The 230,686-nt window shown below is 66.1% G+C and carries 201 protein-coding genes and 4 tRNA genes (2 of these 205 only partly in view); 107 read left to right on the top strand and 98 right to left on the bottom strand.

All coding sequences use genetic code 11. From position 1 onward, the window contains the following. Window positions 1-267, top strand: partial view of a 30S ribosomal protein S16 gene (gene rpsP, locus IFT55_RS01375; protein WP_192088600.1) — the 3' portion only. Its footprint begins 117 nt before the window's first position; 267 of the gene's 384 nt are visible here — the last part of the coding sequence; its start codon lies beyond the left edge, outside the window; its stop codon occupies window positions 265-267. A gap of 136 nt (window positions 268-403) precedes the next feature. After that, the gene (gene rimM / locus IFT55_RS01370; protein WP_192088599.1) at window positions 404-970 is read left to right on the top strand and encodes a ribosome maturation factor RimM; all 567 of its coding nucleotides are present in this window, start codon (window positions 404-406) and stop codon (window positions 968-970) included. 377 nt (window positions 971-1,347) lie between these two features. Here the strand turns inward: rimM and IFT55_RS01365 are convergent, their stop codons facing one another. Both IFT55_RS01365 and IFT55_RS01360 read right to left on the bottom strand, forming a co-directional pair. Beyond that, window positions 1,348-1,761, bottom strand: coding sequence for a hypothetical protein (locus IFT55_RS01365; protein WP_192088598.1), 414 nt, complete (start codon window positions 1,759-1,761; stop codon window positions 1,348-1,350). A 56-nt stretch (window positions 1,762-1,817) separates the two neighbouring features. Beyond that, window positions 1,818-2,759 carry an NAD(P)/FAD-dependent oxidoreductase gene (locus IFT55_RS01360; protein ID WP_197976272.1) on the bottom strand — a complete coding sequence of 314 codons (942 nt, stop codon included), beginning with the start codon at window positions 2,757-2,759 and terminating at the stop codon, window positions 1,818-1,820. Between the two features lie 63 nt (window positions 2,760-2,822). On the opposite strand from IFT55_RS01360, the gene trmD reads away from it, so the two are divergent. Next, window positions 2,823-3,560, top strand: a complete 738-nt coding sequence (gene trmD / locus IFT55_RS01355; protein WP_192088597.1) for a tRNA (guanosine(37)-N1)-methyltransferase TrmD — start codon at window positions 2,823-2,825, stop codon at window positions 3,558-3,560. Continuing rightward, complete coding sequence (gene rplS, locus IFT55_RS01350; protein WP_192088596.1) at window positions 3,557-3,946, top strand: 50S ribosomal protein L19; 390 nt, start codon at window positions 3,557-3,559, stop codon at window positions 3,944-3,946. The genes trmD and rplS overlap by 4 nt, the downstream gene beginning before the upstream one ends. Before the next feature lie 82 nt (window positions 3,947-4,028). On the opposite strand, the gene IFT55_RS01345 is transcribed toward rplS, so the two are convergent. The 3 genes from IFT55_RS01345 to IFT55_RS01335 all read right to left on the bottom strand — a co-directional run bounded on the left by IFT55_RS01345 (window position 4,029) and on the right by IFT55_RS01335 (window position 8,430). Next, window positions 4,029-4,535 (bottom strand): biliverdin-producing heme oxygenase, encoded by a 507-nt coding sequence (locus IFT55_RS01345; RefSeq protein ID WP_192088595.1) that lies wholly within the window; start codon window positions 4,533-4,535, stop codon window positions 4,029-4,031. Next, the gene (locus IFT55_RS01340) at window positions 4,532-6,706 is read right to left on the bottom strand and encodes a histidine kinase dimerization/phosphoacceptor domain -containing protein (RefSeq protein ID WP_249403516.1); all 2,175 of its coding nucleotides are present in this window, start codon (window positions 6,704-6,706) and stop codon (window positions 4,532-4,534) included. The genes IFT55_RS01345 and IFT55_RS01340 overlap by 4 nt, the downstream gene beginning before the upstream one ends. An 86-nt stretch (window positions 6,707-6,792) precedes the next feature. Further along, window positions 6,793-8,430, bottom strand: coding sequence for a histidine kinase famiy protein (locus tag IFT55_RS01335; RefSeq protein WP_192088594.1), 1,638 nt, complete (start codon window positions 8,428-8,430; stop codon window positions 6,793-6,795). Between the two features lie 117 nt (window positions 8,431-8,547). Between IFT55_RS01335 and IFT55_RS01330 the strand changes: the two genes are divergently transcribed. Continuing rightward, on the top strand, window positions 8,548-9,411 hold the full coding sequence (locus tag IFT55_RS01330; RefSeq protein WP_192088593.1) for an oxygenase MpaB family protein: 864 nt from the start codon (window positions 8,548-8,550) through the stop codon (window positions 9,409-9,411). Between the two features lie 15 nt (window positions 9,412-9,426). Here the strand turns inward: IFT55_RS01330 and IFT55_RS01325 are convergent, their stop codons facing one another. Further along, window positions 9,427-11,481, bottom strand: coding sequence for an NAD(+) synthase (locus IFT55_RS01325; RefSeq protein WP_192088592.1), 2,055 nt, complete (start codon window positions 11,479-11,481; stop codon window positions 9,427-9,429). A gap of 98 nt (window positions 11,482-11,579) precedes the next feature. Beyond that, window positions 11,580-12,284, bottom strand: coding sequence for a murein L,D-transpeptidase catalytic domain family protein (locus IFT55_RS01320; protein WP_192088591.1), 705 nt, complete (start codon window positions 12,282-12,284; stop codon window positions 11,580-11,582). Between the two features lie 149 nt (window positions 12,285-12,433). On the opposite strand from IFT55_RS01320, the gene IFT55_RS01315 reads away from it, so the two are divergent. Next, window positions 12,434-13,072: a L,D-transpeptidase family protein gene (locus IFT55_RS01315; protein ID WP_192088590.1), complete on the top strand. Its 639-nt coding sequence runs from the start codon at window positions 12,434-12,436 to the stop codon at window positions 13,070-13,072. On the opposite strand, the gene mobA is transcribed toward IFT55_RS01315, so the two are convergent. The 4 genes from mobA to IFT55_RS01295 are packed head-to-tail and all read right to left on the bottom strand — an operon-like array spanning window position 13,011 to window position 17,856. Continuing rightward, window positions 13,011-13,565: a molybdenum cofactor guanylyltransferase gene (gene mobA / locus IFT55_RS01310; protein WP_192088589.1), complete on the bottom strand. Its 555-nt coding sequence runs from the start codon at window positions 13,563-13,565 to the stop codon at window positions 13,011-13,013. The two genes, IFT55_RS01315 and mobA, sit on opposite strands and share 62 nt — an antisense overlap. Further along, window positions 13,562-14,338, bottom strand: coding sequence for a formate dehydrogenase accessory sulfurtransferase FdhD (fdhD, locus tag IFT55_RS01305; protein WP_446740695.1), 777 nt, complete (start codon window positions 14,336-14,338; stop codon window positions 13,562-13,564). Before fdhD ends, mobA begins: the two co-directional genes overlap by 4 nt. After that, window positions 14,335-16,611 carry an FdhF/YdeP family oxidoreductase gene (locus IFT55_RS01300; protein ID WP_192088587.1) on the bottom strand — a complete coding sequence of 759 codons (2,277 nt, stop codon included), beginning with the start codon at window positions 16,609-16,611 and terminating at the stop codon, window positions 14,335-14,337. The genes fdhD and IFT55_RS01300 overlap by 4 nt, the downstream gene beginning before the upstream one ends. Window positions 16,612-16,671: 60 nt before the next feature. Continuing rightward, window positions 16,672-17,856, bottom strand: coding sequence for an acetyl-CoA C-acyltransferase (locus IFT55_RS01295; protein WP_192088586.1), 1,185 nt, complete (start codon window positions 17,854-17,856; stop codon window positions 16,672-16,674). 102 nt (window positions 17,857-17,958) lie between these two features. On the opposite strand from IFT55_RS01295, the gene IFT55_RS01290 reads away from it, so the two are divergent. Further along, window positions 17,959-18,717: a prepilin peptidase gene (locus IFT55_RS01290; protein WP_192088585.1), complete on the top strand. Its 759-nt coding sequence runs from the start codon at window positions 17,959-17,961 to the stop codon at window positions 18,715-18,717. On the opposite strand, the gene IFT55_RS01285 is transcribed toward IFT55_RS01290, so the two are convergent. Both IFT55_RS01285 and gntA read right to left on the bottom strand, forming a co-directional pair. Further along, window positions 18,714-19,301, bottom strand: coding sequence for a DUF1989 domain-containing protein (locus IFT55_RS01285; protein ID WP_192088584.1), 588 nt, complete (start codon window positions 19,299-19,301; stop codon window positions 18,714-18,716). The two genes, IFT55_RS01290 and IFT55_RS01285, sit on opposite strands and share 4 nt — an antisense overlap. Continuing rightward, window positions 19,298-19,996, bottom strand: coding sequence for a guanitoxin biosynthesis heme-dependent pre-guanitoxin N-hydroxylase GntA (gene gntA, locus IFT55_RS01280; protein WP_192088583.1), 699 nt, complete (start codon window positions 19,994-19,996; stop codon window positions 19,298-19,300). Before gntA ends, IFT55_RS01285 begins: the two co-directional genes overlap by 4 nt. Window positions 19,997-20,098: 102 nt before the next feature. On the opposite strand from gntA, the gene IFT55_RS01275 reads away from it, so the two are divergent. Then, a complete protein-coding gene (locus IFT55_RS01275; protein ID WP_342029198.1) occupies window positions 20,099-20,566 on the top strand; it encodes a MarR family winged helix-turn-helix transcriptional regulator in 468 nt (155 codons plus the stop codon). On the opposite strand, the gene IFT55_RS01270 is transcribed toward IFT55_RS01275, so the two are convergent. Continuing rightward, window positions 20,563-21,567: a YihY/virulence factor BrkB family protein gene (locus IFT55_RS01270; RefSeq protein WP_342029197.1), complete on the bottom strand. Its 1,005-nt coding sequence runs from the start codon at window positions 21,565-21,567 to the stop codon at window positions 20,563-20,565. The genes IFT55_RS01275 and IFT55_RS01270 overlap by 4 nt on opposite strands. A 370-nt stretch (window positions 21,568-21,937) precedes the next feature. On the opposite strand from IFT55_RS01270, the gene IFT55_RS01265 reads away from it, so the two are divergent. Further along, the gene (locus IFT55_RS01265; protein WP_249403515.1) at window positions 21,938-23,971 is read left to right on the top strand and encodes an autotransporter assembly complex protein TamA; all 2,034 of its coding nucleotides are present in this window, start codon (window positions 21,938-21,940) and stop codon (window positions 23,969-23,971) included. Next, entirely contained in the window at window positions 23,971-28,221 is a 4,251-nt protein-coding gene (locus IFT55_RS01260) for a translocation/assembly module TamB domain-containing protein (RefSeq protein ID WP_192088581.1), read from the top strand. The genes IFT55_RS01265 and IFT55_RS01260 overlap by 1 nt, the downstream gene beginning before the upstream one ends. 362 nt (window positions 28,222-28,583) lie before the next feature. On the opposite strand, the gene IFT55_RS01255 is transcribed toward IFT55_RS01260, so the two are convergent. From IFT55_RS01255 to IFT55_RS01225, 7 genes are all read right to left on the bottom strand, one after another. Further along, window positions 28,584-29,735 (bottom strand): endo-1,4-beta-xylanase, encoded by a 1,152-nt coding sequence (locus IFT55_RS01255; protein WP_192088580.1) that lies wholly within the window; start codon window positions 29,733-29,735, stop codon window positions 28,584-28,586. 533 nt (window positions 29,736-30,268) lie between these two features. Next, the gene (gene lexA, locus IFT55_RS01250) at window positions 30,269-30,925 is read right to left on the bottom strand and encodes a transcriptional repressor LexA (RefSeq protein ID WP_192088579.1); all 657 of its coding nucleotides are present in this window, start codon (window positions 30,923-30,925) and stop codon (window positions 30,269-30,271) included. A gap of 53 nt (window positions 30,926-30,978) precedes the next feature. After that, window positions 30,979-32,157: a molybdopterin-binding protein gene (locus tag IFT55_RS01245; RefSeq protein WP_192088578.1), complete on the bottom strand. Its 1,179-nt coding sequence runs from the start codon at window positions 32,155-32,157 to the stop codon at window positions 30,979-30,981. After that, complete coding sequence (gene moaC, locus IFT55_RS01240) at window positions 32,154-32,621, bottom strand: cyclic pyranopterin monophosphate synthase MoaC (RefSeq protein ID WP_192088577.1); 468 nt, start codon at window positions 32,619-32,621, stop codon at window positions 32,154-32,156. Before moaC ends, IFT55_RS01245 begins: the two co-directional genes overlap by 4 nt. After that, window positions 32,618-33,394 (bottom strand): indole-3-glycerol phosphate synthase TrpC, encoded by a 777-nt coding sequence (gene trpC / locus IFT55_RS01235; protein ID WP_192088576.1) that lies wholly within the window; start codon window positions 33,392-33,394, stop codon window positions 32,618-32,620. Before trpC ends, moaC begins: the two co-directional genes overlap by 4 nt. Further along, window positions 33,391-34,383: an anthranilate phosphoribosyltransferase gene (gene trpD, locus IFT55_RS01230; RefSeq protein WP_192088575.1), complete on the bottom strand. Its 993-nt coding sequence runs from the start codon at window positions 34,381-34,383 to the stop codon at window positions 33,391-33,393. The genes trpC and trpD overlap by 4 nt, the downstream gene beginning before the upstream one ends. After that, window positions 34,380-34,964, bottom strand: a complete 585-nt coding sequence (locus tag IFT55_RS01225; protein ID WP_192088574.1) for an anthranilate synthase component II — start codon at window positions 34,962-34,964, stop codon at window positions 34,380-34,382. The genes trpD and IFT55_RS01225 overlap by 4 nt, the downstream gene beginning before the upstream one ends. Before the next feature lie 107 nt (window positions 34,965-35,071). On the opposite strand from IFT55_RS01225, the gene IFT55_RS01220 reads away from it, so the two are divergent. After that, window positions 35,072-35,476, top strand: coding sequence for a hypothetical protein (locus tag IFT55_RS01220; protein WP_192088573.1), 405 nt, complete (start codon window positions 35,072-35,074; stop codon window positions 35,474-35,476). Window positions 35,477-35,501: 25 nt separating this feature from the next. On the opposite strand, the gene IFT55_RS01215 is transcribed toward IFT55_RS01220, so the two are convergent. Genes IFT55_RS01215 through IFT55_RS01205 form a run of 3 tightly spaced genes read right to left on the bottom strand, consistent with a single transcriptional unit; the run spans window position 35,502 to window position 37,305 of the window. Beyond that, window positions 35,502-35,657, bottom strand: coding sequence for a DUF2256 domain-containing protein (locus IFT55_RS01215; protein ID WP_192088572.1), 156 nt, complete (start codon window positions 35,655-35,657; stop codon window positions 35,502-35,504). Next, window positions 35,657-36,757 carry a 3-dehydroquinate synthase gene (gene aroB, locus IFT55_RS01210; RefSeq protein WP_192088571.1) on the bottom strand — a complete coding sequence of 367 codons (1,101 nt, stop codon included), beginning with the start codon at window positions 36,755-36,757 and terminating at the stop codon, window positions 35,657-35,659. Before aroB ends, IFT55_RS01215 begins: the two co-directional genes overlap by 1 nt. Beyond that, window positions 36,754-37,305 carry a shikimate kinase gene (locus IFT55_RS01205; protein ID WP_192088570.1) on the bottom strand — a complete coding sequence of 184 codons (552 nt, stop codon included), beginning with the start codon at window positions 37,303-37,305 and terminating at the stop codon, window positions 36,754-36,756. The genes aroB and IFT55_RS01205 overlap by 4 nt, the downstream gene beginning before the upstream one ends. A gap of 90 nt (window positions 37,306-37,395) precedes the next feature. On the opposite strand from IFT55_RS01205, the gene IFT55_RS01200 reads away from it, so the two are divergent. From IFT55_RS01200 to IFT55_RS01185, 4 genes are read left to right on the top strand one after another with little or no spacing between them, the layout of a single operon-like run. Further along, window positions 37,396-37,533 (top strand): hypothetical protein, encoded by a 138-nt coding sequence (locus IFT55_RS01200; RefSeq protein ID WP_192088569.1) that lies wholly within the window; start codon window positions 37,396-37,398, stop codon window positions 37,531-37,533. After that, complete coding sequence (locus tag IFT55_RS01195; protein WP_192088568.1) at window positions 37,514-39,307, top strand: hypothetical protein; 1,794 nt, start codon at window positions 37,514-37,516, stop codon at window positions 39,305-39,307. The genes IFT55_RS01200 and IFT55_RS01195 overlap by 20 nt, the downstream gene beginning before the upstream one ends. Beyond that, window positions 39,304-40,203 carry a tyrosine-type recombinase/integrase gene (locus IFT55_RS01190; protein ID WP_192088567.1) on the top strand — a complete coding sequence of 300 codons (900 nt, stop codon included), beginning with the start codon at window positions 39,304-39,306 and terminating at the stop codon, window positions 40,201-40,203. Before IFT55_RS01195 ends, IFT55_RS01190 begins: the two co-directional genes overlap by 4 nt. A 12-nt stretch (window positions 40,204-40,215) precedes the next feature. Then, window positions 40,216-41,166, top strand: a complete 951-nt coding sequence (locus IFT55_RS01185) for an acetyl-CoA carboxylase carboxyltransferase subunit alpha (RefSeq protein WP_192088566.1) — start codon at window positions 40,216-40,218, stop codon at window positions 41,164-41,166. Window positions 41,167-41,227: 61 nt separating this feature from the next. Here the strand turns inward: IFT55_RS01185 and IFT55_RS01180 are convergent, their stop codons facing one another. Beyond that, window positions 41,228-41,392, bottom strand: coding sequence for a Flp family type IVb pilin (locus tag IFT55_RS01180; RefSeq protein WP_192089618.1), 165 nt, complete (start codon window positions 41,390-41,392; stop codon window positions 41,228-41,230). Window positions 41,393-41,523: 131 nt separating this feature from the next. Beyond that, window positions 41,524-41,715: a Flp family type IVb pilin gene (locus IFT55_RS01175; protein WP_192088565.1), complete on the bottom strand. Its 192-nt coding sequence runs from the start codon at window positions 41,713-41,715 to the stop codon at window positions 41,524-41,526. 59 nt (window positions 41,716-41,774) lie between these two features. On the opposite strand from IFT55_RS01175, the gene IFT55_RS01170 reads away from it, so the two are divergent. Next, on the top strand, window positions 41,775-42,179 hold the full coding sequence (locus IFT55_RS01170) for a (deoxy)nucleoside triphosphate pyrophosphohydrolase (protein ID WP_192088564.1): 405 nt from the start codon (window positions 41,775-41,777) through the stop codon (window positions 42,177-42,179). Between the two features lie 3 nt (window positions 42,180-42,182). Here the strand turns inward: IFT55_RS01170 and IFT55_RS01165 are convergent, their stop codons facing one another. Then, on the bottom strand, window positions 42,183-43,025 hold the full coding sequence (locus IFT55_RS01165) for a methyltransferase domain-containing protein (RefSeq protein ID WP_192088563.1): 843 nt from the start codon (window positions 43,023-43,025) through the stop codon (window positions 42,183-42,185). 45 nt (window positions 43,026-43,070) lie between these two features. Between IFT55_RS01165 and IFT55_RS01160 the strand changes: the two genes are divergently transcribed. From IFT55_RS01160 to IFT55_RS01140, 5 genes are all read left to right on the top strand, one after another. Beyond that, window positions 43,071-43,790 (top strand): ComF family protein, encoded by a 720-nt coding sequence (locus IFT55_RS01160; protein ID WP_192088562.1) that lies wholly within the window; start codon window positions 43,071-43,073, stop codon window positions 43,788-43,790. Window positions 43,791-43,821: 31 nt separating this feature from the next. After that, on the top strand, window positions 43,822-44,079 hold the full coding sequence (gene grxC, locus IFT55_RS01155) for a glutaredoxin 3 (RefSeq protein ID WP_192089616.1): 258 nt from the start codon (window positions 43,822-43,824) through the stop codon (window positions 44,077-44,079). Continuing rightward, entirely contained in the window at window positions 44,076-44,900 is an 825-nt protein-coding gene (locus IFT55_RS01150; RefSeq protein ID WP_192088561.1) for a carbon-nitrogen hydrolase family protein, read from the top strand. Before grxC ends, IFT55_RS01150 begins: the two co-directional genes overlap by 4 nt. After that, window positions 44,897-45,337, top strand: coding sequence for a DUF1178 family protein (locus tag IFT55_RS01145; protein ID WP_192088560.1), 441 nt, complete (start codon window positions 44,897-44,899; stop codon window positions 45,335-45,337). The genes IFT55_RS01150 and IFT55_RS01145 overlap by 4 nt, the downstream gene beginning before the upstream one ends. 50 nt (window positions 45,338-45,387) lie before the next feature. Continuing rightward, window positions 45,388-45,464, top strand: a tRNA-Arg gene (locus IFT55_RS01140). 418 nt (window positions 45,465-45,882) lie between these two features. Here the strand turns inward: IFT55_RS01140 and IFT55_RS01135 are convergent. Together IFT55_RS01135 and folE are read right to left on the bottom strand one after the other, a co-directional pair. Beyond that, on the bottom strand, window positions 45,883-46,440 hold the full coding sequence (locus tag IFT55_RS01135; RefSeq protein WP_192088559.1) for a hypothetical protein: 558 nt from the start codon (window positions 46,438-46,440) through the stop codon (window positions 45,883-45,885). Between the two features lie 36 nt (window positions 46,441-46,476). Continuing rightward, window positions 46,477-47,085 carry a GTP cyclohydrolase I FolE gene (folE, locus tag IFT55_RS01130; protein WP_192088558.1) on the bottom strand — a complete coding sequence of 203 codons (609 nt, stop codon included), beginning with the start codon at window positions 47,083-47,085 and terminating at the stop codon, window positions 46,477-46,479. A 204-nt stretch (window positions 47,086-47,289) separates the two neighbouring features. Between folE and IFT55_RS01125 the strand changes: the two genes are divergently transcribed. The 3 genes from IFT55_RS01125 to IFT55_RS01115 all read left to right on the top strand — a co-directional run bounded on the left by IFT55_RS01125 (window position 47,290) and on the right by IFT55_RS01115 (window position 51,697). After that, window positions 47,290-49,911: a TonB-dependent receptor gene (locus tag IFT55_RS01125; RefSeq protein ID WP_249403514.1), complete on the top strand. Its 2,622-nt coding sequence runs from the start codon at window positions 47,290-47,292 to the stop codon at window positions 49,909-49,911. Window positions 49,912-50,061: 150 nt separating this feature from the next. Further along, entirely contained in the window at window positions 50,062-50,334 is a 273-nt protein-coding gene (locus IFT55_RS01120) for an SWIB/MDM2 domain-containing protein (RefSeq protein ID WP_192088556.1), read from the top strand. 142 nt (window positions 50,335-50,476) lie between these two features. Next, window positions 50,477-51,697: a threonine synthase gene (locus IFT55_RS01115; protein ID WP_192088555.1), complete on the top strand. Its 1,221-nt coding sequence runs from the start codon at window positions 50,477-50,479 to the stop codon at window positions 51,695-51,697. A gap of 130 nt (window positions 51,698-51,827) precedes the next feature. On the opposite strand, the gene leuA is transcribed toward IFT55_RS01115, so the two are convergent. Beyond that, window positions 51,828-53,501 (bottom strand): 2-isopropylmalate synthase, encoded by a 1,674-nt coding sequence (gene leuA / locus IFT55_RS01110; protein WP_192088554.1) that lies wholly within the window; start codon window positions 53,499-53,501, stop codon window positions 51,828-51,830. Between the two features lie 256 nt (window positions 53,502-53,757). Here leuA and IFT55_RS01105 point away from each other — a divergent pair, with 256 nt between their 5' ends. Further along, window positions 53,758-54,141 carry a BLUF domain-containing protein gene (locus IFT55_RS01105; RefSeq protein ID WP_192088553.1) on the top strand — a complete coding sequence of 128 codons (384 nt, stop codon included), beginning with the start codon at window positions 53,758-53,760 and terminating at the stop codon, window positions 54,139-54,141. Window positions 54,142-54,159: 18 nt separating this feature from the next. On the opposite strand, the gene IFT55_RS01100 is transcribed toward IFT55_RS01105, so the two are convergent. The 5 genes from IFT55_RS01100 to miaA all read right to left on the bottom strand — a co-directional run bounded on the left by IFT55_RS01100 (window position 54,160) and on the right by miaA (window position 59,668). Further along, window positions 54,160-54,765, bottom strand: coding sequence for a YceI family protein (locus IFT55_RS01100; RefSeq protein ID WP_192088552.1), 606 nt, complete (start codon window positions 54,763-54,765; stop codon window positions 54,160-54,162). Between the two features lie 343 nt (window positions 54,766-55,108). Further along, entirely contained in the window at window positions 55,109-56,128 is a 1,020-nt protein-coding gene (gene ilvC, locus IFT55_RS01095; protein ID WP_192088551.1) for a ketol-acid reductoisomerase, read from the bottom strand. A 118-nt stretch (window positions 56,129-56,246) separates the two neighbouring features. Next, window positions 56,247-56,762 carry an acetolactate synthase small subunit gene (gene ilvN, locus IFT55_RS01090; protein ID WP_192088550.1) on the bottom strand — a complete coding sequence of 172 codons (516 nt, stop codon included), beginning with the start codon at window positions 56,760-56,762 and terminating at the stop codon, window positions 56,247-56,249. Between the two features lie 141 nt (window positions 56,763-56,903). After that, window positions 56,904-58,649, bottom strand: a complete 1,746-nt coding sequence (locus tag IFT55_RS01085) for an acetolactate synthase 3 large subunit (RefSeq protein WP_192088549.1) — start codon at window positions 58,647-58,649, stop codon at window positions 56,904-56,906. An 86-nt stretch (window positions 58,650-58,735) separates the two neighbouring features. Further along, window positions 58,736-59,668 (bottom strand): tRNA (adenosine(37)-N6)-dimethylallyltransferase MiaA, encoded by a 933-nt coding sequence (gene miaA / locus IFT55_RS01080; protein WP_446740694.1) that lies wholly within the window; start codon window positions 59,666-59,668, stop codon window positions 58,736-58,738. Between miaA and serB the strand changes: the two genes are divergently transcribed. The 8 genes from serB (at window position 59,667) to IFT55_RS01040 (ending at window position 68,882) form a co-directional block, all read left to right on the top strand. Next, a complete protein-coding gene (gene serB, locus IFT55_RS01075) occupies window positions 59,667-60,548 on the top strand; it encodes a phosphoserine phosphatase SerB (protein WP_192088547.1) in 882 nt (293 codons plus the stop codon). The two genes, miaA and serB, sit on opposite strands and share 2 nt — an antisense overlap. Window positions 60,549-60,794: 246 nt before the next feature. Further along, a complete protein-coding gene (locus IFT55_RS01070; protein WP_192088546.1) occupies window positions 60,795-61,310 on the top strand; it encodes an energy transducer TonB family protein in 516 nt (171 codons plus the stop codon). Between the two features lie 172 nt (window positions 61,311-61,482). Beyond that, a complete protein-coding gene (locus IFT55_RS01065; RefSeq protein WP_192088545.1) occupies window positions 61,483-62,571 on the top strand; it encodes a LacI family DNA-binding transcriptional regulator in 1,089 nt (362 codons plus the stop codon). Window positions 62,572-62,651: 80 nt separating this feature from the next. Continuing rightward, window positions 62,652-64,061, top strand: a complete 1,410-nt coding sequence (locus IFT55_RS01060) for a sugar porter family MFS transporter (protein WP_192088544.1) — start codon at window positions 62,652-62,654, stop codon at window positions 64,059-64,061. A gap of 52 nt (window positions 64,062-64,113) precedes the next feature. Then, window positions 64,114-65,892, top strand: a complete 1,779-nt coding sequence (locus IFT55_RS01055; protein ID WP_192088543.1) for an IlvD/Edd family dehydratase — start codon at window positions 64,114-64,116, stop codon at window positions 65,890-65,892. Between the two features lie 10 nt (window positions 65,893-65,902). Then, complete coding sequence (locus IFT55_RS01050; RefSeq protein WP_249403513.1) at window positions 65,903-67,036, top strand: fumarylacetoacetate hydrolase family protein; 1,134 nt, start codon at window positions 65,903-65,905, stop codon at window positions 67,034-67,036. Window positions 67,037-67,198: 162 nt separating this feature from the next. Next, a complete protein-coding gene (locus IFT55_RS01045) occupies window positions 67,199-67,993 on the top strand; it encodes an SDR family NAD(P)-dependent oxidoreductase (RefSeq protein ID WP_192088542.1) in 795 nt (264 codons plus the stop codon). Between the two features lies 1 nt (window position 67,994). Continuing rightward, the gene (locus tag IFT55_RS01040) at window positions 67,995-68,882 is read left to right on the top strand and encodes an SMP-30/gluconolactonase/LRE family protein (RefSeq protein ID WP_192088541.1); all 888 of its coding nucleotides are present in this window, start codon (window positions 67,995-67,997) and stop codon (window positions 68,880-68,882) included. A gap of 4 nt (window positions 68,883-68,886) precedes the next feature. Here the strand turns inward: IFT55_RS01040 and IFT55_RS01035 are convergent, their stop codons facing one another. Both IFT55_RS01035 and IFT55_RS01030 read right to left on the bottom strand, forming a co-directional pair. Next, window positions 68,887-69,255: a MerC domain-containing protein gene (locus IFT55_RS01035; protein ID WP_192088540.1), complete on the bottom strand. Its 369-nt coding sequence runs from the start codon at window positions 69,253-69,255 to the stop codon at window positions 68,887-68,889. 67 nt (window positions 69,256-69,322) lie between these two features. After that, window positions 69,323-70,348 (bottom strand): LacI family DNA-binding transcriptional regulator, encoded by a 1,026-nt coding sequence (locus IFT55_RS01030; protein WP_192088539.1) that lies wholly within the window; start codon window positions 70,346-70,348, stop codon window positions 69,323-69,325. Between the two features lie 220 nt (window positions 70,349-70,568). Between IFT55_RS01030 and IFT55_RS01025 the strand changes: the two genes are divergently transcribed. The 6 genes from IFT55_RS01025 (at window position 70,569) to IFT55_RS01000 (ending at window position 82,172) form a co-directional block, all read left to right on the top strand. Beyond that, window positions 70,569-73,289 carry a TonB-dependent receptor gene (locus IFT55_RS01025; RefSeq protein ID WP_249403512.1) on the top strand — a complete coding sequence of 907 codons (2,721 nt, stop codon included), beginning with the start codon at window positions 70,569-70,571 and terminating at the stop codon, window positions 73,287-73,289. A gap of 293 nt (window positions 73,290-73,582) precedes the next feature. Next, the gene (locus tag IFT55_RS01020; protein WP_192088537.1) at window positions 73,583-75,124 is read left to right on the top strand and encodes a tryptophan halogenase family protein; all 1,542 of its coding nucleotides are present in this window, start codon (window positions 73,583-73,585) and stop codon (window positions 75,122-75,124) included. Next, entirely contained in the window at window positions 75,121-76,899 is a 1,779-nt protein-coding gene (locus IFT55_RS01015) for an alpha-amylase family glycosyl hydrolase (RefSeq protein WP_192088536.1), read from the top strand. Before IFT55_RS01020 ends, IFT55_RS01015 begins: the two co-directional genes overlap by 4 nt. Next, window positions 76,899-78,515 (top strand): alpha-glucosidase, encoded by a 1,617-nt coding sequence (locus tag IFT55_RS01010; RefSeq protein WP_249403511.1) that lies wholly within the window; start codon window positions 76,899-76,901, stop codon window positions 78,513-78,515. The genes IFT55_RS01015 and IFT55_RS01010 overlap by 1 nt, the downstream gene beginning before the upstream one ends. A 29-nt stretch (window positions 78,516-78,544) precedes the next feature. Beyond that, window positions 78,545-80,590: a glycoside hydrolase family 97 protein gene (locus IFT55_RS01005; RefSeq protein WP_446740703.1), complete on the top strand. Its 2,046-nt coding sequence runs from the start codon at window positions 78,545-78,547 to the stop codon at window positions 80,588-80,590. Window positions 80,591-80,687: 97 nt separating this feature from the next. Further along, window positions 80,688-82,172 (top strand): MFS transporter, encoded by a 1,485-nt coding sequence (locus tag IFT55_RS01000; RefSeq protein WP_192088534.1) that lies wholly within the window; start codon window positions 80,688-80,690, stop codon window positions 82,170-82,172. Window positions 82,173-82,407: 235 nt separating this feature from the next. Here IFT55_RS01000 and glgX read toward each other — a convergent pair whose 3' ends face one another. The 12 genes from glgX to IFT55_RS00940 form a co-directional block, all read right to left on the bottom strand. Further along, the gene (glgX, locus tag IFT55_RS00995; protein ID WP_192088533.1) at window positions 82,408-84,162 is read right to left on the bottom strand and encodes a glycogen debranching protein GlgX; all 1,755 of its coding nucleotides are present in this window, start codon (window positions 84,160-84,162) and stop codon (window positions 82,408-82,410) included. Continuing rightward, entirely contained in the window at window positions 84,159-85,574 is a 1,416-nt protein-coding gene (glgA, locus tag IFT55_RS00990) for a glycogen synthase GlgA (RefSeq protein ID WP_192088532.1), read from the bottom strand. Before glgA ends, glgX begins: the two co-directional genes overlap by 4 nt. A 53-nt stretch (window positions 85,575-85,627) precedes the next feature. Further along, window positions 85,628-86,887, bottom strand: coding sequence for a glucose-1-phosphate adenylyltransferase (glgC, locus tag IFT55_RS00985; RefSeq protein ID WP_192088531.1), 1,260 nt, complete (start codon window positions 86,885-86,887; stop codon window positions 85,628-85,630). A 20-nt stretch (window positions 86,888-86,907) separates the two neighbouring features. After that, window positions 86,908-89,058, bottom strand: a complete 2,151-nt coding sequence (glgB, locus tag IFT55_RS00980) for a 1,4-alpha-glucan branching protein GlgB (protein ID WP_192088530.1) — start codon at window positions 89,056-89,058, stop codon at window positions 86,908-86,910. Continuing rightward, the gene (locus IFT55_RS00975) at window positions 89,055-91,442 is read right to left on the bottom strand and encodes a glycogen/starch/alpha-glucan phosphorylase (RefSeq protein ID WP_197976292.1); all 2,388 of its coding nucleotides are present in this window, start codon (window positions 91,440-91,442) and stop codon (window positions 89,055-89,057) included. Before IFT55_RS00975 ends, glgB begins: the two co-directional genes overlap by 4 nt. Before the next feature lie 186 nt (window positions 91,443-91,628). After that, window positions 91,629-92,249 carry an LUD domain-containing protein gene (locus tag IFT55_RS00970; protein WP_192088528.1) on the bottom strand — a complete coding sequence of 207 codons (621 nt, stop codon included), beginning with the start codon at window positions 92,247-92,249 and terminating at the stop codon, window positions 91,629-91,631. Continuing rightward, window positions 92,246-93,637 (bottom strand): lactate utilization protein B, encoded by a 1,392-nt coding sequence (locus tag IFT55_RS00965; protein WP_192088527.1) that lies wholly within the window; start codon window positions 93,635-93,637, stop codon window positions 92,246-92,248. Before IFT55_RS00965 ends, IFT55_RS00970 begins: the two co-directional genes overlap by 4 nt. Beyond that, complete coding sequence (locus IFT55_RS00960; protein WP_192088526.1) at window positions 93,634-94,410, bottom strand: (Fe-S)-binding protein; 777 nt, start codon at window positions 94,408-94,410, stop codon at window positions 93,634-93,636. The genes IFT55_RS00965 and IFT55_RS00960 overlap by 4 nt, the downstream gene beginning before the upstream one ends. Continuing rightward, on the bottom strand, window positions 94,386-95,405 hold the full coding sequence (locus tag IFT55_RS00955) for an alpha/beta hydrolase (protein WP_249403510.1): 1,020 nt from the start codon (window positions 95,403-95,405) through the stop codon (window positions 94,386-94,388). Before IFT55_RS00955 ends, IFT55_RS00960 begins: the two co-directional genes overlap by 25 nt. Before the next feature lie 35 nt (window positions 95,406-95,440). After that, window positions 95,441-96,244: a rhamnogalacturonan acetylesterase gene (locus tag IFT55_RS00950; protein WP_192088525.1), complete on the bottom strand. Its 804-nt coding sequence runs from the start codon at window positions 96,242-96,244 to the stop codon at window positions 95,441-95,443. Next, window positions 96,244-97,008 carry an SDR family NAD(P)-dependent oxidoreductase gene (locus IFT55_RS00945; RefSeq protein WP_192088524.1) on the bottom strand — a complete coding sequence of 255 codons (765 nt, stop codon included), beginning with the start codon at window positions 97,006-97,008 and terminating at the stop codon, window positions 96,244-96,246. The genes IFT55_RS00950 and IFT55_RS00945 overlap by 1 nt, the downstream gene beginning before the upstream one ends. Window positions 97,009-97,022: 14 nt before the next feature. After that, entirely contained in the window at window positions 97,023-97,868 is an 846-nt protein-coding gene (locus IFT55_RS00940; RefSeq protein ID WP_192088523.1) for an IclR family transcriptional regulator, read from the bottom strand. Between the two features lie 202 nt (window positions 97,869-98,070). On the opposite strand from IFT55_RS00940, the gene rhmD reads away from it, so the two are divergent. From rhmD to rhaT, 5 genes are all read left to right on the top strand, one after another. Beyond that, window positions 98,071-99,261: an L-rhamnonate dehydratase gene (rhmD, locus tag IFT55_RS00935; RefSeq protein ID WP_192088522.1), complete on the top strand. Its 1,191-nt coding sequence runs from the start codon at window positions 98,071-98,073 to the stop codon at window positions 99,259-99,261. A 13-nt stretch (window positions 99,262-99,274) separates the two neighbouring features. After that, window positions 99,275-100,129, top strand: coding sequence for a fumarylacetoacetate hydrolase family protein (locus IFT55_RS00930; RefSeq protein WP_192088521.1), 855 nt, complete (start codon window positions 99,275-99,277; stop codon window positions 100,127-100,129). Continuing rightward, window positions 100,126-100,866 carry an SDR family NAD(P)-dependent oxidoreductase gene (locus IFT55_RS00925; RefSeq protein ID WP_192088520.1) on the top strand — a complete coding sequence of 247 codons (741 nt, stop codon included), beginning with the start codon at window positions 100,126-100,128 and terminating at the stop codon, window positions 100,864-100,866. The genes IFT55_RS00930 and IFT55_RS00925 overlap by 4 nt, the downstream gene beginning before the upstream one ends. A gap of 206 nt (window positions 100,867-101,072) precedes the next feature. Continuing rightward, window positions 101,073-101,975 (top strand): amidohydrolase family protein, encoded by a 903-nt coding sequence (locus IFT55_RS00920; RefSeq protein WP_192088519.1) that lies wholly within the window; start codon window positions 101,073-101,075, stop codon window positions 101,973-101,975. After that, window positions 101,972-103,030, top strand: a complete 1,059-nt coding sequence (rhaT, locus tag IFT55_RS00915; RefSeq protein ID WP_192088518.1) for an L-rhamnose/proton symporter RhaT — start codon at window positions 101,972-101,974, stop codon at window positions 103,028-103,030. Before IFT55_RS00920 ends, rhaT begins: the two co-directional genes overlap by 4 nt. Before the next feature lie 48 nt (window positions 103,031-103,078). On the opposite strand, the gene IFT55_RS00910 is transcribed toward rhaT, so the two are convergent. Further along, complete coding sequence (locus IFT55_RS00910) at window positions 103,079-104,590, bottom strand: MFS transporter (RefSeq protein WP_342029195.1); 1,512 nt, start codon at window positions 104,588-104,590, stop codon at window positions 103,079-103,081. A gap of 124 nt (window positions 104,591-104,714) precedes the next feature. Here IFT55_RS00910 and IFT55_RS00905 point away from each other — a divergent pair, with 124 nt between their 5' ends. Next, window positions 104,715-106,037, top strand: coding sequence for an oligogalacturonate lyase family protein (locus IFT55_RS00905; protein WP_192088516.1), 1,323 nt, complete (start codon window positions 104,715-104,717; stop codon window positions 106,035-106,037). A 55-nt stretch (window positions 106,038-106,092) separates the two neighbouring features. Here IFT55_RS00905 and IFT55_RS00900 read toward each other — a convergent pair whose 3' ends face one another. From IFT55_RS00900 to IFT55_RS00870, 7 genes are all read right to left on the bottom strand, one after another. Continuing rightward, window positions 106,093-108,495, bottom strand: a complete 2,403-nt coding sequence (locus tag IFT55_RS00900; protein ID WP_192088515.1) for a glycosyl hydrolase 115 family protein — start codon at window positions 108,493-108,495, stop codon at window positions 106,093-106,095. After that, entirely contained in the window at window positions 108,495-109,607 is a 1,113-nt protein-coding gene (gene bglB, locus IFT55_RS00895) for a beta-galactosidase BglB (protein ID WP_192088514.1), read from the bottom strand. Before bglB ends, IFT55_RS00900 begins: the two co-directional genes overlap by 1 nt. Before the next feature lie 180 nt (window positions 109,608-109,787). Continuing rightward, on the bottom strand, window positions 109,788-112,772 hold the full coding sequence (locus IFT55_RS00890; protein ID WP_192089608.1) for a beta-galactosidase: 2,985 nt from the start codon (window positions 112,770-112,772) through the stop codon (window positions 109,788-109,790). A 5-nt stretch (window positions 112,773-112,777) separates the two neighbouring features. After that, complete coding sequence (locus IFT55_RS00885) at window positions 112,778-113,092, bottom strand: L-rhamnose mutarotase (RefSeq protein ID WP_192088513.1); 315 nt, start codon at window positions 113,090-113,092, stop codon at window positions 112,778-112,780. A gap of 65 nt (window positions 113,093-113,157) precedes the next feature. Further along, complete coding sequence (locus IFT55_RS00880; protein ID WP_192089606.1) at window positions 113,158-114,651, bottom strand: rhamnogalacturonidase; 1,494 nt, start codon at window positions 114,649-114,651, stop codon at window positions 113,158-113,160. Then, window positions 114,651-115,850, bottom strand: coding sequence for a rhamnogalacturonan acetylesterase (locus IFT55_RS00875; protein ID WP_342029194.1), 1,200 nt, complete (start codon window positions 115,848-115,850; stop codon window positions 114,651-114,653). The genes IFT55_RS00880 and IFT55_RS00875 overlap by 1 nt, the downstream gene beginning before the upstream one ends. After that, complete coding sequence (locus IFT55_RS00870) at window positions 115,847-117,730, bottom strand: rhamnogalacturonan lyase (protein ID WP_192088512.1); 1,884 nt, start codon at window positions 117,728-117,730, stop codon at window positions 115,847-115,849. Before IFT55_RS00870 ends, IFT55_RS00875 begins: the two co-directional genes overlap by 4 nt. Before the next feature lie 174 nt (window positions 117,731-117,904). On the opposite strand from IFT55_RS00870, the gene IFT55_RS00865 reads away from it, so the two are divergent. From IFT55_RS00865 to IFT55_RS00840, 6 genes are all read left to right on the top strand, one after another. Further along, window positions 117,905-121,123, top strand: a complete 3,219-nt coding sequence (locus tag IFT55_RS00865; protein WP_192088511.1) for a TonB-dependent receptor — start codon at window positions 117,905-117,907, stop codon at window positions 121,121-121,123. Between the two features lie 131 nt (window positions 121,124-121,254). Then, the gene (locus IFT55_RS00860; RefSeq protein ID WP_342029193.1) at window positions 121,255-121,851 is read left to right on the top strand and encodes a DUF6250 domain-containing protein; all 597 of its coding nucleotides are present in this window, start codon (window positions 121,255-121,257) and stop codon (window positions 121,849-121,851) included. Window positions 121,852-121,860: 9 nt separating this feature from the next. Beyond that, window positions 121,861-124,539 (top strand): exo-rhamnogalacturonan lyase family protein, encoded by a 2,679-nt coding sequence (locus IFT55_RS00855; RefSeq protein WP_192088510.1) that lies wholly within the window; start codon window positions 121,861-121,863, stop codon window positions 124,537-124,539. Window positions 124,540-124,709: 170 nt separating this feature from the next. Beyond that, a complete protein-coding gene (locus IFT55_RS00850; RefSeq protein WP_192089599.1) occupies window positions 124,710-126,632 on the top strand; it encodes a KUP/HAK/KT family potassium transporter in 1,923 nt (640 codons plus the stop codon). Further along, on the top strand, window positions 126,629-127,144 hold the full coding sequence (locus tag IFT55_RS00845; RefSeq protein WP_249403508.1) for a 2'-5' RNA ligase family protein: 516 nt from the start codon (window positions 126,629-126,631) through the stop codon (window positions 127,142-127,144). The genes IFT55_RS00850 and IFT55_RS00845 overlap by 4 nt, the downstream gene beginning before the upstream one ends. A 55-nt stretch (window positions 127,145-127,199) precedes the next feature. Beyond that, window positions 127,200-127,276 (top strand) — tRNA-Met (locus tag IFT55_RS00840). Window positions 127,277-127,875: 599 nt separating this feature from the next. Here the strand turns inward: IFT55_RS00840 and IFT55_RS00835 are convergent. The 3 genes from IFT55_RS00835 to IFT55_RS00825 all read right to left on the bottom strand — a co-directional run bounded on the left by IFT55_RS00835 (window position 127,876) and on the right by IFT55_RS00825 (window position 130,820). Next, a complete protein-coding gene (locus IFT55_RS00835) occupies window positions 127,876-128,316 on the bottom strand; it encodes a response regulator (protein ID WP_342029192.1) in 441 nt (146 codons plus the stop codon). After that, on the bottom strand, window positions 128,297-129,400 hold the full coding sequence (locus tag IFT55_RS00830; RefSeq protein ID WP_192088508.1) for a sensor histidine kinase: 1,104 nt from the start codon (window positions 129,398-129,400) through the stop codon (window positions 128,297-128,299). Before IFT55_RS00830 ends, IFT55_RS00835 begins: the two co-directional genes overlap by 20 nt. Before the next feature lie 511 nt (window positions 129,401-129,911). Then, entirely contained in the window at window positions 129,912-130,820 is a 909-nt protein-coding gene (locus IFT55_RS00825) for a LysR family transcriptional regulator (RefSeq protein WP_192088507.1), read from the bottom strand. A gap of 141 nt (window positions 130,821-130,961) precedes the next feature. On the opposite strand from IFT55_RS00825, the gene IFT55_RS00820 reads away from it, so the two are divergent. The 4 genes from IFT55_RS00820 to trxB all read left to right on the top strand — a co-directional run bounded on the left by IFT55_RS00820 (window position 130,962) and on the right by trxB (window position 133,719). Next, complete coding sequence (locus tag IFT55_RS00820) at window positions 130,962-131,447, top strand: (R)-mandelonitrile lyase (protein ID WP_249403507.1); 486 nt, start codon at window positions 130,962-130,964, stop codon at window positions 131,445-131,447. 86 nt (window positions 131,448-131,533) lie between these two features. Beyond that, window positions 131,534-132,289, top strand: coding sequence for an SDR family NAD(P)-dependent oxidoreductase (locus IFT55_RS00815; RefSeq protein WP_192088506.1), 756 nt, complete (start codon window positions 131,534-131,536; stop codon window positions 132,287-132,289). A gap of 227 nt (window positions 132,290-132,516) precedes the next feature. Then, window positions 132,517-132,651, top strand: coding sequence for a hypothetical protein (locus IFT55_RS17550; RefSeq protein ID WP_274604009.1), 135 nt, complete (start codon window positions 132,517-132,519; stop codon window positions 132,649-132,651). Between the two features lie 96 nt (window positions 132,652-132,747). After that, on the top strand, window positions 132,748-133,719 hold the full coding sequence (gene trxB, locus IFT55_RS00810) for a thioredoxin-disulfide reductase (protein WP_249403506.1): 972 nt from the start codon (window positions 132,748-132,750) through the stop codon (window positions 133,717-133,719). A gap of 1 nt (window position 133,720) precedes the next feature. On the opposite strand, the gene IFT55_RS00805 is transcribed toward trxB, so the two are convergent. The 3 genes from IFT55_RS00805 to IFT55_RS17330 are packed head-to-tail and all read right to left on the bottom strand — an operon-like array spanning window position 133,721 to window position 135,404. Then, the gene (locus IFT55_RS00805) at window positions 133,721-134,515 is read right to left on the bottom strand and encodes a hydrolase 1, exosortase A system-associated (RefSeq protein ID WP_192088505.1); all 795 of its coding nucleotides are present in this window, start codon (window positions 134,513-134,515) and stop codon (window positions 133,721-133,723) included. Further along, window positions 134,500-135,135: a hypothetical protein gene (locus IFT55_RS00800; RefSeq protein WP_192088504.1), complete on the bottom strand. Its 636-nt coding sequence runs from the start codon at window positions 135,133-135,135 to the stop codon at window positions 134,500-134,502. The genes IFT55_RS00805 and IFT55_RS00800 overlap by 16 nt, the downstream gene beginning before the upstream one ends. Continuing rightward, a complete protein-coding gene (locus IFT55_RS17330) occupies window positions 135,132-135,404 on the bottom strand; it encodes an acyl carrier protein (protein WP_342029191.1) in 273 nt (90 codons plus the stop codon). Before IFT55_RS17330 ends, IFT55_RS00800 begins: the two co-directional genes overlap by 4 nt. 145 nt (window positions 135,405-135,549) lie before the next feature. On the opposite strand from IFT55_RS17330, the gene IFT55_RS00790 reads away from it, so the two are divergent. The 12 genes from IFT55_RS00790 to IFT55_RS00735 all read left to right on the top strand — a co-directional run bounded on the left by IFT55_RS00790 (window position 135,550) and on the right by IFT55_RS00735 (window position 150,784). After that, window positions 135,550-137,040, top strand: a complete 1,491-nt coding sequence (locus IFT55_RS00790; RefSeq protein ID WP_192089593.1) for an AMP-binding protein — start codon at window positions 135,550-135,552, stop codon at window positions 137,038-137,040. Beyond that, window positions 137,037-138,260: a pyridoxal-dependent decarboxylase, exosortase A system-associated gene (locus tag IFT55_RS00785; RefSeq protein WP_192088502.1), complete on the top strand. Its 1,224-nt coding sequence runs from the start codon at window positions 137,037-137,039 to the stop codon at window positions 138,258-138,260. Before IFT55_RS00790 ends, IFT55_RS00785 begins: the two co-directional genes overlap by 4 nt. 141 nt (window positions 138,261-138,401) lie before the next feature. Continuing rightward, window positions 138,402-139,010, top strand: a complete 609-nt coding sequence (locus tag IFT55_RS00780) for an XrtA/PEP-CTERM system exopolysaccharide export protein (protein ID WP_192088501.1) — start codon at window positions 138,402-138,404, stop codon at window positions 139,008-139,010. Between the two features lies 1 nt (window position 139,011). Then, window positions 139,012-140,535, top strand: a complete 1,524-nt coding sequence (locus IFT55_RS00775; protein WP_192088500.1) for an XrtA system polysaccharide chain length determinant — start codon at window positions 139,012-139,014, stop codon at window positions 140,533-140,535. A 14-nt stretch (window positions 140,536-140,549) separates the two neighbouring features. Further along, window positions 140,550-141,440 (top strand): AAA family ATPase, encoded by an 891-nt coding sequence (locus IFT55_RS00770; RefSeq protein WP_342029190.1) that lies wholly within the window; start codon window positions 140,550-140,552, stop codon window positions 141,438-141,440. Then, entirely contained in the window at window positions 141,440-143,035 is a 1,596-nt protein-coding gene (locus tag IFT55_RS00765; RefSeq protein ID WP_192088499.1) for a hypothetical protein, read from the top strand. The genes IFT55_RS00770 and IFT55_RS00765 overlap by 1 nt, the downstream gene beginning before the upstream one ends. Window positions 143,036-143,076: 41 nt before the next feature. After that, window positions 143,077-144,270, top strand: coding sequence for an ExeA family protein (locus IFT55_RS00760; protein WP_192088498.1), 1,194 nt, complete (start codon window positions 143,077-143,079; stop codon window positions 144,268-144,270). A 5-nt stretch (window positions 144,271-144,275) separates the two neighbouring features. Continuing rightward, complete coding sequence (locus IFT55_RS00755; protein ID WP_342029189.1) at window positions 144,276-145,115, top strand: XrtA system polysaccharide deacetylase; 840 nt, start codon at window positions 144,276-144,278, stop codon at window positions 145,113-145,115. After that, a complete protein-coding gene (locus tag IFT55_RS00750) occupies window positions 145,112-146,185 on the top strand; it encodes a FemAB family XrtA/PEP-CTERM system-associated protein (protein WP_192088497.1) in 1,074 nt (357 codons plus the stop codon). The genes IFT55_RS00755 and IFT55_RS00750 overlap by 4 nt, the downstream gene beginning before the upstream one ends. Continuing rightward, a complete protein-coding gene (locus IFT55_RS00745; RefSeq protein WP_192088496.1) occupies window positions 146,182-147,378 on the top strand; it encodes a TIGR03087 family PEP-CTERM/XrtA system glycosyltransferase in 1,197 nt (398 codons plus the stop codon). Before IFT55_RS00750 ends, IFT55_RS00745 begins: the two co-directional genes overlap by 4 nt. Continuing rightward, the gene (gene xrtA / locus IFT55_RS00740) at window positions 147,375-148,895 is read left to right on the top strand and encodes an exosortase A (RefSeq protein ID WP_342029188.1); all 1,521 of its coding nucleotides are present in this window, start codon (window positions 147,375-147,377) and stop codon (window positions 148,893-148,895) included. The genes IFT55_RS00745 and xrtA overlap by 4 nt, the downstream gene beginning before the upstream one ends. Before the next feature lie 2 nt (window positions 148,896-148,897). Beyond that, the gene (locus tag IFT55_RS00735) at window positions 148,898-150,784 is read left to right on the top strand and encodes an XrtA/PEP-CTERM system amidotransferase (RefSeq protein WP_192088495.1); all 1,887 of its coding nucleotides are present in this window, start codon (window positions 148,898-148,900) and stop codon (window positions 150,782-150,784) included. A gap of 14 nt (window positions 150,785-150,798) precedes the next feature. On the opposite strand, the gene IFT55_RS00730 is transcribed toward IFT55_RS00735, so the two are convergent. Then, the gene (locus tag IFT55_RS00730; protein WP_192088494.1) at window positions 150,799-151,764 is read right to left on the bottom strand and encodes an alpha/beta hydrolase; all 966 of its coding nucleotides are present in this window, start codon (window positions 151,762-151,764) and stop codon (window positions 150,799-150,801) included. A gap of 126 nt (window positions 151,765-151,890) precedes the next feature. Between IFT55_RS00730 and IFT55_RS00725 the strand changes: the two genes are divergently transcribed. Next, window positions 151,891-154,692: a DUF3857 domain-containing protein gene (locus IFT55_RS00725; protein WP_342029187.1), complete on the top strand. Its 2,802-nt coding sequence runs from the start codon at window positions 151,891-151,893 to the stop codon at window positions 154,690-154,692. Window positions 154,693-154,756: 64 nt separating this feature from the next. Here IFT55_RS00725 and IFT55_RS00720 read toward each other — a convergent pair whose 3' ends face one another. Both IFT55_RS00720 and IFT55_RS00715 read right to left on the bottom strand, forming a co-directional pair. Further along, window positions 154,757-155,812 (bottom strand): 1,9-bis(guanidino)-5-aza-nonane synthase, encoded by a 1,056-nt coding sequence (locus IFT55_RS00720; RefSeq protein ID WP_192088493.1) that lies wholly within the window; start codon window positions 155,810-155,812, stop codon window positions 154,757-154,759. Window positions 155,813-155,984: 172 nt separating this feature from the next. After that, window positions 155,985-157,226 carry a type III PLP-dependent enzyme gene (locus IFT55_RS00715; protein ID WP_274604008.1) on the bottom strand — a complete coding sequence of 414 codons (1,242 nt, stop codon included), beginning with the start codon at window positions 157,224-157,226 and terminating at the stop codon, window positions 155,985-155,987. A 139-nt stretch (window positions 157,227-157,365) separates the two neighbouring features. Between IFT55_RS00715 and IFT55_RS00710 the strand changes: the two genes are divergently transcribed. Together IFT55_RS00710 and IFT55_RS00705 are read left to right on the top strand one after the other, a co-directional pair. Further along, the gene (locus tag IFT55_RS00710) at window positions 157,366-158,328 is read left to right on the top strand and encodes a threonine ammonia-lyase (protein ID WP_446740693.1); all 963 of its coding nucleotides are present in this window, start codon (window positions 157,366-157,368) and stop codon (window positions 158,326-158,328) included. Next, window positions 158,325-158,492, top strand: coding sequence for a hypothetical protein (locus tag IFT55_RS00705; RefSeq protein WP_192088491.1), 168 nt, complete (start codon window positions 158,325-158,327; stop codon window positions 158,490-158,492). Before IFT55_RS00710 ends, IFT55_RS00705 begins: the two co-directional genes overlap by 4 nt. A gap of 6 nt (window positions 158,493-158,498) precedes the next feature. Here IFT55_RS00705 and IFT55_RS00700 read toward each other — a convergent pair whose 3' ends face one another. Continuing rightward, complete coding sequence (locus IFT55_RS00700; RefSeq protein WP_249403504.1) at window positions 158,499-158,726, bottom strand: hypothetical protein; 228 nt, start codon at window positions 158,724-158,726, stop codon at window positions 158,499-158,501. Between the two features lie 74 nt (window positions 158,727-158,800). Continuing rightward, window positions 158,801-159,457: an alpha/beta hydrolase gene (locus IFT55_RS00695; protein ID WP_192088490.1), complete on the bottom strand. Its 657-nt coding sequence runs from the start codon at window positions 159,455-159,457 to the stop codon at window positions 158,801-158,803. Between the two features lie 97 nt (window positions 159,458-159,554). Here IFT55_RS00695 and IFT55_RS00690 point away from each other — a divergent pair, with 97 nt between their 5' ends. The 4 genes from IFT55_RS00690 to IFT55_RS00675 all read left to right on the top strand — a co-directional run bounded on the left by IFT55_RS00690 (window position 159,555) and on the right by IFT55_RS00675 (window position 163,624). Then, entirely contained in the window at window positions 159,555-160,631 is a 1,077-nt protein-coding gene (locus IFT55_RS00690; RefSeq protein ID WP_274604007.1) for a cysteine desulfurase family protein, read from the top strand. Then, window positions 160,628-161,806, top strand: a complete 1,179-nt coding sequence (locus IFT55_RS00685) for a cysteine desulfurase family protein (RefSeq protein ID WP_192088489.1) — start codon at window positions 160,628-160,630, stop codon at window positions 161,804-161,806. The genes IFT55_RS00690 and IFT55_RS00685 overlap by 4 nt, the downstream gene beginning before the upstream one ends. Then, window positions 161,803-162,111 carry a 2Fe-2S iron-sulfur cluster-binding protein gene (locus IFT55_RS00680; RefSeq protein WP_192088488.1) on the top strand — a complete coding sequence of 103 codons (309 nt, stop codon included), beginning with the start codon at window positions 161,803-161,805 and terminating at the stop codon, window positions 162,109-162,111. The genes IFT55_RS00685 and IFT55_RS00680 overlap by 4 nt, the downstream gene beginning before the upstream one ends. Before the next feature lie 61 nt (window positions 162,112-162,172). Next, window positions 162,173-163,624: an ATP-binding protein gene (locus IFT55_RS00675; protein ID WP_192088487.1), complete on the top strand. Its 1,452-nt coding sequence runs from the start codon at window positions 162,173-162,175 to the stop codon at window positions 163,622-163,624. 9 nt (window positions 163,625-163,633) lie between these two features. Here the strand turns inward: IFT55_RS00675 and IFT55_RS00670 are convergent, their stop codons facing one another. The 3 genes from IFT55_RS00670 to IFT55_RS00660 are packed head-to-tail and all read right to left on the bottom strand — an operon-like array spanning window position 163,634 to window position 166,959. Beyond that, window positions 163,634-165,022: a leucyl aminopeptidase family protein gene (locus IFT55_RS00670; protein ID WP_446740702.1), complete on the bottom strand. Its 1,389-nt coding sequence runs from the start codon at window positions 165,020-165,022 to the stop codon at window positions 163,634-163,636. 39 nt (window positions 165,023-165,061) lie between these two features. After that, window positions 165,062-165,289 (bottom strand): hypothetical protein, encoded by a 228-nt coding sequence (locus IFT55_RS00665; RefSeq protein ID WP_192088485.1) that lies wholly within the window; start codon window positions 165,287-165,289, stop codon window positions 165,062-165,064. Continuing rightward, window positions 165,286-166,959: a M1 family metallopeptidase gene (locus IFT55_RS00660; protein WP_192088484.1), complete on the bottom strand. Its 1,674-nt coding sequence runs from the start codon at window positions 166,957-166,959 to the stop codon at window positions 165,286-165,288. The genes IFT55_RS00665 and IFT55_RS00660 overlap by 4 nt, the downstream gene beginning before the upstream one ends. 93 nt (window positions 166,960-167,052) lie before the next feature. Between IFT55_RS00660 and lon the strand changes: the two genes are divergently transcribed. The 13 genes from lon (at window position 167,053) to IFT55_RS00595 (ending at window position 181,839) form a co-directional block, all read left to right on the top strand. Further along, entirely contained in the window at window positions 167,053-169,533 is a 2,481-nt protein-coding gene (lon, locus tag IFT55_RS00655) for an endopeptidase La (RefSeq protein WP_249403503.1), read from the top strand. Between the two features lie 187 nt (window positions 169,534-169,720). Continuing rightward, window positions 169,721-169,993 carry an HU family DNA-binding protein gene (locus IFT55_RS00650; protein ID WP_192088483.1) on the top strand — a complete coding sequence of 91 codons (273 nt, stop codon included), beginning with the start codon at window positions 169,721-169,723 and terminating at the stop codon, window positions 169,991-169,993. A 51-nt stretch (window positions 169,994-170,044) separates the two neighbouring features. Next, a tRNA-Val gene (locus IFT55_RS00645) sits at window positions 170,045-170,119 on the top strand. A gap of 499 nt (window positions 170,120-170,618) precedes the next feature. Continuing rightward, complete coding sequence (locus IFT55_RS00640) at window positions 170,619-172,244, top strand: hypothetical protein (RefSeq protein ID WP_192089579.1); 1,626 nt, start codon at window positions 170,619-170,621, stop codon at window positions 172,242-172,244. A 100-nt stretch (window positions 172,245-172,344) separates the two neighbouring features. After that, window positions 172,345-175,191 (top strand): TonB-dependent receptor domain-containing protein, encoded by a 2,847-nt coding sequence (locus IFT55_RS00635; RefSeq protein WP_192088482.1) that lies wholly within the window; start codon window positions 172,345-172,347, stop codon window positions 175,189-175,191. A 686-nt stretch (window positions 175,192-175,877) separates the two neighbouring features. Next, a tRNA-His gene (locus IFT55_RS00630) sits at window positions 175,878-175,954 on the top strand. Window positions 175,955-175,982: 28 nt separating this feature from the next. After that, window positions 175,983-177,032 (top strand): Glu/Leu/Phe/Val dehydrogenase, encoded by a 1,050-nt coding sequence (locus IFT55_RS00625; protein WP_192088481.1) that lies wholly within the window; start codon window positions 175,983-175,985, stop codon window positions 177,030-177,032. Between the two features lie 46 nt (window positions 177,033-177,078). Continuing rightward, window positions 177,079-177,828 (top strand): heme ABC transporter permease CcmC, encoded by a 750-nt coding sequence (gene ccmC, locus IFT55_RS00620; RefSeq protein ID WP_192088480.1) that lies wholly within the window; start codon window positions 177,079-177,081, stop codon window positions 177,826-177,828. A 100-nt stretch (window positions 177,829-177,928) separates the two neighbouring features. Then, window positions 177,929-178,357, top strand: coding sequence for a cytochrome c maturation protein CcmE (ccmE, locus tag IFT55_RS00615; protein ID WP_192088479.1), 429 nt, complete (start codon window positions 177,929-177,931; stop codon window positions 178,355-178,357). Beyond that, the gene (locus tag IFT55_RS00610; protein WP_192088478.1) at window positions 178,354-180,282 is read left to right on the top strand and encodes a heme lyase CcmF/NrfE family subunit; all 1,929 of its coding nucleotides are present in this window, start codon (window positions 178,354-178,356) and stop codon (window positions 180,280-180,282) included. The genes ccmE and IFT55_RS00610 overlap by 4 nt, the downstream gene beginning before the upstream one ends. Then, on the top strand, window positions 180,279-180,806 hold the full coding sequence (locus IFT55_RS00605) for a redoxin family protein (RefSeq protein WP_192088477.1): 528 nt from the start codon (window positions 180,279-180,281) through the stop codon (window positions 180,804-180,806). Before IFT55_RS00610 ends, IFT55_RS00605 begins: the two co-directional genes overlap by 4 nt. Continuing rightward, on the top strand, window positions 180,803-181,204 hold the full coding sequence (locus IFT55_RS00600) for a cytochrome c-type biogenesis protein (protein WP_192088476.1): 402 nt from the start codon (window positions 180,803-180,805) through the stop codon (window positions 181,202-181,204). The genes IFT55_RS00605 and IFT55_RS00600 overlap by 4 nt, the downstream gene beginning before the upstream one ends. Next, window positions 181,201-181,839 carry a tetratricopeptide repeat protein gene (locus IFT55_RS00595; RefSeq protein WP_192088475.1) on the top strand — a complete coding sequence of 213 codons (639 nt, stop codon included), beginning with the start codon at window positions 181,201-181,203 and terminating at the stop codon, window positions 181,837-181,839. The genes IFT55_RS00600 and IFT55_RS00595 overlap by 4 nt, the downstream gene beginning before the upstream one ends. Window positions 181,840-181,978: 139 nt before the next feature. On the opposite strand, the gene IFT55_RS00590 is transcribed toward IFT55_RS00595, so the two are convergent. From IFT55_RS00590 to cysS, 3 genes are all read right to left on the bottom strand, one after another. Then, entirely contained in the window at window positions 181,979-183,352 is a 1,374-nt protein-coding gene (locus IFT55_RS00590) for a class II 3-deoxy-7-phosphoheptulonate synthase (protein WP_192088474.1), read from the bottom strand. 95 nt (window positions 183,353-183,447) lie between these two features. After that, a complete protein-coding gene (locus IFT55_RS00585; RefSeq protein WP_192088473.1) occupies window positions 183,448-183,891 on the bottom strand; it encodes a TM2 domain-containing protein in 444 nt (147 codons plus the stop codon). Between the two features lie 58 nt (window positions 183,892-183,949). Further along, window positions 183,950-185,389 carry a cysteine--tRNA ligase gene (gene cysS / locus IFT55_RS00580; RefSeq protein WP_192088472.1) on the bottom strand — a complete coding sequence of 480 codons (1,440 nt, stop codon included), beginning with the start codon at window positions 185,387-185,389 and terminating at the stop codon, window positions 183,950-183,952. 183 nt (window positions 185,390-185,572) lie between these two features. Here cysS and IFT55_RS00575 point away from each other — a divergent pair, with 183 nt between their 5' ends. The 3 genes from IFT55_RS00575 to IFT55_RS00565 are packed head-to-tail and all read left to right on the top strand — an operon-like array spanning window position 185,573 to window position 188,118. Then, the gene (locus IFT55_RS00575) at window positions 185,573-186,145 is read left to right on the top strand and encodes an SRPBCC family protein (RefSeq protein WP_192088471.1); all 573 of its coding nucleotides are present in this window, start codon (window positions 185,573-185,575) and stop codon (window positions 186,143-186,145) included. Between the two features lie 12 nt (window positions 186,146-186,157). Then, window positions 186,158-187,345 (top strand): zinc-dependent alcohol dehydrogenase, encoded by a 1,188-nt coding sequence (locus IFT55_RS00570; RefSeq protein ID WP_192088470.1) that lies wholly within the window; start codon window positions 186,158-186,160, stop codon window positions 187,343-187,345. Window positions 187,346-187,347: 2 nt separating this feature from the next. Continuing rightward, complete coding sequence (locus tag IFT55_RS00565; RefSeq protein WP_192088469.1) at window positions 187,348-188,118, top strand: SDR family NAD(P)-dependent oxidoreductase; 771 nt, start codon at window positions 187,348-187,350, stop codon at window positions 188,116-188,118. A 63-nt stretch (window positions 188,119-188,181) separates the two neighbouring features. On the opposite strand, the gene rsmA is transcribed toward IFT55_RS00565, so the two are convergent. The 4 genes from rsmA to IFT55_RS00545 all read right to left on the bottom strand — a co-directional run bounded on the left by rsmA (window position 188,182) and on the right by IFT55_RS00545 (window position 193,724). Beyond that, on the bottom strand, window positions 188,182-189,027 hold the full coding sequence (gene rsmA, locus IFT55_RS00560) for a 16S rRNA (adenine(1518)-N(6)/adenine(1519)-N(6))-dimethyltransferase RsmA (protein ID WP_249403501.1): 846 nt from the start codon (window positions 189,025-189,027) through the stop codon (window positions 188,182-188,184). Beyond that, window positions 189,024-190,022, bottom strand: a complete 999-nt coding sequence (gene pdxA, locus IFT55_RS00555) for a 4-hydroxythreonine-4-phosphate dehydrogenase PdxA (RefSeq protein WP_192088468.1) — start codon at window positions 190,020-190,022, stop codon at window positions 189,024-189,026. Before pdxA ends, rsmA begins: the two co-directional genes overlap by 4 nt. A gap of 4 nt (window positions 190,023-190,026) precedes the next feature. Beyond that, window positions 190,027-191,406: a peptidylprolyl isomerase gene (locus IFT55_RS00550; RefSeq protein WP_192088467.1), complete on the bottom strand. Its 1,380-nt coding sequence runs from the start codon at window positions 191,404-191,406 to the stop codon at window positions 190,027-190,029. 68 nt (window positions 191,407-191,474) lie between these two features. Continuing rightward, complete coding sequence (locus tag IFT55_RS00545; RefSeq protein ID WP_342029186.1) at window positions 191,475-193,724, bottom strand: LPS-assembly protein LptD; 2,250 nt, start codon at window positions 193,722-193,724, stop codon at window positions 191,475-191,477. A 145-nt stretch (window positions 193,725-193,869) separates the two neighbouring features. Here IFT55_RS00545 and IFT55_RS00540 point away from each other — a divergent pair, with 145 nt between their 5' ends. The 3 genes from IFT55_RS00540 (at window position 193,870) to ndk (ending at window position 196,322) form a co-directional block, all read left to right on the top strand. Next, the gene (locus tag IFT55_RS00540; RefSeq protein WP_192088465.1) at window positions 193,870-195,348 is read left to right on the top strand and encodes a leucyl aminopeptidase; all 1,479 of its coding nucleotides are present in this window, start codon (window positions 193,870-193,872) and stop codon (window positions 195,346-195,348) included. Window positions 195,349-195,382: 34 nt separating this feature from the next. After that, window positions 195,383-195,820 (top strand): DNA polymerase III subunit chi, encoded by a 438-nt coding sequence (locus IFT55_RS00535; protein ID WP_192088464.1) that lies wholly within the window; start codon window positions 195,383-195,385, stop codon window positions 195,818-195,820. Window positions 195,821-195,899: 79 nt separating this feature from the next. Continuing rightward, a complete protein-coding gene (gene ndk / locus IFT55_RS00530; RefSeq protein WP_192088463.1) occupies window positions 195,900-196,322 on the top strand; it encodes a nucleoside-diphosphate kinase in 423 nt (140 codons plus the stop codon). A 157-nt stretch (window positions 196,323-196,479) separates the two neighbouring features. On the opposite strand, the gene IFT55_RS00525 is transcribed toward ndk, so the two are convergent. From IFT55_RS00525 to purM, 4 genes are read right to left on the bottom strand one after another with little or no spacing between them, the layout of a single operon-like run. Then, complete coding sequence (locus tag IFT55_RS00525; RefSeq protein WP_192088462.1) at window positions 196,480-197,091, bottom strand: hypothetical protein; 612 nt, start codon at window positions 197,089-197,091, stop codon at window positions 196,480-196,482. Further along, window positions 197,088-197,354 carry a hypothetical protein gene (locus tag IFT55_RS17325; RefSeq protein ID WP_249403500.1) on the bottom strand — a complete coding sequence of 89 codons (267 nt, stop codon included), beginning with the start codon at window positions 197,352-197,354 and terminating at the stop codon, window positions 197,088-197,090. The genes IFT55_RS00525 and IFT55_RS17325 overlap by 4 nt, the downstream gene beginning before the upstream one ends. Next, window positions 197,351-197,872, bottom strand: coding sequence for a phosphoribosylglycinamide formyltransferase (purN, locus tag IFT55_RS00515; protein ID WP_197976267.1), 522 nt, complete (start codon window positions 197,870-197,872; stop codon window positions 197,351-197,353). The genes IFT55_RS17325 and purN overlap by 4 nt, the downstream gene beginning before the upstream one ends. Window positions 197,873-197,912: 40 nt before the next feature. Beyond that, window positions 197,913-199,019: a phosphoribosylformylglycinamidine cyclo-ligase gene (gene purM / locus IFT55_RS17320; RefSeq protein WP_192088461.1), complete on the bottom strand. Its 1,107-nt coding sequence runs from the start codon at window positions 199,017-199,019 to the stop codon at window positions 197,913-197,915. 77 nt (window positions 199,020-199,096) lie between these two features. Between purM and IFT55_RS00505 the strand changes: the two genes are divergently transcribed. Genes IFT55_RS00505 through IFT55_RS00490 form a run of 4 tightly spaced genes read left to right on the top strand, consistent with a single transcriptional unit; the run spans window position 199,097 to window position 204,643 of the window. After that, window positions 199,097-200,350 carry a heavy-metal-associated domain-containing protein gene (locus tag IFT55_RS00505; protein ID WP_192088460.1) on the top strand — a complete coding sequence of 418 codons (1,254 nt, stop codon included), beginning with the start codon at window positions 199,097-199,099 and terminating at the stop codon, window positions 200,348-200,350. Then, window positions 200,347-200,985 (top strand): chromosomal replication initiator DnaA, encoded by a 639-nt coding sequence (locus tag IFT55_RS00500; RefSeq protein ID WP_192088459.1) that lies wholly within the window; start codon window positions 200,347-200,349, stop codon window positions 200,983-200,985. The genes IFT55_RS00505 and IFT55_RS00500 overlap by 4 nt, the downstream gene beginning before the upstream one ends. Further along, entirely contained in the window at window positions 200,982-203,153 is a 2,172-nt protein-coding gene (locus IFT55_RS00495; protein ID WP_192088458.1) for an RNA degradosome polyphosphate kinase, read from the top strand. Before IFT55_RS00500 ends, IFT55_RS00495 begins: the two co-directional genes overlap by 4 nt. Then, window positions 203,153-204,643: a Ppx/GppA family phosphatase gene (locus IFT55_RS00490; RefSeq protein ID WP_192088457.1), complete on the top strand. Its 1,491-nt coding sequence runs from the start codon at window positions 203,153-203,155 to the stop codon at window positions 204,641-204,643. Before IFT55_RS00495 ends, IFT55_RS00490 begins: the two co-directional genes overlap by 1 nt. 9 nt (window positions 204,644-204,652) lie before the next feature. On the opposite strand, the gene IFT55_RS00485 is transcribed toward IFT55_RS00490, so the two are convergent. Further along, window positions 204,653-204,931: an I78 family peptidase inhibitor gene (locus tag IFT55_RS00485; RefSeq protein ID WP_192088456.1), complete on the bottom strand. Its 279-nt coding sequence runs from the start codon at window positions 204,929-204,931 to the stop codon at window positions 204,653-204,655. A gap of 5 nt (window positions 204,932-204,936) precedes the next feature. After that, window positions 204,937-206,112 (bottom strand): ribonuclease D, encoded by a 1,176-nt coding sequence (rnd, locus tag IFT55_RS00480; RefSeq protein ID WP_192088455.1) that lies wholly within the window; start codon window positions 206,110-206,112, stop codon window positions 204,937-204,939. A 109-nt stretch (window positions 206,113-206,221) separates the two neighbouring features. Here rnd and aspS point away from each other — a divergent pair, with 109 nt between their 5' ends. Next, window positions 206,222-208,018 (top strand): aspartate--tRNA ligase, encoded by a 1,797-nt coding sequence (gene aspS, locus IFT55_RS00475; RefSeq protein ID WP_192088454.1) that lies wholly within the window; start codon window positions 206,222-206,224, stop codon window positions 208,016-208,018. Window positions 208,019-208,156: 138 nt separating this feature from the next. Here aspS and IFT55_RS00470 read toward each other — a convergent pair whose 3' ends face one another. Further along, the gene (locus IFT55_RS00470; protein WP_192088453.1) at window positions 208,157-208,783 is read right to left on the bottom strand and encodes a carbonic anhydrase; all 627 of its coding nucleotides are present in this window, start codon (window positions 208,781-208,783) and stop codon (window positions 208,157-208,159) included. A gap of 131 nt (window positions 208,784-208,914) precedes the next feature. On the opposite strand from IFT55_RS00470, the gene lipA reads away from it, so the two are divergent. Next, a complete protein-coding gene (lipA, locus tag IFT55_RS00465) occupies window positions 208,915-209,841 on the top strand; it encodes a lipoyl synthase (RefSeq protein ID WP_192088452.1) in 927 nt (308 codons plus the stop codon). Then, window positions 209,841-210,341: a type II toxin-antitoxin system RatA family toxin gene (locus IFT55_RS00460; RefSeq protein WP_192088451.1), complete on the top strand. Its 501-nt coding sequence runs from the start codon at window positions 209,841-209,843 to the stop codon at window positions 210,339-210,341. Before lipA ends, IFT55_RS00460 begins: the two co-directional genes overlap by 1 nt. On the opposite strand, the gene IFT55_RS00455 is transcribed toward IFT55_RS00460, so the two are convergent. From IFT55_RS00455 to IFT55_RS00445, 3 genes are read right to left on the bottom strand one after another with little or no spacing between them, the layout of a single operon-like run. Further along, window positions 210,263-210,802 carry a CinA family protein gene (locus IFT55_RS00455; RefSeq protein WP_192088450.1) on the bottom strand — a complete coding sequence of 180 codons (540 nt, stop codon included), beginning with the start codon at window positions 210,800-210,802 and terminating at the stop codon, window positions 210,263-210,265. The two genes, IFT55_RS00460 and IFT55_RS00455, sit on opposite strands and share 79 nt — an antisense overlap. Window positions 210,803-210,807: 5 nt before the next feature. Beyond that, window positions 210,808-211,320 carry a hypothetical protein gene (locus tag IFT55_RS00450; protein ID WP_192088449.1) on the bottom strand — a complete coding sequence of 171 codons (513 nt, stop codon included), beginning with the start codon at window positions 211,318-211,320 and terminating at the stop codon, window positions 210,808-210,810. Beyond that, on the bottom strand, window positions 211,317-212,447 hold the full coding sequence (locus IFT55_RS00445) for a bifunctional 2-C-methyl-D-erythritol 4-phosphate cytidylyltransferase/2-C-methyl-D-erythritol 2,4-cyclodiphosphate synthase (protein ID WP_192088448.1): 1,131 nt from the start codon (window positions 212,445-212,447) through the stop codon (window positions 211,317-211,319). The genes IFT55_RS00450 and IFT55_RS00445 overlap by 4 nt, the downstream gene beginning before the upstream one ends. Before the next feature lie 89 nt (window positions 212,448-212,536). Between IFT55_RS00445 and dusB the strand changes: the two genes are divergently transcribed. The 7 genes from dusB to hflX all read left to right on the top strand — a co-directional run bounded on the left by dusB (window position 212,537) and on the right by hflX (window position 221,662). Continuing rightward, window positions 212,537-213,538, top strand: coding sequence for a tRNA dihydrouridine synthase DusB (gene dusB / locus IFT55_RS00440; protein WP_192088447.1), 1,002 nt, complete (start codon window positions 212,537-212,539; stop codon window positions 213,536-213,538). Further along, on the top strand, window positions 213,514-214,593 hold the full coding sequence (locus IFT55_RS00435; protein ID WP_192088446.1) for a two-component system sensor histidine kinase NtrB: 1,080 nt from the start codon (window positions 213,514-213,516) through the stop codon (window positions 214,591-214,593). Before dusB ends, IFT55_RS00435 begins: the two co-directional genes overlap by 25 nt. Then, the gene (gene ntrC, locus IFT55_RS00430; protein ID WP_192088445.1) at window positions 214,590-216,041 is read left to right on the top strand and encodes a nitrogen regulation protein NR(I); all 1,452 of its coding nucleotides are present in this window, start codon (window positions 214,590-214,592) and stop codon (window positions 216,039-216,041) included. The genes IFT55_RS00435 and ntrC overlap by 4 nt, the downstream gene beginning before the upstream one ends. A gap of 89 nt (window positions 216,042-216,130) precedes the next feature. Further along, complete coding sequence (locus IFT55_RS00425; protein ID WP_192088444.1) at window positions 216,131-218,380, top strand: sensor histidine kinase NtrY-like; 2,250 nt, start codon at window positions 216,131-216,133, stop codon at window positions 218,378-218,380. Then, a complete protein-coding gene (ntrX, locus tag IFT55_RS00420; RefSeq protein WP_192088443.1) occupies window positions 218,377-219,756 on the top strand; it encodes a nitrogen assimilation response regulator NtrX in 1,380 nt (459 codons plus the stop codon). The genes IFT55_RS00425 and ntrX overlap by 4 nt, the downstream gene beginning before the upstream one ends. A gap of 101 nt (window positions 219,757-219,857) precedes the next feature. Continuing rightward, window positions 219,858-220,379: an RNA chaperone Hfq gene (gene hfq / locus IFT55_RS00415; protein WP_342029234.1), complete on the top strand. Its 522-nt coding sequence runs from the start codon at window positions 219,858-219,860 to the stop codon at window positions 220,377-220,379. Further along, entirely contained in the window at window positions 220,376-221,662 is a 1,287-nt protein-coding gene (hflX, locus tag IFT55_RS00410) for a GTPase HflX (RefSeq protein ID WP_192088441.1), read from the top strand. The genes hfq and hflX overlap by 4 nt, the downstream gene beginning before the upstream one ends. A 185-nt stretch (window positions 221,663-221,847) precedes the next feature. Here hflX and mazG read toward each other — a convergent pair whose 3' ends face one another. The 10 genes from mazG to IFT55_RS00360 form a co-directional block, all read right to left on the bottom strand. Beyond that, the gene (gene mazG / locus IFT55_RS00405) at window positions 221,848-222,621 is read right to left on the bottom strand and encodes a nucleoside triphosphate pyrophosphohydrolase (RefSeq protein WP_249403499.1); all 774 of its coding nucleotides are present in this window, start codon (window positions 222,619-222,621) and stop codon (window positions 221,848-221,850) included. Window positions 222,622-222,667: 46 nt separating this feature from the next. Continuing rightward, window positions 222,668-223,303: a retropepsin-like aspartic protease family protein gene (locus tag IFT55_RS00400; RefSeq protein ID WP_192088440.1), complete on the bottom strand. Its 636-nt coding sequence runs from the start codon at window positions 223,301-223,303 to the stop codon at window positions 222,668-222,670. Further along, a complete protein-coding gene (locus tag IFT55_RS00395) occupies window positions 223,300-224,064 on the bottom strand; it encodes an MBL fold metallo-hydrolase (RefSeq protein ID WP_192088439.1) in 765 nt (254 codons plus the stop codon). The genes IFT55_RS00400 and IFT55_RS00395 overlap by 4 nt, the downstream gene beginning before the upstream one ends. Then, complete coding sequence (locus IFT55_RS00390) at window positions 224,061-224,840, bottom strand: TatD family hydrolase (RefSeq protein WP_192088438.1); 780 nt, start codon at window positions 224,838-224,840, stop codon at window positions 224,061-224,063. The genes IFT55_RS00395 and IFT55_RS00390 overlap by 4 nt, the downstream gene beginning before the upstream one ends. After that, the gene (metG, locus tag IFT55_RS00385) at window positions 224,837-226,384 is read right to left on the bottom strand and encodes a methionine--tRNA ligase (RefSeq protein WP_192088437.1); all 1,548 of its coding nucleotides are present in this window, start codon (window positions 226,382-226,384) and stop codon (window positions 224,837-224,839) included. Before metG ends, IFT55_RS00390 begins: the two co-directional genes overlap by 4 nt. A gap of 91 nt (window positions 226,385-226,475) precedes the next feature. Next, window positions 226,476-227,456 (bottom strand): DNA polymerase III subunit delta', encoded by a 981-nt coding sequence (locus IFT55_RS00380; RefSeq protein ID WP_192088436.1) that lies wholly within the window; start codon window positions 227,454-227,456, stop codon window positions 226,476-226,478. Continuing rightward, window positions 227,453-228,079, bottom strand: coding sequence for a dTMP kinase (gene tmk / locus IFT55_RS00375; RefSeq protein ID WP_192088435.1), 627 nt, complete (start codon window positions 228,077-228,079; stop codon window positions 227,453-227,455). The genes IFT55_RS00380 and tmk overlap by 4 nt, the downstream gene beginning before the upstream one ends. Then, a complete protein-coding gene (locus IFT55_RS00370) occupies window positions 228,076-229,242 on the bottom strand; it encodes a D-alanyl-D-alanine carboxypeptidase family protein (protein ID WP_192088434.1) in 1,167 nt (388 codons plus the stop codon). The genes tmk and IFT55_RS00370 overlap by 4 nt, the downstream gene beginning before the upstream one ends. Before the next feature lie 15 nt (window positions 229,243-229,257). After that, window positions 229,258-229,989: an SPOR domain-containing protein gene (locus IFT55_RS17655; RefSeq protein ID WP_192088433.1), complete on the bottom strand. Its 732-nt coding sequence runs from the start codon at window positions 229,987-229,989 to the stop codon at window positions 229,258-229,260. Then, window positions 229,986-230,686, bottom strand: the 3' portion of a protein-coding gene (locus IFT55_RS00360) for a lytic murein transglycosylase (protein WP_192088432.1). Its footprint extends 322 nt past the window's final position; the window shows 701 of its 1,023 coding nt (coding positions 323-1,023); its start codon lies off the right edge, out of view — the gene reads right to left on this strand; it ends in the stop codon at window positions 229,986-229,988. The genes IFT55_RS17655 and IFT55_RS00360 overlap by 4 nt, the downstream gene beginning before the upstream one ends.

The raw sequence follows: 230,686 nt of genomic DNA, 5'->3' as shown, positions 1-230,686 counted from the left end.
TACAACCCGCTGCTGGGCAAGGAAGACGAGAAGCGCGTCGTGCTGGACGGCGAGCGTGCGGCGCATTGGCTGAGCGTCGGCGCGCAGCCGACCGATCGCGTCGCCCGCTTCCTCGACAAGGCCGGCGTCAAGGAACGCGCCGCCCGTAGCAACCCGACCAAGGGCAAGCCCGGCGAAAAGGCCACCGAGCGTGCGGAAGAGCGCGCCGAAAAGGCGAAGGCCGCCGAGGAAGCCGCCAACGCGCCGGCCGAAACCGCCGAGGCATAAGGGCCATCCGGCGTTCGTCCGTATCGGGCGGACGCCGGCACCCTCTACGATCGTCGTGCGTTCTTTGGCGGCAACCGCAGGAGAACCGCGATGATCGACCCCGAATCCAATCCCGCGCATGACGAGGACGCCACCAATGTCGGCAAATCGGCAGAAGACCCCGCCGAAGGCCGCGACGACGCCCCCACGGGCGGCGAAGGTTCCCCCGACGACGCATGACGTCGGTGGCGGCGAGCGCCGTGTGGTGCTCGCCGCGATCGCGGGCGCACACGGTCTTGCCGGCGAAGTCCGGCTGAAGCTGTTCGCGGACGACCTGTCGGGCTATTCCAGCCTGAACGGCGGCGCGCTCACCTTGTTATCGCTGCGTTCGGGCAATAACGGCGCGATTGCTCGCTTCCGTGAGATTACCGATCGCACTGCGGCAGAGGCGCGTCGCGGGACCGAATTATGGGTGCCGCGCGATCAGCTTCCACCGCTGGCGGACGGCGAATATTATCATGCCGACCTGCTCGGCCTGTCGGCGGTATCGAGTGAGGGCGACGCGCTCGGCCATATCGTCGCGATCGACGATTTCGGCGCAGGCGACGTGATCGAGATCGAACGTCCGAACGGCAAGCGCTTCATGGTGCCGATGCAACCGCATGCGGTTCCCGAATGGAATGCCGAACGCCTGGTGGTCGACGCGCTGTTCGCGACCGAGTGATGCAGGGGCGGTAGCAGGTCCGGTGCGGGTCGGTGCTCGCCTCTAGCACAGCGATGGGTCTGCGTGACCTACACGCCCGCCGCAAACATCGGCGGCCGAACCGGTGACTGCACCGATGACGCGAAAGGTTCGTGCGAAACGGGTCCACGGACGGCACTGTCGCGAAACACGCTGCATTTCGGTCGGCCTAAGGCGGATCGACGTTCAGCGCGACGGCGTCCTTGCCGCCTGCACGACCGTCACCTCGGACCTGTTCGCCGATCTACCGCGCAGCAGTCGTTGGCCGTCGTGCCTTGTTCCGCTTCGTTGGCGGTCCGGTGGACCTCGGGACAGGTATGGGGTGACGAAGAAGGCCAGTTCCGCTGAATGTTATCAGCCTACTCCGACGTAGCGATCTCCGCATCCGGGTCCACCAGCTTCGTGACCAGTCGCCCGACCAGCGTCACGGGGTCGCGCCCGCCGCCATAGCCATAGGCCGCCGCCTCGCGCTTCGAACAGCGTCGCTGCCCGGCGAACACGCCGCAGCCGTTCAGATAGGGTGATTCGACACTGGTTCGCGCCGGCTCGCCCGCAACGGCACCCGCTTCGTCGGGGTCGCGTTCGACGGGCAGCGGCAGGCGGTATCGATCCCCCCGGTCGCGGTCGCCGCAGACCAGGATGGCATCGTCGGACTGCGGCTTGCATCCATCCGCAGCATCGCGCTGCGCGGCGGCCGCCAGTATCCGGTCGATCGATTGTGCCGATGCCAGACCCGCGATCATCACCGTCATCGCCATCATCGACCTGCGCACGCATCGTCCTCCGCAACGGCAATCATAGTGCCAGCCTGCGTCGCACGCGACTCCCGTCAGCGCCGGATCGGCCGGCGTTCGTCCAGCAGGTTGCGGATCGTCGTCGCGGCGACGCCGGCTTCGCCCATGGCGTGGCTGATCTGGTCCAGCCCCTTCACGACATCGCCCGCCGCGAACAGGCCGGGGATCGACGTGCGCTGGTGGTCGTCGACCTCCAGACAGCCTTCCGCCGTGGCCGCAGCGCCTGCCGCGACCGCCAGTTCGGACCGGATGCGCGATCCGAGCGCAGGGTAAACGCTGTCGAACGCGCGGCCGCCCGCCGCCGTGCGGACGACGATGCGGTCGTCTTCGATCCGGTAATCGCCGCAGGGGCCGTCGACCCGCTGGATTCCGGCGGCGTCGAGCTTCGCGAGGCACGCGGCGTCCAGATCATGATCGCTGTCCGGCGCGATCAGCGTGACGTCGCGCGTATAGGACCGAAGGAACAACGCCTCGCGCATCCCGTGCGAATCGGTGCCGATCACACCGACGCGCTTGTCGGTCACCTCATATCCGTCGCACACCGGGCAGTAGCGCAGCAAACCGCGCGCCAGTGCGGCGTCGTGCGTCGCGTCGTCCAGTCCGCGCGGGCGGTGGTTGACCACGCCGGTCGCCAGCAGCACGGTGCGCGCGCGTGCCGCCGACCGACCGGTGTGGACGACGAAGTCTTCGCCGTCGCGCTCGATCGCGGCGACGGTCGCGTTCTCGCACGTCGCGCCGTACAGCCGCGCCTGTTCGTGCATCCGTGCCAATAGCTCGGGGCCGGCGATGCCCTGCGGATAGCCGGCATGATTATGGGTGCGCGGGATCATGGCGGCGCGGCTGGATCCGCAATCGAACAGCCGGATCGACAGGTGGAACCGCGCAAGATAGATCGCGGCGGTCAGCCCCGCCGGGCCGGCTCCCACGATGACGCAGTCGGTGATGTCGCCGATCGGCGGTTCGGTGGTCTGGTCCATCGGGTCGGAGTAACGGTCCTGCCCGTGGGTTCCAAGGACATAGGATAACGGGATTCCCTGCGCATGACCTTCGCCGCCACCGTCCTGACGCTGTATCCCGAAATGTTTCCGGGGCCGCTCGGCGTGTCGCTGGCCGGACGCGCGCTGCGTGAGGGGCGCTGGTCGCTAAATGCGGTGCAGATCCGCGACTTCGCGACCGACCGGCACCGTTCGGTCGATGACACGCCGGCCGGGGGCGGGGCGGGCATGGTGCTGCGCGCCGACGTGGTCGCGGCGGCGATCGACAGCGTCGCGGACGACCGGCCGGTGCTGGCGATGACGCCACGTGCGCGGCCGTTGACGCAGGCGCGGGTGCGCGACCTTGCGGCGGGGCCGGGGGCGGTGGTGCTGTGCGGCCGGTTCGAAGGGTTCGACGAACGCCTGTTCGAAGGCCGCGCGATCGAACCAGTGTCGATCGGCGACTATGTCCTGTCAGGGGGCGAGATGGGGGCGCTGGTGCTGCTGGATGCTTGCGTTCGGCTGCTTCCCGGCGTAATGGGCGCGGCTTCGAGTGGTATCGAGGAAAGCTTCGAAAGCGGCCTTCTCGAATATCCTCAATACACCCGACCTGCGATATGGGAGGGGCGCACGATCCCCGAAGTGTTGCGATCGGGGGATCATGCGCGGATCGCCGCCTGGCGGAAACACCGGGCGGAGGCCGATACACGGCTATGGCGGCCGGACCTGTGGGAGCGTCACGTCGACACTCGGGTCCAGTCGCCCTCTGGCGCGCACGACAAAGACGAAGGTCAGAAGACATGAACCTCCTCCAGACGATCGAAGCCGAGCAGATCGCGAAGTTTCTCGAATCGAAGTCGCTGCCCGAATTCCGCGCCGGCGACACCCTCAAGGTCGGCGTGAAGGTCGTCGAAGGCGAGCGGACCCGCGTGCAGAACTACGAAGGCGTGTGCATCGCGCGTTCGAACTGCGGCATGGGATCGTCCTTCACCGTCCGCAAGATGTCGTTCGGCGAAGGCGTCGAGCGCGTTTTCCCGCTCTATTCGCCGAACATCGATTCGATCGAGGTCGTGCGTCGCGGCGTCGTGCGGCGCGCGAAGCTCTACTATCTGCGCGGTCGCACCGGCAAGTCGGCACGTATCGCCGAACGCCGCGATCCGCGTCCGGTCAAGGCGACCGCTGCCGAGTGATCGGTGCGGCCTTGATGCCACGACAGGAAGGCGCGGTGGCGACAGTCACCGCGCCTTTTTTTCGTTCCGCGATACGCCGTAATCAGCCCGCCGCACGTCCATACCAGCCGAAGCAACGCTCCGCCGCCGCCACCGCGCGCGCCATCCACGCTTCGTCCCGCGCCGCCGCGTCGATCGCCGCGCGGACCTCGCGCCACCCGCCGCGACCATGGCCGGCGGACAGATAGGCATGCGGCAGTCCGGGCGCGACGTCGCGCGCCAGCATCACGCCGCCCAGCCGCGATCCCTCGACCACATAGAAGATACCCCACAGCGCAGCCGGATCGCGTTCGACCGGGACCGGCAGTGGATCGGGCATCATCATCCCCAATGCCGTCAGATCGGCCGCCAGCGCAGGGGTGCGCGCCCCGAACGCAGGCAGGCCGGGTGCGTCGTTCAGCATCCTCTCGACCGGCGGCACCACGCGGGCATGCGCCAGCAGGAACTGCGCATAGCCATCACGATCGGTCAGGTCGAACCGGCCGTACGCAGCATCGATCGCCGCATGCGCCGGTCCGGTCGCCGCACGCAGCGTCGCGCTGGCGCTCATGCGTCGCCGGGTACGCCGATCGGGGCCGTTACCGTGAAACGCAGCCCCGGCGCGTTGTCGCTTTCCTCGATCGTGCCGTCCAGCCGCTGCACCATCGCGCTCAGCATGCGCGTGCCGAAGCCCTGCCGCTGTCCGGTGCGCCCACGGCCCCGATCGGCGACCGTCAGGCGGAACCGGTTGCGGAACCGCTCCAGCGTCACTGCGATCGGCCCCGGCTGCCCGTCATAGGCATATTTCTGGGCGTTGATGACCAGCTCGACCAGCACCAGCCCGACCTGCACCGCCGCATCCGCGCTGATGAGCAAGGGCGAAAGGTCCATCGTCAGCCGCCCCTGCCATTCGGCACCCATCGACGACTGCATCTCGCCCAACAGGTCCTCGACATAGCGGCCCAGATCGATCGACGTGACATTGTCGTCCGAATACAGTCGCCGATGGACCAGCGCGACCGCCGACAACCGCCGCTGCGCTTCGGTCAGATGCCGGGTCAGCGTCTCGTCATTCTCGGCATTGGCCTGCATCGCAAGGAACGCGACCACCAGTTGCAGGCTGTTCTGGACGCGGTGGTTCACTTCCTTGATCAGCGTTTCCTGCTGCGCAAGCAATACGTCCTTGTCGGTGACGGCGCGGGTCAGTTCGCGATTGAGTTCGTTGATGCGCCGCCGCTGGCGAACGTCGAACAGGGTGCGGCTCAACCGATGCGCCGCCTCGACCTCCGCCACGCTCCACGGCCGCGCGCGACCGCGTATCTCCTCGCTCCACGCCGCGAACGACGCACGCGGGGTCAGCCGCGCGCCCGGCGTTTCCACCGCCTTGTGCGGATTGCCCGCCCATTGCACCGTCTGAAGCTCTTCCGCCCGGAACCACATCAGCACGACCGGCTCGTCGATCGACAACACGATCGCCAGCAGCCCGCTGGCCACGTCGCGATAGGCCTCCGCCTCGGGCATCCGTGCGGCCAGGGTCGCGGTATGCAGGGGGCTGTTGCCCTGTCGCCGGACCCACGCCGAAATCGCCATGATGTCCGCGCCCGACGGCACATGGCCGCTGCTGTGCAACGAACCGCCGCGATGCAGCGCGAACCCGTCGGCACCCATCATCCGCTGCAATTCGCCGCCGATCGATCCGGCCATCGTTTCGGGATCGCCATCCTGCGCCAGCCGGACGGCCAGCGCGTCTTCCGCGGAACGCAGCCGCAACCGCTCGCGATACTCGGCCGCTTCTTCCTTCGCGCGCACCTGCTGTGCGAACGCGGCGGCGATCAGTTCGCACGTCTTGCGTTGGAGATAGTCCAGCCCGCGCGGGGTGCGGTGATGGCACGCGACCAGCCCCCACAACACGCCGTCCTTGACGATCGATGCCGATGCCGACGCCATCACCTGCATGTTGCGCAGATATTCGATGTGGATCGGCGACACCGCGCGCAATCCGACATCGCTCAGGTCGATCGCCGCCATTGCGGGATCGACCGCGCGGATCGGCATCACCGCACCGTCGACGTCGGGGATCACCCGCACGCGGTTGCGGATGTACAGCGCACGCGCCTGTCGCGGAATGTCGGACGCGGGGAAATGATGGTTCAGGAACCCGGTCATGTCCGGCGCATGGCGTTCGGCGACGACCTTGCCAGAATCATCGTCGAGGAACCGATAGATCATCACCCGGTCGAACCCGGTCAGTTGGGCGAAGATCGTGGCGGCACGCGCGCTCAGGTCTTCCAGATCGACCGCGCGACCGAAATCCTCGCTGGCGCGGGCGATCCAGTTCAGCGCGTCGTCGGTCCCCGCCTGTCCCGGCGCGGTGGGTTCCAGCTCGATCAGCCAATGGGCATCCACGCGGTGCGCGACGACCGACAGGCTGCCCCCTGCGGCGGTGCCCAACAGCGGCAGGCGTATCGCATCCGCCCGCAACGCGTTCGCCACCGGTTCGCCCAGCAGCATCGCGACGGTCGCGCCGGTCCAGTCACACCCCAGCAGCCCGGTGCAATCGCCCGCGCCGCCAACCACCCTGCCGCTCTCCGCATCGACGATCAGCAAGATCCCGTGCGGCTGGATCGCGCCCGGAATGTGGATCGGCTCACGGTCGCAGGCGGTCAGGTCCTGACCCAATGATGACGGTGACTGCATGTCGGCCGGAAGCGTTCCGGCTACCTGTTCGATACTCGTCGCCAAACTTCGCCCTTCGTCATCCTGCCGTCATCGCGTCGGACATGGCGCGGCGGATCGTTCGTCTAGCATGTCCGGGTTGGGTCGTAAAATCAGGCGGTTCCGGTCGGCCCGTCCAGAACCTGTCGGATGCGGGCGGAAAGGCCGACGCGCTTGTACGGCTTGTCGATCAGATCGAACTCCGCGCCGCGCGCATCGACCCGTTCGATCGATGCCTCCGCATAGCCGGTGGTCAGCAGAACCTTCAGTCGCGGCCGCCGGCGCCGCGCCTCGCGCGCCAGCATCACGCCGTTCATGCCGCCCGGCATGATCAGGTCGGTGAACAACAGGTCGATCGGACGGCCGCTTTCGATGATCGTGATCGCTTCCGGCCCGTTGCCTGCGCGCAGGACGCGATAGCCGAAATCGTTCAGGATCGCTTCGGCCAGATCGCCGACATCCGCCTGATCCTCGACCACCAGCACCGTCTCGTGCCCCTGCGATTCCGCTTCCGCACGGGGCCGGCCACGCCCGACCGGATCGGGCGCGCTGTCGACCGCGGGAAAGAACAGGCGAATGGTCGTTCCAGCGCCCTCCTGCGATTCGATCCGCAATGCGCCGTTCGACTGTTTCATGAAGCCATAGACCATCGACAGACCCAGCCCGGTGCCCTTGCCCTGATCCTTGGTCGTGAAGAACGGTTCGGTCACGCGGTCGCGGACCTGTGGCGGCATTCCGACGCCGGTATCGCCGATCGACAGCGCGATGTACTCGCCCGCGACGACATCCCCGAACCGTGCGTCGGTCGGGTCGATCGTGACCCGCTCGACCCCGATCCGCACCGCGCCGCCATCCGGCATCGCATCGCGTGCATTGTTCAGGATGTTCAGGATCGCCATTTCCGCCTGCACGGGATCGATCCGGGCGTTGCATTCGGTGCCGCAGCGTTGCGCGTCGATCGTGATGGGGGCGGGGGCGATCGTCCGCTCCAGCACCGGCATCAGCGAATCGATCAGATCGTCGACGTTGACGACGCGCCCCTGCAACTTCTGCTTGCGCGAGAACGCCAGCAGCTGCTGCGTCAGTCCCGCGCCGCGTTCGGCCGCCTCCATGACGGCGCGCAGCGACCGGCGGGCGCGTTGCGGATCGACCGGACGATCGTCGGCGCGATCGATCTGGGTCAGCAGCATGTCGGTGAACCCCTGGATCACCGTCAGCAGATTGTTGAAGTCATGCGCGATGCCGCCGGTCAACTGGCCGACCGCCTCCATCTTCTGCGCTTGTCGCAATCCCTCCTCGGCATCGCGACGACGGCTGACGTCCAGCTGCGATGCGAAGAAGTAGCGCAGCGTGCCGTCGGTATCGAAGACCGGCGATACGAACAGCGCGTTCCAGAACGCACTGCCGTTCTTTTTGTAATTCAGGATTTCGACCGATGTCTCGCGCCGCTGCTCCACCGCGCGACGGATTTCCGCCACCGTTTCGCGGTCCGTTTCCGGCCCCTGAAGCAAGCGGCAGTTCTGGCCGATCAGTTCCTCCATCGAATATCCGGTCATGCCGATGAACGCCGGATTGGCGAATACGATCGGATTGTCGTGGCTGTGCGGATCGGTGACGATCATCGGCATGCGGGTGGTTTCGACGGCGGCGAAGAAGATTTCGTTCTTGCGATCCCCCATGTCGGCGCTGGGGTGTCCCAGATGCGGCGTCGGACCGCCGCCGGGCTTCTCGGGGCTTGGTGCATTCGGCATGTCGGATTATTCTACCGTCTGGATGGCCGTCGTCAAACGTCGGGGGCGTACAATGTTCCGCTTGCGATAGACGCGGGCCGAATGAACTTCACGCGGTTTCAATACGTTGCGAATTTCATGAATCCATTCCGTCACGCCATTGCGGCTCAGGTCCGCGCCATTACCGGGGCCGGGGACGGCGCGATCGATCTACGCCGGCCGCCCGGCGACGACGGGCTGTTCGGGCCGGGATCAGTCAGCTGGCGCGTGCATGGTGATTTCTCGTCGATGATGATCGGGGGCACGGCGGCGCTGCTGGTGCAGATGCTGCATCCCGCCGCATTGGCTGGGGTGTGGGACCACAGCAATTTCCGCCGCGACATGCTGGGCCGGCTCAAACGCACGGCGCAATTCATCGCCGGCACCACCTATGGCGGCACGGCGGAGGCGGAACGGCTGATCGATCATGTCCGCCACATTCACGACCGCGTGCACGGCACGTTGTCCGACGGGACGCGCTACGATGCGAACGACCCGCATCTGCTGACGTGGATCCACGTCGCGGAAACCGACTCGTTCCTGCGCGGCTATCTGCGCTACCGCGATCCCGGCCTGTCGCGCGCCGATCAGGACCGGTATTTCGCGGAGAACGTGGTCGTCGCACAGCGGCTGGGTGCCATCGACGTGCCCGACAGTCGTGCTGCGGTCGATGCCTATCTGGTCGCGATCCGTCCAGAGCTACGCTTCGACGATCGGACGCGTACGGTTCGCGACGCACTGGTGCGGCAACCCTTGCCCAATCCGCTGATGCGCAGCGTCGGCGCGCTCAATATCGCTGCGGCCACCGACCTGCTGCCCCCATGGGCGCGCACCATGCTTGGCCTGGGCGGGCGCGAGCGGGCAGGCGTGGCGGCACGGACCGGCGCGCGCGGCATGGCGCAGGTGCTACGCTGGGCGCTGAACGGGTCGGCATCGGAGAAGACGGCGCGCGCGCAGCGATAGCGGCTCGCGCGCCCGTCACATCGGGGGCAGGCCCGCGCGCAACTCTTCCACCCACGGTCGCGCGACGCCGTCCGACGGCGCGCGCCAGTCGCCGCGCGGCGAAAGCGCGCCGCCCGGCGATACCTTCGGCCCGTTCGGCATCGCCGACCGCTTGAACTGACTGGTCTGGAAGAAACGCCACAGGAATTTTTCCAGCCACATCGCGATCGTCGGCAGATCGTATGCGCCCTTCGCATCGTCGGCGAACCCGATCGGCCAGCGACCCGCACCGGCTTCCCGCCACGCATGCCATGCCAGAAACGCGATCTTCGATGGGGCCAGTCCGTGGCGGACGACATAGTGCAGGAAGAAGTCGTTGAGCGCGTACGGCCCGACCCGGTCTTCGGTGCTCTGCATCCGCCCGTCGTCGCTGGCGGGCACCAGCTCGGGCGAGATTTCGGTGCCGAGGATCGCATCGAGCACCGCGTCGGTCCCGGCATCGAACTGTTCGGTGCGGATCGCCCAGCGGATCAGATACTGGATCAGCGTCTTGGGTACGCCGGCGTTGATGCCGTAATGGCTCATCTGGTCGCCGACGCCATAGGTGCACCATCCCAGCGCCAGCTCGGACAGGTCGCCGGTGCCCAGCACGATCCCCTCGCGCTGGTTGGCCAGGCGGAACAGGTAATCGGTGCGCAACCCGGCCTGCACGTTCTCGAACGTCACGTCGTACACCGCCTCGCCGTGGGCGAAGGGGTGGTCCATGTCGCCCAGCATCTGGCGGGCGGCGGGGCGGATGTCGATCTCGTCGCCGGTGATGCCCAATGCGCGCATCAACGTCCACGCATTCGACTTCGTTTGGTCGCCCGTCGCGAAGCCCGGCATGGTGAAACCAAGAATATCGGCGCGCGAACGCCCCAACCGATCAAACGCCTTCACCGCCACGATCAACGCGTGGGTTGAATCGAGGCCGCCAGAAACCCCGATTATCAGTCGCTTAGCCCCTGATGCGACGAGCCGTTGCCGCAGTGCCTCGACCTGGATGTTGAACGCTTCGTAACAATCGTCGTCCAGCAATGCCGGCGTATCAGGCACGAACGGATAACGCCGGATGGTGCGCCGCAGTCCGATATCGCCATCGCTGGGCAGGTGATCGAAGCCGATCCGGCGAAACCTTGTTTCCGGGTGGCCGTTGGAGGCGGCGCAGTCATTGAACGTGCCGTTGCGCATCCGCTCCAGCCGTAGCCGTTCAAGGTCGATATCGGCATAGACCGCCTCGCTGGCCTGATCGAACCGGGTGGACGCAGCCAGTTGCTCGCCCAGTTCGAAGATCATGCCCTGTCCGTCCCACGCAAGGTCTGTGGTACTCTCGCCGGCGCCGGATGCCGAGTAGATATAGGCCGACAGCGTGCGCACCGATTGCGACGCGCACAGCAATTCCCGTTCCCGTGCCTTGCCGATCACGATGTTGGAGGCGGACAGGTTGCACAGCACCAACGCGCCCGCCATCGCACCCGCCGTCGACGGGGGGAGGGGGGCCCAGTAATCCTCGCAGATCTCCGCGTGAAACACGAAGTCGGACAGATCGTTCGCGGCGAAGATCAGGTCGGTGCCGAACGGAACGGTCCGACCCGCAACATCGATCGTCAGTCCGGTCAGCCCCGCGCCGGGCGCGAACCAGCGCTTTTCATAATATTCGCGGTAGTTGGGCAGGAAGCTCTTGGGAACCACGCCGAGAATGTGCCCTCGCGACACCGCTACGGCGCAATTATACAGCCGTCCGTTCCGGCGCAGCGCAGCCCCCAGCAACAGGACGGGCGAGAGCGACGCGCTGGCGGCCACTACATCGGCCAATGCCGCTTCGGTCGCCTCGCAGATCGTGTCCTGCAAATGCAGGTCGTCGATGGCATAGGAAGTGAGGTTCAACTCAGGGAAGACCAACAGGTCCGCGCCGGCCGCATCACCCGCCTGTGCCAGCGCGATCGCCGCGCGTCCGTTGGCCGCAGGATCGCCCACCGTAGCGGGCGGAGTACACGCACCCACGCGGACAAAACCATGGTTATGGATCGAATGAAAAGGATGCGAGGTCATGGTGCGTCCTACCGCTCCAAATCGTCTGCCGCCAGTATGCAGGGCAGCGACGAGCACACGACCTACCGAAACGGAGAGCCGCTATGACCGCTCCGCCGTTAGACTTTCGATGCGTACAGCATCCGACCTTCGCCGATCAGGTCGAACACACGGGCCAGATCGCCTTCGGCAACCGCGAAACATCCCTGGCTGCGGCCCAGTTTTCCGTGCTGTGCGATCATTTCCGGGTTGGCGTACCACGCCCCATGGATCACGATCGCACGCAACAGGGCATTGTCGTTGGTATGGTCCAACCCGACTAACCGCTGCGACCGGCCGTGCTTGCCGATATAGTAATTGTCGGTGGTGAACGCGCCTTCCGACGTCGCATTGGAGTCGGGAACGTTGCTGAAACGCTCCAGCCGGCCGCGGTGCGCAGGGTCCGAACCACTGCCGTGCGCGACGCGCATCGCCGACACGACGCCGCTATGCATATCGATGAACTGGAACCGGGGATGGAGCGAATCCAGCCCGAAGTCGGCGATCGCGATCCGGTCGGTCTTGCGAATCGTACCCGAATGTCGCGCCAGCGCCGCCTGTGCCCGCGCGAACAGGCCGGGATTGACCGTCGGCGGCGCGCTGAGCGTACGGACGGGGGCAGCGGCGACCTTCAACGGTGCGGCAGGTGGTGCCACCGGCGGCGTGGAGGCGACCGGCGCGATTGAAGAACGGGTAGTACAGCCTTGCGCCAGCATCAGACCGGCGATCCCGCCTGCCGCCTTCAACACCGCGCGCCGCGACCGTACTTCTTCGTCCTGCATCATGCCTCGCCACGCCGTTTCGTATGAACGGTATGTAAGGCATGAACTGCAAACCATCAATTAACAGCCGGTTGGACGTTCCCCCGTTCACCGCAGCGCGACCCCGCCCCGTCGCCTTGACGTGGTTAACGCGTCGTTGGAGTATCGTCGGCATGCACATCGTACGCCTGACTCTGGCGCTGGTCGCGACGACTGTTCCGGCGGTTGCACAGGATGCACGCGGACTGGCGGTCGAGCGCGCGGTGTTGGCGATGCGGCCGGGCGATCATCGCTGGGCCGACGATCCGACGCTCCCCGGACCGGTCAGTATGGTCGTCAGCGTGCCGATGCAGATGGCGTTCGTCTATCGCGGGCAGCAACTGATCGGAGCGACCACGGTGTCGACCGGAAAGCCGGGCAAGACCACGCCGATCGGCGAATACACCATCCTGCAAAAGCGGCCGTTCCATCGATCCAATCTGTATGCCAACGCACCGATGCCGTTCATGCAGCGGCTGACATGGGGCGGGGTGGCGCTGCACGCCGGCAACCTGCCGGGCTTTCCGGCGTCGCACGGATGCATCCGCATCCCGACCGCGTTCGCAGAGGCGCTGTTCGCGGTCACCCGACTGGGTGGACAGGTCGCGGTGGTCAACGACGTCATCGCGTTTCCCGCATACCGTCCGGCGGGGGAGCCGCCACGGATCGATCCGATAGGGATCGACGCGATGGCCGTCGGTGACGACCGGGTCAGCGCGGGACGGGGGCGTTCGGCGACCGACCCAGCTGCGCTAGATCGTCCGGCGTATTGACGTTGGCGATCGGTTGCCCGGTCCGGCAGCCGACCGCGCCGATCGCATCGGCGAACGCGCGTACGGCGCGCGATCCGTCGTCCGACAACAGCCGGTCGATCACGGTCGCGGCGGACACCGGCCACCATCCGACCACCGGCAGCGCGTCGAGAAAGGCGGCGTCCCCCGCCGCGTCCAGTATCGCACGCAGGTCGCCGGGCAGCGCGGGCGCATCGCATGGCACGCTGAGCACATGGTCGTAGCCATGCGCAGCGGCATGATGCAGCGCACCCGCGATCCCGCCCAGCGGCCCCAGATCGGGGGCAGGGCGGTCGGGCACGCCGGGCGGGTCGACATGCGTTCGGCCGACAACGATCAGCGCATCGACCTGTGGTCGCAACCGCCCCGCCACCCGGTCGATCAGCGTCGTGCCATCCAGCAAGGCCAGCGCCTTGTCGCTGCCGAAGCGGGTCGCGCGTCCACCGGCGAGGATCGCGCCGAGCACGCTTCTCATGATGCGAGCATCGCATCGGCGCGCACCAGCGTGCGCAGCGGCAGTCCTACGGCGGCCGCGCGCTCCAGCGCAAGGCTGGTCGCCGCCGACAGGGTCGCCAATAGAGGACACCCGGCCAACGCGGCCTTTTCTACCAGTTCGAACGAACAGCGCGACGACAGCAGTGCGAAGCCGCCGTCCCAGCCGGTCGTACCGCGCGCCATGGCCCCGATCAGCTTGTCGAACGCATTGTGCCGTCCGACATCTTCACGGACCAACCGGATCGCGCCATCGGCGGCACACAGCGCGGCGGCATGCGCGGCACCCGTCGCGCGGCCCAGCGGTTGATGATCGCGAAGCGCCGCTGCCGCCCGGAAAATTCCGGTCGCTTCGGCGCGCGATCGGGCGATGACCGGCGGCAGCGGGCGAAGCGCCTGTTCCAGGTTCTCGATGCCGCAGAGTCCGCACGAGGACTCGGACACACGGTGGCGCACGCGATCCGCGACACGCGAATGGCATTCCGGCGTCAGTGTCACGCGCAGCATCGTACCCGTCGCCACCGGATGCATGTCGACCTCGACCACCTGTCCCGCGTGGTCGACCAGCCGCTCGGCAAGCACGAAGCCATAGGCGAGATCGACCAGATCATCGGGCGTCGCCATCAGCACGGCATAGCCGAGGCCATTCACCTCGATCGCGACCGGTGCCTCAATCGCGACGGCACGCGGCTGCTCGACCATGTCGCCCGACGCCGATATCCGGGTGAACGTCGCGTCCGTCGTCGCGTCGCTCACGCCTCGATACGTACCGGGACCGCCTTGCCCGCCGGCGTCTTCGATTCGATATCGTGCCAGCCTAGAGGGATTAGCGGGTTCAATTCGGGATAGTATCCCGCGATGCATCCATCGGGCAGATCGAACGGAATGATCTTCAATCCTCGCACCCGCCGGTCGATGCCGTCGTCACCGTCGCCGACCAGCGTGACCACCTGTCCCTTGTGCAGCCCGGCCCGCTCGATTTCCTTCGGGCTCAGCAGCAGCACGTCACGCGTTCCCGAAATACCCCGGAAACGGTCGTCATAGCCGTAAATGGTCGTATTGAATTGATCGTTCGATCGCAGGGTGATGAGGCGCAACCGTCCCGGCGCGTCTTCGATCGCGGTGCCCGACAGGGTTTTGGGGATCGTGAATTCGGCCTTGCCGCTTTCGGTCTTCCACACCCGTTCGCGCGCCGGATTGCCGCGGTAAAAGCCACCCGGCTGGAACATCCGGTTCTCGAAATCATGGAATTCTTCTGGGTAGGTCGCTTCGATCAGCTTGCGGATCTTCGCATAATCGCCGGTCCATTCGTCCCAGTGGACGTTCGGGTTGGGCGGCAGCGTCGCCTTGGCGATGCCCGCGACGATCGCGACTTCAGACTTCAGATGTTCGCTGGCGGGGGGATGCGTCGCGATCGAACCGTGGATGTGGCTGAACGTATCCTCGATCGTCACGATCTGTTCGCCGCCCGCCTGCTGATCGACCTCAGTCCGCACCAGACAGGGCAACAGATACGCGACCTTGCCGTTGATGAGGTGGCTGCGGTTCAGCTTCGTCGCGATCTGAACGGTGAGGCGGATGTCCGGCCACGCCGCCTCGACCCGTTCGAGATCGGGGATCGCGCGCAAGAAATTGCCGCCCAGCGATACGAACGCATCGATATCGCGCGACAGGATCGCTTCGGCTGCGGTCACGGTGTTGTGGCCATGGTCCATCGGCGGTTCGAAGTCATACAGCTCACGCAGCCGGTCCATCGGCACCAGTTCAGGCTTTTCCGAAATACCGACCGTGCGCTGGCCCTGCACGTTGCTGTGGCCACGCACCGGCGAAATGCCGGTCCCGTCGCGTCCGATATTCCCCTTCATCAGCATCAGGTTCACGTAGGTCGCGACATTGTCGTATCCGTGCACCTGCTGGGTCAGGCCCATGCCGTAAATGCCGATCGTGCGATCGGCTTCGACATAGACCTGCCCCGCCGCCTCGATCGCCGAACGCGTCAGCCCGCTCTCGCGTTCGATATCGGCCCAGTCGGTCGCCCGGACCATCGTTTCGAACGCGTCGAAGCCGTGGGTATGCTGCGCGATGAAGTCGACGTCGAGGACATGGACCTTGTTCGCCGCCCAGCTTGCGTCCTCGACGGCGAAAACGTGCTTCGCCAAGCCGATCAGTACCGCCACGTCGCCGCCGGGACGGACCTGATGATATTGGCTGGAGATCGGCGTCGACGTCCGCGTCGCCATTTCGATCGGGTTCTGCGGATCGGTGAACGCGATCAGTCCCGGTTCCTTGACCGGGTTGAACGTAACGATCTTGCAGCCGCGCTTCACCGCGTCGCGTAGCGGGTGCAGGAAGCGCGGGCTGTTGGACCCGGTATTCTGGCCGAAGAAGAAGATCGCGTCGCAATGTTCGAAATCGTCGAGCACCGACGTGCCGACCGGCGCGCCGATGGTCTTCTTGAGCGCCACCGACGTCGTTTCGTGGCACATGTTCGAACTGTCGGGCAGGTTGTTGTGCCCGTAGAGCCGACCGAACAGCGCAAAAAGGTACGAGGTTTCGAGACTGGCACGACCCGAGGCGTAGAAGATCGCCTTTTTCGGGTCGATCGCCTTCAGTTCGGCACCGATCGCCGCGAACGCTTCGTCCCAGCTGCATTCGACATAATGGTCGGTCGCATGGTGGTATCGCATCGGGTGCGTCAGCCGGCCCTCATGTTCGAGGTCGAAGTCCTTCCAGCCCTTCAGTTCGGTGACGCTGTGCTTCGCGAAGAAATCGGGACCGCAGCGATTGGGCGTCAGATCCCACAACGTCGCCTTCGCACCGTTCTCGCAGAATTCGAAAGGATGCGGCTCGGCCGGCTTGCCCCATGCGCAGGATGTGCACATGAACCCCTTCGGCTTGTTCTGGCGGGCAAGCTGCGCCAACGCGGCAGGGCGGTTGCGCTCCTTCGCCAGAATCTTCGACATGCCCTTGACCGATCCCCAGCCGCCGGCCGGGTCGTCATATCCTACCGTATCGCTGCGATCCGCCACGTCGTTTCTTCCCGCCAGAGCTATCAATCCTGGACGCGGGGATGCGCCGGAAAGTTCCCTTTATCCAATCCGTTCGACCGCCATCGCGGTCGCTTCGCCACCGCCGATGCACAGCGATGCCAGTCCGCGCCGCTGACCGGTCGTCTCCAGCGCGGACAACAAGGTCGCCAGCACCCGCGCACCGCTCGCGCCGATCGGATGCCCCAGCGCACAGGCACCGCCATGGATGTTCAGCGCGTCGTGCGGCAGGCCCAGATCGTGAATCGCGATCATCGCGACGCAGGCGAACGCCTCGTTCACCTCGAACAGGTCGACGTCGCCGGTCGACCAGCCTGCGCGCTCCAACGCCTTGCGCATCGCGAAGACGGGTGCGCTGGCGAAGCGCGACGGGGCATGGGCATGACCGGCATGCGCCACGACGCGTGCGATCGGGGTGATCCCCAGCCGGTCGGCAACCGATGCGCGGGTCAGCACCAGCGCGGCGGCACCGTCCGATATCGACGATGCGTTGGCCGCGGTGATCGTACCTTCTTTGGAAAAGGCGGGTTTGAGCGTCGGAATCTTCGCAACGTCGCCGCGCGCGGGCTGTTCATCGACGCGAACGGTGGTGCGGCCCTTGCGGCCTTCGATCTCCACCGTCACGATCTCGCGATCGAACGCACCTTCTGCCTGCGCCCGCTGTGCGCGGTGGAGCGATTCGATCGCGAACGCATCCTGGGCATCGCGGGTGAACTGATATTCGGCGGCGCTCTCCTCGGCAAAGCTGCCCATCAGCCGACCGGGTTCATAGGCGTCTTCCAGCCCGTCGAGATACATGTGATCGATCAGGCGGTCGTGCCCGATCCGCGCGCCCGACCGGTGACGTAGCGAAAGATAGGGGGCGTTGGTCATGCTCTCCATCCCGCCCGCTACGATCAGGTCGGCCGATCCAGCGGCCAGCGCGTCGGCGGCCATGATCGCGGCCTGCATGCCCGATCCGCACATCTTGTTCACGGTCGTCGCCTCGACATGGGCGGGCAGTCCGGCCCCGATCGCCGCCTGTCGCGCGGGTGCCTGTCCAAGCCCGGCGGGCAGGACGCAGCCCATATAGATGCGCTCGATCGCATCGCCTGGAACGCCGGCCCGTTCGACCGCCGCCCCGACCGCCGTCGCACCCAGTTGCGTCGCGGTCGCCCCCGACAGGCTGCCCTGAAAACTGCCCATTGGCGTACGGGCGTAGGACAGGATGACGACGGGATCGGACATGAGGCTCTCCACAGTTTCTCGTTTCTCTTGATACGATATCTAGGGCGGCGGGGTCACGGCGGCAATCTGGCGGATCGCGAGGGGAGCGGGTAGGGCGGAGCGATGTCCGACAGCCTGCCCGCCGCCTTCTGGCCGATCCTGCTCGGACTGCTCGGCGCAGTGTTTGGCAGTTTCATCGCGACGCTGGCGATCCGGTGGCCTGCCGGGCGATCTGTCGCCGACGGACGGTCGCGATGCGATGCGTGCGGTACGGTGCTGCGCGCGCGCGATCTGGTGCCGGTATTGACCTTCGTTTTCCGGCGCGGGCGGTGTGCGACCTGCGGAGGGCGGATCGACCGGTCGCACGTCGTGATCGAACTGTGCGGACTGGCGATCGGCGTGATCGCCGGATGGTTGGCACCGGGGCTGGCCGGGGTCGCCGGGGCGGGGTTCGGGTGGTTGTTGCTGGCGGCGGGCGCGGTCGATCTGGCCGCCTTCTGGTTGCCCGACCGGCTGACCGGGTTGCTGGCGGTAACGGGGCTGGCCGGCGGGCTGGCGGGATTGGCCCCCGCTCCGGTCGCGCGCGCATGGGGCGGGGTCGCCGGGTTCGTCAGCCTGTGGTTGGTGGCGGCCGGCTATCGACGGCTGCGCGGCCGGATCGGGCTGGGCGGTGGCGATCCGAAGCTGTTCGGCGCGATCGGGCTGTGGCTCGGCTGGGCGGCGCTGCCGGGCGTGCTGCTGGGCGCGTGCCTGATCGGGCTGATGGGCGTGGCAATCGCGGCGGCAGGCGGGCGGCGGATACGGGCGACCGATCGGCTGCCGCTGGGCACACTATTGGCGGCCGCGGCGTTCGGCGGATGGATGGCGCAGGCGGTCGGTTAGACCGGATCGATGCGATATTCGATCGGCTTGAATGTTCCGCCGTTCGAATCAGGGGCTGAACATGCGGTCAGCCCGATCACCAGATCGATCGCCGCGCGGAAGCTGATCGAATCGCCCGCCTTGGAGATCGGCGGCAGGACGCGCAGCTTGCCCGTCTCGCCATCGACCGGCACGTTCATGAAGCAGTTGAACGCCACGGGGATACGGTCCGGCACGACGCCGAACGGTGCCAGTGCCTCTGCCAGATTGCCGAAACACCCGCGATGGGGCGGTAAATCGGGATAAAAATGGTGGAACGTGTCGTACGAACACGGCGTCAGCAAGAAATCATGCCGCCCGACCGTATCCGCTACGATCTCCAGCAGCACGCGGCTGCGGTTCGAATACAGCGAATGGCCGGTCGTCAGATAGATCGTCTCGGCATAATCGAGCGTCCGGCCGGACGACACGACCTCGTCCAGATCGTCGGCGCTGAACGCCAGCAGATCGGCGACCTGTTCGCCGCGCGGATCGATCACCGTAAGCGTCTCGCCGGCCATCAGCAGGAACGCGGTGCCCGACCGCTCGGGGATCGTGACGGTCATTTCGCGTCGCCCGACGCTTCGCCCGAATAGTGGAAGGGGCACGCCCAGCGGTCGTCGACGACCCGTCCGCTATACTGCCGTGCCTCGCTCAACGCACCGTGACGCGCGAGCATCGGGTTGCGGCTTCCCGCCAGTGCTTCGTCGCGCACGAGGATCTTTTCGCGCATGACCTCGTACTTGCCCTCGGCGCGCAGCCGTTCGAACTGGTCGTGCAGGTTGAACACCAGCGTCGGCCGTTCGAAGCGTCGCGCGGGACGGCTGGCGTTGGGGTGCAACCCGACGATGAAGAACGCCTCTCCGCCGAAGCTGAGCGAGAAATGGGGGTTGTCGGGATCGGTACTCACGCGCGGGTCATAATCCTGCCCCCGCCACACGTCCTTGTCCGACAGCGACTGGACACGATCCCACAGCGCGCGTTCGAACGCCGGTTCGGACAGGTCGTCCGGCCCTTCGAACACCACCGCGAAGCTACGATACATCGCGCGGTCCTGACGATAGCGTTCTGCAAGCCGCATCAGCGAATCATGAATGCGTACGTCGTCCCACGCACTATCGATCCGCGAGCAGGCAAGAACGTCGAGCGTTCCCTTCGCCATCGCTGATTTGGCCCCAACGCATGGAAACGCCCGGTCCTCGACATGGGCGAACAGGGTTGCTTCGAGACGATCCTGCGCCTCGTGCTTCCAGTTGAACATTTGCGGAGATCCCGACCCGGTTGTTGGGCGAATAGTACGTTTCGACTAATGCGGCGGTTCCGTCACGGTTGACGTGAAAAGCGACAGCGGCAACACAGGGTCGTGACCAAACGCCTGCTTCTGGATGATTTCCTCCCCTATCGCCTGTCGATCGCGTCGAACCGCGTGTCGGACGCGATCGCATCGACTTATCGTTCGCTGTTTGGGCTGCGAATTCCCGAATGGCGGCTGGTGACGGTGATCGCGGAAGCCGACGGCATCACGCAACAGGCGCTGTGCGTCGCTACCCGCATGGACAAGGTGACGGTCAGCCGCGCCGCGATCGCGCTGGTCGATCGCGGACTGATCGAACGTCGCGCCAACGCCAGCGACCAGCGGTCGCACCTGCTGGACCTGACCCCCGCCGGGCGCACCCTGTATGACGACGTAGCGCCGCGTGCGCTGGCGATCGAGGAGCAGTTGTTCGCCGGGTTCGATGCGGCGGAGACCGACGTGCTGCGCGACATGTTGACCCGGATACAGGCTGCGGCGGATGCGCTGGAAGAAACGGTCGGCGGCGTCCGTCCTTAATATTTGTCCCGCCGGGGCTTCTGCTGACGCTTGCTGGGCAGCGTGTCGGCGATGCGTGCGCCACGGTGGCCGATCGGACGCGGGCGACCGGTCGTGGAATCCACTGCCGTCTGCCGCTCCGCTTCGGCATTGATCTCCGCACCGATCAGGATGGCAAGGCTGGAAACGAACAGCCACATCAGCAGCACCACGACCGCACCCAACGCGCCATAGGTCGCGTTGTAGTTGGCGAAGTTCGCGGCATAGATGCCGAACAGCACCGTCGCCAGCAGCCAAAGTACCGTGGCAGCCGTCGACCCGACCGACAGCCAGCGCCAGCGCGCCCGTGCACGGTCGGGGCCGTAGCGATAGGCGAAGGCGATTGCTGCGCTGGCGATGCCGCCCGCGACCAGCCACGTCGTCGCCTGGATCGCGATCGCGCCGCCGGTGCCGAGGAACGAAGTCGCGTTGCGCAACCACGTCAGCACGCCCGCCGATAGGATGCCGACGATCGCGGCAACTACGGCGGCCAGCGTAATCATCGCCGACAACAGCGTCGTGGTGATGATGCTGCGTTCGTCTTCCTCTTCGTAGATCACGTTCAGCGCCTGGATGATCGCACTTGATGCCCGCATCGCGCCATAGATCGCGAAGAACAGCGCGATGGCCAGCCCGAAACCGGTTTGACTGGCGGCGGTGGTGACGACGGCGATCAACTGGTCTGAAATCAACCGGGCGGCATCCGCAGGCACCAGTTCGAAAATCGTCTGCATATGGCGCGATACGGCTTCGGGATCGGCGATCAGGCCATAGGTCATGACGATCGCGCCCAGCATCGGCACGATCGACAGGAACGCATAGAAGGCGACTCCCGCCGCCATCAGCGTCAGGTTGTGATAGCCGACCATCACATAGACCCGGCCGAAAATTGCTTTCCATGCCGCCCATGGATGCTGACCGGGGTGGGCGGATTGGCCGCCCGGAATGGTCGCTGGATCGGTTTGCACTGCGGTATCGGTCACGGACGTCCCCTTGGATGCACAGTGCAACGTCCGCAACGCGATTGGGATGCATCGGGTTGTTATGAACCAAATCGTCCGCAACGCGTTCAGCGGGCAAGGGGGGTTGTGCGCCGCAACCCGAATGAGCGTACGGGGACGATTGTTGGGGAATTTTCGGAGCCGCGCGATCCGGGCCTTGCTGGCAGGATCGGTGCTTGCACCGGCAGCCGCGAATGCGTCGCCGGTAGCATGGCCAGTAGCGCTTCAGACTGTCGCCACGGTCCAGCCGGTCGTTGCCGATCAAACCCGACCGCCACAGGCACCCGACGCCCCACCACCACAGGCGCCTGACGAAGGCCCCATCGTACCGGATCCCGAATTCGACGCGGCGATGCCGTCGCTTTCGGGTGACATCAATGCCCCGCTGGAACCGATCGCCGGTTTCGACGCGCCCGCCGCCCCGGTGCCACAGGCCGGCGTGCAGGCGCAAACCACCCCGCCGGCACCCGTTGCCGCGCCGCGCCCCACCGTTCCGGCCAGCGAAGCCGCCGTCCCCGCCGAGACGCTGCCCGACGCTGTGCTGACCGAAGCGCCCGAGCTGGCGCAGCCGCTGCCCCCGCTGAACAGCTTCAACGTCGAACCGGTCGAGGTCGCGGGCGTCGACGATGCCCGCGCGGTCGTGATCCGGTACGACACCGTCATCAACGGGTTGGACGATATCGATGGCACGGCGCAGTTCCGGTCGCTGTCCGCGCTGGAAGAAGGCGACGGCAAGGCCGCGAACGCGACGATGGTGCAGGCACGCGCGAAAGAGGACGAGCAGCTGGCCGTCCGCATCATGCATGCCAAGGGCTATTATGACGGCACCGCCATTTCGGCGATCGAACAGCCGCAGGGCGGACGGTTGCGCGCCGTCGTCACCGCGTCGCCCGGCCGGCAGTACAAGCTTGGATCGATCCGCATCGTGGCGCAGCCGACCGTACCGGCGGGCATGATCGACGCCGCGTTGCCGCTGAAGGTCGGCGATCCGATCGAAGCCGAACGGGTGCAGGGCGCGGAGGCCAATGTCAGCCTGACGTTGCCGCAGCGCGGTTATCCGTTCGTGCAGGTGGGACAGCGCGATATCCTGCTCGACGATACGACCGTCACCGGCGCGTATACACTGCCGGTCGATACCGGTCCGCGCGCGTCGTTCGGCACCTATTCCACCACCGGCAAGCTGGCGTTCGATGCCGAGCATGTCGGCGTGCTGGCGCGGTTCGATCGCGGCGAGTTGTACGACAATCGCAAGGTCGACGACCTTCGATCGGCGCTGGTCGCGACGGGATTGTTCTCCGGCGTTTCGGTCGAGCCGCAGCGTACCGGCCAGATCGCACCGGATGGCTCGGAATATGTCAATCTACTGGTCAAGCAGGATGCCGGGCCGGCGCGCACGCTGGCGGGAGAAGCCGGCTATGGCACCGGACAGGGACTGCGTGTCGAAGGGTCGTGGACGCACCGCAACCTGTTCCCGCCCGAAGGCGCGTTGATCGTGCGCGGTGTGGCGGGAACGCAGGAGCAGGGGTTGGGCGTCACGTTCCGCCGTTCGAACGCCGGACGGCGCGACCGCACTTTCCAGGTGCTCGCGAACGCCAGCCGCTCGAACTATGATGCGTTCGAGGCATTCACGGGTACGCTCGGCGTCCGCTGGTCATATGATTCGACCCCGATCTGGCAGAAGCGTTTCACCTATGCCTATGGCGGCGAACTGATCGGCACCAACGAAGACACGTACGACTTCGAAGCGGGCGAGCGGCGTCGCAAGACTTATGGCATCGCGGCGCTGCCGCTGTTCGCCGGGTTCGATACGTCCGACAATTTGCTCAATCCGACCAAGGGGTTCCGCATCAAACTGAACGTCAGTCCCGAGGCGTCGGTACAGGGGTCGGCACGGCCTTATGGCCGGTTCATGGTCGAGGGGACGGCATATTACCCAATCGGCGACAGCATCGTCATCGCGGGTCGCGCCCGTGCCGGTTCGATCCAGGGGATCGAGCGCGACGATCTGGCACCGTCGCGGCGCTATTATGCCGGCGGCGGCGGATCGGTTCGCGGCTTCGGGTTCCAGGAACTGGGGCCGCGTACGCCCGAGGTGGACGACGAAGGCAACAACCTGAACCGCCCGATCGGCGGGCGCAGCCTGAACGAATTTGCGATCGAGGCGCGCTATCGCTTCGGCAATTTCGGCATCGTGCCGTTCATCGACGCCGGGCAGGTGTATGAAAGCGCACTGCCGACCGCGTCCGACCTGCGCTTCGGCGCGGGCATCGGCGGACGTTTCTATACCAATTTCGGGCCGATGCGTGTCGATGTGGCGACGCCGCTGGCGCGGAAACCGGGGGAATCCAAGATCGCGCTCTACATCTCGATCGGACAGGCATTCTGATGGCTGACGATCTGAACCCTGTCGCGGACACCGCAACCGGTTACGCCGCGGCCGACCATGTCGCCGCGCGGCGTCCATTGTGGCTGCGTATCGTGAAATGGATCGGCATCGTACTGGCCGGGCTGATCCTGATCGCGCTGGTCGCGGTGTTCGGGATCAACACCGATCCGGGGCGGCGGTTTTTGGTCGGCAAGCTTGACGGATACACCACTGCGTCGGGGCTGAAGATCAATATCGGCCGGATCGATGGATCGCTCTATGGCGCGATGACGATCCGCGACCTGCGGTTGAGCGATACGCGCGGCGTGTTCGCCGATTCGCCGGCCATCGCCATCGATTGGCGGCCGTTCGCGTTCGCCAATGGCCATGTCGACATCCGCAGCCTGACCAGCCCACTGGTCCGCTATGTCCGCAACCCTGTATTGAAGGATACACCGCCGGGCGATCCGAACGCGCCGTTGCTGCCCGATTACGACATCGACGTGAACCGGTTGAAGGTCGACCGGATCGAAGTCGGCGCGGCGGTTACCGGGCAGCGTCATATCGCGCGAATCGACGGACAGGTGCATATCGCCGACCGTCGTGCGCAGCTGGCGGCGAACGCGGCCACGATCGCGGCGCCCGGCGTGGCCGGCGGCGACCGGATCGCGCTGAAGCTGGACGCCGTTCCCGACGACAACCGGTTCGACGTGCAGGCGCGAGTCACTGGCCCTCAGAACGGCATGATCGCCGGCATGGCCGGGCTGACCGCGCCGATCGCGGCGAGCATCGACGGACGCGGCGACTGGGCCAACTGGCAGGGCCGGCTGGCGGGCACGCTGGGCGGACGGCCGCTCGCAAACCTTGCCATCACCGGGCGCGACGGACGCTTTACCGTGCGTGGATCGACACAGCCGGGACTCATCCTCCAGGGGCCGGTCGAACGGTTGACCGCGCCGCGGCTTGACGTGGCGATCGACGCCGCGCTGGCGGACCGCAAGGCCGATACGCGTATCCGGTTGCGTTCCAGTGCGCTGGCGGTCGACGCCGCCGGTTTGATCGATCTGGGCAACAGCCGGTTCGGAAATTTTCGCACCGAAGCGATGCTGCTGACCCCGGGGGCGATCGCGCCCAATCTGAACGGCCGTTCGGTGCGCGCCGCCGTCGTTCTGGACGGCGGATTCGGCACGCCGACCGTCGATTACAAGGTACAGGCGGCGGCGATCGGTTTCGGCGAGATCGCGGTCGAGCAATTATATGCCGAAGGTCGCGCCACCGTGGACGCCGACCGCATTCTGATCCCGATCGCGGCGAAGGCGCGACGGATCACCGGGCTGAACGCCGCGGTCGGCGGGCTGGTCACCAACGTCGCGATCAACGGAGATCTGGCGATTTCAGGCGATCAGGTGCTGTCCGACAATCTGCGCATCCGGTCGGACCGGATCGACGCGACGGCGATCGTCGCCGCCAACCTGACCACCGGACGCTATACCGGCGCGATCAAGGGGCGGATCAACGAATATGAGGTTGCCAGCATCGGCATCCTGAACCTGTCGACCGACGCCAGCCTGTACGCTGCGCCGCAGGGCGGGTTCGGCATCAAGGGGCGGGTGGTGGCGCAGACCACGCGCCTGTTCAACGACGGTGTCCGCAACTTCCTCGGCGGGAACGTATCGACCACGCGGGTCGACGTCGGGGTCGATCCAGACGGTATCATCACCTTTTCCAACCTGCGAATGAACGCGCCGCAGTTCCGCATTACCGGCGGGTCGGGACGCTATGACCCGGCCGGGCCGTTGCTGGTCAACGCGGATGCCTATTCCACGCAATACGGCCCGCTATCGGCGCGCGTTACCGGCAGTGTCGCGGCGCCGCAGGTATTGCTGCGTGCGGCCCGACCGGGCGTCGGCATCGGCCTCGTCAATCTGGAAGCGCGTGTCCGGGGACAGGGTGATCGCTATGGGATACAGGCGACCGGCGGCACGAATTACGGTCCGTTCCGCGCCGACGTCCTCGTCGCCACCGGACCGCGACTGACGGCCGACATCCGTTCGGCCACCTTTGCGGGCGTCAATTTCGACGGACGGGTACAGGCGACCGATGCCGGCCCGTTCACCGGCCGGATTAACTTCGCCGGATCGGGCATCGCCGGGGTCGCCCGGCTTGGGGCGGAAGGGCGCTATCAGCGTGCCGACGTCAACGCCCGTGCGTACAATGCCGTCATTCCCGGCGACATGGGACTACGCATCGGCCGCGCAATCATCACCGCCAGCGCGGTGCTGTACGACCAGCCGGCGATCGTCGCCGACGCACAGGTCGCCAACCTGTCGATGGGCGATTTCGTACTCCAGCGCAGCCGCGCCAAGATCAACTATCGCGGCGGAAGCGGCACGGCACAGGCGTTCGCCGAAGGGTCGTCGGGGGTGCCGTTCAAGGTAGCCGCGAATGCACGGCTCAGCCCCGATCAGTATCTGGTGGCGTTGCAGGGCATGGCCAATGCGATCCCGTTCCGTACGGTCAATCCGGCGCGGATCACGCCGGCGGCAGGCGGATACCGGCTGTACCCGACGCGGATCGACTTCGCGCAGGGTTCGATCCGCGCGGCGGGCGTCTATGGCAACGGCATGTCGATCCAGACACGGCTCGACCGATTGGATCTCGGCATCATAAACGCGTTCGTACCCGGCACCGGGGTCGGCGGCACCGCGACCGGCAGCCTCGATTTTGCAGAGGCGGCGGGGCAGAGCTTCCCGCGCGCGGACGCGCGGCTGACGATCCGCAATTTCCAGCGGACCAGCCTCGCCTCGGTTTCCGAACCTGTCGATATCGTGTTCGCTGGCGACCTTCGTCCCGAAGGCGGCACCGGACGCGCGCTGGTCCGGCGCGGCACGACCACGGTCGGACGGATGGTCGCGAACCTGACCCCTCTGCCACCGGGCAGCGGATCGTGGGTCACGCGGATGCTGGCGGCACCGCTGTCGGGCGGCATTCGGTATAACGGCCCGGCCGCCGTGCTGTTCTCGTTCACAGGGTTTGCCGATCAGCAATTGTCGGGACCGATCGGCATCGCGGCGGACTTTGCCGGCCGGGTGCAGGCACCGCAACTGACCGGCGTCGTCCGGGCGAACAACCTGACGTACGAGAACGAGGCACTGGGCACGCGGCTGACCAATGTCGGGGTCAACGGACGGTTCACTAACGACCGGTTCGAGCTGGTCCAGTTCCGCGCGAAGGCGGGCGAGGGCACGGTCGCGGCGCAGGGATCGGTCGGATTGGCGGCGAACAGCGGCTTTCCGATCGATATCCGCGCGCAATTGCGCAATGCCCAACTGGCAAGCAGCGATGCGCTGGGCGCATCGGCCAGCGGCGATATCCGCATCCAGAACGGAGCGGATGGCGGGCTGATCTCCGGCGAGCTTACGATTCCCGAAGCACGCTACCAGATCATCCGTCAGGGCGCGGCCGACGTCGCGGAACTGACCGGCGTCCGTCGCAAGAGCGATGCGAACAATTCCGCAGCGGCGAAGCAGCAGGCAGCGGCGGCACCGCCGGGGCTGTTCCGGCTGGCGCTGCGCATCCGGGCGGACAACCGGCTGTTCGTGTCGGGAATGGGGCTGGAGTCCGAATGGGAGGCCGACCTGCGCATCGCGGGTACGTCCGCCGCGCCGACCATCAACGGCCAGTTGCGACTGGTACGCGGCACCTATTCGTTCGCGGGCAAGCGGTTCGAGGTCGAGCGCGGCAATATTCGTTTCGAAGGCGAGAACTTCACCAACCCGGGGATCGATATCGCCGCAACCACTACCGCCGAGGGCGTGACCGCGACGATCAACGTTACCGGCACCGCACAGGCACCGCAGATCGCGTTCAGCTCCACCCCGGCGCTGGCACAGGACGAAGTGTTGTCGCGACTGTTGTTCGGCAGCTCCGTGACGAACCTGTCGGCGACCGAGGCGATCCAGTTGGCCGCCGCGCTCAATTCGCTGCGCGGATCGGGCGGGGGCGGGCTTAACCCGCTGGGCAAGCTGCGTTCGGCAACCGGGTTCGATCGGTTGCGCGTGCTGGGCGGCGACGAGGCGACCGGACGTGGCACGTCGCTGGCGGCGGGCAAGTACCTGACCGATGACATCTATCTGGAAGTCATCACCGACGCGCGCGGCTTTACCGCCACGCAGATCCAGATCGCGCTGACCCGGACGCTCAGCGTGCTGTCGCAGACGGGATCGTTCGGTGGATCGAATGCGTCGGTACGCTACAGTCGGGACTATTGAGGAAAAAGGGGCGGCATCGGCGGATGCTACCCCCAACCGGCACGATGGCGGCGCGTTAATCTGTTTGGCGCGATATCTACCCGCTCCAGTCGATCAGGAGCCTAACGGGTCGAGAGTCATCGGCGAACCAAGGCCTGTGGTCCGCCCTATCCGTATTTAAAACTTTCCGCCCCAATTCTTCCATTATGGCCCTTAGCTCATGCGGTCGGTTCGATGGCCGGTCGATCCGCGCGGTGCGCGGCGGGATCGACGTTCCGCTAACAAGCGACCTCGTGTCGTCGGTCCGGACATGTTCCGGGTTGCGTTCGTGCAATCCGCAAGGTTGCGCCATCACATCGATTGTCAATCCGGCCTCGCTGGCGTCACCGCGGGCGACGACGGCTCGCCGCATTGGTCAAAGCACCCAGCATCGCACTGCGCAGCGGTTTGGGCCGGAACGCGTTGTCATACGCGCAGCCGCGAGCCGGCGCACCGTCCGGGCGCGGTTCGAACGTGCGCAGCCAACTATATCGGTCGCTCATGCCCCACGCGATTACGTCGCCCAGCGCGGGGTAGGACAGCATGATGTCGAGATAGGCGCGGGCGAAGTCTGCCACGCCCCGGTCGCGCGGACCGATCGCGACGGGCAGCCCCTTGTCCCGCACGTCCAGTTCGGTGACGAGCAGCCGGTAGCCCATTGCCACGACCGCATCGAGAAATTCCCGCCATCCGGGTTCCAGCCGTCGAGCCAGCGCGCCGGCATCGGTCGTGGGCGCGAACAGCCCGATATGCGACTGCACGCCAAGCGTATCGACCGGAACCCCGCGCTTCCGAAATCCTTCGAGCAAGGTCAGCACGCCCGCCCGGTGGTGTTGGTTGCGGTCTTCCCAGCTCATATAGTCGTTGTAGACGAGTTCAGCATGCGGCGCGGCGGCGCGGGCGGTGCGAAAGGCGTGGTCGAGCACCGGTTCGGTGCCGCCCATCGCGTGGGACAACGCCGTCTGACGCAATTGCCCGGTATCCGGATCGACCGCTTCGTTGACCACGTCATAGCTGTCGATCCGCTGCCCATAGCGCGCCGTCACGGTATCGATGTGATCGGTCAGGATCGCCGCCGCCGCGATCGCCGGACGGTGCCCGAAGTCATGGGTGGTAAGCCATTCCGGGAACCAGCGGCTATAGGCCCAGAACAGCGTATGGCCGCGTATCGCGAAGCCGTTGACGTGCGCCCATGCCACCATCGCGTCGAACCGGGCAAAGTCGAAGCGGTCTGCGGCGGGGCGAATTGCCTGCCACTTCATCTCGTTTTCCGGGACTAGCACGGCACATTCGCGGCGTAGCAAGGCGGCATAGTCGGGGTTGGCGAAGGTCCCGGCATCGGCACCACGCGTGCCGAAAGCGAAGGCCGATCCGAACCGCCGGCCTTTGGATGCGGCGGCCTGCTTCAACGTCGGTGACGGCGCGGCAGTGGCCGTGCCGGCGGCGAACAACCCCAATCCGGCAGCAAGCAGTGCCCGACGGTCGATGGTGGGCATGCGACGCACTCCGCTGTGACCGGGCTATAGGAATGATCAGGGCGATAAAGCCCTCAACGACCGAACGTCGCATGGTGCGCGGGAAACCGCAAATCGCTCGACAGTGGCTCCCTATCCGCCCTGCGCGGACTGTTGCGCGCGGTGCGCGAGAAACCGCAAATTGCCGGACGGTGGCTTGCGGGGAGCAGGTCGAATCTACCTTCGCCGGAGTTGTCCCGCACGGTTGCCGACCACGGGTTCGTCGCGTGGTTCACTTGCGTCCATGTGCTGCCTAGCACCGCCCATACGCTGAACGATATGGCGCCATGGCTCCCGGCACGGGTTTGTACGGTGACCGTCTTGCAAGCCGCAACGGCGCCATCGAAGAGCAGGTCGATCCACGCTGGCAGCACGGTTATTCGAGCTGGCGATACGATCCCAACGGTAGAGGTCGAAGGAGGCGAACTAATCCAGGGACCGACTCTTCCTTACCGAAGAGCCGGCCCCCTCATTCATTCCTGCCGTCGCACAGTCTGGCTGAAACGCCTGCCTCTTCAGTACCGCCGCAACAGCCCGGCAAGCTTGCCTTGTACCCGAACCTGTTCGGGCCGGTAGCGCTGGGGATCGTAGCTGCGATTGGCAGGATCGAGCCGGATCATCGCGCCTTCGCGCCGGAAATATTTGAGCGTCGCTTCGCTTTCCTCGATCAGCGCGACGACGATTTCGCCATCCCGCGCCGTCTCGGTCCGGCGAACCAGCGCATAATCGCCGTCGAGAATACCCGCCTCGACCATCGAGTCTCCGGCGACTTCGAGCGCGTAGTGATCGCCGGCACCTAGCAACGCGGCGGGCACGGGCAGCGTCGCCTGTCCCTCGATCGCCTCGATCGGCAGACCGGCGGCGATGCGACCGTGCAACGGCAGTTCGACGACGTCGTTCGCCGGAGCAGGCGTCGTGCGTGCTGCCGGCTTCGCTACCGGCTTTTTCGCCAGCGGCCGATCGGGCATCCGCAACACTTCCAGTGCACGGGCACGATTGGGCAGCCGGCGGATGAACTCACGTTCCTCCAGCGCGCTGATCAGCCGGTGCACGCCGGACTTCGACTTCAGGTCGAGCGCGTCCTTCATCTCTTCGAAGGATGGGGAAACGCCAGACGCCTTCAACCGGTCATCAATGAAACAGATCAGCTCGTGCTGCTTACGCGTGAGCATATTGTCCTCCGTCGGAACAGACGTGGAACCAATAGGAAACGATTTGTTGCCCGTCAAGCGAGTTGCAGGATTTCCGCCGAGTCGCCCGCTTCCGCCGCCGGGGCGTTCGGCGCGCGTACGATCAGACAGTCCGACCGGGCGAGCGTGCGCAGCATCGAACTGTCCTGGATCGCGGCGGTCGACACCGTTGCGCCGGTGAGGGTGGCGCGCAGATAGTCCTGTCGCGCGCCATTGGCGGGCAAAGGATGGGCGAGCGTCGCGGCGATCGTGCGGGGCAGGGCATCCGCCGCACCGGCCATGCGCGCGACCAGCGGCCGCACAAACAGCAGCGCGGTGATATAGGCCGACACCGGATTGCCGGGCAGGCCCAGCACGGCGGCATCGCCCAGTCGCCCCGCCAGCATCGGCTTGCCCGGTCGCAGCGCGATCCGCCAGAAATCGAGCGTCCCCCCCGCTTCGGCGAGTGCCGGACGGATCAGGTCGTGATCGCCGACCGAGGCACCGCCGGTCGTCACCAGCAGGTCGCAATCGACGCGTCTAAACGCATCGACCAGCACGTCCATCCGGTCGGGCAAGATGCCGAGATCAATGCGGTCGACCGGCAGGTCGGCAAGCAGTCCCGCCAGCATCAGGCAATTGGTTTCGGGTAACTGGTCGTCGCCGATCGGGTGGCCCGCCGGAACCAGTTCGTCACCGGTCGCGGCGATCGCGACACGGACCCGGCGACCGACCGGCAGACTCCCATGTCCGCCGATCGCCGCCACCGCCGCACGAGCCGGCGTAATCCGGTCGCCCGCCGCGATCAGCACGTCGCCAGTGCGGAAATCCAGTCCTGCGCGCCGCACGTTGCCGCCCCGCACCGGGCCTTCGCCCGCCAGCATCAACTTATCGCCGTCGCGTGCCGCTTCTTCCTGCACCAGCACGCAATCCGCCCCGTCGGGCATCGCCGCGCCGGTAAAGATCCGGGTCGCTACGCCACCGGCGAGCCGACCGTGGAATGACCGACCTGCGGCGGATTCGCCGACGACGCGGAACGGCCCCGGCAGGTCGTCGAAACGGATCGCATAGCCGTCCATCGCCGACAGCGGGCGGGCGGGCTGGGTCCGCTGCGCGACGATATCCTTCGTTGCCCATCGCCCGATCGCGTCGACGATCGGCACCGGCTCACTTCGCGCCGGACGGCCAAGTGCGAGCACGCGGTCCTGCGCGTCAGCGACGGGCAGCAAATTCACGACCGAACCCAGTCGCCGGACTTGCCGCCGCGCTTCTCCAGCAAGCACACGCCCTCGATCACCATCGCCTTGTCGATGGCCTTCGCCATGTCATAGACCGTAAGGAGCGTAACCGAAGTCGCTGTCAACGCTTCCATTTCTACGCCCGTCTGCCCGGCGGTGGCGGCGGTTGCGGTGGCGCGGATCGCGTCGTCCTCGAACGCGAAGTCGATCGAGACCTTCGTCAGCGGCAATGGATGGCACAGCGGGATCAGATCGCTGGTCCGCTTCGCCGCCATGATCCCGGCGACCCGGGCCACCGCCAGCACGTCGCCCTTCTTGACCAGCCCGTCACGGATCGCGGCCAGCGCTTCGCCCGACAGTCTGATACGTCCCGTCGCCACCGCCTGTCGCGCCGTCACGGCCTTGCCGCCGACATCGACCATATGCGCGCTGCCGCCGGCGTCGAGATGGGTGAGGCTCATCCGATCATCGCCCGCGTCGCGGCCTCCACATCGGCATGTCGCATCAACGCCTCGCCGATCAGGAAACAGCGCACCCCGTGCGCCGCCATCGCATCAAGATCCTCACGCGTGGCGAGGCCGCTTTCCGCAACGAAGGTACAGTCGGCCGGCGCATGGCCGACCAGTTCATAGGTCCGTTCGAAACTGACCGAGAAGTCCTTGAGATTGCGGTTGTTTACGCCGATCAGCCTCGACCGCAGCGTGAGCGCGCGGTCCAGTTCGGCCCGGTCGTGGACCTCGACGAGCACGTCCATGCCGCGCTCGATCGCAGCAGCCTCGATCTCCGCCATCTGGGTATCGGACAGCGCGGCGACGATGATGAGGATCGCGTCGGCGCCCAGCGACCGCGCCTCGGCGACCTGCCACGGGTCGACATTGAAATCCTTCCGCAGGACCGGCAGGTCGCAGGCGGCGCGCGCGGCGACCAGATATTCGTCGGCACCTTGAAAATATTTGATATCGGTCAGGACCGACAGGCAGGCCGCACCGCCCGCTGCATAGGCGCGGGCATGCGCCGGTGGATCGAAGTCAGCGCGGATCAGCCCCTTGGACGGGCTGGCTTTCTTGATTTCGGCGATCAGGGCGTGGCCGGGCGTCGCATCCAGCGCCGCGCGAAATCCGCGAGGGGGCGTGCGTTCCTGCGCACGGGCGTCCAGATCGGCGATCGTCGCGCGGGCGCTGCGTTCGGCAACCTCGGCGCGCTTGGTGGCGAGGATCGTGTCGAGCATCGTCATGAATAGGCGATCCATTGGCCGAGCAGGCGATTTGCTGCCCCGGAATCAAGCGCTTGCGCTGCGATCTGCACACCATCGCGCAGGTCGGCAGCGGCGTCGGCGATCAGCAGCGCCGCCGATGCGTTGAGCAACACCGCATCGCGATAGGCGCCGGTCTCACCCTGTAGCAGTTGGCGCAAAGCCAAGGCGTTGTGCGCCGCGTCGCCGCCCCTGATCGCGGCGATCGGGTGGCGCGGCAACCCGGCATCTTCGGGAGCGATGCGATGCGACAGCGTCATGCCGACCGGAACCACGACGGTCGGACCCGCACCCGAAATCTCGTCCAGCCCCTCTTCACCCGACACGATCAACGCGGTTTCCGTGCCGAGCAGCGTCATCGCCTCGGCATAGACCGGTGCGTAGTCGGGGCGGGCGATGCCGATGAGCTGGCGGGTCACGCGCGCGGGGTTGGCGAGCGGTCCCATCAGGTTGAAGATCGTCCGCCGCCCGATGCGCTGGCGGATCGGCGTGATGCGGCGCATCGCCGGGTGATGATTGCCCGCGAAGAGAAAGGCGATGCCGATGTCGCGCAGCGTCGCTTCCGCCATCGCCCCGGCGCGTGCCATGTCGAGGCCGAGCGCCTCCAGCGTGTCGGCCGCGCCGGCCTTGCTCGACGCCGCCCGGTTGCCGTGCTTCGCGACCGGGACACCCGCCGCCGCGACCACGAGGCTGACGGCGGTCGAGACGTTGAGGGTGTGATGCCCGTCGCCGCCGGTGCCGCACACATCGACCGCGCCATCAGGAGCGGCGATCGGGATCATCCGGGCGCGCAGGGCACGCGCTGCCTCCGCGATCTCGATGCTGGTTTCACCGCGTTCGCCCAGTGCGATCAGGAAGGCGGCGATGGTAGCGTCGGCGACCGTACCGTCGAGGATTGCGGCAAATGCTTCGGCAGCGCTTTGATGCGATAGCGGGGTCGCAGGATCGGGCAGGAGGGTGGTGACGGTCATGCCGGTACGGTTGCCGGGATGCCGGCAGCGGTCAGGAAATTGGCAAGCATCGCATGGCCATGTTCGGTGGCGATGCTTTCGGGATGAAACTGCACGCCGTGGATTGGCAGTTCACGATGACGGAAGCCCATCACGCTGGCGTCGGCCGCCGTCGCGTTGATGACCAGACAGTCGGGCACGTCGGTCACGATCAGCGAATGATAGCGCGTGGCGGTGAACGGGGCGGGCAGCCCGGCGAACAGCCCGGTGCCGTCGTGATCGACCGGACAGGTCTTGCCGTGCATCAACCCGCCGCGCACGACCTTTCCGCCGAAATGCTGGCCGATCGCCTGATGGCCGAGGCAGACGCCCAGCAGCGGGCGTGCCGTTTCCGCGCACGCGGCGACGAGATCGAGCGAGATGCCGGCCTCGGTCGGGGTGCACGGACCGGGCGAGATCAGGAAACCGTCGGCCCCGCTGGCCAGCGCGTCGGCGGCGCTGAGCGCGTCGTTGCGCTCGACCTTCACCTCAACGCCCAGTTCCATCAGATAATGGACGAGGTTCCAGGTGAAGCTGTCGTAATTGTCGATGACGAGGATCATGGGTCCGCCATAGCGCGGTATGTCCGTCGTGCAACGTCCCGAAATGATCGTGCGTTCAGCGACGGCTCATCTGTTGCGGGTGTTAGGTGGCGCCGAGGAGAATGGCGATGACGGGTCGGATATGGGCAGGACTGGCGCTGGCGATCGCGTCGCCCGCAATGGCGCAGGACGCCCCGGCCGATCCGCCGCGCAAGGTGCGCAACGCCACCGTCTATGGCGAGGAAGCCTGTCCCAAGCCCGCCGACAATGACGAGATCGTGGTGTGTGCGCGATTGGGCGAGAACGAGCGGTATCGCATTCCCAAACGATTCCGCGATCCGCCGTCGCAAGCGACCGTCGCGTCGAGCTGGGCAGCACGCGCCGAAACCGCGATGGACGCGGCGCGGGTCGGCACGCCGAACAGCTGTTCGCCGGTCGGTACCGGGGGGCAGACGGGCTGTACGCAGGCAATGCTGCGGCAGTGGTTCGCCGAAAAGCGTCAGGCGCAGGCCGCCGCCGCCCGTATTCCGTGACGCGGTAGCCCGGCGCGCGTTCGCCCTACTGGTCGCCCGGCAGGCCCGTGCGTCGGCAACGTTCCGAACAATAGACGACGTTGTCCCAGTCGCGCTCCCATTTCTTGCGCCACGCGAACGGCCGCTGGCACACCGGGCACGTCTTGGTCGGCAGGTCGCGCTTCGCGACGCCGCGCGGCATCAGCTCGGTTGCGAATCGAGGAAGTCGGCGACGTCGGTCAGATCGACCGACCGGTCGAGAAAGGTCTGCCCGATACCGCGCGCCAGCAGGAACGGCAGCGTGCCGCCCTCCCGCTTCTTGTCGTGCAACATATGCCCGACCAGCGTCGCGCCCGATGCACGGCATCCCGATGCCGCCAGCCCGTCGGGCAAGCCCGCCGCGCGCAGATGCGCCGCGACCCGCGCGGCATCGTCGGGCGGACACAGACCCCGACGCACCGAATAGGCGAACGCCAGCGCCATGCCGGCCGCGACCCCTTCGCCGTGCAGCAGCGTGCCGTCATAGCCCGCCTCCGCCTCCAGCGCGTGGCCGAAGGTGTGGCCGAGGTTCAGCAGCGCGCGACGGCCCTTGGTCTCATATTCGTCCTCGCCGACGATCCGCGCCTTGGCCGATACCGAACGGGCGATCGCGTGCGTCCGCGCGTCGGGGTCACCGGCCAGCAGCCGTTCGCCATGCGCTTCGCACCATTCGAAGAAGTCGGGATCGTCGATCAGCCCGTATTTGACCACTTCGGCATAGCCTGCGCGGACTTCTCGCACGGGCAGGGTGTCGAGTGTCTGCGGATCGATCAGCACCAATGCCGGCTGATGAAATGCGCCGACCAGATTCTTGCCCGCACGCGCGTTGATGCCGGTCTTGCCGCCGACCGACGAATCGACCTGCGCCAGCAGGGTCGTCGGCACCTGAACGAAGCCGCAGCCGCGTTTCAGGATCGCGGCGGCGAAGCCGACCAGATCGCCGATCACCCCGCCGCCCAGCGCGACGATATGGTCGCCACGCTCGATCCCCAGCGCGAGCAGCGAATCGAGCAGCCGTTCCAGCGTCGCCCAGCTTTTCGACCCTTCGCCGGCCGCGATCGACACCGCCTCGCTCGCGACGCCCGCTGCCGTCAGCGACGTACGCAGCGTCGTCAGGTGCGCGCCGACTCCGGCATCGGCGACGATCACCATCCGCCGGCCGTGCGCGATCGGGGAGAGAAGCTCGCCGGCACGCGACAGCACACCGTCCTCGATCACGATGTCGTAGCTGCGCGCACCCAGCGCGACGGGGATGACGGTCATTGGCCGATGGCTTTCAGAATGGCGGAAACGGTGGCGTCGTGCGGCGCCTGTTGGCTGACGACGCGGATCGGGGCGAGCGCGTAGACCGGATTGCGGACGCGGGCGAGGTCGCGCAGCACCGCGCGCGGGTCCTTGCCGCGCAGCAGCGGGCGGGTATCGCGGCGGCGCACCCGTTCGGCCAGCACGTCCGGCGAGGCGTCGAGCCAGATCGCCAGCGCCTGTTCGAGGATCAGCGCGCGGGTTTCGTCCTGGATGAACGCACCGCCGCCGGTGGCGATGACCTTTGGCGATCCGTCGATCAGCCGCGCGATCACGCGCCGTTCGCCGTCGCGGAAATGCGCCTCGCCGAACCGTTCGAAGATTTCGGCGATGGTCATCCCCGCCGCGCTTTCGATCTCGTTGTCGGCGTCGACGAAATCGAGTTTCATCCGCTGCGCGAGACGACGGCCCACGGTGGATTTGCCGACGCCCATCAATCCGACGAGGACGATCGGCTTGCCGGCCCATGGGGGCGGACGGTCGGGAAAAGGGAGGTGGGTTTGCAGCATGGAGGCGGGGGCTATACAGCCGCCTCGGCCATCGGGCAAAAGGCACGTCGCCATCGCCATCCGCTTTATGTTTTCGGGACGATCAGATCCATGTCGCGTTCGCTAGTCATCCTCATCGTCGTCCTCGTCCTGCTGATCGCAGGCTTGTTCCTGCTCGCCGGACGTTCGACCGAACAGCAGCCGGTCCAGATCGAAAAGGCGGTCGCGCTTGAAAACCTCGCGAACTGACCGGTTGCGGATCGGCGCGGCGGCCGTCGCGCTGGCACTGGGCGTACCGGCGATCGGGCAGGACAGCCCCGAGTCGCTGTTGCCGCCGGGGTTCGGCGATCCGGTAGCACCCGCGCCGACCCCGACGCCGCGCGCCACCGCGTCCGCCGCGCCGGGGTTCGCGCCCGCCGTGCCGATCGTCCAGCCATTGCCGGGCGAAGCAGGGCCGAACCCGACGCCGACCCCGACTCCGTCGGCCTCGATCGTGCCGGTCGATGCGGCGGCGTTGCGCGCCTATGAACTGCCCGATTTCGCGCGCCGTTCGGTCGGGCAGGTCGGTATCGCGGGCGCGGACGGTGCAGGGTTCGGGCCGGATGCGTTCGGTGCCGCGTCCGGGCCGTATCTGCAGCGGTTGATGCGGCGGCTGGACGCGCCCGTCGCCTCGCGCTGGCTGTCGATCGCACTGCGCCGCGCGCTGGTGTCCGAAGTGACGACGCCCGCCGGGGTCGACGGCGCGGACTTCGCCGCCGAACGCGCCTGGCTGCTGGTCCGCATGGGCGAGGCCGACGCGGCGCGTGCCGTGGTGCAGGCGGTCGATATCGACAATTATACGCCCAAGCTGTTCCAGATCGCGATGCAGGCGTTGCTGGCCACCGGGGATGCCGGCGGCATGTGCCCGCTGGTCGAACCGGCGCTGAAAATATCGAACGAACGTGGCTGGCGACTGGCCAACGCGATGTGCCTCGGCCTGTCGGGCGAGGCGCGGGCGGCGGGGCGCATCGTCGATCAGGCGCGGCGTCAGGCACCGGGCGGCGGGGCGATCGACGTCGCGCTGGCCGAAAAGATCGTCGGCACCGGCGCGCAGGGTCGCCGTGCGGTCACCATCGAATGGGACGGCGTCGACCGGTTGAGCGCGTGGCGCTATGGCCTCGCCGCCGCCGGCAACGTTGTCGTGCCGCCCGCGCTGTACGATACGGTCGGGCCGCAGGTGCGCTTCTGGCACGCCACTGCGCCGCAAGTGGCGCCGGGTGCGCGGCTGGGCGATGCCGATCTGGCCGCCGCGCAGGGCGTGCTGTCGAGCGAGGCGCTGGTCGACCTGTACGCGCAACTGCTGACCGACGAGGATGCGACCAGCGCGCAGACCGCGCTGGCGAGCGATATCCGCACCGCCTTTACCGCGTCCGCCGCCGATCGGCTGGCGATGTTGCGGCAATTGTGGGAACCGGCGGGGAATACCGCGCTCGGCCATGCGCGCCGTGTGCTGACGGCGCGCGCCGCCGCGTCGATCGCGCCGGTTGCCGATCATCAGGCGGATGCCGACCGACTGATCGCGTCGATGCTGACCGCCGGGCTGGACCTGCCCGCGATGCGCTGGCGCGGCGTGGTGCCGGCCGGTAGTGACGGATGGGCGATGCTGGCACTGGCCGCGCCGCGCGGCCGGACGATCGCGGCAGGCGCGATATCGGACTATGCCGATGCCGACGCGCGCAAGGGGCAGTTGCTGTTCGCCGGCCTTGCCGGACTCGGGCGGATCGCATCGGGTGAGGTGCGCGGGCTGGCCAGCGATCTGAACGTCGCGGTCGGTGCGCGCAACGCATGGACCGACGCGATCGACGTGGCGGGCGTGAACGGCGAATCGGCGACGGTGCTGCTGCTGGCGGCGGTCGGCATGCAGACCCGCGACTGGCGCGGCGTATCGCCGGTCGCGCTGTTCCACATCGTCGCAGCCTTGCGCGCGGCCGGGCGCGAGGGAGAGGCGCGGATGATCGCCGCAGAGGCGATCGCGCGGACGTGACCGGCGATGCCGCGCTGATCGACCGCTTTCTGGAAATGATGGCGGCGGAGGCTGGGGCGGCGCGCAACACGCTGTCGGCATATGAAACCGACCTGCGGCTGGCGTCGGATGCGTCGGGCGGGCGGCTGGCACAGGCGGATGCCGCCGCGATCGGACGGGTGTCCGACGGGTGGAGTGCGCTGGCCCCGGCGACGGTCGCGCGCAAGGCGGCGGCGCTGCGGCGGTTCTTCGCGTTCCTGTTGGACGAGGGATTTCGCGCCGACGATCCCGGCATCGCGCTGCCCCGGCCGGGCACCACGCGCGGGCTGCCGCGCACGCTGTCGACCGGCGATGTCGATGCGATGTTCGCCGCGATCACCGCCCGGGTCGCGCGCGATCCCCCCGACCGCAACGACCTTCGCCTCTCCGCGCTATTCGAACTCCTCTATGGATCGGGGCTGCGCGCGACCGAACTCGTGTCGTTGCCGCGCGGGGCGGTCGCGTCCGATCGCCCATACATGATCCTGAAGGGGAAGGGCGGGCGCGAACGTATGGTGCCGCTGTCCGATCGCGCGCGTGCCGCCGTCGCCGCGTGGCGCGATCACGTACCGGCTGACAGCCCGTGGCTGTTTCCGTCGGGCAAGGCGCATCTGACCCGTGTCCGCCTGTACCAGATCGTTCGTGCGCTGGCAGCGGAGGCCGGCATACCGCCCGACCGGATTAGCCCGCACGTGCTGCGCCATGCGTTCGCCACGCACCTTCTGGAGGGAGGCGCCGACCTGCGCGCGTTGCAGGCGATGCTTGGTCATGCCGATATCGCGACGACCGAGATATATACCCATGTCGATCGCGCGCGGCTGGTGCGGCTGGTCAACGAACGCCACCCGCTGATTGACGCGGCACCGGTGCGGCCATAGGGCGCACGGGCTATGGCCACTTTCCTCGATTTCGAAAAACCGATCGCTGAGTTGCAGTCGCGTATCGACGAACTGCGCGAAACCGCCGCCGACGGCGCGCTGGATATCGCCACCGAGATCGGCCGGCTCCAGACCAAGTCGGACCGGCTGCTGCGCGAAACCTATAGCCGGTTGACGCCGTGGCAGAAGACGCAGGTCGCCCGGCATCCCGAACGGCCGCATTTCAAACATTATGTCGCGCAACTGGTCGACGATTTCATGCCGCTGGGCGGGGACCGGGCCTTTGCCGACGATTCGGCGATCATCGGCGGACTCGGCCGGTTCCGCGGGCGCAAGGTCATGGTGATCGGCCATGAAAAGGGCGACGACACCGCGACGCGGCTCAAGCATAATTTCGGCATGGGCAAGCCCGAGGGCTATCGCAAGGCGATCCGTCTGATGCACCTTGCCGACCGGTTCGGGTTGCCCGTGGTCACGCTGGTCGACACATCGGGCGCGTTTCCCGGCATCCAGGCGGAGGAACGCGGACAGGCGGAGGCGATCGCGCGATCGACCGAGGCGGCGCTGAATCTCGGCGTACCGATGGTGTCGGCGATCCTTGGCGAAGGCGGATCGGGCGGCGCGATCGCGCTGGCGGCGGGCAATGCCGTGCTGATGATGGAACACGCGGTCTATTCGGTCATCTCGCCCGAAGGATGCGCATCGATCCTGTGGCGGACCGCCGACAAGGCACCCGACGCGGCCGAAGCGATGCGCGTAACCGCGCAGGACCTGAAGGCGCTGGGCGTCATCGATGCGATTGTCACCGAACCGCTGGGCGCGGCGCATCGCGATCGGGTGACGGCGATCGATGCGCTGGGCGATGCGATCGACCGCGAACTGACCGCTCTGGAGCATCAGCCGGCGGCGGCGTTGCGGCAGTCGCGGCGTCAGAAATTCCTTGCGATGGGCCGGATCCAGTAACGAAAACGGGCGGCGGAACCATCGTCCCGCCGCCCGCGATGTTCGTCGAACCCGAAGGCTCTTAGTTCTTCATGCCCGTCGTCACGCTGCCGAAGGTCGTCGAGAGCTGGTTGCCCAGACCCTTCATGGCGGCGATGGCGGCAACGGCGATCAGCGCGGCGATCAGGCCGTATTCGATGGCGGTCGCGCCCTTGCTGTTCTTAACGAAATTGCGGATCTTCTGCATTGCGGTCTCCGTGCTTCTGCGTGCTTCAATCTTCCCGGCCATTCGGGCGTTCTTCCGTCCGGCATTTCCGCAATAGCGACGACACGGTTGAAAAAGAGTTTAAGTCGCGGAACTATTTCAGAAACCGGATTTTATCGCTGCGAACTGCTGGTGATGACCTTTGTCGCCACATCGTTCCACATACTGGTGGTCCCCTTCGCCAGCAGCGAGATGGCACCAAGGACCGCGATCACGATCAGCGCGAGGATCAGCCCATATTCGATCGCCGTGCCGCCGCGCTGGTCGCGCCACAGGGCATTGGCCCGGTTCAGGAACGCTCGCATATCGACCCGGAATCCTTCATCGTTCAGGCGGCGGGATTAGCCGGCGAAGGGTTAAGGAAATGTCGATCGCACTGTTGATGGTGAGCGCGGCCGCAATGATCGACGGCGATGGCCGGGTGCTGGTCCAGCAGCGGCCGCCGGGAACGTCGATGGCGGGGTTGTGGGAGTTTCCGGGCGGCAAGCTGGAACCCGGAGAGTCGCCCGAGGAAGCGTTGATCCGCGAGTTGCACGAGGAACTGGGGATCAGGGTCGATCACCACTGTCTTGCCCCCGCAGCCTTCGCCAGCGAACCGCTGCGCGACCGGCATCTGGTGTTGTTGCTGTACGTCCTGCGCAAATGGCACGGCATCCCCGCGCCGCTGGAAGCGACGGCGTTGCGCTGGGTGCGGCCGGTCGAACTGCACCGCATCGACATGCCGCCAGCGGACCGTCCGCTGATCGCGCTGCTCGAAGCGCTGGTTTAGCGTTCAGCGTTCCCCGCCGGGTGGCCGAAGCGCATCGGCGAGCGAGGTCGTCGCGCTGCCGCGTCGCGCTGGCTGCGGCTGGGTCGGGGCCGGTGCCCAACCGGTCAGATAGATCACTTCGAACACTTCCTTCGTCCGTCCGTCGGGATCGGCGCGATCGGCGAATGCGGTAGCGGCGGCGGCGAAGCGCGTCCGGTCCAACGGCGGCGCGTCGAGCAAGCCGGTTGCGCCCATGCCGCGCAGATCGTCGACCAGCCGTCCGATATGGCCGTACCGCACGCTCAACGTTTCCGAATCGGCGACAGGCAACGCGAAGCCTGCACGAACGAGCAGGTCGCCCGCCGAACGAAGATCGACCTGCGGGTGAACGCGTGCCGCCGGACGGTCGGATTCGGCGTCGAACAGCGACCGCTTGAGCGTGCCCAGCGTCGCCCCCCCGGTGAACGCGCCGAGGAACAGTCCATCGGGCCGAAGCGCACGCCGGATCAGCGACAGCGCGCCGGGCAGGTCGTTGACCGAATCGAGCACGCCCACCGATATGACGAGGTCGAACGCACCGTCGGCGAAGGGCAGCCGGTCTTCGTCGCCCTGCACGCCGCCCGCCGCATGCGCGAACGCAAAGCCCGGATCGAATCGTGCCACCCGGCATCCGGGCGGCGCGGCGAACGTGGCGTCGTGGCACCCGAGGTCGAGCATGTCGGTGAACGAACGGGTCACGGCGTGCAGCCGTTCGCCGACGCCTTCGCCCATGAACCGGTGCAGGAAGTCCGCATCGGCGAAGTTGCGCGACGCGCGGTCGCGATGCAGCCGGCGACGGCGACGGGAAAAGAGATCGGGGACGCTCACGCCGTGCCTTGTGCCGCGCGGGTGGCACCGCGACAAGGGGTGGGCATGCGCGCCACCATCGTCCTCGCCCGGATCGTCGCCCTTGCCCTGCCGCCGCGTTGTCCGGCGTGTGGGGACGTGGTGGAGGCCGATCACCGGTTCTGCGCCGGATGCTGGTCCGCGCTGCGGTTCCTCGGCGATCCGGCGTGCGCCGGTTGCGGACTGCCGTTCGCGTTCGACCGGGGCGAAGGCGTGCGGTGCGCACCATGTCTGGCGCGCGCGCCGGTGCACGACGGGGTTCGCGCTGCCGTCGCCTATGGCCCGGTGGCGCGCGATGTCGCGCTGAAACTGAAATATGGCGGGCGGCTGGCGCTGGCGACGACGATGGGGCGGCTGATGGCCCGCCACGTGCCGGCGGATGCGACCCGGATCGTGCCGGTTCCGCTGCATCCCCGGCGGCTGTGGACGCGCGGCTACAACCAGGCAGGACTGATCGCGGCGGCGGTGGCGGAGCGTGCATGCGTGCCGCTCGACCGCGACCTGTTGCGCCGGACGCGTGCCACGCCGCCGCTGCGCGAAATGGGATCGCGCGCGCGGGCCAAGGTCGTGGCCGGTGCGTTCGCGGTCGCCGATCCCGCGCGCGTCGTGGGGCAATCGATCGTGCTGGTCGACGACGTCTATACCAGCGGGGCGACGACCGACGCCTGCGCGAAGATTCTGTCGAAGGCCGGGGCGGAGCGGGTCCGGGTGCTGTGCTGGGCGCGCGTGATCCATGGCGACGATTGACAAGCCGGCATCGTGGCCACACTTCATCGTCATGGCTTCCATCACGATCTATACCAAAGCGTTCTGCCCTTACTGCACCCGCGCCAAGCGGCTGCTCGACGAAAAGGGCGCAGCGTATGAAGAAATCGACATCACCATGGGCGGTCCGAAACGGCAGGAGATGCTGGGTCGCGCCAATGGCCGGACGACGGTGCCGCAGGTGTTTATCGGCGATACCCATGTCGGCGGATCGGACGATCTGACCGCGCTCGACCGGGCGGGCAAGCTGGACGCGCTGCTGACATCGTGAAACTCGCCCTGCTCCAGATGACCGCCGGCATCGATCCCAATGCCAACGCGGCCACGCTGGTCGAGGCCGTGGAACGGGCGGCGGCGGGTGGCGCGACGATGCTGTTCACGCCCGAAATGTCGGGGCTGGTCGATCGCGACCGGACGCGCGCCGCCGGTGCGATCGTGGCCGAGGAGGAGGACCGCGTGCTGGCGGCGGTCCGTGCCGCCGCGCGGGATGCTGGCATCTGGGTCCATATCGGGTCGCTCGCCGTGCGCCGCGACGACGGCCGCTTCGCCAATCGCGGCTATGTGATCGACGCGACCGGCCGGGTCCGCGCCGCCTATGACAAGCTGCACCTGTTCGACGTGACGCTGCCGACCGGCGAGACGTGGCGCGAATCCGCCAGCTATGCGCCGGGCGATGCGGCGCGGGTCGTGACGACGCCTGCCGGTTCGCTGGGGCTGTCGATCTGCTACGATCTGCGTTTTTCGGACCTGTATCGCGCGCTGGGCGATGCGGGTGCGACGATATTGGCGGTGCCGGCGGCGTTCACCGTGCCGACGGGGCAGGCGCACTGGCATGTCCTGCTGCGTGCGCGGGCGATCGAGACGGGGGCGTTCGTGGTGGCGGCGGCGCAGACCGGCACGCATGCCGACGGGCGTACGACATGGGGCCATTCGCTGGTGGTCGATCCATGGGGTGCCGTGCTGCTCGACATGGGCGAGAACGCGGGACTGGGCTTCGTCGACATCGATCCCGACGCGGTCGTCGCGGCTCGCGCGCGGATACAGGTGCGGGCGCATCGGCGTTCGGTGCCGCCGGTCGAGGTGATCGCGTGATCGTATTCGACCTGCGTTGCGGACAGGGCCATGTGTTCGAAGCATGGTTCGGGTCCAGCGCAGCGTATGATTCGCAGCGCGATGCGGGGCTGGTCCGCTGTCCGGTATGCGACGATGCATCGATCGCGAAGGCGGTGATGGCGCCGAATATCGGGGCCAAGGGCAACCGTGGGGCGACACCGCCCGCACCGCCTGCGCCGGAAGCGGTCAAGCATGCGCTGGCCGCACTGGCGGCGGCGCAGGCAAAGATATTGAAGGGCAGCGAGTGGGTAGGCCGCGACTTCGCCGATCGTGCGCGCGCGATGCACGACGGCGCGACCGATCCCGCGCCGATCCACGGACAGGCGACGCGGGACGAGGCGAAGGCGCTGATCGAGGACGGCATCACGATCGCGCCGCTGCCGCTGCCGATCGTCCCGCCCGAACAGGCGAACTGACCGTCCGCCGCCGTTGCACCGGACGATGCGGGGCGATACAGCGTCGACGTGGCCTCGTAGCTCAGCTGGACAGAGCGCCGCTTTCCTAAAGCGGGCGTCGGGGGTTCGAGTCCCTCCGAGGCCACCATCTCCCAGCGGAAACGGCGCATTTGCGCGGTTGTTAGCAAGGTTAGACAAACCTCGGCAGGGCGGGTTAGGCAAACCAACCAGCCCCGTGGTCGACATACCGAACCTGCCCGGCCGTCGAAACGATGCCGATGCTACGCCGATATCGCTCGAACGTGCCGCAGACCACCGTTGTGAGGAACGGTTCGACGTGCCGACAACAGTTTACCGGCCGGCGTAACGCGGCTGCGTTTATAGGGTAACCGGACCAGATTGAACCACCGTCATCGCCCTGCGGGCGACTGCTACGTGGCGGGGTACTTTTTCCATGATCCTGCGTGGTTTGTCGGTCACGATGCCTCGGCGCCGCTCCCTCCTCAAGCCTCGTACGACGGCAAAATCGCGTCCGCGCCGCTGATCCAGCCTGATCCCGGCACGCTTTAGCTGCCACACTCCCAACGTCCGTCGCGATACACGCGCTCGCCGCCATCGGCGGTGCGCATATCCAGCGTCGCTGCCCATGCCTGCGACGATCCACGCACCGCGACCGGATCATCGCTCGCGCGGCGGATGGTGAAAGACACGCCGTTGCCGGCCACGATCCCGCCGACCGCGATGGCATCACGTCCCGGCGTGGCGGCCGCGAGCGAATAGCGACGACGGTTCAAACTGGCGAGGCCGTCGCCTTCGTCGCGCACCACCAGCAGCATCGGGCCACCTGGCGCGGCGCGGAAGGCGCAACCTGATCCCAGCAGATCGCGATCCTGCAGATCGGCGCGGTCGATCGGGTCGAGTGGCGGTGCGACGTGCGGCGGCGTTTCGGGCGGAAGGCCGGACGGCGCGCGCGCCGCGACCACGGGCAGTGGGGACGGTTCGACTCCACCGATCGATCCTGCCGGAACCGCGCCGCTGTCCGCCGTGGCGTTCGTAGCGACGGGCGGTTCGGCGGAACATGCCGCCAGCGACGCCGTAGCGGCAAGGATCACAAACCATTTCATCGACGGCGTAACGACCGGTATGTCGCCGTCGTTCCGTTAGCCCCGACCGATCAGCGCCAGCACTTCCTTGCGGCTGCGTTCGTCGTCGCGGAACACGCCCATCATCCGGCTGGTCGTCATCGTCACGCCCGGCGTGCGGACGCCGCGCGCAGTCATGCATGCATGGGTCGCCTCGATCACGACCGCGACGCCGCGCGGGGCCAGTCCGTTCCAGATGCAGTCGGCGACCTCGGCGGTCAGGCGTTCCTGTACCTGCAACCGGCGGGCATAGCCGTGCAGCACGCGCGCCAGCTTCGATATGCCAACGACATGGTTGCGGGGAAGATAGGCGATGTGCGCCTTGCCGATGATCGGCGCCATGTGATGTTCGCAATGCGACTGGAACGGGATATCGCGCAGCAGTACGATCTCGTCATAGCCGCCGACTTCCTCGAACACGCGCGCCAGATGATGCGAGGGGTCGTCGGCATAGCCCTGCGTATATTCGCGCCATGCCCGCGCAACCCGTCGGGGGGTATCGACCAGCCCTTCGCGGTCGGGATCGTCACCGGCCCAGCGGATCAGCGTACGCACTGCTTCCGCCACATGATCGGGCACCGGAATCTTCGAAGGCTCGTCGACCAGATCGCCGTCCGCATCGCACATGATGAACTAAATCCATTCCCGAACTTCAGTCTGCGGTCGTGGACCTGCCCGATAACCTCTATCAGGCTGACTGTGGCTTCCATACCCGTTCGCCGAAAGAAAGGACGAACGGTCCGGTATCACCCGTTGACGACCGATAGATGCTTCTGCACCAAATGCCAACTATCGGCCGGCAAAGACCGGCGTCCTCAGGAGGGGATGCGTATGAGTAAGCTCGAATGGCTGGCGTCGGCCGCCTGCATCGCCATGGCCGCGCCCGTTGCGGCGCAGACCGTATCGCCGGCCGCGCCGCCCACCACGTCCGAACCGGAATGGGAAAGCGAGATCATCGTCACCGCGACGCGCCGCGCCGAACCGGTACAGGACGTGCCGATCGCGGTGACGGCGGTGAACGCGCAGTTGCTCGACAATGCCGGCGTGACCGATATCCGTGGTCTCGAACAGCTTGCGCCGTCGCTTCAGACCACCACCGGGCAGTCGTCCGCGACCGGCACGTCGCTGTCGATCCGCGGGGTCGGCACGGCGGGCGACAATCCGGGGTTCGAACCGGCGGTCGGCGTGTTCATCGACGGGGTGTTCCGCGCCCGCGCGGGTATCGCCGTCGCCGAACTGCCCGAGATCGAGCGGGTCGAGGTGTTGCGTGGGCCGCAGGGGACGCTGTTCGGGCGCAATACGTCGGCGGGTGCGCTGTCGATCTTTACCGCGCGACCGCAATTCAACCTTGGCGGCTATGTCGAGGGCGAGATCGGCAATTACAACGCGCGTGAGATCAAGGGGGCACTGACCGGCCCGGTATCGCGGACGCTCGCGCTGCGCGTCGATGGCGGCTATCGCCAGCGCGACGGCTATATCGCAGACGCGAATTCGGACCGGTCGTTCAATGATATCGACCGTTGGTATTTGCGCGGACAGGCGCTGTACGAAACGACCGGGGTCAATTTCCGGCTGATCGGCGATTATTACGAGACCGACGAACAATGTTGCGGCGTGGTCAGCGGGACGCGCGGCACGACCGCGCCCGCCATTCAGGCGATCGCGGCGGGGCAGGGGCGCACCGGCATCTATACCGGTCCGCCGTCCGACCGGCGGATGGGTGCGACGCCCGGCCGCGATTATGGCGAGGCGGTGCGCGACTGGGGCGTATCGGGCGAACTGAACGTCGATATCGGTGAGATGCGGCTGACGTCGATCAGCGCGTATCGCGACTGGCGCGTGCTGCGTAATCAGGACATCGATTATTCGGGAATCGATCGCGCCTATCGCGACGGTTATCGATCGACGGTGCGCGATATTACGCAGGAAGTGCGGTTGCAGGGCCAGTTGTTCGACGGAAAGCTCGATTTCCTGATCGGCGGATTCTATCTGAACGAGCAGTTGAAACTGCGCGACACCGTGCGGCTGGGCGTCGATGCCAACCGCTATGTCGATACGCTGTTGGGCGGGGCGCTGGCCGCGCCACCATCGGCGGGAGGCATCGGGCGGCAGGCGCAGTTCTTCGGCAGCTTCACCGTGCCGACCTTCACCCAACTCGTGACCGCGCTGCGGGGCGGCCCCGCGCTGCCGGCGGGTACGGTGCCGCTGTTCGGGCAACTTCTGTATGCGCAAAGTGCAGCGTTGCAGGGGGCGGCCCCGCCGGGATCGGCGTTGTTCACCTATCTTAACACGCCGCTGACCCCCAACCAGCCGGGGCAGGGCAACAACAACGACGATTTCGCGGTCGACACCAATGCCTTCGCGCTGTTCACGCACAATATCGTCAACTTAACCGACCAATTGTCGCTGACACTGGGCGCACGGTACAACTACGAACGCAAGGAACTGAACGCCACGGTCAACAGCAACCCGGCGGCATGCGATTTCTTCCTGAACAATGATCCGCGCGCCGTGACGTATCGCAACGCCATCCGCGCCGCCAGCCCGGCATTGTTCCAGAATCTTGCGCTGCTCAGTTGCAACCCGGCGATCTCCAGCGAGTTCAACGGAAACTACACGCACGACCGTTCGGAAAGCCGGCTTACCGGCACTGCCAAGCTGGCATACAAGTTCAATCGCGATATCCTGGGCTATGCCAGTTACGATCGCGGGTTCAAATCAGGCGGCTACAATCTGGATCAGGCCAGCTTCGATACGACCGTCCTTGGCGGCGACGGTGCGCAGGCGACCGATCTGGAGTTCGGTGCGGAAACCGTCGACAGCTACGAGCTGGGGCTGAAGACCAGCATCACGCGGCAATTCTCGTTCAACGCCGCGATCTTCTACCAGAAGTTCCGGGGGCTTCAGTCGCTGATCTTCGCGGGCAACAGCTTCGTGGTGCAGAACGTGCCGAAGGCGACCGGCCGGGGCATCGAGCTGGAATCGATCATTCAACCGATCCGGGCGTTCAGCGTGCGGTTGGGCTATACGCTGCTCGACGCGTCCTATGACGACAGCAACGACTTCGCCGGCACGCCGTTGCAGAACCAGCAGGGCAAGCAGTTCCTGAACCAGCCGCGCAACGTCGTCACCGTAGCCGCGACATGGACCCCGGCGCTGACCAGCCGCATCAACGGACTGGTCCATGTCGATCTACGCTATAACAGCGACGTGGCGATCGTGCGCGACGGGACGGGAACCCCGGTCGTCGGCAACGACGGATATCCGTTGCTGAACGGTCGGATCGGCGTCCAGACCGAAGACCGGCGCATATCGGCGGAGTTGTTCGTCGAGAACATCACCAATCAATATTATAATATTTCCGGTTTTGCGATTCCCGAACAGACCGGAACCTATGGAGTCTATCCGGCGATGCCGCGTTTCTATGGGTTGCGCGGCCGGTTCGGCTTTTGATCGCCCGTGATGCGACGAGTGGCCGTATTCACCGGCTCGTTTCGGTAACGTATTGCAATTCTTCCGCGACAAAGGCACCGGGACGCGGCATAAAGCCCAGCTTGCCGCGCCCGGACGGTCGCGGTCCATAAGGGGGATCAGGAGGAATATATGGCTAAAGAACCCACGACGACCGGCGCAGCCCGGGGTGGTATCGCCAAGCCGGTGCAGCCGTCGCCCGATCTGGCGAAGATCACCGGGTCCGATCCGCTGCCGCGCAGCGAAGTCGTGAGCAAGATGTGGGAATACATCAAGAAGCACGACCTTCAGAACCCGAAGGACAAGCGCGAGATCCTCGCCGACGAAACGCTCGAAAAGCTGTTCGGCAAGAAGTCGGCGACGATGTTCGAGATGAACAAGCTGCTCAGCGCCCATATGAAGTGACGCGTACCGCCCGCGATGCATCGCGGGCTGGTTGCGACCCGACGCCGTCCGGACCCGTTCCGGGCGGCGTCGTTCGTTCGTCCGGCATGGATCGGTACGGCGCCGCGCTCGACACCGCCACCTGTGGTGATATCCCGGTGCGATGAACCCGAACCTGACGGCCGATCGCCCGACCTTCGTCACCCGCCTCGAATGTTCGCTGACCGGCGAACGGTATGACGCCGACACGCTGCACGGCCTGTCGCGCGCCGGACGACCGCTGCTGGTCCGCTACGACCTTGCGGCGGCGGGGGCGGCGGTGTCGCGCGACACGATCGAGGCGCGGCCGACCGATCTGTGGCGCTGGCGCGAACTGTTACCGGTTCGGGACACCGCCGACATCGTCAGCCTCGGCGAGATCGAGACGCCGTTGATCGAGCTGACGGCGGAGCCGGGACGCCCGATCGTCAAGGACGAGGGGCGGCTGCCCACCGGATCGTTCAAGGCGCGCGGGCTGGTGATGGCCGTCGCGATGGCCAAGGCGCTGGGCGTGACGCGCATCGCCATGCCGACCAACGGCAATGCCGGCGCGGCGCTGGCGGCCTATGCCGCGCGCGCCGGCATCCGTACGACGATCTTCTGTCCGGCGGATACACCCGAAATCAACGTGCGCGAGATCGCGATGCAGGGCGGCGATGTGTGGCGGATCGATGGGCTGATCGACGATTGCGGTGCGATCGTCGGCGAAGGCGCGCGGCAGGGGCTGTGGTTCGACTTTTCCACGCTCAAGGAACCGTACCGGATCGAGGGCAAGAAGACGATGGGCCTGGAACTGGCCGCGCAGCTCGGCTGGGAATTGCCCGATGCGATCTTCTACCCGACCGGTGGCGGCACCGGGCTGATCGGCATGTGGAAGGCGTTCGCCGAACTCGAGGCGCTCGGCTGGATCGGGTCGAAGCGACCGCGCATGTTCGCGGTGCAGGCGGCCGGCTGCGCGCCGATCGTCAAGGCGTTCGACGATGGGGTCGAGCATGCCGAACGCTGGGAAAACTCACACACGATCGCCGCCGGCATCCGTGTGCCGCGCGCGGTCGGCGATTTCCTGATCCTGCGTGCGGTGCGCGAGAGCGGCGGGCGCGCAATGGCGGTCGGCGACGATGCGATCCTGCGCGCGGTCGAGGATACCGCGCGTGCCGACGGGCTGCTGCTATGCCCCGAAGGTGGCGCGACTTTGGCCGCCTATCGCGATGCGCTGGCGACCGGGCTGGTCGATGCGGGGGAGCAGGTGGTGTTGTTCAACTGCGCGACGGGGTTGAAATACCCGATGCCGGCGGCGGAACAGTTCCTGTCGAAGGACGCACCGATCGACTTCGGGCGTTTCTGAAACGTCGCCCCGGCGCGGGCCGGGGTCTTTTCCGGTCGGGTGTACCGATTTTCCGCAGGGCGATCCCGGCCTTCGCCGGGATGACGTACCGGGACAGTCCGGCGGATCGAACGCCGACCCGCCCGTCGCCCTACCGCCCCGCCGCGTTCGCGGCGCTAAGGGCGGCGCGCACCGTGGCGGTCGCGACGTCACCGTCGATCCCGACCCCGAACACGCGTCGGCCGTCGGGCAGGGTGCATTCCAGATACGCCGCCGCCTGCGCATCCGACCCGTGGCCGATCGCATGTTCGGAATAATCGACCACGTCGAGGTCGATCCCGCCCTCCTCACGCAGCGCGGCGAGCAGGCCGGACAGCAGCCCGTTGCCCTTGCCCGAAATCGAGCGTTCCTCGCCGTCGAGCCGTACCTGTCCGACGAAGGTACGCGGCGGTCCGCCCCCCGGCGCATGCGTCTCGGCATAGTCGATCAGCGCATACCGGTCGCTCCCGCGCGGCAGATACGCACCAGAGAATGCCGCCCAGATATCGGCGGCGTTGAGTTCGCGACCCAGTTCGTCAGCCATCGCCTGAACGTGGCGGCTCAGATCGGCCTGAAGCCGCTTGGGCAGTTTCAGGCCCTTGTCCTGTTCCAGAACCCACGCCACGCCGCCCTTGCCCGACTGCGAATTGACGCGGATCACCGCTTCGTAGCTGCGGCCCAGGTCAGCGGGATCAATCGGCAGATAGGGGACTTCCCACAGCCCGTCGTTGCGCAGCGCCTGCGCGGCCATGCCCTTCTTGATCGCGTCCTGATGACTGCCCGAAAAGGCGGTGAACACCAGATCGCCGGCATAGGGCGTGCGCGGATGGACCGGCAGGCTGGTGCAGTAATTGACCGTGTTCACCACCGCGTCGATGTCCGACAGGTCGAGCATCGGATCGACGCCCTGCGTGTACAGGTTCAGCGCCACCGTCACCAGATCGCAGTTGCCCGTCCGCTCGCCATTGCCCAGCAGGCAACCCTCGACCCGGTCCGCGCCCGCCATCAGCCCCAGTTCCGCCGCGGCGACGCCGGTCCCGCGATCATTGTGGGTGTGCAGCGATATGACCACGCTGTCGCGGTTGGGCACGTTGCGACAGAACCATTCGATCTGGTCGGCATAGATATTCGGTGTCGCTGCCTCGACCGTCGCGGGAAGGTTCAGGATCAGCGGCCGGTCCGGCGTCGGGCGCAGCACGTCCATCACCGCCGCACAGACTTCTACCGAGAAATCTAGTTCGGCAGTGGAGAAGGTTTCGGGGCTGTATTCGAACCGCCAGTCGGTATCGGGTCGTTTGCCTGCCTCGTCGCGCAGCACCTTGGCACCCGCGACGGCGATCGCCTTGACCTCGGCCCGGTCCATCCCGAACACGATCCGGCGCCATGCCGGGCTGACCGCGTTATAGACGTGGACGATCGCCTGTTTCGCGCCGTTAAGGCTTTCGAAGCTGCGTTCGATCAGGTCACGGCGCGACTGGGTCAGCACCTGTACCCATACATCGTCGGGGACGCGGCCCTCACGCACCAGCCCCGCGATAAAGTCGAATTCGGTCGCACCGGCCGACGGGAAACCGACCTCGATCTCCTTCAGCCCAACCTTGACCAGCAGTTCGAAGAGACGCGTCTTTTTCTCTGCGCCCATCGGGTCGATCAGCGCCTGGTTGCCGTCGCGCAGATCGGTCGACAGCCAGCGCGGGGCGGTGGTGATCGTCCGCGACGGCCATTGACGGTCGGGCAGGTCGATCGTGGGAAACGGGCGGTATTTGGTCGAAGGATCGCGCAGCATTTGGTGTCTGACCTGTTCATGGCGCGTCACGCGCCGGTATCTGCCGGAAAGGTTCGATACTCCCTCAGGGAAGGCGCACGGTGGTGCGATCCTGCCCTAAGGGCGGATAAGTCGTAGCGACCGGGCGGACAGGCGAGCCATGGCCGCGTGTCTGGGCAAAAGCGGACCGAAAGTCCAGTCCCGATGCCGACGTCACGGGTTGGTAAGGATTTCCGGTTCAAGGACAGTGACTTGAAGCGAAATGTACCGGGGTGTCATGCTACAGTTGATCTACGTAAGTACCGCACGAAGCGGCGTTGCGATCGATCTCAAGGATATTCTGGCAAGATCGCGGCGCAATAATATGCGCGACGGCATTACCGGCCTGCTTCATGCGAAGGGCCGGCGGTTCCTGCAGGCGCTGGAAGGCGAACCGGCGACGGTCGAGGCGGCCTATACCCGGATCGCCGCCGATCCCCGCCATTTCGCGCTGGTCGTGCTGTCGCGCCGGGTGGTTGAGGCGCGCGAATTCGGCGACTGGGCGATGGCGCATGACGATGGCAAGGGGGCGATCGTCGAGCAGGTTGCCGCGCTGGTCCAGAACGCCGCGCCGAGCGTGCGCGGCACGTTCGAAGGATTTGCGGGGATGCGCGCGGCCTGAACCGCGCGCATCGCTGCCTTACGCTGCGACGAACGCAGCGTTGATGGTCAGATCGACCTTGTCCGACACGACTGGTACGGCCATGCCGAGACCGAATGCGCTGCGCTGGATGCTGCCAGTCGCAACGAAGCCGACATTCTTCTTCTTGTTCATCGGGTTCTCACCCGCGCCGACGAAGCGGACGGTCAATTGCACCGGCTTGGTCTGCCCCTTGATCGTCAGATCGCCGGTCATCATCCAGTGATCGCCCATCGGCTGGATCCGGGTCGATACGAACTTCGCGGTCGGATGGGTGGCGACGTCAAAGAAGTCCTTCGACTTCAGGTGGTTCGCGAATTGCGGGCTGGTAACGGTCAGCGATTCGGCGACGTTGAAGTCGATCGACACCTTGCTGGCGGCGACATTCTTCGGGTCGATCGTGGCAGTGCCGCCGGTCGCGCCGAACAGGCCGTCGAGCATCGAAACGCCCATATGGTTCACCTGCCACGCGACCTGCGTGTGCGCGGTGTCGACGGTGTAGGCGCCGGCGGTGACGCGGGCCTTGTCGGGCGCGCCCGGCATCTGGGCTACGGTGGGGGCGGCGACCGCGAACAGGGCAGCGGCGAGGATCAGGGGCGTGCGCATGGAAACTTCTCCGAAAAAGGCAGAAACGATTGCCGCCTTGTCCGCGACCCGCGTTTCGCGGTCAAATACCGGATGCGAAACGATCGGTTTCGGTTTCGGTGCCGGATCGGCACGAATTGGACGGAATGGGGCGGACGCGCGGGATCGCTGAACGGTGCAATCTGCCGTTCCCCGGCCCGTCATCTCCGGGCGGGTCCTGGACGAGGGCGGGGCGGGCCGCTCTTTCGAACGTATCGCGCCCGCTGGCCCGTCGGTCGCGGCGAAGCCGCGCCCCGAGGGGCCGGCTTCGCCGCGCCGGCCGGTCGAAGAATTTGACGGCGTAGCGGCTATGCCGCTGCGCCGATCAATTCTTCGACTGGTCGACCAGCTTGTTCGCGCCGATCCATGGCATCATCGCGCGCAGTTCGGCACCGGTCTTTTCGATCGGATGCGCCGCCGCCTGCTTGCGCGCCGCCTTCAACTCGGGCTGGCCGGCGCGGTTGTCGAGCACGAAGTTCTTCACGAAGCGACCCGACTGGATGTCGGCAAGCACGCGCTTCATTTCCGCCTTCGTCTCGTCGGTGATGATGCGCGGGCCGGTGACGATGTCGCCATATTCGGCAGTGTTGCTGATCGAATAGCGCATGTTGGCGATACCGCCCTCATACAGCAGGTCGACGATCAGCTTGGTTTCGTGAAGGCATTCGAAATACGCCATTTCGGGCGCATAGCCCGCCTCGACCAGCGTTTCGAACCCGGCCTGGATCAGGTGGGTCACCCCGCCGCACAGCACGGCCTGTTCACCGAACAGATCGGTTTCGCATTCCTCGCGGAAGTTGGTTTCGATGATGCCCGACCGGCCGCCGCCGACGCCGCTGGCATAGGCCAGTGCGATGTCGTGCGCGTTGCCGCTGGCGTCCTGATGGATCGCGACGAGGCACGGCACGCCGCCGCCCTTCACATATTCGCTGCGCACGGTGTGGCCCGGACCCTTGGGCGCGATCATGATGACGTCGACATCGCTGCGCGGCTCGATCAGCCCGAAATGCACGTTCAACCCGTGCGCGAACGCCAGCGCCGCGCCGGGCTTCAGATTCGCGTGGATATCGTCGGCATAGATCGCCGCCTGATGCTCGTCGGGGGCGAGGATCATGAGAATGTCGGCCCATGCGGCCGCTTCGGCATTCGGCAGGACCTTGAAGCCCGCGCCCTCGGCCTTTGCCGCGCTGCCCGAACCGGGGCGCAGTGCGATCGCGACGTTCTTAACGCCCGAATCGCGCAGGTTCTGCGCATGGGCATGACCCTGCGACCCGTAACCGAGGATGGCGATCTTCTTGTCGGAGATCAGGTTCAGATCGGCGTCGCGATCGTAATAGACACGCATGTTAGGTTCCTTTCGATATGGAAACGTCACCCCACCGAAGGCCGGGGTCTCGTGCCACGAGCGCGCGCCTGCGGCGGGAGACCCCAGCTTTCGCTGGGGTGACGAACAGGGAGAAGATTCAGGCGGCCTCTCGTCCGCGCGCGATGGCGGCGATGCCGGTGCGGGCCACTTCGACCAGCCCGACTTCGCGCATCAATTCGGTGAACTTGTCGATCTTTTCGATCGATCCCGTCACCTCGAACACGAAACTCGACACGGTCGCATCGACCACGCGTGCACGATAGACTTCGGCAAGGCGCAGCGCCTCGATCCGGTGTTCGCCGCTGCCGACGATTTTGACCAGCGCCAGCTCGCGTTCGACATGCGCGCCCTGCACGGTCAGGTCGATGACCTTGTGCACCGGCACCAGCCGGTCGAGCTGCGCGATGATCTGTTCCATCACCGGCGGCGACGCGCTGGTGACGATGGTGATGCGACTGACCGCCTTGTCGGCGGTGATCTCCGACACGGTCAGGCTTTCGATGTTGTAGCCGCGCCCGGAAAACAGCCCGGCGATCCGCGCGAGGATGCCCGGTTCGTTGTCGACGAGGACGGCCAGCGTGTGCCGTTCCGCAAGTTCCTGACGTATGTGCATTTCAAACTCCCCCCTCCCTGTCAGGGAGGGGTCGGGGGTGGGTAGTGTCCTGGGGCGTACGGAGGGCGGGGCGCTGGCTGCGCCGTATCGCGAACACTCCACCCACCCCCGGCCCCTCCCTTGCAGGGAGGGGAGCGGAAATCAGACCAGCGCCTTCGCCTCGTCGTCCATTTCGCCCGACACTTCGTTGGCCTGAAGGATCATGTCGGTATGCGCCGCGCCCGACGGGATCATCGGGAAGCAGTTGGCAAGCTGCGCCACCATGCAATCCACGATCACCGGTCCGTCATAGGCGAGCATCTCGGCGATGCCGCTGTCGAGCTGGTCCGGGCGTTCGATACGAATCCCCTTCCAGCCATAGGCTTCGCCCAGCTTCACGAAATCGGGCAGCGAATCGCTGTAGCTTTCCGAATAGCGCGAGGAATAGGTCAGTTCCTGCCACTGGCGGACCATGCCCATATACTGGTTGTTCAGGATGAAGATCTTGACCGGCAGGCGATATTGCGTCGCCGTCGCCAGTTCCTGGATGTTCATCTGGATCGACGCCTCGCCGGCGATGTCGATGCACAGCGCGCCCGGATTGCCGAGCTGCGCGCCGATCGCGGCCGGCAGGCCATAGCCCATCGTACCCAGACCGCCGCTGGTCAGCCATTTGTTCGGTGCTTCGAACCCGAAATGCTGCGCTGCCCACATCTGGTGCTGCCCGACTTCGGTCGACACGATCGGTGCGCGATGCTTCGTCGCTTCGTACAACGCCCGAACCGCGCGCTGCGGCATGATTTCCGCACCGGTTTCGGGGAAGTCGAGGCACCGCTTCGCCCGCCACCGCTCGATCCGCTGCCACCAGCCCGACAGGTCGGGTTTCGGATGCTGCCGCGATTTCCACACGAGGATCATGTCCTCCATCGCGCGGCCGGCATCGGCGACGATCGGCAGGTCGACGCGAACGATCTTGTTCACGCTCGACCGGTCAATGTCGATATGCACCTTGCGGCTGCGCGGGGAAAACGCATCCAGCCGCCCGGTCACGCGATCGTCGAACCGCGCGCCGATGGCGACGACCAGATCGGCTTCGTTCATCGACATATTGGCTTCGTACGTGCCGTGCATGCCCAGCATGCCCAGCCATTGCGGGCTAGACGCGGGCAGGGCACCCAGACCCATCAGCGTCGACGTGACCGGCGCGCCGGTGATCCGCACCAGTTCGCGCAGCAATTGCGATGCCGCCGGACCCGAATTGATGATGCCGCCGCCGGTATAGAAGACCGGGCGTTCGGCGGCGGCGATCATGTCGACGACCTGTTCGATCGCCGCACGATCCGCCTTCACCTGCGGGCGATAGGTCTTGTGCTGGATCGGGCCGGGCTTGACGTAGCGCGCGGTGGCGACCTGCACGTCCTTGGGAATGTCCACGACGACCGGTCCGGGACGACCGGCGGTGGCGATATGGAACGCCTCGTGGATGATATGGCCCAGCTTCGCCGGGTCCTTCACCAGATAGTTGTGCTTGGTGCAGTGACGCGTGATGCCGACGGTGTCGGCTTCCTGAAACGCGTCGGTGCCGATCAGGCCGGTCGGAACCTGTCCGGTGATGACCACCATCGGGATCGAATCGAGCAGCGCATCGGTGATGCCGGTGACCGCATTGGTCGCGCCCGGACCGGACGTGACCAGCACGACGCCGGGCTTGCCGGTCGACCGGGCATAGCCTTCCGCCGCGTGCGTCGCCGCCTGTTCGTGCCGGACGAGGATGTGTTTGATCCGGCTGTGCCGGAACAGCGCGTCATAAATAGGCAGCACGGCCCCGCCGGGATAGCCGAACACGACTTCCACGCCGAGATCGACCAGCGCTTCGACCAATATGTCGGCTCCGCTCTTCTCAGGCATGACGGCAACTCCCTTAAACATGTTCGCAAGCGCGATAGCAGTGTTGGAGCGGCGTCGCTAGTCGCATGAAATGTTCGTGTCAACCGTCAATTGCGTAATAAACTGTCTAGTTGATCGGCTTGGACGCATCTTTCCGTTTCGCTCGTGCGAAGCCAATCGACCGGCGGCTGGTTGCGGAACCACGTATATTGCCGTTTGGCATATTGCCGCGTCGCGAAACGCGCCCGTGACAGCGCTTCGTCACGGGTGACGTCGCCGTTCTGCCACCGCGCAATCGCCTCCACGCCGATGGCGCGGCGTACCGGTGCATCCGGTGGAACGTCGGTACGCGAAAGCAGCGCGGCGACCTCCTCGACCGCACCACCCTCGAACATCGCCGCCAGCCGCCGGTCGCAGCGTTCGGTCAGCCATGTTCGATCGGGCAGCAGGATCATCGCTGCAACCCGGACGTGGTCGGCGATGCCGCCGACACGGTCCGCCTGCCAGTCGGTCAGCGTTCGTCCGGTGGCGCGAACCACTTCCAGCGCGCGAGCGATGCGCGTGGTGTCGGTCGGGCGCAGCCGTGCGGCGGCTTCGGGATCGAGGCTGGCAAGCGCGGCGACGGCGGTAGCGATTGGCATCGCGCGCACCTCGGCGCGGATCGCGGGATCGATCTCCGGCACCGGCGCGATCCCGTCGAGCAGCGTTCGAAGGTACAGGCCGGTTCCGCCGACCAGCACGGGCAACCTGCCCACCGCGTGGGCGGCGTCGATCTCTGCCGCCGCCTCGCGCGCCCATGCCGCCGCCGAATAGGGGGCAGCCCCGTCGACATGCCCGAACAGCCGATGCGGGACGATCGCCTCCTCATCGGCGGACGGGCGCGCGGACAGGATGCGCAGATCGCGATACACCTGCGCGCTGTCGGCGTTGATGATGACGCCGTGATGCGCACGCGCCACGTCGATCGCCAGCGCGGACTTGCCGCTGGCGGTCGGGCCTGCGATGAGCGCCACCGCAGGACGGTCAGGGAATTTCGCCATGTTCATCGCCACGCTGATAGCAGCCGAATCCATCACGGCGGCGGATATTTCCGCCGCCGCCGACCGGATCGACACGGCCGGGGGAACGGTCGACCGGTGGGTCTGGATCGATGACGCGCGCGCGGCCGATATCCGCTTTACCGGCGATGCGGCGGCGGCGCGCGACGCGCTGGAGGGCAGCATCGCGGCCACCGATATCGCGGTCCAGCCCGCCGCGACGCGCGACAAGGCGCTGCTGATCGCCGACATGGATTCGACCATGATTACCGTCGAATGCATCGACGAACTGGCCGACTATGCCGGCATCAAGCCGCAGATCGCCGAAGTGACCGAACGCGCGATGCGCGGCGAGCTGGACTTCGCCTCGGCGCTCGACGCGCGCGTGGCGCTGCTCGCAGGGCTGGGTGAGGATGCAATCCAGCGCTGCCTCGACGAACGGGTCAAGCTGATGCCCGGCGCGAAGACGCTGGTTCAGACGATGCGTGCGCGCGGTGCCACGACGATCCTCGTGTCGGGCGGCTTTACCCGTTTCGCCCAGCCGGTAGGCCAGGCGCTGGGATTCCACCGAATGATCGCAAACCGCCTGTTGATCGAGGATGGCAAGCTGACCGGGCATGTGCGCAAGCCGATCGTCGATGCCACGACCAAGGAAGTCACATTGCTGGCGGCGATCGACGAACTGGGCATTGATCCGGCGGCAACGTTGGCGGTCGGCGACGGTGCCAACGACCTGCCGATGATCCGCCGCGCCGGGCTTGGCGTCGCTTACCGTGCCAAGCCGATCGTCGCAGCAGAGGCGGCGGCGCGCGTCGATCACGGCGATCTGACCGCACTGCTGTACATGCAGGGAATATCGAGGGCGGAGTGGGTGCAGGACTAACCGGCCCAAAGCTGCGCATGACGCAACATTCTGTCATGTATCAAATGGTGTAACGCAAGTTGGCAACAACTATAGCGTTTATCCTATTCGATTGACACTTGGGAACAACAGGCAGAAAACGGGTTCCGGGATGGCGCGTTGACCGCAGAATCACGCCGCCCCCCTTCGACCATGGCGTCCTTGCTGCTCATCCCGCAGTGACTGTGGGCGCGCCCATCGGCCGATCGTCCTGTCATGGAGATCGTCATGAAGCCAGTTCTGTTCTTCGCAGCCGGCATCGCGCTGCTTGCCCCCACCGCATCGTCCAGCCAGTCGCAAGACCCCGAGATCACGGTACAGGGGATTCCGTTGACACCGGCGCGCTGGGCCGCGTCGGTATCGCGCAAGCTCGACGCCGCGCTCGTCTATCCGCGCGCCATGCTCAACCAGTCGCCTGACAGCGGTATCGTGTCAGTCCGTTTTCGCGCCAACGCGGCCAACCGCCCGGATGAACTGACGCTGTCGCGCAAGTCGGGCAGCAGGGCGCTGGATCGCGCCGCCATGTCGGCGATCGCCGGGATCGGGACGATGCCGGCCATGCCGTCGTCGTTCCGCCCGGACCAGCAATTCGTCGCCAATATCCTGTTCGCGACCGACCTGCGCCAGCACGAGCAACAGCTGGCGCTGCTGCGCAAGGAAGCGATCCGGCTGCGCGCGGCGCGTACGGCCGGTGCCGATCCGGTGGCGATGGTCATCACGTCTCATGCGGGTGGCGTCTCCTGACGATACCCGTATGACGCTGCACATCCGTCCCGTTTCTGCGGGCGGGACGGATGTGCAGTCGCATTCCCGCGCGTCGTAGCATGGCCGGCGTGGTCGCCGAACGACCGGTGCCGATTTGCAATCCACGGCCCCAACCCATAACCATCGGCCCCAGGGAAGGTATCCGAAGCCGATGGACAAACCCAGCCGCCGCAGTCGCGGAAGCGTTACCGTACAGGACGTTGCCCGCGCGGCCGGCGTGTCGGCGATGACGGTGTCGCGCGTGGTCAACGGCGGCACGAACGTCCGCGATACTACCCGCGCGGCGGTGCTGACGGCGATCAAGCGACTGAATTATTGCCCGAATAGCGCCGCGCGGAGTCTTGCGGCGGGGGATGCTACGCAGATCGGGTTGCTGTATTCCAATCCGTCGCTTGGCTATCTGTCGAATTTCCTGATCGGTGCGCTGGAGGGGGCGCGCAAGGTTCGATGTCATCTCGTGCTCGAAGCATGCGACGGTGACAGCGCGCACGCACAGGCAGAGGCTGCACGCCGGTTCGCGTCGACCGCCGTCGAAGGCGTGATCCTGCCGCCGCCGCTGTCCGATTCTGCCGCGGTGCGGGCGGAACTGGACGCGGCGGGGATACCGTCGGTGGCGGTCGCGACCGGGTTGCCGCAGCCGGGACGGCCATCGGTCCGCATCGACGATTTCGCCGCGTCGCGGGCGATGACGCAGCACCTGATCGATCACGGCCACCGCCGGATCGGCTTCATTCGCGGCGATCCCAATAACGGTGCGAGCGGTGAGCGCTGGCGCGGGTTCGCGGCGGCGATCGGCGATGCTGGTATCGATCCATCAACGATGCCCGTCGCGCAGGGAGACTTCACATTCCGGTCGGGGATGGTCGCGGGCGAATTTCTGATCGATCGCGCCGACCGGCCCACCGCGATCTTCGCCAGCAACGACGATATGGCCGCCGCCGTCATCAGCGTCGCCCATCGTCGCGGGTTGCAGGTTCCGGCCGATCTGAGCGTCGCGGGGTTCGACGATACCTCGCTCGCCACGACTACCTGGCCCGAGATCACGACGGTGCGACAGCCGATCACGGCGATGGCGGAGGCTGCGGTCGAACTGTTGCTGGCGCGCATCCGCGACCGTCGCTCGCCACCCGGTGACGTGGAGGACCGCGTGCTGGAGCATGCACTGGTGTTCCGCGAATCCTCGGGACCGGTCGCACCGGCCCGAACGGTGCCTGGGCGGGTCGTCGGCGCGACACGCTGACGCTTGCAATTAATGCGATAATTCGCCACCGTTACCGCTAACACGCTGTTCGACGGCGGAATGTGCAGGAGTGGATGGGGATGGTTGAGGGGACCGGGGAGCGCGTGAATATCGCGCTCGTCATCGCCATCGTCGCGGTGGCGACGATCGGCGGCTTGCTTTTCGGATATGATAGCGGTGCTGTGAACGGCACGCAGGAAGGGCTGAAAAGCGCCTTCAACCTCAGCGACGCGGGCCTTGGCTTCACCGTCGGATCGCTGCTGATCGGCTGTTTCGTCGGCGCGTTCCTTGCCGGCAAGCTGGCCGACCAGATGGGCCGCCGCAAGGTGATGATGATCGCCGCCGTGCTGTTCCTGATCGGCGCGCTGATCCAGGGGTTTAGCCACATGCAGTGGCTGTTCGTCGCCGCCCGCTTCATGGGGGGCATGGCGGTCGGTGCGGCATCGGTGCTGTCGCCCGCCTATATCTCCGAAGTGGCCCCCGCCAACATCCGCGGGCGGATGACCACCATCCAGCAAATCATGATCATCACCGGCCTGACCGCCGCGTTCGTCGTCAACTATTACCTCGCCGCCGCCGCCGGCGCATCGACCGCCATCTGGTGGGGCGGGTATGAGGCATGGCGTTGGATGTACTGGATGCAGGCGATCCCCGCCGCCGTGTTCCTGATCGCGCTGACCTTCATCCCCGAAAGCCCGCGCTATCTGATCCAGAAGGGTCGGCTGGACGAAGGCCGGATCGTGCTCACCCGGCTGTTTGGCCCCGCCGCCGCCGCGATCAAGCTGCGTGAGATCGAGGCGAGCTTCGACAAGGACCATCGTCCGCGCCTGTCGGACATCAAGGACCCGGTAAAGGGCGGTATCCGCCCGATCGTGTGGGCCGGACTGTTGCTGGCGGTGTTCCAGCAGCTGGTCGGCATCAACGTCATCTTCTATTACGGCGCGACGCTGTGGCAGCTTGCCGGGTTCACCGAGGACCAGTCGCTCCAGATCAACATCGTCTCCGGCCTCGTGTCGATCGCGGCGTGCTTCGTCACCATCGCACTGGTCGACCGGATCGGTCGCAAGCCGCTGCTGCTGATCGGATCGGCGGGCATGGCGGTGACGCTGTTCGCGCTGGTCTATTGCTTCCACAACGGCACGCTCGACGCGGCGGGCAATCTTCAGCTGTCGGCCAATCTGGGCACCACCGCGCTGATCGCCGCCAATCTGTACGTCGTGTTCTTCAACGTCAGCTGGGGCCCGATCATGTGGGTCATGCTGGGCGAGATGTTCCCGAACCAGATCCGCGGATCGGCGCTGGCGGTGTGCGGTTTCGCACAGTGGTTCGCCAATTACCTGATCGCGCAAAGCTTTCCGGTGATGGCCGCCGGCCTTGGCCTGACGATCACCTATGGCTTCTACGCGACCTTCGCCGCGATCAGCTTCTTCCTCGTCCTTCGCTTCATTCAGGAAACGAACGGCAAGGAACTGGAAGAAATGCGCGGCTGATATCGTCCACCCCGAACCCTCCCGCACGCGGGAGGGGGAGCAAGAGAACAAGATGACCCGCACCCCCGTCCGTCCGTTCCGATCGCGCGAGTGGTTCGCCGCGCCCGGCCGGCTCGACATGACCGCGCTCTATCTGGAGCGGTTCATGAACTACGGCATCACGCCGAAGGAACTGACCAGCGGGCGGCCGATCATCGGCATCGCGCAATCGGGGTCGGACCTGACGCCGTGCAACCGCATCCATCTGGAAACGGTCAAGCGGGTCAAGGCGGGGATCGAGGCGGCGGGCGGAATTCCGATGGAGTTTCCGACCCATCCGATCTTCGAGAATTGCCGCCGGCCGACCGCCGCGATCGACCGCAACCTCGCCTATCTCGGGCTGGTAGAAATCCTCAACGGCTATCCGATCGACGCCGTGGTGCTGACTACCGGGTGCGACAAGACGACGCCGTCGGCGATCATGGCGGCGTCGACGGTCGACATTCCCGCGATCGTGCTGTCCGGCGGGCCGATGCTCGACGGGTGGCACGACGGCGAACTGGTCGGATCGGGCACGGTCATCTGGCGTTCGCGTCGCAAGCTGGCAGCCGGGGAGATCAGCGAGGAGGAGTTTCTCGACCTCGCCACCGCATCGGCCCCTTCGGCGGGCCATTGCAACACGATGGGCACCGCGTCGACGATGAACGCGATCGCCGAAGGGCTGGGCATGTCGCTGCCCGGCTGTGCCGCGATCCCCGCGCCCTATCGCGAACGCGGCCAGATCGCGTACGAGACCGGCCGGCGGATCGTCGACATGGCCTATGACGACCTGCGCCCGTCGCGGATTCTGACGCGGCAATCGTTCCTGAACGCCATCGCGCTCATCACCGCGATCGGCGGATCGTCGAACGCGCATCCGCACATGCACGCGATGGCGCGGCATGCCGGGATCGAACTGAACCCCGCCGACTGGATGGACCATGGTTACGACCTGCCGCTGCTGGTCGACGTGCAGCCCGCCGGACGGTTCCTCGGCGAACGTTTCCACCGTGCGGGCGGCGTCCCGGCGGTGATCGGCGAACTGATCGCGGCCGGCAAGATCGACGGCAGCGTCGCGACCGTTACCGGCCGCACGCTGGGCGAGAACGTCGCCGGACGTGTCGCGACCGACCGGGAGGTGATTCGTCCCTATGACGCACCATTGAAGGAGCAGGCCGGGTTCCTCGTCCTCACCGGCAATCTGTTCGACGTCGCGATCATGAAGACCAGCGTCATCAGCGCTGAATTTCGGGCGCGCTATCTGTCCGAACCGGGCAACGAAGGCCGGTTCGAGGGGCGTGCGATCGTGTTCGACGGATCGGACGATTATCACCACCGCATCGACGATCCGGCGCTGCATATCGATGAACACTGCATCCTCGTCATCCGTGGCGCCGGGGTGATCGGCTGGCCCGGATCGGCGGAGGTCACCAACATGCAGCCGCCTGCCGCGCTGCTGCAACGTGGTATCCAAAGCCTGCCGACGATCGGCGACGGACGGCAATCGGGGACGTCGGACAGCCCGTCGATCCTGAACGCATCTCCCGAAAGCGCGGTCGGCGGCGGGCTGGCATGGTTGCGCACCGGCGACACGATCCGCATCGATCTGAACGCCGGACGTTGCGACATGCTGGTCGCGCCGGACGAGATCGAGCGGCGCAAGGACGATGGCCTGCCGCCGGTTCCGCCCAGCAACACGCCGTGGGAAGAAATTTACCGCGAAAAGACCGGGCAGTTGGGCGAGGGCGGTGTCCTCGACCTCGCGCTGAAATATCGCCGGACGTCCGAATCGACGCCGCGCCACAATCATTGAGGGAAGCGACATGAGCGAACATGCCAGCCGGATGCTGCCGGCCGATCACGATACCGCGCTGCTCGTCGGGCGGATGCAACTGGCCGACGGTCCCACCCCGGTCGTGCTGCGCGGCGGCAAGGTGATCGACGTGTCGGCGCACGCCGCGACCGTCGCCGACTTGCTGGAGCGGACCGATGTGGCCACGCTCGATGGCCCGGTCGTCTGCGACGTGACCGCGCTGTCCGAAGGCGGGTCGCATCCGCCGATCCTGTCGCCGATCGACCTGCAATGCGTGAAGGCGGCGGGCGTCACCTTCGCGGTGTCGGCAATCGAACGCGTGATCGAGGAACGCGCGCGTGGCGATGCGGACGCGGCGCAGGGTATCCGTGCCGATCTGGAAGCGAAGATCGGCGGCGGTATCCGTTCGGTGAAGCCCGGTTCGCGCGAAGCTGCTGACCTGAAGGCCGCGCTGATCGACGCGGGCATGTGGTCGCAATATCTGGAAGTCGCGATCGGCCCCGATGCGGAGGTGTTCACGAAGGCGCCCGTGCTCTCGACGGTCGGCTGGGGTGCGGAGGTCGGCATCCGGTCCGATTCGTCGTGGAACAACCCCGAACCCGAAATCGTGATCGTCGCCAATGCGGCGGGCAAGGCAGTCGGCGCGACGTTGGGCAACGACGTCAATCTTCGCGACTTCGAAGGACGTTCAGCGCTGCTGCTGGGCAAGGCGAAGGACAATAACGCATCGACCGGGATCGGCCCGTTCATCCGCCTGTTCGACGACGGCTTCACGATGGATACGGTACGCGACGCCGTGGTCGACCTGCGCATCGAAGGGACCGAGGGCTATGTCCTGACCGGCACCAGCACGATGCGCGAGATCAGCCGCGATCCCGACGATCTGGTCGCACAGGCATTGTCGGAGCATCAATATCCCGACGGCTTCGTCCTGTTCCTCGGCACGTTGTTCGCGCCGGTGCAGGACCGCGACGAACCGGGCCGGGGCTTCACGCACAAGCCGGGCGACGTGGTGCGCATCGCCACCCCATCGCTGGGCGAACTGGTCAACACCGTGACGACCTCGAAGGCGGCGGACCCGTGGGCGTTCGGCATTCGCGACCTCATGCGCAATCTCGCCCGGCGCGGCCTGCTGGCCGGCTGACGGCGATCGATCGCCGAACCCGTTCGTGCCCGCCGGCTATCGAGCCTGACGAAACGGTCGATCGAAGCATCGCGGGTCGACAGCCTCGCCCCCCTGCCGGGCGCGAACGGACCTGCGTCCGTTCGTCATGCCTTCCGAACTCTCATCAACGGAACCCGCCCCATGTCGCCTGAAGACTTTGCCTATCCCATCGCGCCCGATGCCCGCGCGTCCTATCCCTCGCTCGCGGGCAAGCGGGTGCTGGTCACCGGCGGCGGATCGGGGATCGGTGCGGGGATCGTGGAGGGTTTCGTGCGGCAGGGCGCGCAGGTCACCTTCTTCGATATCGCCGAAGCGGACTCGCTGGCGCTGATCGACGATCTGGCGGGCGCGGGACCGGTGCCCGCGTTCCAGCGGGTCGACCTGACCGACATCGCCGCGTTGAAGACTGCGATCGGGTCGGCCATCGCGGAGGGCGGACCGTTCGACGTGCTGGTCAACAATGCCGCCAGCGACGATCGCCACACGATCGAACAGGTCGACGAAGCCTATTGGGACAACCGCATGGCGGTGAACCTGCGCCATCTGTTCTTTGCGGCGCAGGCGGTCATTCCGGGCATGAAGGCGGCGGGGAAGGGCGTGATCGTCAACATGGGGTCGATCAGCTGGCACCTCGCGCTGGAGGAACTGACGTTGTACCAGACCGCCAAGGCGGCGATCGAGGGGCTGACCCGCTCGCTGGCGCGCGAACTGGGCGGCGATGGCATCCGATCGGTGTGCGTCATCCCGGGCAACGTCCGCACGCCGCGCCAGCTCAAATGGTACACCCCCGAAGGCGAGGCGGAGATCGTGAAGGCGCAGTGCCTCGACGGGCGACTGGTCGCGGGCGATATCGCCGCGATGATCCTGTTCCTTGCCTCCGACGACGCGCGGCTGGTAACCGGGCACAGCTTCTTCGTCGATGCAGGGTGGCGGTGATATGAACGTACAGCGATCGGAACCAGTCAGCGTCTGGGATCTTTCGGCCCCGTTGCTCGAAGGGCCGGTGTGGGTCGGACGCGACGCGGCACTGTGGTTCACCTGTATCAAGACGCCGCGCGTCCATCGCTTCGATCCGGCAAGCGGTGATCGCAAGAGCTGGGCCGCGCCCGCGCAATGCGGCTTCGTCCTTCCGGCGGCCGATGGCGGCTTCGTCGCCGGGTTGCAGACCGGGCTGCACCGGTTCGATCCGGTGACCGGCGCATTCACGCTGCTGGTCGATCCCGAACCGACGCTGCCGGGCAATCGGCTGAACGACGCGACGGTCGATGTGCATGGCCGGTTGTGGTTCGGCACGATGGACGATGGCGAAAGCGCGGCGACCGGCGCGGTCTATCGACTCGCGGCGGACGGTATGGCGGTCCGATCCAGCCCGCCGGTCGCGATCACCAACGGTCCGGCGGTCAGCCCCGACGGGCGGACGCTGTATCATGTCGATACGCTGGGTGGCGACATCTTCGCCTGTACCGTTGCGGACGACGGCACGCTGACCGATCGGCGCATCTTTGCCACCATCCCGAATGCCGAAGGGCATCCCGACGGTCCGACCGTCGATGCCGAAGGGTGCGTGTGGGTCGGGCTGTACGGCGGATGGGGCATTCGCCGCTATTCGCCCGAAGGCGAGTTGCTGGAAACGGTCCGGATGCCGGTCGACGCAATCACCAAGATCGCGTTCGGCGGCCCGGACCTGACCACGATCTATGCCACCACCGCCAACAAGCATCACGACGCGGATCAGGCGACGGCGCAGCCGCTGGCGGGGAATCTGTTCGCGTTTGACGTTGCCGTGCCGGGCGTGGCCGCGACGGCGGTGTCGCAGGGAATCTGACCGCTCACGCGACCCGCATCCGTCGCCAGTTGCCGATATGCGCGCCGGCCAGCGCAAGGCTGCCGGCGACGGTGAACACCGTTTCCGCCGCCGGCACGCTGGCGAACGCCAGTCCCGACGCCAGCGCGACCAGTCCCGCGACGCCCATCGCCAGCGGCACCACTCGACCATGCGCGCGATACCCGCTGATCAGCGCCACCGCACTGAGCGGTACGGCGGTCAGCAACAGCACCAGATGCAGCCATTCGGACGACGGCAGCCCGACCGAGGCGAGGGTGGGCAGCATCGCGAACAGGATTGGCAATCCGATGCAGTGGAGCAGGCAGAGCAGCGACGCGCCGATCGCCGCGCCGTCGAAGATGGATGTACGCATGGCGGCACAGATGTGACTTTATATCATAGAATGCAAGGGCGTCGGGTATTTTGTGCTGCGCCGTCCGTCACCCGCTCGACCGCCGCACCACCAGTTCCGGCGGCAGCAGCACCGGCGCGGTTTCCCGCCGGTCGATCTGCCGGATCAGCATATCGACCAGCAGCTCGCCCGCCCGCGCATAATCCTGTCGCACCGTCGTCAGCGGCGGCTGCGCCATCCCGGCCGCAGGAATATCGTCGAACCCGACCAGCGCCACGTCCTTTGGAACGCTCCGTCCCGCCTCGACCAGCGCGCGCACCGCGCCCAGTGCGATCATGTCGGACGCGGCGAAGATGGCGTCGAACGCGATCCCGCGTCCCATTAGCCGGCGCGCGGCGTCATATCCGGACGCCTCGCTCGACAGCGCATCGACCTGCAACCCCGGATCGACCGTCGCGCCGTCGTCGCGCAGCGCCGCGACCAGCCCGCGATAGCGGTCGCGCGATTCGGGATACTGGCTCGACGCATCGCCAAGGAATGCGATCCGCCGTCGGCCCCGATCGATCAGGTGCCGCCCCGCCGCGCGCCCGCCCGCGATGTTGTCGCACCCGATGACGGTGCCGGGATGCGCCGGATCGAGCGAACCCCAGCGCACGAAATGCGTCCCCTGCGCCATCAGCTGGTTCAGCCGGACGCGGTAATCGTCGAAATCGCCATAGCCGAGCAGGATCAGCCCATCGGCCTTGCGACTATCCTCGAAATCGACATGCCAGTCGGCCGACAATTGCTGGAACGAGGTCAGCAGGTCGTAGCCGCGCAGCGCACAGGTGCGCAGGATCGATCCCAGCATCGACAGGAAGAACGGGTTGATCCGCGATCCGTCGGGCGCGGGGTCTTCGAAGAACAGCAGCGCCAGCGTCGATGTACTGCCCCGGCGCAGGGCGGATGCGTTCTTGTCGACCTTGTAGTTCAGTTGCCGCGCGATCGCCTCGATCCGAAGGCGGGTGGCGGCGCTGACCATGCGGTCGCCGCGCAGTGCCCGGCTGACGGTGGGTTGCGATACCCCCGCCAGTGCCGCGATGTCGAACGAGGTCGGCTTGTCGCCCACCTTCATGGCTGATCCTTCCGCTGCCCCCGAACGGGGATGACCGGGTGTAGCGGCGAAAGCACAGCGGCGGAAGCGCATGACTGAATACGTATGCCATCCGCTTTCCTTTGCCCCGCCGGGGTTTCAAGGAACGGGTATGGACGAACCGGACGAAAGAGCCGGGGATCGAAGCACCGACGGGGAGGATTGAACAATGCGGTATCCATCGCAGCCGAAGACATGCGCCATGCTGGCCGGAACCGCGAGCGTTCGCGCGCTGATCGCTGCCGGGGCACTGGTCGCCGCCACCGCTACCGCCGCGTCGGCGCAGACCGCGCCGGACGCCGCCCCCCCGACGCAGGCCGAACCGGTCGCCGAGGATACCGAGATCGTCGTTACCGGCTTCCGCGCCTCGCTCGAAAGCGCCGTCGCTGCCAAGAAGAACCTCAATCAGGTCGTCGAATCCATTTCGGCGGAAGATATCGGCAAGCTGCCCGATGCATCGATCGCGGAATCGATCGCGCGTCTGCCGGGCCTGACCTCGCAGCGCGTGTCGGGGCGTTCCAATTCCATCTCGATCCGCGGCTTCGCGCCCGACTTTTCGACGACGCTGCTCAACGGTCGCGAACAGACCTCGACCGGCGACAATCGCGCGGTCGAATATGACCAGTATCCCGCCGAAATCATGAGCCAGGTGCTGGTGTACAAAACCGGTCAGGCGACGCTGATCGGGCAAGGGCTGTCGGGCACGGTCGATCTGCGCACCGTCCGTCCGCTCGACTATGGCCGCCGCGCGATCGTGCTGGGAGGACGCGGCACCTATGCCGATCTGGGCAAGCTGAACGCCGGATCTACCGACAAGGGCTATCGCGTTTCCGGCACCTATATCGACCAGTTTGCCGATGACACGATCGGCGTCGCGCTGTCCGCCAACTATCTCGATGAACCCTATCAGATTCAGGAGTTCAACGCGTGGGGCTATGCCGGCGTCAACGGCAACCAGGCTGTGATCGGCGGATCGAAATCCTATGTCACCTCGACCCAGCTCAAGCGGCTGGGCCTGTCGGGCACGCTGCAATACCGGCCCGACCCCAATCTGACGGTGACGGTCGACGGCTTCTTCTCGGACTTCAACGACGACCAGACAAAGCGCGGCATCGAACTGCCGCTGGGCTTCGGCGATGGCTTCAACGATCCCGCTCGGCCCGAAACCGTCCGGCTGACCGGCGCGACCGCGAATGGCGACGGCTTCGTCACCGGCGGCACGTTCAACAATGTCGAGGGCGTGGTGCGCAACGACTCGTTCGAGCGCAAGGCCAAGCTGTATTCGTTCGGCTACAACATGGCATGGCGCGGGGACGACGGCTGGAACGCCACGTTCGACGCCAGCTATTCCAAGACCGATCGCGAAGAGGTCATCCTCGAAAGCTATGCCGGCACCGGCTATGGCGCGAACGTCGGGGCGAAGGACACGATCGCTTTCACCAGCGGGGAAAACGGCACGCGCTTCACGCCGACGCTGGACTATTCCGACCCGAACCTGATCCTGCTGACCGATCCGCTCGGCTGGGGCGGATCGAACCTTCAGGCGGGTTATTTCAACGATCGCATCGTCAAGGACCGGATCGCGCAATACCGGTTCGAGGTCGAGAAGGAGCTGGACGGCTTCCTCGGCGCGGTGAAGGCCGGGATGAACTATACCGATCGCGACAAGTCGCTGACCCCGGACGAGGCGCTGCTGGCGCTGAGCGGCGGGCTGCGTCAGCTTCGTATTCCCGACCAATATGTGAAGGAACCGACCAGCCTCGGCTATCTCGGCCTTGGCCCAATGCTGAGCTACGATCCGCGTGAGTTGCTGGCCGACGGCGTGTTCACGCTGATCCCGAACACCAGCCTCGACGTACCGGCAAAGGCGTTCCGCGTCGCCGAGGACGTGATGACGATGTACGTCCAGGCGGACATCGATCAGGAAGTCGGCGCGGCGTTGCTGACCGGGAATATCGGGGTTCAGGCGATCGCCACCGAACAGAAGTCATCGGGTCTGGTCGCATCGGCCGGCACGTTGCAACCGGTCACGCGCGGCACCGATTACTGGGACGTGCTGCCCAGCATCAACCTGTCGCTGCGTCTTCCCGGTGATTTCGTGATCCGCGCCGCCGCCGCGCGGCAGGTGCAGCGCCCGCGCCTCGACGACATGCGCGTCGCGCTCGCCTATGGCTACAACCTGACCAACCGCGTGATCGAGGGCAGCGGCGGCAACCCGTATCTCCGCCCGATCCGCTCCAACTCCTACGATCTGACGTTCGAGAAATATTTCGGACGGGCAGGCTATCTGGCGGCGCAGTTCTTTTACAAGGACCTGAAGTCGTTCGTCTACAACCAGCAGATCGCGTTCGATTTTTCCGCCTATCCGACGCCGACCGGCACGCCGCCGGGCACGACGACCGACGGGTTCGCCAACGTGCCGATCAACGGTGAAGGCGGTAATATCTATGGCGTCGAACTGGCGACCACCCTGCCGCTCGGCACGATCGTGTCGTTCCTCGACGGGTTCGGCGTGACCGGCGGCGGGTCGTGGACCAAGACCCAGATCCAGCCCACGCCCGGCGCACCGGCAGAGGATATTCCCGGCTATTCGAAATGGGTGCTCAACGGCACCGCGTTTTTCGAGAAATGGGGCTTCAGCGCCCGGGGATCGGCGCGCTATCGCTCGACCTTCATCGGCGAATTGTCGGGGTTCGCGGGCAATCGCCAGCGTCGCCGCGCACTGGACGAAACGATCATCGACGCCCAGATCGGCTATGAATTCCAGAAGGGCACCGCGCTTCAGGGACTGTCGCTGTTCGTACAGGGCCAGAACCTGACCGACGAACGCTTCGCCACCGTCGATCCACGCTACGATCTCGCGGTGATCGATTACCAGAGCTACGGCCGCCGGTATCTGGCGGGGGCATCGATCCGGTTCTGATGGCGGGGCGCGGTGTCGGAATTCTTCTTACACCACGCCCGTCCATGCTGAGTAGGCGCTGAGCTTGTCGAAGCGCCGTATCGAAGCACGCTGGCAGTCCTTCGATACGCCATTTCGACAGGCTCGATGGCTACTCGGGATGAATGGGAACAGGCATTCTCATTGGTGTCGAGCGATGTCGGGACACTTGCGTACCAAGCGCCTGGCTCGACTTCGCTCGACACGAACGAATGTTTTCTCCGCAGTGTTCTGTTTCTGGTCAGGCTACTCGGGATGAACGGACGGTTTGCATCATGATACGACCCGACACCCTCGCAGCTCCCTCACAATCCCCCATCGCCCATGTCGCGATCGTCGGTGGCGGCACCGCCGGCTGGATGGCGGCAGCGGCACTCGCGCGCTTCCTGCCGGCGGGAACGCGGATCACGCTGATCGAATCGGATGCGATCGGGACGGTCGGGGTGGGTGAGGCGACGATCCCGCAACTGGGGTTGTTCAACCGTCATCTCGGTATCGACGAAGATGATTTCGTTGCGAGGACCGGCGGCAGCTTCAAGCTGGGGATCGAATTCGCCGGGTGGAGCGGTGGTGACAGCCGCTATCTCCATGGGTTCGGCACGATCGGCCGCGCGTTGGGGCTGGTGCCGTTCCATCATTACTGGCTGGCGCAGGGCGGTGCCGCCGATCCGGCCAGCCTGTGGGACCATAGCGCCAGCGCCGTGGCGGCGCGCGACGGGCGCTTCGCCCGCGATGTCGGTACGTCCGACCTGCCAATCGGCCTAGCATGGGCCTATCATTTCGATACGGCGCGCTATGCGGCTTATCTGCGCGCGCTTGCCGAACGTAACGGCGTGGCGCGGGTCGAAGGGCAGGTGGTCGATGTCGCACAGAACGGCGAAGCGGGCACCATCGCGGCGCTGACGCTGGACGATGGCCGTACGATCGCCGCCGATTTCTATATCGACTGTTCGGGGTTCGCGTCGTTGCTGCTCGGCCGCACGATGGGGGCTGCGTGGGACGACTGGTCCGCGTTGCTGCCGTGCGACCGCGCGCTGGCGGTGCCCAGCGCATCGAACGGCCCAACCACGCCGTTTACCCGCGCAACCGCACGGGCGGCAGGATGGCAGTGGCGGATTCCCCTGCAACACCGCACCGGCAACGGGCTGGTCTATTCCAGCGATTACCTGTCCGACGACGAAGCGGCGGCGATCCTGCTCGGCAACCTCGACGGCGCGGCGTTGGCAGATCCCCGACCGCTGCGGTTCCGCACCGGGCGCAGGCGGACGGCGTGGGTCGGCAATTGCGTCGGACTGGGGCTGGCGGCGGGGTTCCTCGAACCGCTGGAATCGACGTCGATCCATCTGGTCCAGTCGGGAATCGCCCGGCTTCTGTCGCTGTGGCCGGTCGCCAGCCCCCGTGCAGCGGATATCGCCGAATATAACCGCCAGTCCGAACGCGAATGGGTGCAGGTCCGCGACTTCCTGATCGCGCATTACCATCTGAACGGACGCGACGAGCCGTTCTGGCGCGAACGGCGCGCGGCACCGCTGCCCGACACGCTGGCGCACCGGATCGATCTGTTCCGCAGTTCGGGCCGGATCGTGCGCGACGGCGACGAACTGTTCGCCGAGGTTGCGTGGTTACAGCTGCTGCTGGGGCAGGGGGTCGTGCCGACTGGCTGGCACCCGCTCGCCGATGGCCTGACGCCCGCCCGCACCGCCGAATTCCTTGCCATGTCGCGCGCGCAGGTTGCCGCGACCGTCGCTCGCATGCAGTCGCATGACGCTTTCCTCGCGCGGCACTGCCCCGCGCCCGTACCGAAGGTCGCCGCATGATCCGCCCGCTGTTCCTCGCCCTGCTCGCCGCGACACCCGCCATCGCGCAGGATTTCCGTCAGCGTGCGCCCGAGGACGAGGTGATCTATTTCGTCCTGCCCGACCGGTTCGAAAACGGCAGCACCGCCAACGATCGTGGCGGGATCGCGGGCGACCGGATGCGCCATGGCTTCGATCCGACCGCGAAGGGCTTCTATCATGGCGGCGACCTCAAGGGGCTGACTGCACGACTACCCTATATCAAATCGCTGGGTGCGACCGCGATCTGGGTCGGGCCGATCTTCCGTAACAAGGCGGTGCAGGGCGGTCCGGGACAGGAATCGGCTGGTTATCACGGCTATTGGGTGACCGACTTCACCCATGTCGACCCGCATCTGGGCACCGACGCGGAGTTCAAGGCGCTGGTCGATGCGGCGCATGCGGCGGGGATGAAGGTCTATATGGACATCATCGCCAACCACACCGCCGACGTGATCCGGTATCGCGAATGTGCCGGGACCCGCGAATGCGTCTATCGCAGCCGCGCCGACTATCCCTATGCGGCAGGCGGCAAGAACGCCGGCTTTGTTGGCGACCGGGTACAGACGGCGGACAATTTCGCGAAGCTGACCGACCCGTCGTTCGCCTATACTCCCGAAGTCCCCCCCGCCGAACGTTCGGTCAAGGTGCCGGCATGGCTCAACGACCCGATCTATTACCACAATCGCGGCAACACGACCTTCGCAAACGAAAGCTCGCAAATGGGCGATTTCGTGGGGCTGGACGATCTGATGACGGAACATCCGCGCGTCGTGGCGGGGATGATCGACATCTTCGGCGGCTGGATCGACCGGTTCGGGATCGACGGATATCGCATCGACACCGCGCGCCACGTAAATCCAGAGTTCTGGGCGGCGTTCGTGCCGGCGATGCAGGCGCGCGCGCTGGCGAAGGGTATTCCCAACTTCCACATCTTCGGCGAAGTCGCGCTGTCGTCGCTCGACGCGGGTGGCCTTGCGGCCTGGACGAAGACCGGCAGCTTTCCTGCCGTCCTCGACTTTTCGTTCCGCGAGGCGGTGTTGCAGACGGTCGCGGGGACGAAGGGCACCGACGCGTTCGAAACCGTGTTCGACGGCGACGTCCTTTATGCCGGGGGCGAGGCGATGGCGCGGCAACTGCCGACCTTCACCGGCAACCACGACAATGGCCGCTTCGCCTATTTCGTACGCAAGGCGTTTCCGCAGGCGGGTGACGGCGAGATCCTGTCGCGCGTGATGCTCGGCAATGCCATGCTGCTGACGCTGCGCGGCGTGCCGACGATCTATTCCGGTGACGAACAGGGCTTTGCCGGCGACGGCAACGATCAGGACGCGCGCGAGGATATGTTCGCGTCGAAGGTCGCATCGTACAACGACAACCGGCTGGTCGGCACTACCGCCACCACCGCCACTACGAACTTCACGCCCGGCCATCCGCTCTACCGCCAGATCGCGGACCTCGCGAAAATCCGCACCGCGACGCCGGCGCTGACCCGGGGTCGTCAGTTGCTGCGCGCTCGGGAGGAGAAGCCCGGCCTTCTCGCCATCTCCCGTTTCCATCCGGGGAGCGGGCAGGAGGTGCTGCTGCTGTTCAACACCTCTCCGCAGCCAGTCGTCCGCAATGTCGAGGTCGAGACGCGATCGACCCGCTTCCGCACGCTCGCCGGCCGGTGTAGCCCTGCCGCCGTCGTGCCCGGTCAGGTGCGCGTCGACCTTCCCGCCTTCGGCTATGCGGTATGCGCCGCGGAGACCCAGTGATGAACGACCCCGCCCGCGCGATCCTGTCCAACCCGGTCCGTCCATGGTGGCACGGTGCCACGATCTACCAGATCTACCCGCGCAGTTTCGCCGACAGCAATGGCGACGGCATCGGCGATCTGGCGGGCATCACGGCGCATCTCGACTACGTCGCCGGGCTGGGCGTCGATGCGGTGTGGCTATCGCCCTTCTTCACGTCGCCGATGAAGGATTTCGGCTATGACGTCGCCGATTATTGCGACGTCGATCCGATCTTCGGAACGCTGGCGGATTTCGACGCGCTGATCGCACGCGCCCATGCGCTCGGGCTGCGGATCATCATCGATCAGGTGTGGTCGCACACCAGCGACGAGCATCCGTGGTTCGTCGAAAGCCGGTCCAGCCGCACCAATCCCAAGGCCGACTGGTATGTGTGGGCCGATGCCAAACCCGATGGCTCGCCGCCCAGCAACTGGCAGTCGGTGTTCGGCGGCCCGGCATGGACGTGGGACGCGCGGCGCGGCCAATATTACCTCCACAACTTCCTGAAGGAACAGCCGCAAATCCACGGCCATAACGCCGACGTGCAGTCGGCGCTGCTGGATACCGCGCGCTTCTGGCTCGATCGCGGCGTCGACGGTTTCCGGCTGGATGCGATCAACTTCGCGATGCACGACCCGCAACTGCGCGACAATCCGCCCGCGCCCAGCAACGGCAAGACCCGGACGCGCCCGTTCGATTTCCAGCGCAAGCTGTATAATCAAAGCCATCCCGACATCCCCGCCTTCCTGCAACGCGTCCGTGCGCTGCTCGACGAATATGACGGCGACCGCTTCACCGTGGCCGAAGTCGGCGGCGACGATGCCGAGCGCGAGATGAAGCTGTTCTGCGGCGGCGGCGACAAGCTCAACACCGCCTATGGCTTCGACTTTCTCTATGCCCCCGGCTTCACGCCGCGCGTCCTGCGCGATGCGCTCGACAATTGGGGGGAGGGCGATCCGTGGCCAAGCTGGGCTTTCGAGAACCATGACGCGCCGCGCGCCGTCACGCGCTGGATGCCCGCCGATGCCGATCCAGCGGTGTTCGGGCGGCTAAAGATGCTGCTGCTCGCCTGCCTGCGCGGCAACATCTTCCTGTACAATGGCGAGGAACTCGGCCTGCCGCAGGTCGACATCGCCTATGCCGACCTGCAGGACCCCGAAGCCATCGCCAACTGGCCGCTGACCCTGTCGCGCGACGGTGCACGGACCCCGATGCCATGGGTGGCGGATGCCGAGAATCTTGGTTTCGGCACCGGCAAGCCATGGCTGCCCGCCGGGGAAAGCCATCGCGCACTGGCGGTCGATCGGCAGGAGCGCGACCCGGCGTCGCTGCTCGCCTACACCCGCCGCATCCTTGACCTTCGCGACAGCCACCCGGCCCTGCGCAGCGGCTCGCTGACGATCGTCGAGGCATCCGATGCGATCCTTGCCTTCGATCGCGAGGCCGATGGCGAACGGCTGCGGTGCGTCTTCAACCTGACCAATGCTGCGCAGCAATTCGCGCAGCATAGCGTCGGGACGACGATCGAGACGGTCGGAACGATTACCGGCGATACCTATGGCCCGTATGCAGCCAGCGTGTCGATCCGACCATAGAACATAACGAAAAGAGACGGACGATGAGGATGATGAAACTGGCGCTGGTGCTGACCGGCATGACGGCGATGGCGTCGCCCGCCTTCGCGGAAGTCGTGGTACGGGCGGCGTCGCCCGACGGCAAACTGACCGTCGCGATCAGCCTCGATGGCGAGGGCCGGCCGTCCTATTCGGTGGCGAAGGACGGCAAGCCGCTGCTCAACGACAGTCGACTGGGCTTCCTGTTCACCGATGCGCCCAAGATCGAGCGTGGGCTGACGCTGGCGCGCACCACCCGCGACCGGTCGGACAGCAGTTGGACGCAGCCGTTCGGCGAATGGAAGACGATCCGCGACAACCATACCGAACTGACGGTGACGTTCCGCGAGGCGAAGAACCTGAAGCGCGAAATGGCGGTCACCTTTCGCCTGTTCGATGACGGGATCGGCTTTCGCTACACCCTGCCGAAACAGGCGAACCTGACCACGGTCAACATCGCGGAGGAGCTGACCCAGTTTGCCTTCGCCGAACCCGGCACCGCGTGGTGGAAGCCCGCCTTCGAATGGAACCGCGAAGAATATCTCTACAACCGCACCCCGCTGGACGCGGTCGGCACCGCGCAGACGGTGATGACGGTCAAGCTGGCCAGCGGCACGCATGTGGCGATCCACGAGGCCGCGCTGACCGACTATTCGGCGATGAACCTCGCGCGGGCCGAAGGTACGACCTTCCGTGCCGTCCTGACGCCGGGAGCCGGCGCGCCCAAAGTGACCCGTGCCGCCGGCTTCTCCACCCCATGGCGTACGATCGCGATCGCCGACGATGCGGCGGGACTGTACGCGGCCAGCCGCATCGGGCTGAACCTCAACGAACCCAACAAGCTTGGCGATACGTCGGCATGGATCAAACCCGGCAAGTTCGTCGGCGTGTGGTGGAACATGATCAAGGGCGAATGGACGTGGGCACGCGGTCCGAAGCACGGCGCGACCACTGCCAATGTGCGCCGCTATATCGACTTCGCGGCGGCGAACGGGATCGACGGTGTGCTGGTTGAAGGGTGGAACGTCGGTTGGGACGGTGACTGGCTGGGCAACGGCAACGATATGAACTTCAGCCAGCCCACCGCCGATTTCGATGCTGCCGCGCTTGCCGCCTATGCGACCGCGAAAGGCGTGCGCCTGATCGGTCATCACGAAACCGGTGGATCGGTCAGCCATTACGACGCGCAACTCGACAGCGCGTTCAAATGGGCCGCCGATCATGGCGAGCGCGTGGTCAAGACCGGCTATGTCACCGATGCCGGCCAGATCGAACGGGTGGATGCCAACGGATCGCGGCACCGCGAATGGCATGAAGGCCAGTGGATGGTGAACCATCACCAGCGCGTGCTGAACGCCGCCGCGAAATACCGTGTGTCGATCGACAGCCACGAACCGGTCAAGGACACCGGCCTGCGCCGCACCTATCCCAACTGGATGAGCCGCGAAGGTGGTCGCGGCATGGAATATAACGCATGGGTCGGCGGCAAGAACACGCCCGAGCACGAGGCCAACATGGTCTTCACCCAGTTTCTGGGCGGCCCGATGGACTTCACGCCCGGCGTGCTGAGCCTGTCGGGCAGCGAGGGCAGCGCGATCCAGTCGACGATCGCCAAGCAGTTGGCGCTCTATGTCGTACTCTATTCGCCGGTGGTGATGGCGGCCGACACGCCGGAGAATTACGCGCGCTATCCGGCGGCGTTCAAATTCATCCGCGACGTGCCTACCGACTGGTCCGACACCCGCGTGCTGAACGGCGAGGTCGGCGACTATGCCACGATCGTCCGCAAGGCGGCGACCGGCGGCGACTGGTATCTGGGCGCGGTCGGCGATGAGGAAGCGCGCAGTTCGACCGTAACGCTCGATTTCCTCGATGCCGGAAAGACGTACATGGCGGAGATCTATCGCGACGGGCCGGGCGCAGACTATCGCACCGACGCGCGCCATTCGATCGCGATCGAACGGCGACCGGTGAAGCGCGGCGACACGTTGACCATCGCGCTGGCGCCCGGCGGCGGTCAGGCGATCCGGTTCGTCGCACCGTCACGCCGCCGGTAGGCCTCCGGGGAAGGCCGGCGACAGGCGGGCAAAGGGGGATCGCCCCGCGACGCGTTCAGCATCCCCCTCCGCATGGAGCGGGCAGGAGTTACAGACGATGACCACCCGCCCGACGCTGGGGTTCCCGCAGCTCTGGAACATCTCCTTCGGATTCTTCGGTATCCAGATCGGCTTCGCGCTTCAGAACGCGAACGCCAGCCGCATCTTTCAGTCGCTGGGCACGCCGATCGAGGATCTGGCGCTGATGTGGATCGCCGCGCCGCTGACCGGACTGCTCGTCCAGCCGATCATCGGCCATTACAGCGACCGGACCTGGGGTCGGCTGGGACGGCGGCGACCCTATTTTCTGTTCGGCGCGATCCTGTGTACCTGCGCGCTGTTCGTCATGCCCAATTCGCCGACATGGCTGGTCGCGGCCATCACGCTGTGGATGCTCGACGCATCGCTCAACGTGTCGATGGAGCCGTTCCGCGCATTCGTCGGCGACATGCTCGATCCCGAACAGCGTCCGACCGGCTATGCGTTCCAGACATGGTTCATCGGCGCGGGTGCGGTCGTCGCCAGCCTCGCGCCGTTCGTGCTGGAAAACGGCTTCGGCGTATCGAACGTCGCGCCGGCGGGGCAGGTGCCCGATGCCGTCCGCTATGGTTTCTATTTCGGCGGCACGATGCTGCTGATCGCAGTGCTGTGGACCGTGCTGACGGTGCGCGAATATAGTCCGGCGGAAATGGCGGCGTTCGGCGAATCGTCGTCGGACACGGTGGACGAACCGCTGGCCGTGCCGACCCGCGGCGCGCTCTGGATCGTCGGCGGGATCGGGGTCGCTGCGCTCATCGTACTGGCGGAACGCAGCGGGATGCTGGCCAGTGGGCGCGAGGCCTATTTCGTCGCAGCGGGCATCGCGCTGTATGGCGTGGCGCAGATCGTGTCGGGCGGACTGGTCCGGGCGGGACGCGGCGACAATGTGTTGAGCCACATCGTCAGCGATCTGGCGACGATGCCCGACCGGATGCGGCGGCTGGCGCTGGTCCAGTTCTTCACGTGGGGGGCGCTGATCCTGCTGTGGGTCTATACCACGCCCGTGATCGCGCAGCAGGTCTGGGGCACGATCGATCCCGCGTCTTCGGGATATAATCAGGCCGGAAGCTGGGTCGGCGTGCTGTTCGCGATCTATTCGGGCGTCGCGGCACTGGCGGCGTTCGCGTTGCCGGTGCTTGCCCGCCGGATCGGCGCGGCCCGCACGCACATGCTGTGCCTTGCGATCGGGGCAGCAGCGTTCGTCGGCATCTTCGTGACGCACGACCGGTTGGGGATGATCGTGCCGATGATCGGCATCGGCATCGCATGGGCGTCGGTGCTGACCATGCCCTATGTCCTGCTCGCCAACGCGCTGCCGCAGCGCAAGCTCGGCGTGTATATGGGTATCTTCAACTTCTTCATCGTCCTGCCGCAGCTGATCGTCGCGACGGTGATGGGCGGGGTCATCAAGGCGTGGTTTCCGACCGATCCGGCATGGACGATGCTGGTCGCGGCGTCGGTCATGGCGATCGCGGCGGTGGCCATGGTCCGGGTGCGGGAATAGGCTCCGCCTTGGAGGATCTGTTCACGCGAAGGCGCGAAGGCGCGGAGAAGGATTTTTCACGCGGAGGCGCGGAGGCGCAGAGATGACATTGGACGCGGCAGCGCCCCTTACCCCTTAAGGCGTCGAGTACCAGCGCCGTTCGGCGCGCCACGTCGGAGAGCCGCTTCTCTCCGCGCCTCCGCGCCTCCGCGTGAACCAATCTTCTCCTCGCCTCCGCGCTTTCGCGTGAACCAGCCTAACCCAGCATCACCATCCGAGCCGCCCGATCGATCCGCACGACAGCACCGTCCAACCAAAGCTCAAACCCCGCACATCCCGGGTGTTCCCAGTCCGCCGCCGTCATGGCCCGCCCGTCCAGCGTTCTCCATTCGACCACCTCCGGCACTACCGGATCGGAAACGCTCGGCCGCGCCCGCCGCCACGCCGCCAGCCCTGCGATGAAATCCTCCAGCGCGACGTCGCGTCCCGCCCAGTCGACCCACCCGAGCGCATTGTCTTGCGCATAGGCGTTGTTGTTGCCCCGCTGCGTCCGCGCGAATTCGTCACCGGCGGTCAACTGGATCGTCCCGCGCGTCGCGAACAGCGTCGCCAGCATTGCGCGCAGGTCGGCTGCCCGTGCCGCTGCCACGCCGGGGTCGTCGCTGCGTCCCTCGACCCCATGGTTCCACGACAGATTGTCGCCGTGCCCGTCGCGATTGTCCTCGCCATTGGCGTAATTGTGCCGGTCGACATGCGCCACCAGATCGGCCAGCGTGAACCCGTCATGCGCCGCGAGGAAGTTCACGCTGCGACTGCACCGGCCGAAGATATCCGCTGATCCCATCAGCCGCGTCGCCAGCACCGCCGCGCTGCCGTCTCCACGCCAGAAACGCCGCACGTCGTCGCGATAGCGGTCGTTCCATTCCAGCCAGTCGGTCGGGAAATTGCCCAACTGATACCCGCCCGGTCCGATATCCCATGGCTCCGCGATCATCACGCGGTCGGCCAGCATCGGGTCCGACGCGATCGCGGCAAAGATCGGCGCGTGGCGATCGAAGCCCGGCGACCGTGCGATGACCGGCGCCAGATCGAACCGGAACCCGTCCACGCCGAGCGCGGCAAAATGCCGCAGCGAGGCGACGATCAGGTCGCGTACCCCCGCATCGCCTGCGTCGAGCGTATTCCCGGTCCCGGTATCGTTGATGAGACTGCCGTCCGGGGCGTGGGCATAGCTGCGATCGTCCAGTCCGCGCAGCGACAGGATCGGGCCGTCGACATCGCTCTCGCCGGTGTGATTGAAGACGAGGTCGAGGACCACCCCGATCCCCGCCGCGTGCAGCGCCGCGATCGTCTCGCGCAATTCGCCCACGCCGCCCGGCGCAAGCCCCGGATCGATCGCCATCGGCACGACCGGATTATAGCCCCACGCATTACGCAGCCCCAGCGGCGGGAGGTGCCGTTCGTCGATCCACGCGACGATCGGCATCAACTCGACCGCGCTCACCCCGATCTTGCGCAGGTGCGCGATTACCGCCGGATGCGCGAGTGCCGCGATCGTCCCGCGTTGCGGCTCGGGCACGTCGGGGTGCAGCATCGTGAAGCCGCGGACGTTGACTTCATAGACCAGCCCGCCGGGATCGAACCGGACTGGTCCGGTCGTCACCGGCGGGGGAGGGGCGGGAACGACCGCCTTCGGCACCAGCCTGGCGGTATCGCATCCGAACCTGTTCAGGTCCGCCGACCAGACGAAGCGTCGGTCCAGTTCCACGGCATAGGGATCGACCAGCAGCTTGGCGGGATCGAACCATCGACCAGTTCCGTCGGCGCGATAGCCGTAGCGCTGTCCCGGACCCACGCCCGCCACGTCCATGGCGAACCAATCGCCAGCGCGTTGCATCGCCAACCGGCGCTCGGCATCGCCGTCGAACAGGCACAGCCACACCGCCGACGCATCGCGCGCGCGTACGGCAAAGCGGGTGCCGCCGTCGATCGCACTTGCTCCGGGCATCATGCCGCGATCAGGCTCCGGTACAGCGCGGCATAGCGCGCGCCGCTGCGCGTCCAGCCGAAGTCCGCCCGCATTCCCTGTCGCTGCATCGTCGTCCAGACGTCCCGTTGCTCGTACAGGCCGGTCGTGCGGCGCAATGCACGGACCAATGCGTCGACCGTCACATCGCCGAACTGCACGCCGGTAGCAACGCCCGCCGCCACCGCCGCCTCGTTCGCGTCGATAACCGTATCCGCAAGCCCCCCAGTCCGCGCCACCACCGGCACACACCCATAGGCCAGACCGTATAGCTGCGTCAGTCCGCACGGTTCGAACCGCGACGGGATCAGGATCGCATCCCCGCCGCCCTGCAACAGGTGCGATAGCGCCTCGTCATAGCCGATCCGTACCCCAATCCGGCCGGGGTGCCGCGTGCGCGCGGACAGGAAGGCGCTCTCCAGCGCCGCGTCGCCCGATCCCAGCAGTGCCAGCCGCCCGCCCATCGCGACCAGCGCATCGATCGCGCCGGCCAGCACGTCCATCCCCTTTTGCCACGTCAACCGGCTGACCACGACGAACACCGGCCCGTCACCCGGCTCCAGATCGAAAGCCGCCTCCAGCGCGCGCTTGTTCGCGCGCCGCCGGGACAGCGTGCGGGCGGTATAGCAGGCGGGCAGGGTGGTGTCGGTGGCCGGTTTCCACACTGCCGGATCGATGCCGTTGACGATCCCGGTCACCCGGTCGCCACGCGCTTCGATCAATCCTTCCAGCCCCATGCCGAACTCCGGCCGGCGGATCTCGTCGGCATAGCTGGGGGAGACCGTCGTGATCGCATCCGCCGATGCCAGCCCGGCCTTCAACAATCCGACCCCGCCATAATATTCGACGCCATCCAGCGCGAATGCCGTTTCAGGCAGCTCCAGCCCGGCGAACACCGCCGCATCGTACCGACCCTGAAACGCGATATTGTGGATGGTGAGGACGCTGGGCACGACGCTGTCGTCATAGCGGAGATAGGCGGCCGCCGTTGCCCCCTGCCAATCATGCGCATGGACGAGATCATATTCCCCCGCGATATCCGCCGCCGCCCGGCCCAACGCGGCGAACCGTCGCCAGTTGTCGGGCCAGTCGGCGGCAGTGGCATCGGCATACGGCCCGCCGTCGCGCGCAAACAAGTCGGGCGCGTCCAGCACGAGCAGCGGATGTCCGTCGATATGACCTTTGAGCAACCGTGCCGGAACACCGAGCAGCGCATCCCACCGCCGTGCGACGGCGGGGCGCTGCAGCGTCCGCACTACGGCGGGATAGCCGGGTAGCAGCGTGGTGGTCTCGACCCCGTGCGGTGCCAGCGCGGCGGGCAGGGCACCGACGACATCGGCCAGCCCGCCGGTTTTTACCAAGGGATAGGCCTCCGAAGCGACGGACAGGACGCGCATCGTCTATAATCCCACCGGAAGGGGGCGAGACGAGGATACTGTTGGCGTTGGCATCATAGTTCCAGCCGGTCGATCATGGGCTGCGTGATCAGGCAAATCCCCTTGTCCGTCCGCCGGAACCGATGTCCGTCGATCACCGGGTCTTCGCCTACGACCAGCCCGGCCGGGATCACGACCCCTGCATCGACCACGCAGCGCGTGAGCCGCGCGCCGCGTTCGATTCGCGTCTTGGGCAAGACCACCGATTCATCGATCGACGAAAAGCTGTGCGCGCGCACCCCGGTGCTCAGCAGGCTGCGATGCACGCTCGACCCGGATACGATGCAGTCCCCCGCGATCAGGCTCGACACCGCCGATCCACGTCGGCCGTCGACGTCATGGACGAACTTGGCGGGCGGCGTGATCTCGGAATAGGTCCATAGCGGCCAGCTACGATCGTACAGGTCGAGCTGCGGCACCACGTCGGTCAGGTCGATATTGGCTTCCCAATAGGCGTCGATCGTCCCGACGTCGCGCCAGTACGATCCCGGCTCCTCTTCCGACCGCACGCACGATGCGGAGAAACGGTGCGCCTGCGCCTTGCCGTGTTTGACCAGCCACGGGATCAGATCCTTGCCGAAATCGCGGCTCGACCCGGCCTCGTCGGCGTCGCGGCGCAGCTGTTCGAACAGCAGCGCGGTACGAAACACATAAATGCCGAGGCTGGCGAGCGCCACGTCGGGCTGGCCGGGGATCGCGGGCGGATCGGCCGGTTTTTCGACGAAATCGATGATGCGGTCGTCGGCATCCACGTGCATCACACCGAAGCCGACCGCTTCCATCCGCGGCACTTCCATGCACGCCACCGTCACGTCCGCGCCGGTGTCGACATGCTGTTGCAGCATCAACTCGTAATCCATCTTGTAGATGTGATCCCCGGCAAGGATCACCATATACTCTGGACGATGGCTCTGGATGATGTCGATGTTCTGGAACACCGCGTCGGCGGTGCCTTCATACCATTGAAACTCGCTGATCCGCTGGCTGGCGGGCAGAATGTCGAAACTCTCGTTGCGTTCGGGCCGCAGGAAGTTCCACCCGCGCTGAAGATGCCGGATCAGGCTATGCGCCTTGTACTGCGTGGCCACCCCGATGCGCCGGATACCCGAGTTCAGCGCGTTCGACAGTGCGAAGTCGATGATGCGGCTCTTGCCCCCGAAATAGACGGCGGGCTTCGCACGGGTATCGGTCATTTCGAACAGCCGGCTGCCGCGTCCGCCCGCCAGTACATACGCCATGGCGTCACGCGCCAGCGGTTGTCCTCGCCTCTCCATGCCTCACTCTCCCCATTGTTCTAGTTATCGTATTGGAACCACATCGTCGCCAGCGGCGGCAGCATCAGCGTCGCTACTCCGTCGGACGCGGTGACAACGCCCATATTGCCGACACCGCTCCCGCCATAATCGGACGCATCGCTGTTCAGTATTTCGCGCCACTGCCCGTCGCGCGACACAGGAACACGGTATCCTTCGCGGACGATCGGCGTCAGGTTGGATACGACCAGCACCGGTGCCTCGTCTGGCGCACGGCGTTCCCACGCGAACACCGACTGCGCCGCATCGTCCACCACCGCCCAGCAGAACCCGTCGCCCTCGCAGTCGCGGGCGTGCAGCGCGGGCGTATCGCGATACAGATGGTTCAGGTCGCGCACCAGCAGCGCCACGCCGGCATGCGCAGGCTCGTCGACCAGTTCCCAGTCGAGCGCGCGCTCCTCCGACCATTCGCGAACCTGCGCGAACTCCTGTCCCATGAACAGCAGCTTCTTGCCGGGATAGCCCCACATCAGACCGTAATAGGCCCGCAGATTGGCGAATTTCTGCCATTCGTCGCCGTCCATCTTGGTCAGCAGCGATCCCTTGCCATGCACGACCTCGTCATGGCTGAGCGGCAGCACGAAATTCTCGCTGAACGCGTAGGTCAGCCCGAACGTGATCTCGTCATGATGATGCTGCCGATGCACCGGCTCGCGCGCCATATAGGCGAGCGTGTCGTGCATGAACCCCATGTTCCATTTGAAGCCGAAACCCAGCCCGCCTTCATGCGCGGGGCGGGTGACGCCGGGCCATGAGGTCGATTCCTCGGCCACGGTGAAGACGCCGGGATGCTGGCCATATACCGCGCGGTTGGTCGCGCGCAGGAAATCCACCGCTTCCCAGTTCTCGCGCCCGCCATCCTCGTTCGGAATCCATTCGCCCGCCGCACGCGAATAATCGCGGTACAGCATCGATGCCACCGCATCGACGCGCAGCCCGTCGACATGATAGCGCTCGGCCCAGAACAGCGCGTTGTTGACGAGGAACTGCGCGACCTCGCGTCGTCCGAAATTATAGATGGCGGTGTTCCAGTCGGGGTGGAAACCCAGCCGGGGGTCTTCATGCTCATACAGCGCGGTGCCGTCGAACCGCGCCAGCCCGTGCGTATCGACCGGGAAATGCGCCGGCACCCAGTCGATCAGCACCCCGATCCCGGCCTTGTGCGCGCCATCCACGAACCTTGCGAAGCCTTCGACATCGCCGAACCGTGCGGACGGGGCATACAGTCCGGTCGTCTGATATCCCCATGACGGATCATAGGGATGCTCGCTGACCGGCAGGAACTCGATATGCGTGAAGCCCATGTCGACCACATACGGAATCAGCCGATCGGCCAGATGGTCCCATGGCAGGAACCAGCCCGCGTCGTCGCGCTGCCAGCTTCCCGGATGCACTTCGTAGATCGAAATCGGCACCCGGCGCGGATCGACCGATGCCCAGTATTCGCGATGCGCCGCGTCGCGCCAGCGATGCGCGGGCGGAGCGGTGGTGCGCGACGCGGTGGCCGGGCGCAGCTCGCTGGCGAAGGCGAACGGATCGGCCTTCAGGGGCTGGAGAACACCATCGGCACCGGTGATCGCATATTTGTACGACTGGCCCGGTTTCACATCGGGCAGAAAGATTTCCCACACGCCCACTGCGCCGCGCCGCCGCATCGGGTGACGCTTCGTGTCCCATCCGTTCCAGTCGCCGACGACGCTGACGACCTGTGCGTTGGGCGCCCAGACCGCGAAGTGCATCCCCTCCGCGCCCTCATGTGAAATCGGGTGCGCGCCCAGCTTGTCGTGCAGGCGCAGATGCGTTCCCTCGGCCATCAGGAAGTCGTCGGTCGGCCCCAGCACCGGGCCGAAGCTGTACGGGTCCTTCACCCACCATTCGCCGCCGCCGCCCCGCGCATAATACCATAGCGGCCGGGGCGATCCCTTCACGAACCCCTCGACGATTCCGTCGCCGACGGGCCTCAGTTCGCCAATCACCGCGCCCGACAGGTCGTGCGCCAGCACCTTCTGCGCGCCCGGCAGCCAGGCGCGCACAAACGTGCCGCCGGGGCCGGCATGCGGCCCCAGCAACGAGAACGGATCGGCATGACGCCCCGCGAGCAGCGCCGCGATCGCGTCGGCCGGCGGGGTCACATCACGTTCCAGATATCGCGTGCATATTCGCCGATCGTACGGTCGGACGAGAACCAGCCCACACCCGCCACGTTGCGGATCGCGCTGGCGTTCCACCCGGCGCGGTCTTCCCAGCGGCGGTCGATCTGACGCTGCGCATCGGCATAGCTATCGAAGTCAGCGGCGCACAGGAACCAGTCGCTCGTTTCTATCCCGTCGATCAGCCCGGCATAGCGGCCCGGATCGTCGTGGCTGAACACGCCGCCCTTGATCGCCGCCAGCGCCTGACCCAGTTCGGGCGATGCCGCGATGGCCTCACGCGGGTCGTACCCGTTGGCGCGCTTCGCCGCGACCTCATCGGCGGTCAGGCCGAAGATGACGATATCGTCGGCACCGACATGGTCGCGGATCTCGACGTTGGCACCATCGAGCGTCCCGATCGTCAGCGCGCCGTTCAGCGCCAGCTTCATGTTGCCGGTGCCCGACGCCTCCATCCCTGCCGTGCTGATCTGTTCGGACAGGTCGGCAGCGGGCATGATGAGTTCCGCCAGCGATACGTTGTAATTCGGCACGAACGCCACGCGCAGCAGCCCGCCGACCGCCGGATCGGCATTGATGCGCCGCGCCACATCGTTCGCCAGTTTGATGATGAGCTTGGCATTGTGATAGCTTGACGCCGCCTTGCCCGCGAACAGCTTCACGCGCGGCACCCAGTCGCGGTCGGGATGGCTGCGAATCTGGTCGTACAGCGCCACCGTTTCGAGGATGTTGAGCAACTGGCGTTTATATTCGTGGATACGCTTCACCTGCACGTCGAACATTGCGTCGGGGTCCAGCCGTACGCCCATCTCCTCGCGCAGATGCTGTGCGAGTCGCGCCTTGTTCGCGCGCTTCACCTTTTCGAACCGTTCGCGGAACCCGGCGTCGGTAGCGAAGGGCTTCAGATCAGCCAGCTTCGTCGCATCGTCGAGGAAGCCGTCGCCGATCGCCTCGCGGATCAGCGCGGTCAGTGCCGGATTGCTCTCGAACAGCCAACGCCGGGGCGTGATGCCGTTGGTCTTGTTGTTGATCCGCGTCGGATACAGCCGGTGGAGGTCGGCGAACACAGTCTGCTTCATCAGGTCGGTATGCAGCGCCGCGACACCGTTGACGCTGTGGCTGCCCGCGAAGGCCAGATTGGCCATCCGTACCCGCCGCTCGCCGCCCTCCTCGATCAGGCTGATTGCCGAGATAGCGTGGTCATCGATTCCGTCGGTCTTGCGCGCTTCGCGCAGCACTCGCGCATTGATCGCGTAGACAAGCTGCATGTGCCGGGGCAGCAGCCGTTCGAACAGCGGAAGTGGCCAGCTTTCAAGTGCTTCGGGCAACAACGTGTGGTTGGTATAGCCGAACGTTGCCTTCGTGATGTCCCACGCCCCGTCGAAGTCGAGCGCATGTTCGTCGATCAGCAGGCGCATCAATTCGGCGACCGACACCGCCGGATGCGTGTCGTTCAACTGGATCGCAGCCTTGTCCGGCAACGTGCGGATATCGCCGAAATACTGGACGTGCCGCCGCACGATGTCCTGGATGGAGGCCGACGAGAAGAAATATTCCTGCCGCAGCCGCAGTTCCTGCCCCGCCGGCGTCGAGTCCGCCGGGTACAACACCCGTACCAGCGTTTCCGCGCGGACCGACGATGCCAGCGCGCCCGCATGGTCGCCCGCGTTGAACCGGTCGAGCCGGATCGGATCGCGCGCGCGTGCGGTCCACAGGCGCAGCGTATTCACCCGCGCCCCGCGCCACCCGATCACCGGCGTGTCGACCGCCACCGCCTCGACGCTTTCCGCCGGCATCCAGTGGACGTCGCCATGCTCGTCGCCGGTGACCTCGCCGCCGAAGCCGATGCGATACGCGCTCTCCCGCCGCTCGAATTCCCACGGGTTGCCGTGGCGCAGCCACGTTTCCGGCAACTCGACCTGCCAGCCATTGTCGATCCGCTGGCGGAACATGCCGTTCACATAGCGGATGCCATAGCCATAGGCGGGCAGGTCGAGGCTGGCGAGGCTTTCCATGAAGCACGCCGCCAGCCGTCCCAGCCCGCCATTGCCCAGCGCCGCGTCCGGCTCCTCGCCCTCAAGGTCGGACAGGGTGACGCCCAGCGATTCCAGAGCCTCGCGCACCTCGTCGGTGCGCGACAGGTTGGCGATCGCATCGCGCAGCAACCGGCCGATCAGGAATTCGAGGCTGAGATAATAGACCCGCTTCGCACCATCGGCATGCGCCTGTTTGCTCGACGCCATCCAGCGTTCGATGATGTCGTTGCGCACCGTCAGGATGGTCGCGGCCAGCCAGTCGTGCGGCAACGCCGCCTGCGCGTCCTTGCCGATCCGGTGGACCAGCGTGTCGAGGATCTCCTCGGCCAGCGGGGTGGGGACGGGAACGGCGGCGAGGGCGGCTTGGGTCACGCAGGCTCCTTGGAAATCGATCCGACGACACTATCCGTTACGAACGGCATGTCACGCGCAATACGTATTCGAAAAGAATGACGTTCCGGTGTTCGTGCGAATTAAGATCGGCGAAACGACCGGCGGGCGGACCGGGCGGCGATCCTATCCGACCAGCACGACGTGCAGGAACCGCGGCCCATGCGCCCCGCGGACATATTGCCCCTCGATGTCGGTCGTTCCCGACACGCCGGTCACCCAGTAATGTGCCCGCGATCCTGCCAGATCGGTTGGAATATCCTCCAGCCGGTCGACCAGCATTTCCGCCCGCACCACGACGATATGATGCAGCGTCAGGAAATTGGGCAGCATCGGCGCGACCGGCGAGGTTTCGAAGATCAGCGATCCGCTCTCCGCCACCGCCGCCTTCGCCACCGCCAGCGCCGCCGGCTGATCGGACAACGCGAGGCCGGTGGCGGTCACGCCCGACCAGTCGAGCTCGCGCACCGCCGGATCGGGGGGCAGATAGAGTTCCGCCGCCACCGCCGCCAGACCCTGTTCGTCCAGATAGCGCGCCACCGCTGCGGGCACGCCGTCCATTGCCGCCACCCGCTCGATCGTCGCCGCGACACTCGCGCCGTCGAGCCGGCGGGCAAAGCGTTCGGCGAGCGTCCCGACCGGTTCGGGCGGCCGTTCGTTTCCCGCGACCAGCGCCGCCGCCTGCGCCGCCAGATCGACCGGGACGGGGCGTTTCAGTCCCGTCAGTATCGCCTCACGCGCAGTCATCGCCGCCGGCCCTTCGCATATTGCGCCATGAAGGTGCCGCCTTCGGGCGCGGGCATGTCACGATATTCGGTCCATGCGCCCGCCAGCGGCAGTTTTCTGATCCAGCCGCGCCCCAGCACCCGCATCGCACGCACTGCCGCCGCGCTGGCGATCCGGTACAGCCGGGGCCGCAGCACCGCGCGCCGCCACACGCCCAGTCCCTGCCGCATCGACATCGGCTCCAGCCCTTCGCGCCAGCTCTTTTCGCGCCATCCGCGCAGCAGCGTGGGCAGGGGAATCTTGACCGGGCATACCTCCTGGCATTTGCCGTTCATCGTGCAGGCATGCGCCAGATCGCGATTGGCGGACAGCCCGTCCAGCGCCGGGGTCAGCACCGCGCCCATCGGCCCCGGATATACCCCGCCATAGGCATGGCCGCCGACCTGCCGGAACACCACGCAATGGTTCATGCACGCCCCGCAGCGGATACAGCGCAGCATTTCGGCCAACGCCGGGTCCGCGCGCATCGCCGACCGACCGTTGTCGATCAGCACGATGTGCATCTCCTCCGGCCCGTCGCGGTCGCCCGCACGTTTCGGCCCGGTATAGAAGCTGGTATATTGCGTCAGCGCCGCGCCCGTCGCGGATCGCGCCAGCAACCGCAGCAGGTGCACCGCGTGCGGCATCGACGGCACCAGCTTCTCGATCCCCGCCGTCACGATATGCACGCGCGGCGGCACCACCGATAGTTCGGCATTGCCCTCGTTCGTCACGGTGCAGACGCTGCCGGTATCGGCGATCAGGAAGTTCGCGCCCGAAATGCCGACGTCCGCCGCCAGCATGCCCTCGCGCAAATGCCGTCGTGCGCTTTCGGCCATCGCCGCGATCGTTTCCTTGACATGCGGATCGCGATGCTTCGCCTTGAACAGCGCCGACACCTGTTCGCGCGTCTTGTGCATCGCGGGCCAGATGATGTGCGACGGCCGTTCGTCGGCCAACTGGATGATATGTTCGGCAAGGTCGGTTTCGATCCGCGTGATCCCCGCCTCCGCCAGCGCGTGCGGCAGGCCGATCTCTTCGCCCAGCATCGATTTCGACCGTGCGACCGATGTCGCGTTCGCCTTTCGGCACAGGTCGATGACGATCGACGACGCCTCGTCCGCCGTCCGCGCCCAATGGACTTGCGCCCCGGCCCGGATGGCATTCGCCTCGAACAATTCGAGGTAATGGCCCAGATGCGCGATCACATGGTCCTTGATCGCCGCCGCGCGCGTCCGGGCATCCTCGAATGCCGGAAAGCCTTCCACCGCCAGCGCGCGCTTCGCCTCCGCCGTCCCCGCCGTGCGCTCGACGGCGGTCTTCAGAACGGGATCGGCGAGCGCGAGCGTCACCCGCTGTCCGAAGCTCATGTGTTTTCCCCGATCGCCGGTCCGTCGCCCATGCCGGCCAGTATCTCGACCGTGTGGAACGCCCGCGTCGCCGCACCGCGCCGGTGCAGTTTGCCCGCCATGTTCATCAGACACCCCAGATCGCCGGCCAGCAGCAGCGCCGCGCCGCTATCCTCGATCGCCTGCGCCTTTTCCTCGACCACCGCATTGGAAATCGCCGGATATTTCACGCAGAACGTGCCGCCGAACCCGCAACACGTCTCGGCGCCTTTCAGCGCGACCTGTTCCAGCCCGTCGACCGCGTCGAGCAGCGCGCGCGGCTGGCGCTTGATCCCCAGTTCGCGCAAGCCCGAACAACTGTCGTGATAGGCGGCGCTGGTCGTCAGCGTCACCCCCGCCGGTCGCCATCCGGCGGCGTCGAGGAACGACAATATCTCGTGCGTTCTCGCCGCCACCGCCTGTGCGCGTGCCAGCCATGCGGCGTCATGTTCGAACAATTCGGGGTAATGCGCCTTGATCGTCCCGCCGCACGATCCGCTGGGCACGACGATCGTGTCATAGGGTTCGAGACACGCGATCGTAGCCTTCGCGATCGCCTCCGCACCCGCCCGGTCGCCCGAATTGAGCGCGGGCTGGCCGCAGCAGGTCTGGCCCGGCGGGACGACCACGTCATAGCCGGCTTCCTCCAGCACCTTCAGGCTGGCGAAACCGACCGATGGCCGCATCGCATCGACCAGACAGGTGACGAACAGGGCGACGGTGGGGCGGGTCACAGGCCGTGCCGTTTCGCCCATTCAAAGAACAGCGCGGTCCATGCCGCCGGCTGTCCTTCGCTCGTCACCCCGAATCCATGCCCGCCGATCTCGGGCAGATATGCTTCCGCAGGAACCTTCGCCCGCCGCAGCGCCGCGAGCAGCGCGAGACCATTGTCGACCGGCACCACCCGGTCGTCGATCGCATGCGCGATGAACGTGGGCGGGCTGGCGGTGGTGATCCGCGCATCGGTGCGCGCACGCAGCGCCCGATCCGGCGTCGGGTTCTTGCCGATCAGTTGATCCTGCGATCCGCGATGCGTGCCGTCAACGCCCATCAGCGCCACCGGATAAAGCAACCCCGCCGCGCGTACGCCCAGCGGTTGCGAATCGGCAACGTCCATGGCGGGATAGGTCGAATCGCCGCGATAGGCGAGCATTGCCGCCAGATGCCCGCCGGCGGAAAAGCCCATCACCCCGATCCGGTCGAGCGCGACACCGTACCCCTTCGCCTCGGCCTTGATCAGCCGCAAAGCACGCTGCGCATCCTGCAACGGCGCATCGGGACCGGCAGCCCATGGATCGCCCGGCAGGCGGTATTTTAGCAGATAGGCATGATAGCCGCGATCCGCGAAGAACTGGAGCAGCGCACGCGCGCCGTTGCCGATCGCGACGCGAAGGTATCCGCCGCCGGGGATCAGCAGGATCGCGGCGCCATTGGGTTTGGCCGGTGCGATATGCGTCATCGTCGGCGTGCGGACATGCAGGAACGCGGTGTCGTCCTTCGGTCCGGTCGCCGAGCGCGGGATTTCCTGTTCGGCTTCGGTCACGCGTTCGCCGCCCGGTGCGTTGCCGGGCCAGATCGGGCGATACGCCAGTGGCGCGGCGGACTGGGCGAAGGCGGGCAGGGCGGTGGCGACGCCCGCCGCCACCGTGCCGCCCAGAAGGACGCGACGGCTTACACCCCAATCGTCACCCCAGCGCAGGCTGGGGTCGCCCCCGGCGGAAGTGCTGTCCGACCCACGGAGCGACCCCAACCTGCGCCGGAGTGACGGATTTGGACCGTCCCCGTTCATCGACATGCCGTGGTCCCCAATGGGGTAGCGCGGGTCAGGTCCGGCCGCTGCGGCAACACCTTCGCCGCCACCGGCACCCCGGTCGCGACCAGTCCCGCCGCGATCAAATTGGCCACGCCGCGCGCGCCCAGTTCGCTGAAATGCGTGTCGTCGGCGATGCCGTCGCTGAACCCCGCATATTTGCCTTTGGGATAGTGCAGGAAATACGCCCGCGACGGCTCGACGCCCTTCGCATCGACCCATGCGCGCGACGTGGCTTCCAGATCGATCAGCTTCGTCCCCGTCGATTGTGCCACTTCGCGCACCACCGCCGAATAATCGGCGAAGTCGGCCTTCGCCTTGCCGTCGGCACCGAACGACCGCCGCGTCACCGGGGTCACCAGCACCGGCACGGCGCCCTTGCCGCGCACCTGCCAGACGAACCGCAATAGATTGTCGCGATAGACCGTCGCGAACGGCGCATAGCGTTCGGGCTTGTTGGCGCTCGCATCGTTATGACCGAACTGGATCAGCACCGTATCGCCGGGTTGCAGGTCGGCCATCAGCCGGTCCCATCGACCTTCGGCGATGAAGCTTTTGGTCGACCGTCCGCCCATTGCCCGGTTTTCCACCGTGACGTCCGGTGCCAGGCCGCACGCCAGCATCTGGCCCCATCCGGTCTGCGGATAGCGATCGGCCTTGTAGGTCTGCGCGGTCGAATCGCCCGCGATGAAGATGGTTTCGGCGATTGCCGGCGCACCCATCGCCAGTCCGGCGAGCGCGGGGAGAAGCAGCCGAAGGGGGCGGGTGCGCGTGCGCATCACTGAAGGTTCACGAACATGCCGCCATCGACCAGCAACGCAGCGCCGGTGACGTACGCCGCCATGTCGGACGCGAGGAAGATGATCGGCCCGACCATATCCTCCGGCTGTCCCAGCCGCCCCAGTGGAACGCGGGCTTCCATCGACGTCCGCTTCGCCTCGTCGACCAGATCGTCCTTGTTGATCTCGGTCAGGATCGTGCCGGGCAGCACCGAATTGCAGCGGATGCCGTGCTTGCCCAGTGCGATCGCGGTCGACTGCATCAGCGAATGCACCCCCGCCTTGGTCGGTGTGTAATGCGTCTGATACTCGCCCCCGACCAGCGCCGAGATAGACGACACCGCGACGATCGCACCGCCGTCGCCCTGCCGCACCATCGCGTTCGCCGCCGCCTGCACCATGTAATATGCGCCGTGCAGGTTGACGCGAAGCGTGCGTTCCAGCGTTTCCGGCGGCATGTCGAGGAACGCGTGGAACGGACAGATGCCGGCGTTCGACACCATCACGTCGACCCGACCGAACGTCGCCACCGCCTTGCTTACGAAGTCCGCCGCCGTCGCCGCCTCCGCCACGTCGCCCTTGATCGCCAGCCCGCGTTGTCCGGTCGCCTCGATCGCGGCGATGCACGCATCGGCATCGGCGTCGCGGCTGTGATAGTTGATGACCACGTTCGCGCCATGCTGTGCCGCGCCGATCGCAGCGGCGCGGCCGATGCCGGTCGATGCGCCGGTGACCAGCACGGTCTTGCCTTCCAACAACTTCATCACGCTCTCCACTCTTATCGTTTACGGCGTTTCTGCAACGCCTGTGTCTGCGGACTCCAGCCGAGATCGCGGCTGATGCGTTCGGCGCACTCGCGCACCTGCACGCTCAGTGACGCCATACGGTCGTCGTCCATATATTGCGCCGCGCTCGATACGCTGATCGCGCCCGAAATCTTGCCCGACGCATCGCGCACGGGGGCGGCGACGCACCGGATCAGATCCTCGTTCTCCTCAAGATCGAACGCATGACCGCCCGCGACATAGCCGCGCATCCGGTCCAGCCAGACCGCGAAGTCCGGGCGGCGGGCGCCGGCCGGGTGCTCGGCCTCGAACACCTGCGTCCACGCATCCTCGCTGTCGTCGAGCAGCAGCGCCTTCCCCAGCCCGGTCGAACTCAGCGGCTGGCGGTCGCCGATCCGGCTTGAGATGTCGACGCGCCGTCGGCCCGGAATCTTGTCCAGATACAGCGCCAGTCCGTCGTCGAGCCGGCCGAAATGCACGGTGTCCTCGGTCTGTGCCGCCAGCTCCTCGATCCGCGGCCGTGCGATCTGGACGATATCGGCCTGACCCTGTGCCAGGAAGCCGAGCTGCAACAGCTTGGGTCCCAACAGATATCCCTCGCGCGGCAGGAACGTCAGAAAGCCGCGATCGATCAGCGCATTGGCCAACCGGTGCGTCGTCGACCGCGTCAGGCCCATGCGCTGCGACAGCTCGGCCAGCTTCACCGGACCGTCGATCACCTGATCCAGCAGGTCGAGTCCGCGCACCAGCGTCTGGCTGCCCTGCGCCTTGCCGGCACCCTTGGCATCGGGTTCGACCGCCTCGATCGGCGATTCTTCGTTTGACGGGTTCTGTCTCATCTAGTAGCATCCTATCCCATAAAGTGAGAAAGTAAACCGGAAGGATTGATATCGGGCGGCGATTGCCACCTGAATGTTCCGGGAAGTTTCTCGTCCATGCGCGGGTACAAATACCACATGTTGGTACGGCTTCCATGCATGGATTTTGGCGGGACAGAAGCGCCGGACCGTCCCGGACGGCCGCGCGAACAGGGTGGTGACTATGAAGGCGGCGCTTCCGAAGATCAAACACGTCCGCGCGTTCACCGTGCGTGGCGGCGGTGCGGATTATCACGATCAACAGGGCTATCACTGGATCGACGATCACATCGCGACGCCGATGAGCCGCTATCCCGAATATCGCCAGTCGCGCCAGTCGTTTGGTATCAACGTGCTCGGCACGCTGATCGTCGAGATCGAGGCGGAGGACGGCACGATCGGGTTCGCGGTGACGACCGGCGGCGAACCGGCATGTTTCATCGTCGAGAAGCATCTCGCCCGGTTTCTCGAAGGTCGCTCGCCGACCGAATATGAGAAGATCTGGGACCAGATGTATTTCTCGACGCAATATTACGGGCGCAAGGGGTTGGTCATCAACGCCATCTCGGGCGTCGATCTTGCGCTATGGGATCTGCTTGGCAAGCTGCGCGACGAACCGGTGTACCAGATGCTGGGTGGCGCGGTGCGCGACGAACTGCAATTCTACGCCACCGGCGCACGGCCCGACCTTGCCAAGGACATGGGATTCATCGGCGGCAAGATGCCGCTGCACCACGGCCCCGCCGAGGGTATCGAGGGGCTGAAGAAGAACATCGCCGAACTCGCGACGATGCGGGAGCGCGTCGGCCCGGATTTCTGGCTGATGTGGGATTGCTGGATGGCGCTGGACGTCGATTACGCGACGCGCCTTGCCCATGCCGCGCACGAACACGGCCTGAAATGGATCGAGGAGGCGATCAGCCCCGACGATTACTGGGGCTATGCCGAACTGAAGCGCAACGTGCCGAAGGGCATGCTGGTCACGACCGGCGAGCATGAGGCGACGCGCTGGGGCTTCCGCATGCTGATGGACATGGACTGCTGCGACATCATCCAGCCCGATGTTGGCTGGTGCGGCGGCGTGACCGAACTGCTCAAGATCAGCGCGCTGGCCGATGCGCGCGGCAAGCTGGTCGTGCCGCACGGCTCCTCGGTCTACAGCTATCATTTCGTCGTCACGCGCCACAATTCGCCCTTCGCCGAATATCTGATGATGGCGCCGGAGGCCGATCACGTGCAGCCGATGTTCCATCCGCAGCTGATCGGCGAGCCGATCCCCGAAAAAGGCCGGATGCGTACGTCCGCGCTCGATGCGCCGGGGTTCGGCGTCGAACTGAACCGCGACCTCAACATGCACCGCCCTTTCGAGCACTGAGAGACATAGCCACATGAAATTCTGCCGTTTCGGCCCGCAAGGCCACGAAAAGCCCGGTGTCGTAGATTCACAAGGACGCATCCGCGACCTGTCGGGCGTGGTCGACGACGTCACCGTCGACAGCATCGCCGGCCTGTCGGTCGATATCGACGGGCTGCCGCTGGTCGACGAAGGCACCCGGTTCGGCGTGCCGGTGAACGGCATCGGCAAGATCGTCGCGATCGGGCTGAACTATGCCGATCATGCCGCCGAATCGAACCTGCCGGTGCCGCCCGAACCGATGATGTTCATGAAGGCGCTGTCGTCGCTGACCGGCCCGAACGACGAGGTCATGATCCCGAAGGATTCGACCCACACCGACTGGGAAGTCGAGCTGGCGGTCGTGATCGGCAAGACCGCGCGCTATGTGTCGAAGGAAGACGCGCTGGACCATGTCGCGGGCTATGCGATCGCCAACGACGTGTCCGAACGCTTCAACCAGAAGCAGCGCGGCAGCCAGTGGTCGAAGGGGAAGGGGCATGACAGCTTCTGCCCGGTCGGGCCGTGGCTGGTCACGCCGGACGAGGTCGGCGACCACCAGAACCTCGACATGTTCCTCGACGTGAACGGTCAGCGAATGCAGACCGGCAATACGAAGACGATGATCTTCGACGTCGCCGAACTGATTTCGTACGTCAGCGAATATATCACGCTGTACCCCGGCGACCTGATGATCACCGGCACCCCGCCGGGCGTGGGCGAAGGCAAGAAGCCGACCGCCATCTATCTGAAGGCTGGCGACACGATGAAACTCGGCATCGCCGGTCTGGGCGAACAGAATCAACAGGTCGTCGCATGGCGTCACCTTGGCGACGCGGTGCTCCGATGAACTACGCCGGACGGTATGAAGGTCGCGCGGCGATCATCACCGGCGGCGCGTCCGGTCTGGGCCGCGCCGTCGCCGAACGCATCGTCGCCGAAGGCGGCACGGTGTCGATCTGGGACATGAACCCCGGTCTGGAAGCGACGTGCGAGGCGCTGGGCGCGCACGGCGTCCGCGTCGACGTATCGGACGCGGACGCGGTCGTGGCGGCGACGGCGGAAAGCGTCGCTGCCTTGGGCAAGGTCGACATCCTGATCTGTTCGGCCGGCATCACCGGCGCGACGGTCCCGGTGCAGGACTTCCCGATCGAGAGCTGGCTTCAGGTCGTCAACGTCAACCTGAACGGCCTGTTCTATTGCAACCGCGCGGTCGTGCCGCATCTGCTGGCGAACGGCTATGGCCGGATCGTCAACGTGGCATCGGTCGCGGGCAAGGAAGGCAATCCCAACGCATCCGCCTATTCGGCGACGAAGGCGGGCGTGATCGGCTTCACCAAGTCGCTGGGCAAGGAACTGGCGGGCAAGGGTGTCATCGCCAACACGCTGACCCCCGCGACCTTCGAAAGCCCGATCCTTGCGCAATTGCCGCAGAGCCAGGTCGATTACATGCGGTCGAAAATCCCGATGGGTCGGCTGGGCGAAGTCCACGAAAGCGCGGCGATGATCTGTTTCATGGCCAGCGAGGAATGCAGCTTCACCACCGCGTCGACCTTCGACACGTCGGGCGGCCGCACGACCTATTGATCGCGTGACGGCGGGGTGGAGCGCGCGTCGCTTCCACCCCGCTTTCGTCATTCGGGCCGGGTCCGGGATCGGACGGCTTCGGTGCCGGCGGCTGAAGATTCCGGCCATTGCCGCGATGACCGGGGGCACCCCGGAAACATGCCAGTATTCTGCGCAATAGGGAGGATGTCGATGTTCCACGACCTTGCCGTCGAGAGGCCGACGACATGACCGACCGGCTCCCCTTCGTCGATGCGCACGTCCATCTGTGGGATCTGGATCGGCTGCGTTATCCGTGGCTGACCCCGCCCTTCGCCGACGACGGTCCGAACGGATCGGTCGAAGCGATCGCCAACACCTATCTGCTGGACGATTACCGCGCCGACGCGGCGGGCTGGGACGTGCGCGGCATCGTGCATATCGATGCCGGAGCCGATGCCGCGCACGCGCTGGACGAAACGCGCTGGTTGCAGGACATGGCCGACGCCGATGGCATGCCGAACGGCATCGTCGCCTTCGCCGACCTGTCCGACCCGCAAGTCGACACGCTGCTGGCGGCGCATGCCGCCCATGCCAACGTTCGCGGCATCCGCCACATCGTCAACTGGCACGCCGACCCCCGGCGCAGCTACACCCCGCGCGACGTCACCGCCGACGATGGCTGGGCGCAGGGCTATGCCCGGCTGAAGGCGCATGGCCTCAGCTTCGATCTGCAAGCCTATCCCGGTCAGTTTCCCGGCCTTGCCCGGCTGATCGAGCGTCATCCCGAAACGCCGGTGATGGTGAACCACATGGGCATGTGCATTCCGGGCGAGGAAGCCGAATGGCGCGACGGCATCGCCGCGCTGGCGCGCCTGCCGCACGTCGCGATCAAGCTGTCGGGCATCGGCTTTACCCATCGACCATGGCACATCGATCAGGCGCGCGGGCTGGTCCTTGCCGCGATCGACGCCTTCGGATGCGACCGGGCGATGGTCGCCAGCGATTTCCCGACCGACCGGCTGTTCGGCAGCTTTGCCGACCACCTGAACGCCTATGCCGACATCACCCACGACTTCACGCCTGCCGAACGCGCCGCGCTGTTCGCCGGCAATGCCAACCGACTATACCGACTGGGACTGAGCCTATGACCCCGAACCCGCTGACCGGCGTTCTGTACCATTGGCTGGGCGGCTTCGCCTCGGCCAGCTTCTACGTACCGTATCGCGGGGTGAAGCGCTGGTCGTGGGAGATTTACTGGCTCACCGGCGGCATCTTTTCGTGGGTGCTGGCACCGTGGTTCTTCGCCTCAGTCCAGACCAACGACCTGCTTGGCGTGTTCGCCGCTACGCCTACTGCGACGCTGCTGTGGCCGGTGTTCTTCGGCATCCTGTGGGGGTTCGGCGGCCTCGGCTATGGCCTCGTCATGCGCTATCTGGGGCTGTCGCTCGGCATGGCCGTGGTGCTGGGGCTGTGCACCATCTTCGGGACGCTGATCCCGCCGCTGTTCACCGGAGACTTTGCGGCGAAGCTGCTGGATACGACGTCGGGCAACATCATCCTGCTGGGCCTGTTGCTGACCGTGGCCGGCATCGTCGTCGTTGCGCTGGCGGGCGCGAAGAAGGATCAGGCGCTGTCGCCCGAACAGAAAGCCGCCGCCGTCGCGGAGTTCGATTTCCGCAAGGGGATCGTCGTAGCGATCTTCGCCGGGATAATGTCCGCCTGCTTCGCCTTCGGCCTTGCGGCGGGCGAACCGATCAAGGCGCTGTCGGCGGCGAAGGGCACCGGCCCGCTGTGGACCGGGTTGCCGGTGCTGTGCCTCGTCATGTTCGGCGGGCTGCTCACGAACGCGGTGTGGTGCACCATCCTGATCGCGCGCAACCGTTCGGCGGGTCAGTGGATCGGCCGGGGCACCGCCGCTGGCGCGCCGATGGCGCTCAACTTCGCGCTGTGTGCGCTGGCGGGCACTGCGTGGTATTTCCAGTTCTTCTTCTACACCATGGGTGAGAGCCAGATGGGCCAGTTCGGCTTTTCGAGCTGGACGCTGCACATGGCGTCGATCATCATCTTCGGCACGCTGTGGGGCTTCGCGCTGCGCGAATGGAAGGATGCTGCACCCCGCACCCGTGCGCTGGTCTGGGCCGGGGTCGGGCTGTTGATCCTCGCCACCATCGTCATCGGCTATGGCAACATGATCGGCGGTTGATTGCTACGCCACGACGGCACGGTCGGTGCCGTCGTGACGCGATCCGGGTCAGGCCAGCTTTTCGCCGACCGGGTTGTTCCCCCACAACCGGTCGTGCGGCCAGCCCGACAGGTCCTCGACCACCGCCTTGTGTTCGGGATCTGGGGCCGAACGATCGCCCGACCGCAGTCGCTCGATCTCTTCCATCAGGATACCATGGGTCCGTGGATCGAGGCGGAAGCGCCACGACACGAGGATGCCGCACGCCAGCACGCCCAGCGTGCCCACCCCCAGCAGCGTGGCGATCGTCCGCACCGCTTCGGGGGTCTGCGTCTGTGCACCCGATACGAACCCGCCTGCCTGGATGATTAGGCCCACGCCGGCCACGGCGGCGGCCTGCGTCGCCTTGCGGACAAAGGTCATGACCCCGGCGAAGCTGCCTTCGCGCCGCTGCCCGGTCACGATCTCGTCTACGTCGGCCATATAGTTGTACGTCGCCCACGGGATGTAGTTCAGCGCGCCGCGTCCAAGCCCCGCCAGTCCGATCGCCAGATAGATCAGCGGGCTGGTGGCTGTCGTTCCCCCGGCCCATAACGACAGCAGCACGATCACCCCGGCCCCGAACGTCACCGCCGCCAGCCGGTAGGCGAAGGCAGGCGACGCGCGCAGCGCGAGGTTGATCGCGATCACCACCGCCACGAACTGTACGATGTACATCGTACCCAGCAGTCCCGACGCCATCGCCGTCGTGCCGGCCAGCGCGAAGATCACGAAGAACGTGAAGGCTGCGTTGAAAATGTCCTGACTGATATAGCCGCCCAGATACATGCCCAGATGCAACCGGAACGCGCGGATGCGCATCGTCGAGAACAGGTTGCGGTACAGCGCGCGGAACGCCGATCCGACGCCGCCTTCGCGCCGTGCTCCTGGCAGCGCGTCGGCGGGCAGGGGGCGTTCCCAGCTGAACCGGTACAGGAACGCCGCCGTCGCCATGAACAGCACCGCGAAGATGATTCCCATATAGAAGAACGTCGTCGCGCTGTCGCGGCCGAGATAGTTGATCAGCCACAGCGGCAGGAAGCCGGCAAGGATCGCGGCGGTCTGTCCGAACAGGATGCGGAACCCGGCGAACTTCGCCTTGGTCTTGTAATCGGTCGACATTTCAGCCGCGAGCGTTTCGTACGGGATGATGACCATCGCGTACACCAGCTCGAACCCGACATAGCTGACCAGATAATACCAGAACGTCATGCCGGGCAGCCACATCAGCGCGAAGCTGGGCAGCAGCGGGATCGCCGCAAGGATGAAGAACCGCCGGCGCCCGAACCGCCGGCCGAGCGCTGTCGTGCCGAAATGGTCGGAGACATAGCCGATGACCGGCGACGCGATGGCATCGAGGATGCGCGCGACCGCGAAGATCAGCGCCGCCTGTCCGGCCGACAGCCCGCAGAACTGGGTATAGAAGATCAATACCCAGCCGGAGATGACCGCCATCGATCCCGCGCCCAGCACGTCGTTCGAGCCATAGGCCAGGTAGTTTATCAGCCGGACGGGACGTTTGGCCGGGGTGCCTGAACTCACGCGCGCTCTCCCATTTGGCATGTCCCGGCTTGCGTGGCCGGCGTCGTCATGCTCATAATGTGAAGCGCTATCATACTATGTGGAATTATCACAAGCCGGAATGGCGGCGCGGAGGGAGAGCGGAATGCGGTTCGGAACGATGGTCGCGGCGGCGGCGATGCTGGCTTCGTCGATGGCTGCGACGGCCAAGCCGGCAGCGGAATGGGTCGATGCCACCACCGGGCACCGCGTGGTCCGCATTAGCCGCGTGGCCGACAGCGCCAGCCTGTATTTCCATCAGAACAGCTATACGCCGCAGGGCGATCGCATGGTCGTCAGCGTGCCTGGCGGCATCGCTACGGTCGACCTGACGACGTGGGAATTGAAGCCGCTGGCGCGTGGAAAGGGCATCACGCTGTTGTTCACCGGTCGTCGCACGCGCACCGCCTATTATGCGACGCAGCTTCGCAACGATGCCAGCGGCCCCTCGACCATCCATGCGGTCGACATCGACACCGGCCGCACGCGCAAGGTGGCTGATATTCCCGGAGGGTCGATCGGTTCGATCAACGCCGACGAAACGCTGCTGCTGGGACAGGTCGCGCTGGCCCCCGGCGGGCTGCGGCCGGACGGCACGCGGCAGGATGCCCGGCACACGCCCGGCCGCGTCGTCGGTCCGGGCGAGGCCGACTATCGCGCCAACCGCGCCGACGGCACGCCGTACAGCTTCGCCGAAGCCAAGGAACGCCGGCTGAACGAACGGCTGGAAGCGGGCATTCCGATGGAGATCTTCACGATCGACCTGAAGACCGGCGAGCGCCGCGTCGTCACCGCCTCGACCGACTGGCTGAACCACATCCAGTTCTCGCCGACCGATCCGCAGCAGATCATGTATTGTCACGAAGGGCCGTGGCACAAGGTCGACCGCATCTGGACGATCCGCGCCGACGGGTCGGGCAAGCGGATGGTCCACACCCGCACGATGAACATGGAGATCGCCGGCCACGAGTTCTTTTCGGCGGACGGCAAGACCATCTGGTACGATCTGCAGACTCCGCGCGGGGAGGTGTTCTGGCTGGCCGGCTACGATCTGGCGACCGGGCGGCGGCACCAGTACAAGGTGGATCGCAACCAGTGGTCGGTGCACTATAATCAGGCGCCGGGCGGCGCGCGCTTTTCCGGTGACGGGGGCGACGCCGAGATGGTCGCGCATGCCCCGGACGGCAAATATCTCTATCTGTTCACGCCGAGAGCGATCCCCGACGTCGCCGACATTCATGCCGCCAACGCCGATGCGCTGATCGTGCCGGGCACGCTCGACGTCGAAAAGCTGGTCGACATGCGCCGGCACGATTATCGGCTGGAACCCAACATGACCTTTACGCCCGACGGCAAATGGGTCGTCTTTCGCGGCAATTTCGAAGGTGCCACGCATATCTATGCGGTCGAGGTTGCCAAGGCGGGATGAGGGAGCGCCCCGTGTGAAGGAAGGTCGCCAAGGAGCTTGCCGTGATCGGACCGCTTTAGCGCCGTCGCGCGACGATCCGGTCGATCACCACGCCGCCGCCCCGCGCGGAAAGGCCGATCCGGTGCGTACCGCCCGCCATCACGCCCGGCACCTCGATGGTGATCCGGTTGTCGAGCACGCCCTGCGCCCATGCCGCATCGCCGGTGACACGCGGTGCCGACAGGGCGTGGGGTTGCCCGTCCAGCGTCAGCTCCAGCGCGAGCGGCGCTCCGTCCGCATCGGGATAGGTCGGCAGCATCTCGACGAACAGCCGCCACGCCCCCGGCGGCAGGGACATTGCCACCGCGCCCGACACTGGTTTGCCGATGCGCGAGGCGACGACCGTCCCGTTGCGCCCGATGCCGTCGACGCGCCGCCACGTGCCCCGCATCGCCTCGGCCTCGACCACGATGTCGGTCGATGCAGGCGGGGCGGGGGCGGGAACGTCGGCGACTGGTCCGGCGACCGCAGGCACCACCGGCGGCACCGTGCGATAGGATCGCCACTGCCCGTCGGCGGGTTCGACCGCCATCATCCCCCGCCACTTGCCGCCGTTGTAGCGCGCAGTCAGCGCGGCGATGCGCGCGTCCGCCTTTTGCGCTCGTGCGGCCTCCGCCAGTGCGGCGGGCAGGTTGCCGTCGCGCAGCCGGTCGTGCGCTTCCCCGGCGAAGATACGCTCGTTCGCCATCGCCGCTGCCTCGACCGGATAGGCGACCAGTTGGAAGAACGCGTCCGTCCGCGCTGCCGGGACGCGCGGCTCGATGGAGCGCACCCGCGCGACCAGCGCGGCGAAGGCGGCGCGCCTTTTCCCGATCTCCTCCAGCGGCATCGCGCTAGCGCGTGCTTTCTGGCCCGGTAGCCACCATTGCAGATGCTCCGGTCGACGCGCGAAGTTCAGCCGGTGATGTTCGGCTAGGATGGCGGTAACCTCGCCCGCCACGTCCGGCGCGATATTTTCGGCAGCCCAGTCGCGGACGAACGCGTCGACGCCCCGATCGCGCACGCCGACATCCCATCCCAGCGACAGGAAATAATCGGTCGCCAGTTCGCCCGGCTTCAGGTCGCCGACATTCGCCACCCACATCGCCCGCGCGCCAAGGTCGTATGCCCGCCCCATTTCTTCGCCGATCAGCGCAGGCGGCGTCGTCGACAGCCACAGGTAGCTCAGCGGTGCACCCAGATAGGATAGGTGATAATAGATGCCGTGCCCGCCGCCGCGTGTGCGCTCTGCCGGCTGGGGCAGGCGGCGGATATAGCCGAAATTATCGTCGGGCCACATCAGCGTCACGTCGTCGGGAACCGCCAGCCCGGCGCGCCAGATATCCAGCACTTCCTTGTACGGCGTGAACACCTGCGGCCCGCGAACGCCCTTTAGCATCGCGCGCTGGTCGGCGATGATCCGAGCCATCAGCGCCCGCTTGTCCGTCATCGACGTCGCGCCGACGATCCCGCTGTCGTGGATACCGCGCATGCCCAGCGTCCACGCGCTTTCATATCCGCCATTGGTCGCGACCCGATCGCGCCAATATGTCGCGACGCCCGCCGGGTTCTTCGCATAGTCGAACGCGTCGGCCGGCGCGGTCCATTCGCCGACATTGTTGCGCAGCATCGGTTCGGCATGGCTCGATCCCATGACGATGCCGTAGCGATCGGCCAGCGCGGCGTTGGCGGGGTTCGCGTTGAGCGCGGGCGATACCTTGTGCATCGCCGGCCAGAGAAGGTTGGCCTTCGAACGCAGCAACAGCGTGAACAGTCGTTCGTAGGTCTTCGGACCGATCCCCCGGGCTTCCGGCTCGAACGTCGTGGCGGCCCATGGGTGCAGGCCCCAATCCTCGTCGTTCAGGAAGATGCCGCGATACTTGACCGACGGCCCGGCGAAGCGATGCGTTCCCGGCTTCACGTACAATGCGGTGCGTCGCAACGGCGTCACGTCCGCCCACCACGTCCACGGACTGACCCCGATGGCGCGCGACAGGTGATAGGCACCGAACGCGGTGCCCCGCCGGTCGCTGCCGACGATCACCAGCGCACGGCGGACGCCGGGGGCGGGGCGATCGACGGTCGCGATGCGAAACTGTTCCCACGCACCGGCCAGCCCGCGCACGTCGATCCGCCGCGCGGCGACCAGCGCATCGATCGCGCGATTGTGGCCGAGCGTCCCGACCCACACCTGCACCCCCGCCCGGACGGCGGACGTGCCGGTCACGGTCGTGATATCGTCGGCCAGATCGCGCGCGGCGATCCCGACCACCGCCGCATCGCCCGGATCGCTCACCACCGCCGCCGCGCCCGCCGGGTCCGCAAGGACGAACGCCCCGCGCACTTCGGTGTCGGACACCAGCGGGGCAGGAGCATCCCGCCCAAATGCGGCGACCGGCGACAGCAGCCAGGCCGCCACGACGATCGCCGCTACCCGCATCAGATATACGTCCGTAGGAACTCGGCGAGCGCGCAGACCGCGAGGCTCTGTCCGTACGGCATCGATGTCAGCGCAATATCCTTGTAGAATTGTTGCGTGTCGCCCATCGCGGTGCCGAAGCTGACCTGCTTCAGTTCGCCGGTCTCGTCGATATTCGCCAGCACGCCGCGCACGGCCTTGATTCCGACGGCTTCGTAGTGGCGCGGCAGATAGCCTTTGCGCACCGCCTTCAGGATGCCGTACGCAAACCCGGCGGCGGCGGACGCTTCGAGATAGCTGGTCGGATCGACGATCAGCGTATGCCACAGCCCGCTTTCGTCCTGCGTTTCGGCCAGCGTCTTCACCTGTGCCGCCAGCGTGTCGATCAGGAAGGTACGGAACGCATCGCCGACCGGCAGATCGAGGATTTCGATGATTTCCGGGATCGCGATCGTGACCCAGCAATTGCCGCGCGCCCACAGCGCCTCGGCAAAGTTATGCCGCCCGTTGAAGTCCCAGCCGTGGAACCACAGCCCCGTCTTCTTGTCGAACAGATACTTGATATGGACGAGGAACTGGCGCTTCGCCTCCTCGACATAGTGCGGGCGGTTCAGCAGCAGGCCGATCTTGGCCAGCGGCAGGACCGACATCATCAGCGTGTCGTCCCACATCTCGCCGGGGTTTTCATCGTTATAGACGATGTGCTGGAACCCGCCCTCTTCGGTCTTGGGCAGGCCGTCCGGCGCCATCAGCCACTCCGCCCACGTATCCAGATACGGGATGTAGCGCGGGTCCGGCTCGTGCTCGTACAAATAGGCGAGCGTGATGAACGGCGCGACGGTGTTGATGTTCTTGGTCGGCGTACCCTCGGCAAAGCGGTCCTCGAACCACTGCTTGATGATCGCCAGCGCGGCCTTGTCGCCCGTCTGTTCGTAATAGCGCCACATGCCGAACAGCCCGACGCCGTGCGTCCATTCCCACCCACCCCAGCCCTTGGTGTCGATGATCCGCCCATCGTCCAGATGCAGCAGGAACTCGCCGGTCTCGTCCTTGATGTTGACGAGGTTGTGCATGAGCAGGGCGATCGAGTCGCTTACCTGCTGGCGGGGAATGTCGTGGGTCAGCGCGGCCATGATAGCTCCGGTAGGATAGGGTTCACGAGGATAATGGTAGAATGGTCGGGCCTCACTGGCCCTTCGTAATGGATCGTCATCCCAGCGAAGGCTGGGATCGCCCACCACCGGAACGACGCCCGCGTGGAAGGCGGCCCCAGCCTGCGCTGGGGCGACGGCTTCGAGGCAGACCAGTGGCGTTCATCTCGCCAGCACCGATGGCGTATTCACCATCCGAACCGGCACACCGCCACGCACGTTGCGCATCGTCACCAGCTTCACGCCTTCCAGCGCGTTGCCCGGCTTGCCGTCGCTGGTCACCGCCAGCGACACGACGTTGTGACCGCGATGGTTCAGCACGCCTTCGGGGATGACGAACGTCCGCTGTGGTCCGACATGGGCGATGAATTGTCCCATATGCCACCCGTTGACGAACACCAGCACGCGGTAGTCGACCGGCGATCGCGGCACCGACGGATCGCCGAACTGCACGCCGATCGTCGCATCCTGCCCCTTGGGTACGTTCAGGTCGAAGCGGGTGCGATACCAGCTCGTCCCGGCGGGCGCGGTCGTCGCGGGAAGCGTCGCCTTCGCCCAGCGCGCGTCGTCGAAGCCGGGCAGGTGCCACCCCATCCGCTCGCCATACTGGCCGCCGTTGTTGGGCACGCCCCGCACGGTATCGACAATGTCCTCGCCGCCCTGCCGCCCCTGGATCTTCCATGCGACGGGAATGGCGAAGGACGGTCCCGACTGGCGTTCGATCGATGCCGAAATCAACCCGCGCGCTTCCTTGTGGAAATCGTCGGCATCGAGGTCCCAGTTATGACCGTTGTTGCGGACCATCACCGATACGACATGCTCGCCCGGCGTGCGTGCCGGATCGGGCAGCGCGATCGTGACCGCGCCGGTGGTAATCGGTCGCGGCAGTCCGGCGGGCAGTTCGTCCTGCCCGGCCAGCACGCCGTCAACGAACACCTGCACCATGCCCGATCCGCCCGCGCCGTAATAAAGCCGCAGCCGCTGCGCGTCCGGCGTTCCGGTAAAGCGCCCGCGATACCAGACGTCGCCTTCGTGGAAGCCATAGGCGTCCATCGACATGTTCGGTTGTCCGTCCGGCCGCGCGGTAGTGCTGGCATAGGCGCGGTTGTCGATCGCGGCCCATGCGCCGTCATCGAAACCGGGATCGGCTTCTGGCGTGCCGGGGGCCATGCGCCAGTCGGTCAACGCGGGCAACGCGACCTGTGCCGGGCCGGCAAGTGGCGCGCGGGCGACGATGCTGCCCGCCGGTCCGGCGGCGGTCGCGACGCGTGCGCCGTTCCACGTTACCGTACGCACCCGCTTGCCCGCCCATAGTTCGAGCGGCGTCGCGTCCTTCGTATCGCCCGTCAGCGTCAATGTGCCGCCGTTGGTGATCGCCTTGCGCACCAGCGCGGGGCCACGCACCAGCACGTCGCCCGATTTCCAGAACCGCGCCGCTTCGTTTTCGTCGCCGATCAGCAGCGTTAGCGGCGGACGGCCTCCGCCGCTCACCTGCACCCGCGCCAGCGTGCCATGCGTGTAGTCGAGCCGCAGGTCGCCCTTCGCCGCGTCGAACGTCGACCGAACGTCGCCCGCGATCACGCGCACGGTCGGCGCGCTGGCATAGCGCAGCATCGTCGTACCGGACTCCGCCGTGCGGCCATAGAGTAACAGAAGATCGCCGCCATCGACCTTCAGATGCGATTGCAGTTCGGACGTGGCATAGACCAGCCGCTGTCCGCCCAGCGTGACGCCCGCGACCAGCCATTTGGCATCGAAGCCGTTCAGCCGCATTTCCGGCAGCGTATATTGCCCGTCGGGCAACGCGGCGGCGATCGTGAACCGGTCGTCGGTCGCCTTGTTCGACGGGTTGTGCGTGACCAGCAGGAACCGGGCGTCGGTTTCCGGCGACCGGTTATGATACACTTGGACGTTGGGGGACGAGATCGTCACCGGACCTGCGGGGACCATGCCCGCCAGATCGGGCACCGACTGGATCAGTCCCGCCAGCGCTTTCAGCTCCTCCGCCTTTTCCCGCACCTCGCGCGTTTCGGAAAAGGCCGCGCCGTAATCGTAACTGGTGAAGACGACCGGCGCCGGCAACCAGCCCCAGCTCGTGCCGCCGAAGCCCATATAGAAGCTCTGGATCGCGATGCCGTTGGCAAGGTTGGTGCCATAGAATACTCGCTGGAACCGCTTGCCCCGCTGCAGCGCGTTGCATTCATATCCGCCGTTCGACCCCCAGTAATCGAACCAGCCGCCGCCGAACTCCGCTGCGAAGCCGGGCGTGTTCGGGCTGGCCGATGCACCACCACGCGCGCCGCCGGGACCATAGAAACCCCAGTCGGGCGCGGCCGATCCGCGCGTGACCTTGCCGCCTACCGTACAGGTGCCGCCGGGATAGCCGTCGAACGCGTACATGTCGGGCGAACCCTCGACCGTTTTCGCGACTCCCGATCCGCGCGGCACCCAGTATCCGTTGCGCCCCTGATCGTTGTGGAACAGCGGCACGGTGATGCCGTCCGCGCGCGCCTTGGCGTACAGATGATCCATGTACCGGTCCTGTGCCGGGGTGGTCAGCGCCAGTTCGTTTTCGATCTGGTGCAGGATCACCGTGCCCTTGCCATTGTTGATCTGATGGCGGGCGATGATCCGGTTCACCTGCGTCAACCATTCGTCGGCGGCGGCAAGATAGTCGGGATCGTCGGTCCGGGCCCGTGCGCGCTGGTTGACCAGCCAGCCGGGAAAGCCGCCGCGCGTCAGTTCCGCATTCACATACGGCCCGGCGCGGGTGATGACGTACAACCCTTCCTCCGCCGCCATGTCGAGCAGCCGGTCGATGTCGCGGATGCCGCTGAAATCGTACACCCCGCGCTTCGGGCTGTGGAATCCCCAGTCGAAATAGAAGGCGACGGTGTTGAAACCGCTCGCCTTCATCTTCTGCAATATGTCGCGCCAAAGGTCGGGGGAGGGCAGTCGGAACGCGTGGACTTCAGCGGACCAGACCGTCAGCCGCTTGCCGTCAATCATCAGCGACCGCGCGTCGAACGATATCCGGCCGAACTTTCGGGCGGGGGCATCGAAATTGGCGGTGGGCTTCGCCACCTGTGCCTGTGCGGGAAGTGCCGCGAGCACGGCGGCGGTGGCCATCAGGAAGTTGCGCAACATGCCGGTCATGCCATGTGGAACATGGGCGTCAGCGGCCATTCGAGCGGACGGTTATCGGCTTCCGTTTCCATCAACGGCGCCATCGATACCCACCAGCGTTGCATCACCGGATGGTCGGGCAGGGCGTCGCGCCCATTGTCGTCGGCAAGCTCCAGCGTCGCGAACAGCGCGCCCGTCGCTTCGTCGAGGAATATCCAATAGTCGGAGATACCGGCGTCGCGGAGCAGATCGGACAATTCGGGCCAGATGGCATCATGCCGCGCGCGATACTCGGCCTGCATGCCAGGTTTCAGCTGCATACGAAAGGCGTGACGCGCCATTACCCCTCCTGAATGTCCATTATATGGACGTTATACTCACAATATAGAATGATAAATCAGGGGAATCAAACGTTCCCAGTCAACTTTGTCACCTTTGCGTCCGTCACGTCGTCGAACTTCGTGGCGGGACGCGCATCACCGGGGCTGGCAAGGTGCAGTCCGTCAATCCGCAGGCCGCGAACGTGGCGGCACCACAGTCCCCATGCCGGCGTCGGACCGAACATGCTGGGTTCGGGATAGGCGTCGGCCAGCTCCGGCGGATCGACCTTCACCGCCGCGCCACCGCCCAGATAGGTCAGCCGGATATCGCGCAGCGTCACGTCCTCGATCGGGTGCCCCGGCAATCCGGCCAGCGTCGCGGCGAACCGGGGATCGATCCCGCTTGCCCGTAGTCCCTCTATGACGACCCCCCGGATCGTGCCGGTGCCGGTTCCTGCCGGCCCCCGCCGCCGGTCGCCGATCCGCAGGAACAGCGGCGCGGTGGTAACTTCGTCCATCGTCACGTCGCGGACGATCACGTCCTCCATCACCCCGCCATCGACCGTTTCCAGCGCCACGCCGCGCGACCGGGTGAAACGGCATCGTTCGATCCTGATCCGGCGGTATCCGCCGTTGCTTTCGGTGCCCAGCTTGATCCGTCCCGTCACCCGGTCCCGATCGGGCGCGATCTGCTGCGTCCGTCGGCGGGTGCCGTCGATCATCGTGCCCAAGTCGAACCCCGACACGTCGCAGTCGCGGATCGTGACGTCTTCCGATGCGATCACCCGCCCTAGCGCGAAGCTGCTCTTTACCACGATCGCATCGTCGTTCGGCGAATTGACCCGGCACCCTTCGACCAGCACCCGCGATACGCAATCGAGGTCGATGCCGTCGCGGTCGGTGTCGATCGTCAGGTTACGCAATGTCAGGTCGCTGCATCCGGTCGCGAGGATCGCGAAATGGCCGCCCTTGCGGATGCTCAACCCCTCGATCCGCACGTCGCGCGCATCGACCAGTGCGATCGCCTTGTTACCCAGCCCGTTCATCCGTGCGGCATCGGGTTCCAGTGCCGCGATTTCCGCCGCCGTCATCTGACGCATTGACAGCGGCCGTTCGCCTGCCTGTTTTCGCCAACGCGCGCCCGGGCCGTCGCGCGTCAGTCCGGCACCGTCGATCCCGCCGGGGCCGAGGATCGCGACCCGCCGAACCCCGTCGCCGACGATCAGGCTGTTGTGCCAATGGCTGTGCCCGAAATCCTGATACAACTGCTCGCCGCGATCCTCGGGCAGGGCGTAGCGCCCCCCATCGGTCGCCGGATCGGCGGCCACGATCGTCGCACCTTCCTCCAGCACCAGCGTGACGTTACTCACGAGGCGCAACGTGAAGCAGCGATATCGCCCGCGCGGCACGATTACTATTCCACCGCCGTGGCCTGCATGATCGATCGCCTGCTGGATCGCCTGCGTATCGATCGTCCGATCGTCTCCCCGAGCGCCGAACGTGCGCACGTCGAACCGCCGCGCCGCATGGGCGGGAAAGGGCAGCAGCAGCAACGCCGCGACCACGCTGCGCCGCCCGATCAATTGCCGGCCGGGCGGTCGGCGCTGCGCGCGGTGCTGGCGACGATCGCGACGGTGTCGGGCAGGGGTGGCCGCGCCGGATCGAACCGCGCGGCGGTGACATGCTCGGCCAGTCCGGGAATGGCGCGCATCCCCTCCGCAACGCCGCGCGCCAGCAGCCACGCGCCGTAATTGTTATGGTGGGTCTTGTCCGCCCCGCCGTCGTTGAACGCCGACGGGCTGCGCTGCGGTCCCAGCGCTTCGTACAGCGTCACGCTGGTCCGGTTCAGGTCGATCAGCGGCACCCGCTCTTCCTGCGCCACCGCCCGCACGGCGGCAGGATAGTCCGCCAGCGACGGTACGATATGTCCGGTTGCGTCGAAATTGCGCCGCTCCGGGCTGGTCACCAGCACCGGGTGCGCGCCGCGCCGCCGGGCCTCGGCGATGTAGGCCTTCAGATACGCGCGGTAGGTCGTGGCCGCTTCGGCATAGGTTTGCGGCCACTGCGCCTTCTGGTCGTTATGGCCGAACTGGATGAACAGCCAGTCTCCGGCCTTCATCGTCGACAACGCTTTGTCCAGCCGCAACTCGGTCAGGAACGCTTTCAGCGTCTCGCCCGACTCCGCATGGTTGGCCACCGCGACCTCGCCGTCCACGAATGCAGGGAGCATCTGTCCCCAACTCGCCGCCGGCTCGCCCGACTGGTCGGTGACGGTGGAATCGCCGGTCAGGTACAGGGTCGGCACCTGAGCCGGTTCGATCCGCACTGTCCGCACCGCCGCGTCGCCCAATAGTTCCAGCGTCAACCGGTCGTCCCATGTCGGGCTGCCCGCCTCGCGCGGTTTCAGGCGGACCATCGTTCCGCCCGGCGCATTGGGGGGCGGTGGTGCCAGCATCGCGGTGCGGGTGTTGACGACGAAACTGCGGGTCACGCTTTGTCCGCGCCCGGTGGCGACGCGATCCAGCATAAGCCGTCGCGCCTCCGCCTTGATCGTCGTCGTCGCCGCGCGCGCATCGCCCAGCGTCACCGTGACGCGCCAGTTTCCCTCGGGCAGCGCGACCGAAAATCGCCTGCCGCCGCCTGGTTCATAGCCGACTCCCTCGCGATAGGGCTGCTCGCGCTCGACCTTCGTCTCGCCCGGCCGGACCCGCGCGTCGTCCAGCCGATAGGTGACCGGCGTGACGGGCCCGGCGAGCAGCATCGCGAGGGCGGCGATCACTTGGGCGCGACCTGCGCGTGGGGCGGCTGGTTGTACGCCGTGTTCTGCCACGCCACGCCAAGGCGATAGATCGGATCGTGCATCAACGTCACCCGACGGATCATGGTCGGGTACGGTGTAGTATAGACGCGCAGTTCGCTGCTGTCCTCGCTACGCAACACCACTTCCTCGCGCCAGTCGCCGAGGATGTCGGCCGACAGGGCGGGGTTCGATTTGGTGCCGTTGTTCGACGTCGCGCCGGTCGCTTCCAGCAACGGAATTTCCGTGCCGGTGCGCCAGTCCCATTTGGTGATGCGGTTGCGGTCGAGCAGTTCGCGCTGGGCATCGCCGTCCCACCAGATCGCGAAATTGGCGACGCGCGGCTTGGGGCCGGGGATCACCTGTCCGCGTGCGGTGTAGAGGTTCGGCGTGCTGGAATTCCAGTTCTCGTCGCCCGCATGGCGCGGATCGATATCGGCGGACAGGCCGCGACCGGTGTCCTTGGTCGCGGGGGTCGTCCACAGCACCTGCCCGGTCCGCGCATCCAGCATCGCCGATCCGATGCCGCCGTTGCGCGACACGTTCTCGTGCACTCCGAATTTTTCAAGGCCGGGTCGGGTCGGGTCGAGATCGGCGACATGCATCGCATCGCCATGCCCCAGCCCGGCGCTCCACAGCCCCTTGCCGGTATCGTCGAGCGCCATCGATCCATAGAGTATCTCGTCACGCCCATCGTCATCGACATCGGCGACCGACAGATTGTGATTGCCCTGTCCGCCGAACTTTTCGTTACCCGGCGTCGCGCTGTCGAACAGCCAGCGGCGCGTCAGCCGACCGTTGCGCCAGTCCCATGCCGCGATGGTCGAGCGCGCGTAATAGCCGCGCGCGAAGATGCCACTCGGTCGCTTTCCGTCGAGGAACGCGACCCCCGCGAGGAATCGGTCCGACCGGTTGGCATAGGCATCGCCCCACAACGCCGTCATCGCTTCGGGAGTATCCGCGCCGCGCGGCGGGGCATAGGGTTCCGTCGCAAGCGCACGACCCGTACGTCCGTCGAACACGCTCAGATATTCGGGACCATGAAGGATACGCCCTTCGAGGCGCGCGACCTTGCGACCATCGGGCAGCGTCTGCGCGCCCGTGCGGTCGGCCTGATCCACTTCGCCGCCCTTGCCGCGCCAGTCGGCATTCGGGTCGCCCAGCACGCGACCGGTGCCGTCGACCGTGCCGTCGCCGGTCTTCATCATGATCTCCGCGCGGCCATCGCCGTCGAAGTCGAACACCATGAAATGCGTGTAATGCGCACCCGACCGGATGTTGCGGCCCAGATCGATGCGCCACAGCCGCTTGCCGTCCAGCGTATAGGCATCGAGCAGCGTTTCGCCGCTATAGCCGCCGAACGCATTGTCCTTCGAAACGGTCGTATCCCACTTCACCACGATCTCGTACCGGCCGTCGCCGTCCAGATCGCCGACGCTGGCGTCGTTGGCGGTATATTCGTAGCGTTCGCCAGTTGGCGTGGTCCGCGCCGTCGGACGGTCGAGCGGGATCGAGAGATAGCCGTTCGCCCAAGGCGTCGCCGACACCGCCGGTTCGCGCCCGCCGATCCGTTCTAGCGTATAGCGCGACGCGGCGGTCCCGCCGGCATCGTGGAAACTGGTCGCCCCGGTCACGCGCGGCGCGATCGGACGACCGTCGCGCAACAGGCGGAACGCGGTCCGCTTCGCATCCGACGCCGTCAGCCGCCACGACACATGGTTGCCGCCATCCTTTGCCGGAACCGCCACGAGTCCCCGGTCGAACCGTTCGACGGGACGCGTCGGGGTCGGCTGGGCATGGGCGGTCGCAGGCATCAGCGCGGCGGCACCCGCCCATAAAATACTGGCGTATGAATTGCGCATTTCAGTCCTCCCGGCGTCGTGGTGTGTTCCCACCATATGGACGCTGATATCATATTGCGAAAATCCTGCTTTGCAACGCAAGCTTTTGACGGTAAGTCCGATAAATCGCTTTGTCGCTGAATTGGGATGACGGGGAATACCCTCGCATTCAGTGGGAATTATGGAGGGGTCACTATGTCACGCATCGCCAATCGCCGGTCGCAGGTCCGTTGGGCTGCATCCGGTCTCGCGCTCCTGATCGCATCGGGCAGCGCGCCGGCATGGGCGCAGGTCGCGCCTGAAACCGGCAACGCACCGGCCACCGGTACGACTGCCCAGTCGCCCACGGACCCGTTGGCCGAAGAAACCGACATTCTCGTCACCGGTACGCGGGCATCGCTCCAGTCGGCCAACGCACGCAAGAAGAACGCCGACACGGTGGTCGACTCGATCGTCGCGGAAGACATTGCCAGCTTTCCCGACAAGAATGTCGGCGAGGCGCTGGCGCGGGTAACCGGTGTCCAGCTGCAACGAGACTTTGGCGAAGGCAGCAAGATTTCGATCCGCGGCGTTGAACCCGATTTGAATCGCGTCGAGGTCAACGGCGTCAGCCAGCAGTCGCCCGGCGGCGAGCGCAGCGGCGATTTCCGTGAACTGGCCGTCGAACTGGTCAAATCGGTCGACGTGTACAAGGGCTATACCGTCGACCTGACCGAAGGCGGCATCGGCGGCACCGTGCGGGTTGAGACCCGCCGTCCGCTCGAACTGGTGAAGCCGCTGTTCAGCATCAAGGGTGAGGCCCAGCGCCTCAACCTCACCGAAAAATGGCGCCCGCGCTTCAACCTGACGGCGGGTCGTTCCGATCTGCTCGACGGCCGGCTGGGCGTGTTGTTCAACGTGACTCACAGCGTCGTCGACACGCGCGGTGATTCGGTCGCGAACACCAACTGGCAGCGTTATCTCGATTTCGATCGCTCGCCGGAAAAGACCGTTGCCGATCCGGCCTATGCCAATTTCGGCAGCTACGAGAGCTGCGCCGGCACCACGGGCACGACGGCGGCGCTCGCGACGGCGGCTCGGCTGGCATGCGAAACCCAGTTCTTCGACTGGTCGCCGGGCTCGGTGCGCTATCGCAACAACGAGCGCACTGATGCGCGCACGTCGGTCGACTTTCAGGCGCAGGTCCAGTTCGCCGACAATTTCTCGGTCTGGGGTCAGGTTCAGCTGAACTACCGCAACCAGAATCTGCGCGACACCAACTACGCCGTAAACATGGGCGGCGGCCTGAACAACGCGGGCATCGTCAGCAGCACGCCGGACATCACCCGCTACAATCTCGACGCGGCATTGGCCAACAACGCCGCCGGGGGAACGTCGCGCCCGCGTCCGACGCAGTCGTTCGTCACGACCGACGGCCACGTCTTGACCAGCTGGACGACCGCGCTGAACGCCGGCACGCCCCCGGGGAACAACATCGTCGCCAATTCGGGCGGGGCAAGCAACATCGTCGGCGTTCAGCGCCGCGATTTCAGCTATGACGAGAACACACGCTATCTCCAGACCGGGTTCAAATGGGACCTCGACCGGATGAAGATGGTGTTCCTTGCATCCCGCTCGGAAGGCAACCGCGTCAACGAAACCAATCTGGTATCGATCACGACCGGGGTGTCGGGCATTTCGGTCGACCGCCGCAACGACGATGGTCTGCCGATCATCACCTTTCCCAGTGCCTTCGATCCTGCAAACATCGCGGCCTATGGTGACAATACCCGGCGCGGTGCCAATGGCCAGCTGCTGGTGCAGTCCGGGCCCAACGTTCAATACCGCCCCAGTCAGAACGACTCCGCCGAAGATCAGCTGAAGCTCGACGTCGATTACGATCTGGACTCGGGGTTCCTCAAAAGCCTCAAGTTCGGTGGCCAGTATCGTAGTCAGGATCTGGTTTTCTATGGCGCGGGTGGCAGCCGGCTGCTGTCGCCGCAAGTGACGGCGGTGCCGGCCGCCGGTATTGTCGCCCAGCCGGCAGTGTTCCAGTATAACAACAACGTGTCGTACACGACGGTCATCGGCCCGGTGCCCGCCACCGGCGCACAGCCCAACACCTATTATTTCAGCCCTGCCCAGTATCAGCAGTTTCTCCAGACCAATGGCGGCATCACCGGAGGCGCGCCGCTGTTCGGCGGGATCGACGCGGTCGAAGGCGCGCCTACACGTCTGGCGCAACCGCTGTTCGATTTCGCCAATCTGTCGCGGTTCTACGACCTGTCCGGCTTCAATCAGGACCGGGTACGTGAAGCAAATGGTCTGCCGCAGATCCCGGGCTACATCATCAACGAGAAGATCGTTGCCGGGTATCTGAAGCTGAACTTCGGCACCGAAATCTTCGGGATGCCGCTGACCGGCAACGGCGGCATGCGGTACACCTACACCCGTGATGACTCGACCAGCAGCAATACACGGCGCGAAAACCGCGTGCGGCCGGGTACGGGCGTTAACGGCATTCCACCAGTAATCGAAATCGCCACCGTCGCGGTGCAGGAAGTGACGCTGACCAACGATTATCACGACTGGTTGCCGGCGGTGAACCTGTCGCTGGAGGTACAGCCCAACCTGTTCGTCCGTGCGACCTACGCCAAGAATCTGGCACGCCCGCGTCCGACCGATCTGTCGCCCGCCGTTAATTGCGTCATCGATACGGCGGACTCGATCGCCGGCGAAGACACCTGCACGGCTGGCAACCCGTCGCTAAAGCCGTATCGTGCCGATCAATACGACCTGAACGCAGCATGGTATCCCAATGCCGACACCGTCGTCAGCATCGGCTATTATTACAAGAACATCAAAAGCTTCGTTCTGCCGGCTCAGGTTATCGCGGGCGTCGACCTGTTCGGTGACGGCGCATTGTTCACGGTCCGCCAGCCGACCAACGGCTTCGGGGCGAAGCTCGACGGGTTCGAATTCAGTGCATCGACGGCGTTCACCTTCCTGCCCGCGCCGTTCGACGGTTTCGGGGTGAACGGCAACTTCACCTACAGCCGCGCGCTCAACAGCTCGCTGACGAACGTGGCGACGGGCGAAGCGCTCGACGCGTTTCCCGGCCTGTCCAAATACACGTACAATGGCAGCGTTTTCTACGACAAGGACTGGCTGAACGCCCGGGTCAGCTACAACAAGCGCAGCGACTATCTGCTCACGGCCGCCGACGCGTCGGTCAGCAACAACCCGGTATTCCGGCGGGGCGAAACCTATGTCGATGCGCGGGTCCAGTTCCGCATCACGCCGCAGTACAGCCTGTTCTTCGAAGCGCTGAACCTGACCAACGAACTGGCGCGGTCGTACATCGATGACGCCCGTTCGATCGAATACAGCGATTATGGCCGCCGCATCTTCGTGGGTGCGCAGTTCAAGCTGTGACCGACCGGGCCGGACGTCTTCCTGCGATGCCGTTCCGGCCCGGCCCCGATTTCCCCACCTGCACCCGGACGCCCTCGTGGCGGCCGGGTGTTCTTGTATCCGCGCTGCTGCTCGGCGCGTGCATACATCCGGTGGAGGCGCCAGCGTGGCGGATCGAGGCCGAAGACCCGGCGGCGATCGTGCGCATCGGGTCGTCCGGCAGCATCGATATCGATACCGCGAAGGGGCTGACGCTGTGGCACCCGCAACGGCTTACCGGGCCGGTGCGCATCCGGTTCGAGGCGATGGCCGTAGCACGCGGCGGGCCGAACGATGCGGTCAGCGACCTCAACGCCTTCTGGATGGCCAGTGATCCTGCCGCACCCGATGGCTCGGTGTTCGCCGCCGGCCGCTTCGGCAGGTTCGAACGGTATGATACGCTAAAGACCTATTATGTCGGGATCGGTGGCAACCGGAACACGACGACGCGGATGCGCCGCTATGTCGGCGTGCCCGGTGTCCGTCCGCTGTTGCCCGAACACGACCGAACGGGTGCGGCGGATATGCTGCGTCCCAATCGCTGGACGACGATCACGCTGATCGCGGATGGTTCGCATATCGCGGTCGAACGCGACGGGCGTACGCTGTTCGTCCTGAACGATGCCGAACCCTATCGCAGCGGCTGGTTCGCACTCCGTACGACGCAGAGCCATTTGAAGATCCGCCGTCTTCGCATCTCTCACCGATAAGGAACCGCCATGCGCCTGACGCGCCGCACCCTGCTTGCATCGACCATGGTCGCCGCGACCGTCCGCGCCCTCCCGGGCGTTGCGGCGACGCGTCCGGCGCCGCTGGCCCGGGCGAAGTGGGTCGACGGGACGACGCCGACGCTGCATGCCGGACAGACGTTCGGACTGGCGTGGCCGCGCGGCACCGTGACTGGGCGTCAGTCGCTGGCGGTCCGTGACGCGGCCGGGCGGCCTATCCCGGCGCAAAGCTGGATCACCGCGACATGGCCCGACGGATCGGTCAAATGGACGGCGCACGCGCTGCCGGCCGATGCCGCGATCGGTAGTGGCCTTCAGGTAACGCCCGGCCGCGCTGCCGCGCCTGCCGATCCGGTCCGGGTCGAGGAACGCGGCGATCTGATCGTCATCCGAAGCGGCGATCTGCGCTGGGAAATCCCGCGCGTTGGTGACGCGGTGATTCGCCAGGCGACGCGGGGCGGTCGCGCGGTCCTTCGCGACGTCGCGCTGGTTGGCGAAGTGCGGCGGGGGTCGCCGGACGGACCGCGTATCCCGCTGAAAGGCACGATCGAACGGGTTACGATCGAACAGCGCGGCCCGGTCCGCGCGGTAGTGAAGGTGGAGGGCCGCCATATGGGCGGCGGCCAATCGGCGCTGCCCTTCACCGTTCGGCTCTATGCCTATGCCGGGTCGGAAGGGCTGCGGGTCGTGCACAGCTTCGTCCACGACCTCGATCCGGCGCAGTGGTTCGTATCCGGCATCGGCGTCGCGACTTCGGTGCCAATGACCGCGCCGCTGCACGATCGGCATGTCCGGTTCGCGCTGGGCGACGACACGATGTTCGTGGAGGCGGTGCGCCCGCTGACCGGACTTCGCCGCGATCCCGGCGCCGCGACCCGCGCGGCACAGGTTGCGGGCAAGGCCACGCCGCCGCCCGCTGCGATGGACAAGCCCGTCGGCGATCTGATCGAACGTATTCCGGCGTGGGGGGACGTGTCGTTGACGCAACTATCGGCGGGCGGCTTCACACTCCGCAAGCGTACCGCCCCCGGCCACGCATGGATCGATGCCGCGGAAGGCGGACGCGCGCCCGGTTTCGGCTATGTCGGTTCGCCGTCCGGCGGTGCGGCGCTGTCGGCGCGGTGGTTCTGGCAGCGACACCCCACCGAGATCGCCGTGGCCGACGCGGCAAGCGACGCCGCGACGCTGACGATGTGGCTGTGGTCGCCGCAAGCGGCGGCGATGGACCTTCGCCCCTATCGCGACACGATGAGCATGGAAGCGTTCGCCGCGCAGAACGAAGGACTGGCCGTCACCTACGAGGATTACGAGCCGGGTTGGGACACCGCCGTCGGCGTGGCACGGACCAGCGAACTGATGCTGTGGGCGTTCGGCGCGACGCCGCCAACCGCACGGTTGCAGGAACTGGCGACGATCGGTGCCCAACCGCCTCAGCTGGTCGCGGACGCCGCCGGGCTGCACGCGGCGGGGGTGTTCGGCGACTGGAGCCTGCCGGACCGGTCGACGCCCAATCGCACCGCGATCGAGAATCAACTGACGAACCTCGTCGATTTCTATGCGGGGGAGGTCGACCGGCGGCACTGGTACGGCTTCTGGAATCATGGCGACGTAATGCACACCTACGATGCCGACCGGCATCAGTGGCGGTACGATATCGGCGGCTTCGCATGGGCCAACAGCGAATTGTCACCCGACCTCTGGCTGTGGTTGCAGGCGGTGCGCACCGGCGGCGGACAGGCATATCGGCTGGCGGAAGCGATGACCCGTCACACCGGCGAAGTCGACGTGTACCATCTCGGCCGGTTCCGGGGGATGGGGACGCGGCATGGCGTCCAGCACTGGAGCGACAGTTCGAAACAGCCGCGGGTCAGCACTGCCGCCTATCGCCGCATCTTCTACTATCTCACGGCCGACGAACGGGTCGGCGATCTGATGCGCGACCTGCTCGATTCGGCGAACACGCTGACGCAGGTCGAAATCGGCCGGAAAGTCCCGGGGGCCGCACGTCCGGTACTGCCGCCCGGTACGATCGAAATGTCGTTCGGCACGGTCTGGTGTTCGCTTGCTGCCGCATGGCTGACCGAATGGGAGCGAACGGGCGACATCCGCTGGCGCGATCGTTTGGTCGCCGGAATGGACAGTATCGGACGGTTGAAGAACGGTTGGATGGCCGGAAGCGCGCCCTATCATCTGGCCAGCGGGCGGTTCGTCGGGTCGGGTGATCAGGTGTCGCTGTCGCATCTGAACGCGGTGTTCGGCGCGGTCGAGGTCAATGCCGAGTTGCTCGGGCTGCTCGACGTACCGGGCTATCGGGCGGCTTGGCTGGACTATTGCCGTTATTACAACGCACCGAAGGCAGCGTTCGAGGCACGCTTCGGTCCACGCAAGGGGTCGGAGAATCTGGGCGAAGCGCATTCACGGCTGACTGCCTATGCCGCCCGGGCCACGGGCGATGCGGCACTGGCGACGCGCGGGGCGGGAGAGTTCTTTGCCGGTCGTGCGGGGCTGGGCGTGGCGGCGGGCGATCCGCGCATCCGCTTGCCGGGCGGGGTCGTCGAGTGGCCCGGTGTCAGCACCAATGCGGCATCGCAATGGGGTCTGGCAGCGATCCAGAACCTGGCGCTGATTCCGGCGGCAATCGATGCCTTCGTACCGCGAGCACGCCGTTAAAGAGCAGGAAGGTCGGGGAAAATCCCGTTCAGGAACCGTGCAGTCGGTACGCCCCATCTTGTCCCGTTGCGGACCCATGTTGCGCGTGCTAACGGCCCGGCCCTGAACCATTGGGACGCGGTCGATATGACCAAGCTCGTTGCCTCCAAGGCGCGGTTCCCGCGCCCGTGATATTTTCCAGAGAGGCTTCGTCCGAAGCCATCGACCTTCCCGACGACGGGGCAGGCCATCATGGCCGGCGTCAGTCGCTGGCCAAGCTGTCGCTCGGCGCGATCGGCGTCGTGTACGGCGATATCGGTACTTCGCCGCTGTATGCGATGAAGGAAGTGTTCGTCGGGCACCATCCGTTGACCGTCGATCAGCTGAACATCTTCGGGGTCGTCAGCCTCGTCTTCTGGTCGCTCATGCTGATCGTGACGATCAAATACGTCTTCATCATCATGCGCGCCGACAATAATGGCGAAGGCGGCAGCCTCGCGCTGCTGGCGTTGATACAGCGCAAGAGCGGGGGCGGGCGCTGGACTGCCAGCCTTGTGATCCTTGGCGTGCTGGCGACGGCGCTGTTCTTCGGCGACTGCATGATAACGCCTGCTATATCGGTGCTGTCGGCGGTCGAGGGGCTGGCGACCGTCAGCGACGGGTTCGATTCGTTCGTCATTCCGATCGCGGTGGTCATCATGATCGGGCTGTTCTGGTTGCAGGCGGTCGGCACTGCCAGTGTCGGACGGCTGTTCGGGCCGATCATGCTCGCCTATTTCGCGACGCTGACGGTGCTCGGCATCCTGAACATCATGGACCGGCCGGATATCTTTCAGGCGTTGAACCCGATCTGGGCAGTGCGATTCGTCGCGAACGATGGCCTGCTCGCGTTTCTGGCGCTCGGCTCGGTGGTGCTGGCGGTGACCGGCGCGGAAGCGCTCTACGCCGATATGGGGCATTTCGGGCGGCGACCAATTCAGGTCGCGTGGCTGTATCTGGTCCTGCCCGCGCTGATGATAAACTATCTGGGGCAGGGCGCGCTGCTGCTCGCCAACCCTGCAGCCGCGAGCAATCCGTTCTTCTTCATGGCATCGGAGGATTTCCGGCTGCCGCTGGTCATTCTTGCCACCATGGCGACGGTCATCGCCAGTCAGGCGGTCATCACCGGTGCGTTCTCGGTCGTGCAGCAGGCGGTGCAGCTTGGGCTGATGCCGCGTCTGCGCATCGAACATACCAGTGCGGATGCGGCGGGGCAGATCTACATCCCGGCGGTCAACTGGGCACTGCTCATCATGGTGTTGCTGCTGATCTTCGGCTTCCGCGAATCGTCCAACCTTGCCGCCGCCTATGGCATCGCGGTGACCGGTACGATGTTCATCAGCACCTGCATGGTCGGCGTGTTGGTCAAGCGCGTTTGGAACTGGCCGTCGAGCGCGACATGGGCGTTCGTGTTCGCGTTCCTGTGCATCGACGGCGCGTATTTCGCGTCGAACCTGACCAAGGTGCCCGACGGCGGCTGGTTCCCGTTGCTGGTGGCCGTCATCGTGTTCGTACTGCTGACGACTTGGGCGAAGGGCCGCGCGTTGATGATCGCGCGGATGCGCGAGGCGGCAATGCCGATCAAGGTGTTCATCCAGTCGGCAGCAAATTCCGCGACGCGCGTGCCGGGTACGGCGGTGTTCATGACCTCCACGCCCGAAGGCGTGCCGCACGCGCTGCTCCACAACCTCAAGCACAACAAGGTGCTGCACGAGCGTGTGATCCTGCTGACCGTCAAGATCGGCGACACGCCCTATGTCGATACCGCCGCGCGGACGGTGAGCGAGGATCTGGGGCAGGGTTTTCACCGTCTGATCCTGAAATTCGGGTTCATGCAAGACCCGGACGTGCCGGGTGCGTTGCGTGACGTCGGGGGCTGCGATGGCGACTTCCGCATGATGGACACCAGCTTTTTCCTCGCGCGACAGACATTGCTGCCGTCGTCGCGGCCGGGCATGCCGATCTGGCGCGAAAAGCTGTTCGCATGGATGCTGCAAAACTCGGAAAGTGCGATGGAATTCTTCCGGTTGCCGACCAATCGCGTGGTCGAACTGGGCAGTCAGGTAGAGATTTGAGCGACGCCGGCCCCGCCCCGATCATCGTCACCGCGCTGTTCGGTGGCGAGGATCAGGCGTGGTTCGACGGTCAGCGTCGCGCCTATTTCCCGCCGGAGCGCAACGTACTGGCGGCACATTGCACGATGTTCCACCATCTGGCCCCCGAACTGGGTACCGAACTGAAGCGACGGCTATCGACGCTGACGCGCGGCCAGCCGTCGCCCATTGCCCGTGTCGGCGGCCTGATGAACCTCGGCCGCGGCGTCGCCTATCGCATCGAATCACCGGAGCTTGAGGCGATCCGTGCGGACCTCGCCGACGCCTTCGCGTCGATGCTGGTGCCCCAGGACCGTGCCGGATGGCGTCCGCACGTGACGGTGCAAAACAAGGTCGAACCTGCCGTGGCAAGGGCGTTGCTGGCGCAACTCGACGCCGGTTTCGCGCCCCGTCCGCTCAAGGTCGCAGGGCTCGCAAGCTGGTGGTATCGCGGCGGTCCATGGGAGCCACTTTCACGTCACATGTTCGCTTGACCTTCACCCCGGGCGTTCGTATAGGCCCGCCCTCCCCGACAGGGGATGCCGTTGGGGCGAAGTAGCTCAGTTGGTTAGAGCACGGGAATCATAATCCTGGGGTCGGGGGTTCAAATCCCTCCTTCGCTACCATCATAACAGGCCGGGGCGTACGGTTTCGCCGCTTGTTGTCAGCCGCGACCGCGCTGACGGCAGCGAACGACAGGAAAACTCCGATACCGGATCCGTTGAGGTTGTCGGGACTGATTTCCGATCCCTCCACTAAGCCACACAGTCTCGCGTTTATCCTGTCGTACGCTGGGGCCGACTTTTCGGTATCGCTGTCAGCCCCCGAACAGCCGCGTAATCCCGAACCATATTTCAATTGATAGCGACTGCCGCGATCGCGTCGATGTTCGTACGTTCGCGCCAAGATGCGTCGGGTCCACCCTTTCGTGTGGCGAGTGCTACGTAGACGTCTCTTAAGTAGGACGTCCCGGCGGCGATCATCACCAGCAAGCACGCCACGTGCGCTTCACGTTTGCCGATCATCAATCAATATTCGCATCGTGCAGATGACTGCACGCGTGTCGAGCACGGAGCACGTCCGACTGCAGCCGGTTATCCCGCATACGTCCCGCAGGTGGCGATATCGAACTGCTCTGCATGCGATGGCTGCGACAGCACGGTACGCGGTCCGTTCATAACGGCACCAGACGCGAACGTCCGAAGCTATCCTTGTCCCGCCCCGTTCAGGCGCATTTGCGGTCGCCTTCGCCGACATGCGCCATCATGCTTCGCATTGCGCCCACGATCTGCGTGTACCGTACCGGTTTTGCAAAGAATTGTGCGCGAACCGGCAACTCCAGTTCCTCGCCCATCGAAAAGGCGGCAATCAGAATGATCTCGATTGGCGGCCAGCGGTTTCGAATGGCCGCGGCAATTTCGATACCCTTGATTCCGCGCGGCATGTCGAGATCCATGTAGACGAGGCGAATGTCGGGCCGTTCCTCGAGAATCCGAATTGCGTGCTCGACGCTCGTCGCCTCGACCGGTTCGAAACCGGCGGCCTCGACCATGTCCAGTGCTTCAAGGCGTAGGATAGGTTCATCTTCGACGATCAGCACCGGGTGACGATTGACGGGTGTGGACTGGCCCATGCGTACTGGCGCCTCAAGCTTCTTGTAGATCACGGAGCGGGGCGCGAGCCTCGAGCCGGAATCCAGAGATGTCGTATTGAACGTTAACGCCGCCCGAGCCGGTAAGACCCATGCGAATGATACGCGATCCGAAACCTTTTCGTTCAGGTTCGATCGCCGGCGGACCATCCTCCTCGCGCCACGTAAGAACGAGGACTCGTTCCTCACCGTCGCCGGCAATATTCCATGTCAGACTGATCCGCCCGTGCGGTACGCTCAATGCGCCATATTTGACCGCATTGGTCCCGAGTTCGTGCAGCAGCAGCGAGAGCGCGATCGTGGATCGTGGACCGATCGCGACGGCGGGACCTGTAATGGCGAAGCGTTCTTCACCGAAGGTAACCATTGCGGAGCGGGCGAGCTCTTCCAGTTGTGTCGTCGACCAACTTTCGCGCGTCAAGAGATCATGCGACGCGGTAAGCGCTTTTAGCCTGTCGCCAAAGGCGTGCATGGCGGTCGGCTGAACAGTCTGGCCGAGGGTCTGTGTTGCGATCGCCTGCACCACGCTCATCGTATTCTTGATGCGGTGACTAAGCTCGGCATTGAGCAACTGCTGCTGTTCGCGCGACCGGTCGAGTTGCTGACGGTCGACAACGCGCGCCGTGCTTTCCAGGGTCACGTTCAGCAACCCGGCAACATGGCCGTCGGCACCCAGTACGGGCGAGTAGCAGAAATCCCACCACGTCTGTTCCGGGTAGCCGTTGCGCGTCGTCGTCAGCGGCATTTCTTCGAATCGGCAGGTTTCTCCGGCGAACGTCCGGTCGACGATCGGTTCGATCTCGCTCCAGACGTCCGACCATATGGAAGCGGTCGGCATGCCCAACGCCGCAGGGTGGCGAACACCAAGGACAGGTGCGTAGGCGTCGTTGTAGAGAAAGATTCGCTCGGGACCCCACATCAGGCACATTGCGTGCCCCGCGGCGAGCATGATGTCGACGGTGGTTCGAAGACAGGGCGTCCACTGTTCGATGGCGCCAAGCGGACCTGCCGACCAGTCATACTGCCACGTCAGCGCCTTCATTGTTTGCGCTGGTTCGACGACGTTCGCCGTTCCGGATTTACCGATCTGTGCCATCATGATGCCGCGCCCGTTGACCAATACCATCCGCGCGATCGGCACTGACGATAGTATCCGATAGGCGCAAACGGATTTCATTGGGAAGGGGCGGATTTGTTATGTCGATTAACGCCTTACGCAACGGCGAGCATGAACGGCGTGCGGGAAGTAGAGGAGGCGGTCGGAGAAGACAGGCGGTTCGATGCAGCGGTTCGATGATACGGACTTCGCATCATATCGTCGGCCTATAGCGCATCGCGGCCAGTGACAGGCGACAATGTGTTCGCGTAGCAGAGCGTTCTGCGCATGCCTTTTCCCGATCCGCCATCGGCCGCCGGGTTCGCGGCCCGTATGGTCGACAATGGCGCGACGCTGCCCACCTTTATTTCCGGGGGTTCGATCCTGCATAATCGATTCTTGGAAAGTGCCACCGGGAACGACGTTGGCGGAAGCGGATGCGCTGGACGGCGATCGGCGCAATCCCCGGCCAGCCACCCCGCCAAGGCTTGCTGAAGTGGACAGCACAGCCTGTTCAATTCCTGATCGGTCGCACCTCCCGGATAAGGTCGATCAGCAGGCGCAGCCCGGTCGGCAGGTGCCGGCGTCCCGAATAGTAGATGTGGAACCCGCTGCCCGTCGTCGCCCAATCCTCCAGAACCGGTTGCAATGCGCCACTGTCCAGATGTGGGCGAAGGGCTGCCTCGGTCGCGTACACCACACCCGCGCTGCATAGCCCGAACGCGATGGCGGCATGGCTGGCATCCACCGTCAGCGGGCCGGGTGTTTCGATGGCGCATACGTCACCGTCGCGTTCGAACTCCCAGCGATAAAGCTGATCGTTGCCCAGTCGAATGCCGACGCATCGATGATTTTTCAGGTCCGGTGGATCCGCCGGTGCGCCGAAACGGGCAAGATATGTCGGTGATGCGGCCGCGATCCAGCGCAAGTCCGGGGACAACCGCTGCGCGATCATGTCCTCGGGCACCGTGCCGCCATAGCGGATGCCAGCGTCGAAGCCGCTGCCGACGACATCGATCATCCGGTTGGTGACGCCGATATCGATCGCCACGTCCGGGTAACGGTCGACGAAGATCGGCATGACCGGCTTGAGCAGCAGTTCGACTGCATCTTCAAGGACGTTGATCCTGACGCGGCCCGCCGGTGCATTACGATACCGGTCGAGGGTTTCGCCCGCTGCAGCGATGACCTGCATCGGCGCTTCAATGGTCGCCCGAAGCTCCTCGCCCGCTGCGGTGAGTGTGACGCTGCGGGTCGTCCTGTTCAACAATCGAACGCCACGACGCCCTTCCAGCGCGGTGATCGCGTGGCTGAGGGCAGAGGTAGTAACGCCCATCGCCGACGCCGCCCGGCGAAAGCTGCCATGCTCGGCAATCGCGAGGAAATAGGCGAAATCCGCCAAATCTGCCCGGCTCAGTTGCATCGGAGCGCCTTACACTATTGTTGAGCAGCATTCACCGGCTCGTTGCGAACCGGGCCGGTAATGCTGCCGTGTCCGGCACCCCAGATCATGGTCCGAAGCGCTCGTCATTTCGACGACCGGCGGATGGGAAGGACGGCAACTATGATGACGATCGGCATGGGCCTCGCCACGCTGCTGCTGCCCCTAGCGGCGCAGGCGCAGCAAGGGGCGACCGACATGAGCATCGAACGCAAGGCCGACATGAAGACCGTCGACGGACCGGCGAAATATTTCACCGGCAAAGCCACCATCACCGGGCAGTTCCAGCGCGATACGCCGTCGCGCGTTTCTGGCGCCATCGTTCATTTCGAACCCGGAGCGCGTACCGCGTGGCATACCCATCCCGCCGGTCAGACGCTGATCGTCACTGAAGGCGTTGGCTGGACCCGGATCGCGGGTGGACCGAAGTTGGAATTCCGTGCCGGCGATATCCTGTGGTGCCCCGCCGAACACCGGCACTGGCATGGCGCGACCCCGCACGAAGGCATGACGCATATCGCCATTCAGGAGGCAGTCGACGGTTCGCCGGTGACGTGGATGGAGAAGGTGTCGGACGAGGAATATCTGGCGCCGCTCGGCACCGAGTAAGCGGAGGTCGTTCCCGTGCTCGAAGATCCGCGTCGGGTCGCCTGATCGTGTGGTCCTTCCCAACATGAAACCGAAAGGGTTTTCCAATGTCTGACAATCGTCGTTTCGCCGGCAAGGTCGCTTTCATCACCGGTGCCGCGAGTGGCATCGGCCGTGCCACCGCGCTCGCCTTCGCCGCCGAGGGCGCATCGATTGCCATTCTGGACCGCACCGAGCAGGCCATGTCCGAAACGGCCGATGCCGTGCGAACGGCGGGGGCCGAGGTTCTGGTCATCGCATGCGACGTGTCACGGCCCGACCAGGTCGAGGCGGCGGTCGGTCGGGTCGTGGAGACTTTCGGCCGGCTCGACATCGCCTTCAACAATGCCGGTGTCGAGAACAAGACCGCACCTGTCCACGAAATCGAACTGGCCGAGTGGGACCGTATCCTCGACATCAACCTGCGCGGCACCTTCGTCTGCATGAAGCATGAACTGGCGCAGATGGTGCGTCAGGGCAGCGGCGTGATCGTCAACACGTCGTCCGGCGCGGGCGTCCGCGGGGTCGCCGGTGGCGCGTCCTATACGGCATCCAAGCACGCGATCATCGGCCTGACCAAGGCCGCCGCACTCGATTACGCCAAACAGAACATCCGCGTGAATGCGGTGCTGCCGGGCAACATCGAAACGCCGATGATGGACCGGTTCACCGGCGGCGATATTCAGAAGGCGATTGATCTCGAACCGGTCGGACGTCTGGGCAAACCGGAGGAAATCGCGAATGCCGTGTTGTGGATGAGCGCGGATCTTGGTGCGTTCGTGACCGGGGCCGCCGTGTCCGTGGATGGCGGTTGGTCGCTTTGATCGAGCGGCGACGGTTGGCTCGCGAGCAACTGGCATCGCTGAAGCAGCGTCCGAAGCAGAATCGGCGTTAAAATCCATTGCGGCCATGACCGCAAGGCACATCGGCATGTTGCGTTGCAGCGTCGAATTGTGCCGGAAAAGGACGTTTTATCCGCGCTAGGGCGAACCTGATGCGCATTTGATCGTTTGTAGTGTGAACAGGCGAACGAACGAGAGGATAGCCCGTCATGCAGAAGATCGCATCCATGGCACCCCGGACCGGCTCGCTGCGCGCGGATCGCGTTCCGAACATCACTGGGTTCATGCTCAGCATGGCGGTGGCGGTTCCGATCTGGGCGGGGATCATCGCACTGGTGTTTTGATCCGAGCGGGTTGCCCGCGACATCGCATACCCCATGTTGCGTTCGAAGTGCCGCACGTCCTACACGGCGGCTCCCATTCGAACGGAACCGATTGCCATGGCTACTACCCACCACACCCGCATGCTCGTTCTGGGATCGGGTCCGGCAGGCCTTTCTGCCGCGATCTACGGCGCGCGTGCAGGCATGGAGCCGATCGTGGTGCAGGGTATCCAGCCCGGCGGCCAGTTGATGACCACGACCGATGTCGAGAATTATCCCGGCTTTCGTGACGTGGTTCAGGGGCCATGGCTGATGGGCGAGATGCAGGCGCAGGCCGAGCATGTCGGTACGCGCATGATGTGGGACACGATCATCGACGTCGATCTGACACGCCGTCCGTTCCGGCTGACCGGCGATAGCGGCGACGTCTATGAAGGCGAGGTGCTGGTCATCGCGACCGGCGCACAGGCGCGCTGGCTTGGGCTGGACAGCGAGGAACTGCTGAAGGGCAAGGGCGTGTCCGCCTGCGCCACCTGCGACGGTTTTTTCTATCGCGGCAAGAAGGTCGCGGTGATCGGTGGCGGCAATACCGCGGTCGAGGAAGCACTGTACCTTACCAATCACAGCGACGACGTGACGATCATCCATCGCCGCGACAGTTTTCGTGCCGAACGCATCCTGCAACAGCGGCTGTTCGCCAGCGACAAGATCAGCGTGCTATGGAACAAGCAGGTCGAGCGTTTTGTCGGCGGCGGGACGCCCCACGGGCTGGTGTCGATCGAACTGAAGGACACCGTGACCGGCGAACTGTCGACGATCGACGTCGACGGCGGGTTCGTCGCGATCGGCCACCATCCGGCGACCGAGCTGTTCCGCGGCCATATCGCGTTGGACGACGACGGCTATATCGCCGTCGAAACCGGCTCGACGCGCACCAGCGTGCCCGGCGTTTTCGCGTGCGGCGACGTGATGGACAAGGTGTATCGTCAGGCCGTGACCGCCGCCGGCACCGGTTGCATGGCCGCGCTGGATGCCGAACGGTTCCTGCAGGCCGCCGAATTCGATGAGTTGGCCGAGGCGGCGGAGTAACCTATCCGGTGGACGCCAGCGCCTCCAACACGCGCCGGCGCAACCAGAATGCATCGGCGGGCGCCGTAAAGCTGTGACCATTGCTGTCGAGCCGGAGCAGTCCGACGCTCCGCCGGAGTGAGGCGAAGTCGCGGTGACCCCAAACTTCCGAAAAGGCGAGCGCGGTGTTGTCGCCGTTGGCCAAGAGGATGGTGGTCGGGACCGCCTGTTTCAGGGCTTCGGAGAACCGTAGCACCAGCGTCCCCGGCCGGGTCGATCCGCGCAGGACGGCGGCGATGCCGCGTGCGGCCTTGCGCGGATCGATTCCGCCCCGCAACGCGCGCCACCATTGTTGCGGCGATACCAGACGCGCAGCGTAGCGCGCGCGGATCGCGGCGGTCGGCGGTAGGTCGCCGTCCGGTTCGACCGCCCACGGGTTGGCGAGCAGCAGCGTGGCGATCCCCGCTTGCCGATGCCATAGCGCGAGCGCGGTCGCCGCGTCGCAATTGCCGAACCCGACGATCCGCGTGACGCCGGTTTCCGCACGGAACGTCGCCGCCGCCGCCGCAATGTCATCCCCGCTACGTAAGAACCCGCGATTTTCGCCAGTCGAATCGCCGACGCCGCGACGGTCGAACCGGAAGACCGGATAGCCGGCGTCCGCAACGGAGGCCGCCAGAATCGCCTGTCCGCGCACTGGGCCGAACCGGGGTTCGTTGCCGCCCGACACTATCAACAGCCCGGTACGCCCCGGCGCATCGTCGAGCGTGCCGAACAGCGTTTCGCCGGCACAAGCGAAGGTCAGCGACCGGCGCATGCGACTGTCCATCCCGCAAGATCGTCCGCCAGCGTTTCGGCAAGGTCCAGATCCTGCCCCGGCTCGGCCCGCCGCCACAACGGCGCTGCATCGATCCGCAAGTCGGCCGGCGCCGGATCGCTGCCAAGGCGGACGACGCGCACCGGATGTTCGGTGACGGCCACTGCGGCGGACAGCCCGGCCAGCACGTCGTCGGACGTCGCGTTCGTGCCCCCCATGCGCTGGATACGGTCGAGTTCGACCACCAGCCGCGCGCCCGATTGCGGGGCCAGATGCCAGCGGCCGACGACCTGCGCATCCCAGTCGACCAACGCACCCGACCGGATCGACGCGACGACGACCGGGCGTCCCGTAGCATCGCAGGCGGCGGCGAAGGCCTGCCGCCATTCGTCCAGCCCGGCCTGTTCGGTCGCGACCATGCTATCCCCCTGGCCGGGCAGATCGGGCAGCATCCCGCCGATGCCCCGCGCCGCCAGCGCGCGCAGGATGGCGACCGCGAACGCGCGCGTCCGGTTCGCTTCCTCGAACAACGGCGGCGCGATCACCACCACCGGACCATGGTCGGGACCGAAGCGCAGCCAGGCTTCCCGACCGCCGGCCCAGTCATAGTGTCCGATCAAATGAGCGCCTTGCCCGATGCGAACTGTACGAGCGACCCGAACGTCTCCATCGTCTCGCCATCGATGTCGTCATCCTCGATCAGGATGCCCAGCCGGTCCTCAAGTTCGGTCAACACCCCCGCGACGGCCATCGAATCGAGTTCGGGCAGGGCGCCGAACAACGGCGTGGTCGCATCGAACGCGGCGGCACGATCGACGGACAGGCCCAGTATGTCGCGCAGCACCGCGCGTACGGTGTCCTCGATCTCGGCTGTACGCTCTGGAACCACGTCAAACTCCCCCGGTGGATCGGTGCCTTGCCGGGCATCCGCTGTAATCGCGGCGGGATTTAGGCGCAGAGCCGGGAAACAGCAACGGCAGGCGTATGGCGCCGCCATGCTGGTTTCCCCGCGAACGACGCGCTACCACGCGGCCATGGTTGCCCCGGACCCCGTTTCCCGCCCGATCGACGCGCTGACCGGCTGCGGTGCGCCGGACGCCATCGCGATCGCCGATCGTGGCGGCACGATGACCTATCGCGAACTCGAAGCGGCGGTGGCGGCGATGGCGGGCGGACTGCGCGCATTGTCGACCCGGCCGGGTGCGCGCGTCGCAACGTGGCTTTCGAAGAATCGTACTGCCTGCATCATGCCGCTGGCGGCAGCACGCGCCGGGTGGGTTCACGTGCCGGTCAATCCCGCGCTGAAACGCGCGCAGGTCCGCCACATTCTAGAAGACAGCGGGGCGGCACTGCTGGTCACGCAGGAGGCGCGCGTCGCATCGCTGGCAACCGGCGACGTGCCGTCGGGGTGTACGGTGCTGACCGAAGCGCCAGACGGCGACCCGATCGGTCCGGCGCAGGGCGATCCGCACGCATTGGCCGCGATCCTCTATACTTCCGGCTCGACCGGGCGACCGAAGGGCGTAATGCTCAGCCACGCCAATCTCTGGCTGGGGGCGGTGTCGGTCGTGCAGTATCTGGGGATACGCGCAATCGACCGGGTGCTGGCGGTCCTGCCGCTCAGTTTCGATTACGGACAGAACCAGTTGTTTTCGACATGGTTCGCGGGCGGTACGGCGGTGCCGCTGGACTATCTGACCGCGCGCGACGTGGTGAAGGCGGTCGAACGGTTCGACGTGACGACGCTCGCGGGCGTGCCGCCGCTGTGGACGCAACTGATCGAGGCGGAATGGCCGGCACCGGTCGCGGACCGGTTGCGGCGGCTGACAAACTCGGGCGGTGCGCTGACGCCCCGCATGGTGCATGCGTTGCGGCATCGCTTCCCGCGCGCGGCACTCTACCCGATGTATGGCCTGACCGAAGCGTTTCGTTCGACCTATCTCGACCCCACGCTGGTCGATGCCAATCCCGACGCGATCGGCCGAGCGATCCCCTTTGCCGAAGTCGCGGTGGTCCGCGCCGACGGCAGCCGCGCAGCACCGGGCGAAGCGGGCGAACTGGTTCATGCCGGGCCGTTGGTCGCGCAGGGATATTGGCGCGATGCCGATCGGACGGCGGAACGCTTCCGCCCCGCGCCGCGATGGATGGACAGCGGCGGGACGGCGGTATGGTCCGGCGATACCGTCGCGCTGGGCGAGGACGGGTTGCTGCGCTTCGTCGGTCGCGAGGACGAGATGATGAAGGTATCCGGCAATCGCATCAGCCCGACCGAAGTCGAGGAGGCGGTGATGGCGGACGGACTTGTCGCCGAAGCGGTGGCGATCGGCGTAGCCGACGACCGGCTGGGGCAGGCGATCGTCGTTGTCGCGCGGGGCGATGGCGCGGTGGAGCCGGCGTTGCGCGAACGGCTGCGCCGCGATTTGCCGGCCTTCATGCAACCCGCCCGCTACGTCTGGGTCGACGCCATGCCGCGCAATCCGAATGGCAAGCTGGACCGGGCCGGGCTGAAGGCGATGGCGGTATGAAGCCGACCGGGCCGATCCCCCCCGCCTTTGCCGGCCAGTCGCGACTGACTGTCGGTGGACAGGACTTCGCCGACCTGATGGCGCGTGCCGGGGACAGCCCGGCATTCCTGTACGACATGGGCGCGGTCGCCGCGCGGATAGCTCGGTTGCGCGTCGCGATGCCGGAGGGCGTCGGCATTCATTACGCGATCAAGGCCAATCCGCACCGCGAACTATTGGCGTTGATGGCACCGATGGTCGACGGTCTTGACGTCGCATCGGGCGGCGAACTGACCATGGCACTCTCCGTCATCGCGGCGGATGCGATCAGCTTTGCCGGGCCGGGCAAACGCGATGACGAACTTGCGGCCGCTGTCACCGCAGGCGCGACGCTGCATATTGAGTCGGAGGGCGAGGCCGATCGTGCACTGGCGATCGGCGAGCGCTTGGGCAAGGCGCCTCGCATCGCCGTGCGGGTCAATCCCGATTTCGAGTTGCGCGGGTCCGGCATGCGGATGGGCGGGCGGGCGTCCCAATTCGGGATCGATGCCGTTCGGGTGCCTGCGCTGGTCCGGCGACTGGTCGCGACCGGCGCGGATTGGCACGGGTTTCATATCTTCGCAGGATCGCAGACGCTGGATACTGTCGCGATCATCGAAACGCAGGCGGCGACGGTCGCGCTCGCGGCGCGGCTGGCAGAGGAAGCCGGTGGACGGCCGGCATTCGTCAATCTCGGTGGCGGTTTCGGCATCCCTTATTTCGCGGGTGACCACCCCGTGGATGTCGAGGCGACCGGTACGGCGCTGGCCGATGTGCTGGTACGGCGCGCGCCGGTACTGTCCGATACCCACTTCGCGATCGAGCTGGGACGATGGCTGGTCGGGGAAGCAGGCGTGTATTGCACCCGCGTAGTCGACATCAAGCAGAGCGGAGGCGAATGGTTCGTCATCGTTGACGGCGGGCTGCACCATCAGCTCGCAGCCAGCGGCAATTTCGGCACGGTCGTCCGGCGCAATTATCCTGTCGCGGTGGCGGACCGCATGGATGCGCCGCCCGAAATGACCGCGTCGATCGTGGGTTGCCTTTGCACCCCGCTCGATCGGCTGGCGGATCGGGTGGCTTTGCCTGTGGTTGGGGTTGGTGACACGATAGTGCTGTTTCAGGCCGGTGCTTATGGCGCGACGGCCAGTCCGCAGGCGTTTCTGGGCCATCCCGCGCCGCGCGAACTGGTCGTATCGTGATAAACTGCCCCATTGCGGGACAATCGCCTAACCCAATCTTTACCCCTTTGGTCGCATAGCGCAGTGCAATCGTGCGTCCGCCCGGCATGGCGGCGCTTGTTCGGACGAGGTGGGTGAATGCGCGGCAGGCAGCGAATTGGCATGGCATTGGCGACGCTGTCCATGGCGGGCGGGTGCGCCACCCAGCAGCGCGCCGAACTGCCGCCCGCCGCGTTCGTGCAGGCGAAGGAAGCGCCGGGCGAGGATTACATCATCGGTCCGCTCGACCAGCTCAATATTTTCGTATGGCGCAATCCCGAACTGTCGGCGAAGGTTCAGGTCCGCCCCGACGGCCGCATCACCACGCCGCTGATCAACGACCTGCCCGCCACCGGCAAGACCCCGGCGATGCTGGCCGACGATCTGAAACTGGCGCTGGGCGAATATATCAAGGACCCCAATGTTTCGGTGATCGTCGAGAATTTCTCCGGCACGTTCAGCCAGCAGGTGCGGATCGTCGGTGCGACGGAGAAACCGGCGTCGATCCCGTATCGCGCGAACATGACCCTGCTCGACGCGATGATCGCGGTCGGCGGATTGAGCCAGTACGCATCGGGCAACCGCGCGCGGCTGGTCCGGTACGACCGCGCGACGGGCAAGCAGGCCGAATATGGCCTGCGCCTGTCCAGCCTGCTGAAGAACGGCGATTCGACCGCGAACGTGCGGTTGCAGCCGGGCGACGTCATCATCATTCCCGAAAGCATGTTCTGACGTGGATGGCCTGTACGACGAACTGAAGCTGTCGCTTCACGCGGTCTGGCAACGGCGCTGGATCGCGCTGGCGGTCGCGTGGGGACTCTGTCTCGTCGGCTGGCTGGCGATCAGCCAGATTCCGAACCGCTATCAGTCGACCGCGCGCGTAGCGGTGCAGATGCGTCAGGTGCTTCCCGGTGCGGAGGCGATCGCGGCGCAGACCGAACAGGCCAAGGGCATCGATCGTATCCGGCAAACGCTGACGTCGGCGGTCAATCTGGAAAAAGTCGTGCGTGGCACGTCGATGGCGGACGGCATTTCCAGCGACCGGGACGTCGCCGACCGCGTCGCGTCGTTGCAGAACGCGATCAAGCTGACCGCGCAGCAGGACGACCTGTTCGAGATATCCGCGACCTCGGGCGATCCGAAACTGGCGCGGGAAATCGTTCAGAAGATGATCGACATCTTCGTCGCAGACAATCTGTCGAGCGATCGGGATGCGACCGCGCAGTCGCTCCGCTTCCTCGACCAGCAACTGGCGCAGCGGCAGGCGCAGCTCGCCGACGCGGAAGCGCGGCGACAGGCGTTCGAGGCGCAGTTCATGACCGCGCTCCCCGGCACCGGATCGGTCGACGACCGCATGTCGTCCGCGCGCGAACAACTGGCGACCATCGATGGCGATCTGGCCGCCGCGCAGTCCAGTCTCGCCGCCGCGAACAGCCAGATGGCTGGAACGCCCGCATCGTTGCCGGGCATGGCGGGCGGTGCTGTCACCGGGCCGGCGCGCGCGCGGCTCGCGGCGATCGAGGGACAGATCGCCGACGGGCGCAGCCGCGGATGGACCGACGCGCATCCCGACATGGTCGCGCTGAACCGGCAACTGGCCAGCGCGCGTGTGGCGGCGCGGGGCGAAGCCACCGGCGTCACGGGAGGAACGGCGGCATCGCCCAACCCGCTGTATCTGCAACTGCGCGCCGCGCAGGCCGAACGCCAGGCGCGGGTGGCCGAACTGACCCAGCGCAAGGCCGTGATCGAGGGACAGTTGAACGGGTTGCAGGACAAGATCGCCGCCGATCCTCAGGCGGCGGCACGGCAGTCGCAGCTCGACCGCGACATCGCCTCGCTTCGGACCCAGTATGACGCGCTGTTTCAGGACCGGGAGCAGGTGCGGCTGCGTAGCAGCGTGCAGACCGATACCGACGCGGTGAAATTCAGCGTGATCGATCCGCCGACGCAGCCGCGCACGCCGACGTCGCCGAACCGGCCCCTGTTGTTGCTGGGCGTGCTTGTCGTCGGCATCGGTGCGGGCCTTGCGGCGGCATTCGCGCTCAGTCGGCTACGGACCAGCTTCCCGACCGCCGCGCGGCTGGAACGGGTCAGCGGCATGCCGGTGCTGGGCGCGATCGGCGAGGTCGTGACCGATGCGGTCCGTGCCGATCGACTGCGGCGGCTGAAACTGTTCGCGGGTGGCGCGGGCGCGCTCGGCGTCGCGTTCGTCCTGCTATTGGGGGTCGAGTTCGCCCAGCGCGGGCTGGTGGCGTGAAGGGGACCGACGACGTGAACGATCTCTCGCCCCGCGCCCTGCGCCCTTCGCTGCTCGAACGTGCCGCCGATCGATGGCAGCTCAGTCCCAGAGCGGATGTTCCACGACCTGCGGCCGAACCCGAAGCGGTCGCGCCGGTGAAGACGCCGATGCCGAGCGCGCGGATACGTCCTGTCGATCCGGCGACGATCGATCGCGCGGCGCTGGCCGAACGCGGGATGCTGGTGCCCGGTGGCGCGGTCACCGCGCTGGCGGAGGAGTTCCGGCTGGTGAAGCGTCAGTTGCTGGCGACCGCCCAGCGGGTGGAACGACGCGACGCGGATGCCGCGCGGATGATCCTCGTCTGCTCGGCGCAACCGGGCGATGGCAAGACGTTCTGCGCGATCAACCTCGCTTTGTCGCTGGCCGCCGAACGCGATGTTCGCGTGTTGCTGGTCGATGCCGATTTCGCCAAGCCCGATATTCTCGACCGGTTGGGGCTGCGTGGGGGGCGGGGGCTGCTCGACGCGATCGTCGATCCTGCCGTGACGGTCGAGGATCTGGTGATCCATACCGACGTGCCGCAACTGACGGTGCTTCCGTCCGGCAGCCGGAGCCATGCGGATACCGAATTGCTCCGCAGCGACGGCGCGACACAGGTGTTCGACGCGTTGCTGGCCGCCGATCCCGACCGGATCATCATCTTCGATTCGCCGCCCGCGCTCGCCGCGTCCCCGGCCGCCGTTCTGGCGTCGCGGGTCGGACAGGTGGTGCTGGTGGTGCGCGCCGATCGCAGCAGCGAAAGCGACCTGCGCGAGGCGGTGGCGTTGCTGGACGGCTGCGAGGATATCCAGTTGCTGTTGAACGCCACGACATATCGGGCGGACGGAGCGCGGTTCGGTCAATATGGGCAGGAGCCGGTCTGATGCGATTGCTCGCCCTTCCGGTCCTGCTGGTCGCTGGTGCCGCGCCCGCGCTGGCGCAGCGTGTCGACGTGTCGCCCTATATCGAGATCGGTCAGCTGGTCGCCGCCGATCTGAACGACGGCGATGTCGTCACCTATACCCAGCTGACCGCCGGGGTCGACGCCTCCGTCCAGACCCTCCGGGTACAGGTGCAGGCGAACTACCAGTATCAACGCTTCGTCGAATGGGGCGACCGTGTCGGTGACAGCAGCATCCATTCGGGCCTGGCGCGCGCGAACGTCAAGCTGACGCGGGCGCTGAACCTTGAAGGCGGTGCTATCGCCACGCGCGCGCGTGGCAGCGGCAATGGCGGGGGCTTCGCTCCGTTCGTCGCTGCGACCAATGTCGATACGTCGCAGGTCTATGCGCTGTACGGCGGGCCGACGCTGGCGACGCGCGCCGGACCGTTTGCCGTCAACGCAACCTATCAATTCGGTTATGTGAAGGCCGATGCGCCGGGCCGCGCAGCGGGTGTGTCCGACTTCGGCCTGTACGACGATGCGACCAGCCATCTGGTGATGGGCAGCATCGGTACACGCGCGGGAACGGTGCTGCCGATCGGCTTCACCGTGTCGGGCGCATGGGTGCGCGAGGACACCAGTCAGCTCGACCAGCAATTCGAGGGGGCGTTCGTCCGCGCCGACGCCGTCCTGCCGGTCTCGCGGACCGTCGCCGTGGTGGGCGGGGTCGGGTATGAGAAGATCGAGGCGACGCAGCGCGACCCGTTGATCGGTGCCGACGGACTGCCGGTGATCGATGGGGCGGGGCGTTATGTCACCGATCCGGCGTCGTCCCCGCGCATCGCCTACGACACCGATGGCATCATCTGGGATGCGGGTGTGTTGTGGCGGCCCAGTCCGCGTACCGCGCTGGAGGCGAGGCTGGGGCGGCGCTACGGTTCGATGAGCTATACCGGATCGCTGTCATGGGCGGCGGGGCCGGGACAGGCGGTGCAGGTCGGCGTCTATGACAGCGTGACGACCTTTGGCCGGCAACTGACCGGTACGCTCGCGACGCTGCCGACGAGCTTCTTCGACGGCGACGATCCGTTCGGGTCGCGCTATGGCGGATGCGTGTTCGGGGGCGGAACGTCGCCCGACGGAACTCCCGCTCCGGGCGGTTGCCTTACCCCCGTGTTCCAGTCGATCGCCGGTGCGACGTATCGCGCGCGAGGATTGGATGCGATCTATGCCGTCACCCATGGGGGTACGCGGCTGGGCGTGGGGGCAGGCTATGCCAACCGGCGCTATCACCTTCCGCCGGTGCCGGGTGCGGTCATCGTTCGTTCGAACGACGAAAGCTGGTATGCGCAGGGCTTCGGCCAGTGGCAGCTGGACGGACGATCGGGGATCACCGCCGATCTGTACGGTAACTATTTCACCAGCGGCGTCGTCGGGGCGGCCGATGCATGGGGCGGCGGGGCACAAGGTTCCTATTATCGCAGTTTCGGGCGCGCCTATGGCAGCGTGTCAGCGGGGGTGTACGGGTTCGATGCCGAACGTAGCGAAGCGGATCTGATCGCGCAGGCGCTGCTGGCGGTGGGCATGCGGTTCTGAAGGCTTAACCGAGCGGGGGCACGCCCCCTACGGAGATGATGATGTACGACGATCATTACGGCCTGAACGGACGGCCATTCCAGCTGACGCCCGATCCGGCGTTCTGGTTCGACACCGCGACGCATCGCAAGGCGATGGCGTATCTGGGCTACGGGCTGAGCCAGGGCGAGGGGTTCATCGTGGTCACCGGCGAACCGGGGACGGGCAAGACGACGCTTGTCGGGCACCTGATGGCGACGATCGACCCCGTCCGGCTGAACGTGATCCATATCGTCACTACGCAGATCGAAGCGGACGACCTGTTGCGGCTGGTCGCCGCCGGACTGGACGTCGACCATGCTGGCCTTACCAAGGCGCAGTTGCTGGCGGCGATCGAGCGCGGGTTGCATGACGTCGCCCGGTCGGGGCGTCGGACGCTGCTCATCATCGACGAGGCGCAGTCGTTGCCCGTGGGGTCGATCGAGGAACTGCGGATGTTGTCCAACTTCCAGGCGGGGGGATATGCGCTGTTGCAGATCTTCCTGCTGGGACAGCCCGAATTCCGCCAGCGGCTGCATGGGTCGGACCGGCTGGAGCAACTGCGCCAGCGGGTGATCGCGATGCATCACCTCGACCCAATGGCACCGGAAGAAGTAGGTCCGTATCTGACCCACCGGCTGGGCGTGGTCGGCTGGGACGGTCGGCCTGATTTTTCGGTCGGCGCGTTGAACGCGCTGCATCGCTGGTCGGGCGGCATCCCCCGCCGGCTGAACCAGTTGGCCGGGCGCGTGCTGCTACACGGCGCGATCGAGGGGATCGACCGGTTCGAGGCGCGCGACGTGGCGCAGGTGGTCGAGGATCTGGCGGGCGACGGGCTGGCGGCCGTCGATCAGGACACTCCATCGACGGCGCCGCGCGACCCTGTCGAAACCGTCGAAACGGTCACCGAGTCGGCGCCGATACCGATGACCCCGCCGCCGCCGAACCCGCCGCGTCCGCTGCATCTGGCGGTCGTGCCCGATGCCCCATGGGAGCGTTTGCCGTTGATCGATGACCAAAAGCGTTCGCCGGCCGAACCGGCCGAACAACCCGCGCACGCCGCGAACCACGACGTACTGGTCGAACGGATCGCCGTTCTCGAAGCGCGGGTGGAAGAGCAGGAAGCGGCGCTGCGGCGCGTGCTGACGCTGCTGGTCGACTGGGTCGAGGGGGAAGAACGGCGACCCGATCTGTCCGGCTTGCGCGCGGCGGGCTGAACCCCGTGCGCAACGCGATGTCGATCGACGTCGAGGACTGGTTCCAGGTGGGTGCGTTCGAGAAGGTCATCGACCGGCGGGACTGGGACACGCTGGAATCGCGGGTCGAGGCGAACACCGATGCCGCGCTCGCGCAGTTCGCGGCGGCAGGCGTGCAGGCGACGTTCTTCACCCTTGGTTGGATCGCCGCGCGCCATCCCGCGCTGATGCGGCGGATCGTTGCCGGGGGGCATGAACTGGCGAGCCACGGCTGGGACCACGCCCGTGTGTTCACGATGACGCCCGAGCGGTTTCGCGACGATCTGGCGCGTGCGCGTGGCGCGCTGGAGGATGCCACGGGGCAGGCGGTGACGGGATATCGCGCGCCCAGCTTTTCGATCGATGCGCGCACGCCGTGGGCGCACGGCATATTGGCGGATGCGGGATATGCGTATTCGTCCTCGGTCGCGCCGGTGCGGCACGATCATTATGGCTGGGTCGACAGTCCCCGCCGGATGCACCGCCCGATTGCCGGGTCCGATCTGATCGAATGGCCGATCACGCTGGCCCGGGTGGCCGGGCGCGACGTGCCGGCCGGCGGCGGGTTCTTTCGCCTGCTACCCAACATGGTCGTGGATCGCGCGGTTCGACGCAGCAACGTCCGGGATGCGCACCCCGCGATGTTCTATTTCCATCCGTGGGAGATCGACCCGGGGCAGCCCCGCGTGACGCGCGCGCCGATCAGGTCGCGGCTCCGCCATTATTCCCGGCTGCCGGCGATGGCGGGCAAGCTGGACCGGCTGCTGGCCTCGCATCGCTGGGGTCGTGTCGATGCGATCGTTGCCGCGCAGGCGGCGACGCTGTGAACGCGCCGTTCGTCCACGTCCGCGCCGTGCGAAGCGCGGACCTGTCCGATCCAGCCGAGCGCGCACGGATCGAAGCTTTTATCGACGATCACCCCGCCGCCACGCCGTTCCATCTGCCCGCATGGGGCGAAGCGACCGCCGCCGGATGCGGACAAATGTTCGACATGCTGTTGGCGGAGGGCGGTAACGGCGTGCTGCTCGGCATATTGCCGCTGACGTACGTCCGGTCGCCGCTGTTCGGTGCGGCGCTGGTTTCCAGCGGGTTCGGCGTCGGCGGCGGCATCCTGGCCACTGATCCGCGTGCGGCGCAGGCATTGGCCGAGGCTGCGGTCGTTCGGGCCGGGGAGCGCCGATGCCCGACGATCGAACTGCGCGGTGGCACGCTGCCGATGGGCGAGGGGTGGAGCCATGACGACAGCCGCTACCTGGGCTTCGTCCGTCCGCTGGCGGCAAGTGACGATGCGGAGTTGCTGGCGATCCCGCGCAAGCAGCGCGCCGACGTTCGCAAGGCGCTGGCCATGCCGTTCGAGATCGCGGTCGGACGCGACCGGGCGGCGCTGGACGAACATTTCCGCGTGTACGGCACGTCGGTCCGCAATCTGGGGACGCCGGTCTTTCCGCGGCGGCTGTTCGCGGAGGTGATCGCCCGATTCGGCAGCGACGCCGACATACTGACGGTGCGGCACGGCGGCGTGGCGGTGGCAAGCGTGCTGTCGATTTATTGGCGCGGTACGGTCTATCCGTATTGGGGAGGCGGTACGGCGGCGGCACGCGGGCTTCGCGCGAATGAGCGGATGTATTTCGAACTGATGCGCCATGCGTATCGACGGGGCTGTGCCACGTTCGATTTCGGCCGGTCGAAGGTCGGCAGCGGGCCGGCGGCGTACAAGAAGAACTGGGGCTTCGTCGGCAACCCGCTCGGCTATCCGACATGGACCGGGGCGGGGGCCGCGCCCCGCGATGCCAGTCCGCTTAATCCGAAATACCGGCTGAAGATCGCGTTGTGGCAGAAGCTTCCGGTGGCGCTGAGCAACCGGATCGGGCCGTGGATCGCGAAGGGGTTGGGGTGAGCGACCTGCTGTTCCTCGCGCACCGTGTCCCCTATCCACCGGATCGCGGCGACAAGGTGCGCAGTCACCACGTCCTGCGGCATCTGTCCACGTTGGGGCGGGTCCATCTGGCGGCGTTCGCGGATGACGAGCGCGATCTGGGACATGATGCGGCGCTTGGCGAATGGTGTGCCAGCGTGGACGTCGTATGGCGTGGCAAGTCGCAGGCGCGGAGCGCGATCGAGGCGCTGGCGACCGGACGGCCAGTGTCGCTGACGGCGTTCGATGCTTCGGCCATGCGCGATGCGGTGCGGCGGTTGCTGGATGCCCGGCGGTACGAAGCGATCTATGTCTATTCCGGTCAGATGGCACAGTATCTGCCCGTCGACGCGCGCTTCGTGATGGATTTCGTCGACATGGATTCGGCGAAATTCGCGGCCTATGCCGAAACTGCCCGGGGGCCGGCAAAGTGGATGTTCGCGCGGGATGCGCGGATGCTGGCGGTGTTCGAACGGTCGATCGCCGCGCGGGCCGACGCCAGCCTGTTCGTCAGCGAGGCCGAAGCCGACCTGTTCCGGCGATCAAGCAATGGTGCGAACGTCCATGCGATCGGAAACGGCATCGATACCGCATTCTTCGACCCGGACGTGCCGGTAGCGCCGGTGCACGAGGCCGGACCCCTGATCGTGTTCACCGGTCAGATGGATTATCGTCCCAATATCGAGGCGGTATGCAGGTTCGCAACGCAGGTGTTGCCTGCCATCCGGCTGCACCATCCGAATGCACGGTTCGCGATCGTCGGCCGCAAGCCGGTCGCCGTGGTACGGGTGCTGGCGCGGGCCGGGGTCATCGTGACCGGGGAGGTCGCGGACGTGCGCGGCTGGCTGAACGCCGCATCGGTCGTCGTCGCCCCGCTGCTGCTGGCGCGCGGGGTCCAGAACAAGGTGCTGGAGGCGATGGCGATGGCGCGGCCGGTCGTGGCGTCGGCGGCTGCTGCCGAGGGGATCGATCATTGCGGGACGATCCGCGTCGCCAGCGATGACCATGCGATGGCGGCGGCGATCGACGGGCTGTTGCGCGACCGCCCGGCGGCGGACGCGCTGGGACGGGCGGCGCGATCGTGCGTGGTCCAGCGTTATGGCTGGGAATCGCGGCTTGCGCCTTTGGGCGACCTGCTTGGACTGGTCCCCGGCGGGCGGCGGGACGCAGCGTGAGCATCGCGATTGCCAGTGGGGGCGCGGCAACTGGCGGGTCCGGCTGGCGCACGGCGACGCTGGCGGTGGCAGGATCGTGGGCCGCGATACTCGTGCTGTTCCATCACGATGTCGCCGACATGGTCGGGATATGGTGGAACTCGACGACCTATGGCCATTGCCTGTTCGTGGTGCCGATCCTGTTCTGGCTGGTGTGGCAACGGCGCTCCGAACTGACGCTGCTGACCCCGGCGGCATGGTGGCCGGGGCTGGTGCCGGTCGCGGCGGGCGGACTGTGCTGGCTGGGGGGCGAAGCGGCAGCGGTCGCACTGTTCCGGCATGCCGGACTGGTGCTGATGCTGCAGGGCGCGGCGGTCGCGATGCTGGGACGGCAGGTCGCGCGGGGGTTGTTGTTTCCAATTTGCTATATGGCGTTCCTCGTCCCGTTCGGCGACGTGCTGGAACCACGGTTGCAGGCGGCGACGGTCGCGATGGCGATGCCGTTGCTGCATGCGGGGGGCGTGCCGGCGAGCGTCGACGGGGTCCTCATCACGATTCCGGGCGGCGTGTTCGAGGTGGCGGAAGCCTGTTCGGGTGCCAAATTCCTGATCGCGATGGTCGCCTATGGCACCCTTGTCGCCAACGTCTGCTACGTGTCGTGGGGGCGGCGCATGGCGTTCATGGCGATGGCGGTGATCGTGCCGGTCGTTGCCAACGGACTGCGCGCGGCGGGCACGATCTATGCGGCGCACCGGACGTCGGTCGCGATGGCGACGGGGTTCGATCATATCGTCTATGGCTGGATATTCTTCGCGCTGACGATGGCGGCGGTGCTGGCGATCGGATGGCGCTGGTTCGATCGCGATCCCGACGCGCGGTGGATCGACACGGCGGCGATCGCCCGCATCCCGGTGCACGCGGCGGATCGATCGCTGGTCGCGGGGGCCGTGCTGGCGATCGCGGTGGGCTTTGCGGCATGGAGCGCGGTGATCGATGCGCGGACGCAGGAATTGCCCGCCCGGATCGACCTGCCGCACGTCCCCGGTTGGCGGCGGGTGGCGATGCGCGGTGAACCGTGGGTGCCGCATTACCCCGGCGCGGACCATTTCCTGATCGGTCGCTATGGCGACGCAGCGGGCCGGACCGTCGATCTGTCGATCGCGGTATATGGATCGCAGCGCGAGGGGCAGGAACTGGTCGGGTTCGGGCAGGGCGCGATCCGGCAGAACGACCGCTGGGTCCGTATCGCCGACACCGCGCCGATCGCGGGTGCGACGACGATACGGATGGCTGCACCGGGACCGGTCGAGCGTGAGACCGCGACCTGGTATCGCGTTGGGCGGATCACGACCGGCAGCGCCGACCGGGTGAAGGTCGAAACCCTCCGCGCGAGGCTGTTCGGCGGACCGCAGCGCGGCGTTGCCGTGCTGTTGTCGGCCGAACGGCATGGCGGCGATCCGCGCGCGACGATCCGCGATTTCCTGCGCGCGGCGGGACCGGTAGATGCCATTGCCGATGCTGCGGCGGGGATGCGCTGACCATGTGCGGGATCGCCGGCCTGTTCTATCCCGATACGCCCAAGCCGGTCGATCCGGCGCGGATCATGGCGATGACCGATGTGCAGGCGCATCGCGGACCGGACGGGTCTGGGGTGTGGACCGCCGCTGGCGTCGGGCTGGGGCATCGCCGGCTGTCGATCATCGACGTGGCAGGCAGCCCGCAGCCGATGGCGCTGCCCGGCGACGCGGCGGTCGTGACCTATAACGGCGAGATCTATAATTTCGCGGAGGTCCGTGCCGAGTTGCGGGCGATGGGTGCGGTGTTCCGCACCGGGGGCGATACCGAAGTGCTGCTGCATGCATGGGCCGCATGGGGACCGGACATGCTGACGCGGCTCAACGGCATGTTCGCGTTCGCGCTGTACGATGCCGGCCGGCGTTCGCTGTTCCTCGCACGCGACCGGATGGGGGTGAAGCCGCTCCACTACGTCCGGCTGTCGGATGGCGCCGTGGCGTTCGCGTCGGAACTGAAGGGGTTGCTGGCGCATCCGCTGGTGCGGCGGACGCCCGACGCGCATGCGATCGAAGATTATATGGCGCTGGGCTATGTTCCCGACGATGCGTGCATCGTGGAGGGCGTCCGCAAGCTGCCTGCCGGACACTTCCTGCTGATCGAGCGTGGTCGGGGGGTGCCCGATCCGGTGCGATGGTGGGATATCGATTTCTCCAACCGGGCAACGGGTACGGTCCGCGATCTTTCGGCCGAGCTGATCGACCGGATGCGCGACGGCGTGCGATCGCGGATGGTCGCCGACGTGCCGCTGGGCGCGTTCCTGTCAGGCGGTGTCGATTCGTCCGCCGTCGTCGCGCTGATGGCGGAGGAGAGTCGCCAACCCGTCCGTACCTGTACGATCGGGTTCGAGGAGGCGGACCATGACGAACGCGGCCCCGCCGAACTGGTCGCGCGGCGCTTCGCGACCGACCACGCCACCCGCACGGTGGCGTCGGACGATTTCGCGTTGATCGACACGCTCGTCGCAGCGTTCGACGAACCGTTTGCCGACGCATCGGCGTTGGCCACGTACCGCGTCTGCGCGCTCGCCCGCGAAACGGTGACGGTGGCGTTGTCCGGCGATGGCGCGGACGAGGCCCTGGCGGGGTATCGGCGGTATCGCTTTCATGCCGCAGAGGAAAAGGTCCGTGGTCTGGTCCCGGCGCGGCTTCGCGGTGCGGTGTTCGGCGTGCTGGGACACGTCTATCCCAAGGCCGACTGGGCGTCGCGTCCGTTCCGCGCGAAGACGACGTTGCTGGCGTTGGCGCAGGGCGGTAACGCCGCCTATGCCGGTGCGGTCGGCGTGACGCCCCCAGCGACGCGGATGGCGCTATATGGCGACGCGATGCGGCGCGCGATCGGCGCGTATCGGGGCGAGCAACGCTATGTCGGGACGATGCGCGATGCGCCGGCCCGCGACGGGCTGGACCGCGCGCAATATGCCGATTTTCGGCATTGGCTGCCGGGGGATATCCTGACCAAGGTCGATAGGACGAGCATGGCCGTCGGGCTGGAAGCGCGTGAGCCGTTGCTGGACCATCGGTTGGTGGAGTTCTGCGCGACCCTGCCGCACGCGATGCGGTTGCGGGCGGGGCAGGGCAAGTGGCTGATGAAGCATGCGCTGGAGCCGTGGCTGCCGCGCGAAATCCTGTATCGCCCGAAAATGGGGTTCGTCACGCCGGTCAGCCACTGGTTTCGCCACGCGCTGGCCGACGACTCCGCAGCGCTGGCGCGCTCGCCGGTACTGGCGACGTGGTTCGATCCGCATGCGATCGAACGGTTGGCGGCCGACCACCGCGCCGGCCGGGCGGAGCATGGCCGGACGCTGTGGCAACTGGTCATGCTGGAACGCAGCACGGCTCGACTGTTCGGTTGAGGCACTGCCGGGCGTTACCCCCGCTCGGCGATCCAGCGGAGGAACGAATCGGTCCACAGACGCCGCGAACTGTCTTCGGGTGAGTGTCGCGCACCCCAGCCATGTCCGCCCTTTTCGAACAAATGCGCCTCGACCGGCACCTTGGCCCGGCGCGCGGCGGCGATCATGTCGAGCGACTGATCGACCGGAACGGTGCCGTCGTCAATCGAATGGGCCAGAAAGATCGGCGGCGTCTGCGCCGTCACGCGCGCCGGAATGTCGTACCGGCGATAGACGCTGTCCTCCGCATTCGGTCCGGCCAGATTGTCGCGCGATCCGCGGTGCGACATCGTGCCGATGTTGGTCACGGGATAGACCAGTCCCGCGAACGCGGGACGGGCCGACAGGCGATCGGCGGCGTCGATCGGTGCATAGACGCGGTCGTCATGCGCGATCGTGACCGACCCCGCCAGATGCCCGCCCGCCGAGAAACCGCACACACCCAGCTTCGCCGGATCGATGCCGTAGCGCGTCGCATTGGCGCGGATCAGCCGCATCGCCCGCTGCGCATCCTGCAACGGCACGTCCTGCCGTTCCGCCCAGCCTTCACCGGGAAGGCGATAGGCGAGCGCGAACACGGTGATCCCCGCCGGGTTCAGCGCGCGACCGACGTCGATTCCTTCATTCTCGACCGATACGAAGCCATATCCCCCGCCGGGAATCGCCAGCACCGCCGTGCCATTGGGCCGCGCCGGGCGAAACACGCCGACGACCGGATCGACGACGCCACGCAGCCACAGTTCGCGCTGTCCTGGACGGCCGTTCATCGAGGGTGCGTAGGTCGGCGCGGTGGCGGGAAAGCCGGGCGCCTTGCCGGGCCACAACCGGAAATGTTCGGTCGGTGGCCACGCCGTCGGCGCTTCCGCCGGCTGTGCGAGCGCACTGCCCGCGATCGGCAGCGCGAAGGCCGCGCCCAGCATCATACGGCGGTCGATCGTCATGCCACACCCTCTCCATGAATTTTCGTTGGCGCGAGCCTAGCGAAAGGCGAACCGCTCGACAAACCCCTTGGCTGCGATAGACATAGGCGATCGTCGGGGGGCCGATGACGATATGGGGGGATTCGGGTGCAGCGTTTCGTTCGGGCAGGATTCGTGTCGGCCGCGATTCTGATATCGCAGACCGTGCAGGCGAGCGACACGCCGCTCTATCAACCCGCGCCCGCATGGATCGCGGCTGCGCCCGGCCCGGCTGTAAGCGGCGAAGACGCGCCGCCCGTCGAACTGATCGATTGGCAACACCGGATCGAGGAAGGCCGGGTCTGGTCCTACATCCATCAGAAGACTCGGATGGTGTCGCCGGAAATGCTGTCGCAGGCGGCGACGCTGGCGCTGCCTTGGGCGCCGGACAAGGGCGACCTGATCGTCCACGACCTGGCGATCGTGCGTGGCGGACAGCGGATCGACCTGTTGGCGAAGGGGCAGCGCTTCACCGTGTTGCGCCGCGAACAGTCGCTGGAACGGCGCGAATTGACCGGTGTCCTGACCGCGACGCTGGCGGTCGAGGGGCTGGAGGTCGGCGACGTGCTCGACATGGCCGTATCGATCACCGCGCGCGATGCCGCGCTGGGCGGGCGGGTGCAGGACGTCGTGCAGCTGATCCCGCTGCCCGCGCGGATCGGGCCGGGGCGGGTGCGCTTTTCGTGGCCGACGGGTGCCGCTCCCCGCTGGAAACTGCTGGCCGATGCAGCCGCGCCGGTCGTCTCGACCCATGGCGGATACAGCGAATTGACCATCGCGATGCCGATCGTGAAGCCGAAGGACATGCCCGAAGACGCACCAATGCGGTTCCGGCGGGCGCCGATGATCGAGGTGGCAAGCTTTACCGATTGGGGCGACGTGTCGAAGGTGATGGCACCGCTCTACGCGACCGATGGCCTGATCGCGCCGGGATCGCCGCTGGCAGCCGAAGTGGCCGCGATCCAGCGGGCGGAGGTCACGCCGATCGGCCGGACGCAACGCGCGCTGGAGGTGGTGCAGGACAAGATCCGGTATCTGGCGGTCGGCATGGACGGCGGAAACTATGTGCCGCAGTCTCCGGCCAAGACGTGGGAAGTCCGTTACGGGGACTGCAAGGCCAAGACGTTGTTGCTGCTGGCCATGCTGCGCGCGATGGGGATCGAGGCCGAGGCGGTGACCGCCAATCTGGGCATGGGCGATCTGGTGCCCGAACGGCTGCCGAGTGCGGCGGCGTTCAACCATGTGTTCGTCAAGGCGACGTTGGCCGGCGAGACGCTATGGCTGGACGGGACGGGCAACGGATCGCGGCTTGCCGATATTCGCGATACGCCGGCGGTCGGATATGTCCTGCCGATCCGCACGGCGGGCGCCGAACCGATGCTGATCGAGACGCGTGCGAACGCCCGGCCGATGATCGACATGACGATCGAGGCGGATGAAAGCCTGAGCGTCGACCTGCCAAGTCCGTTCAGTGTCACGGCGGTGCTGCATGGGCCGATGGCGGCGGCGATGCGACAGGCGCGCGCGCAACTCGGCCCGAAGGAACAGCGCGACGCCGCGCGACAGTTCCTGCAAGGTTGGACCGGGGAGGGGCAGTTCGCCGATCTTTCGATCCTGCCCGATCCGGCCACGGGTGACGTGACGATCAAGGGGGTCGGCGTGACATCGACGCCATGGGCGGTCGAGGATCGCCGCCGCCGCCGCACGCTGGACCGGATGCTGGCGAGTTTTCAGTTCGCGCCCGATCGCAGCCGGCCGGACTGGACGAAGATTCCGGTCGCGGCGCCGGCCCCGATGGGACTGCACTTTCGGACGCGGGTAAAGCTGCCGCAGGGCGGACAGGGCTATACGCTCGACGGCACGCCCGATCTGGACACTCGGATCGCCAGTTTCGCGATGAAGCGATCGGTACGGATCGCCGATGGCGCGGTGACGATCGACGAACGCGTCGATTCGATCGGCGGCGAAGTGCCGGCTGCGCGGATTCCAGCCGAACGCGATGCGCTGGCGACGGCGAAGGCGCGCGTGCCGCAGATCGTCGCGCCGGTCGATACGCCCCGCCGCACCACGCTGACCCCGCAGCAGACCGCGCAGTCGAGCCAGATTCGCGCCATACGTACGACGTTCGACCGCGCCATCGCGGCGGATGTCGAGGAAAGCAGCGGTTATGTCAGCCGGGCGGCGTTCGAGGACGGGCTGGGCAATCGCAAGGCCGCACTCGCCGACCTGACGAAAGTGATCGCGACCGAGCCGTCGGTCGACCTGTATCTTCAGCGTGCCGGCGTCGCGGAAGCGATGGGCGACCGTGCGGCGGCGCTGGCGGATGCCGAGCGCGCGCGGGCGCTCGATCCGACGTCGGTCGCTGCTACCGCGCGGACCGCATGGCTGATGGCCGATGGCGGCAACCTGTCCGGTGGCATCGCGCTGCTCGACGAACGGATCGCGCTGGGCGGGGAGACGCGATCGAACTACCGAAGCGAGAAGGCCGGATTGATCGGCGAGTTCGGCGACGCGGCCGAAGCGATCAAGCTGTACGACACGCTGATCGCCGAAAAGCCGGGATCGCCGTTGCTGATGAACGCCCGCTGCTGGATCAAGGGCACGCGGTCGGTGATGCTCGACACCGCGCTCAAGGACTGCACCTCGTCGATCGAACTGAGCGACAATACGCTGGCCGCGCTCGACAGCCGGGCGATGGTATGGTTCCGCATGGGACGCCTTGCGGAGGCGATGACCGATCTCGATGCGGTGCTTGCCGCCGCGCCGGACCTTGCCAGCAGCCGGTTCCTGCGCGGTATCGTGCTGAAGGCATTGCACCGCGATGCCGAAGCTGCGACCGATCTGGCGCTGGCCCGGCGGATATCGCCGATGATCGACCGGCAATATGCGCGGTACGGGATCAAGGCATAGGCCAGACACGAGAACGGCGGAGGCTTTCGCGCCCGCCGTTCCATGCTGCGATGATCGCGGACGATCAGTCGGCGAACAGCTTCGCCCATGCGCGCTTCGGACGATCCTTCCACGCACCGCGATGATAGGCGTCCGATGCCAGCAGCGGCATTACCGAACCGGCTTCCGCGAACACCATCTGTTCGAGCGTGGTGTCGACCTTGCCCCAGCTTGCCGCTTCCTTCAGCGTCGACGACGAACATGCGCCGTCGCGCACGTCGGCGACGGTGATCTGCACGGCATATTTGTGCATTTCGACGTCCTCGTGACCGAGGATTTCGGCGCACACCACGGTGTCCTGAATGAAGTTCTTCGGGACGCCGCCGCCGATCATCAGCAGGCCGGTGGTGCCGGCCTTGATCTTGATGTCGGTCAGTTCGCGGAAGTCGGCGATGGCGTCGAGCACCATGTACGGCTTGCCTTCCTTCGCACGTTCGACCTGATGCTTGACGAGGCCGAAGCCGGCCGAGCTGTCGACGAACGCGGGGCAGAAGATCGGCACGTCATGCTCGTACGCCAGCTTGACGAGGCTGTTGTCCTTCTTGCCATGCTCGACGAGGTACTTGCCCATCTCGCGGATGAACGCGCGCGACGAATACGCCTTCGGTTCGAGCGAATTGGCGATTTCACCGATGGTGTGGTCGCAATCCTGGAGCTGTTCCTCGTCGATATACGTGTCGTAGATGCGATCGATGTAGAGCGAGCGCAGTACGTTGTCGTCGGGGATTTCCAGCGCCTGATAATGCTTGTGGCCAAGCCCTTCGAAGAAATCCATGTCGACGATCGACGCGCCGGTGGCGACGATGCCGTCGATCATGTTCGAACGGAGCAGTTCGGCGTACAGATCCATGCAGCCGCCGGCCGAGGTCGATCCGGCGATCACGAGGAAGATCGAGCAGTCCTTGTCCTCCAGCATCTGGTTGTAGATGCCGGTGGCGCGCGCGAGATCGCGGCTGGTGAAGCTCATCTTGCCCATCGCGTCGATGATCGGACGGGCGTCGTATTTGGTGATGTCGATATGCTCGACCGTGGTCGAAAGCAGTTCCGCCTTACGCGTGTCGTTGATCGTCGTGTCGGTCATGATGGTTCCATCATCGATAGCCGTCGTCGTTCATGGGGACGCGGAAACCCGTATTCCCCTGTCCGCGCGGGAAGGGGCCATGGGTGGGCGATAGCCGCACTGGCGCGGCATGCCTACCCCCGGCCCCTCCCGCAGCGCGGGAGGAGGGAAGGTCAGGAATAGGACTTGCCGGTTACAGCTTTACGACGTTGCCCGCACGGTAGGGCGCAACCTCAGGGATTTCGATGTACATCGATTCCATCGGTTCGTCGTCGGTAACGACGGTTTCGCCGTTGCCGAAGCCGTTGAACGCGGTCCGCATCGCCGAGCCGTATGCGCCGAGCATGCCGATCTCGAAATAGTCGCCGGCACGGGTGTCGGCGGGCAACGGGAACGGCCCCTTCATGTGATCGATATCGTCGCAGGTCGGACCCCAGAAGCTGAAGTCCAGATCGCGCGCGTCCGATTCCGGCTGACGCAGCAGCTGCACCGGATATTTCCATCCGATATGCGCGGCATCGAACAACGTGCCATAGGCGCCGTCGTTGATGTACAGTTCGCTGCCGCGACGATGCTCGACCCGGACCACGACCGACGCATATTCGGCGCACAGCGACCGGCCCGGTTCGGCCCAAAGCTCTGCCGAATAGCTGACCGGCAGGCTTTCGAACGCGCGGTGGATCGTTTCGAAATAACGCTCCAGCGGCGGAGGCGTCATGCCCGGATAGCGCGACGGGAAGCCGCCGCCGACATCGATCACATCGACCGTCACCGCCGCATCGACGATGGCGGAACGGACACGTTCCATCGCGTTGGAATAGGCGTCGGGCGACATGGTCTGGCTGCCGACATGGAAGCAGATGCCCAGTGCGTCGGCGACCTGACGGGTCGCCATCAGCAATTCCTTCGCATCGCCCGGACCCACGCCGAACTTCGAACCGAGGCTCAGCTTGGCATATTCGGACGATACGCGCATCCGCACGCACAGCGTCAGATCGGTCGCACCGTCGGTGGCGGCCACGATCTTTTCCAGCTCTTCCATGCTGTCGAGCGAGAAGGTGCGGACGCCATGCGTGAAATACGCCTCGGCGATCGCTTCCGGTGCCTTGATCGGGTGCATGAACGCACAGACCGCATCGGGCAGGAGCGACTTCACCAGACGCACCTCGCCGATCGACGCGGTGTCGTAATGGGTGATGCCGCTATCCCACAGGATACGCAGCAGATCCGGCGACGGGTTTGCCTTTACCGCATACATCGAGCGACCCGGAAACTTCTGAACGAAGAATCGGGCTGCGCGCGCTGCGGCGTGCGGGCGAACGAGCGTGACCGGATCAACCGGTCGGCGCTCTGCAATGTCGATCCCATGCTCGAAAGAGGAGCTACGGGCGATAAAGGGGGCAGCTAGCCCCAGCGCGCTATAGTGCTTGGCCAATTCAAGGGACCTCCAATTGCCTTTCGGCATACGGTGACAAAAGCTGCCTTGCGGTTGGAAGTCCCATGGGGCAGCGGAAGGGCAATCTATGGTCCGCGACCGGCGATGTAAAGTGGTTGTGCGACGGAAAGGACGTTTTGTGACGATTTTGCGACAGCCGACACGGGCGGGGGTACGCGACGCTGCCGCAAAAATGGCGGAAATCCTGCCGAAATCGCCACTGTTCGTGCACGAAATCAATGGCGTACCCGTCGCTTTCAAAGCGGAATCCTTGCAGCCGGTCGGCGCCTTCAAGCTGCGTGGCGCTTGGCATCGGCTTACGGCATTGCCGGACGAATCGCAGGCGCGCGGCGTGGTGGCGTTTTCGTCGGGCAATCATGCGCAGGGGATCGCCTGGGCCGCGCGGCGTCTGGGCATTGCCGCGACGATCGTGATGCCGGCCGATGCGCCGCGGGTGAAGCTCGACGCGACGCTTGCGCTGGGGGCGGAGGTCGTCCGCTACGACCGTGCGACCGAGAGCCGTGAGAAGATCGCGGCGCATCTGGCGCGTGCGCGCGGAGCGACACTCGTCCCCAGTTTCGACGATCCGTGGATCATCGAGGGGCAGGGTTCGGCGGGGATCGAGGCCGTGGCACAGATGGCGGCGGCGGGGCTGCCCGGTTGCAGGCAGGCGATCGTGCCGTGCGGCGGCGGCGGGCTGGCGGCCGGTATCGCGCTGGCGCTGCCCGATGCGGAAATCGTGACCGCCGAGCCGGAAGGATGGGACGATATGCGGCGCAGCCTGGAGGCCGGGTGGATCGAACCGGTCGGCGACAATCCGCCGATAACCGCTTGTGACGCGCTGCAGACGACCCGCGTCGCGCAGCGGACGTTCGACGTGCTGTCGCGGCGGGGGGCCACCGGCGTGGCGGTTAGCGAGGCGGAAATCGCCGCAGCGCAACGCTGGGCGGCGGGACACCTGCGCATCGTGGTCGAACCGGGCGGGGCGGTCGCGATCGCCGCGCTGCTGGCGAAGCGGGTGGCGACCACCCCCGGCACGCTGGTGCTGGTGTCGGGCGGCAATGTCGATCCCGCGGCCTATGCGAAGGTGCTGGCCGCATGAGCGGCGGACCCGAAGCGACGGTGTTCGCCATCGCGATGCTCGCGGCGGTCGTGCTGATCCTCGGTGGCGTCCGGCTGATGCGCCGCGGGGAGCGTCAGAAGGGTTGGCTGATGATCGCCTGTGCCGCCGTCATGATCGCCAATGTTGCGATCTGGACCGTGTGACCGCCGTCACTGGCGGGTACTCATCGACCGGTTGTTACGATCGTCGAGATCACGCTGTGCCGCCGCGCGGGTCGCCGCGTCGATCTGCGCCCAGTCGCCCTGCGTACGACAGGTGCGTTTCGGCATGATCGAGCCGGTTGCGACCTCCCGCCGGCAGATTTTCTTCTCCGGCGGCGGAGGCGGGGCCGGTGCGGCGGTCTGGGCAGCAAGAGTGAGAAACAACAGGATAGACATCGAACGACTCCGGTCCGCGAATATGGCCGTAATCTAACCGTCGCGGCCGGAGCGCGATAGTCCCCGCCGACCGTTCAGCGGATCGGCGAGTTCGGATCGAGCCGCATGTCGAGATAGCGGTCCACGCTGCCCATCAATTCGGGCATTTCGTTCTGGAAGAAGTGGTTGGCACCCGGAATCGTGTCATGGTGGATCGTGATGTGCCGCTGCGTCCGCAGCTTGTCGACCAGCTTCTGCGTAGCGGCGGGGGTGACGACCTCGTCCGCTTCGCCCTGGATGATGATGCCCGACGAGGGGCAGGGCGCGAGGAAGGTGAAGTCGTACATGTTGGCAGGCGGTGCGATCGAAATGAACCCGCGGATTTCCGGGCGGCGCATCAGCAACTGCATGCCGATCCACGCGCCGAAGCTGACACCCGCGATCCATGTGGTCTGTGCTTCGGGATGGAAGCTCTGGACCCAGTCGAGCGCCGAGGCGGCATCGGACAGTTCGCCCACGCCGTTGTCGAACGTCCCCTGGCTCTTTCCCACGCCGCGAAAATTGAAGCGCAACGTCGCGAAACCGCGCCGCTGGAACGTCTTGTAGAGTTCCTGCACCATGCGGTTGTTCATCGTGCCGCCCGACGACGGGTGCGGATGCAGGATCATCGCCACCGGTGCACGGGGACGCGGGGCGGGGGCGAAACGCCCTTCGAGGCGACCTTCGGGACCGGGAAAGATGACTTCGGGCATGGGACGACCTGCTTGACGATGGGCGCGGCGATGGCGCGGAACGGGATCGCGGCTATATAGGCCAGCCATCTGCACAAGCAATCGGAACGGAACCGTTTTGGTACGTCGCATCTATCTGGACCACGCCGCGACCACGCCGATGCGCCCCGAAGCGGTGACAGCGGTGATCGAGGGCATGGCGCGCTGGGCCAACCCGTCCAGCCCGCATGGCGAGGGGCGGGCGGCCCGCCGCGCGCTGGAGGACGCACGCGGACGCATCGCCGCCGCGCTCGACTGGGACGGCGAAGTGATCCTGACGTCGGGGGCGAGCGAGGCGTTGGCGATCGCGCTGCGCGGTGCCGGGCAGGTTGAAACGATCGCGACGACGGTGGAGCATGACGCGGTGTTCCGGGTTGCGGAAGGCGACGACCGGTTGCCGGTGGGCGCGGACGGGTTGCTCGACACCGCCGACCGGTCGCGCCTGCTGGCCGCGTTCGATCCACGGGAGGCAACCAACCGGTTCGCGATCCAGTCGGCCAACAGCGAGACGGGGGTGCTGCAGCCGCTCGACCGCATCGATGCGGGGCGGCGCGAGGAATCGATCGGGCGTCCGATCACGCTGGTCGCCGATTGTTCGCAGAGCGCGGGCAAGCTGGCGCTGCCGCCCGCCGACCTGATCGTGGTATCGGCGCACAAGCTGGGCGGGCCGCCGGGTATCGGTGCGTTGCTGGTGCGCGACCTTTCGCTGCTGACCCCGACCGGTGGGCAGGAACAAGGGTATCGCGGCGGAACCGAAAACCTGCCCGGTGCGCTGGGCTTTGCCGCCGCGCTGGAAGCGCCGCGCGATTGGTTCGACGCGATCGGGACGCTGCGCACCGTCCTCGACGCGGTGATCCGCGCGGGCGGGGGCGAGGTGGTCGCCGACGCCGCGCCGCGTATCCCGACCATCGCTGCCTATCGAATGCCGGGCCGGTCGGCGGCGGCGCAACTGATGCGGTTCGACTCACTTGGCTTCGCGGTGTCGGCAGGCAGCGCCTGTTCCTCGGGCACGCTCAAGACCAGCCATGTACTGGCGGCGATGGGCATGGATGCGACGGCGGCGGCCGAGGTCATTCGGGTGAGTTTCGGCTGGACGACAACGAAGGACGAGGTCGAGCGCTTTGCCGACGCATGGACGGCGATGGCGGTACGATGACCTATCTGGACTATCAGGCAACGACCCCGCTTGCGCCCGCAGCGTTCGAGGCGATGGTGCCGTGGCTGCGCGACCAGCACGCCAACCCGCATTCGCCGCATCGCGAAGGACGGCGCGCCCGCGCGGCGGTCGAACTGGCGCGCGATCGGGTGCTGGCGGCGCTGGTACCAACACCGATGGGCGATGCGCCGGCCACCGAGGGGGCGGACGCTGAGATCGCCGCCCGGCGTCCATCGGGGATCGATTCCGGGCGTCTGTTTATCACCAGCGGCGCGACCGAAGCGGCGAACTGGGCGATCGCCGGCACCTTTGATCGGCTGCGTGCGGTCCGGCCCAAAGTGGTGACGATCGCAACCGAACATGCCTGCGTCCTCGATACTTGTCGCATGCTGCAAGCGCGCGGTGCGGAACTGGTCGTGTTGCCGGTCGGAGGCGACGGCCTGGTCGACATGACGGCGGCGGAGGCAGCGATCGACGACCGGACCGCCGTCGTCGCGGCGATGCTGGTCAGCAACGAAATCGGGGTGATCCAGCCGATCGCACGACTGGGGCGGCTGGCCCATGCCGCCGGCGCCATGATGTTCTGCGACGCGGTGCAGGGCTGGGGACGGGTCGGCGTGCCGTTATGGGCGTGCGATCTGGTCGCGGTGTCAGCGCACAAGGTGTACGGACCGAAGGGAATCGGCGCGTTATGGGTCCGCCACGGGGCCGAGCCCGCCGCCATCCTGCACGGCGGCGGTCAGGAGGGTGGATTGCGGTCGGGAACGCTCAGCCCGGCGCTGTGCGCGGGGTTCGGGGCAGCGGCGATGCTGCTGGGGCCGGGCGACCTCGATCATGCGGAAAGGCTGTGGGCGGTGGCGCGTGATATCCTGCGCGGTCCCGACTGGATACTGAACGGAGATCGCGTGCGGCGCTATCGCGGGAATCTGAACGTCCGCATGGCGGGTCTCGACGTCGCACGGTTGATGAGCGAATGCCGCGATATCGCCTTTTCCGCCGGGTCCGCCTGTGCCAGCGGATCGGGACGGACCAGCCATGTGCTGCGCGCGATAGGACTGTCGGACGTGGAGGCGAAGACGTCGATCCGCATCGGGTTCGGACGCGATACCACGGAGGCGGAACTGGTGACGGCACTGGAAAAGATCGATCGCGCCGCGCGGAGCCAGCGGACATGATCGTACGGCTGATCGGGGCGGACGGGCGTGTCGAGGAGGCGCGGGCGTCGCCCGGCGACCGGCTGTTGGACATTGCGCAGGCGTACGGCCTGCCGCTGGAGGGAACGTGCGGCGGACAGATGGCCTGTTCGACCTGCCATGTCATCGTCGCCCCTGGGGATTTCGCGCGCCTCTCCCCCGCCAGCGAGGAGGAAGAGGATATGCTCGACTTCGCGGGCGGAGCGACCGCAACCAGCCGGCTGGCATGCCAGATCGTGCTCGACGAAACGATGGACGGGTTGAGCGTACGGGTGCCGGGAAGCTGACCCGGAGCGCAATGCGACGGGTGCCCTTGCTCCTCGCGCCGCGACGGGCCAAAGGGTCGCGATGACCGTGAACGTCGATATGGGGACCGATCCGTCGGGTAAATCCGTCCCTCTCGATCTGGAAGAACTGCTCGCCACCCGATTGCTCGTTCAGGGCAATTCGGGGTCGGGAAAATCGCATCTGCTGCGCCGGCTGCTTGAACGTAGCGCGGGCCATGTGCAGCAGGTCGTGATCGATCCCGAAGGCGATTTCGTCACGCTCGCCGGCGCATACGGCCATGTCGTGATCGAGGCCGCCGATCATAGCGAGCGCGAGGTTGCCAAATTCGCCACCCGCGCGCGCGAACATCGCGCATCCGTCGTCCTGAGCCTCGAAGGGCTGGAGGCCGAAGGGCAGATGAAGTGCGCCGCCGCGTTCCTGAACGCGCTGTTCGATGCGCCGCGCGAACATTGGTATCCGGCGCTGGTCGTGGTGGACGAAGCGCAGTTGTTCGCCCCGGCGGGCGGCGGCGAAGTGGTCGAGGACGTGCGCCGGGCGTCGTTGTCGGCGATGACCAACCTGATGTGCCGGGGGCGCAAGCGCGGTCTGGCCGGCGTGATCGCGACGCAGCGTCTGGCCAAGCTGGCCAAGAACGTCGCAGCGGAAGCGTCCAATTTTCTGATGGGCCGCACGTTTCTGGACATCGACATGGCGCGCGCCGCCGATTTGCTTGGAATGGAACGGCGGCAGGCGGAAGCGATCCGCGACCTGCAACGCGGGCATTTCCTCGCACTGGGTCCGGCGGTGTCGCGCCGTCCGCTGTCGATCCGCATCGGCGCGGTGCAGACGTCGGCACGCAGCGGCAGCCCCAAGCTGACGCCGCTGCCCACCGCACCCGTCGCCGATATCAAGGACCTGCTGCTCGCCCCGGTCGAAGCGATGCTGCCGCTGGGTCCGCCGATCCGTCATGCTGCGCCGTCCGAGGACGTGATCGCCGCGATCGCGACCCCGCCCAAGCCGACGACCGCACCCGACCTGCCCGAACGGTCGACCGATGAAACCGACGCGATCGTCGCCGACGTGCTGCGCGCGCTGGTGGAGGACGAGGGGGATCAGCCCCGCGCGGCGGCAGTGCTGTATCAGGATTTCGATGTGCGCTGCCGCATGGTCGGGCTGGCACGACCGCCGCTCGATCTGCCCGCCTTTACCCGGCGGCTGGCCTGCGCGCGGGCGGGTATCTTCGAATCGCCGGAGGGCGAATGGGCGCAGGCGCTGGAGATCGCCAACGTCCTGCCCGACGACATGCTGGGCGCGTTCATGCTGATCGCACGCGCCGCGCGCGATCGCGAACCGTCGCCCAGCGATGGTGCGATCGCCCGGACCTATGGCACCAGTTCGATCGGACGGGTAAAGCGGTTGCTGGCGTATATCGAAGGGCGCGACCTGATCGTGTGCCGGGTCGATCTGGCCGGCAAACGATCGATCGCGATCCCGCATCTGGGCTGGACGACCGAGGCGGCTGAAGCAGCCTGATCGTCCGGGTTATTTCCCGGCGTACCGGTCCCTTAGCAACCGCCATGCCGCGCGGAGGCCATAGGCTTCGCCGCCCTTGGCCCTTCCCGGCCGCGCTGCCGCCCGCCACGCGAACGTGTCGAGATGCGCCCAGACGATGCCCGGATCGACGAAGCGACGCAGGAACAGCGCCGCCGTCACCGCGCCGGCCATGCCGCCCTCGGGGGCGTTGATCATGTCGGCGATGTCCGACTTCAACTGCTCGTCATAGGCGTCCCATAGCGGCATTCGCCACAACGGATCATGTTCGGTGATACCGGCCGCCAGCAGGTCGGTGGCAAGCGCCTCGTCATTGGCGAAGGTCGCGGGCAGATCGGGACCCAGCGCCACCCGGGCCGCGCCGGTCAGCGTCGCGAAGTCGATGAGCAGTTCGGGGCGGCCTTCGCACGCCTTCGTCAACGCGTCGCCGAGCACCAGCCGACCTTCGGCATCGGTGTTGGTGTTCTCGACCGTCAACCCCTTGCGCGTGTCCAGCACGTCGCCGGGACGGAAGGCGTCGCCCGACACCGCATTCTCGACCGCCGGGATCAACAGGTGCAGCCGCACGGGAAGATGGGTTTCCATCACCAGCCCGGCGAGCGCCAGCGCGTGCGCGGCACCGCCCATATCCTTCTTCATCAGCTTCATGCCGGCGGTCGGCTTGATATCCAGTCCGCCGGTGTCGAAGCACACACCCTTGCCGACCAGCGCGACGCGGGGATGCGCCGGGTTGCCCCATTCGAGTTCGATCAGGCGCGGTTCCCGACCTTTCGCCGCCGCCTTGCCGACCGAGTGGATCATCGGATACCCACGTTCGAGGTCGCGCCCGGCAATGACGGACACGGTGGCGCCATGCCGCTCGCCCAGTTGGCGGGCTACATCGGCCAGTTCGGCCGGACCGAGATCGCCGGCGGGAGTGTTCACGAGATCGCGGACCCAAGCGATCGCCGCCGCCTGCCGCAGTACCTCATCGATATGCGCTACGGCGTCGGTCAGCAGAACGCGCGGGGCGTCGTCGTCGGCCTTGCGATAGCGGGTGAACCGATACTGCGCCGTCGCCCAGCCGAGCAACGCCTGCCGCACATCGCCGCCGTCGACCCGGTAGCTGCCGGGCGGCAACACGGGCGGCAGGTGCGCAAGACACCATGGCGTCAGTCGGCCAGTATCGGCAACGACCGTCACTGCCGACCAGTCGTCACCTTCGTCCGGCAGGATCGCGACCCTGCCCGCTTTCGGAGCGAAGCGCTGCGCGGCAAGCACGGCCCGGATCGGCGAGGGGCGGGCGGAGAGCCATGCGTCGAAGCCGGCGGGGTCGATCAGATGTACGGTCCGGGCATCCTGCCCCCGGTCGGCGACGATCAATGATGTCATGCGGGCGATGGTGGGGGTTGTCGCCGTGCCATGCAAGCGGTGTGGCGTTCAGGCCCGCTGCCGTGCCGCCAGCGCCAGACCCGCCGCGATCTGGAGCACGGCATAGGCACGGCGGCGGCCGGGGCGACCGACGGACGGCCGGACCGTCCGTTCGGCCCCGCCGGCCCGTTCCTGCCACAACTCGACATGGCGTGCGGGCTGCAACAGGCCGAGCAGAACGTCACCGATCATGAAGGTGGCCGCCATTTCGGCGGCACGTTTGCGAAGAAGGATCATCCGGGCCCAACGCGCGGTTCCTGCATTCGTTCGACCGCCATTGAACGCCGCAGCACCCGCGCCATCGGATCGATCACGACATGCGCATCGCGCGCTACCGGTATCGAACTGGTGCCATCGATCATGGGCAAAGTCCGCACGACGCCGTCGATTTCGATCTCGATCGGCAGGGGAAAGGCACCGCCACCCGTCACCTTCCAGCGCAGCGTGAGGGTATCGGCGTCGCGCGTCTCGATCAGGTCGGGCAAAGCCGCCTGTCGCAGATAGACGTCGAAGAACCAGTCCAGATCGCGTCCGCTTTCCTGCTTCACGGCTTCGGTGAAGTCGCGGGTCGTGCCGAACCGCGGCCGGAAATTACCGGGACGCGGGTCGGGCCGGCCATAGACCAGCCGACGCGTCGCCGCGAGGAAGGCCCGGTCGCCGATCATGTGCCGCAGTGTGTGCAGCATCCACGCGCCCTTGAAATACACATCGGTGCCCGGACCGCCCGTTTCGACCGATGCCATCGCCTGCGACGTGCGCGACGTGCCGGACACCATCGGGACCTTTGCTGCGATGCGCACCCGCTGGCCAAGCAGCATCGATATGTAGCGCGCATCGCCTTCGCGCCATTTGGCATAGGCGGGTTGCATATATGCCGCGAACGCCTCGTGCAGCCAGAAGTCGTCCCAGTCGGCGGCGGTCAGCTGGTTACCGAACCATTCGTGGCTGAATTCATGCTGGAACAGCCAGTCGAACCCCTCCGGGGCGGCGCGGTAGTCGTTGCCATAGGCGTTGATCGTCTGGTGCTCCATGCCCAGATACGGTGTCTCGACCACGCCCACCTTCTGGTCGCCGAACGGATAGGGCCCGATCACCGATTCGAAGAAATCGAGCGTCGGCGCGAATTCGTCGAAAAGGCGTGCGGCCTGTCGTTCCTTGCCTTCGAGATGCCACAGCGACAGCGGGATCGTGTTGCCGTAGCGGCTGCGATAGCGGCCCGATATCTCGCGATACGGCCCGACGGATATCGCCAGCGTGTAGGGGTTCACCGGCCCCGATCGCCAGTGCCATGTCGAGCGTCCGTCCGGCAGCCGATCGATGCCGAGCAGCACGCCGTTGGTCGGCGCGGACAGGCCCGCAGGAACCGTCAGGTGCAGCGTGGCGCCCCCCGGCTCCCCCGCCGGAAAGTCGAGACAGGGCCACCACAGGTCGCATCCCGCCCCCTGCGCGGTCGATCCGAACCACGGCTTGCCGTTCGATTCGCTCCAGACGAAACCGTCGTCCCATGGCGCCCGCTTCGCAACCCGCGGCGGCCCGGCATAGGTGATCTGCACCGTAGCACGTGTTCCGGTGGCGAGCGCCCGGTCGATGACGATCCGGCCGTCATCCTGTCGCCACCTGGCGCGTGGCAACGCGGTGCCGTCGATCGATACCGCCGACACGCGAAGCACTCCGTCGAGATCGAGCAGGATGCGCGGTGCAGGTGCGCGTGCAGCGACCGTCAGGGTCGCGCGGGCCGATAGCATGCGACGCTTCGGCAGCGTCTCCACGGCCAGATCGACATGGACCAGCCGCAGCGCATCCCGTTCGGGTTCGATCGGGCCACCCGATCGCGCGGTGGCGGGCGGGACCGGCGGCGGCACCGGCTGGGCCGTCTGGGCAAGGAGCAGCGCCATCAGCAGCGTCATGATACCCCTCCGTTACAACGGAGATTGATGGCATCGCCGAAGCCACCATATAGTATCGTGGATCCGGCACCGTGGCCGGGTCGTGGAGTGTGCATGTCCGAAATCGATCCCGTTCCCGCTTTGTCATCGACGCTTCCGGTCCTGCCGTTGCGCGATATCGTCGTCTTCCCGCACATGATCGTGCCGTTGTTCGTCGGCCGCGACAAGTCGGTCGCGGCGTTGGAAGCGGCGATGGCGGGATCGAAGGAGATTTTCCTCGTCGCGCAGCTCGACCCCGGTGAGGACGATCCGCAGCGCGAAGACCTGTACGACGTCGGGGTTTCGGCCGAGGTGATGCAGATGCTCAAGCTGCCTGACGGCACGGTGCGCGTGCTGGTGTCGGGTAAGCAGCGGGGGACGCTGACCGCGTTGGAGACGGTCGACGATTATCTGGTCGCGACGGTCGACATGGCAGCGGACGGCGACACGACGCTGGAAGAAGCCGACGAAGGCATGGAAGAGCGGGTCGAGTCCGCTGCTGCGGATGCCAGTCCCGAGCTGAAGGCGCTGATGCGTTCGGTGGTCGACCAGTTCGAGAATTACGCCAAGCTCAACAAGAAGCTGCCGGCGGAGACGGCGGTGCAGCTGTCCGAGCTGGAAGACCCGTCGCGCCTTGCCGATGCGGTTGCGGGGAATATCTCGGTCAAGGTCGCCGACAAGCAGTCGCTGCTTGTCGAGAGCGATCCGCACAAGCGGCTGGAGATGGTGTTCGCCTTCATGGAGGGCGAGCTGGGCGTGTTGCAGGTCGAGAAGAAGATTCGCAGCCGCGTGAAGCGCCAGATGGAGAAGACCCAGCGCGAATATTATCTGAATGAACAGCTGAAGGCGATCCAGCGCGAGCTGGGCAACGAGGGCGAGGAAGGCGAGGGCGACGAGATCGCCGAGCTGACCCAGAAGATCGCGACGCTGAAACTATCGAAGGAAGCGCGGACCAAGGCGACATCGGAGCTGAAGAAGCTGAAGACGATGGCGCCGATGAGCGCCGAGGCGACCGTGGTGCGCAACTATCTCGACGTGCTGCTGGGGCTGCCTTGGGGCAAGAAGTCCAAGTTGAAGAAGGACATCGCCGTCGCGCAAGCCGTGCTGGACGAGGATCATTACGCGCTGGAGAAGGTCAAGGACCGGATTGTCGAGTATCTGGCGGTACAGGCGCGGACCAACAAGCTGAAAGGCCCGATCCTGTGCCTCGTCGGCCCGCCCGGCGTCGGCAAGACGTCGTTGGGCAAGAGTATCGCCAAGGCGACGGGACGCGAGTTCATCCGCCAGTCGCTGGGCGGCGTGCGCGACGAGGCCGAGATTCGCGGCCACCGCCGGACCTATATCGGGTCGTTGCCGGGCAAGATCGTCACCAACCTGAAGAAGGCGGGCGCGGCCAACCCGCTGTTTTTGCTCGACGAGATCGACAAGCTTGGTCAGGATTTCCGCGGCGATCCGGCATCGGCGCTGTTGGAAGTGCTCGATCCCGAACAGAATGCGAAGTTCAACGACCATTATCTCGAAATTGATATCGACCTGTCGGACGTGATGTTCGTGTGCACCGCGAACACGCTCAATCTGCCGCAGCCATTGCTCGACCGGATGGAGATCATCCGGCTTGAGGGTTATACCGAGGACGAGAAGGTCGAGATCGCGCAACGGCACCTGATCGCCAAGCAGATCGAGGCGCATGGCCTGAAACCGGGCGAGTTCGAGCTGACCGAAGGCGCGCTGCGCGACATGCTGCGCTATTATACGCGGGAAGCCGGCGTGCGTACGTTGGAGCGGGAAATCGCAAAGCTGGCGCGTAAGGCATTGCGTCGAATACTCGAAGGCAAGGTGGCGTCGGTCGTCGTGACACCGGAAAACCTCGCCGAGTTCGCGGGCGTCCGCAAATACCGGTTCGGCGTGGGTGAGGAAGAGCATCAGATCGGCGGTGTCACGGGGCTGGCTTGGACGGAGGTCGGCGGCGAATTGCTGACGATCGAAAGCGTGACGGTGCCGGGCAAGGGCATGGTCAAGACGACCGGCAAGCTGGGCGACGTGATGAAGGAATCGGTCGAGGCGGCGTGGAGCTACGTCAAGGCCCGCTCGCCGGGCTATGGCATCAAGCCCAGCCTGTTCCATCGCAAGGACGTTCACGTCCACCTGCCCGAAGGCGCGGTACCCAAGGACGGACCGTCGGCGGGTATCGGTCTTGTCACGTCGATCGTATCCACGCTGACTGGGGTGCCGGTGCGGCGTGAGGTGGCGATGACCGGTGAGGTCACGTTGCGCGGCCGCGTGCTGCCGATCGGCGGATTGAAGGAGAAACTGCTGGCGGCGCTGCGCGGCGGGATCACGACCGTGCTGATCCCCGCCGACAACGAAAAGGATCTGGCCGAAATTCCGGCTAATGTCCGCGGCGGGCTGGAGATCATTCCGGTAAGCCATGTCGACGAGGTGCTGCGACTGGCGCTGACCGAACCGCTGGTCGCGATCGACTGGACCGATGCCGATGATCTGGCGGCGCAACCGCCGGTTCCGGTCCCCGGCATCGGCGAATCGCGCCCGCACTGACGCGCACGTCCGGGTCGTCGTTTGTCGGCGGCCCGGACAGGGCCACCTATCCGCGTCGTCCGGCGCGGTAATGCGACGCGGCGGATTGCGCCGCCGCCGGCAATTTGCTTTGACACGCTGGAACGAAGCGGCCTTACTGCCGCCTTCAAGTTTCACGTATTTTTACCGAGACAGGGGATTCGACGGGATGAACAAGCAGGAGCTGATCGGGCAGGTCGCCGACCATTCGGGGCTTACCCGCGGCGATGCGGTCAAGGCGGTCGAGGCAGTGTTCGATTCGATTTCCGCCGCGCTTAAGAAGGGCGATGAAGTGCGACTGGTCGGGTTCGGCACCTTTTCCGTTTCGAAGCGCAAGGCATCGACCGGCCGCAACCCACGCACCGGCGAACCGATGACGATCAAGGCATCGTCGCAGCCCAAGTTCAAGGCGGGCAAAGGCCTTAAGGATTCGGTGAATTAACTTCTAGACAGTCCGGCCGGTGCCCTTTAGGGAGCCGGCCTCCGGGTTTCCGGGCGCGTAGCTCAGCGGTAGAGCACACCCTTCACACGGGTGGGGTCACAGGTTCAATCCCTGTCGCGCCCACCAGATCAACGGCCGTCCGGCCCGTATCGTCGCCACCGCGACGGCGGGCAGGGCGGCCGTTTTTGGTTGTTCGCTTCGTCGGGCGTCGGGGAGGAGCCATGCCGCACACGTTGCGCATCGCCTGACTGCACCGTCGGTGTCGTCCGTTGGTTCGAGGCGGATTTGCCTTTAGACTGCGACCTTGCGGCGAACCGCTTTCCCAGGTCATGCCGCAAGTAGAATTCTTCGAGCATCACCATCCTTTTGCTGCCGGAAACGGTGCACCTACGCACCGCCCCCAAAGCCCCCCGCCACAGACGTATCGTGACGAAGCGCCGCGCAGTGTCACCAACGTTGTCATATTCCCGCAATATCAACGTCGTCGTTCTGTCACCGAAACGGCACGGAGCCGTCATGCAGCGTCTCTAACGGCCACCATGTCGGTCGGACGGGAGGGAACCCGGACGGCTGCCGGGCAGGCGCCCGGAATAAAGCAACTCAGGTTTTCGGGAGTCCTTCGGTGATGGCCAGCAACAAGCGCTTCGGCTTCGTTCTCATGACGACGGTGGCGATCGCCGCACTCAGCGGCTGTAGCGGTGCCGACGGCGTTGCCTCGCCGGGTGCTGGCAGCATTGACGTGAACCAGCCGGCACCGGCCCCCACGCCGACCGCCGCGCCCACCGCCGGTCCGATCACCGCGGCGCAGTTCGCGACGACTTCGGGTCAGCCGGCCAGCACCAGCGCCAACCCGATCGCGATCACCGCCGATGAACAGCTGGCGATCGTAAACGCCGGCGCCAATAACAACGTCAACGGCACTAACGTGCTGACCGGCCTGTATCCGACCACCGCGACGTCGGCGACGACCGCGACCGATCCGTCGACGATCAATCCGTTCTTCGCCAGCACCAACTACGTCGGCGCGCTCAACGGCCCGACCGATACCGCGTTCCAGGATTGGACCTGCAATTCGACCAGCGGCGAGTTCGGCGGTTCGGGTGCGCGCTGCACGGCGGTTCCCGCTGTCGGCACGGGGGGGGCGTCCGCCGCATGCCCGGCCGACACGATCAATGACGGGCTCGTCGCCACGTTCCGCGCCTGCCGCATTCCCGCCAACGTGACGACTGACCTGACGCTGCCGAAGATCGCAGGCGTGTTCTATCGCCTGCGTGGCCAGACCGAAATCGGTGGCGATCTTGGCACCAGTGGTGCTGCGGGCGTGACGCTGACGATCGAGCCGGGCGTCGTCGTCGCCGCCGACTCGAGCGAGATCACGAACGATCTGCTGCTGGTCAACCGTGGGTCGAAGATCCAGGCGGCGGGCACCCGCGCCCAGCCGATCATCTTCACGTCGCAGCAGAATCTGGCGAACAACGGCGTGTCCGACGCTTCGCAGGGCCAGTGGGGCGGCATCATCCTCCTCGGCCGTGCGCCGACTGCGATCTGCGCCACCGGCACCGGGCCGAACAACGCAGCCGGTTCGTCGGCGACCTGTCAGCAGGCGATCGAAGGCGTGACTGGTCGCTTCTATGGCGGGCCGAACGCCGCCGACAGCAGCGGACAGATGTCGTACGTCCAGATCCGCTATTCGGGCATCGCGATCAGCGACGGCAACGAGCTTCAGGGCTTGACGCTGGGCGGCACCGGATCGGGCACCGTGCTCGACCACATCCAGAGCCACAATTCGGCGGATGACGGCATCGAGATCTTCGGCGGCACGTCGAACCTGAAGTACATCGCCATCACCGGCGCGGACGATGACGGCTTCGACATCGACAATGGCTATCGTGGTTTCATGCAGTTCATCATCGCGTCGCAGCGTCTGCTGGGTGCGACGGCGGACTCGTTCTCAACCGAGATCGACTCGAACGGCGGCGAAGATCTGCTGCCGCGGACCTTCTCGACCTATGCGAACTTTACCTTCGTCCAGACCGCGCTCGCGCCGGCGGCGATCCGTCTGCGCGGCGGTGCCGACATGCGCTTCGTCAACGGCATCGTAAAGACCGCGACCAACGTTGCGTGCATCAACTTGATCGCGCAGGAAGCCAATCAGGCCGATCGTTCGACCATTCGCGGTCGTGACGATGCGAAGCAGGATGCCGGTCCGCCGTCGTTCAACTCGGTCTATTTCAGCTGCAACGGCCGCTGATCGCGTCACCGCGTTCCGCGCGATGACACGCCGATGCCGGGGCGGGCCGAACGCCCGCCCCGGCATTCGTTCATATATTTACGAAGGTGGACCCACGGCCATGCAGCCTCGCCGCGCCTATGCAACGCTTCTTCTCCTGACCTCGCAGCTTGTGGCACCGGCGGTGCTGGCGCAGACGACGGGCGGCGGTACGCCGGCTCCCGCGGCGGCGACGCCCCCGGCTGCCCAGACCGCAACGCCCGGTCCCGATCCTGTCGCGCAAGACACGGCGACCCCGGCTGACGGTCAACCGGCGGACGGACAGGCTCCGGTCGAGGTTTCCTCACCGGGTTTCGATCAGGAGAATGTCGAGGAAATCGTCGTCGTCGGTCGCAACATTCCGAACGTCGTACGCGCCACGCCGCAGATCGTGTCCGTCCTGTCCGAAGCCGATATCGCGCGGACCGGCGACGGTGACATCGCCGGTGCACTGACCCGCGTGACCGGTCTGTCGGTTGTCGGCGGCGGCTTCGTGTATGTGCGCGGTCTTGGTGATCGCTATTCGTCGTCGCTGCTCAACGGATCGCCGCTGCCCAGCCCCGAACCGCTGCGGCGTTCGGTCCCGCTGGACATTTTTCCGACATCGATCGTCGGTTCGGCGCTGGTGCAGAAGACCTATTCGGTCAACTTCCCCGCAGAGTTCGGCGGCGGCGTCATCAACCTGACGTCGAAGGCGATTCCGACCAAGAACTTCGTGTCGATCGGCGGGTCGATCAGTGCCGACACCGTCACGACCAGTGAACTGGGCTACACCTATGCCGGGGGCAAGGCCGACTGGCTGGGCTTCGACGACGGGACGCGCGGCGTTCCGGCGTTCATCCGCAACGCGGCGGAAGGCACAGGTATCATCCCGGTGGATCAGGTCGCGCAACTGAGCAATGCGCGCACCACCCTGCTGCAACAGAACAACCAGCTTCCAGCTAATTTCTCGGGCGAAATCGCGGGCGGATCGGTCTACGATATCGGCAGCGATCGGCTGGGTGTTATCGCCTCGCTCGGTCTGTCCAACACTTTCCGTACGCGCGACGCGATCCAGCAGGATACGGTCAGCGAAACCGGTGCATTGCGGAACGACTACCGCACCGTCCTGACCGACAATCGCGTCGTGGCCAACGCGCTGGTCGGGTTGGGCTATCAGTTCGACGACAGCACGATCCGCTGGACCAACGTCTATATCCACGACACGCTGAAGCAGGGGCGGCTGTCGGCGGCGGAGCTGTACAATAATCCCAGCGGTCTGCGCGTGCAGCAGAACACGAACTGGTTCGAACGTCAGTTGATCGAAACCCAGCTGGTCGGTGAGTTCAAGCTCAGCGATGCGTTCAAGTTCGACGCGCGCGGTGCCTTCGCCAATTCGAAGCGCAACGCGCCGTACGAGCGCCAGTTCGATTATCTCTGTTCGGCGACGACGACCAACGGCCTGCCGATCACGACCGAAGGTGCGCCGGTATCGCCGGGGTTCAACTGCAACGGGGCGTATCAGGTCACGCAGCGTTTCTCGCCCTTCGCCAGCGTCGTGTTCAGCGACCTGAACGAAGACCTGTTCACCGGTCAGGCGGACCTGTCGTACAAGCTGCCGACCGATCGGTCGATGACGCTGTCGACGGGCTATTTCTATTCGGACACCGATCGCTCGTCGCGCCGGTTGCAGTTCAACTATCAGACCAGCAACGGTGCCGGGACCGCGCCGGGGTTCCCGAACAACCTGTTGCGGCCCGATTTCCTGCTGGGACCGGACTCGCTCTATAACGGCAATTGTCCGTTGCAGGGCGCGACCCCGTGCACGATCGAGTTGCAGTTCAACACGCAGAACGGCGCATACGCCTATGATGCGTCGCTGGCGATCCATGGTGCCTATGTTCAGGGCGAGGCGGAAGTCGCCGACGGTCTGCGGGCCGTGGCGGGCGTCCGGTACGAAACCGCGAAGGAAGAAGTGACGCCGATCGGCAACCCGACGATCGCGCTCGACAATGCCTATTGGCTGCCCGCCGGTACGCTGACGTGGAATTTCCGGTCGAACATGCAGTTGCGTATGAGCGGTGCCAAGACGATCTCGCGTCCCCAGTTCCGCGAACTCGCACCGCAGCAGTTCCGTGATCCCGACTCGGATCGCCTGTTCTTCGGCAACCCCAATCTGCGCGACTCCGAGCTCTGGAATCTGGAGGGCCGCTACGAATGGTTCTTCGGCCGGGATCAGCGCATGACGGCGGCTGGCTTCTACAAGCGGATCGAACGGCCGATCGAACAGGCCGGATTCTATCCCAGCCCGGATGCGACGTTGCAGACCGGCTTTACCTATCTGCCGTCGGCGATCCTGTACGGTGCCGAGGTCGAGGCCCAGAAATATATTCCGCTTAGCGGCCTCGGCAACTTCTTTGCCACCCGCCGACTGCTGCTGCTGGCGAACTACACCTACACCCAGTCGCAGATCAACGCGTCGTCCGCATGCGTTCCCAATCCTGCGGCGGCGCTCGGCTCACAGGGGATCGCGGGTTGTCCGAACGGCTTCGGCCCGGCCAATCTGCTGTTCCGGGATGGTGCGCCGCTGACCGGCCAGTCGGATCATCTGGTCAACGTCCAGGTCGGGATCGAGGACAGCGCCAACCTTTCGCAGCTTACGCTGCTGTTCAACTATGCCAGCGACCGCGTAACCAATCGCGGTCCGTCGAACCTGTCGGGTGTCGGGTTCCAGCCCGATATCATAGAGCAGCCGGGCATTCGTCTGGACGTGGTCGGACGGCAGGGCTTCGAACTGGCTGGTGCCAATCTGGAACTGAAGCTCGAGGCGCGTAACCTGACGGGTACGCGGTTCACCGAAGGCCAGACGTTTGAGAATGGAAACACGGTCTACATCAACCGGTACAATCTGGGCCGCGTCTTCTCGTTGGGCATCACGGCGACGTTCTGACGAAAACCGGGCCGTCGGCGGTAGCGTCGGCGGTCCGTATCGGCCTAATATAGCCGTCGTGTGCGTCCGACGCTTCGTCCGATCGGTATCGACGCGAACCGTCGCCGTCGTTTGGTTGCCGTGGACCTGTTTCGGGTTGCGCGGTACGCGAGCAACGCCGTGACAGGCCCAGCCGTTAGGAATGGCCGCCATGGACCCCGGAACAGGCCTGGGGTGGCCGACGTGAAGGTATGGAGACACACGTTTCTGGACGTCAATTCGCCTCTGGACGTCAATTCGCCTCTGGACGTCAATTCGCCCTTCTGCCGCTTGGCATAGCTCGGCGCATTTGCCGCGCACCGGCGCGAGGCCAGCAACAGTGGCGTGCATAACACCGTTGTCCGGCAGCCCTTTGACGTTCGGACGATTGCGTAAGTCGCACGTCGTCTCGCTGCTCCGCTCCAGTAGTGGGGCCTGCGCTGCGGCAAATCGACTGCGATGCGGCAAATCGACTGCGATGCCGGACCGCTCGTGAACCACTTCCTGGCGGCAATCGACTGCCTTGCGGCCCCCCGAACCGCAGAGCATCTTCGGCACGTGCGCTACGGTTCGATCGCCACCCGCACATCGCAATTTCCGGCCGATACAATTACCGCCGCGCCGTGCTTGACCGTGCCGTTTCGCACGGCTAAACGCGCCCCTCCACGGCGACCGTAGTTCAATTGGTTAGAGCGTCGGCTTGTGATGCCGGAAGTTGCGGGTTCAAGTCCCGTCGGTCGCCCCATCTTCTTCTAGATATGGAAACCGCCACCGTGCAGACCGATTGGGGCTATCCCGACTTCGACGAGCACGAAGGCGTGCATCTGTTCTCCGATCACCGCACGGGGTTGCGCTGCGTCATCGCGGTGCATTCGACCACGCTGGGGCCGGCAGCGGGCGGCGTCCGCTTCTGGCGCTATGCCGACAGTGCGGCGGCGATCACCGATGCCCTGCGCCTGTCGCGTGGCATGAGCTTCAAGAACGCGATGGCCGGACTGCCGATGGGCGGCGGCAAGGGCGTGGTGCTGGCACCCGAAGGTGGCGCGAAGACGCCCGAACTGCTCGAAGCGTTCGGCCGTGCCGTCGAATCGCTTGGCGGTCGATATGTCACCGCAGAGGACGTTGGAATGTCCGAAGCGGACATGATGACCATTTCCGGGACGACCCGGTACGTGTCGGGCCTGCCCGTGGCGGCCGGAAGTGCCGGCGGCGATCCGGGTCCGTTCACCGCCATGGGTGTGTATCTCGGCGTCCGTGCTGCCGCGAAGCGCGCACTGGACAGCGAGGATATGCGCGGCGTTCGGGTCGCGATTCAAGGCGTCGGCTCGGTCGGCGGCGGGCTGGCACGGCTTCTGGCGAAGGACGGCGCGGTTCTGACGCTGGCCGACGTGAACGAGGCGAAGGCCGAAGCGCTGGCGAGTGAGCTGGGCGCGGCGACTGCCGATCCGGCGAGCGTGCTGACGCTGGACGCCGATATCGTCAGCCCTAACGCGCTGGGTGCCGTCCTGGACGCCACAACGATCGCGGCACTGAAGTGCAAGGCGGTAGCGGGCGGCGCGAACAACCAGTTGGCGACCGCTGCCGACGGTGCGCGGCTACATGATCGTGGCATCCTGTATGCGCCCGATTACGTCATCAACGCCGGCGGCATCATCAACGTCGCGCTAGAGTATCTGGGGCAGGGCGACCGGGCGGACGTCGAGGCGAGAATTGCCCGCATCCCCGAACGGCTGATCGAGGTTTGGGACGAAAGCGCCGCCAGCGGACGCCCGCAGGCGGAAGTCGCCGACGCCATTGCCCGGCGGTTGATCGGGCGCGGCTGACCGACCGCGTATCGTCATTGCCGTTTGCCCGGCTGCGCCGTAGAGCATGGCGACCGTGCCGAACCTGTCCGCCTCCCGTCTGCATGCCCTTGCCAACCCAAGGCGATTTCTGGCGATCGCGCGCCCGCTGACGCCGGCGCTGCTGGCGTTGGGAGCCGCGTTGCTGGCGTTCGGCTGCTGGGCCGGACTGACGCAGACACCGCCCGATTATCTTCAGGGCGAGACGGTGCGCATCCTTTACATTCATGTCCCCGCCGCATGGCTGGGCATGGGAGGATGGTCGGGCCTCGCACTGTCGAGCATCGTCTTCCTCGTATGGCGCCATCCGCTAGCGGCGGTTGCGGCGCGGGCGATCGCGCTGCCCGGCGCGGCGTTCGCCGCTATCTGTCTGGCGACTGGATCGATCTGGGGGCGTCCGACATGGGGCACGTGGTGGCAGTGGGACGGGCGGCTGACGTCGATGTTGCTGCTGTTCTTCGTTTATGTCGCCTACCTAGCGCTTGCCCGCGCCGACCGCGAACGCGATGGCGACGGGCGAATTCCCGCGCTGTTCGGGATTGCCGGGACGGCATTGCTGCCGATCATCCGGTATTCGGTGCTGTGGTGGCGCACCCTACATCAAGGACCGAGCATCACGCTGACGCGATCGACGATCGATAGCGCGATACTTTGGCCGTTGGGGTTCACCGCTGCAGGGTTCACGCTGCTCTTCACGGCGGTGGTGCTGATGCGGATGCGCACCGATCTGGCGCGGATTAAGGCAGAGGCGCGGTTGCGGCGGCGGGCGGCGGCATGAACCACTGGTTCTTCATTACCGCCGCTTACGGCGTGGCGCTGGGCGGCACGACGGTGCTAACGCTGTCCGCGTGGATCGCTATGCGTCGGGCGGAACGCAAGTGACCGCCAAGGGGCAGCGGCTGACGCTGGCGACGCTTGCGGTGGTGGCGGTGGTCGGCGCGGTGTTGCTGGCGATGTCGGCGCTCGCCGACGAAGCGGCGTTCTTCTACGCTCCGGGCGATGCGGCGGCTGCACCGGTCGACAAGGCGGTGCGGCTGGGCGGGATGGTGGCCGCCGGGTCGGTACGCCGCGCCGCCGATGGCGTGACGATCGCGTTCGACGTGACCGACGGAAAGGCCCGTGTGCCCGTACGATTCGCCGGGATCGTCCCCGACCTGTTCCGAGAGGGATCGGGGGTGGTTGCAGAGGGCAGGTTCGTCCAAGGCGGAAGCTTCGTTGCCGACAATCTGCTCGCCAAACACGACGAACGCTACATGCCGCCACAGATCGCGGGCCAAATGCACAAGAGCGAGAGCCTGACGCGATGATCGCAGAAGCGGGGTTGGCCGCGCTGTGGCTGGCGGCGGCGATGGCGTTGCTGCAACTGACGATGGCGACGATCGGGTTGCGGGCGAACCGCCCCGACGCGCCGCCGGTCGTCGCGCAGTTGCTGGCGGCGGTGCGACCGGTCGCGGTGGCGCAGGCGGCATTGGCAGGGCTGTCATTCGCGGCGCTGGTCGCCGTGTTCGCCCGCACCGATCTGTCGGTGTTGCTGGTCGCCGAAAACAGCCATTCGGCCAAGCCGATGCTGTACAAGGTCGCGGCAGCGTGGGGCAATCACGAAGGGTCGATGCTGTTATGGGTCGCGGTGCTGGCATTGGCCGGCGGCGGCATCGCTTCGTTCGAACGTACGCTGGCCGGACCGACGAAGGTCGCGACGCTGGCGGCACAAGCCGCGATCGCGCTGGGATTCTACGCGTTCCTGCTGGTCGCCTCCAATCCGTTCGCGCGGCTCGCGCCGGCACCTGCCGACGGGTTGGGGCTGAACCCGTTGTTGCAGGACCCCGGTCTCGCCTTCCATCCGCCGACGCTGTACCTCGGCTATGTCGGACTGTCGGTGGCCTTCTCGTTCGCGGTCGGTGCGCTCGTGACGCGCGATGTCGGGCGCGATTTCGCGCGGGCGATGCGGCCTTGGGTGCTGGGCGCGTGGGTGTTTCTGACGCTGGGTATCACCGCCGGAAGCTATTGGGCCTATTATGAGCTTGGCTGGGGCGGCTGGTGGTTCTGGGACCCGGTCGAGAACGCATCGCTGATGCCATGGCTGGCCGCGACGGCGCTGCTGCATTCGGTGACGGTGCTGGCGACGCGCGACGGATTGCGCGCGTGGACCATGATGCTGGCGGTGGTCGCCTTTTCCATGTCGATGGTCGGCACGTTCCTCGTGCGGTCGGGCATCCTGACCAGCGTTCATGCCTTTGCTGTCGACCCCACGCGCGGATCGTTCATCCTCGCGCTGCTGGTGCTGTACATTGGTGGCGCGCTGGCGTTGTTCGCGCTGCGGGTGAATACGGTGCGGACCGGTACGCTGTTCGATCCGGTCAGCCGCGAAGGCGGGCTGGTGCTCAACAATCTGTTGTTGTCCGTGATCCTCGGCATCGTGCTGATCGGGACGCTGTACCCGCTGGTGGCGCAGGCGTTGGGGGTCCAGCTTTCGGTCGGGCCGCCGTTCTTCAACAAGGCCGCCGGGCCGGTCGCGCTGGTGCTGGTCGCGGCGATGGCGGTCGGGCCGATGCTGCGCTGGCGGCGCGATCGGGGCGGGGCGGTGGCGCGACGGATGATTGCGCCCGGTGTCGCGACGATCACGGCGTTCGTTGGACTGCTAGCGTTCACGCAGGCCGGCTGGTTGCCGCTCGCGGGCCTGTCGCTGGCGGCGGGGCTGGCAGTGGCCAGTGTGCTGCCGATCGTCGGCCGAGCGCCGTGGCGAACGCCGCTGTTCACGTGGGGCATGGTCGTCGCGCATCTGGGCATCGCCGTCAGCTTGGCGGGCATGGCGTCGGAAAGCGCGTTCACCGTCGAGCGACTGGTCGCGGCAGCCCCCGGCGAGACACATCGCGTCGGGCCGTTCGCGATCCGCTTCGTCGGGATCAAGCCGGTGGTGGGTACGAACTGGTCGGCGGTACAGGGTCGGCTGGTCGTGACGCGCGGCGACGACATGCCGTTCGTGCTGCGTCCCGAGCAGCGCTTCTTCGCCAACCCGCCGACCGAGACGAGCGAGGCGGCGATCACCACCTTCATCGATGGGCAATTGTACGTCGTGCTGGGGCGTGACGATGCAGCAGGGCGACGGCAGTTACGACTGTGGTGGAAGCCGCTCGTCACGTTGATCTGGGCGGGCGGGGCGCTGGTGGCGTTCGGCGGATTACTGTCGCTGATCGGACGGGTACGGCGCGAGCGGCGGAGCTGGCGGGCGTGACGCGGCGGTTACTGTGGGTGCCGTTGCTGGCGTTCGTCGCGGTCGTCGCGCTGTTCGCATGGGCGTTGCCGCGTGAGACCGACACCCATGTCCGGTCGCGACTGGTCGGCAAGCCGCTGCCCGACTTCACGCTGACGGCAGCGGTTCCAGGCAAGCCCGGCCTTTCCACGTCCACGTTCCGGCAAGGTCAACCGCGCCTGCTCAACGTGTTCGGCAGCTGGTGCGTGCCCTGCGCGGCGGAAGCACCGCAACTCGCCCGGCTGAAGGCGCAGGGTGCGACGATCGACGCGATTGCCATTCGCGACACGCCCGACGATATCGCACGGTTCCTGAAGGACTATGGCGATCCCTATGCCTCGGTCGGTGACGACCGGGCGAGCGGCGTACAACTTGCGCTCGGGTCGTCGGGCGTGCCGGAGACGTTCGTGATCGACGGTCGCGGCCGTGTCGCCTATCAGCATATCGGTGCGATCCGGGACACCGACGTCGCGCTGCTGTTGAACGAACTGGCGCAGGCGCGATGAGGCAGGCGTTGTTCGCACTGACGATGCTGGCCGGTCCTGCGCTGGCGCAATCCGCGATGCCGCCGCCGGTACTAGCCGACACCCAGTTGACCGATCCGGCGCGGGAGCGCGAGGCGAAGGCGTTGATGGAAACGCTGCGGTGTCTGGTCTGTCAGGGGCAGTCGATCGCCGACAGCGATGCCGATATGGCGGCCGACATGCGCGCACTGGTGCGGCAACGGATCGCGGCGGGAGACCGACCGATCGCCGTGCGCGACTGGCTGATCGACCGCTATGGCGATTATGTCAGCTATGATCCGCCGATGTCGGCGGCGACGTGGCCGTTGTGGCTGGCGCCGATCGCATTGCTGCTGACCGGTGGATGGCTGGCGTCGCGCAGCTTGCGGAGGCGGCGATGAACGGGTGGTTGATACTGGCGCTGATCGGGGCCGCGACGTTCGGCTTCCTTGCCCTGATGCGGGTGGCGCGACCTTTATGGACCTTCGTCGGTGCGGCGCTGATGCTGGCGGGTGCTGGCTATGCATGGCAGGGGCGGCCGGGTCTTTCGGGCGTTTCCCGCGAGCCGGTGCGGCTGCGCCAGCCAGACGATATCGCGGCCGACGACCTGCGCGATGCGATCTGGGGCCGCTTCACCTACGACTATGCCTATGCCGTCGCAGCGGACGGACTGGCGCGGGCAGGGGCGACCGGTTCGGCGGCGAACGCGGTAATGGGTGGGTTGCAGGGTGCGCCTAACAGCGCACGGCTGTGGACGCGGATGGGATCGGCGATCCTTGCGCACGACGGCGGACAGGTACTGTCGCCCGCCGCACGACTGGCGTTCGGACGGGGGGCGCAACTGGCGCCCGATCATCCGGGGCCGTATTTCTATTACGGCATGGCGCTCGTGCAGACCGGCGACCTGCCCGGCGCACGCCGCGCGTGGCTGGCGGCATTGAAGCGAACCCGGCGCGATGCGTCGTACCGTGAAGACCTCGCCATCCGGCTGGTGTTGCTGGACCGCCTGCTGGCGATGCAGGGTCGTCCGCGTTAGGCGAACCGCGAAAGGCGGTCGCTGCGGCTAGGCTGGGGGCTTCCCTGAGAAGGCGCTGTGGCCACATCAGGGAGGCCCCAGCTTTCGCCGGGGTGACGACTTTATATCGGATGGTGCGGGTAGGGACGTAGGGCAGTCCCTACGCCGCGACCCGCCGCCGTTCCGCCATCTCGGTGTTCAGCATTTCCGCAAGCAGGAACGCGAGTTCGAGGCTCTGCCCGGCATTCAACCGGGGATCGCAATGCGTGTGATAGCGATCGGCAAGGCTCTGTTCGGTCACTGCGATCGCGCCGCCGGTGCATTCGGTGACGTTCTGCCCGGTCATTTCCGCGTGGATGCCGCCGGCATGGCTGCCTTCGGCACGATGGACCGCGAAGAAGCCGCGCACTTCGGCAAGGATGCGGTCGAACGGTCGCGTCTTGTAGCCGGTGGTCGCCTTGATCGTGTTGCCATGCATCGGATCGCACGACCACACCACTGGATGTCCTTCGCGCAGCACGGCTCGAACCAGCTTCGGCAGGCCCGCTTCGATCTTGTCATGGCCATAGCGGGTGATGAGCGTCATCCGCCCCGGCACGCGCGCCGGATTGAGCGTATCGAGCATCCGCAACAGCGCGTCCGGTTCCAGCGTGGGACCGCATTTGATGCCGATCGGGTTGCCGATTCCGCGCAGGAATTCGACATGCGCCGATCCATCGAACCGCGTGCGGTCGCCGATCCACAGAAAATGGGCCGACGTGTCGTACCAGTCGCCGGTCAACGAATCCTGCCGCGTCATCGCCTGTTCGTACGGCAGCAGCAACGCTTCGTGGCTGGTATAGAAGCTGGTCGACTTCAACTGCGGCACGCTGTCGGCATCGATCCCGCACGCCGCCATGAAGTCGAGCGCCTCACCGATCCGGTCGGCGACGTCGGCATATTTCTTGGCCCACGGGCTTCGACCCATGAAGTCGTGCGTCCAGCGATGGACCTGATGCAGGTTCGCATAGCCCCCGGTCGCGAAGGCGCGCAGCAGGTTGAGCGTCGCCGCCGCCTGCGAATAGCTGCGGATCATCCGCTGCGGATCCGGCACGCGGCCTTCGGGCGTGAAGGCGATGTCGTTGATGTTGTCGCCGCGATAGCTCGGCAGTTCGACGCCACCGATCACTTCGGTATCGGTCGAGCGCGGCTTGGCGAACTGACCCGCCATGCGGCCCACCTTCACGGTCGGCAGCTTCGACGCAAACGTCAGCACCACCGCCATTTGCAGGATCACGCGGAACGTGTCGCGAATGTTGTTCGGGTGAAATTCGGCGAAGCTTTCGGCGCAGTCGCCGCCCTGCAACAGGAACGCCTTTCCCTCCGCCACCTGCGCCAGATCGGCGGTCAGGTTGCGCGCTTCGCCGGCGAACACCAGCGGCGGATAGCCTGCCAACTGATCCGTGGCGGCGACCAGCGCCTCGCGGTCGGGATAGGTCGGCAGCTGCCGGGCTTCGGCGGCGGTCCAGCTGTCGGGGGCCCAATTGGCGGCCATGATCGTTTCCATCCAGTCGATACGGGCAATTCCCATGCGCGAAACCGTTGCTTCACGCAATGAAGTAAAGGTTTGCCGATGATCGTATGGACCGGTCAGCCGTAGCGGCGGTGAAAATCGTCCTCATCCATCACGAGATAGCGGACGAAGTCGACCAGCGCCCAGATGCCGGTGACGAGCATGCCGACGACCGTACAGGTCAGCAGCAGCATGACGATGCCCGATCCGGTACGGCCAAGATAGAAACGATGAATGCCGAGCACGCCGAGGAAGAACGCCAGCAGCGCGGCCGCTACCTTGTCCTTCCGAGGCCGTCGGCGTTCCGATGCGACCGGTGCGGGAACGGGCGCGACGGTGCCGGGCACGTGATAGATGCGCAGCGCACGTCCGTTCGATACCTCGAAATCGACCTGCGCGCCGACGGACGGACCGGTGCGGTCGCTCCAGTCGTCGGGCTGGAACCAGTAACGCTGTCCATCGTCGCCGGTAATCCGCCCTTCGCGCCCGTCGCGATCGACCCCCAGTACCATTCCGCGCATATCGTCCCCCGATGATTCGCATCGCGGTATGAGATGCCGGGCGGGGCGGTGCAAGGGGTTAGCCGATGGTCGATCGCCAGTCCCAGCCGATCGGATCGCCGTCCATGACCTCGACTCCGGCAGCGGCCAGATCGTCGCGGATCGCATCGCTGCGTGCGAAATCCTTTGCAGCGCGGGCCGCCTTCCGCTCCGTCAGCCGAGCCTCGATCGTCTCGGCGGTAATCGAGGCTTCGGCTGGACGCACGCGCAACGCCGCGCGGTCGATCGTTCCGAGCCGCAGTCCCAGCACCGCGTCGAAATCGGCCAGCGCGGCGATCCGGTCGGCCGGTGTCAGCTTCTTGTCCGCCAGCAGTTCGTCGAGTACCGGCAAGGCGCGCGGCGTATTCAGGTCGTCGGCCACTGCCGCGTCCAGTCGCTCGCGATACGCTGCCGCCTTCGTCGCATCGCCGTCCCCGGCGGATCGCGCCCGCAGCGCCGCGACGGTCATCACCAGCCGCTTCAGGCGGGTCAGCGCCGCCAGCAGATTGTCGGCGGAAAACTCCAGCTCCGAACGATATTGCGCGGACAGGCACATCAGCCGGTATGCCAGCGGATGGACGCCGGCGTCGGTCAGCGTCCGCAGCGTAGTGAAGCCGCCCTTCGACTTCGACATCTTGCCCGCCCGGTCGACAAGGAAGTTGTTGTGCAGCCAGAAGCGCGCGCCGGTATCGCTGCACCCGCAATAGGCCTGATTCTGGGCGATCTCGTTCGGGTGGTGGATTTCGCGGTGATCGATCCCGCCGGTATGAATATCGAACGGCGCGCCCAGATATTGCAGGCTCATCACCGAGCATTCGAGATGCCAGCCAGGCGCGCCGCGACCCCATGGCGAGTCCCATTCCATCTGGCGCGTCTCACCCGGCGGCGTCTTGCGCCAAATCGCGAAGTCCTGCGGGTGGCGCTTGCCCGCGACCGGATCGATCCGTCCTTCGCCTGCATCGTCGTGCCCGCCCGCCAGCGCGCCGTAATCGGGCACGGTCGTGCTGTCGAAATACAGCCCGCTGTCCAGTTCGTAGCAGTGTTCTGGCGCGATGCGTTCGGCAAAGGCGACCATTTCGGCGATATGGTCGGTGGCCACCGACCAGCGGGTGGGATCGTCGATGTTCAGGTCGCGCAGGTTGGATTTGAACGCCGCCGTGTAGTGCGCCGCAACGTCCCAGATCGACTGCGCGCGCGCCTTCGCGGCGGCTTCCATCTTGTCGTCGCCGGCATCGGCGTCGGACGTCAAATGCCCGACATCGGTGATGTTGATGACATGGGTGAGTGGATAGCCCTTCCACCGCAGGACCCGGCTGAGCGTATCGACGAACACATAGGCACGCAGATTACCAATGTGTGCGTAATTATAGACGGTCGGCCCGCACGAATACATCCGCACGCCCTTGTCCGGGTCGACCGGCGCGAACGGCTGAAGGCTGCGGGTCAGCGAGTTGTGAAGCGTGAGCGGGGCACCATGCATGTCGCCCGCATAGCGCCAAGCGCTTCGTCTGCAAATGCGGACGCTCCACGGCAAATATTCGCGTGGGCATGGAACGGCGAATCGAGCCGGCGGTTGGCAACGACATGGCGAAACAAGTGCGAACTCGCCAGAAACATGATGCAGATCAAATGGTTGGCAGGAGCCGACCGGAAGGGAGCCACGATGGCCGAACCCACGCTGCCCGGTGATATCGTCCGCGACGATTCGCCTGCCTTCACATCGAAAGACAAGAGCGAACGCGCCGAAGCCGCCCCGAACGGCGAATCGTCGGTGTCGGGCGTGGCCGTGACGATCAATCGTCCGCGTCACGAACTCTATGCTTATTGGAGGGATTTCGCGAACCTTGCGACGTTCATGCATAATATCCGGTCGATCGACGTTCTCGACCGCAACCGGTCGCATTGGACCGTCGCCGGTCCGAACGGCGACTATGAATGGGACGCCGTCGTTACCGAGGACGTCGATGGCGAACGCATTGGCTGGAAGGCAGAGAACAGCGACGTGGCCAATAGCGGACAGGTGTCATTCGCCGACGCCGCGCCGGGTCGCGGGACGGTCGTGACCGCCGTAATCGCCTATTCGCCGCCCGCTGGGATCGTCGGCAAGGTGATCGCCAAGGTGACGCAGAAAGAACCGGCGATCGAGGCACGACGCGATCTGCGCCGTTTCAAGCAGCTGATGGAAACCGGCGAGATCGCCACCACCACGCCGCCCAACCGCGAACCGAAATCGTAAAGGAAGCCGACGATGCGCGCACTTACCTGGCACGGAAAGCACGACGTCCGCGTTGACAGCGTTCCCGACCCCGAAATCATCAACCCGCGTGACGCGATCATCAAGATCACGTCGACCGCGATCTGCGGTTCCGACCTGCACCTGTATGACGGCTATATTCCGACCATGCAGGCCGGCGATATTCTCGGCCATGAATTCATGGGCGAAGTGGTCGAAACCGGCCCGAAGTCGACGCTGAGGAAGGGGCAGCGCGTCGTCGTCCCGTTCGTCATCGCGTGCGGCGGTTGCTACCATTGTTCGAAGCAGCAATATTCGGGCTGCGACAACGGCAATCCGGCGGACAATCAGGATATCGCACAGACGCTGTGGGGTCAGGTCGCGCCCGGTCTGTTCGGATACAGCCACATGACCGGCGGATATCCCGGCGGACAGGCGGAATATGTCCGTGTGCCGTTCAGCGACGTCGGCCCGATCGTGATCCCCGATGAGGTCGACGACGACAAGGTACTGTTCCTGTCCGACATTCTGCCCACCGGATGGATGGCGGCGGAAAACGCCGACATTGAGGACGGCGACATCGTCGCGGTTTGGGGCTGCGGTCCGGTCGGGCTGTTCGCTATCCAGTCGGCCCTGCTGATGGGCGCGCACCGGGTGATCGCGATCGATCACTTCCCCCACCGGCTGTCGCTGGCCAAGGGGCTAGGTGCGGAAGTCCTCAATTTCGAGGAAACCGACATCTACGACGCGCTGATGACGATGACCGGCGGGATCGGGCCCGATGCCGTGATCGACAGCGTCGGGCTGGAGAGCCACGGGCTGTTCGTCGACAATATCGTCGATCAGATCAAGGCGTCGACCTTCCTTGGCACCGATCGTCCACATGCGCTGCGGCAGGCGATCGTGGCATGCCGGAAAGGCGGACGCGTATCGGTGCCCGGCGTCTATGGCGGGGTGATCGACAAGTTCCCGTTCGGCGCGCTGATGGAAAAAGGGCTGACGCTCAAGACCGGACAGACCCATGTGCAGCGATATCTTCCCGCGCTGCTGACCGCGATCATGGAGGACAAGATCGACACGACCTTCATGATTTCCGATCGGATGGCATTGGAAGATGCGCCGGAAGGCTACCGAAAATTCCATGACGAGCAGAACAGCTGCACCAAAGTGGTGCTGAAACCCGACTGGGCCAAGGGAGCGTGACGATGGCGAACAAACTGGCGGTCATCACCGGCGCGTCGACCGGCATTGGCTATGAGCTGGCGAAAATCGCTGGCGCGGAAGGGTATGACCTGATCGTCGTCGCCGACGAACCTCAGATTACTGCCGCTGCGGATGATTTCGGGGCAGGGGCGGTACGCGCGGTTGAAGCCGATCTGTCGACCTTTAACGGTAACGACCGGCTGCTCGCCGAGGTCGCTGGACGTCCGATCGACTTGCTGATCGCGAACGCCGGGCGGGGACTGGGACACGCCTTCATCGAACAGGATGTCGCAGCGTGGCGGCGGGTGATCGACACCAACGTCACCGGCACGACCTATCTGTTGCAGAAGGCCGCGCGCGACATGGCCGCGCGGGGTGAGGGGCGTATCCTGATCACCGGATCGATCGCCGGGCTGATCCCCGGCAGCTATCAGGCGGTGTACAACGCGACCAAGGCCTATCTCGACAGCTTCGCCTATGCGCTGCGCGAGGAACTGAAGGATAGCGGCGTGACGATCACCGTCCTGATGCCGGGGCCGACCGACACGCCATTCTTCGCGCGCGCCGGCATGCTCGATACGCCGGTCGGGAAGGATGATTCGAAGGAAGACCCGGCAAAGACCGCGCGCAACGGCTGGGATGCGGTCATGGCTGGTTCGCCGCATGTCGTATCGGGTGCCAAGAACAAGATTCAGGCCGCAATCAGCCATATCACGCCCGACAGTGTGTTGGCGAAGATGCATACGAACATGGCGAAGCCCGACGGGGAATAGCCCCGCCGTACGTGCATCGAAACCGATCCCGTTCGGCTTGCCCGGACGGGATCGGTCAAGTCGTCAGGCGGGGCGACCCTCGTCCAGTACGCGGGCCAAGGCCACGAATTCCTTCACGCTCACAGTTTCCGCCCGGCGGGTCGGATCGATCCCGACCGTCTCCGCCGCCGCCAACGCACCCTCCACGCCCTTCAGGCTCTGGCGCAGCATCTTGCGCCGTTGGCCGAACGCGGCGGCCGTCAGCCGCTCCAGCGTCCGCATGCTCACCCCTTCGGGCGCTGTGCTGGGGACAACATGAACCACCGCCGACATGATCTTGGGTGGGGGCGTAAAGGCACTGCGATGCACCGGCATTGCGATCCGTGCCGTGCTGCGCCACTGTGCCAGCACCGCCAGCCGGCCATAGGCATCGCCATCGGTCGGCGCGATGATCCGGTCGGCGACCTCACGCTGGAACATCAGCGTCAGGCTTTGCCACCATGGTTCCCAGTCCGCCGACAACCAACCGACGAACAGCGCCGTGCCGACATTGTACGGTAGATTCGATGCGATGTGCGGACGCCCATCGAACATCGCGCGGGCGTCTATTTCCAACGCGTCGCCTTCGATCACGCGCAACCGTCCGGGAAAGGCCGCGCCCAATTCTTCCAGCGCGGGAATACAGCGCCGGTCGCGCTCGATCGCCGTGACGCGGGCACCCGCCGACAACAGCGCACGCGTCAGGCCGCCGGGTCCGGGGCCGACCTCCAGCACCTCCGCTTCGTGCAGGTCGCCGGGCACGCGCGCGATCCGCGCCAGCAACTGCTGGTCGAACAGGAAATTCTGGCCCAGCGCTTTGTTGGCGGACAGGCCGTGGCGCTGGATGACCTCCCGCAACGGTCGCAGGTCGGTGACGGGGGTGACGCTCAATTCGCGGTCGCGCGACGCTGCGCCGCCTCGCCCGCCATGCGGATCGCCGCGATCATCGCACCGGGTTCGGCGCGGTCCTGCCCGGCGATGTCGAACGCCGTCCCATGATCGGGCGAGGTGCGGACGATCGGCAGGCCCAGCGTGATGTTGACCCCATCGTCGAAATGCAGCGTCTTGATCGGGATCAGCGCCTGATCGTGATAGGCGCATAATGCGGCATCGTACCGTGCACGTGCGCGGGGATGGAACATCGTGTCAGCCGCCATCGGTCCGACGATATCGATGCCTTCGACGCGCAACTGTGCGATGGCGGGGGCCATAACCTCGATCTCCTCGCGACCGATGGCGCCGCCCTCACCGGCATGAGGGTTCACGCCCGCGATCGCCAGCCGTGGCGCGGCTATGCCGAAATCACGCGTCAGTCCGCGCGCCGTTGCCCGCGCCCGTGCCACCACCAGATCGATCGTCAGCAGGTCGCGGACCGCCGACAGCGGCACATGGATCGTGATCGGCACGACGCGCAACGTCGGGCCGGCCAGCATCATCACCGCATTCTCGCGCGATACGCCGCAGCGTTCGGCAACGAACTCGGTCTGCCCAGGATAGGTGAAGCCGATGCGATACAGTTCGGCCTTGCTGACCGGCCCGGTGACCAGTCCCGCCGCCGAATCGGACCGGGCAAGTCCGGCAGCCAGTTCCAGCGCCTGCAACGCACAGCGCGCGCCGTCGATATCGGGACGGCCGGGATCGATCGTGCCGCCATCGACCACCGACAGCACGGGCAGCGCGCGGGCGAATACCTGCACCGCTTCACCCGGATGCCCGATCCGTTCGACCGGACCGGCCCAAATCTGCCGCACCGCCCGTTCGTCGCCGACCGCAAAGAACGGCGGCAACCGTTCTACATCGCGTGCGCCCCAAGCCTTGGCGATCACTTCCGGCCCGATCCCGGCGGGATCACCCATCGATATCGCGAGCGGCAGGGGCGCAGTCATGGCGTCAGCGATACTCGATCACCGCGTCGCGACGCAGATCGCGCAGCATGCGCTGCGCGCGCAGGTTGACGCGTTCCTGTTCCAGTCCCGCCTGAATCTGCTGCGGCGTCGGAATGCCCGCCGTCCGCGGATCGTCGCGACCGCACATGATGAGCACGCGCACACCATCCTTCGGCGAACCGAACGGCGGAGTCGACTGACCCACGTTCAACTTCAGTATCATTTCCTGAAGCGCGGGGGGCAGGCTGCGAATCACGACGGCGTCGTTGTCGACGATCTCCGCCTTCAACGTCTGCGCAACCTTCGTCGCGTCGCCGCAACCTCGGATACCCTGCGTCGCGTTGGCGAACGCTTCGACCCGCTGCGCCGCCTGCGCTTCGGTGGTGCCCGCCGGGAACGGCAGGAACAGCTGGCGCAGCGACAGCTTCGCATCGCGCGGATCGGCGGTCAGCACCTGTCGCTTGTCCGCAAGATACAGGATGGAATACCCACCCGGCACCTCGATCGGTCCGGCGATCTGGCCCACCTGCATCGATGTCGCCGCACGCTGCAGCGGGTCGGGCAGCATGTTGATCCGCACCCAGTCCAGATCGCCGCCGACCGCACGGGTCGACGCTTCGGAGAAGTTGCGCGCGAAATATTCGAATGGCGCGCCTTGGCGAATCTGTTCGATCATCTTCTGCATCGCCTGCGTCACTTCGGGCGCGCGGTCGGGCGTGGCGGACAGATAGATTTCGCGGAGATGATATTCGTCGGCGCCCTTGGACGCTTCCAGTCGGGCGATGACCGCCGCGACCTCTTCGTCGCCGACGTTCACGAACGGCTCGACCTGCTTGCGCAACAGCCGGCTCCACGCCAGTTCGCCCTCGATCTGGCGACGCAGCGAACGGTCGGACGATCCGACCTGTCGCAGATAGGCACGCAACTGGTCGGGCGTCTGGTTGAACCTCCGCTTCGACAGGCCATTGAAGCTCTGGTCCAGTTCCGCCGGAACGATCGTGATGTCCTTGGCCTTGGCCTGCTGGATCTGAAGCGTCTCGTCGATCAACTGGCGGACGACCTGTGCGCGCAGCACCTCGCGGTCCTCGTCGCTCAGCTTGAGTTCGTTCAGCGCGACGATCAACGCCATCCGCTGATCGACGTCGGTGCCGGTGAGCACGGTGTCGTTCACGATCGCGGTCGGCTTTCGGATATTGGGGTCCAGCTTGCCGAAGATCGTCGGGTTGCCCGGCAGGTTCAGCCCGGCGCCGGGCACCTGCTGCCCATCGCCGACGGTTTGCGCGACGAGCGCGGAAGCCGCGGCCAGCATGGTCAGCCCGGCGATCGAACGGCCGATCCGGCCGACATTCACGATGTTGTTCTTCACTTGGTCGTACAATCCCATGCGCGCGTCGATGACGCGGTGCCGAACCATTAGGGCCAATTGATGGCCCGGCGCGGCTGAACCCAGCCTTATCGTCCCAAATTCTTGAATGCCAGCGTCACGAGATAGCTGTTGCCGCTGCGCGCGTCGCCGATCCGCTGGTAATCGCGCTTCCACGTCAGGCCCAGCCGCAGGCAGTCGTCCTCATATTGCGCACCGATCCGGTGGCGGATCGGGTCGAAACCGTCGGCGACCGACAGCGCGTCTTCGGACCGGTCGGTCAGGTCGAGCGTCCCCGACGCGAACGCCGACCAGAACGGACCGATCGCGACGCGTCCGGCGACGCGAACCTCCTCGCGATCCTGCAAATCCTCCAGTTCGTCGATATCGCGGTTCAGGCGCAGATAACCGAGCTGGACATAGGTGCGCCGCGATCCGAACGTCGCATCGATCTCGTTGCGGCGCAGCTTGGCCCCGTCCTTGTCCAGCCGGTAGCGGTGGGTGAAGCTCACGAATTCGCGAAACCGTATGTCGGTGCGTCCGACGATGTCCGAAAACCGGTCGTCCAGCCCCGTGCCGCTGGGCAGGATCGTCGCCCGCTCCGTCGCGCGATAGCTTTGCCCGACCGTCGCCTGCACCGCCACGCCGGGCAGGTCGAGCGCATAGTCGAGGCCATAGGTGAGGCGCGTCGTATCCTCGAACCGGTCGTACCCGGCGAAGCGGTTCAGCGCGAACAGGTTCGAATCCTCGAGATCGACGGCGCGCGCATCCTCGTTCGGCACGGCGAGGTTCGCGATCTTGGGCGACGCGACCATCTGCAAACGCGGCGAGATGCGCTGCGTCCCCGCACCGATCGCCCCGACGAACGGCCAGCGTATGTCGACCGCCAGCGCGGCGATTCCGCGCGGGGTGAAGCCTTCGTCGCCGCGATAGCTGAGCACGGCGGTGTCGATCGTATCGTTGGTGTTGTACGCATCGGCGCGGCCATAGGCCGTCACCGTCACTTCCTGTCCCCAACGGGTATAGCGAGTCAGATCCCACCGCGCCGACGCGAAGGCGCGCTGCGTATCCTGCCCTTCGGATCGGCCGATCGCCAGCGTGTTGAGCTGGACCTGCGCCACGCCACCCAGCAACCCGGGAAAGCGGCGGCGATAGTCGATTTCGGGCAGCGCGACCGGCTGCATCCCCTGATCGTCTCCGACGCGCAGCGTCTGCACCGCCCAGCCGCTGATCGTCAGCATCGAATCGCGGTCGATCCGTTCGACCGACACGTTGTTGCGAAGCCGGTCGTCGCGCGAGATGTCGTAGCGGCGCAGGAACGTCTGGTCGGTGGTGTAGCGCAGCGATCCCGATACGCTCCAGTACGGATCGATCTGGAACCGGCCGGTGGCATCGACATATCCGCGGAACGACTGTTCGCTGCCGGTCGGCGTCTGACCCAGCACCAGATCGTCGCTGCGCCGGCTGACCGTGGCATAGCCCGACACGCGATAGGCACCGTTGCCGGTAAGCGCGCGATACTCGGCCTCGATCATCGGCAGGACGGCGGTGAAGACGTGCGGCGTCACGGTCAGGTCGCGGTTGCGCGCGATGCTGATGAAATACGGAACCGCGACCTCGACCCCGTTTACCCGGTCCAGCCGGATCGACGGGGCCAGCAGCCCCGAATCGCTGTTGTTGCCGATCGAATGCGAAAAGGACGGCAGCGGGATGGTCGGCAGCCCGAATACGGTCAGTCCGGCGCCGGTGTACCGAATACGCTCGGTCAGCGGATCGTAGCGGACGCGGACGGCGGTAATCTTCCACGACGGATTCTTCGGGCATCCCGCCGAATCGGTCACCGCACACGGGGTGTAGGCAGCGTCTTCGACATCGACCACGCCGTTCGCTTCGCGCGTCCCGCGCCGTGCGGCCAGCCGGCCACCCTCGTCCAGCACGACCAGCATATTGTCGACCGCGCCGTCCTTCAGCGTATCGGTCAACTCGATCCGGTCGCCATAGGCGACGTCGCCCTGCGGGTTGGTGACGGCGATGGCGCCTTCGGCCACGACCTTCCCGGTCTTGCGGTTCCACGTCACGCGGTCCGCGCGCAGCCGGTTACCCTCGCGCAGCAACCGTACCTCGCCCGATGCCGTAACGATATCGGCGTCGGTATCATATTGAAGCTGGTCGGCGGAAAAATCGATCTGGCCCTCGGCCGGTGGCGTCGGCAGCGCGCTTTCGGGGCGCGGCGGCGCAACGCCGCGATCCTGCAGATCCTGCGCCTTCACGGGACCGGCAAGCGTTCCCGCGACGGCAAGCGTCAGGCCATACGCCAGCGACCCGAACCCGCGCTTCACTGTTCCCGTTCCCCAAATCCTGCCCGCAACCGGCGTGCCGTCCCGGCCTATCGCATCGGATGCCGGGAACCGCAATCGCCGTCCGCCCGCTTTACCTTCCTCACCCGAGCGGCCTATCAGGACGATCGAAGTATGAAGGATGCCCATGTCGATCTCGATCCAGTTTGCGCCAGACCGTGGAAACGCCGCCGCCCTCGTCCTGCCGATCGCTTCGGGCGGGAACGACCGGATTGCGCAGGCCGGTCTGGACGATGCCGTCGCAACGCTGGTAGCGGGCGCTGCACGCGCAGGCCGTTTCGAGGGCGAGGCGGGATCGATCGCCGAAGTCTTCGTGCCCGCAGGCGATGAGGCGGGCCGCGTTATCCTGATCGGCATCGGTGATGGCGGCGAAGCGGCGATGGAAAAGGCGGGCGGCGCGCTGGTCGGTCGGTTCCTGTTGTCCGGCCTGACCGTGATGACCGTCGACTTTTCCACGCTGGAGACGCCACCATCGGGCAAGGCGGTCGCGCGCTTCGCGGCGACCGCGACGCAGCGCGGCTGGCGTCACGACGCGTATCGCACGCGCCTTCCCGAAAAGTCGAAGCCGACGCTGACCGGACTGATCCTCGTCGGCACGCCCGACGGGACGGACCGTGACTTCATGGGTGCCGACGCCGTCAGCCAGGGTATGGACCTGACGCGCAGCCTCGTCACCGATCCGCCCAACATCCTGTATCCGGTCAGCTTCGTCGAACGCTGTCGCGAACTCGAAGCCTTGGGCATCGAGCTGACCATTCTCGACGAGCGCCAGATGGCGGAAGAGGGCATGGGAGCATTGCTCGGCGTCAGCCTTGGTTCCGAAAAGGACGCGCGCCTGCTCGCGATGCGCTGGAACGGCAAGGGCGCGGGCGATGTCGACCTCGCGCTGGTCGGCAAGGGCGTGACCTTCGACACCGGCGGCATCTCGCTCAAGCCCGGACCCGGCATGGAAGACATGAAGTGGGACATGGGCGGCGCGGGTGCGGTCGCGGGCGCGATGAAGGCGATCGCCACGCGCAAGGCCAAGGCCAATGTGATCGGCGTGGTCGGACTGGTCGAGAACATGCCCGACGGCAAGGCGATGCGCCCCGGCGACGTGGTGACCAGCATGTCGGGGCAGACGATCGAAGTGCTCAACACCGATGCCGAAGGGCGGCTGGTGCTGTGCGACGTGCTGACCTGGGTCCAGCGGCATCATAATCCGAAGACCATCGTCGATCTCGCTACACTGACCGGCGCGATGATCATCAGCCTCGGCAACGAACATGGCGGCCTGTTCGCCAATGACGATTCGCTGGCAGATGAGTTGCTGGCGGCGTCGCGCGCGTCGGGCGACCTGTTGTGGCGTTTCCCGCTGTCGCCAGCCTACGACAAGCTGATCGACTCGCCGATCGCCGACATGAAGAACATCGGACCGCGCGGCGCGGGTTCGATCACGGCGGCGCAGTTCCTGAAGCGCTTCGTCGACGAAGGCGTGCGTTGGGCGCACCTCGACATCGCGGGCATGGTGTGGGCCGACAAGCCCGGTAACCATCACGACAAGGGCGCGACCGGCTATGGCGTGCGCCTGCTCGACCGGTTCGTCGCCGACAATTTCGAGGGGTGAGCCCGAACCGCACCCGCCGGACGAACGTGCTGTCGTGAAGGTCGACTTCTACCACCTCACGCGCAGCCCGCTCGACCGTGTGCTGCCCCGTATCGCTGGCAAGGTGCATGCCGATGGCGGCCGGTTGCTGGTCGTTTCGGCCGACGCCGGACAGCGCCAGTCGATCGACCGTCTGCTGTGGACCTCCGCACCTGACAGTTTCCTGCCGCATGCACAGGCGGGGGAGGGGGAAGCTGCGTTGCAGGCAGTGCTGATCGCCGGCACGATCGATCCGGCCAATGGCGCGCGATCCGTCGCCATCGTCGACGGGGAATGGCGCGACGGCGCGCTGACGTTCGACCGGGCGTTCCATTTCTTTGCCGACGACGCGATCGATCGCGCGCGGATCGCGTGGAAGGAACTGGCCGGTCGCGACGGGGTCGAACGCCGCTATTGGCGGCAGGGCGAGGGCGGCTGGGAACAGGCGGCGTGATACTTGCCTGTCGCAGCCATGGCGACTAGGGGAGCCGCGACCTTTCCCGCAACCTTTAGTATCAGGAGCAGCGACCACCATGGCCGCCACCCGTACCTTTTCGATCATCAAGCCCGATGCGACCCGTCGCAACCTGACCGGTGCCGTCACCAAGATGCTGGAGGAAGCCGGCCTGCGCGTCGTCGCCTCAAAGCGTATCCAGATGACCCGCGAACAGGCCGAAGGCTTTTACGGCGTCCATCGCGAACGCCCGTTCTTCAACGACCTCGTCGAATTCATGATTTCCGGCCCGGTAGTCGTGCAGGTTCTGGAAGGCGAGAACGCCGTTCAGGCGAACCGCGACATCATGGGCGCGACCAACCCCGCCAATGCCGATGCGGGCACGATCCGCAAGGAACTGGCCGAATCGATCGAGGCGAACAGCGTCCACGGTTCGGATTCAGAAGAGAATGCGAAGATCGAGATCGAGTATTTCTTCACCGCCGACGAAATCGTCGGCTGATGGTTCGGGCGGCGTGCCGGCTGGTCCGCACGCCGCCCGCTTCGGCTATTGGGCTGGCCGACCCCGGGCCGCGCTCAACTATCGACCTGCGTCGCATGGGACACACACTTCGTCCCGTCATCCACGCGACTTCGTCCGCCGTTGCGGCGAGCATTTTTTACGGCTTCGGCGCGGCCAGCCGTCCCAGCTCCTGCGCCCAGAGCGTATCAAGCCGTCGCCCGACGCCACCTTTCGCCGCTTCACGCCGCGCCAGTGCTTTCAGGTGCAGCGATCGACCCCCGACCAGTCGGCCGCTCGTGACGAACACCAGATCGTAGATCGCGGTACTGCGACGCTCGGTATCGCCATCCCACCACGTGGCGGTCAGCGCGACCGGCAATCGTCCTTCCAGGTCGTCGGCCCCGCCATCGGTGATCGCCAGCAATGGCGAACGAACCCAGTCGGCAAGGATCGCGGGATCGCCGATGCTGGTCTTGTCCGCCACTTTCAACGCCGGGGGGAGGGTGAGCGTGATCCGTTCGATCCGGTGGTTCGCGTCGGAAAGGTCCAGCCGGTCGCCGCCCGCCGCCGGCGTCGCTACGATCGCCAGTACCGCCTTCGCCCGGTCGGCCGATGCGCTGGCGGCGGCACGGTCGGCAGCGGCACCGCGTCGCTCGTCGTAATTATTCCACAGGCTCAGCCCGCCGATCAGGACGCCCGCAACGGCCACGCCTTCCGCAAGGGTGATCCAGCGGCGGCGCGTGGCACGTGCCTCGTCCGCTTCGCTCACCGTCCGCCGGCCTCCAGCAACGCGCGCGGCGCGGACAGTTCCCATGCACGCGCGATACGGTCTTCGACCAGCAGCCAGTCGACATCATCGCCCAGCGCTACGTCGTCCCATCCGTCGTTACAGCGTACCGTCAGCGCGCCCGCACGGAACCGGGTGAACTCGGTGCCGGCGACACGAAACACGACGTCGTCGTCCTGACCATGTTCCTCGACTTCGGGAAGCGCCAGCGCGGCTTGGCGGATACGGGCAGGCAGGGTGGTCATCGTGTCACATACTCCGCAAGGATGCGCGGGTAGAGGCGATGTTCCTCCACCAGCACCCGCGCCGCCAGCGTGTCCGCTGTGTCGTCGGGCAGGATCGGAACGCGTGCCTGACCCAATACGCTCCCGGCATCCAGTTCCTCGGTGACGACGTGCACCGAACAGCCCGCTTCGGCATCGCCCGCCGCGATCGCGCGGGCATGCGTATCGAGCCCTTTGTACGCAGGCAGCAGCGAAGGATGGATATTGACGATCCGATCGCGCCAAGCTGCAACGAAATCCCCGGATAACAAACGCATATATCCGGCCAGTGCGATCGTGCCGACGCCTGCCGCCCGCAAAGCGTCGTCGATCGCGGCTTCATATTCCGCTTTCGGAATACCGCGCGGCGACCGGGCGAAGGTCGCGATGCCGCATGACGCGGCATCGGCCAGCCCGGCCGCATCGGGACGGTCCGACGCGACCAGCACGACCTCGAACGGACACGCGGTATCCTCCGCCGCCGCGATCAGCGCAGCCATGTTCGATCCCCGACCCGAAATCAGGATGCCGACGCGGTGCCTAGCCAAGATGCGTCGCGCTCCATTCCGCGCGGGCGCTCCACGTGCCGGCCGATCCGCGCACGGTGCAGCCCTTGTCGCCCGCTTCGACCACGCCGATCCGCTCGACCGTCTCGCCCGCTTCGCGCAGGGCTTCGGCGACCGCATCCGCCGCATCGGGTGCGATCAGCACCGCCATGCCGATGCCGCAGTTGAACGTGCGCGCCATCTCGCCCGGCTCGATATTGCCCTGCGCCTGCAGGAACGCCATCAGCCGCGATTGTTCCCATGCGTCGGCATCGACGCGCGCATGCGCGCCGTCCGGCAATACGCGCGGGACGTTCTCCAGCAACCCGCCGCCAGTAATATGCGCCAGCCCGTGGATACGTCCGGCGCGCAACAGCGGTAGCAGCGCCTTCACATAGATCCGCGTCGGCTCCATCAACGCATCGATCAGGAGTACGTCCTGATCGAACAGGGCAGGGCGATCGAGCTTCCATCCCCGGTCGGCCGCCAGCCTGCGGACCAGCGAGAATCCGTTCGAATGTACGCCCGACGAAGCCAGCCCGAGGATCACGTCGCCGACGCCGACCTTGTCCCCGGTCAGCAATTGCTCCCGCTCGACCGCGCCGACGCAGAAACCGGCGAGGTCGTAATCCCCATCGGCATACATGCCCGGCATCTCCGCCGTTTCGCCACCGATCAGCGCGCAGCCTGCCTGACGGCACCCCTCCGCGATCGATGCGACTACCCGCTCGGCGGTGTCGGCGACCAGCTTGCCGCTGGCATAATAATCGAGGAAAAATAGCGGTTCGGCACCCTGCACGATCAGGTCGTTGGCGCACATCGCGACCAGATCGACGCCGACGCCATCGTGCGCGTCATGCTCGATCGCGAGTTTCAGCTTGGTGCCGACCCCGTCGTTCGCCGCGACCAGCAACGGATCGCGGAACCCCGCCGCCTTCGGATCGAACACGCCGCCGAAGCCGCCGAGTTCGGCGTCCGCACCGGGCCGACGGGTCGATTTCGCCAGTGGCCCGATCGCGCGGACGAGCGCGTTGCCCGCCGCGATGGAGACGCCCGCCTGTGCGTAGGTATAGCCGCCGCCGCGGTCCGCTTCGTTGCTCATCAGGCCGGTTAGCCACATCGCGCTTGGATTTCCACGTCTGCTTCGTCAAAAGGCACGACGATGAAGGTCCTCCGCCCATGAAATCCGTTCGCCGCCGCATTTTGGGCGCGCTGGCGCTATCCGCGCTGGCCGCCGGGGGCATGGTCGCGGCACAGGAGGATCGCGGCGGCGGCCAGCGTCCAGTGGACGGCAGCGGCAGCTTCGAGGTGAGCGGCGTCCGCGTCGACGTGTCCGCCGCCAGCGCCGATGCCGCGCGGACCGCCGGATGGCGCGTCGCGCAGCGCAAGGGCTGGCAGATGCTGTCGCAGCGTCTGACCGGATCGGCGCAGAGCCTGCCCGACGGCACGCTCGATTCGTTGGTATCAGGCATCGTCGTCGAAAACGAACAGATCGGGCCGAAGCGGTACATCGCGCGGCTGGGCGTACAGTTCAATCGCGGACGGGCGGCGTCGATCCTTGGCATCGCGGGCATTTCGGAACGATCGCCCGCGATGCTGGTGGTGCCGTTGATCTGGGATGGCGGCGCCGGGACCGTCTTCGAACGCGCGACCCCGTGGCAGGCGGCTTGGGCGCGCTTCCGCAGCGGCGGCAGCGTAATGGACTATGTCCGGCCCAGCGGGACCGGTGCCGACGCGCTGCTGCTTAATGCGGGACAGATCACGCGGCGCGGTCGCGGTTGGTGGCGCACGGTGCTCAATCAATATGGCGCATCCGACGTGCTGATTCCGCAGGTCCGGCTGTATCGCCAATGGCCCGGGGGCCCGGTCGTGGGCACGTTCACCGCCGGCTATGGTCCCGACAATCGCTTCATCGGTCGTTTCTCGTTGCGTGTCGATCAGGGGGACGCGGTGCCGGCGCTGCTGGACGAAGGCGTGCGGCGGATCGACACGATGTATCAGGACGCGTTGCGCAGTGGCGTGTTGCGGCCCGACGTCGCGCTCAGCGCCCCTCCGCCGGGCACCGTGATTCCGTTGGTCGAAGAAGCACCGGCCGAAACAGAAACCGTGCCGGGCGAGGGCACGCCGGTCGCCATCCCATCGGGCACAGTCGTCACACCGCTGTCGATCCAGGCAGATACGCCCAACGCCGCCGCCGTCGAAGCGACCGAGGCGGCGCTGCGCGGTATTCCCGGCGTACGTTCCGCGCTCACGTCCAGTCTCGCGCTGGGCGGCGTGTCGGTGCTGCGCGTGACCTTCGACGGTGACGCGACGGTACTGGCCGCTGCGCTGGAAGCCCGTGGCTGGCAGGTCCAGCAGGGGGAGGGCACGTTGCGTATCCGCCGCCGCGCCGCCGCCCCCGCAACCCAACCCGCGAGTAGCCCGCAGGGATGACCATCTTGCCTCGCGGATCGGCACAACTCAGCCTTCCGCTCGAATTCCCCCCCGGTGCGCGCGAGGATCTGTTCCTCGTCAGCCCTTCGAACGCGGATGCGGTCCACCATCTCGACCATTGGTCGACATGGCCGGTGAAGGCCGCGCTGCTCGTGGGTCCGCGCAAGTCGGGCCGCACGCTGCTGGCGCGGATGTTCGCCGGGCGCAGTGGCGGGACGATCGCCGACGATGCCGAACGGTGGAGCGAAACCGACCTGTTCCACGCGTGGAACCGGGCGCAGTCGGATGGTCGCCCGCTGCTGATCGTCGCCGACGCCCCGCCGCCCGACTGGCGGATCGGCCTGCCCGACCTGCGCTCGCGGATCGGCGCGACGCCGCTGCTTCGGATCGCGGCACCCGACGATGGGTTGATGGACACGCTGCTGCAATATCTGTTCGACAGGAAGGAACTGATGCCCGCGCCCGATCTGGTGCGCTGGCTCGCCCGCCGCGTCGAACGAAGCCACCTGTCGGTGCTTCGCGTCGTCGAAGCCTTGGAGGAAGATGCGATGTTGCGCTCGACGCGCCGTTTGACCGTTCCCGCCGCGCGGATCGCGCTTGCCGGGACTCCGCTGATCGTGGAGCATGCGGCATGAACGACTTTCCCACTGCCGGCGCGTCCGTCGCCGCCGTTCCCGAAGCACGCTATTTCAACCGCGAACTGTCGTGGCTGGCGTTCAATCGCCGCGTGCTGGACGAAGCCTGCAACGCCGACCACCCGCTGCTCGAACGGCTGCGATTCCTGTCGATCTCCGCGACCAATCTCGATGAATTCTTCATGGTCCGGGTCGCCGGGCTGAAGGGGCAGCAGGTTCAGGACGTCGGCCACGAATCGGTCGACGGCCTCAGCCCGGGCCAGCAACTCGCGGCGATCGTGGTCGATGCCGGCGCGCTGGTCGACAGCCAGCAGCGGATATGGCGGGATATCGCGGCCGCACTGGTCGACGCGGGCATTACGGTGCTGGGTGGGGACGAGATCACCGGAGAGACCGCGGTGTGGCTGGAACGCCATTTCCGCGAACAGATATTCCCCGTGCTGACCCCGCAGGCGCTGGACCCCGCGCATCCGTTTCCCTTCATCCCCAATCTCGGCTCCGCGCTGATGTTCGACCTGATCCGCCGGTCGGACGATGTGGAAGTACGCGAAGTCGTGCTGTTGCCGCCGGCCATGCCGCGCTTTGTCCGGCTGCCGGGCAAGGCCGCGCGTTATGTCGCGATCGAGACGATCCTGCGTCGCTTTTCCAGTCTGTTCTTTCCGGGGTACGAGGTGCGCGCGTCGGCGGCGTTCCGTGTCATCCGCGACAGCGACATCGAACTGGAGGAAGAGGCCGAGGATCTGGTTCTCTACTTCCGCACCGCCATTAAACGGCGTCGACGCGGGCGGGTCATCCGGCTGGAGATCGAATCGGGAATTTCCGACGAACTGGTGCAGCAGCTCAAGGACGAGATGAGCGGCAGCGACGCGGTAGTCACCGAATCGGGCGGCTTTCTGGCGATCGGCGATCTGTCGATGCTGGTGGACGAAGACCGGCCAGAACTGAAATTTCCGCCCTTCGCCCCGCGCTTCCCCGAACGCATCCGCGAATATGGCGGGGACTGTTTCGCTGCGATCCGGGCGAAGGACATCGTCGTTCATCATCCGTACGAAACGTTCGACGTCGTGCTGGCCTTCATCAAACAGGCCGCTGCCGACCCCGACGTCGTCGCTATCAAGCAGACGCTGTACCGTGCCGGAAAGCAATCGGGCGTCGTAGCAGCGCTGGTCGCTGCCGCCGAGGCGGGTAAGTCCGTCACCGCCGTCGTAGAGCTGAAGGCGCGGTTCGACGAGGAACAGAACCTCAACCTCGCCTCCGTCCTTGAACGCGCGGGCGTGCAGGTCGTCTATGGCTTCATCGAATGGAAGACCCACGCCAAGATATCGATGGTCGTCCGGCGTGAGGAACAGGGTTATCGCACCTACTGCCATTTCGGCACCGGCAATTATCATCCGGTCACGGCGCGGATCTATACCGATCTCAGCTTCTTCACCGCCGATCCGGTGATCGGACGCGATGCGGCACAGGTGTTCAACTACATCACCGGCTATGTCGAGCCGCAGGCGCTGCAACAGTTGGCGATCAGTCCGCGCGACCTGCGCGCGCGACTGGAAGCGTTGATCGAAGGCGAGATCCAGTCGGCACGCAGCGGCGGGCAGGGGTCGATCTGGGCCAAGATGAACTCGCTGGTCGATCCGGCGTTGATCGACAAGCTGTACGAAGCGTCGGCGGCAGGGGTGCAGATCGATCTGATCGTGCGCGGCATCTGCTGTCTTCGTCCGGGCGTTCCGGGCATGTCGGAGAATATTCGGGTGAAATCGATCGTAGGACGGTTCCTCGAACACAGCCGGATCTATTGCTTCGGCAACGGCGCTGCGCTGCCGAACGACGATGCGTTGATCTACGTATCGTCGGCGGACTGGATGCCGCGCAATTTCGATCGTCGCGTCGAATATCTGCTGCCGATCACCAACCCGACCGTCCACGATCAGGTATTGGATCAGGTGATGGTCGCCAATCTGCTCGACACCGAACAGACATGGGAACTGCGTGCCGACGGCAGCTATCGCCGCGTGGCGAAGGGGGAGCGGCCGTTCAACCTTCACCGTTATTTCATGACCAACCCGTCGCTGTCGGGCCGTGGTGCCGCGATCACGACCGGCGAGGCGACGGGGCCACAGAAGTTGTCGTTGCGTGCATGGCGTGCGGCGCGCGGCGGCGGAGCCTGATGCGCTGGCCATGGGCGGCGGAGCCGCGCACGACGACCGCCCATAGCGCCATTATCGATATCGGTTCGAATTCGATCCGGCTCGTCGTCTATGGCGGGCCGGAACGCATTCCGGCCACGCTGTTCAATGAAAAGGTGCTGGCGGGTCTCGGCCGATCGCTCGCGGCGACAGGGACGATCGATGCCGAATCGATGGCCGCCGCACGCGCCGCGCTGTTGCGCTTCGCGTGGCTGGCGCGGGAGATGCGCGCCGACGTCATCCGCACCGTCGCGACTGCGGCGGTACGCGATGCGAGCAACGGCGCAGCGCTGATTACGATAGCGGAGGAAGCCGGACTTACGGTCGAGATATTGTCGGGCGAGGAAGAAGCGCAGGCGGCGGGCCACGGCGTGCTGTCCGCGACGCCCGATGCCGACGGTATCGTCGGCGACCTCGGCGGCGGCAGTCTCGAACTGGTCCGCGTGGGCAAGGGGCGACTGGGCGAACGGGTGTCGTTTCCGCTGGGCGTGTTGCGGATCGCCGCGATCCGCGCGCGTGGCGCCGGCGAACTGGATCGCACGGTCCAGTCGCTGGTGGCGGACGCCGGCTGGACCGGTCGGGGTCGCGGGCTTCCGCTGTACATGGTCGGCGGATCGTGGCGCGCGCTGGCGCGGCTGGACATGCATCACACCGATTATCCGCTGCCGATCGCGCATGGCTATGCGATCCCGCCGCACCGCGTGACGTCCTTGCGGCATTGGCTGACGCAGGTGCCGCGCGCCGAACTGAAGAGCATTCCGAACCTGTCGGGCGGGCGCGTGCCCACGCTCGACAATGCCGCCGCCGTGCTGGATGCGATCCTGCGGCATGTCGGCTGCTCGACCACGTTGGTATCGTCCTACGGCCTGCGCGAAGGGCTGCTCTATGCCGCGCTGCCGGCCGAGATTCGCGCGCAGGACCCGCTGCTTGTCGCTGCGCATGACGAAGGCGCGCGACAGGGCCGCTTCGCCGAACATGGCGATCTGCTGCACAAATGGATGGCGCCGCTGTTCCCCGACGACGATCCGGCGGCGGTGCGGCTGCGACACGCGGCGTGCCTGCTGGCCGATGTCGGCTGGCACGCCAATCCCGAATTCCGCGCCGAACGCGGCGTCGAGATCGCGCTGCACGGCAACTGGGTAGCGATCGATGCACCGGGCCGCGCGATCGTCGCGCAGGCGCTGCATAGCTGCCTTGGGGGCAGCAGCGACACGCCCGAACCGATCGGCCGTCTTGCCGACCCGGAGGCGCTGGCGATCGCGCAGCGTTGGGGACTGGCGATGCGGCTGGGTCAGCGGCTCAGCGGCGGCGTCGCCACGCCGCTCCAGCGCACCGACCTCCGCCGATCGCGCGGCAAGGTGGAACTGGTCGTGCCGACGCGCGACGCCGCGCTCTATGGCGAAGCGGTGCAGAAGCGGCACAAGGCGCTGGCCACCGCGATGGGAATGGGCGCGGCGCTGGTCAGCGCCTGACCCGATCCGTCAGCGGCAGGAAAAGGCCTGTACCCGGCCCCGGTCGTCCAGCTCGATGTTCAGCCGGTCGGCCCGGAAATCCATCGTCACCATGTCGCCCGGCCGGACGCCGCGCACGCTGGCAGCGCCAGCGCGCTTCTGTGCCTTCGCCGACAGGGCGGGCGTGAAGGCTTGGCCGATCGACGCGCGCGGTGCGGCAGCGTCGCAACCCGGCGACGGCACGCCCGCGACCGGCGCTACCGCTGCCCGGGGCTGGCAGGCGACCAGCGCCAGCGACAGGATCGGCACCCACTTTATTCGACCACCTCCGCACGCGTCATCTTCAGCCGGCCACCCAGCACGGTGAACCCCAGTTGCCCCTCGACCAGCGCCAGCGCGTCACGACCGAATTGTTCGAACCGCCATCCCTGAAGGATCGCCAGCCCGTCGCGCTGGCCGGCGGCCAGCGCCTCCAGATCGTCCGACCGGGCCAGCAGACGCGACGCGACCTTGATCTCGTTCGCGCGAATCTTCAGCAGCAGTTTCAGAAGGTCCGCGACCAATGCGCCTTCCTTGCCGAGCGACGGCTTGCGGTCGTCGCGTCCCGGCATCTCGTCGGACGTCAGCGGGGCGGCACCAGCCAGCGCGGTCATCATCCGTGCACCGATATCGTTGTGCGCCCACGCCGCCGACAGCCCGCGCACCTTGGCAAGATCGGCCTGTTTGCGGGGCGGATTGCCCGCGAGATCGGCGATCGTCTCGTCCTTGACGATGCGCCCGCGCGGCAGATCCTTGCCCTGCGCCTCCATCTCGCGCCATTTGCCCAGCGCCTTCAACCGGCCCAGCACGTCGGGCTTGCGGCTGTTGACCCGCACCCGCTGCCACACCGTTTCGGGATCGTTGAAGTAATTGGCGGGATCGGCGATCCGCTCCATCTCCTCGTCCAGCCACAATCCGCGTCCGGTCTTGCGCAGCTTGCCCAGCATCTTCGGAAAAATCGTCGAAAGATGCGTGACGTCGGCGATCGCGTAATCGATCTGCCGTTCGTCCAGCGGGCGGCGCGACCAGTCGGTGAAGCGTGCACCCTTGTCGACCACGATACCCAGATAGGCGTCGACAAGGTTCGAATATCCGATCTGTTCGCCCTGACCCAGCGCCATCGCCGCGACCTGCGTATCGAACAGCGGGAAGGGGGTCTTGCCGGTCAGGTTATAGACGATCTCGATGTCCTGTCCGCCGGCATGGAATACCTTCAGCACGTCGTGATTTTCGACCAGCAGGTCGAGCAACGGCTTGAGGTCGATGCCCTGCGCCATCGGGTCGATCGCGGCCGCTTCCTCGGTATTGGCGATCTGGATCAGGCACAGTTCGGGCCAATAGCTGTTCTCGCGCATGAACTCGGTGTCGACGGCGACGAAGTCGGATGTGGCGAGGCGGGTACAGAGGGCCGCGAGTGTCGCGCTGTCCTCGATCAACGGATGGATATGCATCGCACCCGCATAGCAAGGGTCGCGCGCCTTGACAAAAGGGTGTTGGAGAGGGGAAGCGCGGCCCAACCGAAGTCACTATTGTAGTGAGCGTCCCCCGGAAGGTTCCAGAATGCACGCCTATCGCACCCATAACTGCGGCCAGCTAACCGATGCGAACGACGGCGACACCGTCCGCCTTTCGGGCTGGGTGCATCGCAAGCGCGACCATGGCGGCGTGCTGTTCATCGATCTGCGCGACCATTACGGCATTACCCAGATCGTGGCGGATGGCGATTCCCCCGCGCTCGCGCTGCTCGACTCCGCACGCACCGAATCGGTGCTGACGATCGACGGCACCGTGAAGCTGCGCAGCGACGCGACGAAGAACCCGAACCTCGCGACCGGCGCGATCGAAATCTATGCCCGCGCCGCGACGCTCCAGTCGGCGGCGCAGGAATTGCCGATGCCGGTGGCGGGCGAGGCGGAGTATCCCGAGGATATCCGTCTGCGCTATCGCTTCCTCGATCTGCGGCGCGAACGGCTGCATGCCAATATCCTGCTGCGCTCGAACGTCATTTCGTCGCTGCGCCGCCGGATGATCGATCAGGGCTTTACCGAGTTCCAGACCCCGATTCTGACCGCGTCCAGCCCCGAAGGCGCGCGCGACTATCTGGTGCCCAGCCGTGTCCATCCCGGCAAGTTCTACGCGCTGCCGCAGGCGCCGCAGATGTTCAAGCAGTTGCTGATGGTCGCCGGTTTCGACCGCTATTTCCAGATCGCGCCCTGCTTCCGTGACGAAGATGCGCGGGCCGACCGCTCGCCCGGCGAGTTCTACCAGCTCGATTTCGAAATGAGCTTCGTCACGCAGGAAGACGTGTTCGCCGCGATCGAGCCGGTGCTGCACGGCGTGTTCGAGGAATATGCCAACTGGCAAGGCAAGGGACGCACCGTGTCGCCGCTGCCGTTCGCGCGCATTCCGTACCGGGAAGCGATGCTGAAATACGGCAACGACAAGCCCGACCTGCGCAACCCGATCGTCATCACCGACGTGTCGGACCTGTTCCGCGGTTCGGGCTTCGGCCGCTTCGCCTCGATCGTCGAGGGTGGCGACGTGGTTCGCGCGATCCCTGCGCCCAAAACCGCCGATCGCAGCCGCAAGTTCTTCGACGACATGAACGCGTGGGCGCAGTCCGAAGGCTTTGCCGGTCTCGGCTATGCCACGCGCAAGGGCGGCGAATGGGGCGGCCCGATTGCCAAGAATCATGGCGAAGCGGGCATGGCCGCGATCGCCGATGCGCTCGGCCTCGGTCCCGATGACGGCGTGTTCTTCGCGGCGGGCAAGGAAGCGCAGGCGGCCAAGCTGGCCGGCCTCGCGCGCACCCGTGTCGGCGAGACGCTGGGCCTCATCGACGACAAAAGGTTCGAGTTCTGCTGGATCGTCGATTTCCCGATGTTCGAATATGACGAGGATCTGAAGAAGGTCGACTTCAGCCACAATCCGTTCTCGATGCCCCAGGGTGAGATGGAAGCGCTGGAGACGATGAACCCGCTCGATATCCTCGCCTATCAGTACGACATCGTCTGTAACGGCGTCGAACTGTCGTCGGGCGCGATCCGGAACCATCGTCCGGAAATCATGTACAAGGCGTTCGAGATCGCCGGATACAGCCAGGCCGACGTGGACGAGAACTTCGCCGGCATGATCAACGCGTTCAAGTTCGGCGCACCGCCGCACGGTGGATCGGCTCCCGGCGTCGACCGCATCGTCATGCTGCTGGCAGACGAGCCGAACATCCGCGAGGTCATCACCTTCCCGATGACGCAGAAGGCGGAAGACCTGATGATGGGCGCGCCGAACTACGCGACGCCGAAGCAGTTGCGCGAGCTGAACCTGCGCGTGACGGTGGACGGTCCGAAGGAAACGTAAGCCCGCTCTTCGGCAGGTGTCGCTCCGGCAAGCGTCGGGGGTTGCACGAAGAAGGCTCCGACATGCGTCGTGCGACACGTGCCGGAGCCTTCACATCCACGACGAAAGTTGGGCATACCGACGACCTGTCCAACCGCATCACGCGTTGGCGAAACGCTCGCCTTCCAGCACGCGCAACTTGCCGTCGGCGATCGCGAATACCGCGCCGTGCAGCTTCAGGTTGCCGGCATCGACGCGTTCCTTGATGAACGGAAACGTCATCAGATTGGCGATCGACACGCGGACGCATTCTTCTTCCAGCGCGTGTTGCCCTTCGGGACCGGTGCCATGTTCCGCCACTACCTTGTCGCGCGCTTCGTCCAGCAGACCGATCCAGTCCTTCACGAACCCGCCGTCGCCGAATTCCGCGTCCGCCAGCGACCGCGTCAGCGCTGCATTGACGCCACCGCAGGCACCATGACCCAGCACGACGATTTCCTCGACCTTCAGCTTGGTGACCGCGAATTCGACTGCGGCGGACACGCCATGCAACCCGCCGGTGTTCTCGCACGGCGGCACCAGATTGGCGACGTTGCGCACGACGAACACCTCGCCCGGCCCGGTGCCGAAGATCGTACCCGGATCGACCCGACTATCGGAACATGCGATGATCATGACCTTGGGCGCCTGTCCTGCCGCCAGTTCGGTCCAGCGGGCCCGTTCCGATTGCCATTCATTGCCCCGGAACCGGTAATATCCTTCGACCAGATCCTGAAAATTGCTCATGATGATCCTGTTCGTTACGGTGCCGGTATTCCCGGCGTACCCCGCATGACGCACGAAAACGCGGTTCGTTGCAATCGTGGTTGCATGGGCCGAGGTTGTGGCCCGGCCCTTCCAACGCTATCTGCAACGGCATGAACGAGATGACGCCGCTTCCCCGTCCGCCACGCGAGCGCAAGCCCGACTGGATCCGCGTGAAGGCGCCGACCGGCAAGGTCGTCGCCGAGACCCGCGCGCTGATGCGCTCGAAAAGCCTGACGACGGTCTGCGAAGAGGCGGCGTGTCCGAACATCGGCGAATGCTGGTCGAAAAAGCATGCGACCGTCATGATCCTTGGCGACACCTGCACCCGCGCCTGTGCCTTCTGCAACGTCAAGACCGGCATGCCGCGCGCGGTCGATCCGATGGAGCCGCAGCATGTGGCGGAGGCGGCGGCGGCGATGGGATTGAACCACATCGTCATTACCTCGGTCGATCGCGACGATCTGCCCGACGGCGGCGCGAAGCAGTTCGTGAAGGTGATCGAGGCGATCCGAGCGGCGAACCCGACCACGACGATCGAGATCCTCACGCCGGATTTCCGCAACAAGCACGAGGCGGCGGTCGAGATGATCGTTGCGGCGCGGCCCGACGTCTACAACCACAATCTCGAAACGGTGCCCCGGCTGTACCCGACGATCCGGCCCGGCGCGCGTTATTACGCGTCGCTGCGGCTGCTCGAAAGCGTCAAGCGGCTCGATCCGTCGATCTTCACCAAATCGGGCGTCATGCTGGGTCTGGGCGAAGAGCGGCTGGAGATTCATCAGGTGATGGACGACATGCGGTCGGCCGACATCGATTTCCTCACGATGGGCCAGTATCTGCAACCCACGCCGCGCCATGCCAAGGTGATCGATTTCGTGACGCCCAAGGCGTTCGATGCGTACGCCGCGATCGCCCGCGCAAAGGGGTTCCTGCTGGTCGCATCGTCGCCGTTGACCCGGTCGAGCTATCACGCTGGCGATGATTTCGACCGGATGCGGACCGCGCGCGACGCGAAGCTGGGGGTCGTTCGCGTCTGATGCCCAAGCATACCGAAACCCGCCACCTGCCGTACACGCCAGAGCAAATGTTCGATCTGGTCGCCGATGTCGGACGCTATGGCGAGTTCCTGCCATGGGTCAGCGCGATCCGCGTCCGGTCGAACAGCGAGACGGAGATGGTCGCCGACATGATTGTCGGGTTCAAGGGATTGCGTGAAAGCTTCACGTCGAAGGTCGCGAAGGAGCGCCCCGGTCATCTGCGCGTCGATTACCTCGACGGGCCGCTTAAATATCTCAACAACGACTGGATTTTCCGTTCCGACGGAAAGGGCGGTACGCTGGTCGAGTTCGCGGTCGATTTCCAGTTCAAGAACCGTGTATTCGAAATGCTGGCCGGACAGGTGTTCGATCGCGCGCTGCGCAAGATGATTGGCGCGTTCGAGGATCGGGCCGCCGCCCTCTACGGCGATTCGGCGACCGGTTCGTCCACGGCTTCTTCTGGCGGCAGCAACAGTTCGAGCGCGCACAACGCGGCCTGAAGCCGGATACCGCCACGTCCCAGATCGCCGAAATGGCGCAGGTCCGCGACCACCTTGGCCGGATCCCCGCCCTTTTCGGCCCGGGCGAAGACGACGGTGCCGACCGGCTTCTTCTCGCTGCCGCCGCCCGGCCCGGCTACGCCCGTGATGGCGACCGCGACGTCGGCCCCGCTGGCCTCCAGCGCACCCTGTGCCATACTCCACGCCGTCGCCACCGACACTGCGCCGAAGGTTTCGAGCACGTCGTTGCTGACACGGACCAGTGCGACCTTGGCATCGTTGGAATAGGTGACGAAGCCCGCCTCCAACACGTCGGACGACCCCGGTATCTCGGTCAGCGCGGCGGCGACCAGCCCGCCGGTGCAGCTTTCGGCCAGCGTGACGCGACGGCCGGCGGCGCGGTTGGCATCGACCACGCGGCGGGCGGCGGCGACCAGTTCGGCGGGAAGAATGGTATCCATCACGTTCAATTCCGACGCGATGCGGCGCACAGCGGCAACCGCATCTGGGGGCGGGGGCTTTCGGCATCGACCTGCGCGAACAGCACGATCAGGCCGGCGACGTTGCGTGGCGGCAGGGGCGCGACCAGATTGGCGGCACGTTCCAGTCGCGGGCAATCTGCTGGATCGACGTTACCGACGACCATCGGTGCGATCAGCGATGCGACCAGTGGCGCTGCAAACGACGAATCGAGCAACTGGATCGCCTGTGGCGCAGTCAGCCGCGACAGCGCCGCCTTGGCGCGCGGCCACGCCGCGTCCGTCTCCGCCTCGTACCGCGCGAGGAACGGCCCGCTGGTCCGCCGCAGCAGCGCGGTGGCGGGCAGGGCGGTGGCGCAACGCGTTCCCGCCTGCCGGATCAGTTCGGGCGCGACGAACAGCACCAGCGCCTCCGCCTCGGCCGGCGTGACGCACGGGGTTGTCTGCGCCTGCGCCGATGCGCACGCGAACAGCGCCAGCGCGGCGGCGATGCGCTTCACGCCGGCACCCGCACGGTCGCGATCGCCTGCGCGGCGATGCCTTCCTCACGTCCGGTAAAGCCCAGCCGCTCGCTCGTCGTCGCCTTGATGCTCACCTGCCGCTCGGTCAACGCCAGCAACTGCGCGATCCGCGTGCGCATTGCAGCGCGGTGCGGTCCGATCTTCGGCGCTTCGCAGATCAACGTCAGGTCGACGAAATCGATCATGCCGCCCTGCGCGCGGACCAGCCCTGCGGCATGGGCGAGGAACTGGCCCGATTCGGCACCGCGCCATTGCGGATCGCTCGGCGGGAAATGCGTGCCGATATCCCCCGCGCCGATCGTCCCAAGCAACGCATCGGTGATGGCGTGCAGCGCCACATCGGCGTCGCTATGCCCCGACAGCCCGCGATCATGCGGTATCCGCACGCCGCCCAGCCACAATTCCTCACCCGCCTCCAGCCGGTGGACGTCGTAGCCGGTCGCGCTGCGTGACACGAGGCCGGCGCGCGCCTCGGCGGCGGCGAAGTCGGCGGGATAGGTGATCTTGTCGAGCATCGGGTCTCCTGCGACCGGGATCACGGTCTTGCCCATGGCGCGCAGCATTTGCGCATCGTCGGTCGCTTCGACGGCAACATCCCATGCGGCATGGGCGTCGCGAATGGCGGACAGCGTAAAGGCTTGCGGCGTCTGTACCCGCACCAACGCGGCGCGGGGCACGACGTCGCCCAGTGCGTCGCCACCCAGCGCCAGCGTATCGGCGACCGGCAACACCGGCACCGCACCCGGCGCATGGTCGAGCGCGGCGATGAGGCGTTCGATCACGGCGGCGGGCACGAACGGCCGTGCCGCGTCGTGGATCAGCACGCGCGTCGTATCGCCGATGGCGGCAAGGCCGTTCGCCACGCTTTCGCGCCGGGTGTCACCGCCGATGACATACTCGACCGGCCCGACCGCATCGATCAGCGCCTGTTCCTGGCCTTCGCCGATGACGACGACGACCCGGTCGATGGCGGGATGCCCGGCCAGCGCCGCATGGGCATGCGCGACCATCGCCTTTCCGGCGATCATCGTGAATTGTTTGGGAATGCCGGTGCCGGCGCGGGTGCCATGGCCGGCGGCGACGATCAGGGCGACGGTGACTTCCATGACCCAGCGCCTAGCGCAAGCCGTGCCGCCCCGCCAGCCTTGCCCTCCGGCGACAATGCCTGTAGGGCCGTGCCTGATTTTTAGGCACGATGACCATGACCCTTTCGCCCATCCGTATCGGTAACGTCGTGATCGACATGCCGGTGATCCTTGCGCCTATGACCGGCGTCACCGACCTGCCGTTTCGCAAGATGGTGCGGCGGCATGGATCGGGGCTGAACGTCACCGAGATGATCGCCAGCCAAGCCGCGATCCGCGAAACCCGCCAGTCGATCCAGAAGGCGATGTGGGACCCGGCCGAAGAGCCGGTGTCGATGCAGCTCGTCGGCTGCACCCCGGTCGAAATGGGCGAGGCCGCGAAACTGGCGCAGGACAAGGGCGCGGCGATCATCGACATCAACATGGGCTGTCCGGTACGCAAGGTGACGAACGGCGACGCCGGATCGGCGCTGATGCGCGACCTGCCGCTCGCGGCCGGGCTGATCGAAGCGGTGGTGAAGGCGGTCGACGTACCGGTGACGGTCAAGATGCGGATGGGCTGGGATCATGCCAGCCTGAACGCCCCCGAACTGGCCCGGATCGCGGAAGACCTTGGCGCGCGGATGGTCACTGTCCACGGCCGTACCCGGAACCAGATGTATCGCGACTCCGCCGACTGGGCGTTCGTACGACGGGTAAAGGACGCCGTGTCGGTTCCGGTGATCGTCAACGGCGATATCTGCAGCGTCGACGATGCTCGGACGGCTCTGGCGCAATCGGGCGCGGACGGGGTTATGATCGGACGCGGCGCCTATGGCCGCCCGTGGCTGCTGGCACAGGTCATGGCGGCGCTGTCCGGCACGCCCGAGCGCGCCGATCCGTCGATCGAAGCGCAATATCACCTGATCGTCGAACATTACCAGATGATGCTCGATCACTATGGTGACGAGGTCGGCGTGAACATGATGCGCAAGCACATCGGCTGGTACACCAAGGGGCTGCACGGCTCCGCCGAGTTCCGCAACAAGGTGAACCAGATCGCCAATCCGAAGACCGTGCTGCAGATGCTCGCCGATTTCTACGCGCCATGGCGCTCGCGCGCGGCGGCCTGAGCGCGATCGGCGACCCCGCCGGTCCGTCGCTCGCCGAACTGTTCGCCCTGCTCCCCGTCGCGACGGTGGTGCTGGACGAGGCAGGATGCATCGCCGACGCCAATGGCGCGGCCGAACATCTGCTGAACCTGTCCGAACGGGCCATGCGCGGCCTTTCGCTGGCACAGATCGTGGCACTGCCACCGGGCTATGGCGACCAGCGCGACGGCCACAGCTTCGTCAGCTATGACTGCGAACTGCGGTTGAAGCGCGGCGGGCGGATACGCGTCGACTTTCACGAAACCCCGGCGGCGCGCGGCAGCGGTTGGCGCATCGTGATGCTCTATGGTGCGGTCGGCAAGGGCTATGGCTCGGCCCGGCCGGCCGGCGCGCGGGCTGCCGCTGGTGCCGCCGCGATGCTGGGTCACGAAATCAAGAATCCGTTGTCGGGCATTCGCGGCGCGGCGCAGTTGCTGGCCGGCGACGTCGACGAACGCGCCGTGCTGACCGATCTGATCATCACCGAAGTCGACCGCATCGCCGCGCTGATCGACCGGATGCAGGACTTTACCGACGAACGCCCGCGCCAGTTACAGGCGGACAACATCTATCCGGTACTGGCGCATGCCCGGCAACTGGCGGCGGCGGGGTTCGCACGCGGGATCACGATCGAGGAACGCTTCGATCCGTCGCTGCCGCCGGTACGGATCGATCGTGACGCCTTCGTCCAGGTGCTGGTCAACCTGCTCAAGAATGCCGCCGAAGCGGTGGAGACCGTCGCCGATCCGCGCATCGTCATCGGTACGGCCTATCGTCATGGCATGTCGCACGGAATCGATGGCGCACCGCGCCGTCCGGTGCCAATCGAATTGACCGTGACCGACAACGGCCCCGGCGCCCCCGCCGATATCGCCGCGCATCTGTTCGAACCGTTCGTGTCGGGCAAGCGGGAGGGGCGGGGCTTCGGCCTTCCGATGGTCGAAAAACTCGTCGGAGAAATGGGCGGGATCGTCCGCTATGCCCGCGAGGGCGAACCGGAGATGACCGTGTTCCGCATATTGTTACCGCGCGCATGACGCAGACCCCCGCGCAGATCCTGTTGCTGGACGATGATGCCGCGATCCGTACCGTCGTGGCGCAGGCGCTGCGTCGCGAAGGTCATGTGGTCCAGACGGTCGGCACGCTGGGCCAGTTGCGGGCGGAACTGCGCGCCGGGATACCCGACGTGCTGGTGACGGATGTCGTGCTGCCGGACGGCGACGGGCTGGAAATGGCGGCGACGCTGGCGGCGGAGCATCCCGATCTGCCGATCATCGTCCTGTCGGCACAGAACACGCTGACCACGGCGGTCCGCGCGACGGAGGCGGGGGCGTTCGATTACCTGCCCAAACCGTTCGATCTCGACACGCTCGCCTTTGCCGTACGTGGCGCGTTGGCACGGCGTCGACATGCGCCCGAAAACGTCGCGATCGACAGCATCGATGCGTCGCTGCCGCTCATCGGGCGATCGCCTGCGATGCAGGACGTGTACCGGATCATCGCGCGGGTCGTCGCGACCGACCTGACCGTGCTGGTGACCGGTGAGTCGGGGACAGGCAAAGAGTTGGTCGCGCGAGCGATCCACGATCTGGGACGTCGACAGCGCGCGCCGTTCATCGCGCTCAACATGGCAGCGATCCCGCGCGAATTGATCGAGGCGGAGTTGTTCGGGCACGAACGCGGCGCGTTCACCGGCGCGGCACACCGTTCCGCCGGCAAGTTCGAACAGGCGGCGGGCGGCACGCTGTTCCTCGACGAGATCGGCGACATGCCGATGGAGGCGCAGACCCGCCTGCTGCGCGTGCTGCAATCGGGTGAGTTTACCAGCGTCGGCGGCGCACGCCTCATTCGCGCCGACGTGCGTATCGTCGCCGCGACCAACAAGACGCTGGCGGCACAGGTCCAGTCGGGCCAGTTCCGCGAAGACCTGTTCTACCGCCTGAACGTCGTACCGATCGCGCTGCCGCCGTTGCGTGAGCGGCGGCAGGACGTCGCGCTGCTCGCGCGGCATTTCCTTGATCAGGCCGCGCGCGACGGCCTGCCGCACAAATCGCTGTCCGCCGGGGCGTTGGCCTTGCTCGAAGCACATGACTGGCCCGGCAATGTCCGCGAGTTGGAGAATTTGATGCGCCGCTCGGCCGTGCTGGGCCGCGATGCAGTGATCGACGCGACCGATCTCAGCGGCGCATTGGGCGAAGCGCGCGACCATGCGATCGCGCCGGCCGACCCGGATATCGATGGCGCGGTACGGGCGTGGCTGCGCCGGATCGCGCGCGAACAGCCCGGCACGATGGAGGACGGCACGCTCTACGACCGGTTGATCGCCGAGGTGGAGCGCCCGTTCATCGAAGCCATGCTGGATCGCCACGGAAACAACCAGCTTCGCGCAGCGAAAGCGATGGGGCTGAACCGCAACACGCTCCGCAAACGGCTCGACGAGCTGGGGATCGATCCGGCGATGCGTGCCTATCTCACTGAAAAATAGCGTCGGCTCGGAGTGATCCGCACCGGGCGCGAATACTGCGTGCGTTACGACCGGAATGTTGTAAAACGGCAACGATGGTTGCTGCGTTGATGGAAACAGACCGCGCCCGAAAGACGCCTGGGCGCTGGTTTCCCGCCATCGAACTGGCGGTCCTGTCGCTGGCGATCGCGACCGGCATCGCCAGCTACTGGCTGTTCGATTCGGCGGAACTCAATCAGGGGGAATTGCCGTCGCCCTCGTTGATGGCGTTCGTGCTGGTCGCCAACCTGATCCCTGCCATGGCGCTGCTGGTGCTGGCGGGACGCCGGATCGCCAAGCGCCGTGCGGCACGGTCGGAAGTCGGCGGCAACGGCACGCTGCACGTCCGGCTGGTCGCGCTTTTCTCGATCCTCGCCAGCGTCCCCATGCTGCTTGTCGCGGTCGTCGCGTCGTTCCTGTTCCAATATGGCGTCGAATACTGGTCGTCGCCCCGTGCACGCGGCGTGTTCGAAAAGGCGCAGGTGATCGCGCAATCGTCGTACAACGAATTTCTGAATGCCGTCGACAGCCAGAATGTCGCCGTCGCCGAGGATATCCGGCGGATGCTGTTCATCAACCGCTATCCGGTCGACAGCGATCCGTTCCGCGTAACCTATGAACAGAGCATCATCGTCCGCAACCTGACCGATTCGGTGCTGTTCGAAATTCCGTCGGACGGACGCCCGGTCTCCGTGGCATCGGCAACGATCTATGAAGGGCCGTTGCGCTGGAGCGTCGATCCGAAGGCGATCGCCGCGATCCGTGCGGGAAAACGCAGTTTCGTGAGCGTGCGCGAAGGGCGGGTGCAATCCGTTACTCGCGTGATCGATACGCCCTATCTCCTCTATTCCGCGCGCGACATCGATCTGGCGACCTATGCCGAACGTGTCAGCCGGACACGCGCCGTGTTGTCGGATTACAAGGCTTTGCTGGCGCGATCGCGCGTCGTTCAGTTGCGGCTCAATATCGTGCTGTTCATCGTGTCGCTCGTGATCGTCGGCCTTGCGGTGTTCGTCGCGCTGGCGGTTGCCGACCGGCTCGTCCGTCCGGTCGGCGCGCTGGTCGGCGCCGCCCGGCGTGTGGCCAGCGGCGATCTGAGCGCCCGCGTCCCCGAACCCAAGGCACGGACGAAGGACGAAATCGGCACGCTGGCCAGCGCGTTCAACAGCATGACCGAACGGCTGGAGGAACAGACGGGCGAACTGGTCGCCGCCAATGCCCAGATCGACAGCCGCCGCGCGCTGATCGAAGCCGTCATGTCGGGCGTCAGCGCTGGGGTCGTCTCGGTCGGTCCCGATCGTTCGGTACGCCTGGTCAACAGCTCGGCCACCGCGTTGCTCAAGACCGGCGCGACCCCGCTGGTCGGCCGGCCGTTGCGCGAAGTCGCTCCCGAACTCGACCAGCTGCTCGAAGGGGAAACGCAGGACGCGATCATCCAGCTTGCGGCGGGTGGCGAGGCGAAGACGCTGGCGGTGCACATCACCCGCGACGATGGGCAGCATATCCTGACCTTCGACGACATCACGCAGCAACTCCTCGATCAACGCCGCGCGGCATGGTCGGACGTGGCACGGCGCATTGCGCATGAGATCAAGAACCCGCTGACCCCGATCCAGCTTGCCGCCGAGCGGTTGCAGCGTCGCTATGGATCGAAGCTGGTCGAGGATGACGGCACCTTCGCACGGCTGACCGAAACGGTCGTGCGACAGGTCGGCGACCTCCGGCGGATGGTTGACGAATTCTCATCGTTCGCGCGGATGCCCAAGCCGGTGTTCCGTGAGGAATCGATCGCTGATCTCGCGCGGCAGAGCCTGTTCCTGCACGAAGTCGCCCACCCCGAGATCGACTATGTCCTCGTCGCCGATGGCCCGGCGATGGTCGTAAGCGATCGGCGGCAATTGGGGCAGGCGTTGACCAACATCGTCAAGAACGCCACCGAAGCCGTTTGCGCGCGGACGGACCCCACCGAACGCGGCCGGATCGAGATTGTGGTATCCACGACCGACGACGGACGAATGCATATCGATACGACCGATAACGGGATCGGCTTGCCGGTTGAGAGGGACCGGATCCTCGAACCCTATATGACCACGCGCAAGGGTGGAACGGGATTAGGACTGGCGATCGTGCGCAAGATCGTGGAAGAACATTTCGGAACCATATCGTTCGCCGACCGTCCCGATGGCGGGACTATCGTTTCCATCGTCCTCGATACCACCATCCTCGCCGCGCTGGCGGGAACCGGCGGAGTGGGCGAAGATTCCGATCAGGAGGTCACATCGCGTCACCCCATGCTTACCCGGACCGGATCGCATTCATGAAGCTCGATATTCTCGTCGTCGACGACGAAACCGATATCCGCGAACTCGTTGCTGGCGTCCTGGAGGACGAAGGGTATGACACCCGCGGCGCGGCGGACAGCGATGCCGCGCTCGAAGCGGTCGCGATCCGGCGTCCGTCGCTGGTACTGCTGGACGTGTGGTTGCAAGGGTCGAAGCTGGACGGGCTGGAATTGCTCGACGAGTTGAAGGCGCGCGATCCGTCGCTGCCGGTGCTGGTCATCTCCGGCCATGGAAATATCGATACGGCGGTCGCCGCGATTCGGCGTGGGGCAGTCGATTTCATCGAAAAGCCGTTCGAGGCCGAACGTCTGCTGTTCCTCGTCCAGCGCGCGACCGAAACAGAACGTCTCAAGCGCGAAGTCGCGTCGCTGCGCGCGTCCGCCGGGCGCGAGGACGATCTGACGGGCAGCTCGACCGCGATCAACGGCGTCCGCGCGACCCTCAAGCGGGTGGCGGGGACCGGCAGCCGCGTCCTGATCACCGGTGGTGCGGGCGTGGGCAAGGAAGTCGCCGCCCGGCTGTTACATGGTTGGAGCCAGCGGGCGCAGGCACCGTTCATCATCGTCAGCGCGGCGCGGATGACGCCCGAGCGGGTGGACGAGGAACTGTTCGGCGTGGAGGAGGGGGGCAACCTCGTGCGTCCCGGCCTGCTGGAACAGGCGCATGGCGGCACGCTGTTCCTCGACGAGATCGCCGACATGCCGATCGCGACTCAGGCCCGCATCCTGCGGGTGCTGACCGATCAAAGCTTTACGCGGATCGGGGGGACGCGCGTCGTAAAGGTCGACGTACGGGTCGTATCGGCTACCGCGCGCGACCTGCAACAGGAGATCGTCGACGGCAATTTCCGTGAGGATCTTTATTATCGCCTGAATGTCGTGCCGGTGCAGATTCCGTCGCTTGCCGAACGACGGGAGGATATTCCACCGCTGGTCGAACATTTCGTCGCGCATTATGCGAACGAGCGCCGGGTCGCCACACCGGACGTCGCATCGGACGCGATGGTCGCGCTGCAAAGCTATGAATGGCCGGGTAACGTGCGTCAGTTGCGCAATGTGGTCGAACGAACCGTCATCCTGACGCCGGGCAGCCGCATCGCGCGGATCGATATCGACTTGCTGCCGCCCGAGGTGTTGGGATCGGCGGGCGACGGGCCGGGCAGCAACGCCAGCGCGATCATGGGCTCGCCGCTGCGCGAGGCACGGGAATCGTTCGAACGTGAATATCTGCGCGTTCAGATCCGACGCTTCTCGGGCAACATCTCGCGGACCGCGACCTTTATCGGGATGGAACGCTCGGCATTGCACCGTAAGCTCAAGCTGCTGGGTATTACCGAAACCCGCGGCGAGGAGTAAGCCGATCAGCCCATTGTGCCGCTGCGCCGGCGCGCCTAGATTGGCGATCCGTACCGCAGGGGTGCGGCAATCGGCGCCGGATACCGGCGCTATGCGGGGCAATTCCCCGCCAAGAACAAAGGCATGCCATGGCCGACCGTCACGGATCGCTTCAGGATTTGTTTCTTAATTCACTTCGCCGGTCCAAAACCCCGGTCACGATGTTTCTGGTAAAGGGCGTAAAGCTTCAGGGCATCGTCACGTGGTTCGACAATTTTTCGGTCCTGCTCCGTCGCGACGGGCAGTCGCAACTGATCTACAAACATGCGATTTCAACGATCATGCCGGCCGGTCCTGCCGACCTGACGTCCGTGATCGAAGCTGCATCGGAACATACGTCGAAGAACGCGCCGCTGCAGGAAATCTTTCTGAATGCGGTTCGCAAGGCGAATGAAAACGTCACCATGTTCCTCGTCAACGGCGTGATGCTGCAGGGGCAGATCGCGGCATTCGACCTGTTTTGCATGTTGTTGCAACGGGATGGCATGTCGCAACTGGTGTACAAACATGCAGTATCGACGATCCAGCCCGCCAACCCATTGAACCTGGCCGAAGAACAGGCATCCGGGGCAGAAGGCGATTGAGTACCGGGTTTGACCGCGATGCGCAGGAGTTTTCGCGCGGGGCCAGTGCGATCGTCGTACTTCCCGATATGGGGGGCTCGGCACGCGACAACGACGCACGTCTGGAGGAAACCGCCGGCCTCGCGCTGGCGATCGGCGTAGCGGTCAAACACCGCATTCCATTCCGGGTCCGGTCGCCAAAACCGGGCACGCTGATCGGCAGCGGGCAGATGGATCAGCTTGCCCAAATCGTCCGGGACGAAGAAATCCAGCTTGCGGTGTTCGATGCCGCCCTGACTCCGGTTCAGCAGCGCAACCTCGAAACCGGCCTCGGTTGCAAGGTCATCGACCGTACCGGGTTGATCCTTGAGATCTTTGGCGAACGCGCCCGGACCGCCGAAGGGCGCTTGCAGGTCGAATTGGCGCATCTCGATTATCAGGCGGGGCGGCTCGTGCGCAGCTGGACCCACCTCGAACGGCAGCGTGGCGGTTTCGGCTTCCTTGGCGGTCCCGGTGAGACGCAGATCGAGGCGGATCGCCGCTTGATCCGCGATCGGATGGCGCGTCTGCGTCGGGAACTCGAGGGGGTATCGCGCACGCGTACGCTACATCGCGACCGGCGGCAGCGGGCGCCGTGGCCGGTAATCGCGCTGGTGGGCTATACCAACGCGGGCAAGTCCACGCTGTTCAACCGGCTGACAGGCGCTGGCGTAATGGCGGAGAATCTTTTGTTCGCCACGCTCGATCCGACGTTGCGTCAGATATCGCTGCCCGGCGTCGACAAGGCGATCCTGTCGGATACCGTGGGTTTCGTGTCCGATCTGCCGACCCAGCTCGTCGCGGCGTTCAAGGCTACGCTGGAAGAAGTCGTGTCGGCCGATCTTCTGGTCCACGTCCGGGATGTCGCGCATCCCGATACGGAGGCGCAGGCGGCCGACGTCGAGACCGTGCTGAAAGAGATCGGGGTCGACGAAACCACGCCGCGGATCGAAGCGTGGAACAAGCTGGACCTTCTTTCGGAAGACGACCGCACGGAAATGCGCGGAGAAGCCGCGCACAAGCCTGATGTGGTCGCATTGTCCGCGCTGGACGGCGAGGGGGTCGATCGACTGATCCGAACGTTGGCGGACCGCCTGACGCAAGGCCATCGTCGGTATCGAATTGCCTTGGCGCCGGAGGACGGTGCGAGCGCAGCATGGTTGCATGCGCATGGCGAGGTCGTGGATCACTGGATGGACGATGCCCGCGCGCTGTACGACGTGCGGATGTCGCCGGCGGATTACGAACGCTTCCTGACCCGATAGTGCGCGGAAAGGGTATTCTGATACCGGTAATAGGTATTGGAGGGGAGGATAGGGGCCGTGAACCGATCTGGAGACGGTTTCAGACTCTGAACGCCCTTCCCCGATATTATGCTATCGGCGAGCGGATCAGCGAGTCTGACGGCCGCCTCCGGGAGTCCCGCTGAAAATGTCGGCGGGCAGGGGGCTTAGGTATTGCGAAGGGCCTGCTTGGCACGTTGCCAAGCCGCTTCCTTGTCCGCGAGCGACTGTCCGGCAAAACCTTCTTCCGCGGCCTCCATTGCAGCAAAACGCCGCTCGAACTTCCCGTTCGCCGCCCGCAACGCCGCCTCGGCATCGATGCCCATATGCCGAGCCCAATTGACGAGTGAGAACAGCAGGTCGCCTACCTCTTCGAAACGATCCGCATCTGCCTGCTCGACTTCCGCAAGTTCCTCATCGATCTTCGCACGCGGCCCTGCCGCATCAGGCCAATCAAAACCCACACGTGCCGCCCGCTTCTGCAACTTCTCCGCACGCGCCAGCGCCGGCAATCCGAGAGCGACTCCCGCAAGTGCCCCGGTCTGTCCAGGCTTCCCCCGACGTTCTTCCGCCTTGATCTGTTCCCACGAAGCAGGTCCGCCGTGCGTCCGATCACCGAAGATATGTGGATGCCGTCGCTCCATCTTGTCGCTGATCGCGGCGGCCACATCATTCAGGTCGAAATGACCGGCTTCTTCCGCGATCCGGCTTAGAAAGACGACCTGTAACAGCAAGTCGCCTAGTTCGTCCTTCAGGTCTGTCAGGTCGCCACGCTCAATGGCGTCGGCCACTTCATACGCTTCCTCGATGGTGTAGGGTGCGATCGTCGCAAAGCTTTGAACCTTGTCCCATTCACAGCCATGCTCCGGATCGCGCAACCGCGCCATGATCGCAATGATGCGTTCCACGGCATTCGTGGCAGACAACCGGGGCATCACCATTCCCTAACCTTACAAACGGCAGTTCGATAATACACATTATGTAAAATCATAGCGAATTTCGAGCTGCTTCTTCGCCCGCATCGGTCGGATCGCCCTGTAATATCAGCGTACCCCGTTCGACCCGCCAACCAGACAATCTCGACAGAAAGTTCATCCCGATAACGTCGAACGATTCGAACGTCGGCGAGATCACGACCGGTAAGTCGCGCGTTTCAAGGCTGCCGAGCCGCAGCGTCTCAACACGACCGCGTGCCGCCTGTATCGCACCGTTAGCGGTGTTCAGTATCACTGGCGGAACGCGCCGCAGCGCAATGCCCGCTTCCCGTGCGGTTTCCTCCGAAATCGCTGTAGTGGTCGCACCGCTATCGATCAGCATCCGCCGTTCGACACCGTTGAGCATTACCTTCGCCCAGAAATGACCGTCGGGCGACTGACGGATACGTACCGTATCGCCATCGACGGTCTGGTCTTCGATGCCGATCGTATTACCGAAGCCTGACAGCGCCTCGGCAATTCGCGCCCGGTGGCTGAAACCGACGTACAGCAGGAAAGCGATGACCGCCCATCCAGCAAGTGCGCGCAGTATCGATCCGACCGACGGCCGTCGGGCCAGCAGCGCCGACAATGGCAACATCAGCGTCAGGCAACCAAGCACGATCAGCGCGGTACGATCGTCGTTCATGCGATCAGTTCCAAACCGTCATAGGCGGGCTGGATCGTGGGCGGCAATTCGGCGACCAGTGTGGCGTAATCGAGCGTCTGGTCCATATGAATCAGTGCCGTACGCCCTGCTCCTACTTCCCGTGCAAACTCGATTGCTTCGGAAAGCGACGGATGAGTCGGATGTGGCGCGATGCGCAATGCATCGACGACCAGAATATCGACCCCGGCATAAAGCGTGCGCATCGCGGGTGTCACGGCGCTGAAGTCCGTTGCGTAGCCGATCGACCGGCCGCCGGCGGAAAAACGCAAGCCAGCCGACGATATCGATCCATGTGGTTGATCCGTCACGCCGATATCGATCGTCCCGATCGTCAGCGTGTCCGGCAGCGCATGTCCAATCACCGTCGCGCGATATCCCGCGCGCCCGGCAAACACATAGTCGAACCGCGCCCGCAGCGACGTCAGCGTCTCCGGCCGGGCATAGCCGACCACCGGCGCGCGGCGCGCATGGAAAAGCTGCCGCAGATCGTCGATCCCGTGGCAATGATCGGCATGATCGTGCGTCCACAGTACCGCGTCGACATCGGCCACGTCGGCGGCCAATAGTTGTTCGCGCATGTCTGGACCGGTGTCGATCAGGATGCGCGTATCGTCATGTTCGATCAGCGCGGACACGCGCGTCCGCCGGTTGCGCGGTTCCGTCGGATCACACGCGCCCCAGTCGTTGCCGATGCGCGGTACGCCCGACGAGGTGCCCGACCCGAGGATGCGGACCTTCACGCCAGCGTCTTGGAAAACAAGGTGTGGAAATTGATCCGGGTGGCGTCGGCCAACGCATCGGCATCCTCGCCGCGCAACGTCGCGAGGAACCGGCAGGTATCGGCGACGAATGCCGGCTCACCAGGCCTTCCCCGGTGTGGCACGGGCGCGAGGAACGGCGCGTCGGTTTCGATCAACAGCCGATCTTGCGGCAAGTCGCGCGCCACCGCCTGCAACGCCTGCGCATTCTTGAACGTCACGATGCCGGAAATCGAGATGTAGAAGCCCAGATCGATCGCGATCCGGGCCAACTCGGCCGATCCGGTGAAGCAGTGCAGAACGCCGGGAAAGGCCCCCTTGCCCAACTCGTCGCGCAGGATCGCGGCGGTATCCTCCTCTGCATCGCGCGTATGCACGACGATGGGTAGACCCGTTTCGCGACACGCGGCCAGATGCGCGCGGAAGCTGATCTGTTGCCGTACGCGGTCACTATGGTCGTAATAGTAATCGAGTCCGCTTTCGCCGATCCCCACGACGCGGGGATTTTGCGTGCGTTCGATCAGTTTTGTCGTGTCGATATGCGGGTGCTGGTCAGCTTCGTGCGGGTGGATGCCGACCGTGGCCCAGACGTCCGACTCGCGTTCCGCTGTTGCGATCACGGCGTCCCACTCGCTTTCGCGGGTCGAGATATTGAGCATTGCGACGACGCCGGCGGATCGGGCGCGGGCAAGCACGTCGCCCTGCATTTCCTCGACGCCCTTGTAGTTCAGATGGCAGTGGCTGTCGGCCAGTTTCATACCGGCACGGACTCCTCGATCGTCAGTCGTGGGAAGATGGGGGTCGGCGGCGCGATACGGAAGCCCCCAGCCTGCGCGGCGGCATACCAGCCATCGTCGCCGAGCACGTCATGCCCCGCCCCCGCCTGTCCCAATTGCGCCAGCAATGCTTCGGCGGACGCGGGCACCACCGGATAGATCGCGACGGCAAGGTCGCGAATGACCCGGACGAGCGTGCCGAGGACGGCATGCATCCGATCGGGGTCGGTCTTGCGCAGCGCCCATGGTGCCTGCACGTCGATATACTGGTTACAGGCGAATACGCCGCGCATCCATGCTTCCAGTCCCTGCGACAGATGCAGGTCCATGAAGCCGCGACGCAGGCCGTCGATGGCTTCGCCGACGGCCGAGACCAGCGCGGCATCGGCAGGATCGCCGCGACCCATGGCGGGAAGTTCGCCGCCCAGATTCTTGGCAATGAACGATAATGTCCGCTGCGCAAGATTACCGAAGCTGTTGGCCAGGTCGCTGTTTGCGCGGGTTACGATCGCATCGTCGGAAAAGGTGCCGTCCTGTCCGAAGCTGATGTCCCGCAACAGGAAATAGCGAAGCGTATCGACGCCGTACAACGTCGCCAACTGCATCGGGTCGACGACGTTACCGGTCGACTTTGACATTTTCTCGCCCCGGTTCAGCAGGAACCCGTGGCCGAACACCTTCTGCGGCAGCGGCAGCGCGGCCGACATGAGAAATGCGGGCCAATACACGGCGTGAAAGCGCACGATATCCTTGCCGATCAGATGCAGCGCAGCGGGCCAGTAGCGGTTAGGCGCATCGGGATAACCGGTGCCGGTCAGGTAATTGGTGAGCGCGTCCACCCATACGTACATGACGTGCCCGGGACTGCCCGGCACCGGCACGCCCCAGTCGAAGCTGGTGCGCGACACCGACAGGTCGGTCAGGCCGCCTTCGACAAAGCGCAGCACTTCGTTGCGCCGGCTTTCGGGCTGGATGAAATCGGGGTTCGCCGCATAGAAATCGAGCAGCGGCTGCTGATACTTCGACAGGCGGAAGAACCACGTTTCCTCGGCGGTCCATTCGACCGGCGTCCCCTGCGGCGACAGGCGTGCCCCGCCCTCGCCGTCGACCAGTTCCTTTTCCTCGTAGAACGCTTCGTCGCGAACCGAATACCAGCCCTCGTACCGGTCGAGATACAGGTCGCCCGCATCGCGCATGGCGGTCCAGATAGCCTGCGACGCGGCGTAATGCTGCGGTTCGACGGTACGGATGAAACGGTCGCAAGAAATATTCAGTGCGCCCGACATCTCCCGGAAATAGCCGGACATTTCATCCGCGAGCGCCCGCACCTCGACACCGCGTTCGCGTGCGGTCTTGACCATCTTCAGCCCATGTTCGTCGGTGCCGGTCTGAAAGAACACGTCGCGCCCGGCCTGACGCTGGAACCGGGCGATCGCGTCTGCCGCGATCATTTCATAGGCATGGCCGATATGCGGCCGCCCGTTGGGATAATGGATCGCGGTGGTGATATAGAATGGATCGGACATGGTCGCAGGCTCTACGGCGCGGCCCGACAAACGGCAATGGTGCGGCGGCCCGGCAGGCTGCGGATGTGCGACGTTCGCCGGACCAACGGCGTCAACGCGGCCGCGGGGCCAGTCGCGCGATATGCCCCGCCATTTCGAAGACGGTCGTTTCCGCAAGAAGAGATACGGCCGGCGCGAGCGTCGCGAGGGCGCGAGCCTTGTCATAGGCGTCGAGCGCGTCGCGCAACGCCGGCCCATTCCGATCCGCCGCCGCCGCCGCGATCAGCGCGGGTGCGCGTTCGAGGAATACGGCGTAGCGCGGTTGTGCCGCCTTCGCGCCCAGCGACCGGGCAAGCCGTGATCGCACCCGGTTGTCGGCATCGCCATCGGCGGCGATCGTCGCAAGATCGCGATCGAGCGCCGCGATCGACAGCCCGGCATAGGCCAGCGCGCGCCCCGGCGATCCGGCGGCAGCCGCCACCAGCGCGCTCACTTCGTCGTCGGGCAGGTCGGGGGACCGGTCGCGCACGACCTGCGCCACCTGATCCGCCGGTAACGGATCGAACCGCAACTGGCGACAACGTGACCGGATCGTCGGCAGCAATCGGCCGGGCGAATGACTGACCAACAGGAAGATCGTACCGACCGGCGGTTCCTCAAGGCTTTTGAGCAGCGCGTTGGCCCCGGTGCGTTCCAGATCATCGATCGCGTCGATCACGACGACCCGGCGCCCGGCGAAGGTCGGCTTGGTCGCTAGCAATGGTTGCAGCGCACGAACCTGTTCCGCCTTGATGCTACGCGCGATGTCCTGATCGGGCTTGTCCGGGTCCTTGGGCAACCGCACCAGTTCCCGGTAATCGGGATGCGCGCCCGACGCGATCAATGCGGCTACCGGGTGATCCGATGCGATCGCGCCCGTCATCCGGTCGCGCCCGTCATAGGCGGTGGCGAGTAGCCGCAACGCCATCTCGCGCGCGAAACCGCCCTTCCCCACGCCCTCAGGCCCGGTCAGCAGCCACGCATGATGCAGCGCACCGCTGGCCGTCGCGGCGACGAACGCGTCGCGCGCAGCTTCCTGCCCAAGCAGGATCATGGCAGCAGGTCGGCGATCGCGTCGATCAGGCGTTCGGTCACCGCATCGACCGCGCCGGACGCGTCGATCCGGCGGACGCGTTCGCTTTCGGAGTCCGCGATGCGATCGAACGTGGCGACCACAGTACGGTGGAAATCGGTATCGCGCGCGGCGAACCGGTCGGCCTCGCCACCATCGCGTGCCATGGCCCGCGCATCACCCTCCCCCGCCGGCAGGGTCAGCAGCAGCGTTCGATCGGGCAACAGGCCCCGCGATCCGAACGCGTGCAGCGCGAGGATGGCGGCATCGTCGATCCCCTGCGCACCCTGATACGCGCGGGTACTGTCGATGAACCGGTCGCAAATCACCCAACTGCCGGAGCCGACCAGCGGCTGGATGACCTTTTCCACATGGTCGGCGCGGGCGGCGGCGAATAGCAACGCTTCGGCATGCGCGCTCCACCGCCGGACGTCGCCCTGCATCAACAAGGCGCGGATCGCCTCTGCGCCGTCGCTTCCCCCCGGTTCGCGGGTCAGCACCGCGTGGACGCCGCGCGATTCGAGCGCGGCGACCAGCAGACGGGCCTGGGTCGATTTACCGACCCCCTCCCCGCCCTCCAGCGTCAGGAAGCGACCGGCGGTCAAGCGAACAGCGCGGTGATGCCTGCCCAGACCCGGCCGAAGAACCCGGCCTCGGCAACATCGGTCTCGGCGACCAGCGGCAGGCGTTGTTCGCCGGTGTCGGGCGAAGTGATGACCAGATCCGCGATATGTTGGCCCTTGGCGATCGGTGCCTTGATCGGGCCGCTATAAACGACCTTCGCCGTCATCGGGCTGTTGGTGCCGGCCGGCATCGTGACGGTCAGCGCGCGCGGTGCGACCAGCCCGACGGTGGACGCATTACCCATCTGCACGTCGGCGCTTTCGACCCGCTTGCCCGCCGCGACGATCGGCTTGGCACGCCATGCGCCAAAGCCCCAGTTCATGAATTTAACCGATTCGGACGCCCGCTGGTTGAAGCTGGTCAGCCCGGCGACGACCATCACCAGACGGCGTCCGTCCTGTTCCGCAGATCCCGTGAACCCGTATCCGGCTTCGTCGGTATGGCCGGTCTTCAGTCCGTCGGCACCGCGGACCCGACCCAGCAACGGATCGCGATTGCCCTGCGTGATCGCGCTGCCGCTGCCGAGCGTCTTGCCCCAGGTGAAGTTTTCCTTGGAATAGAACTGCTTGTACAGCTTCGGATGATTTTCGATCGTCGCTGCGGCCAGCTTGGCAAGGTCGCGGGCGGTCACATAGGTGCGCCCTTCGTCGGGCCAGCCGTTCGACGTGCCAAAATGGCTGTTAGCGAGGCCCAGTTCCTTCGCCCGCTGGTTCATCAGGCCGGTGAACGCCTGTTCCGACCCCGCGATCTTCTCCGCCAGCACGACGCAGGCATCGTTCCCCGACAGGACGACGATGCCGTACAGCAGGTTTTCGATGCTGACTTCTTCGTTCACCGACAGGAACATCGTCGAACCCGCCTGCGGCCCGTGCCATTGCTTCCATGTTTCGGGCGAAACGATCGCCGTGTCACTCAGCTTCAGTTCGCCCTTTTTGATCAGGTCGAACGCGACATAGGCGGTCATCATCTTCGCCATCGACGCGGGCGGCATGCGGCGATCGGCGTCCTTGGCGAACAGCACCGCGCCCGACGACAGGTCGGTCATGAACGCGACCGGGGCCGGCGTGTCGAACTGGGGCGCGGCGGCGATGCCCGGCGTGGCAACGGCGATGGCGGCGATGCTAAGGAAGGCGATCTTACGCATGGGATACTGGTTCCGTCAGTCTTGGGCGATGATCCGCGCGTCGCCGAAGCCACGCCGTGCCAGGTCGGCACGGGCGGTATCGGCGGCAACCCGGGTGGCGAAGGGGCCGGCCTGAACCCGGTACAGCGGACCCGCGCCGCGCACAACGCCGCCAACCGATTTCGCAAGCGCGGCGGCGCGGTTCGAGTCCGACAGCGCGGCGATCTGGACCATGTATTTACTGGAAACCGGCGGGCGGGCTGGTGCAGGCGGCGATACGGGCCGCAACGGCTTCGCGACGCGCGGCGGGGCGACGCTGTGCACCGCCATTTCGAGTGTCGGCCGCAGCGCCGGCAGCTTGCGGCGCAACGCTACGAGCAATGCCGGCGGCGCATCGAGCCGCGTCACCGCGCCGCCGCCCTGCAGCACATGGCGATCCTGTGGGGACGGCGTGACCGGCCGTACCCGCACCGGGACCAGCGGCGTCTCCGACAGGCGCAGCGCGGCGGCGGCAGCGGGCGACAGGTTCGCGACGCGATCGGGCGGCAGCGGCACACCGGCGCGGACCATGGCGACGATCGTCGCGCCGCTGTCCAGCGCGGTCACTTCGGCGAAACTGCCGTCGGGCAGGCTGCGATGGACGATCCAGCTTCCCGCTACCGGATCGCTGCGACCGGCCAGCCCGACTTCATCGAGGCGGAATGACGGTGCCACCGGTGCAGGTTCCTGCGCCGGCGCGACGATCGCCAGCAGCAGCGCGATGCTCACCGCGCGACCTCGTCCGCCAGCAGACCGACCGAAAGCGCATAGAAATTCGAACAATTGTAATCGAGGATCACGCGATAGTTGCCGGTCAACAGATAAGCGGTCTGGCCCGGGCCGTCCGGCTCGATCAGCGTCGCCTGCACGCCGGGATCGACCCGACGGCCATCGGCGGGCACGATGCCCAGCGCCTGCCACTCGCGCAGCGAGCGCCACTGGCTGTGCCGTTCGAATACGCGCGGACAGCGCGGCGACAGCGATCGGGGCGCAAGGACTGACCGGTCGAACCCGGCGGGCAGGTTTACGGCGAACCCCCATGGCTGGCCGGGGCGCCAGCCGGCATTGACGAAATAGTTGGCGATGGACGCCAGCGTATCCGCCTCGCTGGACCAGATGTTCGCGATTCCGTCGCCATCGCCGTCGCGGGCAAGGCGCAGATAGATCGACGGCAGGAACTGGGGATAGCCGAACGCACCGGCCCAGCTGCCCTTCAACCGTTCGCGCGGAACGCCTCGATCGATCATCTTGAGCGTCGCGATGAACTCCGGTTCGAACAGTGTCCGTCGCCGGCCCTCATAAGCGAGCGTGGCAAGGCTGCGCGGCAGGTCGAAGTCGCCGGTATAGCCGCCGTAATTCGTCTCGTGCCCCCATATGGCGACCATGATCTCTTCGGGAACGCCGGTTTCGCGCTCGATCGATGCCA

It is taken from the genome of Sphingomonas sp. CFBP 13720 (genome assembly GCF_014842075.1).
Taxonomy (GTDB): Bacteria; Pseudomonadota; Alphaproteobacteria; order Sphingomonadales; family Sphingomonadaceae; genus Sphingomonas.
Note: the sequence above shows the minus strand (reverse complement) of the source record. Positions and strands in the feature narration are given on the sequence as shown.

What these genes read in the sequence shown, in the direction of transcription:
- purN (WP_197976267.1), bottom strand. Translation starts at nt 197,872, where the DNA reads ATGGCTGCGCTGATCGCGGCGGCGGAGGATACCGCGTGTCCGTTCGAG.
- aroB (WP_192088571.1), bottom strand. Translation starts at nt 36,757, where the DNA reads ATGACCGTCATCCCCGTCGCGCTGGGTGCGCGCAGCTACGACATCGTG.
- IFT55_RS00950 (WP_192088525.1), bottom strand. Translation starts at nt 96,244, where the DNA reads ATGCGCACGCGCACCCGCCCCCTTCGGCTGCTTCTCCCCGCGCTCGCC.
- IFT55_RS00590 (WP_192088474.1), bottom strand. Translation starts at nt 183,352, where the DNA reads ATGGCCGCCAATTGGGCCCCCGACAGCTGGACCGCCGCCGAAGCCCGG.
- ndk (WP_192088463.1), top strand. Translation starts at nt 195,900, where the DNA reads ATGGCCGCCACCCGTACCTTTTCGATCATCAAGCCCGATGCGACCCGT.
- aspS (WP_192088454.1), top strand. Translation starts at nt 206,222, where the DNA reads ATGCACGCCTATCGCACCCATAACTGCGGCCAGCTAACCGATGCGAAC.
- IFT55_RS00540 (WP_192088465.1), top strand. Translation starts at nt 193,870, where the DNA reads ATGTCGATCTCGATCCAGTTTGCGCCAGACCGTGGAAACGCCGCCGCC.
- IFT55_RS00500 (WP_192088459.1), top strand. Translation starts at nt 200,347, where the DNA reads ATGACCATCTTGCCTCGCGGATCGGCACAACTCAGCCTTCCGCTCGAA.
- IFT55_RS00855 (WP_192088510.1), top strand. Translation starts at nt 121,861, where the DNA reads ATGCGCCTGACGCGCCGCACCCTGCTTGCATCGACCATGGTCGCCGCG.
- IFT55_RS00455 (WP_192088450.1), bottom strand. Translation starts at nt 210,802, where the DNA reads ATGGATACCATTCTTCCCGCCGAACTGGTCGCCGCCGCCCGCCGCGTG.
- IFT55_RS00680 (WP_192088488.1), top strand. Translation starts at nt 161,803, where the DNA reads ATGATCGTACGGCTGATCGGGGCGGACGGGCGTGTCGAGGAGGCGCGG.
- IFT55_RS01215 (WP_192088572.1), bottom strand. Translation starts at nt 35,657, where the DNA reads ATGCCGCGCGGCGTCGCGAAGCGCGACCTGCCGACCAAGACGTGCCCG.
- ccmC (WP_192088480.1), top strand. Translation starts at nt 177,079, where the DNA reads ATGGCGACCGTGCCGAACCTGTCCGCCTCCCGTCTGCATGCCCTTGCC.
- IFT55_RS00575 (WP_192088471.1), top strand. Translation starts at nt 185,573, where the DNA reads ATGGCCGAACCCACGCTGCCCGGTGATATCGTCCGCGACGATTCGCCT.
- IFT55_RS01040 (WP_192088541.1), top strand. Translation starts at nt 67,995, where the DNA reads ATGAACGTACAGCGATCGGAACCAGTCAGCGTCTGGGATCTTTCGGCC.
- IFT55_RS01045 (WP_192088542.1), top strand. Translation starts at nt 67,199, where the DNA reads ATGTCGCCTGAAGACTTTGCCTATCCCATCGCGCCCGATGCCCGCGCG.
- IFT55_RS01020 (WP_192088537.1), top strand. Translation starts at nt 73,583, where the DNA reads ATGATACGACCCGACACCCTCGCAGCTCCCTCACAATCCCCCATCGCC.
- IFT55_RS00945 (WP_192088524.1), bottom strand. Translation starts at nt 97,008, where the DNA reads ATGAAGTTGTTGGAAGGCAAGACCGTGCTGGTCACCGGCGCATCGACC.
- IFT55_RS00815 (WP_192088506.1), top strand. Translation starts at nt 131,534, where the DNA reads ATGTCTGACAATCGTCGTTTCGCCGGCAAGGTCGCTTTCATCACCGGT.
- IFT55_RS01050 (WP_249403513.1), top strand. Translation starts at nt 65,903, where the DNA reads ATGAGCGAACATGCCAGCCGGATGCTGCCGGCCGATCACGATACCGCG.
- ilvC (WP_192088551.1), bottom strand. Translation starts at nt 56,128, where the DNA reads ATGCGTGTCTATTACGATCGCGACGCCGATCTGAACCTGATCTCCGAC.
- IFT55_RS01005 (WP_446740703.1), top strand. Translation starts at nt 78,545, where the DNA reads ATGATGAAACTGGCGCTGGTGCTGACCGGCATGACGGCGATGGCGTCG.
- pdxA (WP_192088468.1), bottom strand. Translation starts at nt 190,022, where the DNA reads ATGACTGCGCCCCTGCCGCTCGCGATATCGATGGGTGATCCCGCCGGG.
- IFT55_RS00965 (WP_192088527.1), bottom strand. Translation starts at nt 93,637, where the DNA reads ATGAGCTTCGGACAGCGGGTGACGCTCGCGCTCGCCGATCCCGTTCTG.
- IFT55_RS00720 (WP_192088493.1), bottom strand. Translation starts at nt 155,812, where the DNA reads ATGACCGACACGACGATCAACGACACGCGTAAGGCGGAACTGCTTTCG.
- mazG (WP_249403499.1), bottom strand. Translation starts at nt 222,621, where the DNA reads ATGGTGATGCCCCGGTTGTCTGCCACGAATGCCGTGGAACGCATCATT.
- IFT55_RS00675 (WP_192088487.1), top strand. Translation starts at nt 162,173, where the DNA reads ATGACCGTGAACGTCGATATGGGGACCGATCCGTCGGGTAAATCCGTC.
- IFT55_RS00635 (WP_192088482.1), top strand. Translation starts at nt 172,345, where the DNA reads ATGCAGCCTCGCCGCGCCTATGCAACGCTTCTTCTCCTGACCTCGCAG.
- glgX (WP_192088533.1), bottom strand. Translation starts at nt 84,162, where the DNA reads ATGATGCCCGGAGCAAGTGCGATCGACGGCGGCACCCGCTTTGCCGTA.
- cysS (WP_192088472.1), bottom strand. Translation starts at nt 185,389, where the DNA reads ATGCATGGTGCCCCGCTCACGCTTCACAACTCGCTGACCCGCAGCCTT.
- IFT55_RS00695 (WP_192088490.1), bottom strand. Translation starts at nt 159,457, where the DNA reads ATGCCCGAAGTCATCTTTCCCGGTCCCGAAGGTCGCCTCGAAGGGCGT.
- trpD (WP_192088575.1), bottom strand. Translation starts at nt 34,383, where the DNA reads ATGACCGTCACCACCCTCCTGCCCGATCCTGCGACCCCGCTATCGCAT.
- IFT55_RS00595 (WP_192088475.1), top strand. Translation starts at nt 181,201, where the DNA reads ATGAACGGGTGGTTGATACTGGCGCTGATCGGGGCCGCGACGTTCGGC.
- IFT55_RS01360 (WP_197976272.1), bottom strand. Translation starts at nt 2,759, where the DNA reads ATGGACCAGACCACCGAACCGCCGATCGGCGACATCACCGACTGCGTC.
- moaC (WP_192088577.1), bottom strand. Translation starts at nt 32,621, where the DNA reads ATGAGCCTCACCCATCTCGACGCCGGCGGCAGCGCGCATATGGTCGAT.
- IFT55_RS01105 (WP_192088553.1), top strand. Translation starts at nt 53,758, where the DNA reads ATGCTACAGTTGATCTACGTAAGTACCGCACGAAGCGGCGTTGCGATC.
- IFT55_RS00610 (WP_192088478.1), top strand. Translation starts at nt 178,354, where the DNA reads ATGATCGCAGAAGCGGGGTTGGCCGCGCTGTGGCTGGCGGCGGCGATG.
- IFT55_RS01185 (WP_192088566.1), top strand. Translation starts at nt 40,216, where the DNA reads ATGGCCACTTTCCTCGATTTCGAAAAACCGATCGCTGAGTTGCAGTCG.
- IFT55_RS01125 (WP_249403514.1), top strand. Translation starts at nt 47,290, where the DNA reads ATGAGTAAGCTCGAATGGCTGGCGTCGGCCGCCTGCATCGCCATGGCC.
- IFT55_RS01265 (WP_249403515.1), top strand. Translation starts at nt 21,938, where the DNA reads ATGCCGTCGCTTTCGGGTGACATCAATGCCCCGCTGGAACCGATCGCC.
- IFT55_RS00940 (WP_192088523.1), bottom strand. Translation starts at nt 97,868, where the DNA reads ATGAGACAGAACCCGTCAAACGAAGAATCGCCGATCGAGGCGGTCGAA.
- IFT55_RS00460 (WP_192088451.1), top strand. Translation starts at nt 209,841, where the DNA reads ATGCCCAAGCATACCGAAACCCGCCACCTGCCGTACACGCCAGAGCAA.
- lexA (WP_192088579.1), bottom strand. Translation starts at nt 30,925, where the DNA reads ATGCTCACGCGTAAGCAGCACGAGCTGATCTGTTTCATTGATGACCGG.
- IFT55_RS00785 (WP_192088502.1), top strand. Translation starts at nt 137,037, where the DNA reads ATGAAGCCGACCGGGCCGATCCCCCCCGCCTTTGCCGGCCAGTCGCGA.
- IFT55_RS01255 (WP_192088580.1), bottom strand. Translation starts at nt 29,735, where the DNA reads ATGCCCACCATCGACCGTCGGGCACTGCTTGCTGCCGGATTGGGGTTG.
- IFT55_RS00600 (WP_192088476.1), top strand. Translation starts at nt 180,803, where the DNA reads ATGAGGCAGGCGTTGTTCGCACTGACGATGCTGGCCGGTCCTGCGCTG.
- IFT55_RS00905 (WP_192088516.1), top strand. Translation starts at nt 104,715, where the DNA reads ATGCGGTTCGGAACGATGGTCGCGGCGGCGGCGATGCTGGCTTCGTCG.
- IFT55_RS00765 (WP_192088499.1), top strand. Translation starts at nt 141,440, where the DNA reads ATGCGATTGCTCGCCCTTCCGGTCCTGCTGGTCGCTGGTGCCGCGCCC.
- IFT55_RS01015 (WP_192088536.1), top strand. Translation starts at nt 75,121, where the DNA reads ATGATCCGCCCGCTGTTCCTCGCCCTGCTCGCCGCGACACCCGCCATC.
- leuA (WP_192088554.1), bottom strand. Translation starts at nt 53,501, where the DNA reads ATGCTGCGCGATCCTTCGACCAAATACCGCCCGTTTCCCACGATCGAC.
- IFT55_RS01315 (WP_192088590.1), top strand. Translation starts at nt 12,434, where the DNA reads ATGCACATCGTACGCCTGACTCTGGCGCTGGTCGCGACGACTGTTCCG.
- glgC (WP_192088531.1), bottom strand. Translation starts at nt 86,887, where the DNA reads ATGGAGAGGCGAGGACAACCGCTGGCGCGTGACGCCATGGCGTATGTA.
- IFT55_RS00830 (WP_192088508.1), bottom strand. Translation starts at nt 129,400, where the DNA reads ATGATGGCACAGATCGGTAAATCCGGAACGGCGAACGTCGTCGAACCA.
- IFT55_RS00640 (WP_192089579.1), top strand. Translation starts at nt 170,619, where the DNA reads ATGGCCAGCAACAAGCGCTTCGGCTTCGTTCTCATGACGACGGTGGCG.
- rnd (WP_192088455.1), bottom strand. Translation starts at nt 206,112, where the DNA reads ATGCATATCCATCCGTTGATCGAGGACAGCGCGACACTCGCGGCCCTC.
- IFT55_RS01120 (WP_192088556.1), top strand. Translation starts at nt 50,062, where the DNA reads ATGGCTAAAGAACCCACGACGACCGGCGCAGCCCGGGGTGGTATCGCC.
- IFT55_RS01225 (WP_192088574.1), bottom strand. Translation starts at nt 34,964, where the DNA reads ATGATCCTCGTCATCGACAATTACGACAGCTTCACCTGGAACCTCGTC.
- IFT55_RS00495 (WP_192088458.1), top strand. Translation starts at nt 200,982, where the DNA reads ATGAACGACTTTCCCACTGCCGGCGCGTCCGTCGCCGCCGTTCCCGAA.
- IFT55_RS00565 (WP_192088469.1), top strand. Translation starts at nt 187,348, where the DNA reads ATGGCGAACAAACTGGCGGTCATCACCGGCGCGTCGACCGGCATTGGC.
- IFT55_RS00820 (WP_249403507.1), top strand. Translation starts at nt 130,962, where the DNA reads ATGATGACGATCGGCATGGGCCTCGCCACGCTGCTGCTGCCCCTAGCG.
- IFT55_RS00650 (WP_192088483.1), top strand. Translation starts at nt 169,721, where the DNA reads ATGAACAAGCAGGAGCTGATCGGGCAGGTCGCCGACCATTCGGGGCTT.
- IFT55_RS00805 (WP_192088505.1), bottom strand. Translation starts at nt 134,515, where the DNA reads ATGCGCCGGTCGCTGACCTTCGCTTGTGCCGGCGAAACGCTGTTCGGC.
- IFT55_RS01070 (WP_192088546.1), top strand. Translation starts at nt 60,795, where the DNA reads ATGAAGCCAGTTCTGTTCTTCGCAGCCGGCATCGCGCTGCTTGCCCCC.
- IFT55_RS01055 (WP_192088543.1), top strand. Translation starts at nt 64,114, where the DNA reads ATGACCCGCACCCCCGTCCGTCCGTTCCGATCGCGCGAGTGGTTCGCC.
- IFT55_RS01060 (WP_192088544.1), top strand. Translation starts at nt 62,652, where the DNA reads ATGGTTGAGGGGACCGGGGAGCGCGTGAATATCGCGCTCGTCATCGCC.
- mobA (WP_192088589.1), bottom strand. Translation starts at nt 13,565, where the DNA reads ATGAGAAGCGTGCTCGGCGCGATCCTCGCCGGTGGACGCGCGACCCGC.
- serB (WP_192088547.1), top strand. Translation starts at nt 59,667, where the DNA reads ATGTTCATCGCCACGCTGATAGCAGCCGAATCCATCACGGCGGCGGAT.
- IFT55_RS01290 (WP_192088585.1), top strand. Translation starts at nt 17,959, where the DNA reads ATGTCCGACAGCCTGCCCGCCGCCTTCTGGCCGATCCTGCTCGGACTG.
- IFT55_RS00730 (WP_192088494.1), bottom strand. Translation starts at nt 151,764, where the DNA reads ATGACGATCGACCGCCGTATGATGCTGGGCGCGGCCTTCGCGCTGCCG.
- IFT55_RS01295 (WP_192088586.1), bottom strand. Translation starts at nt 17,856, where the DNA reads ATGTCCGATCCCGTCGTCATCCTGTCCTACGCCCGTACGCCAATGGGC.
- IFT55_RS01180 (WP_192089618.1), bottom strand. Translation starts at nt 41,392, where the DNA reads ATGCAGAAGATCCGCAATTTCGTTAAGAACAGCAAGGGCGCGACCGCC.
- IFT55_RS00380 (WP_192088436.1), bottom strand. Translation starts at nt 227,456, where the DNA reads ATGATCCTGCTTGGGCAGGAAGCTGCGCGCGACGCGTTCGTCGCCGCG.
- grxC (WP_192089616.1), top strand. Translation starts at nt 43,822, where the DNA reads ATGGCTTCCATCACGATCTATACCAAAGCGTTCTGCCCTTACTGCACC.
- IFT55_RS01285 (WP_192088584.1), bottom strand. Translation starts at nt 19,301, where the DNA reads ATGACCGTCACGATCCCCGAGCGGTCGGGCACCGCGTTCCTGCTGATG.
- glgA (WP_192088532.1), bottom strand. Translation starts at nt 85,574, where the DNA reads ATGCGCGTCCTGTCCGTCGCTTCGGAGGCCTATCCCTTGGTAAAAACC.
- IFT55_RS00870 (WP_192088512.1), bottom strand. Translation starts at nt 117,730, where the DNA reads ATGCGCAATTCATACGCCAGTATTTTATGGGCGGGTGCCGCCGCGCTG.
- ntrC (WP_192088445.1), top strand. Translation starts at nt 214,590, where the DNA reads ATGACGCAGACCCCCGCGCAGATCCTGTTGCTGGACGATGATGCCGCG.
- IFT55_RS00885 (WP_192088513.1), bottom strand. Translation starts at nt 113,092, where the DNA reads ATGGCGCGTCACGCCTTTCGTATGCAGCTGAAACCTGGCATGCAGGCC.
- IFT55_RS00660 (WP_192088484.1), bottom strand. Translation starts at nt 166,959, where the DNA reads ATGACGCTGCTGATGGCGCTGCTCCTTGCCCAGACGGCCCAGCCGGTG.
- IFT55_RS00425 (WP_192088444.1), top strand. Translation starts at nt 216,131, where the DNA reads ATGGAAACAGACCGCGCCCGAAAGACGCCTGGGCGCTGGTTTCCCGCC.
- IFT55_RS00960 (WP_192088526.1), bottom strand. Translation starts at nt 94,410, where the DNA reads ATGGGCGAAACGGCACGGCCTGTGACCCGCCCCACCGTCGCCCTGTTC.
- IFT55_RS00930 (WP_192088521.1), top strand. Translation starts at nt 99,275, where the DNA reads ATGAAATTCTGCCGTTTCGGCCCGCAAGGCCACGAAAAGCCCGGTGTC.
- IFT55_RS01335 (WP_192088594.1), bottom strand. Translation starts at nt 8,430, where the DNA reads ATGCCGAATGCACCAAGCCCCGAGAAGCCCGGCGGCGGTCCGACGCCG.
- IFT55_RS00760 (WP_192088498.1), top strand. Translation starts at nt 143,077, where the DNA reads ATGTACGACGATCATTACGGCCTGAACGGACGGCCATTCCAGCTGACG.
- IFT55_RS00470 (WP_192088453.1), bottom strand. Translation starts at nt 208,783, where the DNA reads ATGAGCAATTTTCAGGATCTGGTCGAAGGATATTACCGGTTCCGGGGC.
- IFT55_RS01175 (WP_192088565.1), bottom strand. Translation starts at nt 41,715, where the DNA reads ATGCGAGCGTTCCTGAACCGGGCCAATGCCCTGTGGCGCGACCAGCGC.
- IFT55_RS00390 (WP_192088438.1), bottom strand. Translation starts at nt 224,840, where the DNA reads ATGAAACTGGCCGACAGCCACTGCCATCTGAACTACAAGGGCGTCGAG.
- IFT55_RS01345 (WP_192088595.1), bottom strand. Translation starts at nt 4,535, where the DNA reads ATGAGCGCCAGCGCGACGCTGCGTGCGGCGACCGGACCGGCGCATGCG.
- IFT55_RS00490 (WP_192088457.1), top strand. Translation starts at nt 203,153, where the DNA reads ATGCGCTGGCCATGGGCGGCGGAGCCGCGCACGACGACCGCCCATAGC.
- IFT55_RS00780 (WP_192088501.1), top strand. Translation starts at nt 138,402, where the DNA reads ATGGCATTGGCGACGCTGTCCATGGCGGGCGGGTGCGCCACCCAGCAG.
- IFT55_RS00735 (WP_192088495.1), top strand. Translation starts at nt 148,898, where the DNA reads ATGTGCGGGATCGCCGGCCTGTTCTATCCCGATACGCCCAAGCCGGTC.
- IFT55_RS01160 (WP_192088562.1), top strand. Translation starts at nt 43,071, where the DNA reads ATGCGCGCCACCATCGTCCTCGCCCGGATCGTCGCCCTTGCCCTGCCG.
- IFT55_RS00790 (WP_192089593.1), top strand. Translation starts at nt 135,550, where the DNA reads ATGGTTGCCCCGGACCCCGTTTCCCGCCCGATCGACGCGCTGACCGGC.
- IFT55_RS00705 (WP_192088491.1), top strand. Translation starts at nt 158,325, where the DNA reads ATGAGCGGCGGACCCGAAGCGACGGTGTTCGCCATCGCGATGCTCGCG.
- metG (WP_192088437.1), bottom strand. Translation starts at nt 226,384, where the DNA reads ATGTCCGATCCATTCTATATCACCACCGCGATCCATTATCCCAACGGG.
- IFT55_RS00570 (WP_192088470.1), top strand. Translation starts at nt 186,158, where the DNA reads ATGCGCGCACTTACCTGGCACGGAAAGCACGACGTCCGCGTTGACAGC.
- IFT55_RS01220 (WP_192088573.1), top strand. Translation starts at nt 35,072, where the DNA reads ATGACGGGTCGGATATGGGCAGGACTGGCGCTGGCGATCGCGTCGCCC.
- IFT55_RS00900 (WP_192088515.1), bottom strand. Translation starts at nt 108,495, where the DNA reads ATGCGGGTAGCGGCGATCGTCGTGGCGGCCTGGCTGCTGTCGCCGGTC.
- IFT55_RS01325 (WP_192088592.1), bottom strand. Translation starts at nt 11,481, where the DNA reads ATGACCTCGCATCCTTTTCATTCGATCCATAACCATGGTTTTGTCCGC.
- IFT55_RS00865 (WP_192088511.1), top strand. Translation starts at nt 117,905, where the DNA reads ATGTCACGCATCGCCAATCGCCGGTCGCAGGTCCGTTGGGCTGCATCC.
- IFT55_RS00550 (WP_192088467.1), bottom strand. Translation starts at nt 191,406, where the DNA reads ATGGGATTGTACGACCAAGTGAAGAACAACATCGTGAATGTCGGCCGG.
- IFT55_RS01065 (WP_192088545.1), top strand. Translation starts at nt 61,483, where the DNA reads ATGGACAAACCCAGCCGCCGCAGTCGCGGAAGCGTTACCGTACAGGAC.
- rimM (WP_192088599.1), top strand. Translation starts at nt 404, where the DNA reads ATGTCGGCAAATCGGCAGAAGACCCCGCCGAAGGCCGCGACGACGCCC.
- folE (WP_192088558.1), bottom strand. Translation starts at nt 47,085, where the DNA reads ATGTGCGATGCGGACGGCGATCTGGTCGACGAGCCTTCGAAGATTCCG.
- bglB (WP_192088514.1), bottom strand. Translation starts at nt 109,607, where the DNA reads ATGGCCGCGCTGACCCACGACATTCCCCGCCAGCAGGTAAGCGACTCG.
- trpC (WP_192088576.1), bottom strand. Translation starts at nt 33,394, where the DNA reads ATGACGATGCTCGACACGATCCTCGCCACCAAGCGCGCCGAGGTTGCC.
- IFT55_RS01135 (WP_192088559.1), bottom strand. Translation starts at nt 46,440, where the DNA reads ATGAAATGGTTTGTGATCCTTGCCGCTACGGCGTCGCTGGCGGCATGT.
- gntA (WP_192088583.1), bottom strand. Translation starts at nt 19,996, where the DNA reads ATGTTCAACTGGAAGCACGAGGCGCAGGATCGTCTCGAAGCAACCCTG.
- IFT55_RS00920 (WP_192088519.1), top strand. Translation starts at nt 101,073, where the DNA reads ATGACCGACCGGCTCCCCTTCGTCGATGCGCACGTCCATCTGTGGGAT.
- rhaT (WP_192088518.1), top strand. Translation starts at nt 101,972, where the DNA reads ATGACCCCGAACCCGCTGACCGGCGTTCTGTACCATTGGCTGGGCGGC.
- IFT55_RS17550 (WP_274604009.1), top strand. Translation starts at nt 132,517, where the DNA reads ATGCAGAAGATCGCATCCATGGCACCCCGGACCGGCTCGCTGCGCGCG.
- IFT55_RS00435 (WP_192088446.1), top strand. Translation starts at nt 213,514, where the DNA reads ATGGCGCTCGCGCGCGGCGGCCTGAGCGCGATCGGCGACCCCGCCGGT.
- ilvN (WP_192088550.1), bottom strand. Translation starts at nt 56,762, where the DNA reads ATGCACATACGTCAGGAACTTGCGGAACGGCACACGCTGGCCGTCCTC.
- IFT55_RS01085 (WP_192088549.1), bottom strand. Translation starts at nt 58,649, where the DNA reads ATGCCTGAGAAGAGCGGAGCCGACATATTGGTCGAAGCGCTGGTCGAT.
- IFT55_RS01330 (WP_192088593.1), top strand. Translation starts at nt 8,548, where the DNA reads ATGAATCCATTCCGTCACGCCATTGCGGCTCAGGTCCGCGCCATTACC.
- IFT55_RS01025 (WP_249403512.1), top strand. Translation starts at nt 70,569, where the DNA reads ATGCTGGCCGGAACCGCGAGCGTTCGCGCGCTGATCGCTGCCGGGGCA.
- dusB (WP_192088447.1), top strand. Translation starts at nt 212,537, where the DNA reads ATGACCATGACCCTTTCGCCCATCCGTATCGGTAACGTCGTGATCGAC.
- IFT55_RS01030 (WP_192088539.1), bottom strand. Translation starts at nt 70,348, where the DNA reads ATGAAGGTGGGCGACAAGCCGACCTCGTTCGACATCGCGGCACTGGCG.
- IFT55_RS01260 (WP_192088581.1), top strand. Translation starts at nt 23,971, where the DNA reads ATGGCTGACGATCTGAACCCTGTCGCGGACACCGCAACCGGTTACGCC.
- IFT55_RS01205 (WP_192088570.1), bottom strand. Translation starts at nt 37,305, where the DNA reads ATGCTGCAAACCCACCTCCCTTTTCCCGACCGTCCGCCCCCATGGGCC.
- IFT55_RS00585 (WP_192088473.1), bottom strand. Translation starts at nt 183,891, where the DNA reads ATGCGCGGAATGGTACTGGGGGTCGATCGCGACGGGCGCGAAGGGCGG.
- IFT55_RS01170 (WP_192088564.1), top strand. Translation starts at nt 41,775, where the DNA reads ATGTCGATCGCACTGTTGATGGTGAGCGCGGCCGCAATGATCGACGGC.
- IFT55_RS00505 (WP_192088460.1), top strand. Translation starts at nt 199,097, where the DNA reads ATGAAATCCGTTCGCCGCCGCATTTTGGGCGCGCTGGCGCTATCCGCG.
- trmD (WP_192088597.1), top strand. Translation starts at nt 2,823, where the DNA reads ATGACCTTCGCCGCCACCGTCCTGACGCTGTATCCCGAAATGTTTCCG.
- IFT55_RS00445 (WP_192088448.1), bottom strand. Translation starts at nt 212,447, where the DNA reads ATGGAAGTCACCGTCGCCCTGATCGTCGCCGCCGGCCATGGCACCCGC.
- IFT55_RS00665 (WP_192088485.1), bottom strand. Translation starts at nt 165,289, where the DNA reads ATGATCCTTCTTCGCAAACGTGCCGCCGAAATGGCGGCCACCTTCATG.
- IFT55_RS01115 (WP_192088555.1), top strand. Translation starts at nt 50,477, where the DNA reads ATGAACCCGAACCTGACGGCCGATCGCCCGACCTTCGTCACCCGCCTC.
- IFT55_RS00825 (WP_192088507.1), bottom strand. Translation starts at nt 130,820, where the DNA reads ATGCAACTGAGCCGGGCAGATTTGGCGGATTTCGCCTATTTCCTCGCG.
- IFT55_RS00925 (WP_192088520.1), top strand. Translation starts at nt 100,126, where the DNA reads ATGAACTACGCCGGACGGTATGAAGGTCGCGCGGCGATCATCACCGGC.
- IFT55_RS00970 (WP_192088528.1), bottom strand. Translation starts at nt 92,249, where the DNA reads ATGACTGCGCGTGAGGCGATACTGACGGGACTGAAACGCCCCGTCCCG.
- lipA (WP_192088452.1), top strand. Translation starts at nt 208,915, where the DNA reads ATGAACGAGATGACGCCGCTTCCCCGTCCGCCACGCGAGCGCAAGCCC.
- purM (WP_192088461.1), bottom strand. Translation starts at nt 199,019, where the DNA reads ATGAGCAACGAAGCGGACCGCGGCGGCGGCTATACCTACGCACAGGCG.
- IFT55_RS00685 (WP_192088489.1), top strand. Translation starts at nt 160,628, where the DNA reads ATGACCTATCTGGACTATCAGGCAACGACCCCGCTTGCGCCCGCAGCG.
- IFT55_RS01010 (WP_249403511.1), top strand. Translation starts at nt 76,899, where the DNA reads ATGAACGACCCCGCCCGCGCGATCCTGTCCAACCCGGTCCGTCCATGG.
- rhmD (WP_192088522.1), top strand. Translation starts at nt 98,071, where the DNA reads ATGAAGGCGGCGCTTCCGAAGATCAAACACGTCCGCGCGTTCACCGTG.
- IFT55_RS01320 (WP_192088591.1), bottom strand. Translation starts at nt 12,284, where the DNA reads ATGATGCAGGACGAAGAAGTACGGTCGCGGCGCGCGGTGTTGAAGGCG.
- IFT55_RS00400 (WP_192088440.1), bottom strand. Translation starts at nt 223,303, where the DNA reads ATGAACGACGATCGTACCGCGCTGATCGTGCTTGGTTGCCTGACGCTG.
- ntrX (WP_192088443.1), top strand. Translation starts at nt 218,377, where the DNA reads ATGAAGCTCGATATTCTCGTCGTCGACGACGAAACCGATATCCGCGAA.
- IFT55_RS01035 (WP_192088540.1), bottom strand. Translation starts at nt 69,255, where the DNA reads ATGCGTACATCCATCTTCGACGGCGCGGCGATCGGCGCGTCGCTGCTC.
- IFT55_RS01000 (WP_192088534.1), top strand. Translation starts at nt 80,688, where the DNA reads ATGACCACCCGCCCGACGCTGGGGTTCCCGCAGCTCTGGAACATCTCC.
- trxB (WP_249403506.1), top strand. Translation starts at nt 132,748, where the DNA reads ATGGCTACTACCCACCACACCCGCATGCTCGTTCTGGGATCGGGTCCG.
- rplS (WP_192088596.1), top strand. Translation starts at nt 3,557, where the DNA reads ATGAACCTCCTCCAGACGATCGAAGCCGAGCAGATCGCGAAGTTTCTC.
- IFT55_RS01200 (WP_192088569.1), top strand. Translation starts at nt 37,396, where the DNA reads ATGTCGCGTTCGCTAGTCATCCTCATCGTCGTCCTCGTCCTGCTGATC.
- IFT55_RS00890 (WP_192089608.1), bottom strand. Translation starts at nt 112,772, where the DNA reads ATGTTGCGCAACTTCCTGATGGCCACCGCCGCCGTGCTCGCGGCACTT.
- lon (WP_249403503.1), top strand. Translation starts at nt 167,053, where the DNA reads ATGTCCGAAATCGATCCCGTTCCCGCTTTGTCATCGACGCTTCCGGTC.
- IFT55_RS00370 (WP_192088434.1), bottom strand. Translation starts at nt 229,242, where the DNA reads ATGCGTAAGATCGCCTTCCTTAGCATCGCCGCCATCGCCGTTGCCACG.
- miaA (WP_446740694.1), bottom strand. Translation starts at nt 59,668, where the DNA reads ATGGCGAAATTCCCTGACCGTCCTGCGGTGGCGCTCATCGCAGGCCCG.
- IFT55_RS00700 (WP_249403504.1), bottom strand. Translation starts at nt 158,726, where the DNA reads ATGTCTATCCTGTTGTTTCTCACTCTTGCTGCCCAGACCGCCGCACCG.
- IFT55_RS01100 (WP_192088552.1), bottom strand. Translation starts at nt 54,765, where the DNA reads ATGCGCACGCCCCTGATCCTCGCCGCTGCCCTGTTCGCGGTCGCCGCC.
- IFT55_RS17325 (WP_249403500.1), bottom strand. Translation starts at nt 197,354, where the DNA reads ATGACCACCCTGCCTGCCCGTATCCGCCAAGCCGCGCTGGCGCTTCCC.